This is a genomic window from Pseudomonas sp. Irchel s3f10 (assembly GCF_900187515.1).
GTDB lineage: Bacteria > Pseudomonadota > Gammaproteobacteria > Pseudomonadales > Pseudomonadaceae > Aquipseudomonas > Aquipseudomonas tensinigenes.
Genome location: NZ_FYDZ01000002.1, coordinates 228,462 through 455,824, shown reverse-complemented (window position 1 = coordinate 455,824; position 227,363 = coordinate 228,462). Strand labels below are relative to the sequence as shown.

Genomic DNA, 227,363 nt, shown 5'->3' with positions numbered 1-227,363 from the left:
ATGGCTATGGCCTGACTCCGGAAATCGTCGAAGTTGCGATGACCCGCGAGCCGCATTTGCTGGTCACCGTGGACAACGGCATCTCCAGCGTCGAAGGCGTGGCTGCCGCCAAACGCCATGGCCTCAAAGTGCTGATCACCGATCACCACTTGCCGGGCGATGAATTGCCTCTGGCCGATGCGCTGGTCAATCCGAACCAGCCCGGTTGCGAGTTCCCGAGCAAGGCACTGGCCGGCGTCGGGGTGATTTTCTATGTGTTGATGGCGTTGCGCGCGCGTTTGCGCAGTCTTGGCTGGTATGAAAACAAGCCGCAGCCGAACATCGGCGAACTGCTCGATCTGGTGGCGCTGGGCAGCGTTGCCGACGTGGTGCCGTTGGACGCCAACAACCGCATTCTGGTGCATCAGGGTCTTGAGCGAATTCGCGCCGGTCGCGCACGGCCGGGGATCAAAGCGATCCTTGAAGTGGCCAAGCGTGACGCTGCACGCATTACCTCCACCGATCTCGGTTTTATCGTCGGGCCGCGCCTGAACGCCGCCGGGCGTCTGGATGACATGAGTCTGGGCATTGAATGCCTGCTGACCGCCGACGCCAACCTGGCCCGGGAAATGGCCGCGCAACTGGACGGCATGAACCAGGATCGCAAATCCATCGAGCAGGGCATGCAGCGTGAAGCGCTGGCGCAGCTCAAGGACCTGCCGGTCGAGTCGATGCCGTTTGGTTTGTGCCTGTTCGATCCCGAGTGGCACCAGGGTGTAATCGGCATTCTCGCATCGCGGATGAAAGAGCGTTATTTCCGTCCGACCATTGCCTTTGCCGATGCGGGCGATGGTTTGCTCAAGGGCTCGGGGCGTTCGGTGCAAGGCTTCCACATTCGTGATGCGCTGAGCGTCGTGGCAGCGCAGCATCCGAACCTGATCGCCAAGTACGGTGGCCACGCGATGGCGGCCGGTCTGACCTTGCCGCAAGAGAATTTTCCGCTTTTCGCCGAGGCCTTTGACGCTGAGGTGCGTAGGCAACTTCGCGAAGACGACCTGACCGGGCGCATGCTGACCGATGGCACGCTGGCGGTTGAAGAATTCCACCTCGAACTAGCCCGCGCCCTGCGCCACGCCGGGCCTTGGGGACAGCACTTCCCGGAGCCGCTGTTTCATGGCGTGTTTCAGTTGGTCGAACAGCGAGTGGTCGGCGAACGGCATCTCAAAGTGGTGCTGAAGAGCGAATGTGGCTCGGTGAAGCTGGATGGCATTGCCTTTGGCGTTGATCGCGATATCTGGCCGAACCCGACGATTCAATGGGTTGAACTGGCTTACAAGCTCGACGTTAACGAGTTTCGGGGTAATGAGACGGTACAACTGATGATTGCCCATATCGAACCGCGTTGACCCCTTCGCGAGCAGGCTCGCTCCCACAGGTACGGTGTTGTCCTTGTGGGAGCGAGCCTGCTCGCGAAAGCGTCCGTTCACACACTGAATCACTCTGAACCCTCCCTCATCCCCGGTTGTCGACTAGGCTCTAAGCACTGCTTGATTGGCCTTGTGACGTCTTGTCGAATTTTTTGCCCGCGGGGGCGGGTGCTGCACCTTTTTCCTGTCACTCGTCGACTATTCAAACAGAACCCTGGAGCCTGCCCACTGATTTGAGAGGTGCCCCATGAGTCTGCTGCTTGAACCCTTCACCCTGCGCCAACTGACCCTGCCCAACCGCATCGCCGTGTCACCGATGTGCCAGTACTCCAGCGTCGATGGCCTGGCCAACGACTGGCATCTGGTGCACCTCGGCAGCCGCGCGGTGGGTGGTGCCGGTCTGGTCTTTACCGAAGCCACCGCCGTTACCGCCGACGGACGAATCACCGCCGAAGACCTTGGCCTGTGGAACGACGAACAAATTGAACCGCTGCAACGCATTACTCGTTTCATCACGTCCCAAGGCGCAGTCGCCGGCATTCAACTGGCTCACGCCGGGCGCAAGGCCAGCACCCACCGGCCGTGGATCGGCAAGCATGGCAGCGTCAAACCCGATGATGGCGGCTGGACCCCGGTCGGGCCGTCGCCGATTGCCTTCGATCCGCAACACACGCAACCGAAACAGCTGGATGAAGGGCAAATCGCTGACGTCATTCAGGCGTTTGTCGATGCTGCCAAACGCGCACTGAAAGCCGGTTTCAGTGTGGTTGAGGTGCATGCGGCGCACGGTTATCTGCTGCATCAGTTTCTTTCGCCGCTGAGCAATCAGCGCCGCGATCAGTACGGGGGATCGTTTGAAAACCGTATTCGTCTGGTGCTGCAAGTCACTGAAGCGGTGAGAGCGGTCTGGCCTGAGGAGTTGCCGGTGTTTGTTCGCGTGTCGGCGACTGACTGGGTGGAAGACGGCTGGAATCCGGACGAAACCGTGGAGCTGGCGCGACGCCTGCACACTCTGGGCGCCGATCTCATCGACGTATCGTCGGGCGGGACGGCAGCCAACGCGGAAATTCCGGTTGGGCCAGGCTATCAAACACGCTTCGCCGAACGTGTGCGCAAGGAGTCAGGCATCGCCACCGGCACCGTAGGAATGATTACCGAGCCGGCGCAGGCCGAGCACATTCTGCGCACCTGTCAGGCCGACATCATCTTCCTCGCCCGCGAGCTGCTGCGTGATCCGTACTGGCCGCTGCATGCCGACGATGATCTCGGTGGGCGCAAAGCGGTGTGGCCGGCGCAGTATCAGCGCGCGACCCATCGTGATCAGCCGATTCATGAGTCTGATTTGCGCGATTGAGTCAGTCGCAATAAAGCAAAAAGCCCCGGTCAGTGATGGCCGGGGCTTTGTTTTTGGAAGGTGTTTTTGTGCTGACTAGGCGGATGCCATCGCGAGCAGGCTCACTCCTACAGTTGATCTGCGTCGAACACTGATTTTGTGAACGACATATCTCCCCGGTAGGAGTGAGCCTGCTCGCGATGAGGCCCTTGTAGGCGCTACATAACCATCAAGGGTATTTGCGCTTGTCCGGCGCCGGCGGGAAGTACTGATACAACCAGGTCTCGCTCAACGTGCGGTCATTGGTGCGAATGAACAACCGCAGCTCCACCGGCTCCACGCTGTCACTGGTCGGGTACCAGTCAAACAGGATCCGGTACCCCTTGATGTCATCCAGCACCAGCACGCTGAAGTCCTGCACCTTGCCGTTCGAGCAGGTCACCACTGGCTCGATCCCGGTGCCCTGCGGCAGGCGATCCAGACCGCCACCGGTGAAGTCCACGGCAAAACGACGGGCCCAAACCGGCGGATAATGCTCGCCCGGGGCCCAACCTTCGGTGAAGCCGCCCATGCCGGAACGGGTCGCGTGTACGCGGGCCAACGGCGTACCCACTGGCGGCAATGCGCTCCAGTAAAGCTTGTAGCCATAGTTCAGCGAATCGCCGGCAGCCACCGGTTTTTTCGGGGTCCAGAACGCCACGATGTTATCGAGGGTCTCGCCGGTGGTAGGGATTTCCAGCAAATCGATAGAGCCTTCACCCCACGCCGTGGTCGGTTCTACCCACAGGCTCGGGCGCTTGCTGTACCAGTCCACGGTGTCCTGGTAGTTGGCGAATTCGTGATCGGTCTGCACCAGCCCGAAACCCTTCGGATCCTTGTCGGCAAACGCATTGAATTGCAGGGTCGCCGGGTTGTTCAGCGGACGGCAGATCCACTCGCCGTTGCCGCGCCACATCGCCAGACGATCCGAGTCGTGGATCTGCGGGTGGATGGTGTCGCACATGCGGCGCTCGTGGGTGCCGCAACTGAACATACTGGTCATCGGCGAAATGCCCAATTGCTCGATCGCCGTGCGCGCATTGATGTGCGCATCGACTTCCATCACCACGCGCTCGGCCTGGCAATCAATGTCGAAGCGATAGGCACCAGTGGCACTCGGCGAGTCGAGCAGGGCATACACCACAAATCGGGTGGCGTTCTTGTCCGGTGTCTCGAACCAGAACTTGGTGAAGTCAGGGAATTCTTCGCGTTTTTTCGCGTAGGTATCGATCGCCAGGCCGCGCGCCGAGAGGCCATATTGGCCAGTGGCGTCTACCGCACGGAAATAGCTGGCGCCGAGGAACGACAACACATCGTGACGATCCAGCTCCGGCGCTTTGAACAGCTTGAAGCCGGCAAAACCGAGGTCACCCTTGAGCTGCTGGGTGTCGACTGAAGTGTTTTCATAGTTGAACAGTGCCGGGCGGAAATGCACCTCGCGGGCAGTGCGCGTCTTGGCGTCGACGCTGTACATGCGCACCGGCTGACGGAAGCCCATGCCGACGTGGAAGAACTGCACGTCGAGCTGGCCCTTGTTTTCCTTCCACAGCGAATGCTCGCCGTCGTAGCGGATCGCGTTGAAGTTCTGCGGGGTCATGGTCGCCAGGGTTGGCGGCAGCACCTGTTTGGTGTCCTGATAGGCGCTGCCAGCCAGTTGCTTGGCCTGGCGTTTCAGCGCTTCGAAGTCGAAGGCCTGAGCCTCGCCATCGGCGGCGCCGCCATTGGCCGCCCACGCGCGGGTGGCCAGCAGGCCAGTGGCCGAAAGACCGGTGTAAGCCGCAATGGCCATGGACGCTTTGAGCAAATTCCTGCGATGCATAAATACAACCTGTCGTGTGCAATCCCGCGCCGTTCCTGGCACGTGCTGGATCAGAAATAACGGTTCGGACAAGCCTTCGGCCAAACGCAACGGACTATTAACAGATGCCCGCTAGCTTAAACGGTTCGCTCGCAATGCAAAATTCGTTGATTCACCGCGCCAGTGTGTCAATGAAACAAGACATGTCGGTTAAAAATCTGACAGGGCGTTCTGATTTACACGGCATATCTGCTTTTTTCGACTAATTACTCTAAAAACCGCTTTTCAGCGCCGATTTAATTTCTATTCTATGGGCATGACCGGTGCTGACCGGTAGGGCACACGGCGCTGCTGTAAGGGGCAGGGCGATGTGGTGGTTTAGCAATTCTTTGAAGTATTGAAGGACATCGTCCATGGCAAAAATACAAGGTATCACCGACATGCTGGGCATCTTTCCCTGCCTCGGCAGCGGCCGCAAAAGGCGTCGGCTCAGCTCTGACGAAGTGAAGCTGGTGGAGCGTTATCGGGAGCTTTCGGAGAATGACCGGATTGCGATGCGGTATCTGGTGGATGCGATGCGGAGTGTTTCGCGGTTTTGAGTGGAAATAAAAAGGGGCGGACTGAAAGGTCCGCCCCTTTTTTATTTGGATCAGCTACACGTTCCCAAGACTGGATATGGCCGCTGGCCGTGCATCAACTCCGGCACATCCCGCCATTTGACCCACGCGTGCTGTTGCCAGTGCAGCAACGGCACGGTGACGCCTGCCCAATGCATCGAACTCACGCTGGGGTGGTTTTTCACAGAACTTGAATGGGTTTCGCGCAGCATCGGGATGACTTCATGGCTCAGCCATTGACGCAGGTGTCGGTTTTCCGGGACGAAGTGATGGACGAGCAGGGCGAACAGCCCGGACTCGCTGACCATCGCGCAATCGATGATTTCGCCGTCCCGACGCAGGAGGACATGGCGACGCTGATCGGGATCGAGTTTCAGGGTGAGGCGTTCGTTCAGCGGATAGCCCATCAAGCGACCGAGATCTTGCACGCAGAACCAGGCTTCGTGGTCTTGCATGAAGGCGTGGAGGAAGCGGTTGTGGCGGGTGAAGACGATGGGGGTGAAGAAAGCGGAGCTTTCAGAAGGAATTTGTACGTGGTTAGGCATTTTTCGACTCCAATATTGAGAATAGAGCCGCCACTCAAATGAGTGCGGTCACGCCGTTTTGATATTTGCTCCGGCTCCGACACCGGGCTGCTGATGTCACAGCCGGAAAGAAGACTATCTGCCGTGTGCTCTAAGCACCAAGTCTGTTTTATCGACAATAACTGTAGGAAACGGGGCTTTTTCAGGAAGGCTGCATCTGTAGGAAATGCCTGTTTTTGCACTCGCAGCAGCCTGTCTGCATCTGAAGCCTGTTTTTTCGTTTATTCATGAAAACCCAAGCAATGAACTGCAGGTTTTCTCCATGTTGATCGAATTCTCGGTATCCAATTACCGCTCATTTCGGGACAGGCAAACCCTGTCCATGGCGGCGAGCCCTCGTCTGAGCAAAACACGCAATACGTTCAAAGCCTCCACGAGCGCAGAAAAGCTTCCGGAGCTGTTGAAGGTTGCAGCTATTTACGGTCCGAACGCCTCCGGAAAGTCTTCACTGATTCGCGCAATGGGCATCGTCGGACGCTTGCTAGCGACACCACGTGGTTCAAATGACGAAGCGTTGCCCGTTTCACCTTTTCGATTTGATTGCACTCTGAGCGATGCGCCCAGTGTCTTTGAGTACGACTTTATTCAGGGCGGACTGCGCTATCGGTTTGTCCTCGGGCTGACCGCGCAGAGGATTGTTCAGGAACAACTGACTGCTTACCCGAAAGGTAAGGAAACACTGCTTTATGACCGCCGGTTTGATGCTGAAGGTGAGCATTACCTGTTTGGTAAAACCCTTGAGGGCGGCAAGGAAGTGCATTGCGCCTGGCGTCGATTGACCAGTCCGACGATGCTGTTTATTGCACAAGCCGTCACTCATAGCAGCGAAGAGTTGAGTCAACTGCGCACTCCATTTAGTTGGTTTCAAACCGGTCTGCTAGTCATTGAACAAAACAACATGCTTGGCTTATCCACAGCCTCGATTCGCTTTCTGCAAATGGTGAAAAATCATACGAGCAACCTGCGCGATTTTCTCAGTGCGCTGGATATTCCTGTGTCTGCGATACAGCTCGACCCGGATGACGCCTGTGCAGACTTGAGCAACAGAAAACTGACCTTGAAGGAGTTCTTCGCGGCGGCTCAAAGGGACAAACTGACCCTCACGCATTCCAGCATTTCAGGCGATGCGCAGTTCGACTTCTCGGAGGAGTCTTGCGGAACCAAAAACCTGATTGGCTTCTGGTTGCCCTGGTTCATGATGAATCAGGCCGGTGGCAGTGGGATCCTCTGCGTCGACGAACTGAATAGCAGTCTTCATCCCGAAATCGTCGCTGACTTGATCGCAAAGCATCTGGACAGTGGGTTGGATACCCAACTGATTTTCACGACACACGATACCCACCTGATGAATGAAAAGATTCTGCGGCGTGACCAGTTCTGGATTACAGAACGTGATGCTCATGGCGCCACGAGCCTGTTTTCCGTACACGATTTTGGAGGCCGGGAAAGCGAGGATGTCGAGAAGCGTTACTTCGAAGGGCGTTATCGCGGGCTGCCGCTGATAAGGCGGGGGTGAGGGTCGTGAGTTCGTTCAAATCGTTTGATCGCAAGGCTTCCCGCTTCAAACCGCAGCCTAAGGTGCTGGTGTTGTGTGAAGACAGTAAGTCAGGGAAACGTTATCTGGAGGAAGCCGCGTTTTATTTTCGGGCCAGGGCCCAGGTTGAGATCGTCCACTGCGGTGTTACACATCCAAGCGGCATTGTTGAGCGAGCAGTCGTAAGGCAAAAAAGCTTCGATAAGGTGTTCTGTGTTTTGGATCGAGACACCCACATGTGCTTCGAGCGAGCGTTGAATGCGGCGAAGTCTTATCCAAAAATCCAAGTCATCGCATCTTATCCGTGCTTCGAGTTTTGGCTACTACTGCACTTTGGCTACAGTCGAAAACCGTTCAGCACAGCCGGGAAGAACTCTCCGGCTGATTTGGTGACCAAGAGCCTCAGAGCAAAACCCAGCATGGCTGACTATCAGAAAGGCAAAGACGTCAGCTACTTCGCTCAGCTACTCGGAAAGCCATTTCAGCAGGCAAGAGCGCTGGCCCCCAAAGTTCTTGAGGATGTCGCCCTCAGTGGCGAACACAACCCAAGCACTGAAATTCACCTATTGATGGATGAGTTCGAAGCCCTCTCAAAGCCCCAGCCGATTGACACATAAGCCCTCTCCGAGCCTCCCCCCATTGGCCTGGCTCAGTAGCTGAGAGGAGACGTTGCTGGCAGGCGCTGGCTGAACCAAGGCCATTCAGTCGCCATCCATTGTAGGAAACAAGATTTTTCCTTGAAGGTCACGCCTGTAGGAAATGCCTGTTTTTGCATTGGCGCCAGCGAGACCGCCCCTAACCAGTATTTTTTCCGTTATTTGTTTGAATCTTGCGCATCGCTGCAGATGCTCGGCCCTTGGTTTCAGGGCTCAAAGGATTGTTACGAATAACGGAGAATTCAATGAAGGTGTCTCTCAAGCAGATCAACGGCCCTTGGGATCAGGGCTGGGTGCTGGACAAACACATGGTAAGTAGTACCTTTCTGGGCAACGATGATCGCGGACACCCATGCTTCGATAATCAGCGCACTGAGATTGGCGAGGCGACCTACCAGCTCAAATACCAGAAGGACTGGACTCAGGTCAGCCCACTTGCTCAGGCAGTAGCGACAAATGTGCTCCCAAAACTGGATCAGGTCGGGTTTGTAGTGCCTATGCCTGCTTCAAATATTCGTCAGCGACAACCGGTAACTGAGGTCGCCCTGGCGTTGGGACGAATTATCGGTCGGCCGGTTTTCTCGGATTTGCTTCGAAAAGCGACCACGGGAAAGTCGCTCAAGGATTTACATTCCAAAGCCGACAAGGTTGCCGCGATTGGAGACAGTTTCAGCGTCAATGATGAAATCACCACCGATGGGCGCTGGAATGTTTTGGTTGTAGATGATTTGTTTGATAGCGGGGCGTCCATGGACGCGGCCTGCGCTGTTTTGCGTAAATATCCGAAGGTAGGGAAAATTTACGTCGCAGCGCTAACTTGGAAGTGAACTCAATGACCACTGTATTTATTGCCGGCTCTATCAACATCAAGAACCTTGATCCGAAGGTTAAAGAGCGCATCAATAATATCGTAGCGTCAGATTTTGAGGTGGTGGTTGGGGATGCAGGGGGCGCCGATACCTCCATTCAGGAGTACCTGCTGAGTCTCGAACGATCCAGAACCACGGTGTTCTGCAGCGGTTCGGCACCGAGGAACAACCTAGGGCATTGGCCCGCCAGAACAGTCGACTCCAAACATTCGAAAGGGTCGAGAGCTTTCTTCACCGAGAAAGACGTCGTCATGGCCGAAGCAGCCGACTACGGCTTGATGATCTGGGATGCAAAGAGCACCGGCACGCTCAGCAACGTCATTGAATTGTTGTCGAGAAAGAAGAAGTCGCTTGTTTTCGTCAACAAGGAAAAGGAATTCAAAGTGGTCGGAGACGTCAGTCAGCTCGAAGAGCTGATTACTTTCATGTCCGATCACGCCAAGCAAAAAGCCAATGAAAAAATCAAACTGTTCGATCGTATTTCCCTGTTGAAGCACGATCAGGCAGCGCTTTCTTTTTGATGATGTTTCACGGCTTGCCTGAACCCCGGCACCTTGTCGGTGCCGGGATCACAGGCTCTTAGCGACTCACCTTCCACGCATCCCCAGCCGGCGCCTTGCCATGGTCATACGGCTTGCCAATCCACATATAAACCAGCCCCAAACCAATCACGATCGCCGTGCTCAACACCATCGCGTAATTCACATACCAAGCCGCATCCGGCGTACGTGGCCAGGCCATGTTGATGATTGCGCCAACGCCATACACCAGCGCGCCGATGTTCACCGGTCAGCCCCATGCGCCGAGGGTGAATTTGCCGCTCGGTTTCCAGCCTTTGCTGCGGGCGTACAGCGCGGCCAGGACGATCATCTGGAACGCGAGGTAGATGCCGATGGCGGCGAAGCTGACGATGGTGGCCACGGCGTCTTGCAGGAAGAAGCCGAGGGCGATGATCAGGGCCGGTAGGACGCCGGACACGAACAGTGCGGCAACCGGTACTTGGGTGGTAGGAGAAATCTTTTTCAGCAGTCGGCTGCCGATGACCATTTCATCGCGAGCGTAGGAGTACAGCAGGCGGCTGGCCGCGGCTTGTAGGCTGATGACGCAGGAGATGAAGGAAATCATCACCACGCCCATCACCACTTTCGAACCGACCGGACCGAAGGCGTTGTTGAGGAGGGTGGTGACCGGGTCTTTGTCGGTGCCGTTGATCACCGCTTGCATGTCCGGCACGCCGACGATCAACTGCCCGGCAACCTGGTCGGTGCTTTGCTGAAGGCTGCGTTTGGCGTTGTCCACGGTCGCGAGAATCAGGTGCGCCTGACGCAGGAATTGATGCCCCTGATGGGTCAGCGTCATGCCCTTGGCATGGCGGCTGAACAGGCTGACGCCGATTTCCTCCTCCAGTTGCTGGATCGCCAGGGTCAGGGTCGATCGGGAAATGAATGCGGTTTGCGCGGCGGCGGAGATCGAGCCGGTCTCGGCCACGGCGATGAAGTGACGGATCTGACGCAGGGTCATCATGAAGAAGGTACCCAGTGGGCGGTTTTTATAGATTGGCCTGAGGGTATATCTACTTTCACGAAGGGCTTGGGCGTACTGAGCAACATCTGGAAGCACACTCGCAAGCAGGACAGGGGCACTTTCGAACTAGGCTGAGGGCCTTATAGATCCGGATAACCCCTGTTTGGAGGCGGAACATGAACACCCGTGGATTGCTCGATCAACTACTCAAATCCGGCCAGGATCTGTTGCAGAACAAGGCTGGCGGAACGCAGAACAAACCGGCTGCCGGTGGCTTGGGCGGTTTGCTCGGCGGCGCTTCAGGCTCCGGTGGCCTCGGCAGTCTGCTGTCAGGTGCAGGCGGCGGTGCATTAGCGGCTGGCGCGATGGGCCTGCTGCTCGGCAACAAGAAAGTGCGCAAGGTCGGCGGCAAGGTCGCGATCTACGGCGGCCTCGCTGCGCTGGGTGTGCTGGCTTACAAGGCTTATGGCAACTACAACGCGCAAAAAGGCACCGCTCCACAACGCGAACCGCAGACCCTCGACCGCTTGCCACCGGCACAAGCCGAGCAACACAGTCAGGCCATTCTCAAAGCGCTGGTCGCTGCCGCCAAAGCCGACGGCCACATTGATGATCGTGAACGCCAACTGATCGAAGGCGAGTTCATCAAGCTCGACAACGACCAGGAACTGCAACACTGGCTGCACGCCGAGCTCAACAAACCCCTCGACCCGACCGATGTCGCCCGCGCCGCGAGTACTCCGGAGATGGCGGCGGAGATGTACATCGCCAGCGTGATGCTGGTGGATGAGGAGAACTTCATGGAGAAGAGCTATCTGGATGAACTGGCGCGGCAGTTGAAGCTGGAGCCGGGGTTGAAGGTGGAGTTGGAGAAGCAGGTGCGTCAGGAGTTGGCCTGAATCCGGATCCTGCTGACAAAACAGGTCCGTTGCATCGTTTTACACACCGGGATACGCCACGGTTCAATGGTGACGTATCCCTTTTAGAGCTATGGCGCCGCCTGGATGGCTTGACGGTGGAGTGAATGCACGCAGTCGTGGTCATCCATATAGGCGATGTAGCCATGATGGATGTCAGTTATCCAGAAGGGAAAACCGGTCGTTTCGGAAAAAAGAGTCTTGAGATCGCTCGTCGAGTGCAACTCCCAGGCATGAACCTCGTTGTCCGTAACGATCAGAATCGGCTTGTGAAGATCCTCTAACTGATCCACTTTTTGCCAGAAATCAGGATCATGTGCCTTTTCAGGGTTTTTCAGATGTACCGGGTCTAGCGCCTTGGCTCCGGAATCAAAAAAATGGTTTCGCAGAGTTGAAATCATTTCGTTGAGTTCTTCACTGCCAAGTTTTCTGTGTTCCAGAGCATGTTCTGCAAGGGTCGAGTCGATTTCTTCCGCCAGATAGTTCATTGAGGGTCTCCAATTCTTGCCCGTGAAACCGGCACGAAATCAAGCATGATGTGTCCTCGAACGGCCCCGCCTCCACCTCGTTTGCCAGGTGTCTGATAACCAATGTGAGGATCTGCCGGGCCGTCGCTGGATGGAACCAGCCGAGGATCATCTATGTTGACTTCAGCGCCTTTGTTTTTTCCTGTCAGCACCCGCCATTCCGTGGGGAACGACTTCCCTTCCTGACTTTTTCCCCATTTGGTCGGTGTAAATTCATCTCTGGGTACACCCGTTCTCTTGAATGCTTCGTTCAGCCCGGTGGTCATTTGATCATGGGGAGTACCTGCACCCTTTCTCCAATCCAGATCCACTTTCGGATTGAATTCCCATTTGCCACCGGCAACCGGTTGAGGGCAGGTGACCGGGCCACTGGCTAAACCTGACGGATCCACCCACCCCGTCGGATTCGGCACGTACTGGTAGCTATTCAATCCGCCAGCAAGCTTGATCGGATCCGGCGTCAAAAACCGTCCGGTTTCGGGATTGTAGTAGCGGTGGCAGTTGTAATGCAGCCCCGTTTCGACGTCGAAATACTGACCCTGGAAGCGCAATGGGTTATCGATCTCGCTGACGTCCAGCGCCGCGAGATTACCGTAGGCCCGGTACTTCGCCGACCACATGATCTCACCGCTGTAATCGGTGAGTTCCTGCGGTGTTCCGAGGTGGTCGAGTTGGTAATAGAACGGCGTGGCTTTACGTGGGCCTTCGCCATCGAGCATCGCCAATGGGCGGAAGCTGCCCGGTTCGTAGATGTAGCTGCGGAAACGGTTTTCGGCGCTTTCCGCGATCAGTCTTTCGCCTTGCCACAGGAACTCGGTGGTGTAGCCGTCGACGGTTTTTTCTATACGTCGGCCGAAGGTGTCGTACGTGTAAGACACAGTGTTGCCGCCCGGCAGGCTGACGCCGATCAAGCGATGTTGGCAGTCATAGCGGTATTCGGTGACGAGTTTCTGCTCGGTCCCACGACGCTCACGACTCAGGTTGCCGTACGCGTCGTACTCGTAGTGACGATCACCCTGCATCAGCAAGCGGTTGCCTTTGACGTTGGCGAGGTTGGCGGTGCCTTCGTTGTTCTGGCCGAGCAGGTTACCTGCCGGATCATGGGCGAAGCTTTCCGGAGTAGCACCGCGCACGCTGATCAGTCGGTCGAGCGGGTCGTAGTGATAGCTGCGGTTGCCTTTGCGGCTGTCATCGATACCCGCGAGATTGCCATTGGCGTCGTAGTTATAACGACGCTGGAAGAGGCTTTTGTCTCGCTGGCCGACGGTGTGTGCTTGCAGGCGGCCTTGCTCGTCGTACTGGTATTGGCTGAGCAGCAGACCTTGCTGGCGCTGTTGTTCGCGACCGGCGCTGAACTGGTGAGAGGTCAGGCGTGAGCCATTGAGGTCGATGCTGCTGAGTTGCCCGCCGGGTTGGTGACGGTAGTCGAGTTTGCTGCCGTCAGGCAGGCGGCAGTGTTTCAACTGGCTGACACTGTCGTATTCGTAACGGGTTGTCCCCCAGCCTTGATGTTCGGTGATCAGGCGATTTTGCAGGTCATATTCGTAGGCGAGCGGCCAGTTCCCGTCGTCGACGTTCACCAAACGGCCGAGAGCGTCATAGCCGTAATGGATTTCTTTGCCATCGGCCAAGGTTTTCACCAGCAGCCGACCAGCAGCATCGCGCTGATACTCAGTGACCAGTTCGCTGCCATCGTCGCCGAACTCGGTTTTCTTCAGCAGTTGGCCGTTGAGGTCATACTCGTAAGCCGTACGACGACCATCGAAACCGGTTTCCTGCTGGATCAGGCCGTTGGCGAAGTAATCGAGGCGGTATTGCTCGCCGCGCTCGTTTTCGATTTCAGTCAGCAGCAGACGCGAGTTGTCATAGCGATAGCGCAGTTGGCTGCCGTCCGGATTGATGCGGCGGCTGACCAGATGCAGGTTGTCGGCGTATTCGTACCGAGTGATGCGGCCGAGTTCATCGCGTTCAGCGGTGACATTACCGTAGGCGTTATAGGTAAACGCACGGGTTGCACCGCCCGGCAGTGTGACTTGGGCGAGGCGATTGGCTGCGTCCCACTGGTATTGGGTAATGGCGCCGGACTCTTCCTGGCGGGTAATCTGCCGACCCAGTGCGTCGTAGCGATACTTGCGCTGGCCGCCATCGGGCAGGCGTTCTTCCAGCAACTGGCCGAGGTTGTTCCACCCGAGTTGATGACGGCTGCCGTCCGGGTGGCGAATCTCCAGCAGACGGCCCTGAGGATCGTAGCTGTAGAGCGTGGCATTGCCGTCCGGATCGATTTGCTGGGTGATATCGCCCTGACGGTTGCGTTGGTACTTCCAACTGGCTTTGCCGCGATGAACATCACTCACGAAGCCGTTGATGTATTCGTACGTTGTGGCTTCGTCTTCCGGCGGGATAACGGCAGTCATCAAGCCGTTGTCGTTGTAGCGGTACTCGGTGACGGCACCCAACGGATCCTTTTCCGCGATCAATTGGCCTTTGTCGTTGTAGGCCTTGAGATGCTCGGCACCGTCCGGGTCGATCTTGCTGATCAGTCGCGCCTGATCATCGTGGGTGTACACCTCTTCGCTGCCGTCGGCGTTGGTGACAGTCACGCTGCCTTTGTCATCCCAAGCGTAGTGCGCCTCCATCTGCGAGAAGTTGGCCCAGTGATGTGTGCAACGAGACAGTTTGCCTTCGTTCTCCCACTCCCAGTAAAAGGCCGCGCCGCCTGCGAGTTGCCGCTCAAGAATGACGTGCTGTTCGTTGTAGCGATAATGTTCGGCCTCACCGGCCGCGTTCTTCGCCTCGATCAGACGATGCTGGGTGTCATAGCAGTAGGTGACCAGCGTCTGCACCGTATTCCAGGCGTCTTCCAGATTGTCCGCGGGCAGGAACTGCTGATAGTCGACCGCGACAATGTGTTTGCGGTCGTAACGTAGAAGCAGGGCGCGACCGGCGCCGTTGTCGAGGCGTTTGATGCGACCGTGGATGTCGCGTGTAACGTGCAGGCGATTGCCATAGCTGTCGCTGATGGCGATCAGGGTGGCGCCTTTGCTGTTAAAGCGGAAGTGGTAGAACGATGGACGTTTGCCGGCTTGAGCGAGAACCAGTTCCGAAGGATCGTCACCGAGAAAAATGGCCGCGCGGGAAAGGCTGTTGGTGATGGCCGGACGTTGCTCGCTTGGAAGTGGGAAAACTGTGGCGCGACTCTCGTGGTCGGTCCAGATGACTTCGTCACCGACGATCTCGACACGATGCGCGAGTGCATGGCTCCAGCCATAACCTAGGCCGCAATCGATTTCCACTGCGCTGGTTCGATAGAGGCGTGTCCATTCAAACGGCAGCAGGCCATCGAGTTGACCATCGGTCAGCGTCAGTAACTCTTCGCCGGTAACCATCGAAACCGGGCATTTGTCAGTGCATGTTCTGAGGGTCGGTTCGGTGCTTTTACCGGCGGGAGTCGTCGCCTGTCGGGGCGCATCATCGGCAACCTCGCTGCCCGCCAGCCTGGCATTTCTCCTCCCGTCAAAACGCATTTCGGTTGTGCCATTTCTAACGCGTTTCGCCACCCCTCGGAGCCCCACGCGGACGTATTTGGCAACATACGTCATGAATCCTTTTATGACTTCGAAGATTGATTCGATGAAACCCACTACCAGGTTGTAAAGGACTTTTCCGTACTTCCCCAACTTGCTGCCTAGATAAATAAGGCCTGTTCCTTCTGCGGCGATGGTCAGTACGATCGATACAACAATGTCGATGGCGATCGTTAATAAAAAACTGGTGGTCATTTTCGCCTGCTCAGCCGCCGTCTTCATCGGCGGTAAACTCGCGAGCCATATAAATGCACAGTTCATCATCAAGAACAGTGCCGCCTCATCGCTGGCCAGCACCATGGCTTGCTTCATGATGTGGGGCGACTGCCTGGCGACGTTCTCAAGCCGATCAACACTGGCGCCAAGCTCTTCGCGAAATTTTGCCGGGTCTTGCAGCATGTCCAGCACCGTTTTGATGCCTTCCCACACGCCTTTGATGGCGTCAAACCCTCCTTCGAAAATACCTTTGCCCACAGCGATGACGGTGCCCGAAAGCGAAAGGCTCGACCATTGCTGACGATACCCCGTCGGGCCTTCCCATTTCTCGCGAAGTTTTTTTTCCAGGTCACCTGCCAGTTTTGAGTAGGCTTCAAACAATTCATCAATTTGATCAGGGGATACTTCTTGATGAACTCGAACCGTGTATTGCTTACCAGGAGTGCCCCCCGCCCAGCTGGCTTTTCCTTCTGAGTCGAGTCGGATCTTGGTTATCGCGCCGCCCTCTTGCGCAATGATCTCAACTTCAATATCGCCAATTGGAATGTCGAAAACCGATTCGAATTTGCTGTGTATGAGGAGCGGACCTTGCAGTGGGCATTTGGCGACATTTGAAGCGAAATATCCGTCCTCCATGTTCACGGATTTGGATGTATTACCCACCCTTATGACTCGCTCCATGCCAAGTAGCGAGGGCGTATTGGCTACTTTGCTTCCTATTTCAAAAGGCTGATTCCAGGAACTCTTCAAGGCTTCTCTGTATTTGTTCAAACTGAGTGTGAAGGCGTTCAGTTGGCTGTCTATAAATGTTATGCGTTGCTCGGCTATCGAAATCATCCTTGCTCCCTGAATTCCGGTGACAACAGCGTTGTGGGTGGCAGCCTTGCGCAGTCCCGAGTCGCTTTACTTGACCTTGGATCCAAAAAAATAGAACAGTTTGGCGATTTTTGCGATGTACGAGGTTGTTTGTCAGGCGGACGGCTGCAAATCAGCTCGCGCCAATCCAGGGCCACTTGAGCAGCAGGGTTAAAAAGCGTCTTATAAATGAAACACCGCCCTCGGCTATACTCCCCGCATTTCGATCAGGCACGAGGAATCACTGTGAAGAACTGGACGTTGCGCCAACGCATTTTGGCGAGCTTTGCGGTGATTATCGCCATTATGTTGCTGATGGTCGTCGTTTCGTATTCACGTCTGTTGAAGATCGAGGTCAGTGAAAACAGCGTGCGTGATGACGCGATCCCCGGCGTCTATTACAGCTCGATGATCCGTGGCGCCTGGGTCGACAGTTATCTGCAGACCCAAGAATTGCTCGGGCTCAAGGAAGGCGAGGGGATTTCCAGCGAGGACGCGGCAGACTACAAAGCCTTCGAGGCGCGTTTGCAGGAGCAGATGGCCAACTATCGCAAGACCATGGCGACCGACGAGGATCGTCTCGAGTTCGCCGCGTTCGAGAAGTACCACGACGCCTACAGCCAGATTCAGGATGCCGTGCTGGACCTGCATAAACGCAATCTGGAAGCGGACGCGGTCAGGATGTTCCACGACAAGCTCACGCCTGCCTGGTACTCCGGGCGCATGAAGCTCAACGACATCATCGGCGAAAACAAGACAGTCGCCGACCAGGCCATGAACAATATCGACGATGCAGTCGCGGCAGCCAAAGTCAGCATGTTCGTTTCCCTGCTGGTTGCCGTCCTCGCCGCCGGCCTCTGCGGTCTGTTGTTGATGCGCGCAATCATGGCGCCGATGAACCGCATCGTGGAAATCCTTGAAACCATGCGCACCGGCGACCTCAGTTCGCGTTTGAACCTCGACCGCAAAGACGAGTTCGGCGCCGTCGAAACCGGCTTCAACGACATGATGACCGAGCTGACCGCGCTGGTGTCCCAAGCGCAGCGTTCGTCGGTGCAGGTGACCACGTCGGTGACCGAGATCGCCGCCACTTCCAAGCAACAGCAAGCCACCGCTACCGAAACCGCCGCGACGACCACCGAGATTGGCGCGACGTCCCGTGAAATTGCGGCAACTTCGCGCGATCTGGTGCGCACCATGACCGAAGTGTCCACCGCCGCCGATCAGGCTTCGGTGCTGGCGGGTTCCGGACAGCAAGGCCTGGCGCGCATGGAAGACACCATGCACTCGGTGATGGGCGCGGCCGATCTGGTCAACGCCAAACTGGCAATCCTCAATGAGAAGGCCGGCAACATCAACCAAGTGGTGGTGACCATCGTCAAGGTCGCCGACCAGACCAACCTGTTGTCGCTCAACGCGGCGATTGAAGCCGAGAAGGCCGGTGAATACGGTCGCGGCTTTGCCGTGGTCGCCACTGAAGTGCGGCGTCTGGCGGATCAGACCGCGGTCGCCACTTACGACATCGAGCAAATGGTCCGCGAGATCCAGTCGGCGGTGTCTGCCGGGGTGATGGGCATGGACAAGTTCTCCGAAGAAGTGCGTCGCGGCATGTCCGAAGTGCAGCAGGTCGGTGAGCAGCTGTCGCAGATCATCCATCAGGTGCAGGCGCTGGCGCCGCGGGTGTTGATGGTCAACGAAGGCATGCAGGCTCAGGCCACCGGCGCCGAGCAGATCAACCATGCGCTGGTGCAGTTGGGTGACGCCAGCAGCCAGACCGTCGAGTCGTTGCGTCAGGCCAGTTTCGCCATCGACGAACTGAGCCAGGTGGCCGTCGGGCTGCGCAGCGGCGTTTCGCGATTCAAAGTCTGATGAGCGACATCATCGCCAAACGTAGCGCCGCGCAGGTGGCGAAGCCGGCGTTGTTCCTGCTGTTTCGCATCGGCAGCGAGCGTTACGCCCTGCGCGCCACCGAGGTCGCGGAAGTGTTGCCGCGCCTGCCGTTGAAACCGATCGCGCGGGCGCCGCAGTGGGTTGCAGGCGTATTTGCCTACCGCGGTGCGGTGGTGCCGGTGATCGACCTCAGCGCATTGACCTTTGGCCATCCCGCCGAGGCGCGCACCAGCACGCGGCTCGTGCTGGTGAATTACCAGCCTGATGAGTCGCAACCGGCGCAATGGCTTGGGCTGATTCTGGAACAGGCCACCGACACCCTGCGTTGCCATCCGCAAGAGTTTCAGCCTTACGGCCTCGACAACCGCGAGGCGCCTTACCTCGGCCCGGTGCGTGAAGATGCGCAGGGATTGGTGCAATGGGTACTGGTCAATGACTTGCTCGATGACGCCGTGCGTACTTTGCTGTTCCCCGATCCGCCGCTCAATCCGGCGCAGCTTGAGGCGCAGGCATGAGCAGTGATCAGCGTTTTTTCGACTTTCTCAAGGAACGCATTGGCCTCGATGTGACGTCGGTCGGCCCGGCGATCATCGAGCGGGCCGTGCGCCAGCGCACAACGCTCTCGCAAGCCGCGCATGCCGATGAATATTGGCAATTGCTGCAAGGCTCACGGGATGAGCAACAGGCGCTGATCGAAGCAGTGATCGTCCCGGAAACGTGGTTTTTCCGTTACCCGGAATCTTTCGCCACGCTGGGCAAGCTGGCGCGCAATCGCCTCGCCGAGCTGAACAATATGCGTGCGCTGCGCATCCTCAGCCTGCCGTGCTCCACCGGCGAAGAACCCTATTCGATAGCCATGGCTTTGCTCGATGCAGGGCTCAAGCCGCATCAGTTCAAGGTCGATGGCATGGACGTCAGCCCGCTCTCGGTGGAGAAGGCGCGGCGTGCGCTGTATGGCAAAAACTCGTTTCGCGGCCAGGATTTGGACTTTCGCGAACGGCATTTCACCCCTGAGCAGGACGGCCATCGGGTCAACGAGAACGTGCGTGAGCAAGTGCGCTTGCAGGTCGGCAATGTGCTCGATCCGACGCTGTTGGCCAGTGAGCCGGCGTTCGATTTCGTGTTCTGCCGCAACCTGCTGATCTATTTCGATCAGCCGACGCAAAAACTGGTGTTCGAGGTGCTCAAGCGTCTGACGCATTTCGACGGCGTGCTGTTTATCGGCCCGGCCGAGGGCAGTCTGCTTGGGCGTCTGGGCATGCGTTCGATCGGTATTGCGCAGTCGTTTGCGTTCAGTCGCCACAGTGAGCCGCATCCCGAACCGCTACCGACGCCCAAACCGATCACGTTGCCGGTCAGCCAACCGTTGCGCAGCGCGCCGCCTCCGGTGGTGCGCAATCGACCGTTTGCCGCAGTGACGGCGCTGCCCATTGCCAGCAAAAGCACGAATCCCGACGCCGCTACCCTGCTGGCCAATATCGCCGCGCTGGCCAACGAAGGCAAAAGCGCCGAAGCCCGGGCGGCGTGCGAACAGTATTTGCGCAGCCACGAACCGGTGGCCCAAGTATTTTACTGGCTCGGCTTGCTCAGCGACGTCGCCGGCCTGACCCTCGAAGCCCAAGGCTTTTATCGCAAAGCGTTGTATCTCGAACCGCAACACCCCGAAGCGTTGATGCACCTGGCCGCGCTGCTGCAGGCTCAGGGCGATACAGCGGGTGCCAGACGATTGCAGGAGCGCGCCGCTCGCAGCGGGCGCACCGCCGACAGTGAGCGTAAACGATGATCCCGTCCGACACCTTGAACGTCACCCACGAAGACGCACGGGCCATCGACGATTGCTGGAACCGCATCGGCATCCATGGCGACAAGTCCTGCCCGCTGCTGGAAGAGCATATTCATTGCCGCAATTGTTCGGTGTATTCCGCCGCCGCCACGCGCCTGCTTGATCGTTATGCGTTGCAGCAGGACGAACGCGACCCGGTGGCGATCGCCGTGGAAAGCGATGTGAAAACCCGCTCGCTGCTGATGTTCCGTCTCGGCGAAGAATGGCTGGGGCTGGCGACGCGCAGCCTCGTTGAAGTGGCGCCGCTGCAAGCGATTCACTCGTTGCCGCACCAGCGCTCGCGCGCCTTGCTCGGCGTGGCCAATGTGCGTGGCGCGCTGGTGGCGTGCCTGTCGCTGGTTGAGTTGCTTGATCTGGATGGCAACGCTGCGCCAGCCAATGGCGCGCGCATCATGCCGCGTATGCTGATCATCGCCGCCCATGGCGGGCCAGTCGTGGTGCCGGTGGATGAGGTCGACGGTATTCATGCCATCGACGAGCGCATCCTTGATGCAGCGTCGCAATCCGGGGCGCAGGCCAGCGCCAAATACACCCGTGGTGTTCTGCAATATCGCGGTCGCAGCCTGCGTTGGCTGGATGAAGAACAGCTGTTGTCCGCCGTGACCCGGAGCCTCACATGACCCCCGAGCAAATGCGCGACGCCTCGCTGCTGGAGTTGTTCAGCCTCGAAGCCGAAGCGCAGACCCAAGTACTCAGCGCCGGGTTGCTGGCGCTGGAGCGCAACCCGACCCAGGCCGATCAACTGGAATCGTGCATGCGCGCGGCGCACTCGCTCAAAGGTGCGGCGCGGATTGTCGGCATCGACAGCGGCGTCAGCGTCGCCCATGTTATGGAAGATTGCCTGGTCAGTGCGCAGGAAGGACGGTTGTTGCTGCGGCCCGAGCATATCGATGCGTTATTGCAGGGCACCGATTTGCTGATGCGCGTTGCTACGCCGACGAATGCGCCGCAGCCGAGTGATATCGACGCTTACGTGGCGTTGATGGCGAGTTTGCTCGATCCGTCGACGCCAGCGGCAACGCTGATTGCACCGCCGATGGCCGAGTTGCAACTTCAAGCGCCGTCGGTCTTTGAACCCGCGCCAGCTCCTATCATGGACGCGCCGGTTGAGCCTTCCGAGCCGACGTCCCGCAAAAGCAAACGCACCACCGAAGGTGGCGAACGCGTCTTGCGCGTTACCGCCGAGCGCCTGAACAGCCTGCTCGATCTGTCGAGCAAATCGCTGGTGGAAACCCAGCGCCTCAAGCCGCATTTGGCGACCATGCAGCGTCTCAAGCGCATGCAGAACAACGGCCTGCGCGCGCTGGAAAACCTCAACGTGCACCTCAAGGAACATGCGTTGAGCCTTGAAGCGCTGGAAGCCTTGGAGGACGCGCGCCGTTTGCTCGCCGAATCCCAGCAACTGCTGAGCGAGAAAAACGCCGAACTCGACGAATTCGCCTGGCAGGCCAGCCAGCGCGCGCAAGTGCTCTACGACACCGCGCTGGCGTGCCGCATGCGGCCCTTCGCCGATGTGCTCACCGGTCAAGTGCGCATGGTGCGGGATCTGGGCCGCAGCCTTGGCAAACAGGTACGCCTGGAGATCGAAGGCGAGAAAACCCAGGTCGACCGCGACGTGCTGGAGAAACTCGAAGCACCGCTGACGCATTTGCTGCGCAACGCCGTTGATCACGGCATCGAAACCCCTGAGCAGCGTCTGCTCAAAGGTAAATCAGAAGAGGGCCTGATCCGCCTGCGCGCCTCGCATCAGGCCGGTCTGCTGGTGCTGGAACTGAGCGATGACGGCAATGGCGTCGACCTGGAGAAGGTCCGCCGCAGCATCGTCGAGCGGCAGTTATCCCCAGCCGAAACCGCAGCGCAGCTAAGCGAAGAGGAGCTGCTGACCTTCCTCTTTCTGCCCGGTTTCAGCCTGCGCGACACCGTCACCGAAGTGTCCGGGCGGGGCGTTGGCCTCGATGCCGTTCAACACATGGTTCGCCAGTTGCGCGGTGCGGTGGTGCTGGAGCAGACGGCGGGCGAGGGCAGTCGCTTTCATCTGGAAGTGCCGTTGACCTTGTCGGTGGTGCGCAGTCTGGTGGTGGAAGTTGGCGAAGAGGCCTACGCCTTCCCGCTGGCGCACATCGAACGCATGTGCGATCTGGCGCCGGAGGACATCGTGCAGGTCGAAGGCCGTCAGCATTTCTGGCACGAAGGCCAGCACGTCGGGCTGGTTGCGGCCAGCCAGTTGCTCAACCGCCCGGCCAGCCAGAACAGCGGCGAAACCCTTAAAGTCGTGGTGATCCGTGAGCGCGATGCGGTTTACGGGGTTGCCGTGGAGCGCTTTATTGGCGAACGCACATTGGTGGTCTTGCCACTCGATGAGCGTCTGGGCAAAGTGCAGGATATCTCCGCTGGCGCCTTGCTCGACGACGGCTCGGTGGTGCTGATCGTCGACGTTGAAGACATGCTGCGTTCGGTGGACAAACTGCTCAATACCGGTCGCCTCGAGCGCATCGCCCGTCATGGCAACCAGGCCGCGGAAGCTGCGCGTAAACGGGTGCTGGTGGTTGACGACTCGCTGACTGTGCGCGAGCTGCAACGCAAACTGCTGCTCAATCGCGGCTACGACGTCGCGGTGGCGGTGGACGGCATGGACGGTTGGAACGCGCTGCGTTCGGAGGACTTCGATTTGCTGATCACCGACATCGACATGCCGCGCATGGACGGCATCGAACTGGTCACTTTGCTGCGCCGCGACAATCGCCTGCAATCGCTGCCGGTGATGGTGGTGTCATACAAGGATCGCGAAGAGGATCGCCGCCGTGGCCTCGATGCCGGCGCTGACTATTATTTAGCTAAAGCCAGTTTTCATGACGACGCCCTGCTCGACGCAGTGGTCGAGCTTATCGGAGGAGCGCGGGCATGAAGATCGCAATCGTCAACGACATGCCCATGGCGGTCGAGGCCCTGCGCCGGGCGCTGGCTTTCGAGCCGGCGCATCAGGTGGTCTGGGTTGCCCGCAACGGTGCCGAGGCGGTGCAACTGTGCGCCGAAAACACCCCGGATCTGATCCTCATGGATCTGATCATGCCGGTGATGGACGGCGTCGAAGCCACCCGGCGGATCATGGCTGAAACCCCGTGTGCCATTGTCATCGTGACCGTCGACCGCCAGCAGAACGTGCACCGTGTCTTCGAAGCCATGGGCCACGGCGCGCTGGACGTGGTCGATACCCCCGCCCTCGGCGCGGGCAATGCGCAGGAAGCGGCGGCGCCGTTGCTGCGCAAAATCCTCAATATTGGCTGGCTGATCGGCGACAAAGCGCCGCGCTCACGTCCCGCGCCGACACCGCCGCGCAGTTCGGGTTCGCGCCAGCGGCTGGTAGCGATCGGTTCATCCGCAGGCGGGCCGGCGGCGCTGGAGATGCTGCTCAAAGGCTTGCCCAAGGATTTCTCGGCAGCCATTGTGCTGGTGCAGCACGTCGATCAAGTGTTTGCTGCCGGCATGGCCGAATGGCTGGCCAGCGCCAGCGGCCTCGATGTAAGGCTCGCCCGCGAAGGCGAACCGCCACAGGCCGGCGCGGTGCTGCTGGCCGGGACCAACCACCATATTCGCTTGTTGAAAAACGGCACGCTGGCCTACACGGCCGAGCCGGTCAACGAAATCTATCGGCCCTCGATCGATGTGTTTTTCGAGAGTGTCGCCAGTTATTGGAATGGCGACGCCGTCGGGGTTTTATTGACCGGGATGGGGCGTGACGGCGCGCAAGGGCTTAAGCTCATGCGCCAACAGGGTTATCTGACCATCGCGCAGGATCAGCAAAGCAGTGCGGTGTACGGCATGCCCAAGGCCGCTGCGGCCATTGATGCCGCCGTAGAAATACGTCCACTGGAAAGAATAGCGCCACGATTGCAGGAGATTTTCCCCAAATGATCAGGTCAATCCGCAATCCTGGCCCCCGCAGTACTCAGGTGACCGCCCATGAATGACTTACAGATCGACGACATTAAAACCGACGAAAACGCCGCCATGGTGTTGTTGGTGGACGATCAGGCGATGATCGGCGAAGCGGTGCGCCGTGGGCTGTCGAATCAGGAAAATATCGACTTTCACTTCTGCTCCGACCCGCAGCAGGCTATTGCCCAGGCGGTGCGGATCAAGCCGACGGTGATTCTGCAGGACCTGGTGATGCCCGGCCTCGATGGCCTGAGCCTGGTGCGCGAATACCGCAATCACCCGGCGACCAAGGACATCCCGATCATCGTCCTGTCGACCAAGGAGGACCCGCTGATCAAAAGCGCGGCGTTCTCGGCCGGGGCCAACGATTATCTGGTGAAGCTGCCGGACACCATCGAACTGGTGGCGCGCATCCGCTATCACTCGCGCTCGTACATGACGCTGCTGCAACGCGATGCCGCGTACCGCGCGTTGCGCGTCAGCCAGCAGCAGTTGCTCGACACCAATCTGGTGCTGCAACGGCTGATGAACTCCGATGGCCTGACCGGGCTGTCCAATCGCCGCCACTTCGACGAGTACCTGGAACTGGAGTGGCGCCGCTCGTTGCGGGATCAGAGTCAGTTGTCGCTGTTGATGATCGACGTCGATTACTTCAAGTCCTACAACGACAGCTTTGGCCATGTTGAAGGTGATGAGGCGTTGCGCAAGGTCGCCACGGCGATCCGCGAGGCCAGCGCACGACCGTCGGATCTGCCGGCGCGTTATGGTGGTGAGGAGTTTGTGCTGGTGCTGCCGAACACCTCGCCGGGCGGCGCGCGGCTGGTGGCGGAGAAACTGCGCCAGACCGTGGCCTCGCTGAAAATTCCGCACAACACCCCGGCGGAAGGGGCGAGTCTGACCATCAGTATTGGTCTGGCGACCATGGTGCCGCAGGCGGGTAGCGATTGCCGGCTGCTGATTTCGGCGGCGGATCGCGGGTTGTATTTGGCCAAGAATAATGGCCGTAATCAGGTCGGGATCGAGTAACGGCTGACCCTCACCCCAGCCCTCTCCCAGAGGGAGAGGGGGCCGACGGAGGTGTCTGGCGCTGTACATCGACCTGATCGACCGAGTCGATTATGGATCTTCAAGCCTGACGGTTCCGGATTCGGCAAAGCCCTTTCACGTCGGCGTACCTCCCGAGTATCCCCCAATCAGTCCCCTCTACCTCTGGGAGAGGGTTAGGGTGAGGGCAAAGGCTTTAATGATCCCCACACCCGCCAGACGGGCTGCCGTGACAGCCTGATTACGTTATACTCGCCGGCTTTCAAAAGTTCGCCAACGAGTGCTGCCCGTCATGGAAATCAACCCGATCCTGAACACCATCAAGGACCTGTCCGAGCGCTCCGAAACTATTCGGGGGTATCTTTGACTACGATCAAAAGCATGAGCGTCTGACTGAGGTCAATCGCGAGCTTGAAGATCCGAGCGTCTGGAACAAACCTGAATACGCCCAGGAACTGGGCCGCGAGCGCGCCGCGCTGGCACAGATCGTCGATACCCTCGACGAACTGAACGGCGGTCTGGCCGATTGCCGCGACCTGCTGGACATGGCCGTCGAAGAGAACGACGAAGGCGCAGTGGGCGATGTCGTCGCCGAGCTGGCCCGTCTCGAGGAAAATCTGGCCAAGCTGGAATTCCGCCGCATGTTCAGCCATGAAATGGACCCGAACAACGCCTACCTGGACATCCAGGCCGGTTCCGGCGGCACCGAAGCCCAGGACTGGGCCAACATCCTGCTGCGCATGTACCTGCGCTGGGCGGACAAGCGCGGTTTCGACGCGACCATCATGGAACTGTCGGCCGGTGAAGTCGCCGGTATCAAAGGTGCGACCGTGCACATCAAGGGTGAATACGCCTTTGGCTGGTTGCGTACCGAGATCGGTGTGCACCGTCTGGTGCGCAAGAGCCCGTTCGACTCCGGCAACCGTCGCCACACCTCGTTCTCCGCGGTTTTCGTCTCGCCAGAGATCGACGACAAGGTCGAAATCGAAATCAACCCGGCAGACCTGCGCATCGACACCTATCGTTCCTCCGGTGCCGGTGGTCAGCACGTAAACACCACCGACTCGGCCGTACGTATCACTCACGTACCGACCAACACCGTGGTCAGCTGCCAGAACGAACGTTCCCAGCACGCCAACAAGGACACCGCCATGAAAATGCTGCGGGCCAAGTTGTACGAGCAGGAAATGCAGAAACGCAACGCCGCGTCGCAAGCGCTGGAAGACACCAAGTCCGACATCGGCTGGGGTCACCAGATTCGCTCGTACGTGCTCGATGCGTCGCGGATCAAGGATCTGCGCACCAACATCGAACGCAGCGACTGCGACAAGGTACTCGACGGTGATATCGACGAATACCTGTATGCCAGCCTGAAATCCGGGCTGTAAAAGACGCAATACAGCATCGGCTGCTTCAATCCGATCCCTGTAGGAGCCAGCCCTGCTGGCGATCCCCGGGCTGCAAGGCCCGGGGGCAACGAACCTGATGGAATATCTAAAGACATGAGCGACCAACAACTCGACCCGCAAGCCCTGCAACAGGAAGAAAACTCCCTGATCGCCCTGCGCAAGGAAAAGCTGGCTGCCGAGCGCGCCAAGGGCAACGCCTTCCCGAACGACTTCCGCCGCGAAAACTACTGCGAAGATCTGCAGAAGAAATACGCGGACAAGACCAAGGAAGAGCTGGCAGAGGCTGCAATCCCGGTCAAGGTTGCCGGTCGCATCATGCTCAACCGTGGCTCGTTCATGGTGATCCAGGACATGACCGGTCGCATTCAGGTCTACGTCAACCGCAAGACCCTGTCGGAAGACACCCTGGCCGCGGTGAAAACCTGGGACATGGGCGACATCATTGCCGCCGAAGGCACCCTGGCGCGTTCCGGCAAGGGCGACCTGTACGTTGAAATGACCAGCGTGCGTCTGCTGACCAAATCGCTGCGTCCGCTGCCGGACAAGCACCACGGCCTGACCGACACCGAACAGCGCTACCGTCAGCGCTACGTTGACCTGATCGTCAACGAAGACGTGCGCCAGACTTTCCGCGTACGTTCGCAAGTGATCGCGCACATCCGCAGTTTTCTGATGAAGCGCGACTTCCTTGAAGTCGAAACGCCGATGCTGCAGACCATTCCGGGCGGCGCTGCGGCCAAGCCGTTCGAAACCCACCACAACGCGCTGGACATGGAAATGTTCCTGCGTATCGCGCCAGAGCTGTATCTGAAGCGTCTGGTGGTCGGTGGTTTTGAAAAGGTCTTCGAGATCAACCGCAACTTCCGTAACGAAGGCGTTTCGACGCGTCACAACCCTGAATTCACCATGTTGGAGTTCTACCAGGCGTACGCCGACTACGAAGACAACATGGACCTGACCGAAGAACTGTTCCGTGAACTGGCGCAGCTGGTGCTGGGCAGCACCGACGTGCCGTACGGCGACAAGGTGTTCCACTTCGGCGAGCCGTTTGTACGTCTGTCGGTGTTCGACTCGATCCTCAAGTACAACCCTGAGCTGACCGCCGATGATCTGAACGACATCGACAAGGCCCGCGCCATCGCCAAGAAGGCCGGTGCCAAGGTGCTGGGCTTCGAAGGTCTGGGCAAGCTGCAGGTGATGATTTTCGAAGAGCTGGTCGAGCACAAGCTGGAACAGCCGCACTTCATTACCCAGTACCCGTTTGAAGTGTCGCCGCTGGCCCGTCGCAACGACGACAACCCGAACGTCACCGACCGCTTCGAGCTGTTCATCGGTGGCCGTGAAATCGCCAACGCCTACTCCGAGTTGAACGATGCGGAAGACCAGGCCGAGCGCTTCATGGCGCAGGTGGCCGACAAGGACGCCGGTGACGACGAAGCCATGCACTACGACGCCGACTTCGTTCGCGCGCTGGAGTACGGCATGCCGCCAACGGCCGGTGAAGGCATCGGCATCGATCGTCTGGTGATGTTGTTGACCAACTCGCCGTCGATCCGCGATGTGATCCTGTTCCCGCACATGCGACCGCAAGCGTAAACGTTTCAGTTGAAAAGCCGCCTAAAACAGGCGGCTTTTTATTGCCTGTCTGGTACAAATGTATCAATTGGTTAATTTTGCAATAGCAGAGGAAGTTCTGTCGTGATGGGTGCAATAGCTCAAGAGGGTGCAGCGGGTATCGCCACTGCGGTCGCTGAAAGTGTTCAGTACCAGGGTCGCAAGGCCAGCCGACAGGGCAGTGAGCAGCGTCGACAGGACATTCTCGACGCAGCGATGAGGATTGTCGTGCGTGATGGCGTGCGCGCCGTGCGCCATCGTGCCGTGGCGGCCGAGGCCGGTGTGCCGTTGTCGGCGACCACCTATTACTTCAAAGACATCGATGACCTGCTCACCGATACCTTCGCCCAGTATGTGGAGCGCAGTGCGGCGTACATGGCCAAGTTGTGGATCAACAATGAAGGTCTGCTGCGTGACATGGTCGTCAGTGGTGACGGCAGCCCGGAGTCGCGCTCGCAATTGGCTGACGACATTGCGCGGTTGATGGCCGACTATGTTCACCGGCAATTGCTTAACCGTCGCGAGCACTTGATGGCCGAGCAGGCGTTCCGTCAGGAAGCGCTGCTCAATCCGCGTCTGGCGATTCTGGTGCGCTCGCATCAGCAGATTCTGTTGCAGGGCACTTGCCAGTTGTTTCAGGTATTGGGCTCGCGTGAACCGCAACAGGATGCCAAGGTGTTGACGGCGATTATCGGACGGATGGAATATCAGGGCCTGCTCAACGACGCCGAGCCTTTGGCCGAAGAGGACATGCTCGGCATTCTGACGCGCTACATGCACCTGGTGCTCGCGTCGGTGTAATCCGCTGTTGCTTCACCCTGTGGGAGCGAGCCTGCTCGCGAATGCGGTCTGACATTCAACATCTTTGTTGCCTGACACACCGCTTTCGCGAGCAGGCTCGCTCCCACCGGGTAATGTGGCGATGTTCAGGGCCGTGTGTTCATAGGGAGTATTGAATGAAAGCCTGGCGTGGCGTGCTGATCGCCTTGTCGTTCCTGCTGCTCAGTGGCTGTCTGGTGACCTTCAAGGAACCGCTGGCCACCAGTGACCCGGCGCCCAAGGGCCTGCTCGGCAAATGGTCGAGCACCAATGCCTGGGGCGAGCCGATGAACCTTGAGCTGACGCGGTTGGGCAACGATCGTTACCAGGCCGTCACGTACTTCAAGGCCAAACCCCACGAACGCGAAGCCTATCCGTTCACCGTGTCGCGCCACGGCAACCGCTGGTATCTGTCGGCGAAAGTCCCGGCGCAGTACGGTGGCCACTTCACCATCGCCGGTTTCGAGCTCACCGACAAACACGAACTGGTGGTCTACAACCTCGATCTCGAGCAGATCAATCAAGCGATCAAACAGAAAGCCCTCGACGGTCAGGCCTTCCAGACCGACGATGGCGACGGCGTGCATGTCGACAGCAACCTCGACAAGGTCTTTGCTTACCTCGACGATCCGGCCAATTCCGATGTCTTTGTCGAAGCCGTGCGCTACCAGCGCCAGGCCCGCGCCCAATAATTTACACGTCAGGTTTTCTACAGGAGTTTCGGGTGGACGATTACCAGCAGACGATACGCATGTTGTCCGACCGCATTGTGCTGGCGCAGACGCCGATTCGCGTACTCGACGCGGTCAAGTGGGACGAGAACATCCGTAAGGGCTTCCTCAAGGCCAAAGGCAAGGAAATGCCGGCGGTGGATCGCGACTATTACCTCAATCGGCCGCTGAGTTTCGACTCGAGCAAGGTCAAACTGGAATTCCAGAATATCGAGCGCGACATCACCCGCCAGCTCGGCCAGTTCAACCCGGTCGGGCAGATCATGCGGCGCATGTGCAAGGAATACCGCATGGTGGTGCGCATGCTCGAAGCACGCGGCACCGAGGATTTCGGCCTGATCTCGCAAGAGTTGTACGGGGCTGCGTCCGATGCCTTCCACGCCGGTGACCCGACCCTGGCCGACCTCGGCCTGATGATGTCCGACTATCTGAACAACATTGATGGTCGTGGCGATTTGAAGGACGAGCCGAAAATCCTCACCGCCAAGGACGCCGTGCACCTGCTGCAAACTCGTCTGAACAAGGTCTTTGGTGAGGCTGAGGAAACCATTCGCGTGTTCGAGTCCGACGGCATTGTCGCTGACGCCGCAGCGGGCGCCGATTACATCAAGATCCGCACCGATGCGTTGTTCAATGACCGCGACGTGCGTGCGCTGGAGGTTCACGAAGGCCTGGTGCACGTCGGCACTACGCTCAACGGGCTGAACCAGCCGATCTGCACCTTCCTGTCCAAAGGCCCACCGTCGTCGACGGTGACCCAGGAAGGCCTGGCGATCCTGATGGAAATCATCACCTTCGCCTCCTACCCGAGCCGCCTGCGCAAACTGACCAACCGCACCCGCGCCATCCACATGGTGGAGGAGGGCGCGGACTTCTTGCAGATCTTCGAGTTCTTCCGCGAGCAGGGTTTTGAGATGGCGGAAAGTTACGGCAACGCCAGTCGCGTTTTCCGTGGATCGACGCCGACCGGTCTGCCATTCACCAAAGACTTGTCCTACCTCAAGGGCTTTATCATGGTTTACAACTACATTCAGTTGGCCGTGCGTAAAGGCAAGCTTGAGCAGATTCCGTTGTTGTTCTGCGGCAAGACCACGCTGGAAGACATGCGTACCTTGCGTCAGCTGGTGGATGAAGGATTGGTGGTGCCGCCGAAGTATCTGCCGGACCAGTTCCGCGATTTGAACGCGTTGTCGGCGTGGATGTGCTTCTCCAACTTCCTCAATCACTTGAGCCTGGACCGGATCGAAGCGGATTACTCCAATATCCTCTAGCCCACACACAAACCCCCCTGTAGGAGTGAGCCTGCTCGCGAAAGCGGTGTTTCAATCAACATTAATATCGACTGGAACACCGCTATCGCGAGCAGGCTCACTCCTACACATTTGTTCTGTATTCCAACCCGAATTTCTGCGAGGTTTCACCGGATGAGAATCCTCGGCATCTTCTGCCTGCTCCTGACCCTCGGCGGTTGTAGCTCTTTGTTGTTCTACCCCGAGCCGGGCCAGATCTTCACTCCGGAAAAAGCCAAACTCGAATACCGCACCGTCACGCTGGTTACGGCTGATGGCTTGAAGCTGAATGCCTGGTGGCTGCCGGCCAAACCCGGCGTCGAGGTAAAAGGCACGGTTCTGCATTTGCACGGCAACGGCGGCAACCTGCCGATGCATTTGGGCGGGAGCTGGTGGCTACCGAAAAACGGCTATCAAGTGTTGTTGGTCGACTATCGCGGTTATGGCTTATCCGAGGGCGAGCCGAGTTTGCCGGCGATCTATCAGGACATTGATACCGCTTTTGCGTGGCTGGACAAGGCGCCGGAAGTCAAAGGCAAGCCGCTGATTCTGCTCGGTCAGAGCCTCGGCGGTTCGATGGCCGTGCATTGGCTGGTGCAGCATCCCGAGCGGCAGAAGCAGCTGAAGGCTTTGATACTCGACGGTGTACCCGCCAGCTATCGCAGCGTCGGCCAATACGCGCTGAGCACCGCTTGGCTGACCTGGCCGTTCCAGGTGCCGCTGTCGTGGCTGGTGCCGGACGGTGACAGCGCGATCAACTCGATGCCGCAACTCAACGGCGTGCCGAAGCTGATTTTCCACAGCATCGATGATCCGCTGGTGCCGCTTTCCAACGGCATCCGCCTGTATCAAGCTGCGCCGCCACCGCGCGTGCTGCAACTGACCCGTGGCGGTCATGTGCAGACATTTGGCGACCCGATCTGGCGCCAAGTGATGCTGCGCTACCTCGACGATCCCGAGCATTTCAATGGCCTGCGCCGTCTCGGCGAAATCCCCAATTACCCGACACCCCCGAATTCTGAAGATGAGAGTCCGCAATGACTGAAGAACGTAATGCCATCCCGTTGATCATCACCGGTATCTGCAGCATCCTCGGCACCGTCGGGGCGCTGTGGTACTACGGCTACCTCCACTTCGCCAAACCCGAGGATGCGCTGCTGCTCAATGAATTCACCATGCTCAAGACGGTGCCGGGTGAGGATTACAAAGTCTCTCTAGCCCCCGCGCCACAGGTCGCGCAGTGCATTGATGGGGTGCTGGTGTTGTTCGATACCGAGCAGAAAGGCCTGACCGGCGTGCTGATCAACGCACAGAAAAAAGCCGTGCGCTGCATGGGTGAAGAGACTCCGCAGAAGCTTGAGCAGTGATTCTGCAGGACCAGCCCTCACCCTAACCCTCTCCCAGAGGGAGAGGGGACTGACCGAGGTGTTCTTTCGCTATACGCCGACCTGAAAGATTGCGTCGATTACGGATTCGGCAAAGCACTCCCAGGTCGACGCAGCTATTCAGCATCCCCCAATCGGCTCCCTCTCCCTCGGGAGAGGGCTGGGGTGAGGGGCTGCGATTTCAGCCCCACAAAAAAGCCCAGCCTGACCCATCGTGTCGAACACAAATTCTGAAAGCACCACAAATCGGCTCCCTCTCCCTCGGGAGAGGGCTGGGGTGAGGGGCCGCGATTTCAGCCCCACAAAAAAGCCCCGCCTGATCACTCAGGCGGGGCTTTTGCGTTACAGCAGGGCGCTTAGTTCGAGCTGACCGCCGAACGTGGCATCACTGGCTGGTTGTCGTTGGAAATGGTCACTTCCACACGACGATTCATTGCACGGCCAGACACGCTACCGTTCTCGGCAACCGGGTATTCCTTGCCGTAGCCCTGAGCAACGATGCGCGCTGGATCAACGCCCATTTTCACCAGAGCGGTACGTACGGAATTGGCGCGACGTTCAGACAGAGTCTGGTTGTGGCTCGCAGTACCGGTGCTGTCGGTGTAACCCTCGACGATCACTTTGCGATCCGGGTTTTCCTGGAGGAATTGCGCCAGTTTGTTGATGTTGACCAGGCCGCTGGATTTCAGGTCGGCACGGTCGGTGGCGAACAGCACGTCGCCGAAGGTCACCAGCGTACCGCGATCGGTCTGCTTGGCATTCAGACTGTCCTGCAGCTGTTTGATTTGCTGATCACGCGCATCCAGACGCGCCTGGGCACGTTGGGCAGCGGCGTTCTTCAGGTTGTTTTCCGCAGTGCGCAGGGCGATGGTCTGCTTGGCCACTTCCACGCGCTGGTTGGTCAGGTAGGCCAGTTGGTCAACCTTGGCCGCATCTTGCTTGTCCAGATAAGCCTTGTCGGCCTTGTCCAGGTAATCGCTGGCGTCTTTGGTTTCCAGCGCCGCGACTTTGCTCGCCTGTGGGTTGGCTTGCAGGCCGGCGTAGTTGGTGCGCGCCTGTTCCAGGTTCGGGTTAGGCGGGGTAGAGCAGGCAGCCAGAGCGACGCTTGCGGCCAAAAGAGCTGGGATCATCAGTTGCTTACGCATAATTTTCGTCCTTTCTATCGATAAAAGTTTCAGCGTTGCTATCGGGATGCGCGCTTACTGCACAGTGCGCTGACTTTCCTGACGCAGTTCCTGAACACCTTTCTGGGAATCCTTCACGGCTTGTTCAGCCTTGGCTGCCTGAGCCTTGCGTTCGGCGACGCGAGCGTCCCACTCGGCTTGCTCGGACAGGGTGCGAGCCTCGTCATACTTCTTGTCGTGCATGGCGATTTCGGCTTGCTTCAGCTTGTCCTGCGCTTGCTTCATCTCAACCGCAGCGAACTCGGTACCGCCGGCGCTGACTGCGCTGTTCACGGCCGATTGGGTCACGGCGTATTGCTCGGTCGGTGGGTTACCGGCGCAACCGGCCAGTACGAAGCTGGTGCCGATCGCCAGAGCAGCCAGTTTCAGACCGCGCAGGTGGGTAAACGAGGTTTGGTTTTTCATGGTCTTCAACTCCATTAGGCATCTCCTGAATACATCTGAATCCATCCTGGTCGAGGAGCCGCAAGCGACGTGTGAAAGCGCGTTTTTGAAACGCTCGTTCCAGGCGTGGTTACAGGTTCCGACCGGAGTGATTTTTCAAAAGTTCAGAAAAGATGGCTAATCGCCAAAAAAAACTTTGACCGAATGGACAAGGCTCTAGAGCGGGAACTTTGGCGGCAGAGAGTGGTACGCGCGGGGTTTTAAGACGCCGAAAACACATCGATTTTCAGCTTGAAATACGATCCCTGTAGGAGTGAGCCTGCTCGCGATGGCGTCGTATCAGACAACAAAAATGTCGACTGAAAATCCGCCATCGCGAGCAGGCTCACTCCTACAGTTTGATCTGTGTGGTGTCAGTGTTTTTGCTTGCCGGCAGTGGCCGAGAGGTCATGCAAATGCCGGCGCGACAACGCCAGAAAACGTGGCGTCGGCCCGACATCCTCATACAACGGATCACCTTCCTCATCGGTCGCCACCACCGTCGAACCCTTCACATACGGCAGGCTCGCTTCAAACTCTTCAAGGGCTGCGCCGATCAGTTCGCCGAGCAGCTCTTCGGCATGCCGTTTGGGGTACATCTCGGCAATCGCTGCCAGACGCGCAGCGGCCTCGACGTCCAGATGAATCGTGTAGCCAGTGTCGGTCAGGCGACCCTTGGCGTTTTCTTCCCAATGCTGGGCGAGTTCACGAATTTTCATGATGACCTCATTTCGCGCCTGCTCATGGCAGGCCTGGGTGAGTGTCCGGCAGCGCCGGCGGCAAGCCGTTGTACGGCTTACTGTTGAGACTAGCTTTTGTCAGTAAGGTTTAAAGTCCCTTGGTCGGCTGCTTGTAAGAAGCGTCGTAGAGCGGCACTCTCTAGGTCATGCACTTGTTTCTAAGCCGTCCGGATTACTGCTGGGGAATTGCTGATGACCGATATTGATGCACGCTTGCGCGAAGACGTTCACCTGCTCGGAGAACTGCTGGGCAACACCATTCGAGATCAATACGGCGAGGCCTTCCTCGACAAGATCGAGCAGATCCGCAAGGGCGCCAAGGCCGATCGGCGTGGTTCGATGGACGCTGAACTGAGCGCCAGCCTCAATCAATTGAGCGAAGACGAATTGCTCCCGGTGGCGCGGGCGTTCAACCAGTTTCTCAACCTGGCGAACATCGCCGAGCAGTACCAGTTGATCCATCGCCGCGAAGAGTCGCAGCCGGCGCCGTTCGAATCCCGCGTGTTGCCGGAATTGCTCGCCCGTTTACGCAACGAAGGCCACAGCGCCGAGTCGCTGGCCCGGCAACTGGCGCGACTGGAAATCGAACTGGTGCTGACCGCGCACCCGACCGAAGTCGCGCGACGCACGCTGATTCAGAAGTACGACGCGATCGCCGGACAACTCGCTGCGCAGGATCATCGCGACTTGACCAGCGCCGAACGCGAACAGATTCAGAACACCCTGCAACGGTTGATCGCCGAAGCCTGGCACACCGAAGAAATCCGCCGCACACGACCGACGCCAGTCGACGAAGCCAAGTGGGGTTTCGCGGTGATCGAACATTCGCTGTGGCAAGCGATCCCCAACCATATGCGCAAGGCCGACAAGGCGTTGCATGAAGCGACCGGCCTGCGTCTGCCACTGGAAGCGGCGCCGATTCGCTTCGCGTCATGGATGGGTGGCGACCGTGACGGCAACCCCAACGTCACCGCCGCAGTGACCCGCGAAGTGTTGCTGCTGGCGCGCTGGATGGCCGCCGATTTGTACCTGCGCGATGTCGATCACCTCGCGGCTGAACTGTCGATGCAGCAGGCCAGCGATGCCCTCAAAGCCAAGGCTGGCGACAGCGCCGAACCGTATCGCGCGGTGCTCAAACAACTGCGCGAACGCCTGCGCGCGACGCGCAACTGGGCACACGCTGCGCTGACCGCGCCGACGCCAGCGCCGTCTGATGTGCTGAGCAACAACCGTGATCTGCTCGATCCGCTGGAGCTGTGTTTCAACTCGCTGCACGAATGCGGCATGGGTGTGATTGCTGACGGCCCGTTGCTCGATTGCTTGCGTCGTGCGGTGACGTTTGGCCTGTTCCTTGTACGCCTCGATGTACGCCAGGATTCGTCGCGCCACAGCTCGGCGATGACCGAAATCACCGATTACCTCGGCCTCGGTCGTTATGAAGACTGGGACGAAGAGCAGCGCATCAGCTTCCTGACCCGTGAACTGAGTAATCGCCGACCACTGCTGCCGGCACATTTCAAACCGTCCGCCGACACCGCCGAAGTGCTTAACACCTGCAAGGAAATTGCCGCAGCACCGGGCGCTTCGCTCGGTTCCTACGTGATCTCCATGGCTGGCGCCGCTTCCGATGTGCTCGCCGTGCAACTGCTGCTCAAAGAGTCCGGCGTATTGCGGCCGATGCGTGTGGTGCCGCTGTTTGAAACCCTCGCCGACCTCGACAACGCCGGGCCGGTGATGGAGCGGTTGTTGCTGCTGCCGGGTTACCGCGCACGGCTGCAAGGCCCGCAGGAAGTGATGATCGGCTACTCCGATTCCGCCAAGGACGCTGGCACCACGGCGGCGGCCTGGGCGCAATATCGTGCACAGGAACGCCTGGTGGAGATCTGCCGCGAGCAGCAAGTCGAACTACTCCTGTTCCACGGTCGCGGCGGTACTGTTGGTCGTGGCGGTGGCCCGGCGCACGCGGCGATTCTGTCGCAGCCACCGGGTTCGGTGGCCGGGCGTTTCCGCACCACCGAGCAGGGCGAAATGATTCGATTCAAATTCGGCCTGCCGGACATCGCCGAGCAAAATCTCAACCTGTATCTGGCGGCGGTGCTTGAAGCAACGTTGTTGCCACCACCGCCGCCAACGCCTGAGTGGCGCCATCTGATGGATGAATTGGCGGCTGACGGTGTCAGTGCTTATCGCCAGGTCGTGCGGGAAAATCCGCAATTCGTCGAGTACTTCCGCCAGTCCACGCCGGAGCAGGAACTGGGGCGTTTACCGCTCGGCAGTCGCCCGGCCAAACGTCGCGCGGGCGGTATCGAAAGTCTGCGGGCGATCCCGTGGATATTTGGCTGGACGCAAACGCGGTTGATGCTGCCAGCGTGGCTGGGGTGGGAGTCGGCGCTGAGCAAAGCGCTGGAGCGTGGCGAAGGCGAGTTGCTCGGGCAGATGCGCGAACAGTGGCCGTTCTTCCGCACCCGTATCGACATGCTCGAAATGGTCCTGGCCAAGGCTGACGCGGATATCGCGCTGTCCTACGATCAGCGTCTGGTCGAGCCAGACTTGCTGCCGTTGGGCGCGCAGTTACGCGACCTATTGTCGCAGGCATGCGCCGTGGTGCTCGGCCTGACTGGCCAGTCGCAGCTGCTGGCACATAGCCCTGACACCCTTGAATTCATCCGTCTGCGCAACACCTACCTCGACCCGCTGCATCTATTGCAGGCCGAGTTGCTGGCCCGCTCGCGACAGCAGGATGTCGAGCAGGGCAGCCCGGTGGAACAGGCGTTGCTGGTGTCTGTGGCGGGGATTGCCGCCGGTTTGCGAAATACCGGCTAACGTTTTTGTCGTGGCACGCGGCAACGGCAACAAACGCCGAATGCCGCTTTGCCTGACGGAGAGAAGTGCCGCCAGGCGACAGTTAATGATGGGGTTGCGACTTGGGTTACCGCGTCGCAAGGTCGCAGGGGGCGTCGGTTTCTCCGACTTTTGGCGTCTTGTGTGGGCGCAGCCTGCTGTGTATCTTGATCAGCCTTTGGCCGTTTGTGCGGCCACGACCCGTATTTTCAGGATTCGTCCCAAGCGGCGAATCCTTTGTTTTGTAAAAGCTTTTTATAAAAAAATTGAGGAGCACATCTAATGCGCGTCATTCTGCTGGGAGCTCCCGGGGCCGGTAAAGGTACTCAGGCTAAGTTCATCACCGAAAAATTCGGCATTCCACAAATTTCCACCGGCGACATGCTGCGTGCAGCGGTCAAGGCCGGTACTCCGCTGGGCGTGCAAGCCAAGAGCATCATGGATGCCGGCGGCCTGGTGTCGGATGACCTGATCATCGCACTGGTTCAGGACCGTATCGCTCAGCCAGACTGCGCCAATGGTTTCCTGTTCGACGGCTTCCCGCGCACCATTCCGCAGGCTGAAGCGTTGGTAACTGCCGGCGTCGAGCTGGATGCAGTGGTTGAAATTGCTGTTGAAGACGAAGAAATCGTTCAACGCATCGCCGGCCGTCGTGTTCACGAAGCCAGCGGCCGGGTTTACCACATCGTCTACAACCCGCCGAAAATCGCCGGCAAAGACGACATCACTGGCGAAGAGCTGGTACAGCGCAAGGACGACACCGAAGAAACCGTGCGTCATCGCCTGTCGGTCTACCACTCGCAGACCAAGCCGCTGGTGGAGTTCTATCAGAGCCTGTCCGCCAAAAACGCTGGCAAGCCGAAGTACAGCCACATCCCGGGCGTTGGTTCGGTCGATGCGATCACCGCCAAGGTGCTGGCCGCGCTGAGCTGAAAAGTCTGAACCGCAGCATCATCCACGGCCCGCTTGCGGGCCGTAGTTGTTTATACTGACGCACTTTTTCCCACCCTTGTTTTGGAAACATCGATGAGCACCTTGCTGGCCCTGGACACCGCGACTGAAGCTTGCTCCGTTGCCTTGCTGCATGACGGCAAGGTCACGAGCCATTACGAGGTGATCCCGCGCCTGCACGCGCAGAAGCTGCTGCCGATGATCCAGCAATTGCTGGCCGACGCCGGCACCACGTTGCAAGCGGTCGATGCGATTGCTTTCGGTCGCGGGCCGGGTGCGTTTACCGGTGTGCGGATTGCCATTGGTGTGGTGCAGGGGCTGGCGTTTGCGCTGGATCGTCCGGTGTTGCCGGTGTCCAACCTTGCGGTGCTGGCGCAGCGCGCGTTGCGTGAGCACGGTGTGAGCCAGGTCGCGGCGGCCATTGATGCGCGCATGGATGAAGTGTATTGGGGCTGCTACCGCGAGACAGCGGGGGAGATGCGTCTGGTCGGTGCCGAAGCGGTGTTGCCACCGGAAGTCGCAGCGCTGCCGGCGGATGCCAGTGGCGACTGGTTCGGTGCTGGCACCGGTTGGGGTTATGGCGAGCGCATTGCGGTCAATCTGAGCGGCTCGGATGCGGGCATGTTGCCCCACGCCGAAGACCTGCTGACGCTGGCGCGTTTTGCCTGGGAACGCGGCGAGTCGATCCCGGCGGATGACGCGCAACCGGTTTACCTGCGCGATAAAGTCGCCACCCCCAAGGCTCGTTGAGCCTTTAAAAAGATCGCAGCCTTCGGCAGCTCCTACAAGGATCGCATTCCAAATGTAGGAGCTGCCGAAGGCTGCGATCTTTTGATCTTCTGAAGCCAATCGTCAGTTTCTAACCCCTCGTTTTAAACCTTTTGCGCTTTATGTGTTCTAGTTATCACTCGGCGGTTTGCTAAGTCGGTCAAGTGCCGCTAAATTGCCATCATTGATACCGAGCATGAATTTATGCGTATAGACGGCCTTTCCTCTCAGTCCTACCCCATCAAGCGCAAGCCTCGCAAAGGCCATGTGACTGTGGATGAGTCCGTCGACGATATCGACGGTGAGATCGAATTTCCGACTGAAGAGCAACTGACTGCCCGTGCTGCCGCCAAAGCTGCCGCGCAACGCCTGAGCAATCTGCCCGCCCGCCAACAAGACATGATCTACCACCGTGCGATGAAAAAAAGCGTAGCGATGGCCTTGGCCAGCTACCTGAGCACCGCCGGTTTTGTCGATTGGGATGCAGACGTGCTGGGCCTCGATCTGTACATCTGATGGATCTGCCTTACTACCTCGGTTGCCCGTCCTGGAGCGAAAATGCCTGGCGCGAGTATCTGTATCCGGTAGACGCCAAAACCGCCGATTTCCTCGGCCTCTATTCGCAAGTGTTCAACGCCGTCGAGGGCAACACGACCTTCTACGCAAGTCCTTCGCCCGCCACGGTGCAGCGTTGGGCTGAGGTGATGCCCGAGCACTTTCGCTTCACCGCCAAATTTCCTGGCGACATCAGCCACAGCGGTGATCTGCGCGAGCAACTGACCGCCGCCGAAACCTTCCTGCAATTACTCAAACCGCTCGGTGAGCGCGTCTCGCCAATGTGGCTGCAATTGTCGAAAAGCTTTACGCCGCATCGGCTGCCGGAACTGGCGGCATTCATCGATGCGCTGGATTGCCCGCTGGCGGTGGAAGTGCGCCATGAACAGTTCTTCGCCAAGGGCGAAAGCGAACGCTTGCTCAATCGCCTGTTGCTGGATCGTGGCGTTGAACGCATCTGTCTCGACCCGCGTGCGCTGTTCAGTTGCCTGTCGACCGAATCCTCGGTGATCCACGCGCAATCGAAAAAGCCGCGCGTGCCGACACGCCCGGCGGCATTTACGCAATTTCCGCAAGTGCGCTTCATCGGTCATCCCGAGCTTGAGGCCAACGACACGTTCCTGGTGCCGTGGGTGGCGAAAATCGCCGAGTGGATCGAAGAGGGCCGCACGCCGTATATCTTCCTGCACACCGCCGACAACCTGTTGGCGGCAAAACTGGCGCAACGTTTTCACGCACAACTGATGCAACGTTTGCCTGGCCTGCCGGCCCTGCCTGAGCTATACAGAGAACCCGCCGCGGAGCAACTTGGCCTGCTCTGAGGCGGATTTTTTCCTGCCCTGGAGCCTGCCGATGGATGCCCAAGCCCTTAAAGCACACGCCTTCAAAGCCCTGCATGAACGTCCGGGGATTTTCGTCATTCCCAATCCGTGGGATGCCGGTTCGGCGAAAATGCTCGCCAGCCTCGGCTATCAGGCCTTGGCAACCACCAGCGCCGGTTATGCGTTTTCCCAGGGCAAGGCTGACGGTGCCTTGAGCCTTGATGAGACCTTGGCCAATGTCCGCGCTATCGTCGCCGCGACGGATCTGCCGGTGGCGGTGGATCTGGAAAACGGTTTTTCCGATGATCCAGCCGAGGCCGCGAAAAGCCTGATTCGCGCAGCCGAGGCGGGTGCGGTCGGTGGCTCAATCGAAGACGCCACGGGCCGTGCAGACGCGCCGATCTATTGCTTTGAACACGCCGTGGCACGTATCGAAGCTGCGGTCGCCGCGGTGCGCACGCTGCCATTCCCGTTCATCCTGACTGCCCGCGCGGAAAACTATCTGCACGGCAATCCCGACATCAACGACACCATCCGCCGCTTGCAGGCCTTCGCCGAAGCGGGCGCCGACGTGTTGTACGCGCCAGGTTTGCGCAACGCCGAAGAAGTGCTGGCGGTGGTGCGCGCGGTGGCGCCGAAACCAGTCAACGTGCTGATGTCTGGCGGCTTGAAACTGACCGTGCAGGAACTGCAGGACATGGGTGTGCGGCGGATAAGCACCGGTTCGGCCTTGGCGTTGGCAGCGTTCGGCGAGTTCTTCCGCGCCGCTGAAGAGATCCAGCAATCGGGCACATTCGGCTTTACCTCGCAGTCGATGCCGTACGCCAAAGCCAATCAGTTTTTCAAAGGCTGAACATGGGGCGGTGGATATTCTGGCTGGTGCTGCTGCTGATTGGCGGCGCTGCGGTCAGTGTCTGGCGCGGTTGGCTTGAAGTCCCACCGCAGTGGAATCCGTGGGCACCGCTGGACGTGAAAGCCGCCCCCAATTGGCTGACCGGCTACAAGCTGATGCGTTTGCGCAGCGATCCTGAACTCTGCACCCAGGCGTTGAGCAGCTCGGATCTTCGTGTCACGCGGCAATCCGACAGCCCCGACGCCAAGTGTCCGCTGATCGGCGCCATGCGTGTACAGGGCGGTGAGGTGGCGTTGAGCAGTAGCTTCCTCGCCAGTTGCCCGTTGGCGGTGGCTTACGCGATGTTTGAACACCACACGCTGCAACCCACCGCGCAGTCTGTTTACGGGCAAAAGGTCGCGCGTGTCGATCACCTCGGCAGCTTCGCCTGTCGCAATGTCTACAACCGCGAAAGCGGCGCGCTCAGCCGTCATGCCAGTGCTGATGCGCTGGACATCGCCGGGTTTCGTCTGGCCGATGGCCGCACGGTCAGCGTGCTCAAGGACTGGCCGAAGCAAAATCAGGACGCGCAGTTTCTGCGTCAGCTGCGCGATGGCGCCTGCGAGGCGTTCAGTGTGGTGTTGAGTCCGGATTACAACGCCGCCCATCGCAATCACTTTCATGTCGATGTCGGGCGCTGGAGCGTGTGTCGCTGAGGTTTAAGCGGCGAGGCGCAGGTTCTGCAGAACGATCGGGCGTGCCCAGCCATTATCGAAGTCCAGTGCCTTTTGTTGCTCGACGATTTCTTCCGGCGGGAATGGCGGATAAGGCTTTTGCAGCAGATCCAGGTCGAACTCGGCAATCGGCAGGTACAGCGGTTTCTTCTGCGGGGCCGGGCCAGGCTCTGGAACAGGCTGACCATTGTTGATCACAACCGGACGCACCCAACTGCTGTCGAAATCCTGTTGCTCTTGCTGAGCTTTCAGTTCTTCTGGCGGGAATGGCGGGAATGGTTTGTCCAGCAAGTCCATTTCGAATTCGGCGATCGGCAGGAACAGCGGCTCCGGCGGACGCACTTCGGTCTCGACCACATCGCACTCGCGCTGGCTGACGATGTGCGCGTGCAGCTCGCTGCCGATGGTCGGTTCTTCCGGGCTGCTCAGGTCAACTGGCGGAAACGTGCCGCAGGCAGGGACCACTTCACTCGTCTGTTCGGCCATCGCCTGGGCAAAGAAATCCTGCCACAGGTGACTGACGCCGCTCAGTGCTTGAGTGTTGTGACGGCTAAAGTCGCCATGGGGCGAGATGTAGCCAATCGATGTGGGAAGAATGCCTGACATTTTTTTCGGTTGACGCTCAGCTCTGGCAAAATGCGCGTTGAATGAGTTATCGGCGGTTTTTGCCGCTCCTTGAATTTTTGAGCGTGTTTTCCATGATCGAGCAACCCGCGGCCTGCCGCATCCATGTTGAAGCCCTCGGCGCGACGTTTGAAGCGCAAGCGCAGCAGTGGGCCGAGCGCCTGGGCCTGCCGCTTGAAGTGGCGGACGGCGAGTTTGCCTTGCAGGTCGGCGAGCAGGGTTTGCAACTGCAACAGCTCGGCGCGGATGCCCCGGGACCGGTGCGCGTCGACTTTGTTGAGGGTGGCGCTGCGCATCGTCGCTTATACGGTGGCGGCAGCGGGCAGATGATCGCCAAAGCGGTCGGCATCGCCCAAGGTGTGCGTCCGCGGGTGCTGGATGCCACGGCGGGGCTGGGCAAGGATGCGTTTGTGCTGGCCAGCCTCGGTTGCGAAATGAGCCTGATCGAGCGCCAGCCATTGATTGGTGCGCTGCTGGAGGACGGTCTGGCGCGCGCGGCGGAAGATTTCGACGTGGCCCCGATCGTGGCGCGGATGAAATTGCTCAAGGGCAACTCCATCGAGGTCATGCAGAACTGGGAAGGCGAGCCGCCGCAGGTGATCTACCTCGATCCGATGTTTCCCCATCGCGAGAAAACTGCGCTGGTGAAGAAGGAAATGCGCTTGTTCCGGCCGTTGGTGGGCGATGATCCGGACGCGCCGGCGCTGTTGCAGGCTGCTTTGGCATTAGCGACGCACCGGGTGGTGGTCAAGCGGCCGCGCAAGGCGCCGTGCATTGAGGGGCCGAAGCCGAGTCATGCGCTGGATGGCAAATCGAGCCGGTATGACATCTACCCGAAGAAAGCGCTAAAACCCTAAGACCGAGTCGCTGCTATTCGCGAGCAGGCTCGCTCCCACCTTGGAATGCATTTCAACTGTGGGAGCGAGCCTGCTCGCGAAGGCGTCCGTCCAAGCGACGCAAGGCTGTCAGGGGCGATAGGCACGCATAAACAACGCTACAACTTCCTGCACATGGCTTTCCGCTGCCTCTTCAGTCAACGGCTCCCCACAGCCATACAACAAACGAAAATTCCCCGCACCTTTGATCAGGCAGAAGAAATGTTCGGCGGCATTGCGCGGCAGATCGATGCTTAGCGCGCCTGTCTCGTGGATGCGCGTCAACAGCCGCTCCATGCCCTGCACCATGCGCTGCGGGCCGGCCTCGAAGAAGATCAGCGACAGCTTCGGGTCCTGACTGCCGAGTGCCATGATCAAACGGTGCAGATTCACCGATTCATCACTGTTGATCAGGTGATGAAAGCCTCGCGCAATGTTCAGCAATACATTTTCCACGGCAATGCCTTCGGGCAATTCGAAGAACAATGGCGGTAATTGCTCCTCGCATTTGGCCACCACGGCAGCGGAGAACAGCGTCTCCTTGTCGTTGAAATGGCTGTAGACCGTCAGCTTCGACACGCCCGCTTCGCTGGCGACCGCGTCCATGCTGGTGTTGGCATAGCCATGACTCAGAAACAGAATTTTCGCCGCGTCGAGGATGGCCTGGCGCTTGGCCAGATCCTTGGGGCGGCCCGGACCGTTTGGAGCTGAAAGATTGTTCGACATTCTTCGCTTTTAATACTGGACTGGTGAGTTTGCTATTAATAACATACCCGCCAGTATAATTATTCCAAGCACCATTAGCGAAAGGTCCGTCACCATGTTCCGCCATGCGTTGTCCCTCGCGTTGCCAGTGAGTCTGGCGTTCCTTTTGTCAGCGTGTGGTCAGGAAGAGGCGACGCAAGTCACCGTGCGACCGGCCATGGTGGTGCAGCCAGAGCCTTCGGCGCAGGCGATGGAAAGTTATCCGGGCGAGGTGCGCGCCCGCTACGAACCTGATCTGGCATTCCGCATCGGCGGCAAAGTCAGCCGACGACTGGTCGATGAAGGTCAGCGCGTGAAGGCTGATCAGCCACTCGCTGAACTCGATCCGCAGGACGTGCGCCTGCAACTGGAAGCCACCCGCGCCCAGGTGGCTGCCGCCGAAGCCAATCTCAATCTGGTCCGTGCCGAGCGCGATCGCTACAAGACCCTGATGGATCGGCAGATGGTCAGCCGCTCGGCCTACGACAACGCCGAAAACCTTTATCGCTCCGGTGAAGCCCGCCTTAAACAAATCAAAGCCGAATTCAACGTATCGACCAATCAGGCCAGTTACGCCGTGTTGCGTGCGCCGCAGGATGGCGTGGTGGCCAAGCGTTCGGTCGAGGTCGGGCAGGTCGTCGCCGCCGGGCAAACCGTGTTTACCCTCGCCACCGATGGCGAACGCGAAGTGCTGATCAGCCTGCCGGAGCAGAGCTTCGGGCGCTTCAAGGTTGGCCAGCCTGTGACCGTCGAACTGTGGACCCAACAGAACCAGCGCTTCGCCGGACAGATCCGCGAACTGTCGCCCGCCGCCGATCCACGCTCACGCACCTTTGCTGCACGTATTTCCTTCACCAGCGGCAAAGTCCCGGCCGAACTGGGCCAGAGTGCCCGGGTGTTTGTGCAATCGGCTGACAGCGTTTCCCTGTCGGTGCCGCTCTCGGCACTCACCGCCGAAAACGGCGCGACCTACGTCTGGGTCGTCAACGGCAACAACACCTTGAAGAAAACCCCGGTGCGCATCGGCCCGTTCGGCGAAAAAAGCGTGCCGGTGCTCGAAGGCTTGAACGCCAGCGACTGGGTGGTGGCTGCTGGCGTGCATGTGTTGCTCGAAGGTCAGCAGGTGCGTCCGGTGGATCGTTCCAACCGTGTGGTCAATCTGGCGGACAAGGAGTAAGCCCCGATGCGCTTCAACCTTTCCGAATGGGCGCTGCGTAATCGCCAGATCGTACTGTTCCTGATGCTTTTGCTGGCGATCGTCGGTGCGTTGTCCTACACCAAACTCGGCCAGAGTGAAGACCCGCCGTTCACGTTCAAAGCCATGGTGATTCAGACCCGTTGGCCGGGTGCGACCGCGCAGGAAGTCTCGCGTCAGGTCACCGAACGCATTGAAAAGAAACTCATGGAAACCGGCGAATACGAGCGCATCGTGTCGTTCTCGCGCCCCGGTGAATCGCAAGTCACGTTCATTGCCCGTGACTCGATGCACTCCAAGGAAATCCCCGACCTCTGGTATCAGGTGCGCAAGAAGGTCAGTGATATTCGCCAGACCTTGCCGCCGGATATTCAGGGGCCGTTTTTCAACGATGAGTTCGGCACCACGTTCGGCAATATCTATGCGCTGACCGGCGACGGTTTCGATTACGCGGTGCTCAAGGATTACGCCGACCGTATCCAGATCCAGCTGCAACGGGTCAAGGATGTTGGCAAGGTCGACCTGCTTGGTTTGCAGGATGAGAAAATCTGGGTCGAGCTGTCCAACGTCAAACTGGCAACGCTCGGCTTGCCGCTGGCGGCGGTGCAACAAGCGCTGCAAGAGCAGAACGCGGTGTCGACCGCCGGGTTCTTTGAAACCGGTAGCGAGCGCTTGCAACTACGGGTCTCGGGGAATTTTCAGACGGTCGAGGAGATAAAAAACTTCCCGATCCGCGTCGGTGATCGTACGTTCCGCATCTCCGATGTCGCCGATGTGCGTCGCGGGTTCAACGATCCACCGGCGCCGCGCATGCGCTTCATGGGCGAAGATGCAATTGGTCTGGCGGTAGCGATGAAGGATGGCGGCGACATTCTGGTGCTGGGTAAAGCGCTGGAAGGCGAGTTCTCGCGCATCCAGAAAAACCTTCCGGCCGGTATGCAATTGCGCAAGGTTTCCGATCAGCCGGCGGCGGTGAAAACCGGGGTCGGCGAGTTCGTTCAGGTACTGGTCGAAGCGCTGGCGATTGTCTTGCTGGTGAGCTTCTTCTCCCTCGGCGTGCGCACCGGCATGGTGGTGGCGCTGACCATTCCGCTGGTGCTGGCGATGACTTTCGCCTGCATGTATTACCTCGGCATCGGCCTGCACAAGATCTCCCTTGGCGCGTTGGTGCTGGCGCTGGGCTTGCTGGTGGACGATGCGATCATTGCTGTGGAAATGATGGCGATCAAAATGGAGCAGGGCTTCGACCGTATTCGTGCGGCGAGTTATGCCTGGACCAGCACCGCGTTCCCGATGCTCACCGGTACGTTGATCACCGCCGCAGGCTTCCTGCCGATTGCCACGGCGCAATCCGGCACTGGCGAATACACTCGTTCAATTTTCCAGGTGGTGACCATCGCGTTGCTGGCCTCGTGGGTGGCGGCGGTGGTGTTCGTGCCGTATCTGGGGGAAAAACTTCTGCCGGATCTGGCGAAAATTCATGCGGCCAAACACGGTACCGCCGATGGTCAGGCTGATCCGTATGGCACGCCGTTCTATCAGCGTGTTCGGCGCTTGGTGGAGTGGTGCGTGGCGCATCGCAAGACCGTGATCGTGCTGACAGTCGGGCTGTTTATTGCTTCGGTGATGTTGTTCCGCTTCGTCCCGCAGCAGTTTTTCCCGGCCTCGAATCGACTGGAGTTGATGGTCGATCTGAAGCTCGCTGAAGGTGCGTCGTTGGCCAATACCACTGGCGAGGTCAAACGGCTGGAGGCGATGCTCAAGGATCACGCCGGCATCGACAATTACGTGGCTTACGTTGGCACCGGTTCGCCGCGTTTCTATCTGCCGCTGGATCAACAATTGCCGGCAGCCAGCTTCGCCCAGTTTGTGGTGTTGGCGAAGAACATCGAGGAGCGTGAGGCGTTGCGCAGTTGGTTGATCGAAACGCTTAACGAGCAATTTCCGACATTGCGTTCGCGGGTTACACGTTTGGAAAACGGCCCGCCGGTTGGCTATCCGGTGCAGTTCCGCGTCACCGGTGAACACATCGAAGAAGTCCGCGCGTTGGCGCGCAAGGTGGCGGCCAAGGTTCGCGAGAATCCGCATGTGGTCAATGTGCATCTGGATTGGGAAGAGCCCAGCAAAGTGGTGTACCTGAATATCGATCAGGATCGTGCCCGGGCGTTGGGTGTGAGCACGGCCAATCTGGCGAAATTTCTGCAGAGTTCGTTGACCGGGTCGAGTGTCAGTCAGTATCGCGAAGACAACGAGTTGATCGAGATTCTGTTGCGCGGCACGGTGCATGAGCGCACTGAATTGTCGTTGTTGCCGAGTCTGGCGGTGCCGACGGACAACGGCCGCAGTGTGGCGTTGTCGCAGATTGCCACGCTGGAATACGGCTTTGAGGAGGGGATTATCTGGCACCGCAATCGCCTGCCGAACGTGACCGTGCGTGCGGATATTTATGGCAAGGAGCAGCCGGCGACGCTGGTGAAGCAGATCATGCCGACGCTGGATTCTATTCGTGCCGAGTTGCCGGATGGTTATCTGTTGGATGTCGGTGGCACGGTGGAGGATTCCGAGCGTGGGCAGAAGTCGGTGAATGCCGGGGTGCCGATGTTTATTGTCGTGGTGCTGACGCTGTTGATGGTGCAGTTGCGCAGTTTTTCGCGCACGGCGATGGTGTTTTTGACGGCGCCGTTGGGGTTGATCGGGGTGGTGCTGTTTTTGATGGTGTTCCGCCAGCCGTTCGGGTTTGTGGCGATGTTGGGGACGATTGCGTTGTCGGGGATGATCATGCGCAATTCGGTGATTCTGGTGGATCAGATTGAGCAGGATATTGCTTCGGGGCTTAAGCCTTGGCAGGCGATTATCGAGGCTACGGTTCGACGCTTCAGGCCGATTGTGTTGACGGCGTTGGCGGCGGTGCTGGCGATGATTCCGTTGTCGCGGAGTGTGTTTTTTGGGCCGATGGCGGTGGCGATCATGGGTGGGTTGATTGTTGCGACTGCGCTGACGTTGTTGTTTTTGCCGGCGTTGTATGCGGCTTGGTTCCGGGTGCGTAGGGACGCTTGATTGTGTTGTGACGTGGCGGCCTTCGGGCCGACCATGTTCTTGGGGTTTGGGTGGATATCCGTTTCTGCGGGTGCTGCGGCTGGCGGTTTCGCTCTTACAGCGAGTCCCTTTGGCAAACGCCCCAAAGGAACCAAAGGTCTGTGCCCTGACGTTCGGCCCGCTCGCTGGGGCTCGGGGTTCCTTCGCTCCGGGATCGATCCGGGGGCATCGCCTACGGTTTGCTTCGCTGCACCTCCTCTCGATGTGTTCGACTTCGTCGAACGGTCGCTGCGCTCCCACCCCCGGATCAATCCCTCCACTCAGCCTGCCGACGGGCTCTAAGATCAAAAGCTGCAGCCGAGCTAACGCTCATCCTGTTGAGTGGTGAGGAGCGGGTGGTAGGCATGGCTTTGCTTTGCTCTTCTGTGGGAGCGAGCCTGCTCGCGAAGGCGGCCTGATAGCCGACCTGTGTTTTGCAGATGTACGCAATCCAACTGTAGGAGCGAGCTTGCTCGCGAAGGCGGCCTGACAGCCGACCTATTTTTTTTTTTAGATGTACGCAATCCAACTGTAGGAGCGAGCCTGCTCGCGAAGGCGGCCTGACAGCCGACCTGTTTTTTGCAGCTGTACGCAATCCAAATGTAGGAGTGAGCCTGCTCGCGATGACGCCCTAAAAGCCACCCAGTCTCTAACTGCTGCATGCGATCCAAATGGTGGGAGCGAGCCTGCTCGCGAAGGCGGCCTGGTAGCCGACCAGTCTCTAGCTGACTATCCATAACCCGCTCTGTCTCCGCCACTTCCTACATCTTTTTCAGAAACCTCCGATATTGAGCCTTGGTGCCTCGGATGCTGTACTCCAGCCTCTGCTTCCCTACGCATTCTGAGTTCACCTGATGAAAAAGCCGCCAGCATTGAAAGGCAGAACCGACCCCGTTTTCGACTTGTTGGTGCGCCCGCCCCACAAGCATCGTCTGGCGGACTATCTTGCGCTGCTCAAGCCGCTCGATGATCAAGGTCGTTATCTGCCATTTGAAGCGTTGCGTTATCGCTGGGCGCAAGGGCTGGATGCCAAGCTCTGTTGGGCCTTGGTCAAGAAGGCACGGGCTGCCCAGCACATTAACCTTCTGCCACTGGGCGAGCCTGTGCAGTGGGGCAAGTATCTGTTGACGCCGTTGGCACAGAAAACCATCTCCATCGTGGATCGACAGGCCAGTACTGCGGCGCTGGAATATATGACCAGCCAAATCGGCGAGCGGGCGCATTTCAGTTATCTGCTTAACGATTTGATCGAAGATGAAGCCATCGCCAGCAGTCAGCTGGAAGGCGCTGCGACGACTATGCGTGTGGCCAAGGACATGCTCAAGCAGCAGCGCCAGCCCCGCACTCCGGATGAACGCATGGTGATGGGGAATTACCGGATGATGAATTTCGCCTGGGAGAGGCGTTACGAACCCATGAGCGTGGAGTTGATTGCGGCGATTCATCGGGTGGGGGTCGAGGGTATCGATGACGAGCAGTATTCCCCCGGGGTGTTCAGGATCAATGACGAAGTGGTCGTTCAGGACGGGGCGGGCAACACGGTGCACCGGCCGCCACCTGCAGCAGGATTGGTGTCGCGGTTGGAGCGACTGTCGCACTGGATCAACCTGCCCGAAGGCTCACCGCAAGAGACGAGCTACCTGCATCCACTGATCAAGGCGATCACGCTGCATTTTGCCTTGGGCTACGAACATCCCTTCCGCGACGGTAACGGGCGGGTCGCCAGGGCGTTGTTTTACTGGTTCATGTTCAAGAACGAGTTTGCGGCGTTTCGCTACATAGCGATCAGTTTGTTACTGCGTAATGCACCGGTGAAATATGGACGTTCATACCTGCATACCGAGGCGGATGAGTTGGATCTGACGTACTTCATCGAATTCCAGTGTTCGGTGATCCAGCGAGCGGTGCTCGGGTTTACTGATGTTTACCGCAAGAGCGTGGGGTGCACCGAAGAGTTCGAGCGCAGGCTGAAGAATTGCGGCTTCTTTGATCAACTCACGGAAAAACAACGCGCGTTGTACGAGGTGGCCAAAAATGGAGTGGCGAAGGAGTTCACCGCGAGCAATGTGGCTGAGAATTTTGCTTGCTCGTATAGCGAGGCGGCGTCGGCACTAGACGGATTAGACGAGTTACGGGTTTTTGAACGGAGGAAGATGGGGCGGGAGTGGGTGTTCTTTTTACGTAATCCTGTAGGTGGATGGAAGCACGGGAGCGAATTCCTTCGCCCCCATGTTGTGACAGCTTAAAGCGTGCCGAACACCTTCTTCGCCAGACTGGTCGCCGCAGCGGCCGGGTTCTGGCGGATAGTTTCTTCCTGTTTGCCGATCATCTCGAACAGGCCATTCAGCGCTTGCTCGGTGACGTAGTTTTCAACGTTGGCGCTCTTCGCGTCTACCACACCAAACGTCGCGGCCTGGCCGGCGAAGGCGTTGTACTTCTGCGCTACGCCAACCTTGTCGGTCGCTTGCTTGACGATTGGCAGGAACTTGGCGCGGATCTGTTCGCGGCTGGATTTGTCGAGGTATTGCGTGGCCGAATCCTTGCCGCCGCTGAGGATGCCTTTGGCGTCTTCCACGCTCATTTTCTTCACGGCGTCGACGAGGATTGGCTGGGCCTGGGTCACCGCGGATTCGGCAGCCTTGTTCATGGCGGTTTCCAGTTCTTCAACCTGAGCGCCCATGCCGAAGGCTTTCATTTTGGTCGCGGCTTTGCCGAGTTTGCCCGGCAGTTCGATCTTCACGTCCGGGTTGTTGCTGAAGCCGCCGGGGGTGCCCAGTTGTTTGACGGCAATTTGGGCGCCCTGGGTCAGGGCATCCTTGAGGCCGCCGGTGGCGTCTTTTTGTGACAGGTCACTGAGCGACAGGGCCAGCGCGCTGGCGGAGATCATCAGGCCTGCGCACAGGCCAGCGAAGCGAAGGGTAGGGCGGAGCATGGCGGCTTCCTTGAGGCAGAAAATGAATTAACGAACGGCGTCGACGCGGATTTTCAGCGGCTGCGGGTCGTTGCCGTCGAGTTGCACGGCGTGGTTTTCGGTGGTGATGAACATCAGTTCGCCGTTGACTTCAATGCGCGCGCTGACCGAGTAACGATGGCCGGGTTTGACCTGCGTCGGATCGTAGCTCAAGTGGAAGGGCAGCGGCACCTGGCCTTTGACCGGGCCTTTCTGCTCGTCCAGCACCACGGCTGGCGCATCGGCCAGCGAAACGTCCTGCAGGCTGACGCTGAGGGTCGCGCTCGGAGGCAGGGCGATGCGCTGCAGGTAGAACACTTCACCGTCGAGGCCGACCTTGCCGGCGGGACTGGTCGATTGGCAGGCGCTCAACAGCGTAGCGGCGGCGAGCAGAGTCAGTTTTTTCATGGTGTTCTCCATTCAATTGTGGGAGCGAGCCTGCTCGCGAAAGCGGTATTTCAGTCACTGAGATGTCGACTGACACTCCGCCTTCGCGAGCAAGCTCACTCCCACCAGGTTTGCATCAGGTCTCGGGTTGGGCGACGACCTGATCGGCAGCATCTTCACTGCGATGCAGTGCAACTTGGCGGATCGACAAACGAATCTCCGCCGGCAACACGCGTTTGGCCGCACCTTCGGCGAGTTCGCCGAGCAGTTCGTGGTAACTCAGTTTGCCGGCCTCGTCGCGACGCAGCACGTCGAGGTCGAGCAGGGTCTGGATAAAGTGGCGGAACAGGCTCTTGTCGAAGAACTCCGGCGCATTCAGGCCGTGGAGAATCGACAGGCGCTGGGCCATGACGGTGCAGAGGTCTTCCAGCTCTTCGGCGCTGATGCTGTTCTGGCCGCTGTTGAGCAGCAAGGACACGGTCATGTAGAAGCGCTGCAGGGTCTGGGCGATGCTCTTCGACAGCAGCGTCAGCAATACGAAATGCCGCGAACTCGGTGCCGGACGCAGATAAACGTCTTTCTCGAAACGCAGCAGGCCTTGCTCGACGAATGCTTCGAGCCACTGATCGACCACACCGTCCAGTTCGTCCAGCGTCCAGCGAATGAACAGTTCCGATTGCAGGTACGGATACAGCGCGCGGGTGTAGCGCAGGATCTGTTCGCGGCTCATGCGCGAGGCGCTCTGGAAGAAGCTCGCCAGCAGTGCCGGCAGGGCGAAGATGTGCAGCACGTTGTTGCGGTAGTAGGTCATCAGGACGGCATTCTGCTCATCCAGATAGAGAATCTTGCCCAGCGCATCGTTCTGTTCGGCGAGCAGGTCCATGTCCTTCACGTGCTCGATCAGCGCGCGGCCATCGCCTTCCGGCAAGGTGGTGTGCGGCGAGTACGGGACTTTGCGCAGCAGCGCCAGGTATAGATCCAGCACTCGCGCCATGGCGCGATCATCCAGCGCCAGACGCGTAGTCGACAGCAGCGCCAGCGCCACCAGGTTGACCGGGTTGATCGCCGCCGCTTCGTTCAGATGCTGCGCGACTTTCTCGCCGAGGCGATTGGTGGTTTCGTTGAGCCACGCCGGTTTGTACTGCGGGCCGAGTTCCTGCTGGCGCCAGTCTGGTTGCTCGGCATCGAGGAATTCCGCCAGTTTGATCGGCTCGCCGAAATTCACCGCGACCTGACCGAAGCGCTGCTTGAGTGCGCCGATGACTTTGAAAATGTCGAAGATCGACTCTTTCTTCTTGCTCGCGCCGCGCAGTTCGCCGAGGTAGGTGCGACCCTCAAGCACGCGCTCGTAACCGATGTACACCGGCACAAACACGATCGGCATGCGCGACGAACGCAGGAAGCTGCGCAGGGTGATGGCGAGCATGCCGGTTTTCGGCTGCAGCATGCGTCCGGTGCGTGAGCGGCCGCCCTCGACGAAGTACTCGACCGGGAAGCCTTTGGTGAACAGGGTGTGCAGGTATTCGTTGAACACCGAGGTGTACAGCGGATTGCCCTTGAACGTGCGGCGCATGAAGAACGCGCCGCCACGCCGCAGCAGGCTGCCGATCACCGGCATGTTCAGGTTGATCCCGGCGGCAATGTGCGGCGGGGTCAGGCCGTTGCGGAACAGCAAATACGACAGCAGCAGGTAGTCGATGTGGCTGCGGTGGCACGGCACGTAGATCACTTCGTGACCCTGCGCGACTTTCTGCACGCCTTCGATGTGGTTGACCTTGATGCCGTCGTAGATCTTGTTCCAGAACCAGCTCAGCACCACTTCAAGGAAGCGGATCGCGGTGTAGGTGTAGTCCGACGCGATTTCGTTGCCGTAGCGCAAGGCCTGAGCCTTGGCTTTCTCCGGGGAGATGTTTTCGCGCTCGGCTTCGTCGAGGATCGCTTGCTTGACCAGTGGCTGGTTGAGCAGACCTTTGACCAGGTTGCGACGGTGGGAAATGTCCGGGCCGATGACCGCTGCTTTCAGATTGCGGAAGTGCACGCGCAGGATCCGCTGGGCCATGCGCACGGTGCGTTCGTGGCCCTTGTTGTGTTCGATCAGCTCGCGCAAGTGAATCGGCGCGGAGAACTGCACGCGGGTTTTACGCCCGAGAACAATGATGCTCAGCAAGCGACGCAAACGCCCGGTAACGGCCCAGCTGTCGGCGAACAACAGTTTCCACGGACTGTTTTCGCTGTCCGGTGATTGGCCCCAGAACACGCTGACCGGAATGATCTGCGCGTCTTCGGCAGCGTTCTGGGTGAGGGCGCTGACCAGTCGGGTCAGGGTCGGCGGTGCGCCGCGTTTGTCCTGGCGACCGAGCCAGTCGGGATCCGGCGTCAGGTAGAAAAACGCCGCCGGTTCGATCAGCGAACCCACCGATACCGGCAGCACCGGTCGCGGCAGGCCGGCCTTGGTGCACTCGGTGTCGAGCACGGCCAGATCGGTCAGCGAAGGGTTTTGCAGGACGTAGAACACCGGACGACTGCGGTCGAGGTTGAGGGTGAACGACGATTGGTTGATCGTCTCCGAGCGAACCCAGAGGTACAACAGTCGGCGCAGGGTGCCAAACACAAGACGGCGGAACGGGGAACGGGTCATACGGCTTCTGCATGAGTGGATAAAACCGAGCGTTTGCTCGGGCGGTCGATAGTGTGCCGTATTGGACGAAAATCGGCAAAAAAGCGGCGAAGTAATCTCCTGTTGAGAGTTTTCGCGCCTGTCATATACTCGGCGGTCTGTCGCCGGGGCCCTTTATGGACGTCGGACACAGGCTGACGTTCCTCTAAGGCTTTCCTGCGAAAAGCCTGTTCAATAATAAAAAAGGAGTATGAACAGATGGCAATACGTGAAACCGGCAACGTGAAGTGGTTCAACGACGCCAAGGGCTACGGCTTTATCCAGCGCGAAGACGGGGTGGACGTGTTCGTGCACTACCGTGCGATTCGCGGCGAAGGGCATCGGTCGCTGACTGAGGGCCAGCAGGTCGAATACGCGGTGATTACCGGCGAGAAGGGTTTGCAGGCTGAGGATGTTGTAGGCTTGTAAAAGCAGCTTCGAGCTGCAAGTCACAAGCTGCAAGCTACAAGCAGTTCAACTTGAGACTTGCAGCTTGCAGCTTGCAGCTGCTTTTATGCCGTTTTCCAGGTGATCTCTTCTTCACCGTCTGCGCTGATGCGAATCCAGCGATCTGCCGTCTCCTCACCTTCTTCTTCAACCCATGTCCCCGGTGCACAACGCACTTCGACGTTCAGCGCAGCAAACGCTGCACGGGCGCAGGCGATGTCGTCGTCCCATGGGGTCTGGTCGCTTTCCAGGTACAGGCTGTTCCATTTGCCCACGGCTTTCGGCAGCCAGGTGACTGGCACGTTGCCGGCCTTGCATTTGTAGGTCTGGCCTTTCTGTACCCAGTCGCTGCATGGGCCCAGCGCGGCGCCCAGCCAGGCCGAAATGGCCTTGTGGTCGACGTCGGCGTCTTTCAGGTAAATCTCGATGTCCGGTTGGCGCATGGATGTCCTCACTGCGGGTCTGAAAAATCCATTCGCGGATTTAGCCGGCCTCGGGCACTCGCCCGAGACCAAAAGTTATTGAAGAACGAAATAATCGTAGCGCATCGACACGGTGGTCTCGAACGGCTCGGCCTGTTCGATCACCGCCGCACGACGCTCGGCACTGGCGCGCCAGCCGTGGGGTGTCATCGCCAACAGGTTGGCGCGATCCTCGGGCTTGTCCAGCGTCAGCTTGAATTCCAGGGTTTCACTGTGCGCCAGCGCCATGCCTTCCGGCACCAGGGCCAGATGCTTGTCGTCGGTGTACTCGCGCACTTCGTCGTACAGGCGTTCGCGCAGTTCCATCAGATGGCCGCTGGTCGGGCCGACTTTCATCAGGCCGCCGCCGACACTGAGCAAGCGCTTGGCCTCTTCCCAGTCCAAAGGACTGAAAACACTGGCGAGAAACTGGCAACTGCCCGACGCCAACGGCACACGCGCCATACTGGCGATCAACCAGCTAATCGCCGGGTTGCGCTTGCAGGCGCGTTTGACCGCCTCGCGGGAGATGTCCAGCGCGTAGCCATCAGCGTTCGGCAAGGCCTCGGCAATTTGCGCGGTGTAGTAACCCTCGCCACAACCGATGTCGACCCAGCGATCCGGCGCATAACTCGCCGCCAGTTCAGCCAGACGCTTGGCCACCGGCGCGTAATGCCCGGCGTTCAGGAAGTCACGGCGTGCTTCGACCATGGCCTGGTTGTCGCCAGGATCGCGGCTGTTTTTGTGCTGCACCGGTAGCAGGTTCAGGTAACCCTGGCGCGCGCGGTCGAAGCGGTGGCCTGCCGGGCAGACCACGCCGTTATCCACCGCATTCAGCGGTTCACTGCAGATGGGGCAAGCAAGCATCAGGCGAGCAACTTGATCAGGGTTTGGTAGTAGATCTCGGTCAGTACGTCGAGATCCGCCGCCAGCACGCGTTCGTTGACCTGGTGAATGGTCGCGTTGACTGGGCCCAGTTCAACCACTTGCGTGCCCATGGTCGCGATAAAGCGGCCATCGGAAGTACCGCCGCTGGTCGACGCCTTGGTCTCGCGACCGGTAATGTCCTTGATGCTCGCCGACACCGCGTCAAGCAGTGCGCCCGGTTCGGTGAGGAACGGCAGGCCGGACAGCGCCCAATCGATGTGCCAGTCCAGGTCGTGCTTGTCGAGAATGTCAGCCACGCGTTTCTGCAGGCCTTCAACGGTCGATTCGGTAGAGAAGCGGAAGTTGAACACCGCCACCAGATCGCCCGGAATCACGTTGGTCGCGCCGGTGCCGGAGTTGACGTTGGAGATCTGGAAACTGGTCGGCGGGAAGAAATCGTTGCCATGATCCCAGTGCTCGGCGGCCAGTTCGGCCAGCGCTGGAGCAGCGAGGTGGATCGGGTTCTTCGCCAGATGTGGGTAAGCGACGTGGCCCTGAATGCCTTTGACGGTGAGCTTGGCGCCCAGCGAGCCACGACGGCCGTTTTTCACAACGTCGCCAACCAGTGTGGTGCTCGACGGTTCGCCGACGATGCACCAGTCCAGACGCTCATTACGCGCGGCCAGACGCTCGACCACAGCCTTGGTGCCGTGGTGCGCCGGGCCTTCTTCGTCGCTGGTGATCAGGAACGCGACCTTGCCGTTGTGGTTCGGGTAGTCGGCGACGAAACGCTCAGCGGCGACGGTCATCGACGCCAGACTGCCTTTCATGTCCGCCGCGCCACGGCCGCAGAGCATGCCGTGTTCGTCGATCAGTGCGTTGAACGGGTCGATCTGCCACGCGGTTACCGGACCGGTTGGCACCACGTCGGTGTGACCGGCGAAGCACAGCACCGGGCCGTCGTTGTTGCCGTGGGTCGCCCAGAAGTTATCCACATCTTCGATACGCATCGGCTCGAGAGTGAAACCGGCATCGCCCAGGCGCTGCATCATCTGCTTCTGGCAATCGGCGTCGACCGGCGTCACAGACGGACGGCGGATCAGGTCGATGGCGAGTTGGAGGGTCGGCGAAAGGTCGGCGTGGGCCGTCATGGAAAACTCCGAAGATCATGAATGTGGGCGCGGACTAACTGTAGGAGTGAGCCTGCTCGCGATAGCGGTGTGTCAGTCAACGTAACTATTGATTGTTACACCGCTATCGCGAGCAGGCTCACTCCTACAGGAATTGGATTCGGCCAATGAGCCGAACGCCGCCAAGCCCCGCAAAATGGCGGTTATCTTAAAGCAAAACGGCGACCATTGGCCGCCGTTTAGTGCATCGATGAGGATTTAGACGACCGGCGCCGGCTCAGGCGCAGTGGCCGGTTTCGGCAACGACGACAGGAACGCCATGATCAGCGCCGCGAGATACGGCAGCGACTGCACCAGCAACATCACCACCCAGAAACGCATGTCGTTACTCGGCATGCCGTTGACCAGGAAGATTCCCAGCGCCGCGCCCCACAACAGCAGCATGATGAACAGCTCTTCCCGCGCCTCGGAAATCGCCACCCAGAAACCATGGTTGTCGGCATTTTTCGGCGTGCGGAAGAACGGAATGCTGCTGGTGAAGAAGCCGTACAGCACCGCTTTGGCGATGGTGTGCGACAACGCCAGCCCGGCCAGTGCCGCGCAGAATGCATCCTTCAGGTTCACGCCGACGGCGCGACGATACAGGAAGATGATCTTGCCGACTTTGAACACAAACAGTGCCAACGGCGGAATCGCGAAAATCAGCAGCGGCGGATCGACCCGCTGCGGCACGATGATCATCGCCGCCGACCACAACAGCGCACCGACGGTGAAGAAGATGTTCATGCCGTCCGCAACCCACGGCAACCAGCCCGCGAGGAAGTGGTAGCGCTGGCCGCGTGTAAGTTCGGTGTCTTTGCCGCGCAACAGGCTGCCGGTGTGGCGTTTGATGATCTGGATCGCGCCGTAAGCCCAGCGGAAACGCTGTTTCTTGAAGTCGATGAAGGTGTCCGGCATGAGGCCCTTGCCGTAGCTGTCGTGGTAATACGCCGCCGACAGGCCTTTCTCGAATACGCGCAGACCGAGTTCGGCGTCTTCACAGATGCACCAGTCAGCCCAACCCAATTCTTCCAGAACCGAGCGACGGGTCATGGTCATGGTGCCATGCTGAATGATCGCGTCACGGTCGTTACGGGTGACCATACCGATGTGGAAGAAGCCTTTGTATTCGGCGTAGCAGAGCTTCTTGAAAGTGCTTTCGTTCTGGTCGCGATAATCCTGCGGCGATTGCACCACAGCGATTTTCGGGTCGGCGAAGTGCGGCACCATGTGCTTGAGCCAGTTCGGGTGCACGCAGTAATCGGAGTCGATCACGGCGATCACTTCGGCGTCCTTGGCGGTGTGCGGAATCAGGTAGTTCAGCGCGCCGCCCTTGAAACCAGCCAGCGGCGAGACGTGGAAGAACTTGAAGCGCGGGCCGAGGGTTGCGCAGTAGTCGCGCACCGGTTCCCACACCGCCGGGTCCTTGGTGTTGTTGTCGATGATCAGAACTTCGTAGTCCGGATAATCGAGCGCTGCCAGTGCGTCGAGGGTCTGTTTGACCATGTCCGGCGGCTCGTTGTAGCAAGGCACGTGGATCGAGACTTTCGGGCGATAGCTGGAGTCGCCCTCGACCGGCAGGAATTCGCGCCGCCGCTTGTGAATCCACACCGCTTCGGCCAGTTCATGGGCCTCGGTGAGCAAAACGATGAACACCCCGAGCGCACCGAGCGCCAAGAGGAAGCCGACCGTCAGACTGAACCATGTGCTGTATTGCAGGCTGTAGTCGTAGCCGATCCACACCAGCACCGAGCCGCAAAGGAAGGCGATAAAGGTCAGGAAGATACGCCCACGCTGACGCAGGGCCGAGCCGTCGATCATCAGCAAGGTCAGCGACAACAGTGCCAGCACCACCGAACCGACTGCCAGCACACGCCATTGCGGAATCGCGACCACCGGGCCTTCGAAGTTGAATTTCTGCTGGCGCGCGGCGTTGAACACGCCCCAATAGGCGCCGACCGAACCTTCGTCGCTGGCTTTCCATGGCTGGTCAAAGGCTTCGATCACGAAGTAGTTGAAACCCTGGCGGTTGAGTTTGTTGACCAGAGTGCGCAGGTAGATCGCCTGGTCTGCCGGCGATGCATCGGCGCCACCGCGCATGCGGCCGTTGCTCGGCCAGCCGACTTCGGAGAGCAGCAATGGTTTTTTCGGGAACAGCTTTTTCAGGTCGCGGGCGCGATCGAAAACGAACTGCCCGGCCTTGTCGACCGGAATGAATTCCCAGTACGGCAGAACGTGCGCGGCGATCAGGTCAACGTGCTTGGCCAGCTCCGGGTGTTCTTCCCAGACGTGCCATTGCTCGGACGTGGTCACCGGCACTTTCACCGCCGCGCGCACGCGATCGAGCAGTACGCTCAGCTCTTGGGCGGTGATTTCCTTACGGAAGATCGCTTCGTTACCGACCACCACGCGCACCACGCTGCGTGAAGTGTTGGCCAGTTCGATGGCACGGGTGATTTCCCGTTCGTTGCGTTCCTGATCCGGGCTGATCCAGATCCCCAGCGTCACGCGCAGGCCGAATTCTTCGGCCAGTTTGGGGATGTCTTGCAACGAGCCGTCGACCGAGTAGATACGGATGTTATCCGTCAGCTTGCTCATGATCTCCAGGTCGCGGCGCATCTCGTCGTCAGTCGGGTACTGATCTTTCTGCGGATATTGTCCCTGCTGGAACGGCGAATAGGAGAAACCGGAGATCTGCTCCGGCCAGTTCGGCGCGGAAACCGGGCGATTGATCAGCGCCCAGAAACCGGTGAACAGGGCGGCGATTGCCAGAACCACCACCAGGTTGAGTCCAAATTTACGCGATGACATAGCTATTTCGGGTTCCAAAGGCTGTGGAACGGAGGATCGGTCGGCTAGACGCCCGAGGGGCGCGCATCCTACACCGGCAGTTCGCAAGTCGTACATCAGACAGGGAAATGCCCGACATTGGGCAGCCGACTTTGACTTAAGTTCTTACACTTGTAGCTGATGTTTAGAACTTGTCGCTGTGTAGCCCTATAATGCGCGCCGGTTTTTGGGGTAATGGTCATGAGTACAGAAGATCCGCGGTTTGCAGGCATCGCCCGTTTGTATGGCATTGAAGGCCTGGAGCGCCTGCGCGCGGCCCATGTGGCGATCGTCGGCGTCGGTGGCGTCGGTTCCTGGGCGGCGGAAGCCATGGCCCGCTGTGGCGTCGGCGAGATTTCGCTGTTCGACCTCGATGACGTCTGCGTCAGCAACGCCAACCGCCAGTTGCACGCGCTGGACAGCACCGTCGGCAAACCCAAGGTCGAAGTGATGGCCGAGCGTCTGCGCGGGATCAACCCGGATTGCACCGTGCATGCCGTGGCGGATTTCGTCACCCGCGACACCATGGCCGAATACATCACGCCGAACATCGATTGCGTGATCGACTGCATCGACGCGGTCAACGCCAAGGCTGCGCTGATCGCCTGGTGCAAACGCCGCAAGATTCAGATCATCACCACGGGTGGCGCGGGCGGGCAGATTGATCCGACGTTGATTCAGGTGTGCGATCTCAACCGCACGTTCAACGACCCGCTGGCCTCGAAAGTGCGTTCGACGTTGCGTCGTGATTATGGTTTTTCGCGCACCGTGACTCGTCATTACAGCGTGCCGTGCGTGTTTTCCACGGAGCAACTGCGTTACCCGAAACCGGATGGCAGCATCTGTTTGCAGAAGAGTTTTGTTGGTGACGGGGTGAAGCTGGATTGCGCAGGCGGGTTTGGCGCGGTGATGATGGTCACGGCGACGTTCGGCATGGTCGCGGCGACCAAGGCTGTGGACAAGATTGTCGCCGGTGTTCGGCGCCCGGCGGATCGCATTAAGCCTGAGGTTTGAGCGGTGAGGCTGAGGGCCTCTTCGCGAGCAGGCTCGCTCCCACATTGAAATGCATTCCCCTGTGGGAGCGAGCCTGCTCGCGAAAGCGATTAACCAGCCAACTCATTCATTCGCTGGAGCACGGCATTGAGGCCATTGCTGCGCGATGGCGATAGCTGACGCGAAAGGCCGAGCTGATTAAACCAATCCGGCAAATCGATTTGCTTTAAATCAGCCACCGACAAGCCGTTAACCCGCAACAGCAACAACGCCACCAACCCACGAATCATCCGCGCATCGCTGCTGGCGCTGAATTGCCAGTGACCGTGGTGCAGCTCGCCAACCAGCCACACCTGACTCTCACAGCCATGCACCCGGTTAGCGTCGCACTTGTCCGCATCGCTGAGCGCCGGCAGACGATCACCAAACTGCATCAACAACCGTGCGCGCTGTTCCCAGCCCGCTGCATTCTGAAAAGTCTGCAGCGCTTCAGCTGCCTCGACCGGCAAGCTCATCGCAACAACTCCAGCGCCTGATCCAGCGCTTCAAAGAACCGCTCCAGATCCTCGGAATCGTTGTACAGCGCCAGTGACACCCGAATCGCCCCGGCCAGTTCGAAGCTTTTCAGCAACGGCATCGCGCAATGGTGCCCGGCGCGCACGGCGATACCTTGCTCGGTCAGCAAATGCGCCAGATCAGCGTTATGCACACCCTCGACGACAAAACTGGCCAGCGCCAATTGCGGCTTGCCGAGCAGACGAATGCCATTACGCGCCGCGAGGCCACGCAGTAAATAGTCATGCAACGCGGCTTCATGAGCAGAGACCGCGTCCTGATCCAGACCCGCCAGATAATCCAGCGTCGCGCCAAGGCCGATGACACTGGCAATCGGCGGCGTACCCGCCTCGAAACCCAGCGGAGCAGGGCGGAAACGCGAGTCGTGATAGTTGGCTTCCAGCACCATTTCGCCACCGAACTGCCAAGGCTTCAGCTGTTCAAGCGCAGCGTCGCGTCCGAACAGTACGCCGAGGCCATCGGGGCCATAGAGCTTGTGGCTGGAAAACACATAGAAGTCGCAACCCAGCGCCTGCACGTCATGCCGACCATGCACCACGCCTTGGGCGCCGTCGACCACGGTCAGCGCGTTCTGCGCCTTGGCCATGCCGAGTAATGCCGGCAATGGCTGCCAGGCGCCGAGCACGTTGGATAACTGACTGACTGCCAGCAAACGCGTGCGCGGACCAATCAGATGCACGGCGGCCGCAAGGTCGATCAAACCGTCGGCGTCCAGCGGCAAAATCACCAGTTTCAGGTTGCGCCGTTGTGCCAGTTGCTGCCATGGCAGCAGGTTGGCGTGATGCTCCAGGGCGCTGATGACAATTTCATCGCCCGGTTGGAATAGATGTTCCAGGCCATAAGCCAGGAGATTCAGCGCACTGGTGGCGCCGTGGCTAAAGATGATCTGCCCGCTGTCACCGGCATTCAGCCACTGGGCAACCTTCAGCCGACTGTCCTCGAACGCCTGCGTGGCATGGGCGCCGGGCAGGTGTTGCGCGCGATGCACATTGGCCGCGCCGTTGGCGTAGTAATGCGTCAGTGCGTCGAGCAGGGCTTGGGGTTTTTGCGTGGTGGCGGCGTTGTCCAGATAGGTCTGGTCTTGCCGTTGCAGAGCGGCGATGGCCGGAAAATCGGCACGCCAGGGGGAGGGAATCATCACAGTTTTTAGCCCTGGTGAAGAGGGGCGGGATGTACGCCAAATCCTGTAGGAGTGAGCCTGCTCGCGATGGCGTCCGTGAGGGCGCTAAAAGCATCGCGAGCAGGCTCACTCCTACAATGGATTATCCAAGCACTTAGTTGTGAGCGTGCAGCGCTTCGTTCAGTTCGATCGCCGATTTGTGGGTTTTGCATTCCACAGCACCGGTTTCCGAATTGCGACGGAACAGCAGGTCAGTCTGACCGGCCAGCTCGCGCGCTTTCACAACCTTGACCAGGTTGTTGTTTTCGTCGAGCAGCGCCACCTTGGTGCCGGCGGTCACGTACAGGCCCGACTCAACGGTGTTGCGGTCGCCCAACGGGATACCGATACCGGCGTTGGCGCCGATCAGGCAGCCTTCGCCGACTTTGATGACGATGTTGCCGCCGCCCGACAGAGTGCCCATGGTCGAGCAGCCGCCGCCCAAGTCGGAACCCTTGCCGACGAATACGCCAGCGGAAACGCGGCCTTCGATCATGCCCGGGCCTTCGGTGCCGGCGTTGAAGTTGATGAAACCTTCGTGCATCACGGTGGTGCCTTCACCGACGTAAGCGCCCAGACGCAGACGGGCGGCGTCAGCGATACGCACGCCAGCCGGAACCACGTAGTCGGTCATTTTCGGGAACTTGTCCACCGAGAACACTTCCAGCAGCTCGCCACGCAGGCGCGCTTCCAGTTGCATTTCCGCCAGTTCGCTCTGATCGATGGCTCCCTGGCTGGTCCACGCTACGTTCGGCAGCAGCGGGAAGATACCGGCCAGGCTCACGCCGTGTGGCTTGACCAGACGGTGCGACAGCAAGTGCAGCTTGAGGTAGGCCTCAGGCGTCGAGGTCAGCTGTGCGTCTTCAGCCAGCAGGGTGGCGACCAGCGGCTTGTGGCTTTCAGCCAGACGGGTCAGCAGCTTGCCTTGTACGGCATCGATGCCTTTCACGGCTTCGGCCAGTTGCGCAGCCTGGGCGGTGGTGAAAGTGATGGCCTGGTTGCCTTCGGTGTAACCGAGGATCGGCGCAACGGCAGCGACCAGTTCGGCCGAAGGGTTGAGCAGTGGCTGTGCGTAGAACACTTCCAGCCAGGCGCCTTGACGGTTCTGAGTGCCGACACCAAAGGCGATGCTGAACAGGGAATTGGACATGTAAATACACCTCTACAAAGAGTGACGGGCTGCTTACTTCAGAGCGGCCGCGTAGATATCTGGCTTGAAGCCAATCAGGGTTCGGTCACCGAGATCGAGCACCGGGCGCTTGATCATCGAGGGTTGAGCGAGCATCAGTTCGATGGCTTTCGACTGGTCGAGATCGGCTTTGCGTTCGTCGTCGAGTTTGCGAAAGGTCGTGCCTGCGCGGTTCAACACCGTTTGCCAGCCATGTTCGTCACACCATTGGGTCAGGTGTTCACGGTCGATGCCGGCGCTTTTGTAATCGTGAAAATCGTAGCTGACAGCGTGTTCATCGAGCCAGGTGCGCGCCTTTTTCATGGTGTCGCAGGCTTTGATGCCGAAAAGGTGCAACGTTTTACTTGAAACGGTCAAGGAATTGCCCCCTTTACAGGTGCTGGAGAAAAATGGTGTCGGATTATGCCATGACCCTTCGGTGAATACGCAAAACCCTGTAGGAGCTGTCGAGTGAAACGAGGCTGCGATCTTTTGATTGTGTCTTTAAAGATCAAAAGATCGCAGCGTGCCGCAGCTCCTACACATTGGTGTGCGGACATCAATCGGGGCAGCTGCGACATAGGTGCAACGGTCAGATTCATCCTAAGCAGCTAATATGGCAGTTCAACGCTGTCGATTGTCTGAGATTTCCGCTTTATGCAAACCGCTTACACCGTCCTGATCCTGCTGATGCTGGTCAGCGTCTCGCGGCTGGTCGGACGGGTCATCCCGTTGCCACTGCCGCTGGTACAAATCGCCGCCGGCGCATTGCTCGCCTGGCCGACGCTGGGTTTGCACGTGGCGCTCGATCCCGAGTTGTTCCTGTTTCTATTCTTGCCGCCATTGCTGTTCTCCGATGGCTGGCGCATGCCCAAGCGCGAGTTCTGGCATTTGCGGGGGCCGATCCTGACGCTGGCGGTGGGGCTAGTGTTGTTCACCGTGGTCGGCGCCGGTTACTTCATTCATTGGTTGTTGCCATCAATTCCGTTACCGGTGGCTTTCGCCCTGGCGGCAGTGCTGTCGCCGACGGACGCCGTGGCGGTGTCGGCCATTTCGCAAAACCGTTTGCCGACCCCGCTGATGCATATATTGCAGGGCGAGGCCCTGATGAACGATGCCTCCGGTCTGGTGACCTTCAAGTTCGCCCTGGTGGCGGCTATCACAGGGGTGTTCTCACTGACCAACGCCAGCCTCACCTTTGTCGTGGTGGCGCTCGGTGGGTTGGCGGTCGGCGTGGCATTGAGCTGGCTGGTCGGGCGCTTGCGGGCGTGGATGATCGCCCGTGGCTGGGATGATCCCGCGACGCACGTTGTGTTCATGTTACTGCTGCCGTTCGCTGCTTATGTCCTTGCCGAGCGTCTCGGCGTCTCGGGCATTCTCTCAGCCGTGGCGGCAGGGATGATGCAGAGCTGGCTCGATCTGTTGCCTCGTCAGACCAGCACCCGCTTGCTCAATCGCAGTGTCTGGTCGCTGCTGGAGTTCGCCTTCAACGGTTTGATCTTCCTGCTGCTGGGCCTGCAATTGCCGGACATCATCAAAGCTGTGGTCAGCCATGAACCGACATTGTGGCCGACGCTGTTCTATCGCTGTCTGGATGTTGTGGCAATTTTTCTGGCGCTGGTATTGCTGCGGTTTATCTGGGTGCAGAGCATCTGGCGCTTGTCGGTGCTGCTGCGCCGCTTGCGCGGCAAGGGCGAGTTGACGCAGGTACCGACCGCGCGCTCCTGCTGGCTGCTGACCGTCGGCGGGGTGCGTGGAGCGGTGACGCTGGCCGGTGTGATGTCGGTGCCGATGTTGATGGGGGCCGATGCTTTTCCCGAGCGTGATCTGCTGATTTTCATTGCCGCCGGGGTGATCCTGTTGTCGCTGGTGTCGGCTTGCATCGCCTTGCCGCTGTTGTTGCGCGGAATTGAAAAGAGCCCGGATGACAAACGCCGCCAGGAAGTGCGCGACGCTTGGCGCAAGACCGCCGAAGCGGCGATTCATGCCCTGGAGACCGAGGAGGTCGCCCCGCAGGACGCCGCTCAAGCCGCTCTCTCGGCGGAACTCAAGGCGCGGATCATGTCCGAGTATCGCCATCAACTGGAAGTTTTCAACGATTCGGCAGAAGCCCAGGCGCTAGCGTTCCAGATGGATCTGCTGGAACGCCGTTTGCGTTTGAAGGCGCTGCGGGCACAACGCCTTGAACTTTATAGCTTGAGTCGCCAACACGAGATTGGTGATGACGTCCTGCGAGAAGTGTTGGCAGATCTTGATTTAAGCGAAGCAAACCTGGGGCAGGTCAAATAAACATGCACTGGCGGATAAAGTCATTCGCTTGCTTGCGGTGGATAGGGGTAGGCTTTTGCCATGAAGGCTTTGTCGTGTTCACTGAGTTCCAGATTAGGAAAGATCTGGAAGTCACCTTCAGTCCAGGTCTGCTGGATGACGTAGTGCATGATCGATTTACGGTCATACGTTGAATAAAGACTTTCGCTCGGATCGGCACGGTCAAGGTACAACTGGTTCAGTTTATTGCGTGTTACTCCGGCCTGATAGTCATCTTCCTCGGGGTTGTCGGTGATTCCATGACTCTCATACAGGGCTGTTCTATTCCAGGGGATGTTGGCTGTCGGATTGGTTTGTTCGTGTTCTGCGCCGAGCATATGGCCAAACTCATGCATGACGTTCGCTGCGAAATAACGTGCATGATTACTCGAGTGTGGCCAGAGCCGCATGGTGGGTTCATCGGTGTCGAGCAATGCATCGGTGCCAATCTGCGACCAGAACGTGCCATTTTCGCTGAGTATGCGAATATCACCTTCTGCCCCCTCGACGAAGTTGAACTTCAAATTGATGTGCGCCAGCCAGTTACTGGCGGCGGAACGGACGGCTTGCTTGAATTCAGGCGTGCCATTAAGGAAGGCGATACGCAACGTCTGGCCAGGAGTCCACAGTTTGGAGGGATTGTTTCGGGCCCACATTATTGTTGTACTCCGCATCCGGTTTGAATGGTTGCGAGCATTATGCTGAAGCCGATATTAGTGGTCGGGTTCATGATTGAACTTCCTTGTTTTGATGTTTGATATTAGTTAACAGTTAAATCTGCGCAGCGTGATACGCAGCTCAATAGTAAGCTGTTAGATGGACTAAGGCGGGATACAAGTTTATTGAGTTGTGTCTTTGCAGGGGGAAGTTACCGTGCCAGTTTTGCTGGCACGGTAAAGTTGCTTAGCGTTGGCGAGTCATGAACGCGCGAATCCGTTCCGCGGCTTCCACGCATTCAGCCAGCGGCGCCACGAGTGCCATGCGTACACGGCCGGCCCCTGGGTTGATGCCGTCGACATCGCGCGAAAGATAGGATCCCGGCACCACGGTCACGTGCTCTTCGGCGAACAAATCACGGCAGAACGCCGCATCATCGCCGTTCACATTCGGCCACAAATAGAAACTGCCATCCGGACGCTGAACATCCATCACCGGGCTGAGGATCTCCAGCACCGCATCGAACTTTTCGCGGTACAGCGCGCGATTGGCGCGCACATGCACTTCGTCATTCCACGCGGCCACGCTGGCCAGTTGCGTTTGCACGGGCATTGCGCAGCCATGGTAGGTGCGATACAGCAGGAAACCTTTGAGGATATCGGCGTCGCCCGCCACAAAACCGGAGCGCAGGCCCGGCAGATTGGAGCGCTTGGACAGGCTGTGAAACACCACGCAGCGCTTGAAATCCTTGCGGCCCAGTTCGACGCAGGCAGTGAGCAGGCCTGGCGGTGGCGTCTGTTCGTCGAAGTACAGTTCGCTATAGCACTCGTCGGCGGCGATCACGAAGTCGTGTTCGTCGGCCAGGGCGATCAGCTTTTTCAGGGTGTCGACCGGAATAAGTGCGCCGGTCGGGTTACCCGGCGAGCAGAGGAACAGGATCTGGCAGCGTTTCCAGATGTCTGGCGAAACGTCATCGAAATCCGGGTTGAAGCCGTTTTCGTCAAGGCACGGCAGGTAATGCGGCTTGGCCCCGGCGAGGAACGCAGCGCCCTCGTAGATCTGGTAGAACGGGTTCGGGCTGACTACCAGCGCGTCGTCGCCACGGTTGACCACGGTCTGGGTGAACGCGAACAACGCTTCACGCGTGCCATTGACCGGCAACACGTTGCGCGCCGGATCGATCCAGCCGCCTGGCACGCCGAAACGACGCTCGCACCAGCCGGCGATGGCTTCACGCAGCGCCGGGATGCCGAGGGTGGTCGGGTACACCGCCATCTGATCCAGACTGTTGGCCAGCGTTTCGGCGACAAAGCTTGGCGAGCGATGCTTCGGCTCGCCAATCGACAGCGCGATCGGACGTTTATCCGGGTTCGGGGTCACGGTGCCGAGCAGGGCGCGGAGCTTTTCGAACGGGTAGGGCTGGAGCTGGTTCAGAGCGTTGTTCATTGGGGCTGGGTCTCTCGCAAAGCCATTTGAATCCGGGGCGCCATCAAATACTGATGCGCGACAATTTGATATCAGGTTCCTGATTGACGCTCAGTTGCTCAACGATCGCATCCTGCAAACGGCTGCACAGCAACGGGTCGGACAACGGTTGATTGTGGGCGTCGGTGATGAAGAACACGTCTTCCACGCGCTCGCCCAGGGTCGCAATCTTGGCGTTCTGCAGCGACAGGTCGAACTCGAGGAAAATCCCGCCGATCCGCGCCAACAGGCCCGGGCGATCGGGCGCGGTCAATTCCAGCACGGTCACCGGTCGCTGAGCATCGTTGTGAATTGTCACCTGCGGCGCAAAGGCGAAGTGCTTGAGCTGGCGCGGCACGCGGCGTTGAATGATCGTCGGGTAATCGTCGGGATTGCGCAGGGCTTCGGTCAAGCCTTCGCGGATCTGCTTGACCCGTGCCGGATTGTCGCCGATCGATTCGCCCTCGTTGTCGAGCACGATGTAGGTGTCGAGGGTGAACTGGCTACTGGACGTGATGACACGGGCGTCGTGAATGTTCAGGTTGAGCTGATCCATCGCCGCCACGGTCACGGCGAAGAAGTCGTGCTGATCCGGTGCATAAATGAAAATCTGCGTACCGCCCTCGAACTCGCGCTGGGTGGTTTCCTTGATCAGCACCAGCGGCCCGCCATTGACGGGCTGCTGAAGAATGGCGTCGCTGTGCCAGGCGACATCGCCGGCGGTGTGGCGCAGGAAATAGTCATCACCCAGTTGCGCCCACAATTGCTCGACATCGTCCGGGTCAGTGCCGCCACGTACCAGAATGTCCAGTGCAGCGCTTTGGGTCTGGCGGATCTGTTCTTCGCGATCCACAGGGTTTTCCAGGCCACGGCGCAAGGCGCGTTTGGTCTCGGTGTAGAGCTGGCGCAACAGGCTGGCGCGCCAGGAGTTCCACAACGTCGGGTTGGTCGCGTTGATGTCGGCCACGGTCAGCACATAGAGATAGTCGAGGCGGGTTTCATCGCCAACCGCCTGAGCGAAATCGTGGATCACCTGCGGATCGGACAAGTCCTTGCGCTGGGCGGTGGTCGACATCACCAAGTGGTTTTGCACCAGCCATACAATCAGCCGGCTGTCCCACACCGGCAATTGATGGCGCTGGCAGAACGCTTCGGCATCGACCGCGCCGATCTCCGAGTGATCGCCATGCCGGCCTTTACCGATGTCGTGATAAAGGCCCGCCATATAGATCAGCTCGGGCTTGGGCAGTTTTGCCATGAGCTTGGCCGCCAGCGGAAACTTCTCCGAGACCTGGGTGTACTGCAACTTGCGCAGGTGTTTGATCAGGTTCAGCGTGTGCGCATCGACCGTATAGATGTGGAACAGGTCGTGCTGCATTTGCCCGACGATAAAACCGAACTCCGGCAAATAACGGCCGAGGATGCCGTAGCGGTTCATCCGCCGCAGATTGCGATGGATGCCGATCTTGCACTTGAACAGTTCGATGAACAGGCTGGTGTTACGGATATCATTGCGGAAGTTGTCGTCGATCAGGTGACGATGCTCGCGCAGCAAGCGGATGGTGTCGGCGCGCACGCCTTTGATTTCCGGTTGCTGCGCCATCAGCACGAAAATTTCCAGCATGGCGAACGGTGTGCGGCGGAACACGTTGTCGTTACGTGCCTCGATGTAGCCGTCATGCAACTGGAAGCGCGAGTTGATCGGTTGCGGCGGCGCTTCGTCTTCCGGCGCGAGGATGACTTCTTCGAAGTGCTGGATGATCAGGTCGCTGAGCTGGGCAATGCTCATCACCACGCGGAAATACTGTTGCATGAAGTTTTCGACGGCCTGCTTGGCGTCGTCACCTTCAAATCCCAGCAGGCCGGCGATGGTGCGTTGATGATCGAACAGCAAGCGGTCTTCTGAGCGACCGGCGAGCATGTGCAGGGCGTAGCGCACTTTCCAGAGAAATTCCTGAGAGGAGGCGAGCAGGGCGTTTTCGCTCTCGACCAGGAAGCCTTCGCCGGCGAGGGCGCGCAGGTTCAGGGTGCCGTACTGACGCCGGGCCACCCACAGAATCGTCTGGATATCCCGCAGGCCCCCGGGCGAACCTTTGACGTTGGGTTCCAGGTTGTATTCGGTGTCGTTGTACTTGTGGTGGCGGGCCTTTTGCTCGGCACGTTTGGCCAGGAAAAACTCCTTGGCTGGCCACATGTGGGCGGTGCTGGTGACGTCAAGCATGCGCTGGCGCAGACGCTCGGGACCGCAGATGGTGCGGCTTTCCATCAGGTTGGTGACAACAGTGAGATCAGCGCGGGCTTCTTCGGCGCATTCATCGACCGAGCGCACGCTCTGGCCGACTTCCAGGCCGATGTCCCACAACAGCGTCAGAAAACGCTCGATGGAATCGCGGAAAACTTCGTGATCGGCGCTGTCCAGCAGGATCAGCAAGTCGATGTCGGAATAGGGGTGCAGCTCGCCACGGCCATAGCCGCCGACCGCGACCAGCGCGATATCGGCGTCTTCGCTCCAGTTGAACTGCTCCCAAGCCTTTTGCAGGATGTTGTCGACGAACCAGGCGCGGTCTTCGATCAGGCGGCGGATGTCACGGCCACTGCGAAAACGCGCATCAAGGACGTCGCGAGCCTGGCGGATCGCCTTCTTGAACGCCGCGATAGGGCTCGCTTTCAGGGCCAGTTCAGCCTGGAACTGGCCGCGGTCGAAGAGTTCGGGATCCACCTGCGGCATCGATTGGCTTTCCTTCTATACAAGGCTGGGAGCGTTATGTGAATCAGGCCGAGATGCGTGGGATGGTGTCATCGGCGCGCAGGGTGAAGATCTCGTAGCCGGTGTCGGTGACCAGCAAAGTATGTTCCCACTGGGCCGAGAGCTTGCGGTCCTTGGTGATTGCGGTCCAGCCATCGCCCAATACCTTGGTGTCGGCCTTGCCCTGGTTGATCATCGGTTCGATGGTAAAGGTCATGCCGGCCTTCAGTTCCATGCCGGTGCAGGCGCGGCCGTAGTGCAGGATCTGCGGTTCTTCGTGGAAGACCTTGCCGATGCCGTGACCACAGAACTCGCGAACCACCGAGAAACCGTTCTTCTCGGCGTGCTTCTGGATCACTTCGCCGATGTCGCCGAGGCGGCAGCCGGGTTTGACGATCTCGATCGCCTTGTACATGCATTCCTGAGTGATCTGCGACAGGCGCTCGGCCCAGACCGGCACTTCGCCGACATGGAACATGCGGCTGGTGTCGCCGTGGTAGCCGTCTTTGATGACGGTGACGTCGATGTTCAGGGTGTCGCCGTTTTTCAGCGGCTTGTCATTCGGGATGCCATGGCAGACCACGTGGTTGATCGAGGTGCAGATCGACTTCGGGTAGCCCTTGTAGTTGAGCGGGGCAGGGATGGCTTGCTGCACATTGACGATGTAATCGTGGCAGATCTGGTTCAGCTCATCGGTGGTGACGCCCGGTTTGACATGTTCGGCAATCATTTCCAGCACATCGGCGGCCAGTTTGCCGGCGACGCGCATGCCAGCGATGTCCTCGGGGGTTTTGAGGTTGACGGTCATACAGGCTCTCTCTGCGCTCGGCGGCGCTTGCTGATACAAATAGGGTGGCAGGTGTTCGATCGGCGACCCTGAAAAACGCGATTCTAACAGACGCACGGCGCAATTCAGCGCCCGCGTGCATCGCTTCTCTCTATACAATGGTGCGTTCGGGGCCGATTCCAAGGGGACTGCGCCCATGTCCTTGGTGCGAATACAGATTCCGGGTTCCGTTTCTGCGCACCCTGTGGTATAAAATGCGCCGCTTTCCGGGGATACCCCGAAAAGCTTAAATCCACACACGTGTCGACACGATGACCTGGGTGCTTTTGGCTTTATGCCACTGGTTGGTCATTGGGATACGTGGAGGCCAAACCCGACTTATTAAGGAACTATCATGTCCCAAGTCAATATGCGCGATATGCTGAAGGCCGGTGTGCACTTCGGTCACCAAACCCGTTACTGGAATCCGAAAATGGGTAAGTACATTTTCGGCGCGCGTAACAAGATTCACATCATCAACCTTGAAAAAACCCTGCCAATGTTCAACGAAGCTCTGACTTTCGTAGAGCGTCTGGCCCAGGGCAAAAACAAGATTCTGTTCGTCGGCACCAAGCGTTCCGCTGGCAAGATCGTTGCTGAAGAAGCAGCACGTTGCGGTTCGCCGTACGTCGATCACCGCTGGTTGGGCGGCATGCTGACCAACTTCAAAACCATTCGTGCTTCCATCAAGCGTCTGCGTGACCTTGAAGTTCAAGCCGAAGACGGTACTTTCGCCAAGCTGACCAAGAAAGAAGCGCTGATGCGCTCCCGTGATCTTGAGAAGCTGGATCGTTCGCTGGGCGGCATCAAGGACATGGGCGGTCTGCCAGACGCACTGTTCGTGATCGACGTTGACCACGAGCGCATCGCGATCACCGAAGCCAACAAGCTGGGCATCCCGGTAATCGGCGTTGTCGACACCAACAGCAGCCCGGAAGGCGTTGACTACATCATCCCAGGCAACGATGACGCCATTCGCGCTATCCAGCTGTACATGGGTTCGATGGCTGACGCAGTGATCCGTGGTCGCAACAATGTTGCTGGCGGCACTGTAGAATTCGCAGCTGAAGAAACTCAGGCTGCAGCTGAGTAATTAACGCCCTGGCGTTGACTCAGTAAGCAAAAAGGGGGCTTGGCCCCCTTTTTGCCACCTCGAAAACCATTTGTCGGCGCCCACGGCACTGTTTGTAATGTGCGGCAGCTAACAAGGGTGGTTCGGGAAGAATTGAACGCCCGTTCGATCGGGTGGAATGGTTGAAAACCTATCCAAGAGGAATTTGAAAATGGCAGCAATTACTGCAGCGTTGGTTAAAGAACTGCGCGAGCGTACCGGCGAAGGCATGATGGACTGCAAGAAAGCCCTGGAAAAGGCTGACGGCGACATCGAAAAAGCCATTGATGACATGCGTGCTTCGGGGGCGATCAAGGCTGCGAAGAAGGCTGGCAACGTTGCCGCCGAAGGCGCAATCGCAATCAAGGACGACGGTAAAGCTGCCGTTATCCTGGAAGTGAACTCGCAGACCGACTTCCTGGCTCTGCAAGACGACTTCAAGAACTTCGTTGCTGCCAGCGTTGAAAAAGCTTTCGCTGACAAGCTGACCGACGCTGCTCCGCTGATCGCTTCGCAAGAAGCTGCTCGTGAAGCGCTGGTTGCCAAAGTAGGCGAAAACGTCAACATCCGTCGTCTGGCCCGTATCGAAGCTGACGTTGTAGGTTCGTACCTGCACGGCAACAAGATCGGTGTTGTTGTGGCTCTGAAAGGCGGTGACGTCGAGCTGGCCAAAGACATCGCGATGCACGTTGCTGCAAGCAACCCTGAGTTCCTGCTGCCTTCGCAAGTTTCGGCTGAAGCGATCGAGCGTGAAAAAGCTGTGTTCCTGCAGCTGAACGAAGAGAAGATCAAAGGCAAGCCAGAAAACATTGTTGAGAACATGGTCAAAGGCCGTATCAGCAAGTTCCTGGCAGAAGCAAGCCTGGTTGAGCAAGCGTTCGTCAAGAACCCTGAAATCAAGGTTGGCGAGCTGGCCAAGAAAGGCGGCGCAGAAATCGTTTCCTTCACCTACTACAAAGTGGGCGACGGCATCGAGAAGCCAGTAGACAACTTCGCTGAAGAAGTTGCTGCCCAGCTGGCTGCCGCCAAGCAGTAAGACGGTTTTTCAACTGTCGCCGAAAGAGGCTGCCCGCTAACGCGCGCAGCCTCTTTTCAGATGGGGTTGCCAATTTTTTATTGGTTTCCACTTGGAACTGACTTACAAAGCCATGTTCCGATGGCGCTGAAGCAGCGCCAAGCTAGAGTGAACGCCAGCTGTAAACAGCTCGCAAAGAATTTTAAATACGCCGCAGGAGAGATTCGCAATGGCTCAGCAGGGCAGTGGTTATCAGGCTCGCTATAAACGCATTCTACTCAAGCTTAGCGGCGAGGCCCTGATGGGCTCGGAAGAGTTCGGGATCGATCCAAAAGTGCTGGATCGGATGGCGCTGGAAGTCGGCCAGCTGGTCGGCATCGGCGTACAGGTCGGTCTGGTGATCGGCGGTGGCAACCTGTTCCGCGGCGAAGCTTTGAGCAAAGCCGGTATGGATCGGGTCACAGGCGACCACATGGGCATGCTGGCCACTGTGATGAACGCCCTGGCCATGCGCGATGCGCTGGAACGTGCCAATATCTCGGCCATCGTGATGTCGGCCATTTCCATGGTGGGTGTGACCGATCACTACGATCGCCGCAAAGCCATGCGTCACCTGAACTCCAAAGACGTCGTGATCTTCGCTGCCGGTACCGGCAACCCGTTCTTCACCACGGATTCGGCAGCCTGCCTGCGCGCAATCGAAATCGATGCCGACGTCGTGCTGAAAGCGACCAAGGTCGATGGCGTCTACACCGCTGACCCGTTCAAAGACCCGCATGCCGAGAAGTTCGATCATCTGACTTATGATGAAGTACTGGATCGCAAGCTGGGCGTGATGGATCTGACCGCTATTTGCCTGTGCCGCGACCACAAGATGCCGCTGCGCGTATTCAACATGAACAAGCCCGGTGCCCTGCTGAACATCGTCCATGGCGGCGCTGAAGGCACCCTGATCGAGGAAGGTCAACAATGATCAACGAAATCAAGAAAGACGCTCAAGAGCGCATGCAGAAATCCCTGGACTCTCTGGCCCACGCATTTGGTCAGATTCGTACCGGCAAGGCTCACCCAAGCATTCTGGGCAGCGTGATGGTGCCGTACTACGGCGCAGACACCTCCATCACCCAAGTGGCGAACATCACCGTTAAAGACTCGCGCACCCTGCAGGTCGTTGCGTTCGAGCGCAACATGCTCGCCGCAGTCGACAAAGCAATCCAGAGCGCTGGTCTGAACCTCAACCCGACCAACCTGGGCGAGTTGCTGCTGATCTCCATGCCTGCCCTGACTGAAGAAACCCGCAAGGGCTTCACCAAGCAGGCGCGCAGTGCTGCTGAAGACGCTCGTGTTGCCGTGCGCAACATCCGTCGTGACGCCTTGGGCGAGCTGAAGAAACTGGTCAAGGACAAAGAAATCAGCGAAGACGAAGAGCGTCGTGCCGCTGCCGATATTCAGAAGCTCACCGACAAGGCCGAGGCTGATATCGACACGGCTACCAAGCAAAAAGAAGCGGATCTGATGGCCGTATAAGGTTCGAGCTTTTAATGGACAAGACCAAGCAGACTGCGCCGTCCGCGGTGCCGCGCCATGTCGCGATCATCATGGATGGCAACAATCGCTGGGCGAAAAAACGCTTTATGCCAGGTGTCGCCGGGCATAAGGCGGGCGTGGATGCTGTGCGTGCGGTGATTGAGGTGTGCGCTGAGGCCAAGGTCGAAGTGCTCACCCTGTTCGCGTTTTCCAGTGAGAACTGGCAGCGCCCGGCCGATGAAGTCAGTGCCTTGATGGACCTGTTCTTCAAGGCGCTGCGGCGCGAAGCCAAGCGCCTCAACGACAACAACATCAGCCTGCGCATCATTGGCGATCGCTCACGCTTTCATCCGGAGCTTCAGGCAGCAATGCGTGAAGCTGAAGCGATGACGGCGGGTGCCAATCGTTTCATCCTGCAGATCGCCGCCAATTATGGTGGTCAGTGGGATATTGCACAGGCGGCCCAGCGTCTGGCGCGTGAAGTCCAGGCCGGGCACCTGCGCCCGGAAGACATCACTCCGGATCTGTTGCAAACCTGTCTGGCAACCGGTGATCTGCCGTTGCCGGATCTGTGCATCCGCACGGGTGGCGAGCACCGCATCAGCAACTTTCTGCTGTGGCAGCTGGCTTACGCCGAGCTGTACTTCTCCGACCTGTTCTGGCCGGACTTCAAACACGATGCCATGCGCAATGCGCTGGCCGATTTCGCTTCGCGCCAGCGTCGTTTCGGTAAAACGAGCGAACAGGTTGAAGCTGGAGCCCGGGTTTAATGCTTAAACAACGAATCATCACTGCGCTGATCCTGCTGCCGATCGCCTTGTGCGGGTTTTTCCTGCTCGAAGGTTCCGGTTTTGCCTTGTTTATCGGTCTGGTTGTGACTTTGGGTGCCTGGGAATGGGCGCGTCTGGCTGGTTTCACCGGGCAAGCGTTCCGCGTGGGTTTTGCCGCCGTGGTCGCGTTCATGTTGTTCATCATGTACATCCTGCCCGGGCTTGCCCCTTGGGTGCTGGGTGCGTCTGTGTTGTGGTGGGCGGCGGCGACCTGGCTGGTGCTGACCTATCCGCGCTCCAGCGTGCATTGGTCCAGTGCGGCAACCAAACTGGTCATCGGCCTGCTGATTCTGCTGCCGGCCTGGCAAGGTCTGGTGCAGATCAAGCAGTACCCGCTGGGTAACTGGCTGATCATGGCCGTTATGGTGCTGGTCTGGGGTGCTGATATCGGTGCTTACTTCTCTGGTCGCAAGTTCGGCAAGCGCAAGCTGGCCCCGCAAGTCAGTCCGGGCAAGAGCTGGGAAGGCGTCTACGGTGGTCTGGCGCTGAGTCTGGTGATTACCGCCATTGTCGCTTTTGTGCGTGACTGGACCGTCGCCGAACTGCTTAAAGGCTTGATCGGCGCTGCGCTGATCGTCTTCATCTCCGTTGTCGGCGACCTGACCGAAAGCATGTTCAAGCGTCAGTCCGGCATCAAGGACAGCAGTAATCTGCTGCCCGGCCATGGCGGCGTGCTTGATCGCATCGACAGTCTTACCGCGGCAATTCCGGTGTTTGCCGTGCTGTTGTGGATGGCTGCACCGTGAGTCGCCCTCAGCAGATTACCGTTCTGGGCGCGACGGGCTCGATCGGTCTGAGCACGCTTGATGTCATTGCTCGTCATCCTGAGCGTTATCAGGTTTTTGCGTTGAGTGGTTTCACGCGTCTGAGTGAGCTGTTCACCTTGTGCGTGCGTCACGTGCCGCAATTTGCCGTGGTGCCAGAGGCGGTCGCTGCGCGCGGTTTGCAGGACGATTTGCGCGCCGCCGGTTTGCCGACCCGCGTACTGGTGGGGGAGGAGGGCCTGTGTCAGGTCGCTGCTGCTCCGGAAGTCGATGCGGTGATGGCGGCGATCGTTGGTGCGGCAGGCCTGCGTCCGACCCTGGCGGCCGTCGAGGCCGGCAAGAAGATTCTCCTGGCCAATAAAGAAGCGCTGGTGATGTCTGGCGCCTTGTTCATGCAGGCGGTGCGCAAGAGCGGTTCGGTGTTGCTGCCGATCGACAGCGAGCACAACGCAATTTTCCAATGCATGCCACAGGATTTTGCCCGTGGGCTGAGTTCGGTCGGTGTTCGTCGGATTTTACTCACAGCCTCTGGCGGACCGTTCCGACAGACGCCGATGAGTGAAATGGCGCATGTTTCACCTGAGCAGGCGTGTGCACACCCGAACTGGTCCATGGGGCGCAAGATTTCGGTCGATTCGGCCAGCATGATGAATAAAGGTCTCGAACTGATCGAGGCCTGTTGGTTGTTTGATGCCAAACCCTCGCAAGTCGAGGTAGTGATCCACCCGCAGAGCGTGATTCACTCGTTGGTTGATTATGTCGACGGCTCGGTGCTGGCGCAGTTGGGCAATCCCGATATGCGTACGCCGATCGCCAACGCCCTGGCCTGGCCGGAGCGCATTGACTCCGGTGTGGCACCGCTGGATCTGTTCGCCATCGCGCGGCTGGACTTCGAAGCGCCGGATGAAGGGCGCTTCCCGTGCCTGCGTCTGGCACGTCAAGCTGCCGAGGCTGGCGACAGTGCGCCGGCGATGCTCAATGCGGCCAACGAAGTGGCGGTGGCAGCGTTTCTCGACGGACGGGTCCGTTACCTGGAAATCGCGAGTATCATCGAGGAGGTCTTGGATCTCGAGCCGGTGGTTGCGCTGGCAGATCTCGAAGCCGTGTTTACGGCAGATGCCAAGGCGCGAGTGCTGGCCGGGCAGTGGTTGAAGCGTCACGATCGATAGAATTTGCAACACAATGGCTACACGCGGCACTGAACAGGTTTGCGGAGAAAGTAGATGAGCGCGCTCTATATGATTGCCGGCACCCTGATCGCCTTGGGTGTGCTGGTCACCTTTCACGAATTCGGCCACTTCTGGGTCGCGCGTCGCTGTGGCGTCAAGGTTCTACGTTTTTCCGTAGGCTTCGGCATGCCGCTGCTGCGCTGGCATGACAAGCAGGGCACGGAGTTTGTGGTCGCGGCGATACCGCTGGGCGGTTACGTCAAGATGCTCGATGAGCGCGAAGGTGAAGTGCCGGTCGATCAGCTTGATCAGTCCTTCAACCGCAAATCCGTACGTCAGCGTATCGCCATTGTTGCGGCCGGCCCCATTGCCAACTTTCTGTTGGCGTTGGTGTTCTTCTGGGTATTGGCCATGCTTGGCAGCGAGCAGGTGCGTCCGGTCATCGGTGCGGTTGAGTCCGGCAGCATCGCCGCCAGTGCCGGTTTGAGCGCCGGTGAGGAAATCGTCGCGATCGATGGTGAGCCGACTTCCGGTTGGGCGGCTGTCAATTTGCAATTGGTACGACGCCTTGGTGAAAGCGGTTCTCTGCAATTGCTGGTGCGTGAGCAGGGTTCGACTGCGGATACGCCGCGTGAGCTGAAGCTGGATAACTGGCTCAAGGGTGCTGATGAGCCGGACCCGATTCGCTCTCTGGGTATTCGCCCATGGCGTCCGGCCTTGCCGCCGGTGCTTGCTGAGCTTGATCCGAAAGGCCCGGCCCAGGCCGCCGGTCTGAAAACCGGTGATCGACTGTTGGCCCTTGATGGTCAGGCGCTGAATGACTGGCAGCAAGTGGTCGATACCGTTCGTACGCGTCCTGATACCAAAATCATGCTGCGCATCGAGCGTGACAGTGCTCAAATCGATGTCCCTGTGACCTTGGCTGCGCGTGGTGAAAGCAAATCGCCAAGCGGATATCTGGGCGCAGGCGTGAAAGCTGTCGACTGGCCACCGGAAATGATCCGTGAGGTCAGTTATGGGCCGTTGGCCGCGATTGGCGAGGGTGCCCGACGCACTTGGACCATGAGCATTCTGACGCTGGATTCACTCAAGAAAATGCTGTTCGGCGAGCTCTCGGTAAAAAACTTGAGTGGACCGATAACCATTGCTAAAGTGGCGGGCGCTTCTGCCCAGTCGGGCGTCGCTGATTTCCTGAATTTCCTTGCTTATCTGAGTATTAGCCTGGGCGTTCTGAATTTGCTGCCCATTCCTGTACTGGATGGGGGGCATTTGTTGTTTTATCTGATCGAGTGGGCGCGTGGTCGTCCCTTGTCGGATCGGGTGCAAGGTTGGGGGATACAGATCGGTATCAGTTTGGTGGTCGGGGTGATGTTGCTTGCTCTGGTCAACGATCTGGGTCGACTGTAACGCTTCGCTGAATTGCGAATCTGCCGCATTTTGCGGCAGTTTGTTTATTGCCAGTTGGAATAAGAAAGGACTTCATGAAACGTCTGCTGCTAACTGCGGTTCTCACCGTATTGATGATCGCCGAAGTTCACGCCGAGTCCTTCACTATCTCTGATATTCGCGTCAATGGCCTCCAGCGGGTCTCCGCGGGTAGCGTCTTTGGTGCCTTGCCGTTGAACGTCGGTGAGCAGGCGGATGATCGTCGCCTGGTGGAATCCACTCGTGCGTTGTTCAAAACCGGTTTCTTTCAAGATATCCAGCTGGGCCGCGAAGGCAACGTTCTGGTCATCACGGTCGTCGAGCGTCCGTCGGTCGCCAGTATCGAAATCGAAGGCAACAAGGCGATCTCGACTGAAGACCTGATGAAAGGTCTCAAGCAATCCGGTCTGGCCGAAGGCGAGATCTTCCAGCGCGCCACGCTTGAGGGCGTGCGTAACGAACTGCAGCGTCAGTACGTCGCGCAAGGTCGCTACTCGGCTACGGTCGATACCGAAGTGGTATCGCAACCGCGTAACCGCGTCGGCCTGAAAGTGAAGATCAACGAAGGTACCGTTGCGGCGATTCAGCACATCAACGTGGTGGGCAACACGGTTTTCCCTGAGGAAGACCTGACCGACCTGTTCGAACTGAAGACCACCAACTGGCTGTCGTTCTTCAAGAACGATGACAAGTACGCCCGTGAAAAACTGTCCGGTGACCTGGAGCGTCTGCGTTCCTACTACCTGGATCGTGGCTATATCAACATGGATATCGCTTCGACTCAGGTGTCGATCACCCCGGACAAAAAACACGTCTACATCACTGTCAACGTCACCGAAGGCGAGAAGTACACCGTTCGTGACGTCAAACTCAGTGGTGATCTGAAAGTCCCTGAAGATCAGGTCAAGTCCCTGCTGCTGGTGCAGAAGGGTCAGGTGTTCTCGCGCAAACTGATGACCACCACCTCCGAGCTGATCACCCGTCGTCTGGGTAACGAGGGTTACACCTTCGCCAACGTCAACGGCGTACCTCAGCCGCACGATGAAGATCACACCGTCGATATCCTGTTCGCTGTCGATCCGGGCAAGCGCGCCTACGTCAACCGCATCAACTTCCGTGGCAACACCAAGTCCGAAGACGAAGTGCTGCGCCGTGAAATGCGTCAGATGGAAGGCGGCTGGGCTTCGACTTACCTGATCGACCAATCCAAGACCCGTCTTGAGCGTCTGGGCTTCTTTAAAGAGGTCAACGTTGAAACTCCGGCTGTTCCGGGTGTCGACGACCAGGTTGACGTGAACTACGCCGTTGAAGAACAGGCTTCCGGTTCGATTACCGCCAGTGTCGGTTTCGCCCAGAGTGCCGGTCTGATCCTTGGTGGTTCGATCACCCAGAACAACTTCCTCGGTACCGGTAACCGCGTCAGCATCGGCCTGACCCGCAGCGAATACCAGAGCCGCTACAACTTCGGTTACGTTGACCCGTACTGGACCGCCGATGGCGTGAGCCTGGGTTACAACGCGTTCTATCGCACCACTGACTACAAAGACCTCGACGTCGACGTAGCGAGCTATGCGGTAGACAGCCTGGGTGCCGGCGTGAACGTTGGCTACCCGATCAGCGAGACTTCGCGTCTGACCTTTGGCCTGTCGGTTCAACAGGACGAGATCAAGACCGGTACCTATACCGTTGACGAGATTTTCGACTTCGTTAACAAGGAAGGCGACAAGTACCTGAACTTCAAGGCTTCGGCCGGCTGGTCCGAGTCGACTCTGAACAAAGGCGTACTGCCGACCCGTGGTCGTTCCCAGAGTCTGACCCTGGAAACCACAGTGCCGGGCAGCGACCTGTCGTTCTACAAACTTGATTACCGCGGTCAACTGTTCCAGCCAATCAGCGAGAACTACACCCTGCGTCTGCACACCGAGCTGGGTTATGGCGACGGATACGGCGGAACCGATGGCTTGCCATTCTATGAAAACTACTATGCTGGTGGTTTCAACTCGGTTCGTGGCTTCAAGGACAGCACTCTCGGCCCACGCAGTACGCCGAGCCGTGGTACCAACCCGGGCACGCTGGCTGACCCGGACCAGGATCCGCTGCCGTTCGGTGGTAACGTCCTGATCCAGGGTGGTGTCGAGGTTCTGTTCCCGCTGCCGTTCGTGAAAGATCAGCGTTCCCTGCGCACTTCTGTTTTCTGGGATGTGGGTAACGTATTTGACTCGCAGTGCAAGGACACTACCAATGCGAACGGCTCGACGTCGAACACCAAGTGCAACGACATCAGCCTGAGCAACATGGCCAGTTCCGTGGGTGTGGGTGTGACCTGGGTCACCGCACTGGGTCCTCTGAGCTTCGCGTTGGCCATGCCGATCAAGAAGCCGGATGAGGCTGAAACTCAAGTGTTCCAATTCTCCCTCGGCCAGACGTTCTAAGCGTCTGACCCAAGATAACGACAATGGATTTTGTAGGAGTGCATCGTGCGTAAGTTGACTCAATTGGTTCTCCTGGCCTCCTTGATGGTGGCAGGCCCGGCATTTGCCGACATGAAAATTGCCGTTCTGAACTATCAGATGGCCCTGCTGGAATCCGACGCGGCGAAGAAATATGCCGTGGATGCCGAGAAGAAGTTCGGTCCGCAACTGACCAAACTGAAGACGCTGGAAAGCAGCGCCAAAGGCATTCAGGACCGTCTGATGGCCGGTGGCGACAAAATGCAGCAAGGTGAGCGTGAGCGTCTGGAGCTGGAATTCAAGCAAAAGGCTCGCGACTTCCAGTTCCAGTCCAAGGAGCTGAACGAAGCGAAAGCCGTTGCCGACCGCGAAATGCTCAAGCAACTGAAGCCGAAACTGGATAGCGCAGTGGAAGAAGTCATCAAGAAAGGTGGTTTTGACCTGGTGTTCGAGCGTGGCGCAGTGATCGATGTCAAACCTCAGTACGACATCACGCGCCAGGTTATCGAGCGCATGAATCAGCTGAAGTAACCCATGACCGTGACTATCAAACTCGGCCAGTTGGCCGAGTTCCTCGGCGCCACCCTGCGTGGCGACCCTGAGACGAAAATTACTGGGCTAGCCACTTTGCAAGAGGCTGGCCCAGCTCAGTTGAGCTTTCTGGCAAACCCTCAATATCGCAAATACCTGGCGGGCTCGCAGGCAGCTGCATTGCTGCTCAAAGAAGCTGATGCCGAAGGATTTGCCGGTAATGCGTTGGTCGTGCCTGATCCTTACCTGGCTTATGCGCGTATCTCTCATTTGTTCGATCCCAAGCCAAAAGCTGCGGCTGGTATTCACCCATCTGCAGTGATTGCGGCGGACGCGGTGGTTGATCCAACCGCCAGCATCGGCCCTTTTGTAGTGATCGAGGCCGGCGCACGCGTTGGTGCGCAAGTGACACTGGGTGCGCATTGTGTCGTCGGTGCCCGCAGCGAAATCGGCGAAGGCGGCTGGCTAGCGCCCCGCGTGACGCTGTATCACGACGTGCGCATCGGCAAGCGTGTGGTGATCCAGTCCGGTGCCGTGCTCGGCGGTGAAGGTTTTGGTTTTGCCAACGAAAAAGGTATCTGGCAGAAGATCGCGCAGATCGGTGGCGTGACCATCGGCGACGATGTCGAGATTGGCGTGAATACCGCCATCGACCGCGGCGCTCTGGCTGATACCGTGATCGGCAACGGCGTGAAGCTCGACAATCAGATCCAGATCGCCCACAACGTTCAGGTCGGTGATCACACTGCCATGGCCGCATGTGTCGGGATCTCCGGCAGCACCAAGATTGGCAAGCATTGCATGCTCGCCGGTGGTGTCGGTCTGGTCGGCCACATTGATATTTGCGACAACGTTTTCCTGACCGGGATGACCATGGTGACCCACTCGATTACCGAGCCGGGTGCCTATTCTTCCGGCACAGCCATGCAACCGGCGGCCGAATGGCGCAAAAGCGCGGCCCGCATCCGTCAGCTCGATGACATCGCGCGACGTTTGAAACAGCTGGAAAAGCGCGTAGGGGAAGTGACCCCTGACGGCAATGCTTCATCAGATGGCTGATACCATTTCCATATCAAGTGTGCACAGCCGCTAGACTGCCTCCTTGATTTGCTAGAGGAGTGCGCGTCAGTCGCGCTCCCAATCTTTACATAGGCTTCCCCCCGAAATGATGGACATCAACGAGATTCGCGAATACCTGCCTCACCGTTACCCGTTCCTGCTGGTGGACCGGGTGGTGGAACTGGACACTGAAGGCAAGCGCATTCGCGCCTACAAGAATGTCAGCATCAATGAACCGTTCTTCAATGGTCACTTCCCTGCGCATCCAATCATGCCTGGCGTGCTGATCATCGAAGCGATGGCTCAGGCTGCCGGGATCCTCGGTTTCAAAATGCTTGATGTGAAGCCTGCCGACGGCACGCTTTACTACTTCGTCGGTTCCGACAAGCTGCGCTTCCGCCAGCCTGTGCTGCCGGGCGATCAGTTGATCCTCGAAGCCAAGTTCATCAGTTGCAAGCGCCAGATCTGGAAATTCGAATGCCAGGCTTCGGTCGACGGCAAACCAGTCTGCTCCGCTGAAATCATCTGCGCGGAACGCAAGCTATGAGTTTGATTGACCCTCGCGCAATCATCGATCCGTCGGCCGTTCTGGCTGATGGCGTCGAGGTCGGCCCGTGGTCGATCATCGGCGCAGGTGTGGAAATCGGCGAGGGTACCGTGATCGGGCCGCATGTGATCCTCAAAGGCCCGACCCGCATCGGCAAGCACAATCGCATCTACCAGTTTTCCTCGGTAGGCGAAGACACGCCTGATCTGAAGTACAAGGGTGAAGAAACCCGTCTGGTGATCGGTGACCACAACGTCATCCGCGAAGGCGTGACGATTCATCGTGGCACCGTGCAGGACCGTTCGGAAACCACGCTGGGCGATCACAACCTGATCATGGCCTATGCGCACATCGGTCACGACAGCGTCATCGGCAACCACTGCATTCTGGTCAACAACACCGCGTTGGCCGGCCATGTGCACGTGGATGACTGGGCGATCCTCTCCGGGTTTACTCTGGTTCATCAGTATTGCCACATTGGCGCTCACAGCTTTTCCGGCATGGGCACCGCCATCGGCAAGGACGTTCCGGCGTTCGTCACCGTGTTCGGCAACCCGGCCGAAGCACGCAGCATGAACTTCGAAGGCATGCGCCGTCGCGGTTTCAGTGAAGACGCGATCCACACCCTGCGTCGCGCTTACAAAACCGTCTATCGCCAAGGCCTCACGGTCGAACAGGCGTTGGCCGAACTGGCCGAGCCTGCTGCGCAGTTCCCGGAAGTTGCGATATTCCGTGACTCCATTCAGTCGTCGACTCGCGGCATCACTCGCTGATCATGGCCAATTTGCGTATTGCGCTGGTGGCGGGTGAAGCTTCCGGTGACATTCTCGGCGCCGGTCTCATGCGCGCGCTCAAGGCTCAGCATCCGGCGGTCGAGTTCATCGGCGTCGGCGGCCCGTTGATGCAGGCCGAAGGCCTGACGTCCTACTTTCCCATGGAACGCTTGTCGGTCATGGGCCTGGTGGAAGTCCTCGGCCGGCTGCGCGAATTGCTCAAGCGCCGCAAAGACCTGATCGCCACGCTGATCGCCGAGAAGCCGGACGTATTCATCGGTATCGACGCGCCGGACTTCAACCTCAATATCGAACTCAAGCTGCGTCAGGCCGGGATCAAAACCGTGCATTACGTCAGCCCTTCGGTGTGGGCATGGCGGCAGAAGCGTGTACTGAAGATCCGCGAAGGCTGCGATCTGATGCTGACGCTGCTGCCGTTCGAAGCAAAATTTTACGAAGAGAAGGGCGTGCCAGTGCGGTTCGTCGGTCACACCCTGGCCGATACCATTCCATTGGAAGCTGATCGTGCTGCGGCACGTGCCGAGCTGGGCTTGCCCGACGGCCCACTGGTGGCATTGATGCCCGGCAGCCGGGGCGGCGAAGTCTCTCGTCTGGGTGCACTGTTCCTCGACACCGCCGAACGCCTGCGCGCCATGCGCCCGGGTTTGCGCTTTGTCATTCCTTGCGCCAATCCGGAACGCCGCGCGCAACTTGAAGAGCTACTCGCCGGACGTGATCTGCCGGTGACCTTGCTCGATGGCAAATCCCATCTGGCTCTGGCCGCGTGCAACGCCGTGTTGATCGCCTCCGGTACTGCCACCCTTGAAGCGCTGTTGTACAAACGACCGATGGTGGTGGCGTACCGTTTGGCGCCGCTGACGTTCTGGATTCTCAAGCGCATGGTCAAGAGCCCGTACGTGTCCCTGCCGAACCTGCTGGCCCAGCGTCTGCTGGTCCCGGAATTGTTGCAGGATGATGCCACGGTCGAAGCACTGGCGCAGACGCTGTCGCCGCTGATCGAAGGTGGCGAAGAACAAACACGCGGTTTCGACGAGATCCATCGCACGCTGCGGCTGGATGCCTCCAATCAGGCGGCGGACGCCGTCCTCAACCTGATCGGTCAGACACGATGAGCAAGACAAGCATGCAGATGGGCCTGGATTTCACTCTGGTCGCCGAAGTTGAAGAACTGGTGGCCGGTGTCGATGAAGTCGGTCGCGGCCCGTTGTGCGGGGCGGTGGTGACGGCGGCGGTGATTCTCGATCCGAACCGGCCGATCCTCGGTCTCAACGACTCGAAGAAACTCACCGAAGCCAAACGCGAAAAGCTCTACGACGAAATCATCGAGAAGTCCCTGAGCTGGTGCATCGCCCGCGCCGAAGTCGAAGAAATCGACGAGCTGAACATCCTCCACGCAACCATGCTGGCCATGCAGCGCGCGGTGGCCGGCCTGCACATTCAGCCGAAACTGGCGATGATCGACGGCAACCGCTGCCCGCAACTGCCGATGCGCGCCGAAGCGGTGGTGCAGGGCGACGGCAAGGTGCCGGCTATCGCTGCGGCGTCGATTCTGGCCAAGGTCAGTCGCGACCGTGAAATGGCTGCCTTCGAATTGATCTACCCGGGTTATGGCATCGGTGGCCATAAAGGCTACCCGACGCCCGTTCATCTGGAAGCGTTGGCGCGTCTTGGTCCGACGCCGATTCACCGGCGCTCGTTCGCCCCGGTGCGTCAGGCTTATGAAGCGCTGGAAGGTCTGACGCAGGTTTAGTCGCAAGGCTGATGTTTTGTTCGAGGCCCGGTACAATCCGGGCCTTGTTGTCTCTATGTAACTGGACAGGATCACTATGCCGGCTTCATTCGTTCATCTACGCCTGCACACTGAATACTCCCTGGTCGACGGGCTGGTGCGGATCAAGCCGCTGGTCAAGGCGCTGACGGCCATGAACATGCCGGCGGTCGCGGTCACCGACCAGAACAACATGTGTTCTCTGGTCAAATTCTATAAAAACACCATGGGCGCGGGCATCAAGCCGATCTGCGGCGCCGACCTGTGGCTGTCGAACAAGGACCCGGACGCACCGCTGAGCCGGCTCAGCCTGTTGGTGATGAACGCCAAAGGCTATCGCAACCTCACCGAGCTGATCTCGCGCGGTTTCATCGAAGGCCAGCGCAACGGCATGATCATTGTCGAGCGCGAGTGGGTGGCCGAGGCCAACGAAGGTCTGATCATGCTGTCCGCCGCCAAAGAAGGCGAGATCGGCATGGCCATGATCGGTGGTAACCCGGCCGAAGCCGAAGCCTTGGCGCGTGAATGGATGGCGGTGTTCCCGGATCGTTTCTATCTGGAAATCCAGCGCACCAATCGTCCCAACGATGAAGAACAACTGCACGGTGCCGTCGCACTTGCCGACAAACTGGGCGCGCCGCTGGTGGCGACCAACGATGTGCGCTTCATCAAGCAGGAAGACTTCGCCGCCCACGAAACCCGCGTGTGCATCGGTGAGGGCCGCGCCCTCGACGATCCGCGGCGCTCGAAGAATTACAGCGATCAGCAATACCTGAAAAGCGCCGAGGAAATGCTCGAGCTGTTCAGCGATATTCCCGATGCGATTGAAAACACCGTCGAGATCGCCAAGCGCTGCAACATCGAAGTGAAGCTGGGCACTCACTTCCTGCCTAACTTCCCGATCCCCGATGGCATGACCATCGACGAATATTTCCGCAAAGTCTCCTTCGACGGTCTCGAAGAGCGCTTGTCGGTGCTGCTGCCCAAAGACACTACCGAAGACTACGAAGCCAAGCGCCAGGTCTATGTCGACCGCTTGAATTTCGAGCTGGATATCATCATCCAGATGGGCTTCCCCGGTTACTTCCTGATCGTTATGGACTTTATCCAGTGGGCCAAGAACAACGGCGTGCCGGTAGGTCCGGGCCGTGGGTCGGGTGCCGGTTCGTTGGTGGCTTATGTACAGAAGATCACCGACCTCGATCCGCTGGAATACGACCTGCTGTTCGAACGTTTCCTTAACCCGGAACGGGTATCGATGCCCGACTTCGACGTCGACTTCTGCATGGACGGTCGTGACCGCGTGATCGATTACGTGGCCGAGAAATACGGCCGCAACGCGGTAAGCCAGATCATCACTTTCGGTTCCATGGCCGCCAAGGCTGTGGTGCGCGACGTGGCGCGGGTACAGGGCAAGTCCTACGGCCTGGCGGATCGTCTGTCGAAGATGATTCCGTTCGAAGTCGGCATGACCCTGGAAAAAGCCTACGAGCAGGAAGAAATCCTCCGTGACTTCATCAAGGTTGATGAAGAGGCTGCGGAAATCTGGGAGATGGCGCGCAAGCTCGAAGGCGTCGTGCGTAACGTCGGTAAACATGCCGGTGGTGTGGTAATCGCGCCGACCAAACTGACCGACTTCTCGCCGATCTATTGCGACGAGGCCGGTGACGGTCTGGTAACCCAGTTCGACAAGGACGACGTTGAAGCGGCCGGTCTGGTGAAGTTCGACTTCCTTGGTCTGCGGACCCTGACGATCATCGACTGGGCACTGAAAACCATCAACCGCGACCGCGCCAAGGTCAACGAGCCGCCGCTGGATATTGCGTTTATCCCGCTGGACGACAAGCCGACCTACACGCTGTTGCAGAAAGCCGAAACCACTGCGGTGTTCCAGCTTGAATCCCGCGGCATGAAAGAGCTGATCAAAAAGCTCAAGCCCGACTGCCTGGAAGACTTGATCGCACTGGTGGCCCTGTTCCGTCCGGGCCCGCTGCAGTCCGGCATGGTGGATGACTTCATCAACCGTAAGCACGGTCGCGCCGAACTGGCGTACCCGCACTCGGATTACCAGTACGAAGGGTTGAAGCCTGTTCTGGCGCCGACTTACGGCATCATCCTGTATCAGGAACAGGTGATGCAGATTGCTCAGGTCATGGCCGGTTACACCCTCGGCGGTGCGGACATGCTCCGTCGCGCCATGGGTAAGAAGAAACCCGAGGAAATGGCCAAGCAGCGCGGCGGTTTCATTGAAGGTTGCGCGACCAACAATATCGACGCCGACCTCGCCGGTAACATTTTCGACTTGGTAGAAAAATTCGCCGGTTACGGCTTCAACAAATCCCACTCCGCCGCCTACGGCCTGGTCTCGTACCAGACTGCATGGTTGAAAGCCCACTACCCGGCGCCGTTCATGGCAGCGGTACTTTCTGCGGATATGCACAACACCGACAAGGTCGTGACCTTGATCGAGGAAGTGCGCACGATGAAGCTGCGCCTCGACGCGCCGGACGTGAACACTTCGGAGTTCAAGTTCACGGTGAACGACGACGGCCGTATCGTCTACGGCCTGGGCGCGATCAAAGGTGTTGGTGAAGGCCCGGTTGAGGCCATTACCGAAGCGCGTCAGGCCGGTCCGTTCAAGGATCTGTTCGACTTCTGCGCCCGTGTCGACCTCAAGCGCATCAACAAACGTACGCTCGACGGTTTGATCCGCAGCGGTGCGCTGGATCGCCTGGGGCCGTATTTCCACGACGAACAAAAAGCCTATCAGGCCAACATCGATCGCAACCGCGCGGTGCTGCTGGCCGCGATGGAGGAAGCGATCAAATCCGCCGAACAGACTGCCCGCACCCACGACAGCGGTCACGCCGACCTGTTTGGCGGTTTGTTTGTCGAGGAGGACGCCGACGTTTACGCGGTTCATCGCAAAGCCAAGGAGTTGACCCTCAAGGAGCGCCTCAAAGGTGAGAAAGACACCTTGGGTCTGTACCTGACCGGTCACCCGATCGACGAATACGAAGGCGAGATTCGGCGTTTCGCCCGTCAGCGCATCATCGACCTGAAACCGGCCCGGGATACGCAAACCGTGGCGGGGATGATCATTGCCCTGCGCGTGATGAAGAACAAGAAGGGCGACAAGATGGGCTTCATCACCCTCGACGACCGCTCGGGGCGGATCGAGGCATCGTTGTTTGCCGATGCGTTCCATTCTGCGCAATCGCTGTTGCAGACCGACGCAATGGTGGTGGTTGAAGGCGAAGTCAGCAATGACGACTTCTCCGGTGGTCTGCGCCTGCGGGTCAAGCGCGTGATGAGCATGGAAGATGCGCGCACCAACCTCGCCGAGAGCCTGCGCCTGAAGCTGCAAACTCAGGACCTGAAAGGCGATCAGCTACGCTGGTTGGGCGATCTGCTCAAGCGTCACCGCGGCGCTTGCCCGATCACCATGGAGTACACCAGCCCGGATGCGAAGACCTTGCTGCAGTTCGGCGAGACCTGGCGAATTGATCCGGCGGATGCCTTGATTCAGGCTCTGCGTGACCAGTTCGGGCGAGACAACGTCTTCCTCCAATACCGTTGACCGGCAAGTGCCATCATTGCGCTTGCCCGCAACCTGAATTTTTAATCTCGACCTCAGCGCGCCTCTCCCTTAAGGTAGGGCGCGAATAGACAACCGGCCGGCCCAAGCTCATTTGGGACACGACCCAAGACGGACGCCTATGAACCCGAATTTTCTAGATTTCGAACAGCCGATCGCCGACCTGCAAGCCAAGATCGAAGAGTTGCGCTTGGTCGGTAATGACAATTCGCTGAATATCGGCGATGAGATCTCCCGCCTGCAGGACAAGAGCAAAACGCTGACCGAGGACATCTTCGGCAAGCTGACCAGCTGGCAGATCGCACGCCTGGCGCGTCACCCGAAACGCCCGTACACCCTGGATTACATCGAGCACATCTTCACCGAGTTCGACGAGCTGCACGGCGACCGTCACTTCTCTGATGACGCTGCCATCGTTGGCGGCATCGCCCGTCTGGAAGATCAGCCGGTGATGATCATCGGCCACCAGAAGGGCCGTGAAGTGCGCGAGAAGGTACGCCGCAACTTCGGCATGCCGCGTCCGGAAGGCTACCGCAAGGCTTGCCGCCTGATGGAAATGGCCGAGCGTTTCAAAATGCCGATCCTCACCTTCATCGACACCCCGGGCGCCTACCCTGGGATCGACGCTGAAGAGCGCAACCAGAGCGAAGCAATCGCCTGGAACCTGCGTGTGATGTCGCGCCTGAAGACCCCGATCATCGCCACCGTTATCGGTGAGGGTGGTTCCGGCGGTGCACTGGCCATCGGTGTCTGCGATCAGCTGAACATGCTGCAATATTCGACCTACGCGGTGATCTCGCCGGAAGGTTGCGCTTCGATTCTGTGGAAAACCGCAGAAAAAGCGCCGGATGCTGCTGAGGCGATGGGCATTACCGCCGAGCGTCTGAAAGGCCTCGGCATCGTCGATAAAGTTATCGGCGAGCCTCTGGGTGGTGCGCACCGTGATCCAGCCGCTGCTGCGGCGTCGATCCGTGCCGAGCTGAGCTCGCAACTGGCGATGCTGAAGAAGTTCGATAACGAAGCGCTGTTGAAGCGTCGTTATGATCGACTGATGAGCTACGGTCTCTAAGTCGAGCGCAATACCCCTGTAGGAGCTGCCGAAGGCTGCGATCTTTCAAGATCAAAAGATCGCAGCCTTCGGCAGCTCCTACAGGATCCTTGAGAAGCGACCCTCTCTATGAATTCTTCGAAGAGTGATTTGCCTTCCCGGCTGTTGCTGAACCTTGAGCCTTGGCGCAATGCCGCTCATTGGCGCGTCGCGTTCTCCGGTGGTCTCGATTCCACCGTCCTGCTGCATCTGCTTGCCTCTCTGGCAAAATCTGAATCCCTCCCCGCGCTAAGCGCAATCCATATCCATCACGGCCTTCAGGCTGCGGCTGATGCGTGGCCACAACACTGCCGGTCTGTCTGTGATGCGCTGAGGGTGCCGTTGCTGATTGAGCGGGTGAAGGTGCAACCGGGTGCAAGTCTGGAGCGGGCGGCGCGGGATGCGCGTTACGCGGTGTTCAGTTCGCTGACGCAAGCCAATGACGTGTTGCTCACTGGCCAGCATCGTGATGATCAAGCGGAAACGCTGTTGTTTCGATTCATGCGTGGTGCGGGTGTGCGCGGATTGGCGGGGATGCCCAAGCAGCGACCAGTCGGGCAGGGCACACTGATTCGTCCGTTACTGGATGTCTCCCGGTCCGAGCTGGAAGCGTATGCGCAGGCTCACCAATTAGTCTGGATCGAAGACCCATCGAATCAGGATCGGCAGTTCTCGCGCAACTACTTGCGCCATCAAGTCATGCCGCTGCTGACTGAGCGCTGGCCGCAGGCGCAGGCGAGCATGGCCCGCAGCGCCGCGCATTTGCGTGAAGCCCAGGGACTGCTCGATGAGCTGGCGCAGATTGATCTGGCTGACGCCGCCACCGCGCATGAATTCGAATGGCTGGGATTGCCGTCATTGGAACTGGCACCCCTGGCTGCATTGTCTGTCGCTCGTCAACGAAATGCCCTCAGCCACTGGCTGGAACCACTGACCCGACTACCCGACACCGACCATTGGTCGGGTTGGGCGAATCTGTGCGACGCCGCCCATGACGCAGCGCCAATCTGGCGTCTGGCCGATGGCGAACTGCACCGCAGCGCCGGCCGTCTGTGGTGGCTCAGGGGTGACTGGCTGCGTACGCCAGTGATCGGCTGCGAGTGGCAGAGCCCGTCTTCAGCGCTACGCTTGGCCAATAACGGACGTGTCATGTTCAGCGGGCAGACTCCCGGCGGACCGTTGCGTGTTGCCTATCGTCAGGGCGGTGAAGTCATGCATCTGGGTGATCGAGGTCACCGTGATCTCAAGCGCCTGCTCAATGAGCGCGCGGTGCCGGGCTTCGTGCGTGGCAGATTGCCGCTGCTGTTTCGTGACGATGAATTGCTCGCGGTGGCGAACCTGCCGGGACTTGATGGCGATATGCACGAGGGCTGGAAATTGCATTGGCTGCCAACAGACGAAGATCAAGGTTTGAGCTGAAAGGAGCATTCCGGTAGACTACGCTCCCTTCTTGATACAACTTCTGTGGATTCGCCTGAATTGCAGGAGTTGCCGATTACCAAGCAGTCTTTGCTGGGCGATTCCAAAAAATGTGTAGCGAGCAACGTACCGGTGTTTCATCTGCCGGTCTGTCCCAACGCGGCGGTTTTTTTGAAAGGTGCACTGTGATTAATGCAGGTGATCGGGGGCTTCGGCCTTCCTTCGCTTTCCCCGGCGGCTCGTACCGCTTTAACGCAGACTTCTAGGGTTTTTCATGACGCGCTACATATTCGTCACGGGCGGTGTTGTTTCTTCATTGGGGAAAGGCATTGCATCGGCTTCATTGGCAGCCATCCTGGAGGCGCGGGGACTTAAGGTCACCATGCTGAAGCTGGATCCGTACATCAACGTCGATCCGGGCACCATGAGCCCGTTCCAGCACGGTGAAGTGTTCGTCACCCACGACGGCGCCGAAACCGACCTGGACCTGGGTCACTACGAGCGGTTCATCCGCACGACCATGACCCAGAACAACAACTTCACCACTGGCCGTGTCTACGAGCACGTGCTGCGCAAAGAGCGCCGTGGTGACTACCTGGGTGCAACCATCCAGGTGATCCCGCACATCACCGACGAAATCAAGCGACGCATCATCAAGGGTGCCGGTGACGCTGACGTGGCGATGGTTGAAATCGGTGGCACCGTCGGTGACATCGAGTCGCAACCGTTCCTCGAAGCCATCCGTCAACTGCGTTTCGAAGTCGGCGCCAAGCGCGCGATGCTGATGCACCTGACGCTGGTGCCGTACATCGCCACCGCTGGTGAAACCAAAACCAAGCCAACCCAGCACTCGGTAAAAGAGCTGCGTTCGATCGGCCTGCAGCCAGACGTGCTGGTGTGCCGTTCCGATCACCCGATCGACATCTCGTCGCGTCGCAAGATCGCTCAGTTCACCAACGTTGAAGAACGTGCGGTGATCGCGCTGGAAGACGCCGACACCATCTACAAGATCCCGGGCATCCTGCACTCGCAGGGTCTGGACGATTTCGTCGTTGAGCGTTTCGGTCTGCAATGCGGCAGCGCTGATCTGTCCGAGTGGGAAGCGGTGGTTGACGCCAAGCTGAACCCGGAACACGAAGTGACCATCGCCATGGTCGGCAAGTACATGGAGCTGCTGGACGCCTACAAGTCGCTGATCGAAGCGATGAGTCACGCCGGCATCAGCAACCGCACCAAGGTCAATCTGCGTTACATCGATTCCGAAGACATCGAAAACCAGGGCACTGCGCTGCTCGAAGGTGTCGACGCGATTCTCGTACCGGGCGGCTTCGGTCTGCGCGGCGTGGAAGGCAAGATCACTGCCGTTCAGTACGCTCGTGAAAACAAGGTTCCGTACCTGGGTATCTGCCTCGGTATGCAAGTGGCGGTCATCGAGTTCGCCCGTAACGTGATGGGCTGGAAAGACGCCAACTCCACCGAGTTCGACCGCGCCAGCGGCCACCCGGTTGTGGGTCTGATCACCGAGTGGGAAGACGCGACCGGCGCAGTCGAAGTGCGTACCGAAAGCTCCGATCTGGGCGGCACCATGCGTCTCGGCGCTCAGGAATGCCTGCTCGAAGCCGGCTCCAAGGTGCACGACTGCTACGGCAAGGACGTGATTGTTGAACGTCACCGTCACCGTTATGAAGTGAACAACAACCTGCTGCCACAAATCATCGAAGCCGGCCTGAAAATTTCCGGTCGCTCCGCTGACGCGGCATTGGTTGAAGTGGTTGAAGCTCCGGACCATCCATGGTTCGTCGCTTGCCAGTTCCACCCTGAGTTCACCTCGACACCACGTGATGGCCATCCGCTGTTCAGCGGTTTTGTCAAAGCAGCGTTGGCTCAACACCAGAAGAAGGCGTAACCCCGATGGCACAGAAGATCATCCGCGTCGGCGACATCGAGATTGCCAACGACAAACCCATGGTGCTGTTCGGTGGCATGAACGTGCTGGAAAGCCGCGACATGGCCATGCAGGTTTGCGAGGAGTATGTGAAGGTCACCGAGAAACTCGGTATCCCTTACGTGTTCAAGGCCAGTTTCGACAAGGCCAACCGTTCTTCTGTGACCTCCTATCGTGGTCCTGGCCTGGAAGAGGGCATGCGCATCTTCCAGGACATCAAACAAGCCTTCGGCGTACCGATCATCACCGACGTCCACGAGCCTGATCAGGCCGCGGTCGTCGCTGAGGTCTGCGACATCATTCAACTGCCGGCCTTCCTGTCGCGCCAGACCGATCTGGTTGTCGCGATGGCCAAGACCAACGCAGTGATCAACATCAAGAAAGCCCAGTTCCTCGCGCCTCAGGAAATGAAACACATCCTGAACAAGTGCGTGGAAGCGGGTAACGATCAACTGATCCTCTGCGAGCGTGGTTCGAGCTTCGGCTACAACAACCTCGTGGTCGACATGCTCGGCTTCGGCATCATGAAGCAGTTCGAGTACCCGGTATTCTTCGACGTGACCCACGCGCTGCAAATGCCGGGTGGTCGTGCCGACTCCGCCGGCGGTCGCCGCGCACAGGTTCTGGATCTGGCCAAGGCCGGCATGAGCCAGTCGCTGGCGGGTCTGTTCCTCGAAGCGCACCCGGATCCGGACAACGCCAAATGCGACGGCCCTTGCGCCTTGCGCCTGGACAAACTGGAGCCATTCCTGGCCCAGCTCAAAGCTCTGGACGAACTGGTGAAGAGTTTTCCGACGGTAGAAACCGCGTAACACTCAATTCTCCGGTAAAGTACCGCACGATTTGTCGCTCATGCCCTCGGGCATGAGCGTTATCGTCTGCAAGTCTGCCCGCTGCACACCCCTTGCCGACGGTAAAAAGATTTCCTCTAGCTGCGTCGTTTTCGTCAACTTTGGAGTGTTTACAACAATGGCAAAAATCGTCGACATCAAAGGTCGTGAAGTTCTCGACTCCCGTGGCAATCCCACCGTGGAAGCGGACGTGCTTCTCGACAACGGCATCATCGGCAGCGCGTGCGCGCCGTCCGGTGCATCCACTGGCTCGCGTGAAGCGCTCGAGCTGCGTGATGGCGACAAGAGCCGTTACCTGGGCAAGGGCGTGCTCAAAGCGGTAGCCAACATCAACGGTCCGATCCGCGATCTGCTGCTGGGCACCGACCCAAGCGACCAGAAAGCCCTGGATCACGCGATGATCAAGCTCGACGGTACCGAAAACAAAGCGACCTTGGGCGCCAACGCCATCCTCGCCGTGTCCCTGGCTGCGGCCAAGGCTGCTGCACAGGATCAGGATCTGCCGCTGTACGCACACATCGCCAACCTCAACGGCACGCCGGGTGTTTACTCGATGCCGGTACCGATGATGAACATCATCAACGGTGGCGAGCACGCCGATAACAACGTCGACATCCAGGAATTCATGGTGCAGCCGGTTGGCGCCAAGTCGTTCTCGGAAGGTCTGCGCATGGGCACCGAGATTTTCCATCACTTGAAAGCTGTGCTGAAGGCCCGTGGCCTGAGCACTGCCGTTGGCGACGAAGGCGGTTTCGCACCGAACCTGGCGTCCAACGAAGACGCGCTGAAAGTGATCTCGGAAGCGGTGGCCAACGCCGGTTACAAGCTGGGCACCGACGTGACCCTAGCGCTGGACTGCGCGGCCAGCGAATTCTACGAAGACGGCAAGTACAACCTGTCCGGCGAAGGTCAGGTGTTCACCGCTGAAGGTTTCGCTGACTACCTGAAAGGCCTGACCGAACGTTACCCGATCATCTCGATCGAAGACGGTCTGGACGAGTCGGACTGGGCTGGCTGGAAGATCCTCACCGACAAGATCGGCGAGAAGGTTCAATTGGTAGGCGACGACCTGTTCGTCACCAACACCAAGATCCTGAAAGAGGGCATCGATAAAAACATCGCCAACTCGATCCTGATCAAGTTCAACCAGATCGGCACCCTGACCGAAACCCTGGAAGCCATCCAGATGGCCAAGGCTGCCGGTTACACCGCAGTGATCTCGCACCGTTCGGGCGAAACCGAAGATTCGACCATTGCCGACCTGGCCGTGGGCACCTCGGCTGGCCAGATCAAGACCGGTTCGCTGTGCCGTTCCGACCGCGTTTCCAAGTACAACCAACTGCTGCGTATCGAAGAGCAGTTGAATGGCAAGGCCAAGTACAACGGTCGCAGCGAATTCCGCGGCTAAGTACAAATCGATGGAAGGACACCGGATTGTGTCGAAAAAGTCGTGACAGCGATGGATTTGCCACTAATCTGATGCCTTAACAGCACAAGCCTGGGTCTTCCAGGCTTCGTGCTATCAGATGCTTCAAAGTTTTGGCGTGGCTGTCTTTTTTCACTGGATACCTGATATTCGATGCGCAGTCCTTACTGGTTGTTTCTCGTTTTGCTCTTGCTACTGGCCGGTCTGCAGTACCGCCTGTGGGTGGGCAATGGCAGTCTGGCGCAAGTCGCCGAGCTGAATCAGCAGATTGCTGATCAACACGCCGAGAACGAAGGTTTGCTGGAGCGCAACCGAGTGATGGACGCTGAAGTCAGCGAGTTGAAAAAAGGCATGGAGACCGTTGAAGAGCGGGCTCGTCACGAGCTGGGCATGGTCAAGGACGGCGAAACCCTTTACCAGTTGGCCCAATGATCAATTCCCTGCCGGCCTTCTGGGCCGTGATTCCTGCCGCGGGCGTCGGTGCCCGAATGGCCGCGGACCGTCCCAAGCAATATCTGCAACTGGGCGGGCGCACAATTCTCGAACACAGCCTCGGCTGTTTCCTCGATCACCCAAGCCTTAAAGGGCTGGTGGTCAGTCTTGCGGTTGATGATCCTTACTGGCCGAACCTGGCGTGCGTCAGCGATCCGCGCATTCAGCGGGTTGACGGCGGGACCGAGCGTTCTGGTTCGGTGCTCAATGCCTTGCTGCATTTGCATGCGCAGGGTGCCGATGATGAAGATTGGGTGCTGGTGCACGATGCGGCACGACCGAATCTGAGTCGCGAAGATCTCGACAAGTTACTCGATGAACTGGCGGATGATCCGGTGGGCGGTTTGCTCGCGGTGCCGGCGCGCGACACTTTGAAGCGAGTCGACAAGCACGGTCGTGTGCTGGAAACCGTCGATCGCAGCGTGATCTGGCAGGCGTATACGCCGCAGATGTTTCGCCTCGGCGCGTTGCATCGGGCGTTGGCGGACAGTCTGGTTGCTGATGCTGTGATTACCGATGAAGCATCTGCGATGGAGTGGGCCGGTCTCAAGCCGCGACTGATTGAAGGGCGGGCGGATAACCTCAAGGTGACCCGGCCGGAAGATCTGGAATGGTTGCGTCAGCGTTGGGCTAACCGTCGCTAAAAGATCGCAGCCTTCGGCAGCTCCTACATTGGAATGCGAACCCCTGTAGGAGCTGCCGAAGGCTGCGATCTTTTGCTTTTCAACCTCGATATTCCGGCCGCTCAGCCAATCCCTCCTTCAAAAAATCCACCAACTTGCGCACCTTCGGCGACAAATGCCGCTGCTGCGGGTACAACGCCCACACCGCCGTATTCGGCGGCTGATGCGCCTCCAGCAACGAAATCAGTGCACCGCTGTGCAGATGCTCCAGCACGTAATAATCCGGCAACTGACACAACCCCACTCCCTGCAACGCCGCATCCAGCACCGCTTGCCCACTGTTGCAGCGCCAGTTGCCCTGCACCCGCTGGGAAAATTCCCGCCCGTTTTGCTCAAGCTGCCAGATGTCCGAGCTGCCGATCAGACAATTATGGCGAGACAGTTCCGACAGGCTGTGTGGGCGGCCGTACCGCTCAACGTAGGACGGTGACGCGCAGAGATACATTCGCCGTGGCGCCAAGCGTGTCGCGACCAACCGCGAGTCCTGCAAACGCCCCAGACGAATCGCCAGATCCAGCCCTTCATGCACCAGATCGAGCTGGCGGTTGCTCAGTTCGATATCGATGCGCAGCTGCGGATAAAGCCCCATGAAGCGCGTCACCAACGGCACTATAAAACGTTCGCCGTAAGCCACGGCACAGGTCATGCGCAGCATGCCTTTCGGTTCGCTGGTCAGATCGCCAACCGCACGCAGTGCTTCCTCACGACCATCCTGCAAGCGTTGGCAATGTTGCAGGAATGTCTGTCCGGCCTCAGTCAGCGTCACCCGGCGGGTGCTTCGATAGAGCAGGCGCGTCTGTAAACGCTCCTCCAACCGTACGATTTGTCGACTGACGTGCGAGGACGAAACCCCAAGACGTTCGGCAGCGGCAGTGAACTGGCTGCATTCAGCGACGGCAACGAACTCGTCGATGCCTTCCCAGCGGTTTTCGGACATCGGGATTATCCCTGTGTGGCAATAATGTTTTGCTTTTGTCCGGATTATTCATCGTAAAGCTGTGTATTACACTCCTTGTCTGGTTTTTTATTCAATGCATTCACTGGAGAGTCAGCATGATCAAGTCGCGCGCCGCCGTTGCCTTCGAGGCCAAGAAGCCGCTGGAAATCGTAGAAGTCGACGTCGCCATGCCCAAGGCCGGTGAAGTCCTGCTGCGCGTAGTCGCTTCCGGGGTTTGCCATACGGATGCCTACACCCTGTCCGGTGCTGATCCGGAAGGCATCTTCCCGTCGATCCTCGGCCACGAAGGTGGCGCCATCGTTGAAGCCATCGGCGAAGGCGTGACCTCGGTTGCTGTGGGCGATCACGTGATTCCGCTGTACACCCCGGAATGTGGCCAGTGCAAATTCTGCAAGTCGGGCAAGACCAACCTGTGTCAGGCAATTCGCGCGACTCAGGGCAAAGGCTTGATGCCGGACGGCACTTCGCGCTTTTCCTACAAGGGCGAAACGATTTTCCACTACATGGGTACCTCCACGTTCTCGGAATACACCGTGTTGCCGGAAATCTCCGTGGCCAAGATCTCCAAGGATGCGCCACTGGAAAAGGTCTGCCTGCTGGGCTGCGGCGTCACCACCGGTATCGGTGCCGTGCTCAACACCGCCAAGGTCAAACCGGGTGACACCGTGGCCATCTTCGGTCTGGGTGGCATCGGTCTGTCGGCAGTGATCGGAGCGGTGAAAGCCAAGGCTGCGCGCATCATCGCCATCGACATCAACCCGGCCAAGTTCGAGATCGCCAAACAACTGGGCGCAACCGACTGCGTGAACCCGAAAGACTTCGATCGTCCGATTCAGGAAGTGATCGTCGACATGACCGATGGCGGTGTGGATTTCTCCTTTGAATGCATCGGCAACGTGCAACTGATGCGCGCAGCGCTTGAGTGCTGCCACAAAGGTTGGGGCGAGTCGGTGATTATCGGCGTTGCCGGTGCCGGTCAGGAAATCGCTACCCGTCCGTTCCAGTTGGTCACCGGTCGCGTCTGGCGCGGTTCGGCGTTCGGCGGCGTGCGCGGTCGTACCGAGTTGCCAAGCTACGTCGACATGGCGCAAAGCGGCGAGATTCCGCTGGATACTTTCATCACCCACACCATGGGCCTGGAAGACATCAACAAGGCCTTCGACCTGATGCACGAAGGCAAGAGCATCCGTACCGTCATTCATTTCTAAACGCAGCCCCAAGTTACGAGCTTCAAGCTGCAAGTCAGGCCGCTTTTGCCTTTGCTTGCAGCTCGAAGCTTGCCACTTGCAGCTGGGAGAACCCCCATGAGTCTGGAAAACATCTCCTGTCAGAAGAGTTTCGGCGGTTGGCACAAGCGCTATCGCCATCGCTCCGATGTGCTCGGCTGTGACATGGTGTTTGCCGTGTACCTGCCGCCGCAAGCAGAGCAGGGTGGCAAACTGCCGGTGCTCTACTGGCTGTCAGGCCTGACCTGCACCGACGAGAACTTCATGCAGAAGGCCGGCGCGATGCGCCTGGCTGCCGAACTGGGTCTGATCATCGTTGCGCCGGACACCAGTCCGCGCGGTCCTGATGTGCCGGGCGATCCGGATGGTGCATGGGATTTTGGTCTCGGCGCCGGGTTCTATCTGAATGCCACGCAAGAACCTTGGTCGCGCCACTATCGGATGCATGACTATGTCGTGCAGGAATTGCCGTCACTGGTTGAAGCGCATTTCCCAGCGTCAGACAAACGCAGCATCAGCGGACACTCCATGGGTGGCCACGGTGCGTTGGTCTGCGCGTTGCGCAATCCGGGGCGTTACCAATCGGTGTCGGCTTTTTCGCCGATCAACAACCCGATGGATTGCCCGTGGGGCCAAAAGGCGTTCTCCCGCTACTTGGGCGAAGACCGTTCGAAGTGGAAAGAGTGGGATGCCTGCGCGCTGATCGCCGAAGCGGATGAAAAATTGCCGCTGCTGGTTGATCAAGGTGATCGCGACGACTTCCTCGAAAATCAGCTCAAACCCGAAGCTCTGCAACAAGCGGCAAAACAAGCGGGCCATCCGCTGACATTGCGTCTGCAACCGGGCTACGACCACAGCTATTTCTTCATCTCAAGCTTTATAGACGACCACTTGCAGCATCACGCACGCGCCCTGCGCGGTTAATGCAGGTAGAATCACGCCCTGACAAAAATCGGGGCGTTTTTTTTATGCGTATTGGCCACGGCTATGATGTGCACCGTTTCGCTGAAGGCGATTTCATTACTCTGGGCGGCGTGCGCATTGCACACAGCTTCGGGCTGCTCGCTCATTCCGACGGTGACGTCCTGCTGCACGCCTTGAGCGATGCCTTGCTCGGCGCTGCGGCGCTGGGTGATATCGGCAAACACTTCCCGGACACCGACCCGCAATTCAAGGGCGCCGACAGCCGTGCGCTGCTGCGTCATGTGGTCGCGTTGATCCATGCCAAAGGCTGGAAAGTCGGCAACGTCGATAACACCATCGTTGCCCAGGCGCCGAAAATGGCCCCGCATATCGAATCGATGCGCGCGTTGATCGCGGCGGATCTACAAGTTGAGTTGGATCAAGTGAACGTGAAAGCTACCACCACCGAAAAGCTCGGCTTTGTCGGTCGCGAAGAAGGCATTGCCGTGCACTCCGTTGCCTTGTTGCTGCGCGCATGAACGAACTGCAATTGCTCGGCCCGCGTGCCTATGGCGAAGCTCTCGGCAGCGCGGTACTGAAAGCCATCGCTGAAGATTTTCAGGTCGATGAAGTGCTCGACATCCCGTTCAGCGGCGACGGCGAGCACCTGTGGATCTGGGTGGAAAAACGCGGCCTCAACACTGAAGAGGCCGCACGGCGTATCGCCAAGGCAGCCGGGGTGCCGCTGCGCACCGTCAGCTATGCCGGGCTCAAGGATCGTCAGGCGCTGACCCGCCAGTGGTTCAGCGTGCAATTGCCGGGCAAGGCTGATCCGGATCTTTCGGCGGCGGAAAACGACACGCTGAAGATCCTCAAGACCACCCGCCATAAACGCAAACTGCAACGCGGCGCGCATTCGGCCAACGGTTTCACGCTGCGCCTGACCCAATTTGTCGGCGACAAAGCTGCAATCGAAGAGCGTCTGCAACTGATCGCCAAACAAGGCATCCCCAATTATTTCGGCGCCCAGCGTTTCGGCCATGACGGCGGCAACGTCGTTGATGCGCGTGCGTGGGCCGCGCGCAAAGCTTTGCCGGAGCAACGTAATGTGCGTTCGCGTCTGCTCTCGACCGCGCGCAGTTTTCTGTTCAATCAAGTGCTTGCCGCGCGGGTAGCTGATGGCACTTGGCAAAAAGCCCAGGTCGGCGATCTGCTGGCGTTCACCGACAGCCGCAGTTTTTTCCCGGCTGGTGAGGCCGAGTGCAGCGACCCGCGTCTGGCGATTCTTGACCTGCATCCGACCGGTCCGCAGTGGGGCGAAGGTGACTCGCCGACCGCAGGCGCTGTCCATGATCTGGAGCAGGGGATCGCCGCAAGCGAGGCGGAGCTGCGCGATTGGTTGGTTCATGCTGGCATGAGCCACGAACGTCGCATCCTGCGGCTGCCCATTGGCGGGTTGACGTGGCATTATCCCCAGCCTGACATTCTGCAACTGGAATTCGTCCTCCCGGCCGGATGCTTCGCCACCGTATTGGTGCGCGAACTCGTTGATCTGGTGCCGGTGGGGCAGACGGACAGCCCATGCGTATTCTGATTTCTAACGACGATGGGGTAACCGCACCCGGTCTCGCCGCGCTTTATGCTGCGCTGGCGGATTACACCGAATGCGTGGTTATCGCCCCGGAGCAGGACAAGAGCGGCGCCAGCAGTTCGCTGACGCTCGACCGTCCGCTGCACCCGCAATACCTGGCCAACGGCTTTATCAGCCTCAATGGCACGCCGACCGATTGCGTTCATCTGGGCCTCAACGGCTTGCTGGAGCGCGAGGCGGACATGGTGGTTTCCGGCATTAACCTCGGCGCCAACCTTGGCGACGATGTGCTGTATTCCGGGACAGTGGCGGCCGCCCTTGAGGGACGTTTTCTTGAACGTCCGTCGTTCGCTTTTTCGCTGGTTTCGCGTCAGGTGGATAATCTGCCGACAGCGGCATACTTTGCGCGCAAACTGGTCGAGGCCCACGCCGGGCTGGATCTGCCGCCGCGCACGGTGCTCAACGTGAACATTCCCAATCTGCCGATCGACCATATTCGCGGTATTCAGTTGACCCGCCTCGGCCACCGCGCCAGAGCGGCAGCGCCGATGAAAGTGGTCGATCCGCGTGGCAAGGCCGGTTACTGGATTGCTGCCGCCGGTGATGCCGAAGATGGCGGCCCGGGCACGGACTTTCATGCGGTGATGCAGGGCTATGTGTCCATCACGCCGTTGCAGCTCGATCGGACCTTCAATGAAGCCTTTAGAAGCCTCGATGGCTGGCTGGAGGGACTGCGCTGATGGCCCGTGAACACGAAGACCGATTGCGTAGCGGCATCGGCATGACTTCCCAGCGTACCCGTGAGCGTCTGATCCAGCGTTTGTATGAAGAAGGCGTGTCCAACGCCAAGGTCCTCGAAGTGATCCGGCGCACACCGCGTCATCTGTTCGTCGACGAGGCGCTGGCACACCGCGCTTACGAAGACACGGCGCTGCCGATCGGCAACAACCAGACCATTTCCCAGCCTTATATGGTGGCGCGCATGAGCGAGCTGCTGCTGGAGGCGGGGCCGCTGGATAAAGTGCTGGAGATCGGCACCGGTTCCGGTTACCAGACTGCCGTCTTGTCGCAACTGGTCGAGCGCGTGTTCTCGGTCGAGCGCATCAAGGTGCTGCAAGACCGGGCCAAGGAGCGTCTGGTCGAGCTGAACCTGCGCAACGTGGTGTTCCGCTGGGGCGATGGCTGGGAAGGCTGGCCGGCGCTGGCACCCTACAACGGCATTATCGTCACCGCCGTGGCCACTGATGTACCGCAAGCCTTGCTTGATCAACTGGCTCCGGGCGGGCGCATGGTGATTCCGGTCGGCTCGGGAGAAGTGCAGCAATTGATGCTGATCGTGCGTGAGGAAAACGGCTTTTCCCGGCACGTTCTGGGCGCCGTTCGCTTCGTGCCTTTGCTTAATGGGCCACTGGCCTGAGCATTTGTTTGCGTGCGCTGAATTCCTTTCGTTCGCCTGTGTCTTACTCCGGCAGCGATGGTTTAAACGCAGCAGATTGCCAACTTGCAAACGTGTGCGCGAAGCGATTTCGCTTCATTAAGGGTAAAGCCGATCCGGCCCGTTATACTGGCGACACCTCATGCCGAAATCCGGCATTTCACATTTTTCAGCCACCACAAAGGGAGCGGCGGGTGAGTCTCACAGTCATTGCGCAGCGTATGGGTAACACGAGCTTTCAGCGCCTGGTGACTGGCCTTGTCTTGAGCACCTTGCTGGTCGGTTGCTCCAGCACCAAATCGAGCAATGTTCGGGTAGTTGATCGCAACAACGCGGTGGCCCAGCGTCCTACCGTGACAACCGGACAATATGTAGTCCGTCCCGGCGATACGATGTTTTCGATCGCGTTTCGCTATGGTTGGGACTACAAAGCCCTCGCGGCCCGGAACAATATTCCTACGCCGTATACGATCCATCCAGGTCAGACAATTCGCTTCGATGGCCGTACCGGTTCAACGCCGACGGCGGTGGTGAGCAACAGCAGTTCTTCGCCTTCTTCGTCGAGCAAAACCACGGTAATCCGGCGCCAGGCAAATGGCACGACCACCACTACAACCACCGGTTCTACGGGGGCTGTACCGTCCGTCGCGAACAAACCGGCACCTGCGCCACTGCCTCCGGCAGGCCCGGCCCCGACCGGCTGGGGGTGGCCATCTAATGGCATTCTGATTGGAAAATTCTCTTCAAACGGTAGTTTGAATAAAGGAATTGATATCGCCGGGGATTTGGGACAGCCTGTTTTAGCTGCGTCTGATGGGACGGTGGTATACGCCGGGAGTGGCTTAAGGGGCTACGGCGAATTAGTCATCATCAAACACAGCGAAACCTACGTCAGTGCCTACGGCCATAACCGCAGGCTGTTGGTTCGGGAGGGACAGCAGGTCAAGGTCGGACAGACAATTGCCGAAATGGGGTCAACGGGTACGGACCGGGTGAAACTGCATTTTGAGATTCGCCGCCAAGGTAAACCTGTAGATCCGCTGCAGTTCCTGCCAAGACGTTGATTTGTAAGCCAGCCTGTTCCGTCGCGTAGAGGGGACAGGCTCCAGCGCTGCCAAGGATAAAGGCGTCGCTTGAGCTTGGGGTCGAACTCACCAAAGGACTATAACAATGGCTCTCAGTAAAGAAGTGCCGGAGTTTGACATCGACGATGAGGTTCTCCTTATGGAGGCCGGCATCGATTCGGAATCTTCGATGTCGAATGATGAAGGGGCTGCTCCACCTTCCGTTCGTTCCAAATCCAAACACTCCGCTTCACTTAAACAACATAAGTACATCGACTACACGCGGGCACTCGATGCCACGCAGTTGTACCTCAATGAAATCGGCTTTTCCCCATTGCTCTCTCCCGAGGAAGAAGTACATTTTGCGCGATTGTCGCAAAGTGGCGATCCGGCCGGGCGCAAGCGCATGATTGAAAGTAACCTGCGGCTGGTGGTAAAAATCGCCCGGCGTTACGTCAATCGGGGGCTGTCGCTGCTGGATCTGATCGAAGAGGGCAACCTCGGACTGATCCGCGCGGTGGAAAAGTTTGATCCCGAGCGCGGCTTTCGCTTCTCGACCTACGCAACCTGGTGGATTCGTCAGACCATCGAACGCGCAATCATGAATCAGACCCGGACCATCCGGTTGCCGATCCATGTGGTCAAGGAACTCAACGTGTACCTGCGGGCTGCACGGGAGCTGACGCAAAAGCTCGACCACGAACCTTCACCCGAAGAAATTGCCAACCTGCTGGAAAAACCGGTGGGTGAGGTCAAGCGCATGCTGGGCCTGAACGAACGGGTTTCTTCGGTCGACGTCTCGCTGGGTCCGGATTCGGATAAAACCCTGCTGGACACCCTCACTGATGATCGTCCGACCGATCCATGTGAACTGCTGCAGGATGACGACCTGTCGCAGAGCATCGATCAATGGCTGTCGGAGCTGACCGACAAGCAGCGCGAGGTGGTTGTGCGCCGCTTCGGTCTGCGCGGTCACGAGAGCAGCACGCTGGAAGACGTAGGGCTGGAAATCGGTCTGACCCGGGAACGGGTACGGCAGATCCAGGTGGAGGGCCTCAAGCGCCTTCGTGAAATCCTCGAGAAGAATGGCCTGTCGAGCGAGTCGCTGTTTCAGTAAGCGCCTCACACGCCCGCCCGCAAAAAGCCCCGACTGGTTCGGGGCTTTTTGTTGACCCGGATTTGTTGGCTATCCCACATCCCTGTTTATTGCCGGACGTACGGTTGGCAATTCCATCGTTTGTAGTCTCGCGGTGTAAGCCTTGGCTTACTCTTTCGTAGGTGTTCACTATTTTTACAAGACGGCAGACGTCGATTATCCTCGGCGTGATTATTTAACTTATTGATTTATATATTTATTTTTTAATGTGAAGTGCTTATTACAGCGCTTTTGCGGTATCAGGGCCGATTGCTCTCGCCGGGGAATTCTCTAGTATCTGGGTTGTGTCGACGGACAGACACGCCCTTCAAGGAAGAGGGGAACGGACATCGCAGGAAGCGATTCATCAGGACGATGAAAAGGAATACAGGGAATAGGGAAAAAATGTGGGCGGGTCATACCGCCCCTTTTTTTTGCCTGCAAAAAAGCAAAAAGGCCCGCAAGGGGCCTTTTCATTCGAGCGCGGGGCAGATCAGCGTTCGAGGTCTTTGATCTTGCCTTTGACGCCATCCCACTCTTCGGCATCCGGCAGCGATTCTTTCTTCTCGGTGATGTTTGGCCAGATTTCAGCCAGCTCAACGTTGAGTTGAATGAACTCCTGCATCTCTTCCGGAACTTCGTCCTCGGAGAAGATGGCTACAGCCGGGCATTCCGGTTCGCACAGGGCGCAGTCGATGCACTCATCCGGGTGAATCACCAGGAAGTTCGGGCCTTCGTAAAAGCAGTCCACCGGACAGACTTCTACGCAGTCGGTGTACTTGCACTTGATGCAGTTGTCGGTGACGACGAAGGTCATTTCTAATTTTCTCCTCAGGCGGCGGCAGCGTAGCCCCTTCACGGTTGGGGTCGCCAGGTTCGGGAGCGATACCTGCTGGCCAGGCTATTAGCCAGCAGCATCCCAAACCGCGCGAGATTCTAACAGCTTGAAGCCGTTTGCGTTATATCCGCTTCTTCAGTGCTTATATCCGGTTCTTCAATGCATAGAGCATTTCGAGCGCACGACGCGGGGTCAGGTCATCCAGATCCAGTTTAGCCAGCTCATCGAGTACCGGATGCGGCAGGCTGGCGAACATGTCGCTTTGCTGTGGCGTCGCCGGTTTGCCTTTGGCCGCAGGTTTCGGCGCTTCATGCGGCAAAGCGGTTTCTTCCAGTCGGCTCAGGTGCTCGCGGGCACGCACGATCACTTCGCTCGGCACACCGGCCAGTTGCGCCACTGCCAGGCCATAGCTCTGGCTGGCCGGGCCGGGCAGCACGTGGTGCAGGAACACGATGCGTTCGTTGTGCTCGGTGGCGTTCAAGTGGACGTTGGCCACCAATGGCTCGGCTTCGGGCAACACGGTCAGTTCGAAGTAGTGCGTTGCGAACAGCGTATAGGCGCGCAAATGAGCCAGACGCTCGGCTGCAGCCCAGGCCAGCGACAGACCGTCAAAGGTGCTGGTGCCGCGACCGACTTCGTCCATCAACACCAGGCTGCGCTCGGTGGCGTTGTGCAGGATGTTGGCGGTTTCGCTCATTTCGACCATAAAGGTCGAACGGCCGCCCGCGAGGTCATCGCTGGAACCGATGCGGGTAAAGATGCGGTCGACCAGCGACAGTTCGCAACTGCTCGCCGGTACGAAGCTGCCGATATGCGCCAGCAGCACGATCAGTGCGGTTTGGCGCATGTAAGTGGATTTACCGCCCATGTTCGGGCCGGTGATCACCAGCATGCGCGTGTTGTCATCGAGGCTCAGATCGTTGGCCACGAACGGTGTGGTCAGCACTTGCTCGACCACCGGGTGACGACCCTGGGTGATACGCATGCACGGCTCGCTGACGAAGCGCGGGCAGTTCAGGTCGAGGTTCAGCGCACGCTCGGCGAGGTTGCTCAACACGTCGAGTTCGGCCAGCGCACCGGCGGTGTCCTGCAGCGGTGGCAACTGGCTGATCAGGTCTTCCAGCAACGCTTCGTAGAGCATCTTCTCGCGCGCCAGGGCGCGGCTCTTGGCAGAGAGGGCCTTGTCTTCGAACTCTTTCAATTCCGGCGTGATGAAGCGCTCGGCACCTTTCAGCGTCTGCCGACGGATGTAATCCGCTGGCGCCGATTCGGCCTGCTTGCTCGGCAGCTCGATGAAGTAGCCGTGAATGCGGTTGTAGCCGACTTTCAGATGACTCAGACCGGTACGGGCCTTCTCGCGGGCTTCGAGATCGATGAGGAACTGGCCGGCGTTCTCGCTCAGCGATTGCAGCTCGTCGAGTTCACTGTCATAACCGGTTTTCAGCACGCCGCCGTCACGGATCACCGCTGGGGGGTTGTCGATGATGGCTTTTTCCAGCAACGCCGCCAGTTCCGGGTAAGTGCTGGTGGTGGTCGCCAGACCTTGCAGGTGTGGCGCTTCCAGATCGGTCATTGCCACTTGCAGTTCAGGCAATGCGCCAAGGGCGTCGCGCAGCCGTGCAAGGTCACGAGGACGCGCGTTGCGCAGGCCGATGCGCGCAAGAATCCGCTCGATGTCACCGATTTCCTTGAGCTGCGGTTGCAGCTTTTCGAAACGGTAGCGATCGAGCAGGCAAGTGATCGAGGTCTGACGCGCCAGCAGCACGGTCAGATCGCGCAGCGGACGGTTCAGCCAACGGGTCAGCAAGCGGCTGCCCATGGCGGTCTGGCAGCGATCGACCACCGATTGCAGGGTGTTGTCGCGACCACCAGCGAGGTTGGTGTCCAGTTCAAGATTGCGGCGGCTGGCACCGTCCAGCACCACGGTGTCATCAAGACGCTCGTGGCGCAGGCTGCGCAGGTGGGGCAGGGCGGTGCGCTGGGTTTCCTTGGCATACGCCAACAGGCAACCGGCAGCGCCGATGGCCAGGGTCAGGTTCTCGCAGCCAAAGCCCTTCAGGTCTTGGGTGGAGAACTGCTGGCAAAGGCTTTTCAGCGCCGAATCACGTTCAAAATCCCACGGTGCACGACGACTGACGCCACGGCGTTTTTCCGCTGGCAGGTCCCTTGGCCAGTCGTCCGGGATCAGCAGTTCAACCGGATTGATCCGCTCCAGTTCCGCCAGCAGGTTCTCCCAGCCTTTGATTTCCGACACGCTGAAACTGCCGCTGGTGATGTCCAGCACGGCCAGACCGAACAGACGCTCATCACCCAGCAGCGCAGCGATCAAGTTGTCGCGGCGCTCATCAAGCAATGCCTCATCGCTTACAGTCCCCGGCGTGAGGATGCGCACCACCTGACGTTCCACCGGGCCCTTGCTGGTGGCTGGGTCGCCGACTTGCTCGCAGATCACCACCGACTCGCCAAGCTTCACCAGCTTCGCCAGATAGCCTTCCGCCGCGTGGTAAGGAATGCCACACATCGGGATCGCTTGACCCGCCGACTGTCCGCGCGCGGTCAGGGTGATGTCGAGCAACTTGGCCGCCTTCTTCGCGTCTTCGTAGAAGATCTCGTAGAAGTCGCCCATGCGGTAGAACATCAGCTGATCTGGGTGCTGATTCTTCAGGCGCCAGTACTGCTGCATCATCGGAGTGTGGGAGGACAGGTCGGAGACGGCTTTATTCATCGGATTGTCAGGCAACTCGTTAAAAGATGTAGGGCAAAAGCGGGGGCATCAGCCGGGCTTTTCCGCGATGGGCGCAAGGTTACCATGGGCAGTCTGTCGGACGCAGGCATCGCAGCCGGGTGACGGCTTTCTTCATCGAAAAGTGTATTTATGCACGTTTTATGCAAATCAGCATTTGTCTTCGCGAATAACTTCAAGCACTATGCGCGTTATGCAAAAACGCAACGTAGCCTCCGTCTTAAGAGCACTGCTCGACCAGCACGGGATCTCCCCCACGGAGCTCCACCGTCGCACCGGCGTGCCTCAATCCACTCTCTCGCGGATTCTCAGCGGGAAGATCGTCGATCCCTCGGATAAACATATCTCGAAGATCGCCGAGTACTTCGCCGTGAGCACCGATCAATTGCGCGGGCGCGCGGATGTCGCGTCGTCGGCCGGTGCCGTGCGTGATGACGTGCACGCGGAACTCAAGGACATAATGCTGTGGGACGACGATACGCCTGTCGATGATGACGAAGTATCGGTGCCGTTCCTTCGCGAGGTTGAATTGGCTGCTGGATCAGGAAGATTCGTCATCGAAGAGAGCGAGCGCTCTAGCCTGCGTTTCGGCAAGCGCAGCCTGCGTCATAACGGTGTGCAGTTCGACCAGGCCAAGTGCGTCACAGTGCGCGGCAACAGCATGTTGCCGGTGCTGCGTGATGGTGCCACTGTCGGCGTGAATGCGGGCAAGTGCGGCATCGGTGACATCATTGATGGCGACCTGTACGCGATCAATCACAACGGCCAATTGCGCGTGAAGCAGCTTTATCGCCTGCCTACCGGTATTCGTTTGCGCAGCTTCAATCGCGATGAACACCCGGACGAGGACTACAGCTTCCAGGAAATCCAGGAAGAGCAGATCGTCATCCTCGGTCACGTCTTCTGGTGGGGCATGTACGCCCGCTAACCAGACCCTTTTCAGATAAACCCGTCCATTGGCGGGTTTTTTTTCGCCTTGATGAAACCGCCAAACCCTTGCGCTGCGGGGCTTTCATGCATCTGCGCATTTCTCATGCATAAATAAATGCATTTGCGCATTGACTGGATATGCATACATGCATATCCTTGCCACCAAGCCGCTCGACAAAGCGGCTGGCAAGAAAGCTCTTTAGTTCCACAAGAACAGGCAGCGATGAACCGGCCTCAACGGTTCAGAGGGTTGGCAACTGACCCGGGTGTGCAGCGTAAAGCACCAGAAGCAGTTATCCGGCGGGCAGGGACCGCGGTCGGAAAAACAATTTGAATGGACTCGTACCGCGCCAGTAGCGCCGAACAGTCAGCTTCCTTCTTGAACACAGGATTGGAAGGAAGGCGAAGGAGCGCATTACTGAAAAGCCCGGCGGACTGCCGGGCTTTTTGGAATGCTCCTCCGAGCAGATCACCATGAATGGTGTACAGCAGGGCCTAGTTAAATAAACAGAAGGAAACTGGAATGAATCGTTACGCACTTACGACCACCGTGATGGGGTACACCGTGATTCTTCAGATAATCGACTCTGAGGGGGAAGCACCCGCGGTGCCGGCAAACGAACCCTATACCGGATGGCGGGACATCACCGGTAACGACACTGCGCAGCCGGGAATGAAAATCACCTGGGGACCTACTGGGGAAGAATATGCTGAGACTACGCTCCCCGAGCAACAACTGATCACCACCGGCCGCATGCAACAACGCTTTGATGCAGCCGAGCGCTGGCTGATGTTTAACCCTTTGCAATACAAGTTGGACCTGGGCATCGCCACACCAGCGGACGAGTCGGCGTTGATCGCCTATAAGCAGTACTTCGTTGCCGTCAGCGAAGTTGTCGAGCAAAACACATTCCCGACGATCAATTGGCCAGTCGCTCCGTTCTGATTCGGCATATCCCCCGTAATCAAGTCTGGAGAGCATTACTGAAAAGCCCGGCTCTAGCGCCGGGCTTTTTGGAATGCCTACCTGAAGAGACATCGCTTGAACCCAACACACAACACTCATCAACTAAAAACAGGAGGCGTGACATGACAAACGAGCAACAAGCGTTGGCGGACATGCCGATCTGGCTGGTCATCCTCCTTGCCGTCGTCGGCGGGGTGTCCGGCGAAATGTGGCGCGCCGACAAGGAGGGCGCGCGTGGCTGGTCGCTCCTGCGGCGTCTGGCCTTGCGCTCCGGCGCCTGCATGATCTGCGGCGTGTCGGCGATCATGCTGCTGTATGCCGCAGGATTATCAATCTGGGCCGCCGGCGCGTTCGGTTGCCTGACCGCGATGGCCGGTGCTGACGTAGCTATCGGCCTCTATGAACGTTGGGCCGCCAAGCGCATTGGCGTCTGCGAAGTACCGCCTCGCGACCAACCTTGAACCTGGTATTTCTCCGTGCCGCCATGTTGGCGGCAGGGCTGCGCGTGGACGAATGAAAAGGAGGTCATGTATGCCCACACCGATCCAGCAGCCGTCGCAACTGTTCACCGCCATCGCGACGACGCTGCGCAACACCGCCGGACTCAACCTCAACGTTGGTAATCATGACAATTTCGCTGCTCCCGGCGATCAGGCCTGGGTGCTGATCGATTTTGAACGAAACGCATCGGCAGAGCGCGCCACTGATGGGCGGATCGCCCATGTAATGACGTTGTCGTTGCAAGTTATCCCGGCGCTATCCGCAACGGCGTTTGCGGCCTGCGATTTGATCGCGGTACTGAAAAACCTGATCACTGACAACCGCTGGAACCTGCCCGGCGATCAATGCGATCTGCCGATGAATATTGATGGCCTGCCGTCATTGCTCATCCGCGGCGATCAGCAATACAAAGCCTGGACCCTGACGTTCAACCAGACCCTCTACCTCGGCCCGACCTTGCTGGACGATCCACTGGGCACGCCGAAATTCGCTCGCACCTGGGAGGTCAGCAATATAGACGACCCGGACCAATACACCGCGCTGGAGGCCTGACCGATGTTCGACGCATTACTGCGTATGCAGCTGGGTCCGATCATCGAACGCCTGGCCGAAATGGAAGCGGAAATCGACGATCTGCACCGCCGTGCCGAAAGCTTCTGCCGTATCGGCATTTGCCAGACAGTCGACGCTGCGAGCAACACCTGTCAGGTCAGTCACGGTGGCTTGCTCACGCCGGCCATCAAGTTTTTCAACCCCAGCGCCGGCGCACAAAGTGAATCGCGGATTCCGACGGTGGGCGAGCAGTGTCTGCTGTTCAACTACGGCAGCGGCGAAAGTGGTGCGCAATCCGTGGCGCTGTTCGGTCTGAACAGCGATCGTTTTCCACCAGCCTCTACGATCCCGACGCTGACCCGTCGCGTGCATAAGGACGGCAGCGAAAGCGGCTATGACGACGCCACCCACATCCTGCACTGGCAAAACGGCCCGGCAGCTTTCAGCGGTTCACGCGAATCGCTGGAGCTGAGCATCGGCCCGGCCCGGTTAGCGATGACACCACAAATCATCACCCTGCAACTCGGTGCCGTCGGCCTGACTATCGACGCTTCCGGCGTGCATTTCAGCGGCCCGTTGGTCGATCACCAGGGCCGCGTCATCAGCCCCTGATTCAAGAGCCTCCCATGATCGGAATCGATAGAGACAGCGGGGCCACGGTCGACGACTGGCTGCAGTTTGTGCAGCGCGCGACCCGGGCCCTGACCACGCCGCTGGGCACCCGGCAAAAACGGCCCTTGTACGGATCGCTGATCCCAACGCTGTTGGGGCAGAACCTTGGCGATGACGTCCTGCTGTTAGCCCAGAGCCATGCGGCGCAAGCGTTCTACAACGCGCAGAACGGCATCAGCGATTTTCAACCGCAAGTGATCGTCGCCAGCCGGCGGGGCGCCGGCCTGTTGTTGCGCTTCGCCGGTACCTGGAAAAACCGTCAACAAACCTTCGAGGTCGTGACATGAGCATGTTGATCCCCGGCCAGAACCAATTGGCCGAACCCGCGCTGATCACCGTTGAAGCCTTCGAAGATCTGCTCGCCGAGTTCAAGGCTTTCGTCATCGAATACGTCGGGGCGCGTTCGCCGGACAGTGCTGCGAAACTCAAGACCAGCCTGGAAAACGAAAGTGAACTGCTGACCCTGGCGCTGGAAGCTTTCTGCGTGCGGCTGCAAACCCATGAGCGCAAATACAACGCCCGCATCAAACAGATGCTGGCGTGGTGGGCGACGGGCAGCAACCTCGATGCGCGGCTGGCGGACATGGGCCTTGAGCGGCAGTTGCTCGATCCGGGCGATCCGGCGGCATTCCCGCCGGTGCCGGCGATTTATGAAAGCGACGACGATGCTCGCTTGCGTTACTACCTGGCGCCCCATGCACCGGCAGCAGGTTCGCGGATGCAGTATCGCCGCGAAGTCTTCACCCTCGGCGAGCGTCCGACGGTGCAGGTCGAGTCTACCGAGGCGGGGGTGGTGAACGTCACGTATACCTTCGACCCGGACGGGCTCGCTGCGCAGGTCAAGGATGGCAACGGGCGTCGCACGGCACCGGGCGAAGTGCAGGTTACGGTGCTGTCCCGCGACGGCGATGGCACGCCTTCAGCGTCATTGCTTGACGGCGTTCGTCAGCACTTCGCACGACCGGATGTACGACCGGAAACGGACCTTGTCACGGTCAAGGCTGCTGACATTCAGCGCTACAAGATTCGCGTTGTCGCCAAAATCAATTCCGGCCCCGATTCGGGCCTGACCAAAGTCGCCGCGCAACAACAATTGCAGGCTTACGCCGACAGTTGCCATCGCCTCGAAGGCCGGGTCGATCCGAGCTGGATCGACTACACGCTGCACAGCGCCGGTGCCGTGCAACTGCAGATTCTTGAACCGCTGGCGCCGATCGTGACCACGGCGTTTCAAGCGCCTTATTGCACTGCGGTCGAGGTCGAGGTGCTGACGCTATGAGTGAAAAAACTCAGCGCCCAACACTGCTGCCGGCCAACAGTTCGGCACTTGAACGAGGTCTGGATCTGGGTTTTGGAGCATTGCTCGATCGCATCGCGCCGCCGTTCCCGGAACTGATGAACCCCGCAGAAACCCCGGTCGCCTTTCTGCCGTATCTGGCAGCGGATCGCGGTGTTGCCGAATGGAGCACCGCTGCACCGGAAGCGGAAAAGCGCCTGACCGTCGAACTCGCCTGGCCCACCGCGCGTCAGGCCGGCACCCGCAAGGCGCTGGAAAACGCCGCCAAGGGTTTGCAGTTGAGACCCGAGATCCGCGCCTGGTACGAACAGACACCGCCCGGTGCGCCTTACAGCTTTTCTGTACGCGCCTTCAGCGACCAACCCTACAGCGAAGAAATCGACGCCCGTCTCGATCGACGTCTGGCCGATGCCAAGAGCGAACGGGATGTGTTGACGGTCTCGGTCGGCTTGAGCGCTTTCGGCAATCACGTCATCGGTGCCGCGACTTTTTGCGGAGAGCTGACCACGGTTTATCCGGTGTTCATCGAAGGCCTCGAAACCTCGGGAGAGGCATTCATGGCCGCCGGCATGTACACCGTCGAAACATCCACAATTTATCCTCAGGGGGCCTGAATGGCTGACTATTACACCCTGCTCACCAACGCAGGGATTGCCTACGAAACGGCGTGCAAGGCCGCGGGCACGCCGATTAAGTTGACGCAGATTTCCGTCGGTGACGGCGGCGGCTCGGTCTACAACCCGGCCGCGACCGCCACTGCGCTGAAACGCGAAGTCTGGCGCGGGCCGCTCAATGCACTGTTCCAGGACGAGAAAAACCCGAGCTGGTTGCTCGCCGAAGTGACCATTCCGCCGGATGTCGGCGGTTGGTATGTACGAGAGGCCGGGTTGTGGACTGACACCGGGATTCTCTACGCCATCGTAAAATATCCGGAGTCGTTCAAACCGGTTCTGGCCACGTCGGGTTCGGGTAAAGAGTTCTACATTCGCTCGATTTTCGAGACGAGTAATGCGTCGCTGGTGACGTTGTTGATTGATGACACCGTCGTCAAGGCCACGCGTGCCTGGGTCATGAGTTACCTCGCCGAAGAACTCGGCAAGCTCGATGGCAAGCAGTCGGTGCGTGTTGCTGCGACTGGCAATGTCGTGTTGAACGGTGCGCAGCAGATTGATGGTGTGGCAGTGATTGCCGGTGACCGTGTGCTGCTGGCGAATCAGACCCTGTCCAAGGATAACGGCCTGTGGATTGTCGCGAACGGCGACTGGGTGCGGGCAACCGATGCCAACAGCAGCGCCAAGGTCACGCCGGGCCTGACGGTCGTGGTCGAGGAGGGCACAGCAAATGGAGATTCGTTGTGGCACCTGACCACCAATGCGCCGATCACCCTCGGCACCACGACGCTGACGTTCAAGATGCTCGCGGGGCGCACCGGGATTGCTGCCGGGACGTACAAGAGTTTGACCGTTGATGAATATGGTCGCGCGACGGCGGGTGCGAACCCTGAGACGCTGGCCGGGTTTGGCATCAAGGATTCGTACACCAAGGGTGAAGTTGAGGCGTTGATTGCCAAGGCGTCGGCGTTGCCGGTTGGTTCGATTGTCGCGTTTCCGGTTGATGCACCACCGCCGGGCTTTCTGGAGCTGGATAACAGCGTCAAGAGCAGTGCGACTTACCCGGACTTGAGCGCTTATCTGGGTAGCAAGTTCAACAAGGGTGATGAGGGGGTCGGCAACTTCCGTTTGCCCGAGGCGCGCGGGGAGTTTTTGCGTGGCTGGGATCATGGGCGTGGAGTTGACGCCGGACGTGGTCTCGGTAGCTGGCAGGCCGACGACAACAAGTCGCATGCCCATACGGTCACCCGCATGCAGGCATTCGCCAATGCCACCGGCAGTAATCCGAGTGCCGTAGTGGTAGACAACGGCAATACGGCCGTAATGACCAATTTCGCGGCTGGCTTCAATAGTTCTGGTGGCGCCGAGGCACGACCTCGCAACATCGCCGTCATGTGGTGCATAAAAGCCTGGAACGCCCCGGTCAATCAGGGAACCATCGATGTCGCCGCGCTGGCCAAGGAAGTAGAACGGCTCAAATCCGCCGTTCCGATTGGCGCTGTTCTCGCATTCCCGACGGGTATTGTCGCTCCCGGTTATCTGGAGCTGGATGGCAGTGTGCAAAGCATTGCGACTTATCCGGATCTGGCCGCCTATCTCGGCACTGTCTATAACAAAGGCAATGAAGGCGCGGGTAACTTCCGATTGCCGGAATCGCGCGGTGAGTTCCTGCGCGGCTGGGATCATGGGCGTGGAATAGACGTCGGACGAAACGTCGGCAGCTATCAGGCCGGTACCAAGACTCAGGGCGACAACGGGGATGCACCAGCTGTTCAAGGCATTGGCAACTCCAATGCTATCGACGCAGATCCGGCACCTGACTTCACAGGCGATATCTACTACACAACCACGGGTGCAATCGCCCAAAGCTTCAGCGGTTCTTACTGGAAAACCGTGCGCCCACGCAACCTCGCCGTCATGTGGTGTATCAAAGCCTGGAACGCTCCGATCAATCAGGGAAACATCGATATCACTGCGCTGGCGACTCTGGCGCAACAAGCTTCCGAAAGCAATCAAGGCACAGCAAAAATCGCCACCCAAGCCCAGACAGACGCGGGCACTGATGACAAAGCTGTAGTCACCCCCAAAAAAATGCGTTGGGGGTTTTCAATTGGCATTTCTGAGAACCTGGGCAGTAGCTACGTTGTATTTCCGACGTGGCTCGGAGGATTGATCATTCAGTGGGGAATGACGAACGCAATCGCATCCGGCGCAAATTACCTCCAGGCCTTTCCGGTAGCGTTCCCGTTGTTCGTGCCAGCAGTGTTTACGACTTATCCCAATGCTGCAGTGGATGCGCCGACAGGCTCGACCTATATCGGGCAGGTTCGAGCTCAGAGTAGGGCGAACGTGACCATTCGCAACATTGGCCCCACCCCGGCACAATTTTATTTTCTGGCTATCGGCCGTTGAGGCCGAGAACCAGTCGAGGGTTAGCTATGAAGTTCGCAACATTTAGTGAAACCGGTGAGTTGACCGGACGTTATGACTCGGCCCTTCACTCAGTCATTCCTGAACAAGCGGTCGAACTGAGCGATGAAGTTTTTCTCGCCACCAGAACCGATCAAACGGGTGAGTGGAGGCTGGTCGATGGAGAGGTCGTAAAAGTACCCTTTGCAATAGTGGAGCCGAATTACCCCGAACTGTTCGCGAAAACGCGGTTCTTGCATGAAACACACGGTATCGCTATAGAGGGATTGAATATAGAAACATCTCGCGACAGCCAGGCGCTGATCGCCAGCACAGGTCTGTCTGCCATTCTCGACCCCGAGTATCGCTGCAACTTCAAAACCCTCAATGGTTTTGTCGAGATCGGCGCCGAGCAGATTCTCGCCATTGCCAAGGCTGTGCGCAGCCATGTCCAGGCCTGCTTTGATCGCGAACTGGATTTGCTCCGGGCCCTCGAGGCGCGAACTTATAAAGATGAAATGCTCGCTGAAGGTTGGCCGCTCTCGTCACCGATCACCGCGAATCAGTAAACGCCCCATTCTCTGGGGCGTTTTCATATCTGGCCACTCACGAGGGTGGTTTTAGAGTCGTCGTTAATCACACAAGGAAGAACCTATGTTTTACGCACCCTCCACCGGCGGTTTTTACGATCCAGCCATCCATGCAGAAATTCCAGGCGATGCAGTTGAAATCTCGCGTGAGTACTGGCTTGAGTTAGTGAACGGGCTGTCTACCGGCAAGATGATTGTCATGAATGAAAATAACTATCCGGTGCTGATTGATCGGCCGGGGCCAACACCTGCGGAACTTGAGAGCATTGAGCGCTACTGGCGCAAACAGCAGATCGCACTCACTGATCCCGTGGTCAACCGTCATCGTGACGAGGTGGACCGTTGGCCAACCCAGCTGACCCCGGCGCAATACATCGAGTTGCAGAACTATCGCCACGTGCTGCGCATCTGGCCGGTCGGCGGTGAGTTGCCCTTGAGCGAACACCGCCCGGCTGCGCCGGAGTGGCTCGCTAGCCTGCCCGAATAAAAACGCCCCGCATTGTCGGGGCGTTTTCTTGTCCCCCCAAGCCCCTCCCGTAGAGGGGCTTGGCCGTTTATGGAGAAACGAAAAATGGCAACCCGCCAAACCTACACCGTGCTCGTCCCATTCCCCACCGGCGGTGGGCACTGGTCGAGCGTCGGCCAGGAACTCGATCTGCTCGACGTCGAGGCCAGTGCCTTGCACTTCGCCGGTCGACTGGAACTGAAAACACCCTCCACCCAGGCCAAAAAGGCCGCTGCCAAGAAGGCTGACTGAACATGGCTGAGGTTCTGAACTTCGAGCACAACGGCATTACCGTCAATGCCACCGAATCCCCCGAGGCCATGGGTGGCCTGGGTGACAACGTCATCGGTCTGGTCGGCACTGCGCCGAAAGCCGATCCGCTGATTCCGCGCAACGCACCGTTCCGCATCAACAGCTTCACCACCCACGCGCTGCTCGATCCGACCGGTTCCGAAGAAGGCACCCTGTATCACGCGGTTTACCAGATCCTCAAAGTGGTCAAGGTGCCGGTCTACGTGGTGATCGTCGAAGCGGGCGCGACCCCGGCCGACACCGTTAACGCAGTGATCGGCGGCGTCGATCCAACCACCGGCCGCAAGCTCGGTCTGGCCGCGCTGGGCAGTGTCCCGGAAGACCTGACCATCATCGGCGCACCGGGCTTCACCGGCACTAAAGCGGTAGCCGGCGAGTTCGCCTCGTTCGGCAAGCGCATCAAGGCCCGGGTGGTGCTGGACGGCAAGGACGCCTCGGTCGCCGATCAAGTGCTGTACAGCCAGGAACTGGGCGGCGCCGATCTCGGTTTCGACCGTTGCCTGGTGGTCCACAACATGCCTGCCGTTTATTCGAAAGCGGCGAAGAAAAACGTCTTCCTGTCGCCTTCCAGTCTGGCGATTGCCGCACTGGCCAAGGTCAAGCAGTGGGAGAGCCCGGGCAACCAGGTGACCTACGCCGAGGACGTTTCGCGAGTCGTTGAATACAACATCCTCGACACCTCCACCGAAGGCGATCTGCTTAACCGCTACGGCGTTAGCTACTACGCCCGCACCGTGCTTGGCGGCTTCTCGCTGCTGGGTAACCGCTCGATCACCGGCAAGTTCATCAGCTACGTCGGCCTCGAAGATGCGATCAGCCGCAAGCTGGTCAAGGCGGGCCAGAAAGCCATGGCCAAGAACCTCACCAAGTCCTTCATGGATCAAGAGGTCAAGCGCATCAACGACTGGCTGCAAACCCTGGTCGCCGACGAAACCATTCCTGGCGGCAGCGTTTATCTGCACCCGGAACTGAACAGCGTCGAGAAGTACAAGAACGGCACCTGGTACGTGGTCATCGACTACGGCCGTTACGCGCCGAACGAACACATGGTTTATCAACTCAACGCCCGCGATGAAATCATCGAGCAGTTCCTGGAGGACGTTCTCTAATGTTTACCAACCGTGTAAGACAGGCCATCGCGGCCACCCTGCAAGGCCTGCCGCTGTCGGCGACCGTTGAAGAATTCACCCCGCCGAAGATCGAATTCGATGTGGAAGAGATGCGTGGCGGGCGCTTTATCGGTGAAGAAATGGCCAAGGGCGGCAAAGCGCTCAACGCCAAGCTGACCCTGCAAGGCCTCGGCGCCGAAGTCATGCTGGCACTGGGTGTGAAGCTGGGCGACGACATCCTGCTGAACGTGCGTGAAGCCGGTCAGGATCAGGATGGCAACACTTGGTTCACCTACCACACCGTCGGCGGCAAGCTGAAATCCCTCGAGGAAACCGCGGTGAAAATGGGTGAAAAACCCAAGACCAATCTGGAGCTGTCCTGCCGCACCTACAACCGCCTGGAAAACGGCGTGCCGGTGATCGACATCGACGTGCGCACCCAGAAGTTCGTGCTCAACGGCGTCGACATCCTCGGTGATGCGCGGCGTGCGGTGCTGATGCCGTAACCCTCGGCACAACACAAAACCCTGTAGGAGTGAGCCTGCTCGCGATGAGGTCAGCACATGCAACATCAATGTGCTTGAAAGACCGCTATCGCGAGCAGGCTCACTCCTACAAGGGAATAGCGACACCCCCTCAAGAATCACCAAGGAATTCATACATGTCGTGGATGCCACCCCAGCATGACCTGTTGTCGCCGATCACCGGCGACGACGGTTCGCAGATCGAAACGATCCAGCTCAAGCCGCTGTTCTACGCCGCGCAAAAAGACGCGCTGGAGCGCGCCGGCGATGACGAAGACGATCAGTTCTTCGAACTGGCGCTGCTCGCCACCGGCCTCTCGGTCAAGGAACTCGACCAGCTCAAGCGCCCGGATTACGTGAGCATCGCCCAGTACGTGCACGAGATGTCGACACGCCCTGCGTCGTACTTTCTCGATCAGGTCGAAGACGCGGAAAAATCCGCCGATCCCGACCAGGTGCAATTGCTGCAACCGCTCGCCGTGACCGGCCGCACCGTGACCTCGTTGAGCCTGGAAATGCCTGTGCTGCGCGCCACCAAAGTGATGAAAAAACTGAAAACGGCCAAGGAACGCGCCGAGTTCATCACCGCCCATTGCACCGGCCTGATGATCCCCGATCTGGCCTTGATGACCGTCCCTGACTGGACGCAATTGCAGGTGCGCATCGACGATTTTTTAAACCAGCCGGCGGCCTACTTTCGGAACGCGACATCGAAGTAATCCTCGATATCGTCCCGCTCATTTACCCGGTAAGTGAAGCGGAGATTCTGGAATGGGACGCCGAAAAGGCGTTGCGCCGCTACGACATAGCGATCACTCGCCTTGGCGTAAAACAGGAGTAGAGCGGCAATGGCAGACACATCGTTTTCGCTGATGTACGCCGCGCAAACCGCAGGCGCGGGTTCCGGCTTGTCGGCAGGGGGATCGGCCACAGACAGCCTGGTCAAACCACTGTCCGAACTGAAAGAGGCGTTGCTTACGGCCAGTCTGGACATCCGCAGTCTGGTGCGTGAACAGATCAAACTCGGCGCTGTTGTCCTGGGGCTGAACACGGCCCTGGCATCATTCAAGGTGCCAGTGGTAACTGCCGCGCCGGCGGCAGGCGGCGAAAGCAAGTCAAAGCTCAAGGCTGAGATTGAACAACGCTCGCCTCCGGCCTACCTGCAATCGGACATGGCCCTGGAAACCGCCATGGCCCAGCTCAAGCAGGTTCAAGGCCTGAGTGGCGACCTCGGCACGCTGTCGAAAGCCAACCTCAAACTGGCCACCGACAAACGGGTTTCCGGCAGTGGGGCGACGGTCGTGGATCTGGTGCAGGTCGAAGTCGCGGCTGACAGATCCGGGATTGGTGCGGGTCTCAAGGGCGCCGACAAGGAACAAGTGCTGCTGGATTTTGCCCTGGATGCAGCGGTCAATGCGTCGGCGTTCGGCATCAGCCTGAAGTCGGCCGGTGAAATGCTGTCGGCCTGGCAAGTCTCGATGAGACTGGATCACACTCAAGGTCAGCTGCTGGCTGATGCGACTCAGCATCTGGGCAACAGCGGACTGAATACGACGGCTGCCGACATCGGCTCGGTTGTGCAGCAATCCGGCGAGTCGGCCGTTGCAGCGGGGATTCTGCCCGAGCAGTTGGCGGCGCTGTCAGCCGCGTTGCTCAATGCTGACGTCGACAAAGCCGGTGCCGGGGCGTCGGTGAAAAGCATCAGTGCAGCCTTGGCCAAAGGCCCCCAAGGCTCGGCGGCCGAGCAGTCGGCGTGGAAGGCGTTGGGGCTTGATCCCGGCAAGTTGACCGAAAACGTACCGGACAACCTTGTCAAAGCGTTGGCGGCATTGAAGCAACAACCGGCAGAGCAGCAAGCAGCGCTGATCAAGACACTTTTCAGTGGCGACGACGGTGTACGCAAACTGCTGGCGAAACCCGAAGACCTGCAAAAAGCGTTTTCGCTGGTCGCTCCGGCCAAACTGGAAGGAACGTCGTCGCTTGTGTCCTCGCAAGCGACCCAGAGCAGCCTCGCATCGCCATTCAAGGGTGAGGGGGGCGTGCTCCAGTGGATGGGCAAACCCGGCGAGGCACAGACGCCGCTTTCATTGCTCAAGCCCAATGATCCGCTGACACCGGCTTACAGCGGCGCGATTGAACGCAGCGCCGAGCCTGCGGGCAAAGACCCTCAGCGAAGCTGGAACGCGTTCGATGCCAGTCTCAATCGTCTGATCACGGCGTTGGCGCCGGATGCGACCGGCACGCTGGATTCGCTGACGAATATGACCAATGGCGTGGCCGATATGGCTGAAGCCCATCCCAAGACCTCGACGGCGTTGGCCCTTGCGGGCGTTGGACTGTCGGCCATCGTGGTGGCGGTGATGGCCAAGGCATTCGGCAATTTCACCGACAAACTGCTCAAGGGCGTCGCTTCAAAATTGCCGTTCGGTCTTGGCGGTTTGATTGCCGATATTGAAGACCCGAAAGCAAAGAAAACGTCGGCCGGAAATGGCGCGGGTCATGACTGCTGTTGCAAACCGCTGGGCGGCGGGACGGGGGACAGACTCAAGCCTCGCCGGTCAAGCATCAAGCCTCGAGTCCGACGTGAACAAACCGGTCAAGGTGCGAAAAGCCCCCGCACGGTGACCCCTCGGCCACCACGGATCAGTACTCCACCGGCACCACCCGTTCTGCCCCGCATGTCCGGCTCGTACTGGCCGGGAACCATGACGGCATTTGCAGGCTCATCAGTCGTCAGTTCTGCACCGGCCGCTCCACTGTCCGGTTCTTACGCCAGGGCAGGCAGACTGCTTGCCAGACGGGCACCGCCGCTGCGGTTGCTCAGCGCCGGATATGAAATGGTCAACGGCGTCATGAGCGGCGATAAGCGTGCCGTCGTGTCGTCCGGTGCATCGTTGGCCGGGTCGTCTGTTGGTGCCGCTGTCGGTGCTGCATTGGGTACGTTGATTCTGCCGGGTGTGGGCACCATGGTCGGCGGGTGGCTGGGGAGCATGGCGGGCGGGGCCATCGGTGAATCTCTGGGCGACAAGCTAGGGACACAAGTCGATCGTCTCGGCTCTCCTGCACAGGTCAGTAAAGACCTCATCGCGACCTCGCCGACCTCCACGAACCCTGCGGCAATCGCCTCCACAGCCGTCAGCCAGCCTGTCACGTTCAACTCCACCATTCACATCAATGGTCAGGATCAGGGCAGCGCCCAGGCACTGGCCAATCTTGTTGTGCAGACAACAATAAGTCAGTTGGGCCAGATCATGCCGACCAATCCTCTCGCCACACGACGTGACGCAGCCCTGACCGACGGAGTCGCCACATGAAACAACAAATGGCTCTGGGCAGTTTTATCTTTGGTCTTTCACGCGGTTTTGCCTACAGCAGTTTTCTGCGCAAGTCCGACGGCGGCTGGACGGAACTGCAGATTCTCACCAGCAAACCCAAGGCCCATCAAATCGGACAGAAACCCGAAACCCTGACCATCACCGGCAAATCAATGTACGCGGTGGCCATGGATCGGCTGGATGAGCTACGTGCGCTGCAAGCCCTTCGTGTGCCGCTGCCGCTGATCGATGGCATCGGCCGCAACTGGGGGCTGTGGCGGATCAACAACGTTCAGGAAACCCAGACCTGCATCATCGATGACGGCACGGCGATGGTGGTCGATTGGGTCATCGAATTGGCGGAGTTCAACAATGCGTAAGGTCCGAAGCGTGGCCGGTGATTCGGTGAATCTGCTGCTCTACCGCGAAACCGGGCGCAGCGACGATGCCGCTGAAGAAGCCCTGTGGAAACTCAACCCGAATTTGGCCGAGCTCGGCCCGGTTCTGCCCGCTGGCATCTGGGTCGTGCTGCCTGAACTCGACAGCAAACCCGCTGCGATCAAAGCGCTCACGGCCTGGGATTAAGGAGGTTGTATGGCATTGGGTTTTACCCCGGTCGTGCAGATTTATGGCGCAAACGCGGATCTGCTCAACCAGCGGCTGATCAGTTGGGAACACATTGATGCCGCCGGTATCGAGTCGGATCAACTGACCCTGACCATTGATCTGGAAGGTCTCGAAGGGCTGCCAAATCTGGGCGGGAAAATCGGCCTGCTGGTGGGTTACCTGGAAATGGAAGAGATGGTTGACAAGGGCCAGTTCAAAGTCACTCGCCTGACACCGACGCTGTTTCCGTTTCGCCTGACCCTGGTGGCCACTGCAGCGCCTTTCAGCAAGGATGATGAAACCGGCTTCAAGCAGCGCCGCACCGCCAGTCATGGACCGACGACGCTCGGTCAACTGTTTAGCAAACTGGTGTCGCAGCACGGCTTTTCATCGCGTGTCGCTGCGGACGTGTCGATGATCAAGATCGCCCACGTCGACCAGTCCAATGAAACCGATATGGGCTTTCTGACGCGGCTGGCGAAGAAGTACAACTTGGTCGCCAAACCTTATGGCGATGCGTATGTGCTGGCGCGGCCTGGGCAGATCAAATCCATCTCGGGGCAGAAACTGCAGGATGTGACGTTGTCGGTCACCCACGACAATCGTCCCGGCGATCACGCCTTCATCAGCGCCACGCTGGAAGAGGCCGCCCGCGAACAGGCCAAGGGCTGCAAGACCTGTTTTGTCGATGCGGTTACAGGCGTTTTGCACTGGGTCGAAACCGGGCTTGCGCCGTTCAAGACAATCCGCCAGAAGCAACCCAACGAAGCGGATGCCATCGCCGTGGGCGAAGGCGAAGTGCGCAAGATGTTGCGCCACAAATACAAGGTGAAGATCACCTGTCCTGGTGATCCACGGCTGGCGGCTGAAGGCCTGGTACTGCTCGATGACAGCTGGCCGGACTTCATGCGCGGACGCTGGTCGATCGACAAGGTCACCGCCAGCGGTAATCGCGAGAACAGCTATCGCTGCCTGATCGATGCGTCGTGCCTCGACCCGAAAGCCGAAGCCAAAGACTGATCTCACAGCCCACGAGCCCCCCTGTAGGAGTGAGCCTGCTCGCGATAGCGGTGCCACATTCAAAATCAACGCGCCTGACACACCGCTATCGCGAGCAGGCTCACTCCTACAGGGGCCTGCGGTAACTCCCACTATTTTGGAACACCCCCATGAAGATCACCCCGATCCTCACGCAACTGCGTGGGCAATGCCCTGGCCTTGCCAATCACATTTCGGTGGGTGTCGATCTGGCGTTGCTGCGAGGCAATGTCGATCTGCCGACACCCTCGGCCCATGTGCTGCCACTGGCCGACTTGGCGAGTGAAAGCACCACCCAAAACCTCACCACCCAACCGATCCGCGACCGCTTCGAAATCGTCCTGGTGCTTGACGCCACCGACCCTGCAAAAGCGCTGGATCTGTTGCACGACCTGCGCGCCGAACTGTGGCGTGCGCTGGTGGGGTTCAAGCCCGATTCCGACTACAGCGCCATCGTTTACGACGGCGGCGAACTGGTCTCGATCAACAGCAGCCGCGCCTTCTACCGGCTGCGCTTTTTTGCCGAGTTCCAGCTCGGTCGCAATCTGCCAAGTCAGCCTGCGGAGAGTTGGCACGAACGCGAACTGGACGGTTTGTCGTCCTTTACCGGGGCCACCGTGCGGGTCGATGCGATCGACCCGGCCGATCCCAACCTGAAACGCCCGGGCCCCGATGGGCGCGTGGAAATGACTTTCTCTGCAGAGGTAACCCCATGAGCAATCGCATCACCGTACTGCCGGCCGAAGGCCGTGTCGTACCTGACCCGGAGGCCGGCGATCTGCTGCCGCTGGAAGGCCGTGAAGTGCTGGACAGCGCCTGGTGGCGCCGACGTCTGGCCGACGGCGATATCACCCTCAAAACCGCACCAGCCAAACAAAAGGGAGCCAAATAATGGCGATCGGATTCAGCAACATCCCTGCGGACATTCGTGTACCGCTGTTCTATGCCGAAATGGACAACTCGGCCGCCAATAGCGCGAGTTCGACCCTGCGTCGTTTGATCGTCGCTCAGGTCAACGACAACATCGCGCCGACCGAAGTCGGCAAACTGGTGTTGGTCTCCAGCGTTGCGCTGGCCAAAAGCATCGGTGGCCAAGGCTCGATGCTCGCCTCGATGTACGAAACCTTCCGCAAGGCTGACCCGATCGGTGAGATCTGGTGCCTGCCGCTGCACAATACCGAAGGCGCGATCGCCAAAGGCGTGCTGACCCTGACCGGCACCGCCACTCAGGCTGGCGTGTTGAATCTGTATGTCGGCGGCGTGCGTGTGCAAGCCACCGTGGTCAACGGTGCCACCGCTGCCCAAGCGGCCACTGCACTGGCGCAGAAAATCAACGCCACCGCCGACCTGCCGGTCAGCGCTGCCGCTGCCGAAGGTGTGGTCACCCTGAACGCCAAATGGACTGGCGACAGCGGCAACGACATCAGCCTGCAATTCAATCGCCTGGGCAAGAGCAACGGCGAAGACACCCCGGCCGGCCTGACCACTGCAATCACCGCCATGACCGGCGGCGCCGGCGTGCCGGATCAAGTGGCGGCGATTGCTGCACTGGGCGACGAGCCATTCGAATTCATCGCTCTGCCATGGTCCGATCTGTCGACGCTCAACACCTGGCAAGCGGTCATGGATGACAGCACCGGTCGCTGGTCGTGGGCCAAGCAACTGTTTGGTCACGTCTACAGCGCCAAACGCGGCACCGTTGGTACGCTGGTCGCGGCCGGCCAGGCGCGTAACGACCAGCACATGACCATTCAGGCGCTGGAGCCGGGCGTTCCGCAACCGTTCTGGGTGCAAGCGGCGGCACTGGCTGCACGCACCGCGGTGTTTATCTCCGCCGACGCCAGCCGTCCAACCCAGAGCGGTAGCCTGCCGGGCGTTGATCCGGCACCGGCGAGTGAGCGCTTCACCCTGACCGAGCGTCAGTCGCTGCTCAACTACGGCATCGCCACCGCTTACTACGAAGGTGGCTACGTACGCATTCAGCGCTCGATCACCACCTACCAGAAAAACGCTTACGGTCAGGCCGACAACTCCTATCTGGACAGCGAAACCATGCACCAGTCGGCGTTCATCGTGCGTCGTCTGCAAAGCGTGATCACCAGCAAATACGGCCGGCACAAACTGGCTTCCGACGGCACCCGCTTCGGCGCCGGCCAGCCGATCGTGACGCCAGCGACCATTCGCGGTGAGCTGATCGCGCAGTACGCCAAGCTTGAACTGGAAGGCCACGTCGAGAACGCCGAGCTTTTCGCCGAACACCTGATCGTCGAGCGCGACGTGCAGGATCCGAGCCGCGTGAACGTGCTGTTCCCGCCGGATTACATCAACGGTTTGCGCGTGTTCGCGCTGCTCAACCAATTCCGTCTGCAGTACGACGACGCGGCTTGATCAGCGCGTTTGACGGCAAGTTTTCAGCCCACCTCGCGTGGGCTTTTTTATGCAAGGGAGTAACACCATGGGTCAACTGATTGCAGGCACCTGCTACGTCAAAGTCGACGGCGCACAACTGACCATCAATGGCGGCTGCGAAGCCCCGCTGATGGCGGTCAAACGCGAAACCGTCGTACCGGGTTTCTACAAGGAAACCGACATCGCGCCGTCGTTCAAAGTGACCGCGCTGCACACCGCCGACTTCCCGCTGAAGAAGCTGATCGAAGGCACCGACATCACCGTCACCTGCGAATTCAGCAACGGCAAAGTCTACGTGCTGGCCGGCGCTTATCTGGTTGAAGAGCCAGTTTCCAAGGGCGATGACGCCACCATCGAACTGAAATTCGAAGGCATCAAGGGGACCTGGCAATGAGCGGCGCCGTGAAGCTTCAGGTTGCGATCGAAGCTCACGGCGAGCCCCTGACCGAACTCGTCCTGCGCCGTCCGACGGTGCAGGAAGTGCGAGCGATCAAGGCGCTGCCGTACAAGATCGACAAGAGCGAAGAAGTCAGCCTCGACATGGACGTGGCGGCCAAATACATCGCCGTGTGCGCCGGCATTCCGCCGTCGTCGGTCAACCAGCTGGATCTGGCTGACCTCAATGCGCTGAGCTGGGCCGTTGCGAGTTTTTTCATGAGTGCGGCGTCGGCGCCATCACCGACCTGATCGCCGTCGCCTATGACCTGGCCTGGTTCTGGAAGGTTGACCCCGAACAGATGATGGCCAGGCCACTGGATGTGCTCCGCGAATCGCTGGAGCACGCGCAACGGATCAATGCGATGCAGCAGGTGCAGTGATGGCAGACGAAGAAACGAAAGTAAAAACTCCGGTGCTGATCACGGGCATCGATGAGCTATCGCCCAAGCTCGGCGCCCTTCAGGCCAAGGTCGGGAGTTTCAAGAAAAATCTCGAGCAGGTCGGCCTCGACAAACTGGACATCAGCGGTCTGTTCAAGGGCGGCAGCGTGATCACGCCGTTCGTGGACGGGATCAAATCGGCGGCAGCATTTCAGGGCAAATTGACCGAAGTCAGCGACACGGCAAAAACCGTCGATTTACCCGCCACGCCGAAAGTCGCTGCGCAAAACATGAACGTGTTCAGTGCATCGATGGAAAAGGTTTCCGCAGCCGTCGATGCCGCGCTGGTACCGGCGGTAGGGGCGTTGGTGGTCGGGCTGGAACCGATGCTGACCCAGGTCGGCAGCCTGCTCGCCGACAACCCGAAACTGGTCGAAGGCCTGGCGGCGGGCGCGATTGCCTTCTCCGCCATGCAAACCGCCGTCACCGGCATGACCCAAGTGATGGACGTGATGAGCATGGTGCTCAAGACCAACCCGATCATGTTGATCGCGATGGGCATCGCGGTGGCGGCCGGTTTGATTTATGCCAACTGGACGCCGATCAGTGCCTTTTTCAAGGGCATGTGGGAGGGCGTGAAAAACATCGGTGTGAGTGCGATGGCGACGTTGCGCTCGATCCTTGACTGGCGACCGCTGGATGCACTGGCGGCGCTGTGGTCACCGATCGCGGAATTCTTCTCGGGCATCTGGGCCAAGGTCAAAACCGTCACCGCGCCAGTGATCGACTTTTTCAAATCGGTGTTCTCCTGGACGCCCGCCGGCATGATCCTGGAAAACTGGGCGCCGCTGACCGATCTGTTTTCGGCGATCTGGGAATTGCTCAAGGCCTTGAGTGTGCCGGTGATGGCGTTCCTCAAAGGTCTGTTCGACTGGACGCCGTTGGGCATGATCATCAACAACTGGGGCGCGATCACCGGGTTCTTTGCCTCGATCTGGACGGCGCTGCAACCGGCGGCACAAGCCATCAAGGACTTCTTCGGCACGTTGTTCGATTACTCCCCGCTGGGCATGATCGTCAACAACTGGGGCAGCATCGTGACCTTCTTCGAACCGATCTGGGCCGCGCTGCAAGCTTCGGCGCAGCAGATCAAAAGCTTCTTCCAGAGCTTGTTCGAATGGTCGCCGCTGGAACAGATCGCGATGTACTGGCAACCGATCAGCGAAGTGTTTTCGGCGCTGTGGGGCGTGGTGCAAGCGTTGGCCGCACCGGTACTCGAGTTTTTGCACAACATGTTCGAATGGACGCCGTTGGGGCAGATCATCAAGAACTGGGGGCCGATCACCGAGTGGTTCGGCGAGTTGTGGCAAAAACTGCAAACCGTGATTGCGCCGATCAAAGAGTTGTTCGACGGTGGCTTTGCCGGACTCATCGCCAAGGTCACCGGCAAGGTTGAAACGTTCACCGAAGCGCAACGCCAGACCAATGCCGAAGGCAAAGGCGAACTGGCACCGGCGTTCTTCGGCGCGAGCCCTCAGGCTTCGAGCAACGGCGCGCTACAGGGTGGATCGTTGCCACAGAGTTCCGGTGCCCTGATCCAGCAAAGCGCCGCCAACAACCGTACGCAACTCGAGGGCGGCCTGACCGTGCGCTTCGAAAATGCTCCGGCGGGGCTGCGCACTGATCAACCGCAAACCAATCAACCAGGCCTGGCGTTGTCTTCGCGCATCGGCTATCGCTCGCTGTCGGCAGGAGGTTCCAATGAACTGGCGTGACCGTCTGTTGCCGGCATCCTTTCGTGGTGTCGGGTTCTGGATCGATCAGGCGAAAACCCCGGTCGGTCGCAAAGGTCAGTTGCACGAATATCCGCAACGCGACCTGCCGTATTTCGAAGATCTCGGCCAGCAGGCGAGGATTCACGACGTCACCGCATTCATCATCGGCGCCGATTGCCTGGAGCAGCGCGACAAGCTGCTCAAGGCATTGGAGGCGGGCAGTGGTGAACTGGTGCATCCGTGGCTCGGGCGTTTGCAAGTCAAGGTCGGTGAATGCGATATGACGCACACCCGCCAGGACGGCGGGTTGGTGACCTTTACCCTGAAGTTCTATCCCGATCAGCCGTTGCCGTTTCCGACTGCCAGCGTCAGCACGCAGAAAGTGCTGCTGGCCAAAGCCGACACACTGCTGGGTTCGGCGGTGGCGCGCTTCGAGCAGGCGATGACGCTGATCAAGGCTGCGCGGATCGGCATCGCCAATCTGCGCAACAGCCTGACCGGGGTTTATGAGGTGATCAAGGAGCAGCTCAAACCGCTGATCGAGCAGTACAAACAGATCACTGAACTGGTTAAAGCTGTGAAGGAGTTGCCCAAGGAAGTGGCAGCGGAATTCAAAGGCCTGCTCGGCGATATCAAGGAGCTCAAGGAGTTTGCGAAGGAGGGCTACCGTGGTGTGATTGCCGATGTGTCCCAACAACTCGAAGCCATCCGCAAGGCGGATGCGCCGAAGATAACCACTGGCAAGGACACCAATGCTGCGGCGCAAGCCATGGCCGATCTGGTGCAGGACACGATGCTGGTCAAAGTGGCGCAGTGGGTGGCGTCGATGCCAGTGGCGAGCCCCGCAGTGAAACTGTCGTCGACACCTTCGGTGGCGCAGCAGGCGGATCAACCGGTGACCCGTCCGGAAGTACCGGTGACCGATGAAATGAAAGCACTGCAGAAGGCCGTCGGGGTGGCCATTGATCCGATGCTGGACAAGGCCGATCCCAAGCACCACCAGGCAATCAACGATGTCAAGGAAGCGTTGCTGGCGCATCTCAAGGCAGTGGCGTCATCCGGTGTGCGCCAGGTCACCAAATCGTTTCAGGAAAGCCTGCCGGCGCTGGTTGTGGCCTACAAGCAATTTGCCGATGCGACACGGGTGACCCAAGTGACTCAGAGCAACGCGATGAACCATCCGGGTTTTTCACCCAACGACGTGAAAGTGTCCAGGGAGTGAGCCATGAACGAGATGGATAACCGCGTCACGTTGACCGTCAACAACATGGAATACGGCGGCTGGAAAAGCGTGGAAATCACCGCTGATCTGGAGCGCCAGTTCCGCACGTTCAAACTTGACATCACCTGGCAGTGGCCGGGGCAGACGGTGGACCAGCGGATCAAGCCGGGTGACCCCTGCGAAGTGAAAATCGGCCAGGACCTGGTGCTCACCGGCTACGTGTTCAAGGCGCCGATCAGCTATGACGGACGCCAGATCAGCCTGAGCATCGAGGGCAGTTCCAAGACCCAGGATCTGGTCGATTGCGCCGCCAGAAACCAGCCGAACCAGTGGCAGGAGCAACCGCTGTTGAGCATCGTGCAGGCGCTGGCGATGGAGTACGGGCTGATGGTGGTCAATGAGATTCCCGAGACTGCGCGGCTGACCAAGCACACCATCGTGCCGGGTGAAACCGTGTTCCAGTCGATCGACCGTTTGCTCTCGTTGCTGCGGGTGTTTTCCACCGATGACGCGCAGGGCCGGCTGGTGCTGGCCAAACCCGGCAGCGGTGGTCGGGCCAGCGATGCGCTGGAGCTGGGCAAGAATATCCTGTCGGCCAACGCCCCCATGGATCAGAGCCAGGTGTTCTCCGAATACCGGGTGATCGGCCAGCAGAAAGGTTCGGACAAGAAGAGCGGGGCGGCGGTCAGCGAGGTTGAATCCAGCGCGACCGATCTGAGCTTCAAACGTCGACGCACCACCATCATCAACGAGGGCACCGCGCTGACGTTCGAACTGGCCCAGCAACGCGCCCAGTGGGAGTGCGCCACCCGTATGGGGCGGGCGCAGACCACCACGTATCGGGTGCAGGGCTGGCGCCAGGCCAACGGTGATCTTTGGCGGCACAACACGCTGGTCAAAGTCACGGATCCGGTGCTTGGGTTCGATGGCGACATGCTGATCTCCAAGGTCACTTATTCGCTGTCGGCACAAGGCTCGGTGACCACGCTGCAAGTGGCGCCGCCGCATACCTTCGACGCCAATCCAATGCTACCGAAAAAATCCCCGGCCTGACACCGAACCCTGTAGGAGTGAGCCTGCTCGCGATAGCGGTAGAACTGACACAGAAACGTCGTCTGTCATGCCGTCATCGCGAGCAGGCTCACTCCTACAGTTGATCGCGTCTTCGCCGCCTCTTGAGGACAATTCATGAGCCTACTGACACGCCTGCTGGCGCGCGGCACTGTCGTGCTCGCCAATTCGGCATCCAAGCTGCAATCGCTGCAAATGCGCCTCACCGCCGGCGAAGTGAACGACGACATGGAGCACTTCGAACCTTACGGCTTCACCAGCCACCCGCTGGCCGGTGCCGAAGGTGTCGTCACGTTCATCGGCGGCGACCGTTCCCACGCCATCGCTCTGGTCATCGCCGACCGCCGCTATCGCCTGCAAGCGCTGGCCGCTGGTGAAGTGGCGATCTACACCGACGAGGGCGACAAGATTCACTTCAAGCGTGGGCGGATCATCGACATCGAAACCGCCACGCTGAACATCCGCGCCAGCAGCGCGGTGAACTTCGATACGCCGGTGATCAACCAGACCGGCAAGATCGTGTCCACCGGCGATCAACTCGCCGGTGGCATCAGCCAGATCAACCACGTGCACGTCGGCGTGCAGGCCGGCAGCGGCCAGACCGGCGCGCCGGCAGGAGGCAAGTGATGCTGATCAGCCAAAACCTCCACGCTGCACTGACGCGCTCCGTACTGATCAGCCTGTTCACCTGGCGCCGCGCCGCCGATGACGACGCCCTCGACGACGACGAACGTTTCGGCTGGTGGGGCGACACCTTTCCCACCGTTGCCGACGATCGCATCGGCTCGCGCCTGTGGCTGCTGCGCCGGGTGAAACTGACCCGACAAACGCAAATGGACGCCGAATTCTATGCCCGCGAAGCCTTGCAATGGCTGATCGACGACGGCCACTGCAGCGCCATCGACATCATCAGCGAACGCCTCGACGCCCAGCGCCTGAACCTGCGCACGGTCCTGACCCTGGCTGACGGCGAACGTCTGGACATCAACCCCGATAACAGTTGGCAGGTGATCTATGCCGTTTGAAACCCCTTCGCTGCCGGTGCTGATCAAGCGCACCCAAAGCGACCTGGCCGGCGATTCGCTGCGCCAGTCCGATGCGCAAGTGCTGGCCCGTACCCTCGGTGGCGCGGCTTATGGTCTGTACGGTTATCTCGACTGGATTGCCGAGCAGATCCTGCCCGATAAAGCCGATGAATCGACCCTGGAACGCATCGCCGCGCTGCGTTTGAACCAACCGCGCAAACCCGCGCAAGTCGCCACCGGCAGCGTCAGTTTTACCGCGACTGCCGGCGCGGTGCTCGACGCCGATACACTGCTGCAAACCAATGACGGTCGCACCTACAAAGTCACCGCCGCGCGCACCACGGTCAATGGCAGCAACACCACCACCATCGCCGCACTCGATGCCGGCAGCCTCGGCAATGCCGACGCCGGGCTGGCGCTGACGCCGGTGCAGCCGATTGCCGGTGTGGTCGGCAACAGTTTTGTCGTGCTGGCGCCGGGACTCAGCGGCGGTGTCGCGCGGGAAAGTCTGGAGTCGCTACGTTCGCGGGTGATTCGTTCCTACCGCGTGATTCCCCATGGCGGCTCGGCCAGCGACTACGAAACCTGGGCGCTGGAAGTGCCGGGCGTGACCCGCGCCTGGTGTCGTGGCGGCTTGCTCGGGCCGGGCACGGTGACGGTATTCATCATGCGTGACGAAGACCCGCAACCGGTGCCGAACGATGAGCAATTGGCGGAAGTTCAGGACTACATCGAACCGCTGCGTCCAGTGACGGCGGAAGTGCGCGTGCAACGGCCGATTCAGGTGCCGGTGGTGTATCGCTTCAAGAGCGTCAATCCGGACACCACCGCTGTGCGCGCCGCCGTTGAGGCGCAGTTGCGCGACCTGCACAACCGCGAAGCCGATCTGGGCGTGCCGTTGCTGATCAGCCATATCCGCGAAGCCATCAGCAGCGCCGGCGGTGAGTACGATCACACGCTGACCGCGCCAGCCGCTGACGTGCCCGCCGGGCAAAGCGAACTGCTGACCTTCGGAGGTTGCGTATGGGGGGCATAAGAACCGCCGCGCAATATCAGGCGCAATTGCGCGCCTTGCTGCCCAGCGGCCCGGCGTGGGACCCGGAGCGCGTGCCGGAACTGGAAGAAGTTCTGCAAGGCGTCGCCGTCGAACTGGCGCGTCTCGATGCCCGCGCCGCCGACCTGCTCAACGAGATGGACCCGGCCGGCGTCAGCGAACTGGTGCCGGACTGGGAACAGGTGATGAACCTGCCCGATCCGTGCCTGGGCGCCACGCCGCTGTTCGACGACCGCCGCCTCGCCGTACGCCGACGCTTGCTGGCGGTCGGCAGTCAGGCTGTCGGTTACTACATCGACATCGCCAAAAGCCAGGGTTACCCCAACGCGACCATCACCGAACTCGAAGCCCCACGCATGGGCCGCTCGCGTTTCGGCTCGGCGCATTGGGGCACGTGGGAAGCGCAGTTCATGTGGACGCTCAACACCGGCGGCCGGTTGTTGCTGGGTCGGCGATTCGGTGCGAGCTACTGGGGCGAGCGTTTCGGCGTCAACCCGGGCTCGGCGCTGGAATGCCTGATTCACCGCAGTGCGCCGGCGCATACCAAGGTGCACATCAATTATGACTAGGGAAGAATGAGCCATGGATTATCCGAACAGTGTGCCCAGCGCCGGCTTGGTGAATGGGAAGTTTGTCGATGAGAACCCCATGACCGGAACCCCGGGATCGCTGATCCCGGCGGATTGGGGTAACGGAGTTACTCAGGAAATTCTCAATGTGATCAATGCGGCGGGTCTGACGCCGGACGAGAAAAAATACGATCAGTTGCTGCAAGCGATTCAGTCGGTGACGGCCAAGGGCTGGAATCAGGATCTGGCGTTGCCGCTGGTGGCGTTGCCGCTGCCGACGGTGGCCACCGCCGATGGTCGGCTGACGGTCAGCCCGGCTGCAGCATCCACCAGTGGTGGCAGGGTTTCGATTGCGGCAGGCACGTTTATCAGCCTCGGTCAGGAAGTTGTGAATGGTCAGTTGGGTCGTTCGCGCACGTTTGTGACGTCTGCCTGGAGCAGTGCGGATCTGTTGCCCAGTAGCCATTACTTTCTACGCGCGCAAGTCTCTGGCGGTACGCTGTCGTTCTACGTGCAGCGTGGCAACATCCATGACGTGACGCCCGAATCGTTGAAAGGAACGGTAAACGGTGCCGCCGGTGGCGGCTTCCAGTCAACGGCACTGGACATGTGCCTGGCGTGGATCGTGACCGGTGCGCCGGGCTCGGTGCCCACGGTTCGAACCATCTACAACCGTGCTCGCTTGACCTGGACTCAGACGGTCAACGGAACGGGCGCAATTTTCCTGCCACTGGATCCCCATGCACGTTCTGCACGATTGGTTGCCGGCAACCCGACACCCTCGTCAACCGCAGTGACGGCGGTTGGTTTTCCATCAACCGGCTGGGTGGGAGGTAACTATTGCTTCCTGTCGCCCATGATCGCTGGTAGCTCCAATAATGCTGGTGGCTGGAACCCCGCAACGGCTTCCCCTTGTGTGTTGTTCACCAACAACATCGTTAACGACGTGACGGTTTCAACGCTGGCCGCCAGTTTCGATCATGCCAATTTGCGCTCGCTGTGGCAGTGCTATCAGGCAGAGCACAACCTTGGTCAGTCGAACGCCGAAAGTGATGAACTGCTACTGAGCATGGGCATCAAGAGCCATCCGGTCACTGATTACAGCGTCGGTATCGCGGTCAATTTCGCCGATGCCGTCAACGTCCAATTGTCCTGGGAGCTTATTCGATGATCGTTATTCAGGAGCTTCATCAGTTCGACGGCGAAATGCGCCTTCCTCAACCTTCTGCCGCCCATGACTGGGACGGTGAGGCATGGGTTCTGAACGCTGACAAACAGACTGAACTGAATGCGCAGGAAGTTGAACAGATTTGCGTCAAAGTTGACGCCGCTGCCGACAGCACTCGCATCGCATTGGCTGGCGACCCGCTCAAAGCCATGGAATACGCCCAGGCCGCCGCCGACGCACAGGCCTATCAGGACGCCGGTTACCCGAAAAAGGAAGTGCCGCTGTCGGTCGCAGCGTGGGTGGTCAAAGGACGCACTGCCAAACAAGCCGCCGAGCAGATTCTGAGCAAGGCCGATCAACTGACCGACCATCTGCTGGCGCTGCGTACGCTGCGCCTGAAGGCCAAAGCGCAGATTCGCGCACAGGCTGCCAAGGGCAACATGGATCTGGCGCGCAGCGCTGGTGACGAAGCGTTGGTTGCCATTCGCCAACTGGCCAGCGGCCTTTCCGGCTAAGCCGAAAACCTTCATTCAGAGTCACCCAAGCCCACTTCGTTGTGGGCTTTTTATTTTCAGAAAACCGACCGTGGACAGGCACGCAGAAGACGCTGTGTTGACGCTGGTCATTTGTCATTTCAAAGGAACGAACAACCTATGGATTATCCAAAAAGCGTACCCAGCGTCGGCCTGGTCGATGGCCGCTTCGTCGATGAAAACCCGGTGGCGGGTACGCCGGGGTCATTGATTCCTGCGGTGTGGGGAAATGCCGTCACCGAGGAAATACTCAACGTTGTCACCGGAGCGGGACTGGCGCCTGCTGAAGGTGATAACCGACAACTGCTCAAAGCCTTGCAGGCGCTGTTGGCATTGGCCAGCCCAATGGCAACGTCCGTGACCAATGTATCGACCTCCAAAGCGTTGGCGGCAAATGAACTCGGGCTGGTGCTCGTCAATGCGAGCAGTGGTGCGACCACCATCAGCCTGCCGCCGGCGGACCTTACGTTAGGGGTTCGCGACGTCATAGTCCGTCGGGTCGACAACTCGACATCGCGCCTGGCAGTGAGCGCGTCGGGCACCGACAAAATCAGATTTCATACCCATCTTGTCGCAGCCGGTTATCCCTTCTTTGTGCTGATGGGTTCGGGTGACTGGTGGCACCTGCGCAGTGATGGCGCAGGCAACTGGTGGCCGATCGGACGCTTCGATGGCACGCCGTTGGGCCGCACTGTCTTCGAGACTACGGCACTGCTCAACCCCGGAGGATACGGTCCGCTCAACGGGGCGGTATTCAGTCGCAGCGATTGGCCGTGGTTGTGGGATCACGCGCAGCAGTCCGGTGCCCTGACCACTGAAGCCGCGCGGGTAGGGGCCGAGGGTGGCTGGACCAGCGGAGACGGCACGTTGACCTTTCGCGGGCCGGAGGGTCGAGGTGAGTTCATCAGAGTATGCGATGAGGGGCGTGGGGTTGATGCCGGTCGCTCGGTTGGTAGTTGGCAGGTCGACATGTTCCGCGCTCATCGACACGAGCTCAAAAGCGACATGCTGGGCGTTCCACTGGTATCGGCACCGAACGCGGCGCCTGATGCCTTGTTTAATCAGGCCAACATCAGTCTCGGATTTACCGAAAATACCGGCGGTGTCGAAACCCGTCCGCGCAACATGGCCTATCCAGGTCGGATAAAGCTCATCTGACGCGAGTTTTTCGTTTTCTGAGCACCATCAAATGGAAATGAACAATGCCCTATTACTACGTATTAAATGAAGGGACGCAAGAAATTACCGGACCGATCGAATTGCCGATCACACCCGGAATAGGCGTTCAAATACCCGGCAATGCAATCGAGTTGACTGAATTGCTGCCCACCATTGAGCCCGGTTATGTTTGGGTGTGGCGCAATGGGCAAATTTTGCAACTGATCGACTTGCGCAACCGGCTGGTTTATCGCAAAGACAATGGCAACTCGCTTTACTGGAGCGAGCTTGGGCCTATCCCTGACTATCTGACCGTCAAGCCGCGTCCCGACACTTTCTACTTCTGGAAAGACGATGACTGGGTGCCGGATGCCGACGCCCAACGTGCGGCATTGGTGACGCAGGTGGGCTTAGAGCGCGATAACCGCCTGCGCGAAGTGGTCATTCGTGTCGCACCACTGCAATACGCTTACGAACTGGGCGAGGCGGGCAGTGATCAACTGGCCACGCTGCAAACATGGAAACGCTACGCGCTTATTCTGGCCCGGATCGAGCTGCAACCGGATTATCCCCTGGTCATTGAATGGCCCGCGACGCCTGCCGAACTGGTTGTTTAACCAATCTCATAAGCACAACTCAATTGATTAAAGCCTCGTAGACGGCCTGGTGCTGTCGGTATTCGGCTGCCTGTCAGAAGCTTGAAGGCTATGGCGTGGAGGGTCTGGAACGATGCGCGTTTGTTGACAGCAGATTGACGGCCTTCAGGGCCAGAGTGGCTTGTTTTTAAAAAACAGGAGAAATTTAATGGATTACCCAAATAGTGTGCCCAGTGCCGGTCTTGTAAACGGTCGGTTTGTCGATGAAGACCCGCTGAGTGGTAGGCCGGGATCGTTGATTCCAGCGAGTTGGGGAAATAGCGTTACGCAGGAAATTCTTGAAGTTATCAGAGCCTCGGGAGCAGTCGCGGACGAAGCTGATAACACTCAGTTAAGAGCAGCAATCAATACGCTGATCTCGAAGAAATACAGTGAAAGCCTGGCCAGTCAAGAAGACGCGGAGTCTGGTGCCAGTACCACCAAGTTAATGACACCGTTGCGCGTAGTCCAATCAATTGCGAAGAAAATCCAACAGGCGACAGAGTCCATCGTAGGCATAGCAAAAGTTGCTTCTCAGGCAGAGGTCAATGCTGGCGTCAGCGACGCGTCTACTGTGACTCCGAAAAAACTTAGACTTGGATTCAAGGTGAATCTGGGCATTTCAGGCTACATCGTTTTTCCCTCTTGGATGGGAGGATTGATCATCCAGTGGATTAACGGCAGCGCCAGTCAGTCAGGCAACAACAATTGTGGTGACCTGAATTTATGGCCACTCGCATTTCCCAATGCGATGTTTCTCGCGGTCGCCACCCATGAAGGTGGTTCAACGGCAACCTTCTTGACGTGGAACGATACTTCAACAGTAAGTAGGAGAGTGGGCATCAATGTGCGCTGTCCTGATTATTCGAACTCTTCCATTTCCGCCCGAATCATAGGAATAGGGTACTGACTATGTATTATTTTTCGCCGGCAACTTCCGGTTTTTATCATTCGGATGTACACGGAGTGAGTATTCCTTCCGACGCGTTTGCACTCAGCGAAGGTGAGTACTGCGGGCTGGTATCGAATGCTCCGAAAGGTACGGTTCTGTCGTTGAATAGTGAAGGACGACCGGAGCGGTTTTTTTTGGCGGAACCGTCCAGTGACGCGCAAGAACGAATGTGGCGCGACAAGGCGTTGGAGCTGACTCAGTGGCTGGTCCTTCGCGATGCCGAAGAACTGGAAATGGGCGAGGGCACAACCTTGCGTACCGAGGAGTTCAAAGAGCTCCTGGTCTATCGGCAAGCACTGCGCGACTGGCCCAATCAGCCGGACTTCCCGGATTCCCATTCACGCCCGGTCGAACCTGACTGGCTTGAAGATTTGCTGCGGACCCATGGCTGAGCGGTTCGCTCTTCCATCAAGGATAGATATACATGGATTACCCAAAAAACGTCTCAGGCTCAGGCTTGGTCGACGGCAAGTTTGTCGATGAAGATGCCATCGCGGGAACACCGGGATCGTTGATCCCTGCGAGTTGGGGCAACAGTGTTACCCAAGAGATTCTCAGCGCGATTACCGCAGCGGGTCTGAAACCCGATGAAAACCAGACCGATCAACTGGCACAGGCGATCCGTCAATTGTCCAAGCCTGATCCGCTACAGCAGTTTCCTGTGCAGGTGTATCGCAGGAATGTTCTGATCAATGGCGGGTTCGATATCTGGCAGCGCGGCACGACCAACCAAGGCCCCAATATCGGTGGCTATGTAGCCGATCGTTTTCGCTGCGACTGGAATGGCAATGCTGCCGTGACCATCTCTCGTCAGGACTTTGCTCCGGGGCAGACAGAAGTGACAGGCGAGCCGGGTTATTTTTTACGCTGGCAGCAAACCTCAGCGGGCGTCGGCGCTACCGAGCACAAGATTTCCCAAAGCGTTGAGTCAGTCAGGACTCTGGCCGGACGAACCGCCACCGTGACCTTTTGGGCGCGCTCCGATGCCACGCGCTCATTGAAAGTGACGATCGGCCAGTACTTTGGCAATGGTGGTTCGGAAGCCGTCGTCAAAGTAGTCGATGTTTTTCCATTGAGCACTGCATGGGGCAAGTACAGCGCAACCTTCCAGGTACCATCGATCGCGGGGAAAATGCTCGGCGCCAATGATTATTTGCGCTTGGCTTTTGATTTGCCGCTCAACGTTTTGCAAACCGTCGATCTGACTCAGGTGCAATTGGAAGAAGGTCCGGTTTCCACGCCATTCGAATACCGTCTTTCTGGCGAAGAATTGACGTTGTGTCAGCGTTATTTCGAAAAGTCTTTTGCCAACCGTTTACCGATTCGTGCAAACAACGGCACGGGTACCTGCATCGTCTCGTTTACTCAGGCTGCGCCTGGAAATACCGGGCAATACGGGATGGTCGTAGACATGCAGACTCAGAAAAGAGTGCAGCCTACTGTTGTCCTGTATTGCCCTGGAAATGCAAGTAATCAGATTTGGAACTATTCGCAGGGAGTGCCTTGCACAGGCACCATTGTGCAAAGTGTGACACAGCGCAGTTTCGCGATCGGCACTGTGACGCCTGTAAACAGTCAGCCCGGTAACGGATTGCAGATTGAATGGACAGCGGATGCTGAGATCTAGGAGTGAACCCATGACCTATCAACTGACCACTTGCGGAGTACTGCGCACGGAGGACTCTTCGTTTATCCCGCAGGATCCAACCAATCGCGACTGGCTTGACTATCAAGCCTGGCTGTTATCTGGCGGCCAAGTCCTGCCATTGAATGAAACCCTCGAAAACGCAGCCCCGGCCAGCTCAGTGACAAGTCTGGCAAAAAAATGGCTGGGGGCTGTTGTCCGTCAACCGTGATTCAATCGGGGCAATATCCAGGGAGGATCAAGCATTATGCAAATAACTGAAAACAACCTTATCGACATCATGCCCAACGCCCGCTCCCAAGCGGGCGTTTTTGTTTCGCCGCTCAACAGCGCCATGGCGCGCCGCCATATCGACTCGCCTAAACGCGTCGCGGCGTTCCTCGCGCAGGTCGGCCATGAGTCGGGGCAGTTGCGCTATGTGCGCGAACTGGGCAACAACCAATACCTGAGCAAGTACGACACGGGTACGTTGGCCTTGCGTCTGGGCAACACTCCTGAGGCCGACGGCGACGGGCAAAAATACCGAGGGCGCGGGTTGATCCAGATTACCGGCCGCTCGAATTACCGCCAGTGCAGCCTCGGCCTGTTTGGCGATGAGCGCCTGCTGTCGCTGCCCGAATTGCTCGAACAACCACAATGGGCGGCCGAGTCTGCGGCATGGTTCTGGGAGCAGAACGGCTTGAATGAACTGGCCGACCGCGATCAGTTCAACACCATCACCCGACGCATCAACGGCGGGTTGAACGGCTTGCAGGATCGCCTGGACATCTGGGCGCGGGCGAGGGCGGTGCTATGCCAATCTCCTGGCGAGTGATCGGCGTCCTGTTGCTGGCTGCGGGTGCGTTTGCAGCGGCCTGGCAGTTTCAGGAGTGGCGCTACGGGCGGCAATTGGCGGAGCAGGCACGGTTAAACGCTGAAGTCCTCAATCAACAGAATGTTGCTGCTGCCTCAGCGCAACAGGTTGAGCAGGATAAACGCCTGGCGCTGGAGCAACGACTCGCCGCCAGTGAACAAACCCACTATCGAGCGCTGAGCGATGCCCAACGTGATCAGGATCGCCTGCGCGATCGTCTTGCCACTGCTGATGTGCGCCTGTCAGTCCTTCTCGACGCCGGCGACCTTGCCCCAGGCTGCAACGTGCCAGCCACCGCCGGCGCCGGCAGCATGGATCATGCAGCCGTACGCGCCCGACTTGACCCGGCGCATGCTCAACGAATTGTCGCCATCACCGACACCGGCGACCGTGGACTGATCGCCTTGCAGGCGTGTCAGGCCTATGTCAGAGCGCTGGCGCCCGAACATTTTGAATGAGTCTGTGTATTGAAAGCGCAACCGGCTCGTGTACGGTGGAGGCATTCCACACGATCCGGAGCACGCCGTGAAAGAGATCACTCAACTGGCCGCCGACCTTGGCCGACGTCTGCAACTGCTCAATGCCCACGTCACCACCGCCGAGTCTTGTACCGGTGGCGGAATTGCCGAAGCGATCACCAGGATCCCGGGTAGTTCGGCGTGGTTCGAGGCGGGCTACGTCACGTACTCCAACCGGCAGAAAACCCAGCAACTGAATGTGCCGGCCGAGTTGTTCGAGACGGTGGGCGCGGTCAGTCGCGAAGTGGTCGAGGCGATGGTGCGTGGCGCGCAGGACAAAAGTCTGGCGCGATTTGCCGTGGCGGTCAGTGGCGTAGCGGGGCCGGACGGCGGCTCGCCAAACAAACCGGTCGGCACGGTGTGGCTGGCGTGGTGTGTTGGCGAGGCAGTGACCAGCGAGGTTCAGCACTTCCCCGGCAACCGTGATGCAGTCCGCCGACAAACGGTGAAGGCCGCGCTAGAGGGGCTCCTGCGACTAGCGGCACGAGAAATCGAAAATCAGGGGTAGGCGATCCGCGAACGCTGTGGAATAATACTGGCTACTTATACAGGTGTTGGCCGTCAGGCCTTATTGATTACGTGAGGACTTTAATGGACGACAACAAGAAGAAAGCCTTGGCTGCGGCCCTGGGTCAGATCGAACGTCAATTCGGCAAGGGTGCCGTGATGCGTATGGGCGATCAGGACCGTCAGGCGATCCCGGCTATCTCCACTGGCTCTCTGGGTCTGGACATCGCGCTCGGCATTGGCGGCCTGCCAAAAGGCCGTATCGTTGAAATCTACGGTCCTGAATCCTCCGGTAAAACCACACTGACCTTGTCCGTGATCGCCCAGGCGCAAAAAGCCGGCGCGACCTGCGCATTCGTCGACGCCGAACACGCCCTCGATCCTGAGTACGCCGGCAAACTGGGCGTCAACGTCGACGACCTGCTGGTGTCCCAGCCGGACACCGGCGAACAGGCGCTGGAAATCACCGACATGCTGGTGCGCTCCAACGCGGTTGACGTGATCATCGTCGACTCCGTGGCAGCTCTGGTACCAAAGGCTGAAATCGAAGGCGAAATGGGTGACATGCACGTGGGCCTGCAAGCCCGTCTGATGTCCCAGGCGCTGCGTAAAATCACCGGTAACATCAAGAACGCCAACTGCCTGGTAATCTTCATCAACCAGATCCGTATGAAGATCGGCGTGATGTTCGGTAGCCCGGAAACCACCACCGGTGGTAACGCGCTGAAGTTCTACGCCTCGGTTCGTCTCGACATCCGCCGTACCGGCGCGGTGAAAGAAGGCGACGAAGTGGTCGGCAGCGAAACCCGCGTCAAGGTTGTGAAGAACAAGGTTGCTTCGCCGTTCCGTCAGGCCGAGTTCCAGATTCTTTACGGCAAAGGCATCTACCTCAATGGCGAGATGATCGACCTCGGCGTGCTGCACGGTTTCGTCGAGAAGTCCGGCGCCTGGTATGCCTACGAAGGCACCAAGATCGGTCAGGGCAAGGCCAACTCGGCCAAGTTCCTGGCAGACAACCCGGAAATCGCCGCGAAGCTCGAGAAGCAACTGCGTGACAAACTGCTGACTCCGGCAGTGATCGACTCCAAGGCTTCTGCAGTCAAAGAGACTGTAGACGACCTGGCCGACGCTGATATCTGATTGCAGCGATGACCACTGCCGTACTCGATACCCTCGTCGCGGTGCGGCGAACCGCCATGGACCTGCTTGCACGCCGCGAGCATGGTCGAGTCGAGTTGACGCGCAAATTGCGTCAACGCGGCGCTGAGGCGGAGATGATCGAAACAGCCCTCGACCGCTTAACGGAAGAGGGGCTGCTTTCAGAAGCCCGTTACCTTGAAAGCTTTGTTTCCTACCGTGCCCGTTCCGGCTACGGCCCTCTGCGGATTCGCGAAGAGCTGAGCCAGCGCGGTTTGCAACGTGCCGATATCGAACTCGCCCTGCGCGAAAGCGGTATCAGTTGGCAGGAACAACTTCAGGACACCTGGCGCCGGAAGTTCTCCGGGCATTTACCGATTGATGCGAAGGAACGGGCCAAGCAAGGTCGGTTCCTGGCCTATCGGGGGTTCTCGATGGAGATGATCAACCGCTTGTTCAGCGGTCGAGGGATGGACGATTAAGCTGCTTCAATAAAAACGGCCCGCTATGAAAATAGCGGGCCGTTTTTTTTGCCCTCATATTACCTTGGAGGGTTCGCGCGAACGTTGTGCTGTTTGCGGTTTTGAATGAGCCCAGTTTTCCGGCAGGTTGATGTAATCGATCAACTCCCTCAGGCGCCCGTGAGTGCGGGCATTGAAGGCGAAGGCCAGTCGCGCCAGATGGCTGAACTGTGCTTCATCGTGTTCCTCACCGCTGTAGTCGTGTTGATGAAACTGGTCGCTCAGGCACAGATCGGCGAACGCTTCCTGCATGTGCTCCAGGGCCTGATCGCTGAGCTTGTGATGCATACGAATCACGAATTGACGCTTGAGCCAACGGCTGGAGTGGAAGTTGCTGTAGAACTGGTTGATCTGTTCCACCGCTTCCTCAACGGTGTAAACCAGACGCATCAGCTTCATGTCAGTCGGCAGGATGTAGCGATTGCTCTCCAATTGCTGGCGAATGAAGTCCATCGCGCCTTGCCAGAACGTTCCGCCGGGTGCATCCAGCAGCACCACCGGCACCAATGGACTTTTGCCGGTCTGGATCAACGTCAGTACTTCCAGCGCTTCATCCAGCGTGCCGAAACCGCCGGGGCACAAAACCAGTGCATCGGCTTCTTTGACGAAGAACAGTTTTCGGGTGAAGAAGAAGTGGAACGGCAGCAGATTGCCGGTGCCATCGACCGTGGGGTTGGCATGCTGTTCGAAGGGCAGGGTGATATTGAACCCGAGGCTGTGATCACGGCCGGCACCTTCGTGCGCAGCGGCCATGATGCCGCCCCCGGCGCCAGTGATGACCATCATCTCCGAACGCGTCAACGCCGCGCCGAGTTCACGGGCCATGGCATACAGCGGATGTTCGACGGGTGTGCGCGCCGAGCCGAACACAGTAACTTTGCGTCGGCCCTTGAATTGCTCCAGCACCCGGAACGCCTGCTCCAGTTCGCGCAGGGCCTGCAGGGTGATCTTGGCGTTCCAGCGGTTATGGTCTTCCTGAGCCATGCGCAGCACGGTCAGAATCATGTCGCGGTAGATCGGTATGTTCGGGCTGTTGGGGGAAACACGGTTGAGTTGTTCTTCGACCTTACTGATGAGGTCGGGGCCGCTTTCCTGAAAATGACGACTCAAGAGGTCATTCGGTTGGTAAGGCATTCAACGTCTCCTTCTGCACAGAGCGGTTGGCCCTGACGAGCGGCGTCAGTGCCGCGCTGCAAAAAACACACGATCGGCAGTTCCTTTCCTGCCGTTGAAAAGTGATCGGGAATACTCTGAATCTAGACCCTTGCGCGCATTTGCGCTGACTTGATCATTGCGCCGCAACGTTTTGCCTGGCAACCGTTTATTGATTGTTCGCCGGTTCCTTCACCGCTCGTCCGAACCTGCGCCGAGCGGCAATCCCTCTGATTAACTAACTTACAGGCGTCGTACGACAGCTTTGCGTTACGGTGCACGCGATTCAAGGATTTGTGGGTGGCAAGGAGGCGGGACACATGGCCAGAGTGATTCTGGAGATCGATACGCAGCTGTATCGAATGTTGAAGGCATCAGCCGAGACCAATCATCTCAGTCTCGAAGAAGAGTGCTGCCGGCGCTTGGCCGGCGGCGAGCGCCGTTCGCACTATTTACAGGCCTTGCTGGCCGAATTGCGCGCCGAGGATGAACAGCGGCGCGCCAATTCGCGATGATTACTTCTTCTTCGCCGGACCGGCTTTCGGGCAATCCGATTCCTGGTAGCTGGCGGAGCCGATTGCTTTGTTGGTTTTCACTTCCGTGAAGTCGTAACGCATGATCGCGCCCTTGGCCATCAGCTTGCGAAACGACGGGTTGTTGCACACCGAGGCGCCCAGCTGGAAATACACGGCTTTAGGGTCAGCGCGCATTTTGTCGGCGTGGCTCTTCTGCACGCTCAGGTGGTTGATCAACTGCGTGCCTTCAACGGTAAAGCCCTGATCAAGAATGTCTTCGCTAATGGCGCGGGGCGTGCCGACGCTGCTCTGGGCGGCGACGTTGCGCAGCTCGCGGTTCAGATTCTGCTCACTCAGGGAGGCAGCCTGAGCGGTGAAGGACGACGCCAGCAGAATGGCAGCGGTGGGAACGATAAGGCGCAGCATGAAACTCTCCTGGTTCAGTGACTGGTGGTTCGACCAGCCACGTGACTGTGCGTTCAGTGGCGGCGAATTATAGGGGAGCCGGTCGGGAGGGTACAGGCTTGTGCCCGTCGCTCTGGTAAACTGCCGGCCTTTATTGCCCTGCCGAGTGTTGTTCGTGTCGAGTTTTCCTGCTTTTCGGCGTTATCCGCGATGAACCATGCCCCCAACGCCGTTGCTCGTCTGCGCGACCAGCGCGAAGATGAAGGCATCAAGCCGATTCAGGCCCGAGGTTTTCGCTCTGAGCGTTGCCGCGACTGCCGGGTGATCATCAGCCATTGCCTGTGCGCCTGGCGCCCGAGCGTCGAAACGCGTTCGGGCGTGTGCCTGATCATGACCGGCAAGGAAGTGTTCAAACCGAGCAACACCGGTTGGCTGATTGCCGATGTGGTGCGCGATAACCACGCATTCATCTGGTCGCGCACCGAGCCCGATCCGCAGATGCTGGCGCTGCTCAGCGACCCGCAATGGCAGCCGTATCTGGTGTTTCCCGGCGAATACGTCGAGCCGTCACGGGTGACCAATACGGTCGCTCCCGTTAACAGCAAGCGCCCGCTGTTCATTCTGCTCGATGCGACGTGGACCGAAGCGCGGAAGATTTTCCGCAAGAGCCCGTATTTCGACCGCTTGCCGATCTTGAGCCTGCAGCCCGACAAACTTTCGCGCTACCGCTTGCGCCGCTCGACCCGCAGCGAGCACCTGTGCACCGCCGAAGTCGCGGCGTTGTGCCTGGAACTGGCCGGTGACAGCGACGCGGCTTCTGCGCTGGACGCCTATTTCGACGTGTTCAGCCAGCATTACCTCGGCGCCAAACAACAGTTGGACATGAATGAATCGACGCCGGCCCACGCTGAGTTGCTGCCCTATATACGAAAGCCGCAGCCGGAGTTGGCCCAATAGTGGCCCATACTGTACAAGCCAGCGGCCGTGCTGCTTGACCACCCCGTCTTCGCTGGGCATGCTTGGCGCCGTTTAGGGTGCGGCCAAGGTTTGAAACGCCGTGTTTGCTGTTGATTGGCGTTGAACGTGCCCCTGTGGATATCGCTTGAAAGCGGCATCTTGAGTTGCTTTGGCCAGACCGGAATGCGCCGCGTCTGCCATCAAAAACAGGATCATTTGAAAAATGGCCACATACGACATCCTGATTGCCGATGATCACCCTCTGTTTCGAAGCGCCCTGCATCAAGCGGTGACGCTGGGCCTTGGCCCGGATGTGCGGCTGGTGGAAGTGGCGAGCATCGCCGAGCTGGAAGCGCGCCTGACCGAAAAGGCTGACTGGGATCTGGTCCTGCTGGACCTGAACATGCCCGGCGCTTTCGGGTTTTCCGGGTTGGTCATGCTGCGCGGCCAGTACCCGCAGATTCCAGTGGTGATGGTTTCGGCGCAGGAAGAAGCTTCGGTGATGGTCAAATCCCGTGAGTTTGGCGCCAGTGGCTTTATTCCCAAGTCCAGCGACCTCAGCGTGATTCAGGAAGCCGTGCGCAAAGTGCTCGACGGCGATGTGTTCTGGCCACCGCAGGCGTTCGAAGCGGTGAGCGTTTCCGACGAAGCCAAAGCCGCCAGCGATGGTCTGGCCAGCCTGACGCCGCAGCAGTTCCGTGTGTTGACCATGGTCTGCGAAGGTTTGCTGAACAAGCAGATTGCCTATGAGTTGAGTGTGTCGGAAGCGACCATCAAGGCCCACGTCACGGCGATCTTTCGCAAGCTGAATGTGCGCACCCGCACGCAAGCGGCTTTACTGCTGCAACAACTTGAGTCAATTCCGAGCCAATAATGGCTGGCGTCTTCACGCTTTTTTGACTTTTGTTGATCTAGCTTTCCCACTTCTTTTTGGTTGGTTTCTACTTTATGTCACCTTTTAAGGGCCAGACCGGCCTGAAACGCATCCTCAACGCTTCCGGCTACTCGCTGGACGGTCTGCGCGCAGCCTTCACCGGTGAGGCGGCATTCCGTCAACTGGTGCTGCTTAATTTCGTGCTGGTTCCGCTGACGTTCTTCCTCAATGTCAGCCGTGTCGAACAGGCCTTGCTGATTGCCGTGTGCCTGTTGGCGCTGATCGTCGAGTTGCTGAATTCGGCTGTGGAAGCGGCCATCGACCGCATCTCGCTGGAACTGCATCCGCTGTCAAAGAACGCCAAGGACATGGGCAGCGCCGCGCAGTTCGTGGCATTCAGCATGATCGCGCTGGTGTGGGCAGTGATTCTGCTTTAAGCGATTGTCGGCAAAACGATCTCGTCGCTGCGCTGCACCCCGGCGGTGAAAGCGCGGCACAGCTCGAGAAACTCGCGCATGGCCGAAGTCTGGTATTTCTGCTTGTGCCAGATGAAGTAGAACTGCCGCGCCAAGTCCAGATCCGGCGTCTCCACCGGCACCAGACTGCCGCGGCGGAACGCATCACGCAGCGCCAGCCGTGAGATGCAGCCAATCCCCAGCCCCGATTCCACCGCGCGTTTGATCGCTTCGGTGTGCTCAAGCTCCAGACGGATATTCAGCGAGCTGCGATGGTGCCGCATGGCCTGATCGAAGGTCAGCCGCGTGCCGGAACCCTGTTCGCGCAGAATCCACGCTTCGTGAGTCAACTCTTCCATGCTCGCGCTGCCGCGTTGGGCCAGTGGATGCTGCGGCGCGCAGAACACCACCAGCTCATCCTCGACCCAGCTCTGCACTTCGATGTCCGGGTGGCTGCAATCGCCTTCGATCAGACCCAGATCAATTTCGTAGTGGGCGACTTGTTGCACGATATTGGCAGTGTTCTGTACATGCAGCTTCACCTGACTTTCCGGATGGCGCTGCATGAAGCTGCCGATCAACAGGGTCGCCAGGTAGTTGCCGATGGTCAGCGTCGCGCCGACTGACAGCGAGCCGAAACCGGATTTGCCGTTGAGCAGGTCTTCGATTTCCTTGGCCTGATCGAGCAGGGCCACCGCCTGCGGCAACAGCTGTTTGCCGAGGGCGTTGAGGCTCAGCCGTTTGCCGGCGCGATCGAACAGCTGGCAGCTGGATTGGCGCTCGAGCTCGGTGATCGAGGTGCTGGCGGCCGACTGCGAGAGGTTGAGCAGACCCGCAGCACGGGATACGCTTTCCTGCTGGGCGACGGCGACGAAGACTTGCAGTTGACGGAGAGTAAATCGCATATCGATATAACCGATAACCCTTATCTTAATAATCCAGTTAACAGATATTGTCGTCGCTATTAGAATGCGATGCAATTGCGCACCGTCGCCTTCAAAAGCCAGCGCAGACCCAATCTCCAGGAGTCAAACGTACATGAGCAACATGAACCACGAGCGTGTCCTCAGTGTTCATCACTGGAACGACACTCTGTTCAGCTTCAAGTGCACCCGCGATCCGGGCCTGCGCTTCGAGAACGGTCAGTTCGTGATGATCGGCCTGCAACAGCCCAACGGCCGCCCGCTTATGCGCGCTTACTCGATCGCCAGCCCGAACTGGGAAGAGCATCTGGAGTTCTTCAGCATCAAGGTGCAGGACGGCCCGCTGACCTCGCAGCTGCAGCACTTGAAGGAAGGCGACGAGATCATCATCTCGAAAAAGCCTACCGGCACCCTGGTTCTCGACGACCTGAACCCGGGCAAGCACTTGTACCTGCTGAGCACCGGCACCGGTCTGGCGCCGTTCATGAGCGTGATTCAGGACCCGGAAACCTACGAGCGCTTTGAAAAAGTGATCCTGGTGCACGGCGTGCGCTACGTCAACGAAGTCGCCTACCGCGAATTCATTACCGAGCACCTGCCGCAGAACGAGTTCTTCGGCGAAGCGCTGCGTGACAAGCTGATCTACTACCCGACCGTGACCCGCGAGCCTTTCGAGAATCAGGGCCGCCTGACCGACCTGATGCGCAGCGGCAAGCTGTTCAGCGACATCGGCCTGCCGCCGATCAACCCGCAGGACGACCGCGCGATGATCTGCGGCAGCCCGAGCATGCTCGACGAGACCAGCGAAGTGCTTGATAGCTTCGGTCTGAAGATCTCGGCGCGGATGCGCGAGCCGGGTGATTACCTGATCGAGCGTGCATTCGTCGAGAAGTAAGCCCCAAAACTGTAGGAGTGAGCCTGCTCGCGATAGCGATGGATCAGTCAAGATGGATGTCGACTGACACGGCCCTATCGCGAGCAGGCTCACTCCTACAGAAAAGCAAAAAGCCCGCGTTGCCTGTGAAGGCAGCGCGGGCTTTTTCGTTTCCGGGGTCAGGCCCCGGCAGGGATGACTTCGAGCACGCGGATCTGCTCAGGCGTCGGGTAATGCCAGCGTACGTCCAGATCCCAGAACTGCGCACCGTATTCACGCTCAGGTACCGGGGTTTGGTACGCCGGACGCGGATCCTGAGCCAGACACTGTTCAATCAGCTCAACCAGCGGCTCGTCGAGGCGCTGAGCGTGTGTGTGCGCTTGTTTCAGCGCCGAGTCCGTCCACTGCACGTCAATCAACTGCGGTGCTGCACTGGCGATGCTGTTGGAGGCTTCGGGGATGATATCGGCATAGGGCACGTAGGGTTTGACGTCGAGAACCGGCGTGCCGTCGAGCAAATCGATGCCTGAGATGAACAGGCGATTGGCTTCGACCTTGTCCAGTTTCACCACAGACTGGCCGATGCCGTTGGGGCGGTGAGTCGCGCGGGTGGCGAACACGCCCATGGACTTGTTGCCGCCCAAGCGGGGCGGACGGACTTTCAGCCGTGGTTTTTCTTCCAGTGCCTGATGAAACAGAAACAGCAGCCAGACGTGACTGACCTGTTCCAGGCCTTGCACGGCGTCACCCTGATCGAACGGCGCCACCAGTTCCAGCACTCCACGGGCGGCGGGGGCCAGTTGTGGCTGGCGGGGGATGGCGAATTTCTCCTTGAAGCAGGAGCGCACGAAGCCGATGGGGGAGACGCTGTAAGTCATGGTTTGCATTCGAAGCGGGGCAGGGGTGGGCATGATAACCCGACAGGCCTCAAGTCTGGTGGTACCAGGACCGGCCTCTTCGCGAGCAGGCTCGCTCCCACAGGGGTTGTGTGCATGACACAGATCCAAAGTGGGAGCGAGCCTGCTCGCGAAGGCCGCACCGCCGATCTCAGAGGCTAAACCCACCATCCAACGGAATAATATTCCCCGTCATATAAGCCCCAGCCGTACTCGCCAGACTGATCGCCAACGCCGCCATCTCCTCTTCACGCCCCCAGCGTTTCATCGGAATCAACGCCGTATCCTCAGCCAGCGCCTTCTCATCATTGCCAATATGCTGCGTCATCTTGCTCGGAAAACGCCCCGGCGCGATCACGTTGACATTGATGTGCTGGCTCACCAGCTCCCGCGCGAGAATCCGCGACAACTGATGCAGGGCCGCCTTGCTTGGCCCATAGGCATACGCCTGCTCGCCAAACGAAGAAATCCCCGCCACCGAACCAATGTTGATAATCCGCGCCGGATTCGCCGCCGAGCCGGCCTTGCGCAACAACGGCAGAAACTGCTGGATGCAGGTGAACACCGACGTTACGTTGAGCTGCATGACCTTCTCCCAGCCTTTGACCGGGTAACTCTCCAGCGGCGCGCCCCAGGTGGTGCCGGCATTGTTCACCAGAATATCCAGATGCGTGATCTGCTCGCCCAGGCGCGCGGCCAGTTCCTGCACGCCTTCTTCCGTCGCCAGATTCGCCGCCACGCCGTGGCACTTGCCCAAGGCGCTGAGCTCTTCAGCGGTTTGATGGCAGGCTTCGGCGTCGCGCGAGCAGACGTAAACGCGCGCGCCGGCCTCGACAAAGGCTTTGGCGATCATTTTGCCGATACCACGGGTGCCGCCGGTCACCAGAGCGGTGCGGCCTTGCAGGGAGAAATACGGGTGCATGGCGAGTCCTGAGGATTAGGGATCAGTACACTCTAGGCCATGCGGCCAGCTTCTAGTTGCAAGCTACAAGCGGCAAGTAGAAGCGAAGTGGCAACTTGCAGCTTGCAGCTCGAAACTTGTAGCTGCTGTTTACGCTCTCACGCGCAGCGTGAGACCCTTGAGGAAGTTACGCAGCAACTGGTCGCCGCACGGGCGATAGTTGGTGTGGCCGACCTTGCGGAACAGCGCGCTCAGCTCAGGCTTGGACACCGGGAACTCGGCCGCCTTGAGGATTGCGTGCATGTCGTCTTCTTTCAGTTCGAAAGCGACGCGCAGCTTTTTCAGGATGATGTTGTTGGTCACTGGCACTTCGATCGGCTGTGGCGGACGGCTTTCGTCCTTGCCACGTTTGAAGATCACCAGGCCGTCGAGGAAGTGTGCGATGACTTCGTCCGGGCAGCGCACGAAACCTTCTTCGTCTTCTTCTTTCTTGTCGAGCCAGGTCACCACGTCGGCGAGCGCTACTTCCATGCCGCCGATTTTGATGATCTCGACAACCTTCTTGTCGCTGATGTCGAGCATGTAGCGCACGCTGCGCAATACGTCGTTATGAATCATGTGAGTAATCCTGATAAGCGTTGTGGGCAGCACGCGGGCGCGCTGCCGGAATGTGTGGCGGCAGTGGAAGTCTTAGAACTTCTCTTTGCCGGACAGGTAGCGCCATTGGCCGACCGGGACCTTGCCGATCGAGACGCCGCCGATGCGGATGCGGCGGATGCCGATGACCTTCAGGCCGACCGCTTCGCAGAACTGGGCGATGATTCCCGGCTGCGGATTTTTCATCGCGAAGCGCAGACGGTTTTCGTTCTGCCAGCTGGCCTTGACCGGCGGCAGCTCCTTGCCCTTGTGCGTCAGGCCATGCTGCAAGCGATTGAGGCCGTGGGCGACCATGTCACCTTCGACTTCGACCACGTATTCCTGCTCGATCTTCGCGGCGTCAGCGGTGAGCTTGCGGAGGATTTTCCAGTCCTGAGTGAATACCAGCAGCCCGCTGGCCTTGGCTTGCAGATCGGCGCTGGCGGTCAGGCGCAGGAAGTGCCCGCGCAACGGGCGCTTGCTGAAGCGGTGTTCTTCGCTGAGGGTTTCGGCGCTCAGCGATTGCATGGCGGTCTCGACGTCCATGCCGGCCGGCGCGTTGAGCAGAATGGTCACCGGCTCCGGCGCGGTGGCCTTGGCGTCCTTGTCGAGCTCAACCTTCTGCTCACCGACCTTGAATTGCGGCTCGTCAATCACTTCGCCGTCCACGGTGACCCAGCCGCCCTCGATGAACAGCTCGGCCTCCCGGCGGGAGCAACCGACCAGTTCGATGAGGCGTTTGGAGAGGCGAATCGGGTCAGTCATGACAGGGCCGTAACAAAAAAGGGGTGGGCATTGTACCTGTGTGGCGCCGGTTAAGCCCGGTTCCATTTCGGTAATGCTTTTTGTAGGAGTGAGGCTGCTCGCGATAGCCATCTGATATTCGACATTGATGGTGGCTGATCTGGCGCTATCGCGAGCAGGCTCACTCCTACATTGGGTTGTGTTGTGTCAGCCGTTGCTGGAGCGCTGCTGATTCTGGCGCAAGCGCATGTGCAGCAACGGATACGGCTGGCCCATGCCATCGACCTCCGAGCGGCCGATGACCTCGAAACCTTGCTTGAAGTAGAACCCCAAGGCTTGCGGGTTCTGCTCGTTGACGTCCAATTCATCGGCGTTCAGGTGCTGCATGGCGTAGTTAAGCAATTTTTTGCCCAGGCCCTGGCCGCGAAAATCCGGGTCGATGAACAGCATTTCAATCTTCCCCGCCGCGACCCCGGCAAACCCGGTGATGCGCTGGTTGGCGTCCTTGGTGCAGATCAGCATCACCGCATCGAGATAGCGGTTGAGCACCAGATTGCGCAGCAGCTCGATATAGCTGTCCGGCAGAAAATCATGGGTTGCGCGAACCGAGGCCTCCCAGACCCGGGTCAGTTCCTGATAATCGCTGAGTTTCGGCGTGTGGATGACCGAATGGTGACGCATGCCCGTCTGCCTCTTGTCCGTTTCAAGGGAGTCCGTCCCCCGCTAAACGATAGCCGTAAAAAAGCCCCGCATCTCGTAAAAAGAGCGGGGCTTTGTGTATTTGTTGCGGTGTCTGGCTGGATACTTCTGTCGCCAGCAAGATCTCTCCCCCTCACCCCAACCCTCTCCCCCAAGGGGGCGAGGGGGAAGGGAGCTGAGCTTCGTGCTTTTCAAACCTGAGTTCGACCGGATAGCTCAGGTCGATGTACCTCGAAAGAACAACACGGTCAGCTCCCTCTCCCTTTGGGAGAGGGCTGGGGTGAGGGGCTTTTGACCTTAGATCTGCTCAGCCCACAGGTCATATTCGTCAGCGTCAGTAACCTTGCACCAGACCTTGTCACCCGGCTTCAGATTGCTGCCGTTATCAATAAACACGTTGCCATCGATTTCCGGGGCATCGAAGAAGCAGCGGCCGACCGCGCCTTGCTCGTCGACTTCGTCCACCAGCACTTCGATTTCACGGCCGATACGCATTTGCAGGCGTGCCGAGCTGATCGCTTGCTGGTGCGCCATGAAGCGATCCCAACGATCCTGCTTGACGTCGTCCGGTACGATCTCCAGATCCAGATCATTGGCTGGAGCGCCTTCAACCGGCGAGTACTGGAAGCAGCCGACGCGGTCGAGCTGGGCTTCGGTCAGCCAGTTCAGCAGGTACTGGAAGTCTTCTTCGGTTTCGCCCGGGAAGCCGACGATGAAGGTCGAACGGATGATCAGGTCCGGGCAGATTTCGCGCCAGTTCTTGATCCGCGCCAGGGTCTTGTCTTCGAAGGCCGGGCGTTTCATCGACTTCAACACTTTCGGGCTGGCGTGCTGGAACGGGATGTCCAGGTACGGCAGGATCTTGCCGGCAGCCATCAGCGGGATCAGCTCGTCAACGTGCGGGTACGGGTAAACGTAATGCAAGCGGACCCAGACGCCCAAAGTGCTCAAAGCTTCGCAAAGCTCGGTCATGCGGGTTTTCACCGGCGCGCCGTTCCAGAAACCGGTGCGGTATTTCACGTCAACGCCGTAGGCGCTGGTGTCTTGGGAAATGACCAGCAACTCTTTAACGCCGGATTTGACCAGACGCTGAGCTTCGTCGAGCACATCACCCACCGGACGGCTGACCAGTTTGCCGCGCATCGACGGGATGATGCAGAACGAGCAGCTGTGGTTGCAGCCTTCGGAAATCTTCAGGTAGGCGTAGTGGCGCGGGGTCAGTTTGATGCCTTGCGGCGGCACCAGGTCGATCAGCGGGTTGTGATCCTTACGCGGTGGCACCACTTCGTGCACGGCGTTGACCACTTGCTCGTACTGCTGCGGACCGGTCACGGCCAGTACGCTCGGGTGCACGTTGCGGATGTTGCCTTCTTCGACGCCCATGCAACCGGTGACGATGACCTTGCCGTTTTCCTTGATCGCTTCGCCGATCACTTCCAAAGATTCAGCCTTGGCCGAATCGATGAAACCGCAGGTGTTGACGACTACAACGTCGGCGTCCTGATAGGTGGACACCACGTCATAACCTTCCATGCGCAGCTGGGTCAGGATGCGCTCGGAGTCGACCAGTGCTTTCGGGCAACCCAGAGATACAAAGCCAACCTTTGGATTGGCCGGCGCAGGAGTGGTGGACATGTCTAACCTCGGTATTTTGTGACATCGCTTTCTTGGTGCGAAAGCCGACGGACGGGCGCTTAGGGCGCGCCTCTGATCAAAAAGTGCGCAATTCTAGCGGCGGGCAACGCACTTGACCAGCTTTATGCAGGGAAATACGACGAGTGCTGCGCTATGCTTCGCGCCGTTGAGCTTTACCAATTTTTTACAGTCAACAAAACGTCTGTAACAACAGGTAAAACAGCGCATGCTGCACCACAAAGCATAGTGCTTCATTCAAGAAGCCGGTTCTGAGAAGTAGGAGTGTTGGATGGGTCAGGCAAGTAGTCATGCGGCGGGCGCCGAGAATTCGACGGCAAAGCCGATCGGCATGCTGGTCGCCGCGGTCGGGGTGGTTTACGGCGACATTGGCACTAGCCCGCTGTACACCCTCAAAGAAGTCTTCGCAGGTCATTATGGTGTGCCGGTCAACCACGATGGAGTCTTCGGGATTCTGTCGTTGATTTTCTGGTCGCTGATCTGGGTCGTCACCATCAAATACGTGTTGTTCGTACTGCGCGCTGACAACCAGGGGGAAGGTGGGATCATGGCGCTGACCGCTCTGGCGCGACGTGCATCCAGCCGCTACCCGAAACTGCAAACGGTGCTGGTGATTCTGGGCCTGATCGGTGCCGCGCTGTTTTACGGCGACAGCATGATCACGCCGGCCATCTCCGTATTGTCGGCGGTTGAAGGTCTGGAGCTGGCTTTCGACGGGCTTGAGCGTTGGGTGGTGCCACTGTCGTTGATCGTACTGGTGGCCTTGTTCCTGATTCAGAAACACGGCACCGATCGCATCGGCAAGTTGTTTGGCCCGGTAATGGTGGCGTGGTTTCTGGTGCTGGGCACTCTGGGTGTCAACGGTATCGTCAAGCACCCTGAAGTGCTGAGCGCATTGAACCCGGTGTGGGGCGTGCGTTTCTTCATCGTACATCCTGGCATGGGCGTAGCGATCCTCGGTGCGGTTGTGCTGGCGCTGACCGGTGCCGAAGCCCTTTACGCCGACATGGGGCACTTCGGCCGCAAGCCTATCGCCCGCGCCTGGCTGATTCTGGTGCTGCCGGCCCTGGTGCTGAACTACTTCGGTCAGGGCGCGTTGCTGCTGGAAAACCCGGAAGCGGCGCGTAACCCGTTCTACCTGCTGGCACCGAACTGGGCACTGGTGCCGTTGGTGGTGTTGTCGACCCTGGCCACGGTCATTGCTTCGCAGGCGGTGATTTCCGGCGCGTTCTCGTTGACTCGTCAGGCCATCCAGCTCGGCTACATTCCGCGCATGCACATTCAGCACACGTCCAGTGCCGAACAGGGCCAGATTTACATCGGCGCGGTGAACTGGGCGCTGATGGTGGGCGTGATCCTGCTGGTCATCGGCTTCGAATCCTCGGGCGCGTTGGCGTCTGCTTACGGTGTGGCCGTGACCGGCACGATGCTGATCACCAGCATCCTGGTGTCGGCGGTGATCCTGCTGCTATGGAAATGGCCGCCGCTGTTGGCGGTGCCGATTCTGCTCGGGTTCCTGTTGGTCGATGGTTTGTTCTTTGCTGCCAACGTACCGAAGATCATCCAGGGCGGTGCCTTCCCGGTGTTGGCGGGTATTGTGCTGTTTGTCCTGATGACCACTTGGAAGCGCGGTAAGGAACTGCTCGTCGATCGCCTCGACGAAGGAGCGCTGCCGCTGCCGATCTTTATCAGCAGCATTCGCGTGCAACCGCCGCATCGTGTGCAGGGCACCGCCGTGTTCCTCACCGCACGCTCCGACGCCGTGCCGCATGCGCTGTTGCACAACCTGCTGCACAACCAGGTGCTGCATGAGCAAGTGGTGTTGCTGACCGTGGTCTACGAAGACATCCCGCGTGTGCCGCCATCGCGACGCTTCGAAGTCGAAGCCCACGGTGAAGGCTTCTTCCGGGTGATCCTGCACTTCGGCTTCACCGACGAGCCGGACGTGCCGCAGGCGCTGAAGCTGTGTCATCTGGATGATCTGGACTTCAGCCCGATGCGCACAACCTACTTCCTCAGCCGCGAAACGGTGATTGCCTCGAAACTTGAGGGGATGGCGCGTTGGCGTGAAGCGCTGTTTGCGTTCATGTTGAAGAATGCCAATGGGAATTTGCGGTTCTTTAATTTGCCGTTGAATCGGGTGATTGAGTTGGGGACGCAGGTGGAGATGTAAGCCTGACCTCAACTGAAAAGCCCTCGTCAGCCTTGTGGTTGGCGGGGGCTTTTTTGTACCTGCACATAAACTTCAAACCCACCACAAATCCCCTGTGGGAGCGAGCTTGCTCGCGAAGGCGTAGTGTCAGTCGACAAATCTTTTAACTGATCCACCGCTTTCGCGAGCAAGCTCGCTCCCACAGGGTATTGGATTGAATCAAGAGGTGCGTTCAGGCAGATCAGCTTCAGACTCGGTCTTTGTGCGAGCAGGTCTTGGGATCAACGCCTGAATCACATCATCAAGCAAAGCCTTGCCCATCACTGTCAGGTAATGCGCAGCCCAGGCATGGTGGTCGGTGTCTCTGATGAAAGCCGCATCCTCGGCGAAGGATTTGGCGAGGGATAGCAGGTCGGAGGATTGGGACAAGGCCTCGATGATCGGGATGCCGGCGCGGACGTTGAAGAACGCTTGATCCGAGTTGTAGAGGAAGGGGGTGAAGCCGATGGTTTTAAGATCAGATGGATTGTTCATTGTCAGTTCCCTTGATTTCGAGAGCTGCCGCATCCGATACCAAGCGAATGGGTGGCAGCTGTGCGCAGGTTGGTAAACCGGGGAATCAAGGAAACCGGCACGCCCGAAAGCGTCCCACGCACAGCTGCCATAACACTGGGGCTCGGACGGGATTTCGCCTGAGTCGTGTCGGGTGCGCTGTTGCGCCTTATTCCACCGGGTTACCAAGCCCGATCGCTGAATGGGTCAGCGACATCCGGAGAGTATCCCGTCGAAAAACAGCGCAATAGAGCGGCACAGCGCCCCAACAAGAGTTTCGGAGTTTGCCTACAAGGTCTGTGGGCGTCATCTGATATTGCGAGACTGGAAGTAAACGATACTAAACGTCTGACACGAACTGGCGTGTGCAAATGAGCGAGGCATGTATGACGGCATCATCGGAACAAGAAAAGCATGATGATCTCGAGAACCTTCGAATTGAAGCCGAAGCGATGGAACGATTGATCAACCTCGATCCGGCTCAAGCGATCAGTCATGACGATATGCGGGCAAGGTACGCCTGCCAGGACTGACGATTATTTGAGTCCAGCGCAATTCCCTTGTAGGAGTGAGCCTGCTCGCGATAGCGGTGTGTCAGTTGGCAAATAGGTGGCTGACACTGCGCTATCGCGAGCAGGCTCACTCCTACAGGGGAAGGGGTTCATCGTCCGAGATGTAAAAAGCCCCCGCAACCGTGAAGTTGCGGGGGCTTTTTGTGGGGGCGGCTCAGATCACTCTTCGGCGACCGAGTCCTTGCTCTGGCGCTTCTCGATCAAGTCCACCAAACGCTTGGCCAGCGCCGGGTAGTTCTCGTCGAAGTGGTGGCCGCCAGGCAGCTTCACTGCCTCGCCAACAGCAGTCTTGTCCGTGCAGCCACTTTCATCGGTCTCTTCTTCACCGTAGATGCACACGACCTTGGCCGCTGGCAGCTTGGCCATCTCCGGTCCGGTGGCGGCTTCTTTGCCGGCGTTACCCAGCCAGCCTTCGACTTCGATTTCGAAGCTGCCGGTGCGGGCGAAGGCCAGCAGGATGATCGCGTCTACACGTTGCTGCTCGGTATCCGGCAGTCGGTTGTAGATCGCCGGCAGAACGTCAGCACCGAACGAGTAGCCGGTGAGGATGAAGCGTTTGGTGCCCCATTTCTGCCGGTAGTGCTGCATCAGTTCGGTCAGGTCGAGTGCGCTTTGCTCCGGGCTCTTGTGCTGCCAGTAGTAGCGCAGGGTGTCGATGCCGACGACCGGGTAGCCGATCTTGGCCATTTCACCGGCTACGTCGCGGTCGAGGTCGCGCCAGCCGCCGTCACCGGAGAGGAACAGGGTCACGGTGTCCTTGGCCTGACCGGCCGGCACTTCAACCACCGGGATCGCCAGACCGCCGTTGGCCTTGTCGCCGCCGACGAGGATTTTGCGCAGTTCGTTGTTCAGCACTTGCGGCAGGTTGATGTCGTAGTCGCTGATGCTGGTTTCGGCGTTTGGTTGATCGCGTACGAAACCTGCGCTGGCGTCGTCCGGGTTGTCGTTCCACGCGACCAGCCAGTGGCCGTGGGCGGCGGATTTTGGCAACAGGTGAGTGCAGCCGGGTTTTTCCAGCGCCAGGTCCACGGAAATCGCTTGGGCCTTGTCGTCCTTTTGCTCGGACAACCAGCGCCAGGCCAGCACAGCGCCTGGGCCGATACCGCTGACCAGCGTAGCCGGGCCGTTCAGTTCGCGCAGACCGGTTTGCAGGGCGCGGCTTTGCAGCAGGCAGTCCTTGGGCAGAATCACCTGAACGATTTGCGCCGAGGCGCTGCGGCTCAGGGTGGTCAGTTGTTTTTCAGAGAGTTTCTGGTCGTCGTTGACTGCGACCAGCACCTGCGCCTTGGGCTTGGTGCCGGGGATGACGCGGGTCAAAACGGTGCCGTCTGCCGCCGTAACAGGTTCGAGCGTCGGTTCTGGTGCCGGACGTTTGAGGTACCAGAAACCGCCGCCGGCAATCACGGCCAGCACGATCAGTGCGGCCAGGATGTACTTCAGGGAGCGTTGAATCATCAGCGTTTCACCAATCCAGTCAAGCCGCCCGCGATCAGGGCAGCAGTGTCGGCCAGCGCCACCAGCGGATCGAGTCCGGCGGGCACGGCCATATAACGGGGTTCCCAGTCAGGCTGGAACTTGTCTTTGAAGCGGCGCAAGCCTTGGAAGTTGTAGAGCTGCTCACCACGGCGGAAAACCATCGAGCCCAGACGCTGGGTCAGCGGTGCACCACGCCGGGGTTGCAACCCCGACAACGGCACCATGCCCAGGCTGAAACGCGCGTATCCGTGACTCTTATAGTGTTGAATCAGGCCGACCATCATGAATTCCATGGTCAGCTTGGGGGCGTCCGGGTGTGCGCGCATCAGGTCGAGACTGGCCAGGTCATGGCTGTACGTCTCAAGTAAGTTGGCGAACGCCACCGGGCGGCCTTCGAAGCGAATCACCGCGATGCGGAAATGCTTCAGGTAATCGTCGCTGAAACGGCCGAGGGAGAAGCCTTTCTCACGCACGTTCTTGCCGGTCAGCCACGCATCGGAAATCACTTTCAGCTCATCCATCGGCGCCTGCCCCGGCTCGTGGATCTCCAGCGACAGACCGTCGCGGGTGCCACGGTTCCAGGTGTAACGCAGGTCCTTCATCTCTTTGCCCTTGGCTTCCAGGTCAAAGCGCAGCAGATCGACCCGGGCTTCTTCGCCGAGTTTGATCGCGGTCAGGCCGATGTCCATGTAGTACGGCAGGTTCTCCGCGCGCACCTGGTAGAACACCGGGCGGGCGTGGTGAATATCGCAGAGGTCGCGGAATTGCCAGATCATCTCGGCGCGTTGCTGGCCGGGGCCGATCGGGTCGTACAGCGCCACCAGGCTGCGGCCACGGCGCGCGTACATCAGGAACGCTTCGTCGTTCTGGTGAAACAGCAACGCCTTGTCACCGGTCAGTGCGAGGCCGCCGTCGGGTTGCGACGAGGCCATCAGAATCTTCGCCGCGCGATCGAGTTCGTCAGGCGTCGGCAGGTGAATGACCGGGCGCGCGGTGCGCAGCAGCCAGGTGAGGGCGATTACCAGCAGCAGCACGGCAGCGCCGAGCAGCGAACGCAGGCCACGTGGCGCGTCAGCGTCGAGGGTGAACTGCCACCACAGTTGATGGCTGTAGGGCACGTCTTGATAGGCGAACAGCAGCAGCCACGTCGATGCACCGAGGACGCACAGGCTGGCTACCAGGTACAGCGGCGAGAAGGGCAGTTCGGTCAGGCGGCTCGGGCGATAGAATGAGCGACGGAACACACCGAGCAGCGCAGCCGTCAGGGTCATCAGCGTCGCTTCTTCCCAGTCGAAGCCTTTAAGCAGCGAGAGCAGGGCGCCGACCAGCAGCAGAATGGTGGTCAGCATCCACGCGGCGGACAGGCGACGACGCAGACCCTGGGCGAGCATCAGGCACAGTACGCCGATAAGGCTGGCGCCAAAGTGCGAAGCGTCGACCAGACGATGCGGGATCAGAAAACCGATGTGCTCCAAGCGTGTGTCGATCTCGGGAGTGGCGCCGGAAAACAGCAGCACCACACCGGAGAGGAACACCAGCACCGCCAGAATCGGCGCGGCCAGACCAGACGCGGCGCGCATGGTCTGAGTCTGAAACAGGCGCTGACCTTCGTTGATCAGCAGGAATACGCAGGCCACCAGCAGCGGCAACACCACGTAGATCAGGCGATACAGCAGCAGCGCCGCGGCCAGTGGTGCGGCACCGAGCTTGTCGGCGAAAGCGGCCAGCAGAATCGCTTCGAACACACCGACGCCGCCCGGCACATGGCTGAGTACACCGGCAGCCAGTGCCAGCAGATACACCAGCAGGAACGCGCCGAACGGCGGCGCTTCCGGCAGCAACAGATAAAGGACCGTGGCGGCAGCCGCAACGTCGAGGGCGGTAATGATCAGTTGCAGGAAGGTCAGGCGACGCCCCGGCAAGCGCAGCGTGCGGCGGCCAACCCTGACCAGCAGGTTGTCGCGCAACGGTTGTTCCGGCAGGCGCCGACGGTAGATACCGATAGCCAGTACGGCGCCAAGCGCCAGCACGACAGCGGCGACCGTGCCGAGCAGGCCTTCGGAAAGCCCCAAGGCCTGGGAGGCCGCCGGCAGGTCACTCAGCGTTGCCAATGCAGCCAGCGGCGGCAAGGCGCAGCCCAGCGACAAACTGGCGAACAAGGTCATGTGCGCGACTTCCGACGCCCCCAGACCCAATCGTGCATATAAACGGTAGCGAACCGAGCCGCCGGACAGCAGCGACAGACCGATTGCATTGCCAATCGCAAACGCGGTGAATCCGCCCAGCGCCAATGTGCGCGGTGGCAAGGTCACGCCGGCATAGCGGCTGGCCGACCATTCGTAGCCGAGCAGAATAATGAAGCCGACCACGGTCGCACCGAAGGCGCCGATCAGCGCGGGTTTCGGCACGTCGAGAATCGAGTCGTGCAGTGCATCGAGATCGAGTTCGGCGAGCAGATGACGACAGGCAATCAGCGCAATGGCGAACAGCAGCAAAGTCACCGCCAGACCAATCGGTTGTCGGTATTTGCTCAACCGATCCAGCAAGCGCAAACGCTCGGGTTTGATCGGATGTTCCGCTGTGACGGTGTCTTGTGGATCAGACGAGTTGGCGCGCATCAATCACCTCTTGGATTGTGCGCGACAGGATGGAGGTATCCAGCCAAGTTACCAATCCCTGTAGAAAAAAATAATCACAAAATACTACGCCTCTCACCGGGTATCGGCGAGGGCAGTTCCTGGATTGCAGAGGCCTGGCCTGCGACTCAAGCATAGTCGCAAGTCAGCACTTCTGAAGATCCCAAGCGGTTCACTGCACAGTGACAGATCATTGTTGCGAAAGGACTTTTTCAACAGATACAAAAAAGGCCACTCTTTCGAGTAGCCTTTTTTGATGTTTGGTTGCGGGAGCCGGATTTGAACCGACGACCTTCGGGTTATGAGCCCGACGAGCTACCAGACTGCTCCATCCCGCGTCTGTGTGGCGGCATTCTACAGACGAACGACGGGGTGTCAACCGCTAATCCCGTAAAGGGTCAAATAAGTGTGAAATCGCGTCAAACGGTCGCAGGTGGTGCGTTAAGTTTCGGAAATGCAAAGAATTCCTGTTTGGCGATCCTTCTCTATAAGAAGAGGAAATCCACAAAACGGACGCGCACAAAAAAGGCCACTCTTTCGAGTAGCCTTTTTTGATGTTTGGTTGCGGGAGCCGGATTTGAACCGACGACCTTCGGGTTATGAGCCCGACGAGCTACCAGACTGCTCCATCCCGCGTCTGTGTGTCGGCATTCTACAGAGGAACGCCGGGGTGTCAACCCGCAATCTGGATAAAAACTGTTGAGGTTCAATCGGTTAGCGATTTTTTCTGGGTGTTTGTCACGCTACAGGTCAGGCGGGGTAAGGCTTTCAGCTCTATTGGCGGCCGCTCGTCGATTGAGAAAATAAATTCAAAGGACATTTCCTACCGCCTGGAAAGAACATTCATACCACTGGTGCTATATACAGGTGTCAGTGAGATACTGCCGATCCGGTTCGCCACGTTTCCTTTTCTGACATGACTCAGCGAAAAATCATCCACATTGACTGCGACTGTTTCTACGCCGCCATCGAGATGCGCGATGACCCGCGTCTGGCCGGCAAGCCGTTGGCAGTGGGCGGTTCGGCGGACCGGCGCGGGGTGATCGCCACCTGCAACTATGAAGCGCGCGCGTATGGCGTGCGTTCGGCGATGGCGTCGGGGCATGCCTTGAAACTGTGCCCGGACCTGACCATCGTCAAGCCGCGTATGGATGCGTATCGCGAGGCTTCGAAAGAGATTCATACGATCTTTGCCGATTACACCGACCTGATCGAGCCGCTGTCGCTGGATGAGGCCTATCTGGACGTCTCGGACAGCGCGCATTTTGGCGGCAGTGCCACGCGCATCGCCCAGGACATTCGTCGGCGGGTCTCCAATCAATTGCACATCACCGTTTCCGCTGGCGTGGCACCGAACAAGTTTCTAGCGAAGATCGCCAGTGACTGGAAGAAGCCCAACGGGCTGTTCGTTATTACCCCGGATCAGGTCGAGGACTTCGTCAGCGGTTTGCCGGTGAGCAAGTTGCACGGCGTCGGCAAGGTCACCGCCGACAAGCTCGGCAAACTCGGCATCGTCGACTGCCAACACCTGCGCGAGTGGGACAAGCTGGCGCTGGTGCGCGAATTCGGCAGTTTTGGCGAGCGACTGTGGAGTCTGGCCCGTGGGATCGATGACCGGTTGGTGCACAACGACAGTCGGCGTCAGTCAATCAGCGTGGAAAATACCTACGACGTTGATCTGCCGAATCTGCGCAGTTGCCTCGACAAACTGCCAGAGCTGCTGGAAACCCTGAAAACCCGCATGGCGCGGATCGACAGCAGTTATCGGCCGGGCAAGCCGTTCGTCAAAGTGAAGTTTCATGATTTTACCCAGACGACGCTGGAGCAGGCCGGGGCAGGGCGGGATCTGGGCAGTTATCAGTTGATGCTGACGCAGGCGTTCAATCGCGGCGGGAAACCGGTGCGGTTGTTGGGAGTTGGGGTGAGGCTGGAGGATTTGCGCGGCGGGTTTGAGCAGATGGAGTTGTTTGAACGGTAGATTTGCGGTGTTTGTCAGGGCCTCTTCGCGAGCAGGCTCGCTCCCACATTTGGAATGTATTCCACCCTGTGGGAGCGAGCCTGCTCGCGAAGCTTTTAGCTTTTAGTTCGGCCCCGGATCAGCCACCAGGCGCCCGGCATCCTTGGTCAGCGACTTGAGAAACTCGGTCTGCAACTCAGGATCGTTGCGCGTCAGTTCGATCAGGCTTTGTTCCAGTTCGCTGGCTTCTTCTTCCAGACCCAGTTCCGACAGACGTTTGACCCGGTGTACCCACTGGCTCACTTCGTCGTCTTCCAGGTCGTCGTAAATCAGCCCGTGCGCTTCCAGCAACTTGCCACGCAGATGACTGCTGATCATCAGCGATGAATCAGAATGCACGTCATCCTTGGCGTCTTCGACGCTGATCTGCAGTTTGCCGACATGATTGAGGTCATTTTCGGCAAACGGACTGTCGAGCAGGTTCAAGCGCAGAACACCGTTGCGATCGGTGGTCATGTCGAAGGTCTGCTTGCCAGCCTTGACCTGCACCGGGCGCTCGCTCCATGGCAGGCTCGAATACTCCGTGCGCTTGTCGCGCTGGACTTCATCGATGCCGGCCAGATTCTGCTGCGCACGACCGTTGGACTGCACGTTCATGAACGGGTTGAGCCCGGCAAAACCGTAGCTCAGCCAGTCTTTGGTCACGCTGTCCGGCAGATTGCCGAGGGCAAACACGTTGACCACGTTGGCGCCGACGCCACCGACTACGGCCACCGCGCCCAGCGGAATCTCGTAGACCTCCCGCCAAGGCTGGTAGGGCGTGTAGCGATCGTAGCGACGCGTCACTTCGAACTCGGTGACTTCGAAAGTCTTCTGTTCGTTGATTTTCACACGTCGCTGCGGCAGCTCAAGCGCCTTGGGCTCACCGACATCAATCTGCAGGCTATGGTCGAGCAACTTTCGCTCGACCCGCTCTTCGTGCTCGCTGCGTTGTGACATGTGATTGGCACAGCCGCTGACCAGCAGGGCACCGCACAGGGCGGTGCCTCCGAGGCCTAAGGTGTTTCGCTTGAACATGACGTCTCTATCTGGTTTCAGCGGCGGATACGGGCCTGCAGGAAGGACAATACGTCGGCCACCGGCAATGCTTGCGCTTCGCCTTCGGTACGGCTCTTGTATTCCAGGTTGCCTTCGGCGAGGCCGCGGTCGCTGACCACGATCCGGTGAGGAATGCCGATCAGCTCCATGTCCGCGAATTTGATGCCCGGGCTGGTTTTCTTGTCGCGATCGTCCAGCAGCACTTCGAAGCCGGCTGCCGTCAGTTCGGCGTACAGCTTGTCGGTGGCTTCGCGCACCTGCTCGGTTTCATAACGCAGCGGTACCAGAGCGATCTGGAACGGCGCCAAGGTGTCGCTCCAGATGATGCCGTTTTCGTCGTTGTTCTGCTCGATGGCCGCAGCCACCACGCGGGACACGCCGATACCGTAGCAACCCATTTCCAGGGTGACTGGCTTGCCGTTCTCGCCCAGCACTTCGCACTTCATCGCCTTGCTGTACTTGTTGCCCAGCTGGAAGATGTGCCCGACTTCGATGCCGCGCTTGATTTCCAGCGTGCCTTTGCCGTCCGGGCTTGGGTCACCGGCGACTACGTTACGCAGGTCAGCCACGGTTGGAACCGGCAGATCACGCTCCCAGTTCACGCCGAAGTAGTGCTTGTCGTCGATGTTTGCGCCGATACCGAAGTCGCTCATCAGCTCGACCGAACGGTCGATGATGATTGGCAGCGGCAGGTTCAGCGGGCCGAGCGAACCGGCGCCGGCGCCAATGGCGTCACGCAGTTCGGCGTCGGTGGCCATGACCAGCGGACTGGCCACGCCTGGTTGCTGGGCAGCCTTGATTTCGTTGAGTTCGTGGTCGCCACGGATGACCAGCGCGATCAGCTTGCCTTCTTCTTCGGCACGCACGATCAGGGTCTTGATGGTCTTTTCAATCGGCAGATTGAATTTTTCCACCAGCGCCGCGATGGTTTTTGTGTCTGGGGTATCGACCAGACGCAGTTCTTCGGTCGCAGCAGCGCGCGAAGTTTCGCGTGGCACCGCTTCGGCTTTTTCGATGTTCGCCGCGTAATCGGAGCCGTTGCTGAAGACAATATCGTCTTCGCCGGACTCGGCCAGTACGTGGAATTCGTGCGAGCCGGCGCCACCGATCGAACCGTTGTCGGCTTCAACCGGACGGAATTTCAAGCCAAGACGGCTGAACACGTTGCAGTAGGCCTGGTGCATACGGTCATAAGTGACCTGCAACGAGGCTTGATCAGCGTGGAACGAGTACGCGTCCTTCATGATGAATTCACGGCCACGCATCAAACCGAAGCGTGGGCGGATTTCGTCACGGAATTTGGTCTGGATCTGGTACAGGTTGATTGGCAGCTGTTTGTAGCTGCTCAACTCGTTGCGCATCAGATCGGTGATCACTTCTTCGTGGGTCGGGCCCGCGCAGAAGTCGCGACCGTGGCGGTCTTTGATGCGCAGCAGCTCAGGGCCATATTCTTCCCAGCGTCCCGATTCCTGCCACAGCTCGGCCGGTTGGGTGCTCGGCATCAACACTTCGAGAGAGCCGGCAGCGTTCATCTCTTCGCGAACGATGGCTTCAACCTTGCGCATTACCCGCAAGCCCATCGGCAGCCAGGTGTACAGGCCGGAGGCGAGTTTGCGGATCATGCCGGCGCGCAGCATCAGCTGATGGCTGATCACGACCGCGTCGGAAGGCGTTTCTTTCTGTGTGGCGAGCAAAAATTGACTGGTGCGCATGGTTGGCCGTTGTCGGTTGCTATGACTGGAAATGACTCCGCAGTGTACCGGCGAGTTTTGCCGACGTACAGGCGTGAGGTCAGTGGGGAGGCGCGACGGCGGGATTCCTCCCGCCGTCGGCGAAACGTCTTACGATTCTTCTGTGGCCGGCGTCGGCACAGGCTCGGGCGTTGGCGTTGGGCCTTCGCGGCGGCTTTCCTGGAACCAGTGCAACGCGATCAGAATCAGCGTCGGCACGCCGAGCAGGGCGGTGATCAGGAAGAAGCTGTGATAGCCGAACTTTTCCACCAAAACCCCCGAATACCCGCCCATCAGGCGCGGTAGCAGCAGCATGATCGAGCTAAGCAGGGCGTATTGCGTGGCGGAGAACTTCAGGTTGGTCAGGCTCGACAGATAGGCAACAAACGCCGACGTCGCCAGGCCCGAGCTGAAGTTGTCGAGGGAAATGGTCACCATCAGCATCTGCAGGTTCGGGCCCATGTCGGCGAGCATGACGAACAGCAGGTTGGTGGCTGCCGAGGCCGCGCCGCCGATGAACAGGATCGGCAGAATGCCGAAGCGCACGATCAGCAGGCCACCCATGCCGGCGCCAACCAGCGTCATGATCAGGCCGAAGATCTTGCTGACGCTGGCAATCTGATCCTTGGTGAAACCCTGATCGATATAGAACACGTTGGCCATGACGCCCATCACCGTGTCCGACATTCGATAGGTGGCGATCAGGCCGAGCAGCAGCAGCGCCTGCCAGCGATAGCGCAGAATGAAGTCATTGACCGGCGTCAGCACCGGCGCCAGGCCGCGACGGCCCATGGTCGACAGGCACAGACCGGTGAGCAGTGTGTAGAGAATCGCGCGCAGGAAAGCGCGGTCTTCCAGCAGCAGGTCAAGCGGACTCATGTCACCGAACAGCACGCTGGCGAAATCAGTGTTGTAGAGCTGGGTGAACATTGCCGGCACGGAGACCAACAGAACGATCAGCACAAAAACGGACATCAACTGATGCATGAAGGTGTAGCGCCCGGCCTGCAACTGCGTGCGTAGCGGAACCGGTGGCTCGCGCATCAACAGCGTGGTCAGCAGCGCGGGAATCATCAGTGCGCCGAACAGCGCGTAAGTGCCGGCCCAGGCTGAATGCTGATAATTGAAGCCGGTAGAGCCGAAGCCTTCCGCGAAGAACAAGGCGCCGGCCGTCGCCAGCAGTGCAGCGACACGGTAGCCGGACATATAACTGGCGGCGAGGGCGGCCTGACGGTTGTCTTCGGCGATTTCCAGGCGATAGGCATCCACCGCAATATCTTGAGTGGCGGAGGCGAAAGCGACGACGACTGCAATGGCGATCAGCCAGGACAGATGCTTCTGCGGATCGCAGAAACCCATGCCGATCAGGCCGAGAATCACCAGGGCTTGTGAGAGCACCAGCCACGAACGGCGACGGCCAAGCTTGCCCAGCAACGGCAGACGCCATTGGTCGAGCAAAGGTGACCAGACCCATTTGAACGCATAGGCCAGACCGATCAGGCTGGCATAGCCGATGGTTTCACGGGCCACACCGGCCTCACGAAGCCAGACGGAAAGCGTTGAAAACACCAGCATGTACGGCAGGCCGGCGGCGAAACCGAGCAACAACAGCACGAGCGTCGAAGGACTGGCATAAGCGGCTAGCGCGGCGCGCCAGGTTTTACGGGGCATGGGCTGAAGTCTGCCTCAAGATTGCGAAAACAAAGCGCGCACTCTAACCGCTGTGCTCTACCGGACGCCAGCCATGGCGCTGAATATCCACACGATTGTTCAGGACGGTGATGCCTTCCATGCGCAATCGGGCCCGTTGTTCATCGCCCGATGGGCTGCCCACCGGCAGGCTGATCCGACCGCCGGCGCCCAGTACACGGTGCCAGGGCAGTTTTGTATCGCCTGGCAACTGACTCAAGGTGCGGCCGACCCAGCGGGCGGCGCGCCCCAACCCGGCAAGTTCAGCTAACTGACCATAGCTGACGACTTTGCCTTCGGGCACTTGAGCAAGGGTGGAGTAGAGCGCCGTGCGTCGGATTTGCGCTTCACTGTCACGGTCGTGGGGCTGCTCTGTCACGGGCGCGGTTCCTGAACATGGGCGGATTTGATGCTTGAAGGGTAATCCGTCGCTGCGTAGTTGAGAAATGAACTCATTGGAAATCGTCCGGTCAGTCCTTGTCAGGGTCTTATTCCTACGGATAATGCCGACCTTTTCGCAAACTTGAGCCATAGATTCGCTTATGTTTTCCAGATCCTTGCTGTGCCTTGCTGTTTTCAGCGCGTCCACGCCCCTGCTTGCCGACACCGTCTGGTTGAAGAACGGTGACAAGTTGAGCGGCACTATTACCGTGTTCGATGGCGGCAAGCTGTTGATCCAGACCAAATATGCCGGTGCGGTCACGATTGACTGGAAAGAGGTCAAAACCCTGGACAGTGATCAGCACTTGCTGGTCAAGCAGGATGCCTACACTGGCGAAGTGTCCAAGTCGCTGACCGCCGCCGAAGATGGCAAGGTCACCCTGGCCAACGGTGAGGCGCCGAAAACCGTCGAGCTGGCGAGCATTCAGCAGATTCTCAAGCCGAAACCGGTGGTCGAGGATCTGGTGTGGAAGGGCAATGTCGACCTGGCGCTGGACTATCAGCGCGCCGAGAAGGACACCGACGACTACGATGTTGGCTTCAAGACCACGGCGCGTCATGGTCGCTGGCGTCATACCGCCGAAGGTGAGTACAACCGCGAAGTGCAGGACGACGAAACCACTACCAACAACTGGCGCGCCGAATATGCACTGGACCGTTTTCTCACCGATCAATGGTTCTGGCAGGGTCGCCTGAACTACAAGCGCGATCACATCGAAGAGCTGGCGCGCCAGCGCGTGGTCGGTACCGGTCCCGGCTACCAGTTCTGGGATGATGAGTTGGGTGCGTTCTCGCTGGGCTCGCTGCTCAACCGTACAGACTACGAGTATCGCGATGGCAGCAAGGACAATTTCTATTCCGTCGCGATGAAGTGGGATTACAACCGTTACCTGATTGGCAAGAAAGTCGAGTTCTTCACCAACGGTGAAGTGGGCAAACCACTGTCCGGAGTTGCTGATTACGCACTGGATGCTGAATTGGGGCTGCGTTACAAGGTCACCGACTGGGCGTCGCTCAACCTCAAGGCTGAGCGCGACATCATCAGTGGCACCAACGATGCCGATCTGAACAAGACCCGTTATACCGCCGGGTTTGGCGTGGCCTGGTAAGGCGCAAGCAAAAGATCGCAGCCTTCGGCAGCTCCTACAGAGGATTGATGTACATCCTGTAGGAGCTGCCGAAGGCTGCGATCTTTTTTTGCGAGCTGAAAAACAGACGCCCACAAAAAAGCCCCGCTTTTAAGGGCGGGGCTCTTTTCTAAAGAAGCTACAAGTTAGATAACTTGTACTTCTTCAGCTTGCATGCCTTTCTGACCGCGGGTAGCGATGAAAGAAACCTGTTGGCCTTCTTTCAGGCTTTTGAAGCCGTCGGATTGGATAGCTTTGAAGTGAACGAACAGGTCGTCACCGGATTGTGGAGTGATGAAGCCGAAGCCTTTTTCATCGTTGAACCACTTAACGGTACCGGTTTGGCGATTAGACATGGTGTAACTCCTTGAACAAAGATAACTGCGACTCAGGAAGAACCCTGGCCGAGACTGAGTGCAAAGAGCAGGAAAAATTCTTGTAGATGGTTGGATCGAAATTCAACATATCGTGTAGAGATTCTCAGTGACACAAGCAACACAGTGACGCCACCTTAACCCAGTTTCCGAGAAGTGCCAATGCTTCTTGCGAAGGTTTCTCTGTTTTCGGGATCGGCGGTGTGACGGTTCGTCGCCAAACCCCGTATTTCATGGGTGTTCGGCGAGAATTGCAGCCCGCACTTTGAACCCGGCGGCGCGCCCGGTAAGATGCGGGACAGAATTTTTCCACCTCGCTATTCAGGACACCCCCGCCATGAGCATCAAATCGGACAAGTGGATTCGCCGCATGGCGCAGGAACACGGCATGATCGAACCGTTCGTCGAGCGCCAGATGCGCGGCAGCGACGACAGCCGTGTGATCTCCTACGGTGTATCGAGCTATGGCTACGATGTACGTTGCACCAATCACTTCAAGGTGTTCACCAACATCAACTCGTCCATCGTCGACCCGAAAAACTTCGACCCGGGCAGCTTCGTCGACGTCCACAGCGACGTCTGCATCATCCCGCCGAACTCTTTCGCCCTGGCCAGCACCGTCGAATATTTCCGTATTCCACGCAATGTGCTGACCATCTGCCTGGGTAAAAGCACCTACGCGCGTTGCGGCATCATCGTTAACGTCACGCCGCTCGAGCCTGAGTGGGAAGGTCACGTGACGCTTGAATTCTCCAACACCACTAATCTGCCGGCGAAAATCTACGCCAACGAAGGCGTGGCGCAGATGCTGTTCCTCGAATCCGACGAGCAATGTGAAGTGTCCTACAAGGATCGTGGCGGCAAGTATCAGGGCCAGCGTGGCGTGACCCTGCCGCGTACCTGATCGGTCCATCCGACAGATCGCGGGAATTCTTTGGCGGGCAGACACTCTATGGGGTGTACTGCCCGTTTTGCTTTCGGCAAAACGGGCCTTCGCCGAGGAGTGCCCTATGAAGATCGATCCGCAAATCACTGCCGAACTGGCAAGGCTCGAGCCCAATCAGATTGGCGTATTGGCCTGGTCATTGCTGGCGCATCCGGCGCTGAGCATGGCCGGCGGAATTCCCGGACAGCCCGATCCCGATACCCCCAACGAACAACCGACCGAGCCGGGCGAACCGACCCTTCCGGACGAGCCACCACCGGCACCGGTTGCCTGATCTGCATTGAAAATGAATGGCCAGTCAGATGAGGTCTGCAGAGACTTCAACTGACTGGCCATATTTCGTTGTCGCCGGTGACGAAGATTCTGCAGCCTTCATCCTTCTCGACTAAATACCCCCCAGTAAAGGCGCCAAATGCCGGCAGCAGACTGATGCGTTCTCCGAGCCTGAAACACGCCAGACGCAAACTCTGCCGACCCTTGCCATTTAGCCGATAGACCGGGTGCACATGGCCGGCCAGCACATGCCTTTCGGGATGTGGGTCCGGCTCATGCTGCAAGGCGAATGGCCCGAGCAGCAGCGGTTCCGGCACTACACGGATGTTCAGCGATTCAGGCGGATCACCAGCGCGTTTGTCGTGGTTGCCGCGAATCAGCGTCATCGGCAGCTCCGCGTGGCGCGCACGCCATTGCGCCAGCGCGCTCAGCGTGCCCGGGGCATGAGAGCCGGGCCCGTGCAGGAAATCGCCGAGAAAGATCAATAAGCGGCAGGGCAGCTTTGTCAGCAGCTGATCAATCACGGCGATATTGCTCGCCGTGGTGCCATGCGGGACCGGTTGACCAAGACTGCGGTAAGCCGCGGCTTTGCCGAAATGCACATCGGCAATCAGCAGCACCTGTTGTGCGGGCCAATACATGGCTTTCTCCGGCAAAAGCCAAAGTTCTTCGTCGGCCAGACGCACCGGATAGCCTGAATTCATGCGGATTTATCCTTGTCGGCGCTGTTCTCGAGATCACCCACCATCCGCCGGATCCGGTCAGCGAGTTTTTCCGAACTCATGCTTTCGCGCATGCGCTCCACCAGCAACGGAAACCCTAGCGGTGTAGGACGTTTGAGCTGATGCACATCCAGTTTCATCCCGTTGATCCGCTCCAATGTCTGTTCCAGGCGACGAATATCCAGTTCTTCTCGTAGGACTTCTTCCCCGGCCTGCGCCAGTAACAGATTGTCGGCGTCGTATTGTTTGAACACTTCGAAGAACAGGCCGCTGGACGCCTGCACCTGTCGGGTGCTTTTCGGCGCACCTGGATAGCCGGCGAAGACCAGCCCGGCAATCCGCGCGATCTCGCGAAAACGCCGCAATGCCAGTTCCCCGGCGTTCAGACTGGCCAGAACGTCCGCTAATAAATCATCGGCATTGAAGAGATCGGCATTCAAGTACTCGGCCCAATCGATCGGCGTAGCGCTGAGCAATTCCAGACCGTAATCGTTCACCGCGATGGAAAATGTCACGGGCTGCCGTTGACTGACGCGCCATGCCAACAGGCTCGCCAGGCCCAGATGCACTTGGCGTCCGGCAAACGGATAGAGGAAAAGGTGCCAGCCTTCCCGGGATTTCAGCACTTCGGCCAACAGATTGTCTGTGGTGGGCAAGCCCGACCAGCGCATCTGGGTTTCCAGCAACGGTCGCAAGGCCTGCATTTCCGGGCCGACGAACTCACCCTGTGCCGCCGTACTGAAGCGCCTGACCACGGCTTCGGCCAATTCGTTGGAAAGAGGCATCCGCCCGCCATTCCAGCGTGGTACGGCGGCTTTCTTCGCGGTGCTGCGTTTGACGTAAGCGGTCATGTTTTCCACCCGCACCAGCTCCAGCAAACGTCCGGCAAACAGAAAGCCATCACCCGGTTTAAGTCGCGCGATGAAGCCTTCCTCGACACTGCCCAACTGCTTGCCACCGCCACCCTTGCTCCAGAATTTCAGATGGATGCTCGCGTCGCTGACAATGGTGCCGATGCTCATGCGATGGCGCCGCGCCAATCGCGCGTCCGGTACGCGCCAGACACCGTGCTCGTCCGGTTCGACCCGGCGATAATCCGGATAGGCTGTCAGAGACATCCCGCCATGGCGTACGAAAGCCAGCGCCCAAGCCCAATCGGCGGCTGTCAGGTCACGATAAGCCCAGGCGCCGCGGACTTCTTCGTACAACTCATCGGGTAAAAATCCTCCACCCAACGCCATGCTGACCAAATGTTGCACCAGCACATCCAGCGGTTTGTACGGTGACAGGCGCGGCTCGATGCGTCGTTGCTCGACGGCATCGCGGGCTGCGGCGGCTTCGATCAACTCAAGGCTGTGGGTCGGCACCAATGTCACTCGCGACGTGCATCCTGGTGCGTGGCCTGAGCGACCGGCGCGTTGCATCAGGCGCGCAACACCTTTGGCCGAGCCGATTTGCAGCACGCGCTCGACGGGCAGGAAATCCACGCCCAGATCCAGGCTTGAGGTGCAGACCACGGCTTTCAACTGCCCGTTTTTCAATGCCTGCTCCACCCAGTCGCGGGTATCTCTGGACAGTGAGCTGTGATGCAGAGCAATCAATCCGGCCCAGTCCGGCCGTGTTTCAAGCAGCGCCTGATACCAGATTTCCGACTGCGCCCGAGTATTGGTGAAGACCAAGGTGCTGGCGCAGGCCTCCAGTTCAGCAACGACCTGCGGCAACATTTTCAGACCGATGTGCCCGGCCCAGGGGAAACGCTCAATGGCCGGTGGGAGGAGGGTGTCGACTTTCAGTGTTTTTTCGCTTTGTCCCTGAATGCTGACGCCGCCGCCCTGTGGGATCAGCACTTGTTCGGCGTGGGATTGATTACCGAGGGTGGCGGACACGCCCCAGACGATCAGCTCAGGTTGCCAATGCCGCAGGCGGGCGAGGGCCAGTTGCAGTTGCACGCCGCGCTTGTTGCCCAGCAGTTCGTGCCATTCATCGACGACGATCATGCGCAGTGTCGACAGCGCCACTTGGGCATCGGCACGGGCGAGCAGCAACGTCAGGCTTTCCGGCGTGGTGATCAGCGTGGTCGGCAGACGTCGGCTCTGCCGGGCACGCTCGCTGCTGCTGGTGTCACCTGTACGTAGACCGATGCTCCACGGCAGTTGCAGGTCATCGACCGGCGCTTGCAAGGCGCGCGCGGTGTCGGCGGCGAGGGCGCGCATGGGGGTGATCCACAGCACGGTCAGTGGTTCGGCTGGCGATTTGCGTTTGCGCGGGGTTTCGACAGGAGGCTGCGAGCGCGCGAAGCGATTGAGCGCGGCAAACCACACGGCATAGGTTTTGCCGGCACCGGTGCTGGCGTGGAGCAGACCGGACTCACCGTTTTTGACCGCCGCCCACACCTGTTTCTGAAAGGCGAACGGCTTCCAGTCGCGGGCGCTGAACCAGATTTTTGCCAGGTCGGGGGATTTCGCCATGCGGGCTGCGCGCGCTCTGGAGGTGTTCTTCCAGTGACCGCGCGGCAGGTCGACAAGTTTGATTTTTCAGGCTGGCACGGTGTGCTTTTTGTAGGAGTGAGCCTGCTCGCGATAGCGGTGTGTCAGTCACATTAGTATTGGATGTAATGACGCTATCGCGAGCAGGCTCACTCCTACAGGGGGATTGTGTACGGCGTTATTTGAGATTGCCGCTGAGGAATTGCTTGAGGCGTTCGCTTTTCGGGTTGCCGAGCACTTCTTCGGGGGCGCCTTCTTCTTCCACCAGGCCTTGGTGCAGGAACAACACCTGGCTGGAGACTTTCCGGGCGAAACTCATCTCATGGGTCACCATGATCATCGTCCGGCCTTCTTCGGCGAGTCCCTGAATCACCTTCAACACTTCCCCCACCAGTTCCGGGTCGAGCGCCGAGGTCGGCTCATCAAACAACATCACCTCCGGCTCCATCGCCAACGCCCGGGCAATCGCCACGCGCTGTTGCTGCCCGCCGGAGAGAAACGCCGGATATTGATCCGCCACCCGCGCCGGCAAACCAACCTTGTCCAGATAACGCCGCGCACGATCATCGGCTTCCTGTTTGCTGCAACCCAACACCCGGCGCGGGGCCATGGTGATGTTTTCCAGCACGGTCATGTGGCTCCACAGGTTGAAATGCTGGAACACCATCGCCAACCGTGTGCGCAAACGTTGCAGTTCATCGGCGTCAGCGACGTGCATGCCGTGGCGGTCGGTGACCATGCGGATCGCCTGGCCATCGAGGCTCATGGCGCCGTCGTTGGGTTGTTCGAGAAAGTTGATGCAGCGCAAAAAGGTGCTTTTGCCCGAACCGCTGGCGCCGATCAGGCTGATCACGTCGCCGGTCTTGGCCTTGAGCGAAACACCTTTGAGCACCTGATGGTCGCCATAGCTTTTGTGCAGGCCTTCAACGGTCAGTTTGTACATGGGACAGACATCCTCAAGGCGAAAGTAGGTAGCCGCTGCGATAGGCTTCAGCGCCCGCGACGTGGGCGATGACCATGCCGGCGGTGGCCATGCGTCGCAGCGAGCGGGCGTACATCACGCCGGCGCTGGTGCAATGAATAGGGGTGATCCGGTCGTGGATCGGGTCGATGATTTCGGCGATCTGCTGTCCGGCCTCCAGCACTTGCCCGGCCGTGGCGGTGTACACCAGCAGGCCGCCGACTGGGGTGGTCACCGGTTCGACTCCCGCGAGAGGCGTGGCCGGGAACGGCAATGGCGGTTGCGGCTTGGTCTCGCCGACGATCGCATCGGACTGGATCAGATAATCGATCAGTGCCTGGCAGTCGCGACTGGCCAGCGGATGGGTGACGTCACCCTGGCCGCGCAACTCGACGGTCACCGAGAAACTGCCGAGCGGAATCTCGAAGTGTTCGCCGAAGCGCTCTTTCAATTGCCACCACAGCAGCGTGAAGCATTCGTCGAACGACTGACCGCCGGAGTCAGTGGCCAGCAGGCTCGCCTGGGCTTCGATATAGCGCGCCAGCGGTTCGACCTGCGACCACGCTTCGGGCGTGGTGTAGAGGTGAACCACCGATTCGAAATCGCAGTGCAAGTCGAGCACCATGTCCGCATCGCAAGCCAGCCGTTGCAAGGTCAGACGCTGGGATTGCAGTTGCGTGCTGGCGGTCTGGCGGGCGAGGGCGTTGCGCAGATGTGTGCGGATCAGTTCGAGGTTGTGCTGCGGATCGTCATTCAGCCTGCCTTCGATGGCGTTGCCAATTTCTTCGCTGAGATCGACGAACCAGCGGTTGAAGTTCTGCCCGCTCTCCAGTTCGTAGCGGCCCAGCGGTACGTCCATCAACACTTGTTCGAGGCCGACCGGGTTGGCCACCGGCACCAGCACGATTTGGCTGCGCAGGCGGCCGGCGGCTTCCAGCTCGGCCAGACGTTGCTTGAGGTGCCAGGCGACGAGCATGCCCGGCAGTTCATCCGCATGCAGCGAAGACTGGATGTAGACCTTGCCCTTGGCCTGCTCCGGGCCGAAGTGGAAGCTGTGGATCTGTCGTGCGGTCCCCGGCAGCGGGGCCAGCAAGTCATGGATCAGGTGGCGCATTTGCGAAGTTGTCCTAGTGAGTCGGGCCGAGGAAGGCCAGCCATCGGCGTTCGGCAAGGCGGAACAGGCCGACCAGCGCAAAGGTAATGGTCAGGTAGATCAGCGCGGCGATGCCGAACGACTGAAAGGTCAGGAAGGTCGCCGAGTTGGCGTCCCGCGCGACTTTCAGGATGTCGGGGATGGTCGCGGTGAAGGCCACGGTGGTCGAGTGCAGCATCAGGATCACTTCGTTGCTGTAATACGGCAACGATCGGCGCAGGGCCGAGGGCATGATCACGTAGGCATACAGCTTCCAGCCGGTTAGCCCGTAAGCCTTGGCGGCTTCGACTTCGCCGTGGTTCATGCTGCGGATCGCCCCGGCGAAAATCTCCGTGGTGTAGGCGCAGGTGTTGAGGGCGAAGGCGAGGATTGTGCAGTTCATCGCATCGCGAAAGAAACTGTCGAGCAATGGCTGCGCACGCACGGCGGCGAGGCTGTAGATCCCGGTGTAGCAGATCAGCAACTGGATATACAGCGGCGTGCCACGGAACAGGTAGGTGTAAAACTGCACCGGCCAGCGAATGTAGAAGTGCGGCGAAACCCGCGCAATCGATAACGGAATCGACACCAGGAAACCGATGAAGATCGAGGCGCTGAGCAGCCACAGCGTCATCGCCAGCCCGGTGATGTTCTGGCCGTCGGTATAAAGGAAGGCGCGCCAGTATTCCTGCAGAAGTTCGATCATCGTACGGCCTCCCGGGCACCGGCGGCGTAGCGGCGTTCGAGCCAGCGCAGGATGAAATTCGAGGCACTGGTGATCAGCAGATAGATCAACGCGGCGAGAACCAGGAAGTAGAACAGTTGATAAGTGCTTTTACCGGCGTCCTGCGCGGCTTTGACCAGATCGGCCAAACCGATGATCGACACCAGCGCGGTGGCCTTGAGCATCACCATCCAGTTGTTGCCGATACCCGGCAGGGCAAAGCGCATCATTTGCGGGAACACCACAAAGCGAAAGCGCTGACCGCGTTTGAGACCGTATGCGGTGGCGGCTTCAACCTGACCGCGCGGCACCGCGAGGATCGCGCCACGGAAGGTTTCGGTGAAATACGCGCCATAAATGAAGCCGAGGGTCAGCACCCCGGCGCTGAATGGGTCGATTTCGATGTATTCCCATTCCAGGTAATCGGTCAGGGACGTCAGCCAGGTTTGCAGGCTGTAGAAAATCAGCAGCATCAGCACCAGATCCGGCACCCCGCGAATCAGCGTGGTGTAGAGCTGGGCGGGCAGGCGCACCAGTTTGACTTTTGACAGCTTGGCACTGGCGCCGAGCAGGCCGAGCAACACGGCCACCAGCAGCGACAACGCCGATAATTTGATGGTCATCCAGGTGCCTTCCAACAGCAAAGGGCCAAAACCCTTGAGGCTGAAGGCTGCGAGCCCCAGATCTTGTAAGAGGTTTTCGAACATAAATCAGCAACCTGAGCGGATGGAAAAGGCGCCCATCGAGGATGGGCGCCGGGGCATTATTTGCCGCTGTACAGATTCAGATCGCCAAAGTGTTTCTTTTGAATCTCGGCGTATTTGCCATCATCGTGTAACGCTTTGATACCTTTATCTAAAAGCGCTTTCAGCTCAGTGTTACCTTTCTTAATACCGACAGCGGTTTTGGCTGGCAGCAATTCGCTGTCGACTGGCTTGCTGACGTCATAGTCGGCGCCCTGTGGCGACTTCAAAAAGCCCAGTTCGGCTTGCAGCATGTCCTGAATGCCCGCGTCGAGACGGCCGGAGGTCAGGTCGGAATACACCTGATCCTGGTTCTGATAGGCCTGGGTTTTCACGCCGGCCTTGTCCAGCACGGCTTTGGCGTAGGCTTCCTGAATGGTGCCCTGCTCGTAGCCGACGGTTTTGCCCTTGAGGGACGCTACGTCTGCGGTGATGCCGGAACCTTTCTTGAACACATAAGCGGTCGGGCCGGAGAACAGTTCGCTGGAGAAGTCGATGACTTTTTCGCGGGCCGGGGTCACGGTCATCGACGAGATCACACCGTCGAATTTGTTGGCCTTGAGGCCCGGAATCATGCCGTCGAAGTCACTTTCGACCCACTTGCACTTGACCTTCAGTTCGGCGCAGATCGCGTTGCCCAGGTCGATGTCGAAGCCCACCAGGCTGCCGTCGGCCGCTTTCGACTCAAACGGTGCGTACGAAGGGTCAACGCCAAAGCGCAGCTCTTTGTATTCCTTGGCCAGCGCGGAGCCAGCGGCCATGCACAACGCCAGTGCAGAAAGGGTCAGCAATGCTTTTTTCATTATTCAATCCCTAAGAACCAATATGAGCGCTTGTGGCGCAGAATTATTGTTACTGGAACGCGTACGACCTATAGAAAGTAGCAATTTCCGAACCAGAGTCCCGAACAAGTGTTTTAAAAGGTGAGGAGAGCTACAAGATCAATGGATGAGTGCACGAAAAGGGGCGCGGCAGAAAGCGTGCACTGATTTGTGGCTTATCGGGGACAGGCAAGCAGATCGCTGATCGTTCCCACGCTCTGCGTGGTAATGCAGCCCGGGACGCTCCGCGTTCCCTCCAAGGCCGAACGCGGAGCGTCCGTTGAGGCATTCCCACGCGGAGCGTGGGAACGATCAATGTCCCGGGAAACGGGGTCAGGCGAGCAGATCCTGCAATGTGGCAAGGCTGTCCGCCTCATCCACGGTTTTGTCCTGCCGCCAGCGCAGCATCCGGGGAAAACGCACCGCGATCCCGCTTTTGTGCCGCCGTGAGAGGGCGATGCCTTCGAAACCCAGCTCAAACACCAGACTCGGCTTCACACTGCTCACCGGGCCGAATTTTTCCACGGTGGTCTTGCGCACAATGCTGTCGACCTGGCGCATCTCTTCATCTGTCAGCCCCGAATACGCCTTGGCGAACGGCACCAGCGCGCGCTGACTCGAATCGGGCGGGCCGTCCCACACGGCAAAGGTGTAATCGCTGTACAGGCTGGCCCGCCGACCGTGGCCGCGCTGCGCGTAAATCAGCACCGCGTCGACGCTGAACGGATCGACTTTCCACTTCCACCACACGCCCATGTCCTTGGTGCGGCCAACCCCGTACAGCGAATCCCGCGCCTTGAGCATCATCCCTTCAACGCCCAGCCGCCGCGAGGACTCGCGCTGACGGGCGAGGTCGAACCAGTCGCTGCCGGTCAGCACCGGTGAGGCCAGCAGCACCGGGCTGTTACAGCGGGCGATGACTTCTTCCAGTTGCGCGCGGCGTTTGGCTTGCGGCTGGTTGCGCCAGTCTTCGCCCTGCCATTCGAGCAAGTCGTAGGCCAGCACGACAACGGGCACCTCTTCGAGGATTTTCTTGTCGAGGGTCTTGCGACCGATACGTTGTTGCAGCAGGGCGAAGGGCTGCACGGCCGGCGGTTCGGTCGATTGCGGATCGAAGGCGTCTTCAGTGCTCGGATGGTTGCTTTTCCACACGACGATTTCGCCGTCGATCACCGTGCCGTCGGGTAAGCCGTGTACCAGCACATCCAGTTCGGGAAAACGCTCGGTCACCAGTTCTTCGCCACGCGACCAGATCCACAGCCGGCCTTCACGCTTGACCACTTGCGCGCGGATGCCATCCCATTTCCATTCAATCTGCCAGTCGCTGGCCGGGCCGATCAGCGTTTCGAATTCTTCCACCGGTTGCGACAATGCGTGGGCGAGGAAAAACGGGTAGGGCTGACCGCCACGCTGGGCATGTTCATCGCTGGATTCAGGGGCAATCAGTTTCAAGTAACTGGCCGCGCTCGGCCGGTTCGACAGGTCGGTGTAACCGACCAAGCGCTGCGCCACGCGTTTGCTGTCCAGCCCGGCCATCGATGCCAGAGCCCGGGTGACCAGCAGTTTCGATACGCCGACGCGGAAACTGCCGGTGATCAATTTGATGCACAGCATCAGGCTCGATCGATCCAGTTGCGCCCACAGTGCGGGCAGTTGTCGGCTGAGGTATTCCGGAGTTTCACCGCGTAGCGGCAGGAGTTTGTCTTCGATCCACTCGGCGAGGCCGGCGTCGGAACTGTGCGGGTTTTCCGCGAGCACCAGCGAAATGGTTTCCGCCAGGTCACCGACCGCTTGATAGCTTTCTTCGAAAAGCCACGGTTCCAGGCCGGAAATCTCGACAGCCAGTTCGCGCAGGATTCTCACCGGCACCAGTTGGCGGGGCCGGCCACCGGACAGAAAGTACACCGCCCACGCGGCGTCATGCGGTTCGGCCTGAGCGAAGTAAGCCTGCATCGCCGCCAGTTTGGCGTTGCTTGACGTGGTTGCGTCGAGTTCGGCGTACAACTCGGCGAATGCTTTCATGCTGGCATCTCGGCGATGGTCGGTTGGGCAGCGATGTTTTCTTCTTCGTCATCGCCGTATTCGGTGTTGAAACCCTGGGCATCCAGACCCTGTTCGCGCAGATGCCGCACGAGCACACCGATCGAACCGTGGGTGACCATCACCCGCTCTGCGCCGGTTTGCTCAATGGCCCAGAGCAGGCCGGGCCAGTCGGCGTGATCGGAAAGCACGAAACCACGATCGACGCCACGCCGCCGCCGCGTGCCGCGCAAACGCATCCAGCCGCTGGCAAACGCATCGCTGAACTCGCCGAAGCGGCGCATCCAGGTGCTGCCTCCGGCTGAAGGCGGGGCGATGACCAGGGCCTGGCGCATGATCGGGTCGCTTTTCTTCACGTCTCCGGCGTAGATCGTCGGCGGCAGGTACACGCCAGCCTCGCGATAGACCCGGTTCAGCGGCTCGACCGCGCCGTGGCTGAGGATCGGGCCGAGGTTTTCGTCGATGCCGTGGAGAATTCGCTGGGCTTTGCCAAACGAGTAACAGAACAACACGCTGGCCTTGCCGGCCGCGATGTTGGCGGCCCACCACTGATTGATCTCGCTGAACACCTGCGCCTGTGGCTGCCAGCGGTAGATCGGCAGGCCGAAGGTCGATTCGGTGATGAAGGTGTGGCAGCGCACCGGTTCGAACGGGGCGCAGGTGCCATCCGGTTCGATCTTGTAATCGCCGGACGCCACCCAGACTTCGCCACCGTATTCCAGACGTACTTGCGCCGAGCCGAGTACGTGGCCGGCGGGGTGAAAACTCAAGGTGACACCGTGGTGCGTCAGGCGCTGGCCATAGGCGAGGGTTTGCAGGTTGATGTCCTGCCCCAGTCGCGCGCGCAAAATCCCTTCGCTGGCGCTGCTGGCGAGGTAATGCTGGTTGCCGGTGCGGGCGTGATCGCCGTGGGCATGGGTAATGACCGAGCGCTCGACGGGGCGCCACGGGTCAATGTAGAAATCTCCCGCAGGGCAATAAAGGCCTTCGGGGCGGGCGATAACAAGGTCCATGTCATTACCAGAATGGAGGGCTTGTTAGCTATGAGGTTGGCGCGTGTCCGGAAGTTCTATCGACTTTGAAGGGCGACCCTCACCCCAGCCCTCTCCCGGAGGGAGAGGGGGCCGACCGCGGTGTCTGGCGAGTGACATCGACCTGAAAAACCGAGTCGAGCACAGATTCTGGACCAGATCAAAAGCCCCTCACCCCAGCCCTCTCCCGGAGGGAGAGGGGGCTGACCGAGGTGTCTGGCGAGTGACATCGACCTGAAAAACCGAGTCGAGCACAGATTCTGGACCAGATCAAAAGCCCCTCACCCCAGCCCTCTCCCAGAGGGAGAGGGAGCTGACCGAGGTGTCTGGCCAGCTACATCAACCTGAAAGACCGGGTCGATTACGGATTCGGCAAGGCACGAACCGAGTTGATTCTGGATTCGGCAGTGCCCGTTCAGGTCGGCGTATGACTCAAGCATCCCCCAATCAGTCCCCTCTCCCTTCGGGAGAGGGTTAGGGTGAGGGGCTTTTGACCTTTGCCTTATTTGCCGGGAGTAAGGGTCAGGCGGGTTTTGCCATACACCCGATCAAAGTTCTGCGGCTGCATCGGCAAACCGATGTACTGCCCCTTCAGCCACGCATCAATGCCATTGAGGTAATTCGGGCTGACCGGATTCCCCGATTGCCCCGTACCGTTCTGCCCCATCAACGGTTCAGCCTGACCGAAGTCGACAATGAAACGCATCGACGGCGCACGCGTGGTGGTGAAATCCTGACCCCAGGCAAACGCCGAAGTGTTCAACGTCGTGTGATCGCCCCCCGCCGCCAGCGGCCCGCGCACGATCTGACCATTGCTGTTCTTCCAGGCATAGCTGTGCAACTTGCCCCACTGCCAGGTACGTCGATCGCCGCCCAACAGACTGTCGCCAGCGCTGATCGCTGCGGCGAAGCTGCGGGCGAGAATCACCGCTTTGTCCTCTTTCTGCGGCGTGCGGATGTCATCCCAGAACGGACTGTCTTCACGCCCCAACAGATGATCGGCCTGCGCCGCGTAAGACAAATCACCATTGGCAATAAACGCCTTCCACGCCGGGCTCGATTCCGGGCCGAGTTCGTCGAGGAAGATCTGCTTCATGCTTTCCTGCAGGAACAACTCATAGATCGCCGCATCCGCCGAAGTCGCGCTGAGCTTGCCGTCAAACGCCATCAACCGCGTGAACGCCTCGCGTGCTTTGCTGCGATCCGCTTCCGGCAGGGCATCGATCGCCTGTTTCAGCGGTTGTTTCATGCCCGGCGCTTCGAAGACTTTCTTCAACTTGGCGGCGAAGGTGGTGGTCTGGTCGTACTGCATGGCGATCACGCTGCGGCTGTCGTGCTTGCCGCTGCCAGCCAGTTCCGCCAGACGTTCGCCACGCTCCGGCGCCGCCCACGAGTTCGACAACTGCATGCCGTAACCGTGAGGAATCACCCGCTGGTTGGCGGTGCCGAGCCAGCCTTGCGCCGGGTCCTGATCGTACGGGTGCAGCATCGGGTCGGCGTAACCGTCCCAGTCGTAACGACCTTCCCAGCCCGGCGATGGCAGCAAACCTTCACCTTCGCGGCGATTCGGGAAGCGCCCGGTGACCTGCCAGCCGATGTTGCTTGCATCGGCGAACACCAGATTCAGGGCGATGGCGCGAATTTCACGGCTGGCATCCGAGGCACGTTCAACCGTTTGCGCACGGGTCAGATCAAAAAACGCATCCAGCGATTTGTCGTCGGTGAAGCTCGGCGTCTGCAAGGCCAGACCGTAGCCGTTGCCCTGCGCCGCTGCCTGAGCACTGTTGAGCAGCGCGCCGTGACGGGTTTCGTACACCACTTCACGAATCGGCCGCTGGCCTTTGACGAAGTAGGTTTCGTTGCGCACGCCCAGCGGCTGCCATTTGCCGTTGACCTCGTAGGTCAGGCTGTTGCCCTGGCGACGGATTTTTTCCAGGAACAGATCCTGGTTGTCGCCGAGCACGCTGGTCATGCTCCACGCCACTTTGCCGTTGAAACCACCGAGGACCAGCGGCAAACCGGCCACGGTAACGCCGGCGGCTTGATATTTCGGTGCGCGAATCTGCACGAAGCTCCACAGCGACGGCGCGGCTAGCGGCCCATGGGCGTCGCTGGCCAGCAGGCTCTTGCCGCTGCGGCTGCGTTGTGGGGCGATCGCCCAGTTGTTCGACGACGTGGTGCCGAGCAGGTTCAGCGCCGACAGTTGCTGGCTGGCGTTGCTCAGCTCGGTCAGCCCCGGGATCTGCCCGTTGAGCTTGAGGCCTTGCAGCTTGTCGGCCTCGGCCAGTGGCAGGTTTTCGTCGGGTGCGGACGGCGTCAGCCAGGCGAGTTTGTCGCTGGTCACGGTTTGTGCGAGCACCAGCGAGGATATTTCTTCCGGCAGGTTGGCCGACTGGCTGAAGTTCAGCAGGGCGAAAATCAGCGCCGAATCTTCCGGTTTCCAGTATTCAGGCTTGTAGCCGCTGGAGGCGAGATCGCCCGGCAACTTGTCGGCGTAGCGGAACAGGTAGGCGTTGACGCCCCGCGCATAGACTTCGAAGAAGCGCTTGAGGCGTGGCGACGAGGCTTTATACAGCTCGCCGGCGCTTTTCTTCAGATTGACCGCGCGCATGTAGCGGTCGGCATCGAGCATCGATGCGCCGGACATTTCTGCCAGACGGCCCTGAGCGAGCAGGCGCAGGGTGACCATCTGGTTGATGCGGTCGCTGGCATGGATGTAGCCGAGACTGAACAGCGCGTCGTGGAAGGTGTTGCTCTCGATCAACGGCATGCCCATGGCATTGCGGCGTACCGATACGTTCTGCGCCAGGCCCTTGAGCGGTTGCACGCCGGAAGTTGGCGGGAGGGTGTCCTGGGCGTTCCAGGTCTGGCAACCGGACAGGCCCAAAACACCGGCCACTGCTGCGGCAACGCCGAACCGGGGAAGAAAATGAGTAAGGGCTGGCGAGGCCATGGCAAAGCTCCTGCGGGGGGTAGCGTCAGTAAAGGCGCTACGTTAGTGAGCGGGAGGTGGCCGCGCAAGCGGGGCGAGCGCTTATTTCTTCCCGCTGATCGACCTGTGCGCATTGGATATGCCTTGCGTGGTTGGAGGGGGGGATGCTGAACTGCGCAAAACTCAATGACCCCCGTATCGAGAAAAACCGCCATGGAGCTTCAGGCCAACGCTGCACTGATCGTCATCGACCAGCAAAAAGGCATCCTGCAGCCGCGTTTGGGTCGAAGGAATAATCCTCAGGCTGAACAGCGAATCCTTGAGCTGCTGGGGTTATGGCGGCGTACTGCAAGGCCGGTGATTCATGTACAGCACCTGTCGCGCGAGCCGGGTTCGGTGTTTTGGCCTGAGCAGGAAGGGGTGGAGTTTCAGGAGCGATTTTTGCCACAGGATGGCGAGTGGCTGATTCAGAAACAGGTGCCGGATGCGTTTTGTGCCACCGGCCTGGAGACGCGCTTGCGTCAGTCGGCAATCGGGCAGTTGGTCATCGTCGGTGTGGCGACCAACAACTCGGTGGAGTCGACAGCGCGCACGGCGGGCAATCTGGGGTTTGATGCGTGGGTGGCGGAGGATGCGTGCTTCACCTTCGACAAGGCCGACTATTTCGGCACCTTGCGCACAGCTGAAGAGGTGCACGGGATGTCGCTGGGGAATTTGCACGGCGAGTATGCGACGGTGGTCAGTGCTGTACAGATTCTGGTGGCTAGCTGAAAAACTTCGCCGTATGTGCCGGCCCCTTCGCGAGCAGGCTCGCTCCCACAATGGACCACATTCCAACTGAAGAAACCCGGTCAATTGTAGGAGTGAGCCTGCTCGCGATAGCGGTCTGTCAGGCGACAACGATGTTGAATGTGCCGGCCCCTTCGCGACCAGGCTCGCTCCCACAATGGACCACATTCCAACTGAACAAACCCGGTCAATTGTAGGAGTGAGCCTGCTCGCGATAGCGGTCTGTCAGGCGACAACGATGTTGAATGTGGCGGCCTCATCGCGAGCAGGCTCACTCCTACAGGAAATGCATTCCAACTGGAGGAACTCGATTGACTGTGGGAGCGAGCCTGCTCGCGAAAGCGCTCTGTCAGGCGAAACGACTGTCCGCTTCGGGCGTCAAGCGCCGTGGCACTTCTTGAATTTCTTGCCGTTGCCGCATGGGCAAGGGTCGTTGCGGCCGACGTCTTTCAGGGCGTTGCGCACCGGTTCCTGGTGGGCGTGGCCGCAGTTCGGGCCGTGCACATGGCCGTGGTCATGGTCGTGATGATGGTCATGATCGTGGTTGCAGTCAGGGCCATGGACATGAGGTTGCTGGGTCATCGGTGTTGCTCCGGAATTAAATCGGCGGGGATTATCACGCCATTGCGCTCAAGGTGCACGTAGTGGGCGATGAATAAACCGGTTTCCATCTCGCCCTGCAAACGATAGGGGATCTGCTGATTCGGATTTTTCAGCATTTTCACCACGTCTTTTACCCGAGGCCACAGGTTGGTGCGGATCGGCACTTTGAAGTACGCACTGCGTTTCGGCCCGACGGTGAACCAGTGTTCATGCTCGCCTTCGGCCAGCAGCATATCGGCCAGATGAATGCGGTATTCGAGGCCCCGCACGGTCAGATCGCTGTCGTTGGGGTTGTCGATGCGAAAGTGCAGGATGAATTTCTGTTCGAGCAGCTTGGCGCGCACCACTTCAACTTTTACCAGGTGCACGGCGGGGTCGACGCTGTCATCGCTGAACCACGACGCGCAACCGCCGAGATTGAGCATCAGCATCAGAATGAAGCATTGGCAGGTGCGCCGACGACCGAGCATGGTTTAACTCCCTTTGGTGCCAGTCTAGACGCTAAAAGATCGCAGCCTTCGGCAGCTCCTACAGGGGAAGCGCAAATCCTGTGTAGGAGCTGCCGCAGGCTGCGATCTTTTGATCTTACGCGCCGAAATACCCCGCGCAGCATTTCTTGAATTTCTGCCCGCTCGCGCACGGGCAACTGTCGTTGCGCCCCAGCTTCAACTGCACCGTCGGGTCAATGAAGTACCAGCGCCCGGCGTTCTGCACGAACGATGAGCGCTCGCGATGGCTGTGTTCACCCTGATCATCGTGCCAGCGCGCGGTGAAAGTGACGAAGGCGTGTTCCGGCTGACCGCCGAAGACTTCCGAGCTTTCTACCTCAAGGCCAAGCCAGGTGCTCTGCGCACTCCAGTCGCTGATCGACTGACGATTCAGTCCCGTTTGCTGAGCCGGCAGGGTCGTCGTCACCAGATAATCGATCAACCCCAGCACATAGGCGCTGTAGCGCGAACGCATCAACGCTTCGGCGCATGGCGCCGGATGGCCGTCGTGATAATGACCGCAGCAGGCATCCAGCAGATTGCCGCTGCCGCAAGGGCAAATGACTGTACTCATTGCATTACCACCAGTATTTCCCGAAGTTTTCCGGATTGGCCCAGAACCGCGAGTTGAGCCAGTCGGGGACTTGTTTGTAGTCAAGCAGATCGTAGGTGAACAGGGTCAGCACTTGATCGTCGCGCTGGAAGCGTTCACTGGCTTGCAGTGCCAACGAATAGAAATCGGTTTCCTGCCAGCCGCTGGCCGCCAGGTCTGACAGCACAGCGATGCGGCTGGCGTTGAGATTGCGAATTCCGCCCAACAGGTTCAGGCCGTCGCGCTTGGGCAAATGTTCCAGACAATCGACCACCAGCGCCAGATCGAAACGCTGTGCAGCGAGTTCAGCAGGCAGTGCGCCCGGTGCTGCATGCGCGACGGCGGTGTCCGGATGCGCCTCTTTAAAGGCACTCAATGCCGGAAACTCGCTGGCGCCGATCAGCAGTAAGCGTGCTGGGGCATAACGATCCAGTAAAGCGGCCAACGCCTGTTGCGGCGTGCGGGAAGAAATGGCGACGTTCATCAAAGCTCCTCAATCAGACCGCCAAGACTAGCCTGCCTGAAGGTGGCGGCAAAGAGACCTGTTTCGCCCGTTTGCGGCAAAAGCGCCAAAGTCCTGTGAACACGGTCGCAAACAGGCATGGCCTATTGCTGGCGGAGATTAAAACTCCGGTCTTTACTCCCTGAATCGGTTTTAAGCCGATCCCTCAGGAGAAAACCAGATGAGCATAGTTCGGACAGCATTACCTTTGATTCTGCTAACCAGTGTGTTGACTGGTTGCGCAGGTTTGCAGAAAACCGACTGGCCGACCTGTGCGGCGGTCGGTGGTGTCGTCGGTGCCGGCCTCGGCGCAACCGAGAGTTCGGCGTGGGCCGGCTACGGTGCGTTGCTGATCGGTGGCACGGCAGCGGCCTATTGCTGGGTTCACGGCGATGGCGACGAAGACGGCGATGGCGTGCCGGACAGTCGCGACAAGTGCCCGGGCACGCCTAAAGGCGTACAGGTCGATGCTGACGGTTGCCCTCCACCAGCGCCTGCACCCGTGGTCGAAGAAGCTGTAGTGGTCAAGGAAGAAACCATTGTTATCCGTGATGTGCACTTCCAGTTCGACAAAGCCACGCTGACCGGCCCTGACAAGCAAGTGCTCGACAAGGTCGCCACCCGCCTGAAACAGGAATCCTCGACGGCGCAACTGACCGTGACCGGTCACACCGACAGCGTGGGCAGCGATGCCTACAACAAAAAACTGTCGGATCGTCGCGCGCACTCGGTGGTGGATTACCTGATTCAACAAGGTGTGCCTCGCGCCAGCTTCGTTTCGGTGTCCGGTCTGGGTGAAAGCCAGCCTGTTGCCGACAACAAAACCGCTGACGGCCGCGCGCAAAACCGTCGTACCGAAATCAAAATCCAGCGTTAAGCCCCTCTCGCATCCGCGGCTTGTGCAGTCGCGGATGCGGGTCTTTACTCCTGTGTAACCGGTATGGGCCGGTGACACAGGAGCTTTCACAATGACTGTTTTCTCAAGGTCCGTCTTGCCGGTGCTGCTGCTAGGCAGTTTGCTCACCGGTTGCGCCACGCACAGCGATGGCACTGCACCCCTCAATCAACGTACGTGGCCGATCTGCAGCGTTATCGGCGGACTGGTCGGTGGCGGCCTCGGCGCTATCGAAAGCGCTGGCTGGGCCGGCGGCGGCGCAGCGCTGGGGATTCTTACCGGCGGACTGATCTGTTATGCCCAGGACGGCGATGAAGACAGCGACGGTGTGTTCGACCGCCGCGACCGTTGCCCGGACACTCCGGAAAATACCCCGGTCGATCACCGTGGTTGCCCGCTGCCGCAGTATCCGGTCACGGAAAAAGTGCCGGAGCCTGTACCGCAAACCGAGGTCATCACCCTTAGCGATGCCGGCAACGTGCTGTTCGACTTCGACAAGTCCGATCTCACGCCGGCGGCGAAAGCCCAGCTCGATACGCTGATGGACAAACTGCGCAATGCTGACGTGGTGAGCATCAAGGTCATCGGTCACACCGACAGCAAAGGGTCGGATGCCTACAACCAGGCATTGTCGGAACGGCGTGCGAGCAGTGTCGCCGCTTATCTGCTGAGCCAAGGCCTGGCGCCGGACAAACTCACCAGTGAAGGGCGCGGTGAAAGCGAGCCGGTTGCCGATAACGCCAGCGATGAGGGGCGCGCGCAGAACCGTCGTGTGGAGTTGCACATCAATCGATAGGACGCGTCTGTAGGGCGCAGGCTAGAGCTGCCGGGCGATAATCAAAGTCGTTCCGGCAGCCATTTGACGGCGCGGCAAAGTTTTTTCATTTGTGCCTCTGGCTTATCCCCCGCAGAAGCCGTTACTGTGCGCCCAAAGAATAATTCGCAACACGGGGGAGCGTATGAAAGTGTTCTGGGGGCTGGGGCGGTTGTTGACCCTGCTGTTCTGCTGCGTGGTGCTGGCCAATCAGTTGGTGCCGTTCGTACATCCGCTGCATCTGCTGGTCAATCTGGCCGGCGGTCTGTTGTTGCTGATCCATGTGTTCGAAGTGCTGCTGTGCAATCGCAGCCTCAAGGGGCGTGAGCACCCTTGGCGTGACCGTGGTCGCATCCTGTTGTTTGGCGTTTTTTACCTGCAAACCATCCCGGCCCCGGCCGCTCCGGAGGCTTCTTCCCATGCGTAAACTCTGCTTGCTCGCTGCATTCATCAGCCCATTGGCCTGTGCCCAGGTGGTCAGTGTCGAAACCAATTCGCTGATGCGTTTGCCCAATACCACCAGCACCTTGCAGCTCGAGCGTCTGGATGTCGCGGATTACGGCACCTTGCTGATTCCGGCCAACGTGACCGAATTGACCGTGGGCGAATTGCGTCTTGGCCATGAAGCGCGCATTGCGATCGTTCCGGCTGAACAGGCGCTGGAATTGAAAGTGGCCCGCGCCGAACTGAGCGAAGGCAGCCAGATCACCGCGCGCGGGGCGCCGGGGACTTATGAAAAAGCCGCCCGTGCGGGGCGCAATCTGAATCTGCAATTCAAGGCGTTGAACGCGCCGCAACTGTTGGTCGATGCCCGTGGCGGCACCGGCGCACCGGGTTTTGTCGGCCTCGATGGTGGTAATGGTGAAGATCCGGGCTGCACCTATGGCGCGGCTGGGCACGGTTTTGATGGCAGTAACGGCAGTGACGGTCAACCGGGAGCACCGGGTGCGCTGGTGCGTCTTGAAGTGCCTCGCGAGTTTCCGGCTGAGCTGATCAAGGTCAATGTGGCGGGTGGCAACGGTGGCCCGGCGGGTGTTGGCGGTAAAGCAGGGAAGGGCGGCAAGTCCAAGGGCTGCCTGGTGTATCGCGCCGATGGCGGCAAGAACGGTAAGGCCGGGGCTGATGGACAGCCTGGGCCGGTGGGGGCGGCGGGGGCTGTGACTGTGCAGCGTCTCTGAAAGTTTTACCCTCACCCCAGCCCTCTCCCGGAGGGAGAGGGGGCCGACCGAGATGTCTGGCGTTATACATCGACCTGAAATTACGAGTCGATTATGGATTCAAAGCCGGTCTTTCAAGTCGGCGTATCCCTCAAATATCCCCCATTCAGTCCCCTCTCCCCCCGGGAGAGGGCTAGGGTGAGGGGCTTTTGATTTTCAGATAATAGGTCTTGCCGCCGCAATCGCCACCAGCACCAGCCCGACAATCAGATTAAGCCCCACCACCCGGCGAATCCGCCCCAACACCGCTGCACCCGTCGGCCAGTCCTTCGCTTCCACCGCTTTACGCAATTCCGGCAGCATCAAGCCCTGAATGCGGATAAACAGCGCGGTCATCACCACATACAAGCCCATCATCACCTGCACATATTTCGGCGCGGTCTCAAAGCCGACCTGCTGCAAATGCAACATGCCCACGCCGCTGATCGGCAACAGGATCACCGCAACCCAGACCCAACGGAAAAAACCTTGAAACACTTCCACCCACAAGGTCAGTCGGGCAGGGCCGTCCAGGGCCTTCACAGCCGCCGGGCGCAGGACCATCCAGGCGAAAAACATGCCGCCGACCCAGACCAGGGCGGACAGGACATGCAGGGGATAAACGAGGCTAAAAGGTGTCATTGGGGTACTCCGTTCTGCGCGGGATCGATTCGCGGGGTATGATAGCCGCCGAACCGAACCACTGAAAATTTATCCAGCGTTTTTGCGCCCGACACTCAATGATCAGCACTGAACTCAAAACCACGATCCAGGGCGCCTACTCGCGTTTTCTAGAGGCCAAGAGCCTCAAGCCGCGTTATGGCCAGCGCCTGATGATCGCTGAAATCGCGAAAGTCCTCGGGGATATCGACACCGACGACGAAGGCCGGCGCAGTGGCGACCCCGCAATTGTTGCGGTGGAAGCCGGCACCGGTACCGGCAAGACCGTGGCCTACAGCATGGCGGCGATCCCCACGGCCAAAGCCGCCGGCAAACGTCTGGTCATCGCCACCGCGACCGTCGCGCTGCAAGAGCAGATCGTCTACAAGGATTTGCCCGACCTGATGCGCAACAGCGGGCTGAATTTCACATTTGCTCTGGCCAAGGGCCGTGGCCGCTACATGTGCCTGTCCAAACTCGACATGCTCTTGCAGGAAGGTCACGCACAAACTGCCACCGCCCAGCTATTCGAAGAAGAAGGCTTCAAGATCGAGGTCGATGAGGCCAGTCAGAAGCTGTTCACCAGCATGATCGAAAAGCTTGCCGGCAATAAGTGGGACGGCGACCGTGACAGCTGGCCGAATGCGCTGGAAGACGCCGACTGGGCGCGCCTGACCACCGATCACAGCCAGTGCACCAATCGTCATTGCCCGAACTTCGGCCAGTGCGCCTTCTACAAGGCCCGCGAAGGCATGGGAAAGGTCGACGTGATCGTCACCAACCACGACATGGTTCTGGCTGACCTGGCATTGGGCGGCGGTGCGGTGCTTCCCGATCCGCGCGATACCATTTACGTGTTCGACGAAGGTCACCACCTGCCAGATAAGGCGATCGGCCACTTCGCTCACTACACGCGCCTGCGCTCCACCGCCGACTGGCTGGAAACCACCGCGAAGAACCTCACTAAACTGCTGGCCCAGCATCCGTTGCCGGGCGATCTTGGCAAGTTGATCGAACAGGTGCCGGAGCTGGCGCGGGAAATCAAGGCTCAGCAGCAGTTCATGTTCAGCGCCTGCGAGCAGGTCGCCGATTTCAAACCCGGCGAAGACGTCGAGGGCCGTGAGCGGCCGCGTCATCGCTTCGTCGCCGGGGTGATTCCCGAGCACATGCGTGAAATGGGTATCGAACTGAAGAAAGGCTTTTCGCGCCTCAACGATCTGTTCACCCGTCTGACCGACCTGCTCAAGGAAGGCATGGACGGCGAGGTCAACATCGGCATCGCCAGCAATCAGGCAGAAGAGTGGTATCCGCTGTTCGGCAGCCTGTTGTCCCGCGCTTCGGGCAACTGGGAACTGTGGACGGCGTTTACCGCCGAAGACCCGGAAGACAGCCCGCCGATGGCGCGTTGGCTGACCCTGGCCGAGAGCGGCTCGCTGTTCGACATCGAGGTCAACGCCAGCCCGATCCTCGCCGCCGAAACCCTGCGCCGCAGCCTGTGGAACGTGGCTTACGGCTGTCTGGTGACCTCGGCGACCCTCACGGCGCTGGGCACTTTCGACCGCTTCCGCATGCGTGCGGGTCTGCCGAAAAAAGCCGTCACCGCTGTGGTGCCGAGCCCTTTCCATCACGCCGACGCCGGCGTGCTGCGCGTGCCGGATCTGAAGGCCGACCCGCGTGATGCTGCTGCTCATACGGCGGCGATCATCCGTGAGTTGCCCGATCTGGTTGAGGGTTCGCGTGGCACCCTGGTGCTGTTTTCCTCGCGCAAACAGATGCAGGACGTGTTCGACGGCCTCGACCGCGACTGGCGCAAGCAAGTGTTCATTCAAGGCAACCTGTCGAAACAGGAAACCCTGAACAAGCACAAGGCGCGGGTCGATGGCGGTGATTCCAGCGTGCTGTTCGGTCTCGCCAGTTTTGCCGAAGGTGTCGACTTGCCGGGTGCCTACTGCGAGCACGTGGTGATCGCCAAGATCCCGTTTTCGGTGCCGGATGATCCGGTCGAAGCGGCGTTGTCGGAGTGGATCGAGGCCCGTGGCGGCAATCCGTTCATGGAAATCTCTGTCCCCGATGCTTCGCTCAAGCTGGTTCAGGCTTGCGGGCGTCTGCTGCGTACGGAAGAAGATCGCGGCACCATCACTTTGCTGGATCGGCGGCTGGTCACCCAGCGCTACGGCAAGGCGATCCTCAATGCGTTGCCTCCTTTCCGTCGTGAAATATCCTGAGACAACGGTGGGCAGTTTTGCCCGCCGTGTTGTCTATCTCTCTGCCATCGCTTTTCCATTGGCCATTGTTGGTCGTTAGGGAGAACTCCGTTCTTATGATCCGCCGTTCGTTGCCCGCCGTATTTGCCTTGATCTTCGCCACGCCACTGTTCGCGGCGCCTGCGGGTCAGCAGACCCTGTTCAATTTTGTCCGTCCGGCCGACGTGGTGAAGATCGCCACCGAAAACGCGGATCTGCCGCAGGCCAACGCCGAGCAAACGCCTGAGGGCGAGGTGCTGCGCCGGGTGACGTTCAATCCGGTGGCCCGTCCGACCTTGCGTCTGACGCCGCAAACCGGCGCGTGGGACTGGTCGCAGTCGGGCATGATGACTCTGCGCTTGCAGAGCGCGATGAACTGGGCTGTGACGGTCTACGTGCAAATCCAGAGCAATGACGGCCGCACACTGGTCAGTCGCGTCGACCTGCCGGCCGGCCCTGCGCAAACTTTGCTGGTGCCACTGGTGGCGTCCACACCTTTGAGCCTGGGCATGAAAGCCGGACCGCCAATGCCGATGACAGTCGATGGTCAGCGGATCCTCTTGGCCAGCAGCAGCGGCGAGATCGATCGCAGCCAAGTGGTCTCGGTGAGCCTGTCGATGGATCAGCCGAAAGTTGCCCAGAGCTTGCTGCTCGAGCGCTTCGGCGTGCAGGACGGCGACTCGGTCACCCAAGCCGTTTACGGCAATCTGGTCGACGCTTACGGGCAATCGACCCGCAGCAAATGGCCGGAAAAGATCAGCAATGACGAACAACTGAAATCCGCCGCCGCCAAGGAACAGCAACAGCTGAAAACCTGGCTCGCCGAGCGTGAAAAGTCCTCGCTGGACAAGTTCGGTGGCTGGAACAAAGGCCCGGCGTTCAAGGCCAGCGGTTTCTTCCGCACTGAAAAGCGCGATGGCCGCTGGTATCTGGTCACGCCTGAAGGTCACCCGTTTTACTCGCTGGGCGTGAACACCGTCAGCCCGCAGGTCAACCAGACCTACGTGGCCGGCCGTGAGTACATGTTCGAATCCTTGCCTAAACCTGGTGAGCCCTTGGCCAGACATTTTGGCGAAGGTGACAACCGTGGCGGCAACGGCGTCGATCAGGGCCGCGGTTATGGAAACGGGCGTTGGTATGACTTCTATGGCGCCAACCTGCAGCGCGTGTACGGTGAGCCGTGCAAAGCCGACAGTGAAAGCAAGTCCGGGGTAGCGCAAGCGGCCAAGTCTGCAGCCGCTGAAACGGCCGCCGTTCAAGCCGCCGAGCCTGCCCCTGTACCTGCCGAGCCGAAGTCCGGCGTCGCTGAAGCGGCCAAGACTGAAACCGTACAAGCGACGACAGAACAGGCTGCCGAACCGTGCAAGGCCACCATCGATGAGCAACAGTGGGCCAGCCACACGCTTGATCGCCTGCAAGCCTGGGGCTTCAACACGGTCGGTAACTGGAGTGCCGATTCGCTGAGTGATGCCGATCGCGTGCCATATACCTTGCCGCTGTCGATCGTCGGCGACTACACCAGCATCAGCACTGGCAGCGACTGGTGGGGCGGCATGCCAGATCCGTTCGATCCGCGTTTCGCCATGGCCACCGAGCGCGCCGTCGCCATCGCTGCCCGCGATCACCGTGACGATCCATGGCTGATCGGCTACTACGCCGACAACGAACTGGCGTGGGCCGGTCCCGGCGACGACCCGAAATCCCGCTACGCGCTGGCCTATGGCACGTTGAAAATGACCACCGACGTCCCGGCCAAACGTGCATTCCTCAAGCAATTGCGCGACAAGTACCGCAATCAGGCGGGGCTGTCGAAGGCATGGGGCATTGATCTGCCGGCGTGGGAGTTGATGGAGGATCCGGGTTTCGTGCCACCGCTGCCGAATCCCGAGCATCCGGAAATCGAGGCGGACTTCAAATATTTCCAGAAGGTCTTCGCCGATACCTACTTCAAAACCATTTCCGACTCGCTGAAATGGCACGCGCCGAACCAGTTGCTGCTTGGCGGCCGCTTCGCCATCAGCACCCCGGAAGCCGTGGCGTCCTGCGCGCAGTATTGCGATGTACTGAGCTTCAACATGTACACGCTGAAGCCGCAGGATGGTTATGACTTTGCCGCGCTGGGCGCTTTGGACAAACCGGTAATGATCACCGAATTCAACTTTGGCTCAGCGGATCGTGGCCCGTTCTGGGGCGGCGTCACGCAAGTGGCCAGAGAAGAAGATCGCGGCCCGGCGTATGCCAACTTCCTCAAGCAAGCGTTGAGTGAGCCATCAATTGTCGGCGTGCATTGGTTCCAGTATCTGGATCAACCGGTGACCGGGCGTTTGCTCGATGGCGAGAATGGTCACTTTGGTCTGGTGGGCGTGACGGATCTGCCGTATCAGGGCTTTGTCGAAACAGTGCGCAAGAGCAACTTGCAGGCGATTGATCAGCTTGGCAAAGAGGCTCAGAAAGCGGCTGCCGCAGCGGGACATGAGGCTGAGGGTGGGCGCAAAGGCGAGGCCGGTAAAGGGCCGGGGGCAGGGCATGCCGGTGGGCATTCCGGCAATGGTCACTGAGTCCTGAGGCGCCGATCATCGTTCTTTGTCGGAACGCCTTCGCGAGCAGGCTCGCTCCCACAGGAGATCTTCAGTGATACACAGATCCAGTGTGGGAGCGAGCCTGCTCGCGAAGGCGTCAGCCGCCTCAGCGAAATTTCTGAAATAACCGTCTGGCCCGCAGCTGTTCCCAAATCCCTCTAGGGCTGGAACAATGCGAGCCACTTTGTAGAGCGTTTTCGCGGGGGAGTTGCGGGTGCAGATTCAGGGACATTACGAGCTTCAATTCGAAGCGGTGCGCGAAGCTTTCGCCGCACTGTTCGACGATCCCCAGGAACGCGGCGCAGCCCTGTGCATCAAGGTCGGTGGAGAAACCGTCCTCGACCTCTGGTCCGGTACTGCCGACAAGGATGGCGCCGAAGCCTGGCACAGCGACACTATCGCCAACCTGTTCTCCTGCACCAAAACCTTCACCGCCGTCACCGCCCTGCAACTGGTCGGTGAAGGCAAGCTGCAACTGGATGTTCCGGTCGCCCGCTACTGGCCGGAATTCGCCGCTGCCGGCAAAGAATCCATCACCCTGCGCCAATTGCTTTGCCATCAGGCCGGTCTGCCGGCGCTGCGTGAATTGCTCGCGCCGGAAGCCCTCTACGATTGGCAAACCATGGTCGACGCCCTCGCGGCGGAAACACCGTGGTGGACGCCGGGCACTGGTCACGGCTATGCCGCGATCACGTACGGCTGGCTGATCGGTGAATTGCTGCGCCGTGCCGACGGTCGCGGGCCGGGCGAATCCATCGTCGCGCGTGTCGCCAAACCTTTGGGTCTGGATTTTCACGTCGGCCTGGCTGACGAAGAATTCCACCGCGTGGCGCACATTGCCCGCGGCAAGGGCAATGCTGGCGATGCCGCTGCCCAACGCTTGCTGCAAGTGACCATGCGCGAGCCCACCGCCATGACCACTCGCGCTTTTACCAACCCACCTTCAGTGCTCACCAGCACCAACAAACCGGAATGGCGGCGCATGCAGCAACCGGCGGCCAATGGCCACGGCAATGCGCGCAGTCTGGCCGGTTTCTACGCGGGCCTGCTCGACGGCAGTCTGCTTGAAAGCGACATGCTTGAAGAGCTGACCCGCGAACACAGCCTCGGCGAAGACAAGACTTTGCTGACCCGGACTCGTTTTGGCCTCGGCTGCATGCTTGATCAGCCGGACGTGCCCAACGCCACTTATGGCCTCGGCCCCAAGGCGTTTGGTCATCCGGGCGCGGGCGGCTCCATCGGTTTCGCTGATCCTGAGCATGATGTCGCCTTCGGTTTTGTGACAAATACCCTTGGGCCGTACGTCTTGATGGATCCGCGCGCGCAGAAGCTCGCGCGGGTGCTTGCCACTTGTCTGTAAAGTTTCATCCGAGGTCCCAGGGTCGGAACCTCAAGCGGTTTTTCGTTTCAAAACGGCTGTTTATCCGGGCGAAAGTGCTCTGATTTTTCATTACTTCATTTTGTGGATTTTCAATGTCATCTAAAAAGACCCTCGCCCTGGCCCTGTGTGTAGCGATCACCGGTTGTGCACAGACCCCGAAAAACGATGCGGACGGCGGTAGTTGGTGGCCGTTCGGCTCTTCCGACAAAGTCGCAGCCAAGGAGCCAGCACCGGCTCCAGCCCCGCTGAAACCTGCGGCCACTGCACCCGTGGCCAAAACTGAAAGCAGCAGCCCGTGGTACTGGCCGTTCGGTTCCGATGATGAAGCGGTCAAAGCGGACATGAAGGCTGAAGTCGCCCCGGAAGCGAAAAAACCGGTAGCCGTTGCCAAAGCTGAAGCCGACGCGGGTGGCAAATGGTGGTGGCCGTTCGGCGGCAAGGATCAGCCAACCACCAAAGCCGTGCCGATGCCGGATCCGAAAGTCACCCAGGCCTGGCTCGACGACTATGAGCCGCGTCTGCGTGAAGCGGTCAAGGACAGCAATCTGCAACTCGAACGCCGTGAAAACGTGCTGGTCGTGACGGCGCCGGTCGAAGGCTCGTTCAACCCGGATCGTCCAGCCATGCTGCTGCCGGTCACCCTCGGCCCGTTCACCCGCGTAGCGAAAATCCTTGAAGCCGACCCGAAAACTGCCGTGCTGGTTCTTGGCCACAGCGATTCCAGTGGTGCCGCGCCTGCCAACATCAAACTGAGTCAGGAACGTGCTCAGTCCATTGCCGCGATCTTCCGTCTCAGTGGCTTGCAGCGTGATCGCTTGATGCTGCGCGGCATGGGTTCGGAAGCGCCGCGTGCGGCCAACGACAGTGTTGAAGGGCGTGCCCTGAACCGTCGTGTCGAACTGCTGGTGACCCCGCAGAACACCATGGTTGCGCTGCTGAGCAAGTACAACATGCCGGCACCGAAGCCAGTGACCATGGTTGCTGCGCAGGACGCCAAGCCCGCCGCCAAACCGGTAACCCCGGCTCCTGCTGCGAAAAAAGCGGCTGTTCCGGCAACCAAAAAGGCTCCGGCCAAGAAAGCCGCTGCCAAGGCTCCAGCGAAAAAAGCTCCAGCCAAGGCCCCAGCGAAGAAAACTGCACCAGCCAAAGCCGCCGCGACCGACAAGAAAGTCGCCGCGACCGATGCCACCAAGAAGTGATCCGCTAACGAAAAGGAATGCGCCATGACCCAGGCTCTGGCAGATATGCGTCGTGATTACACCCGGGATGGTCTGACCGAGGCGCAAGCGCCGGCCGAGCCGTTTGCGTTGTTCCACCAGTGGTTCGCCGACGCGGTGAAAACCGAACAGGCACCGGTGGAAGCCAACGCCATGACCCTGGCCACGGTCGACCAGGATGGGCGACCGCACTGTCGCATTCTGCTGCTCAAGGGCCTGGACGAGCAGGGCTTCACCTTCTTCACCAACTACGACAGCGCCAAGGGCCAGCACCTGGCGGCCAACCCGTTTGCCGCCATGACTTTTTTCTGGCCCACCCTGGAACGCCAGGTGCGCATCGAAGGGCGGGTGGTGAAGGTCACGCCCGCGGAGTCGGATGCGTATTATCAGGTGCGGCCACTGGGCAGCCGCCTCGGTGCCTGGGCATCACCGCAGAGCCGGGTGATCAACGGGCGCGGTGAGCTGGAAGATTTGCTCAAGGCTACCGAGCAGCGTTTCTCCGATACTCAGCCCGACTGCCCGGAACACTGGGGCGGTTATCGCTTGCTGCCTGAGCGCATCGAATTCTGGCAGGGCCGTCCGAGCCGTCTGCACGATCGCCTCAACTACCGTGTGCAGGGCGCCGACTGGATTCTTGAACGTCTGGCACCCTGAGCAGTCTACCGAGCGGGATAGCCTGCCGCAGCGGCCTCCAGCCACTTCGGCAGATCCCGGCGCTTGATCTTCTGCGCCTGAGCGTTCGCCAACTGTTCGAGCATGAAGGCGCGTTTGCCTTCATCCTTGCCCGCCAGCGACAACGCCAGATCGCGATCCATCCAGCGCTTGATCCGCACGTACAACCACCAATGGAAGTACAAACCGGCGGCAGTGGTGACGACGATGATGAAGTAATCCATGAAAATCCTTGGTCTCCGTGGCGCAGATTTGGCAATTTGGCGCTACTGTAGGGGCTACATCAGGGAGAGAGTGTGCAGGTGTCTGTACCGCGCCTGAATGAAAGCCAATTTATCCGGGCGGTGTCGTGACAGGCGTCAAGCCACGGAGTTTAATGACTATATGTTTTTTTGGAGTTGATGCTATGCGTAAGTCTGTACTGCTGGTTGCTTCCTTTTCCACGATGGCGATGTTGCTTACCGGCTGCCAATCGAGCCTGACCGGTGACTCCTACTCCCGTGACGAAGCGCGTCGTGTGCAGACGATTCGCATGGGCACCATCGAATCCCTGCGCCCGGTGAAAATCGAAGGCACCAAAACCCCGATCGGCGGCCTCGCTGGTGCAGCAGTCGGCGGCGTTGGCGGCAGCGCCATCGGCGGCGGCAAGGGCAGCATCGTTGCCGCGGTCATCGGTGCGGTGGCGGGCGGTCTGATCGGTTCGGCGACTGAAGAAGGTTTGACCCGCACCCAAGGCGTGGAAATCACCGTACGTGAGGACGACGGCAGCATGCGTGCCTATGTGCAGCAGGTGCAGGAGAATGAAGTGTTCCGCGTTGGCGAGCGCGTACGCATCTCCACCGTTGGCGGGACCAGCCGCGTTTCGCACTAAGCGGGATGCAGGGTAAAGAAAACCCCGATCAGGTGACTGGTCGGGGTTTTTGTTTGCGTTTCAATGTCCATTACACGTCAGTTGAAAGTAATAGCGCGGATCTTCGATGGACTTTTGAATCAGTGCCTCAATGGCTTTGATCTGTTGCTGATTCAGGTCGTAGCCTTCCCAACCTTGCTGCTCTGTTTTCCAACCCATGATCGATTTGAGTTGCTCGGTACAATTCTCGGGCAATTCAATTACTGATGTTTGGAAGTCAGTTTTTTTGTCAAAAGCTTCTACTAAGAATCTCAAGGCTCAATACTCCTTTTCTTGCCTTTTTTCGATTTTTTGTTCTTTTTTGTAGACGTTGGCTCGCCAGTGTCTGGATCGAACTCGCCAATGTGTTTGCCTCTGGCGTCGTACTTTTCTATAGCGCCATGCATCGAGTCCCATTCAAGAATAAGTCCTTTAGCGGTTTTCCATCTTTTGCGTTTCGCGCCGCCCCCTTGAACAGCTGTTTTGCGTCCCACAACTTTCGCATCAGGGAAGGCTGGCAGGAAATCAGGCGGCGGATGGTACTCGTGATCCCCAGCTCGGGAATTGATTACGATATATACCGGTTGAACCAACGAACCTGGTGGAAAAACCAGAATAAAGTCTCGGTACTCCGGCGGATAAACCGGATTCACCAGAATCCCGTCCGCAGCCTTCGTCGGCGGATAAACCCAAATATGCGGTGCCTGCGGTGCAGCCTCCAGCGCGGGAATACCAAGGATGTCCGAGCCATCTACAGCAGGCGTCCAGATCAGTTCTACGCCTTCGCCCAAATCAGCAATGAACTGGCTTTCACGCAACTTGAACTGCACGACATCAACCATTTCCCAATCGCGATTCTTGCCGGTGTAAAAGCCGTAGCCCTTCAGCCTGCCGTCGGCCTGCTGTTCGACCCTCAACCGAACACGCGTTCGCGCCTGCTCAAGCCCACGCAGTTGCTCGTCGGTATAGAGCGCGCTGTCACCAAGACTCGAGGGCATGAACAGCGCAACCAAACCAACTAAAGGCGCAACAGCCGCACTAGATACAGCAGCGGGCAGTGCTTCAAACACCGATCCCGCCAAAGCCAGACTGCCAAATCCGGCCGGAACAGCAGTTGCGCCGATTTTCTTGAGAGGAACTGCGCCGCTTTCATCGGCTTCACGCGCGCCTAGCAGGATCAGGTCGCCGTAATCCTTCAGGCTGTCGGTCGGCACCATTCCCGAAGGGCTGGAGTAATCGATAATCGCATCCGGCAATTTGCAGGACTTGGCGAATACGCAGCCAGCGCGAACAGGATCGGCTTTTTTGACCGCCACCTCACGGCTGCGCTCGAAAGCATCCTGTCGGGCCAGCATGGCGTCGTAAGCATTTTGTCTGGCGTCGCGCTCGGCCAGTTCAGTGGCCGTCATGTAGCGGTAGGTGACGTGATGCCCGTCGCCTTGCGGTGGGTTTTGAACCCGGGGAATGTCCTTGTTGCCAGCCACTGATCGTCCTTTCGTTCATCCATCGACAGCCCTTCGCAAAGGGCTGCGCAACGTTAACGAAGCAGGAAAATGGTGGCTGTAGGACGCGTCGCTAAAGACGTGGGGATTGTTCGCTGTGTAACAGGAACGCAGGAAATTTGTGGCGAGGGAGCAAGCTCCCTCGCCACAGAGGTTATATCGGTTGGGAGTTCTTGCGACTCGCCGCCGCCGTCACCGCATAACCAATCAGCGCTGCCAGAATCGACCCGGTCAAAATGCCCATCCGGTCCATCCCGGCGTAATCACTCACACCTGGTTCAAAGGCCAGCGAGCCGACAAACAGGCTCATGGTGAAGCCGATCCCGCACAAGATCGCCACGCCCAGCACCTGACCCCAGTTGGCGCCTTGGGGCAGGGCGGCGATGCCGGTTTTCACCGCGAGCCAGGTCAGGCCGAACACGCCGACGGTCTTGCCCAGCAATAGGCCGACGGCGATGCCCATCGGTACGTGATGGGTGAAGCTTTCGACAGTGACACCGCTCAGCGACAGGCCGGCGTTGGCGAAGGCGAACAGCGGCAGAATGCCGTAGGCCACCCACGGGTGCAGCGCATGTTCGAGGGTCAGCAGTGGCGACGGCTCGGCGTTTTTCGTGCGCAATGGAATGCAGAAGGCCAGGGTTACGCCCGCCAGCGTGGCGTGGACACCGCTCTTGAGGACGCAGACCCAGAGGATCAAACCGATGATCATGTACGGCCCGAGCTTGACCACCCCGAGCCGGTTCATCGCCACCAGTGCCGCGATGCACGCTGCCGCCAGACCCAGCGACAGGGTTGACAGTTCGCCGGAGTAGAAGATCGCAATGATCACGATGGCGCCGAGGTCATCGATAATTGCCAGGGTCATCAGGAACAGCTTCAGCGATACCGGCACGCGCTTGCCGAGCAGGGCCAGCACGCCGAGGGCGAAAGCGATGTCGGTCGCGGTCGGGATCGCCCAGCCGTCGAGGGCTGCCGGATTGTCGCGGTTGAGGAACCAGTAGATCAGCGCCGGCACCAGCATGCCGCCGATCGCGGCGGCACCGGGCAGAACGATCTGCGACGGTTTCGACAGCTGGCCATCAAGGACTTCGCGTTTCACTTCCAGGCCGATGAGCAGGAAGAACATCGCCATCAGACCGTCGTTGATCCACAGCAGCAGGGGTTTAGCGATTTTCAACGCACCGATCTGCGCCACCACCGGGGTGTCGAGCAGGCCGGTGTACAGCCACGACAGTGGCGAGTTGTTGATAATCAAAGCCAGGATGGCCGCGGCGATCAATAACAGACCGCTGGCAGCTTCCAACTGAAAGAAACGCGTGAAAGTGCTACGCAGAGGCAAGGTCGCTCTCCATCGAATCGTCAAAAAAGGTGGGACACCCTAACCCGTACTGTTAGTTGTTAAAACAAAAGTTATATTCTTTTTTGTTATATGGCGTTACAAGGTGTCTGGCTCAAGCCACGCTGAGCCTAGCAGTTGTCTGACATATTGAGACTCAGCTGTATCTGTGCGCGCTATAGGATTTTTCCTAAGCTGATGAGTGAGCCTTTCTAACAGCTTCATCTCCTGCCGATTCAACGAGAACCATCACCATGAGCGACAACCGACAGTGGGCCCGCGAAGCGATCCGCATCATCGAAGCGGATTTTCAGCGCAGCGCCGACACCCACCTGATCCCTTTGCCGCTGCCGGGTTTTGCGGGCATCGAGTTGTACTTCAAGGATGAGTCCAGCCACCCGACTGGCAGTCTCAAACATCGCTTGGCCCGTTCGTTGTTTCTCTATGCGCTGTGTAACGGCTGGCTCAAGCCCGGCGCGCCGGTGATCGAGGCGTCCAGCGGTTCGACGGCGATTTCCGAAGCGTATTTCGCGCGGATGCTCGGCCTGCCGTTTATTGCGGTAATGCCGGCGACCACGTCCAAAGAGAAGATCGCCCAGATCGCTTTCTACGGTGGCCAGAGCCATCTGGTGAAAGATCCGACGCAGATTTACGCCGAATCCGAGCGCCTGGCCCGCGACCATGGCGGCCACTTTATCGACCAGTTCACCTACGCCGAGCGCGCGACCGACTGGCGGGCTAACAACAACATTGCCGAATCGATCTTCCAGCAGATGCGCTATGAGCAACACCCGGAACCGAGCTGGCTGATTTCCAGCCCCGGCACTGGCGGCACCACCGCGACGCTCGGCCGTTACGTGCGCTATCGCCAGCACTGCACCCGCGTGTTGTGCGCCGATGCCGAGCGTTCGGTGTTCTTCGACTACTACCAGACCGGCGATGCGAGTTTGCGTCTGGATTGCGGTTCGCGCATTGAAGGCATTGGCCGGCCGCGGGTGGAAGCGTCGTTTCTGCCGAAGGTGATCGATGCGATGGTCAAGGTGCCTGACGCCTTGTCACTGGCGGCGATGCATTATCTGGCGCAGCGTCTGGGGCGGAATGTCGGCGGGTCGAGCGGGACCAATCTGATCGGCGCCTTGATGGCGGCGCAACAGATGAAAGCAGCGGGGGAGTCGGGGTCGATCGTGGCGATTCTGTGCGATGGCGGCGAGCGGTATGCCGACACCTATTACGATCAGGATTGGTTGCAGGCGCAGGGGTATGAGTTGGCTGGGTTGATCGACGCAGTAGCGGCGAGTGCCGAGCGCGGTGAGGCGCTGCCGACTTCAGTCCTGCGCGCCAATATCTGACACACCGAAATCAACTGTAGGAGTGAGCCTGCTCGCGATGGCGTAATAACATTCAACATTGATGTTGAATGGACTACCGCTATCGCGAGCAGGCTCACTCCTACAGGGTTTTGTGTCAGTCAGTCAGGCCGAGTATGTCGCGCGCCACGGCTTCTGCAATGCGGATCCCGTCCACACCCGCCGACAGAATCCCGCCCGCATAACCCGCGCCTTCACCGGCCGGGAACAAGCCCTTCACGTTCATGCTCTGCAGTGACTCATTACGGGTAATGCGCAGCGGCGACGAAGTGCGCGTCTCGATGCCAGTCAACACCGCATCATGCAGCGAATACCCGCGAATCTGCTTCTCGAACGCCGGCAAGGCTTCACGGATCGCCTCAATGGCAAAATCCGGCAATGCCAAGGCCAGATCACCCAACGCCACACCCGGTTTGTACGACGGCTCGACTTCACCCAGCTCGGTCGAAGGAATGTCGTTGATGAAGTCGCCAACCAGTTGCGCCGGGGCTTTGTAGTCGCTGCCGCCAAGAATGAACGCGTGAGATTCCAGACGTTCCTGCAACTCGATGCCAGCGAGCGGGCCGCCCGGATAATCGACTTCCGGCGTAATCCCGACGACGATGCCGGAGTTGGCATTGCGCTCGTTACGCGAGTACTGGCTCATGCCGTTGGTGACGACGCGGTTCGGCTCGGAAGTCGCCGCGACCACGGTGCCGCCCGGGCACATGCAGAAGCTGTAGACCGAACGGCCGTTCTTGGCGTGATGCACCAGTTTGTAGTCGGCAGCACCGAGTTTCGGGTGACCGGCGTATTTGCCCAGACGTGCACGGTCGATCAGCGATTGCGGGTGTTCGATGCGGAAACCCACCGAGAACGGTTTGGCTTCCATGAACACGCCACGGCTGTGGAGCATGCGGAAAGTGTCGCGGGCGCTGTGGCCGAGGGCCAGAACCACGTGTTTCGAATGCAGGGTTTCGCCGCTGGCCAGCTCGACGCCGACCAGTTGGCCGTCTTCGATCAGTACGTCGGTGACGCGTTCCTGGAAGCGCACTTCACCGCCAAGTTCGCGGATCTGCTCGCGCATGTTTTCAACCATGCCGGTCAGACGGAACGTACCGATGTGCGGCTTGCTGACGTAGAGGATTTCTTCCGGCGCGCCGGCCTTGACGAACTCGTGCAGGACTTTACGGCCGAGGAACTTCGGATCCTTGATCTGGCTGTACAGCTTGCCGTCGGAGAACGTGCCCGCGCCGCCTTCGCCGAACTGCACGTTGGACTCGGGGTTGAGCACGCTTTTACGCCACAGGCCCCAAGTGTCCTTGGTGCGCTGGCGGACTTCGGTGCCACGCTCGAGGACGATCGGCTTGAAGCCCATTTGCGCCAGCAGCAGGCCAGCGAAGATGCCGCACGGGCCGAAACCGACAACGATCGGGCGCTGGCTCAGGTCGCTCGGCGCCTGACCGACGAATTTGTAGCGGACATCCGGCGCCACGTTGACGTTACGGTCGTCGGCGAACTTGCCCAACACTTTGGCCTCGTCGCGCACTTCGAGGTCGATGGTGTAGATGAAGCAGAGTTCGGAGGACTTTTTGCGCGCGTCGTAGCTGCGCTTGAACAAGGTGAAATCGAGCAAGTCATCGCTGGCGATGCCCAGGCGCTGCACGATGGCAGGGCGCAGGTCTTCTTCGGGATGGTCGATTGGCAGCTTGAGTTCAGTGATTCGTAACATGGCGAGGATCCGGGTTCGCGGGGCGCACAACTGCGCCAGGGCGTTTGAAGGCCGCGATTATAAGCCGCAAAGGCCGGATCCGGTGAGGCTAAAACGCTCAGTCGTTGCGCGATCCGCCGAAATACCCGCAGCCGCGTTGCACCTGGCCGTCGATGCGCAACTCGGCGCTCATGTGCTGCACGCTGCCGGTGCTGCTGTCGACGCAGCGTTGCGGCGCGACCCACAATTCGATGCGCTGATTGTTGGCTTCACTGCTCAGATTGAAGCGGCCATCGCCCAATTGATCTTCAATATACGGCACGGCAAGTGGCGGCTGACCTTCGCGGTCGATGACCATGCCTTTGCCGCTGACCTTTACATTCCACTCCGGGCCATGGCCGGCGGCACGCAGGATCAGCAGTTTGAAGTTGGGATCATCGCAGGCAGTGCCGGAGCGTTCGACGCGGTACAACTGAGTCAGGTCGAGTCGATCGCCGGCCACCTTGCCGCGCACATCGGCGAACAGCTTGCCCTGTTCATCGGCGAGGGTGGCGGCCTCTTGCAGGATGCTGGTGCCGCCGACGTCATTGACCACCAGTTGGCGCTGCTCCTGACACTGGAACACCAGTTTGCCGTCAGCGGCGGTCAGTTGCCCCTGCATCCGTGTCTGCCCGACGTGCGAGGCACTTTCTCGTTGGCCATCGAACAACTGGCAGGCGGCAAACAATGGCAGCAGGGCAACAACGACCAACGAACGGGCAACACGCATTTTCGGCTCTCCAGACAAGTGTCGCCACGTTACGCAGCCTGACCGTTCATCACAAGGGTTTAGCCCACGTGAAACGTCTGACCTGTCTGCAGGCCTTCGACACTTTTCGCGTAGGCCAATGCCACATCCGCTGCAGGAACCGGCTTGTACCCACGGAAATACGGGGCGTAGCTGCCCATCGCTTCGAGCAGCACGGTCGGGCTGATCGAGTTCACTCGCAGACCGCGTGGCAGTTCGATGGCGGCGGCGCGGACGAAGCTGTCGAGGGCGCCGTTGACCAGCGCTGCCGAGGCGCCGCTGCGGATTGGATCGTGGCTGAGCACGCCGGTGGTGAAGGTGAATGAAGCGCCGTCGTTGGCGAATTCGCGGCCGATCAGCAGCAGATTGACCTGGCCCATAAGCTTGTCTTTGAGGCCGAGAGCGAAGCTGTCTTCCGTCATCTCACCCAGCGGTGCGAAGGTGACGTTACCGGCGGCGCAGACCAGTGCATCGAACTTGCCGGTATTTTCGAACAGCTTACGGATTGACGCGCTGTCGCTGATATCCACCTGCAAATCACCGCTGCTACGGCCGATACGGATGACTTCGTGGCGTTGCGAGAGTTCTTTATCCACCGCCGAACCAATAGTGCCGCCAGCGCCTATCAACAGAATCTTCATCGAGTTGTACCTCAAGTGATTGAACGAGGTTTCAGTCTAGAGTGGTTTTTTCTGTGGATAAGCGCACTAATAGGCAACCTTTGGTTTTCAAATGGAAACAATCCATGAGCGAGATGGATGATCTGGCGGCGTTCGCGGTGTTGATTGAAGCGGGCAGTTTCACCTTGGCAGCGCAGCAATTGGGCTGCAGCAAGGGGCAGTTGTCCAAGCGCATCAGTCAGCTCGAAACGCGCTTTTGCGTGGTTTTGCTGCAACGCACGACCCGTCGTCTGAGCCTTACCGCTGCCGGCGCGGCATTGTTGCCGCAAGCCCAGGCCCTTGTAGTCCAGATCGAGAGAGCGCGTCAGGCATTGGCGCGATTGAAGGACGACATGGCCGGTCCGGTACGCATGACGGTGCCGGTTTCTCTGGGGGAAACCTTCTTTGACGGTCTGCTGTTGGAGTTCTCGCATCAATACCCCGAGGTGCAGATCGAGCTGGAGCTGAACAACAGTTACCGCGATCTGTCACGGGACGGCTTTGATCTGGCGATCCGCAGCGAAGTGGCCAATGACGAACGACTGGTCGCCAAGCCGTTACTTGCCTGGCAGGAAATGACCTGCGCCAGCCCGGCGTATCTCGAGCGTTTCGGTGAACCGCTGACGCCACAGGCACTGGCCGAGCATCGCTGCTTGCTCAACAGCCACTACAGCGGACGTGAGGAATGGCTGTATCACCAGCAGCATGAATTGTTACGGGTGCGAGTATCAGGACCGTTTGCCAGCAACCATTACAACTTGCTGAAGAAAGCCGCACTCAGTGGCGCCGGGATTGCGAGGTTACCTTCCTACTTGCTGCAGGCGGAATTGGCTGACGGCCGATTGCGCTGCCTCCTGCGCGATTTTCAGACCCGGCGCATGCCGATGTACCTGGTGCATCCGTATCAGGGCGGATTGCCGAAGCGCACGCAGGTGCTGGCGGATTACTTGATCGGCTGGTTCAAGCGCAGCGGTGAAGCGCTGGATCGACTTCAGCGCTGATCATATGAACATAAACCCCATGTAGGAGCTGCCGAAGGCTGCGATCTTTTGATTTTGTTTTTTTCAAAGCAAGATCAAAAGATCGCAGCCTTCGGCAGCTCCTACAGGTCGGCGTTCAGTTGGCGAAGTGGCGGGCGATCAGATGATCAATCGACAACTTGCCCGGCCCTGTCGCCATCAAGTACAGCAACACCGCCGCCCAGGTGCCGTGAGTCGGATAGGCATCGGGGTACACAAACAGTTGAATGACCAATGTCATACCCAACAACGCCAACGCCGAAAACCGTGTAGCGAAGCCAATCAGGATCAGCAGCGGGAAGAAGTGTTCGGCGAACGCCGCCATGTGCGCGGCAATCTCTGGCGACAGCAGCGGCACGTGGTATTCGCTCTTGAATAACGGAATGGTCGAGTCGGCCAGACGTGGCCAGCCGACTTGAAAGGTGCCGTCGATCAGGTCGATGGCCAAACCTTCAACCTTGGTCTGCCCCGACTTCCAGAACACCGCGGCTATCGAGAAACGCGCAATGAACGCGACCAGGCTGTGGGGGATTTTTTCCAGCAGCGCGATGGCGCGGGTGATGAGCGTTTTCATGGCAGTTCCTTGTCATTCAAGTGGGTAATGGCGCTGCGCGCGATCAGTAAGCCGAGGGTTTGAGCGAGGTCGAATTCTGGGCTGTTTTCAGCCGCTGCCAGCAGTGGCTGACCATCAATCAGGTTGCGGATAAACCTGCTGGCACCGGGGTCGAGGGCAAACACTTCGACGTCCAGGCCATTGCGCAACACCATGGCGTGTTGCTTTTGGTTGACGTCGATTCCCTCCAGCCTCGCGTCGTGTTGATGTGCGCCCCAGATCGCGACTACGGCAAAGGCTGAGTCGAGCAGGTGCAGGGAGGGATGAAGGTTGAGGCGCAGTTCACTCAGCGTTTGCGCATCAGTCAGTGCTGCTGTGATTTCTTCTGGCCGGACGGGCAGGGCGTCGGCCGCGTGATAGGCGAGGGTACGCAGGTGCTCAAGGCGTGCCACGTCGGCCAGATAGGGCACGCCGCCGGCCGGTTCAAACGCTGCGATGAAGTCCGCATATTCTGCGCCGTAGCAACTCATCAACGGACTCTGCGGCGGCTGCTGCTGGACGAAAACGGCCGCCATGGCGCGAAAGAATTCATCGCCGACCAATTGCGCAACCACCGGGTAACTGTCGCTCAACGCATTGATCAGCGAACCCTGTACGTTATTGCGATACACCGCAAAACGGCTTGCCGGATCGGCACCGTTGGCGCTGCACAGACCTTCGGGGCAGGGTAGCCGTGTGTCGAGGAGCGCGGTAGCGAAATCGCGTTGCGCGCTCATGTGCGTGCCCCAGCATCCAGCAAAAGCGCATCAGCTTGCTGAGCTTCCGCCAGTAGCACCGCAAACGCCGGCACTTGATTGTCGCGCTCGATCAACGTTGCCACCGGGCCGATGCGTTGCAGCACTTGCCGGTACAAACCCCAGACGGCTTGATCGATCGGCGCGCCGTGATCGTCGATCAGCAAGCGATCGCCAAGGCTGTCGCTATCTTCGGCGAACCCGGCCAGATGAATTTCACCCACCGTGTGTAATGGCAGCGCATCGAGATACGCCAGTGGATCACGCTGATGGTTCACGCAAGAAACGTAGACATTGTTGACGTCCAGCAGCAGGCCGCAGCCGCTGCGGCGGATGACCTCGGCGATGAAATCTGCCTCATCGAGGGTTGAGCGTTGAAACGCCAGATAGGTTGCCGGATTCTCCAGCAGCATGGGCCGTTTGAGCGTGTTCTGCACTTGATCGATATGCTCGCAGACACGGTTCAGCGTCGGCATGTCATAGGCCAGCGGCAGCAGATCATTGAGAAACACCGGCCCATGGCTCGACCAGGCCAGGTGTTCGGAAAAGGCTTGCGGTTGATAGCGCCGAATCAGCTCGGCAAGGCGCTGAAGATGGTGTTTATCCAGCGGCCCTTCAGCACCGATGGACAAGCCGACACCGTGCAACGACAGCGGATACTGCTCGCGGATCAAACCGAGAAAATGATGAAACGGACCGCCGTCGACCATGTAGTTTTCGGCGTGGACTTCGAAGAAGCCGATGTCCGGTTGTGAGCCGAGCACTTCACGAAAGTGCCCGGTCTTGAGTCCCAGCCCGGCACGGGACGGGAGCCCGGTGCGGGCTGCCTGAGTGCGGGGTTGGGCATGGTCATTGATAGTGAGCATGATCGTCACTCAGGCAGGCCAACGATCAGGACTTGGCTTTGAAGGCTTGCATCTGACCGAAACCGGTCGGCGAAGTCTTGCTCTCAGTGGTAGCGCAGGTGCCCTTTGGAACGAGTTTCCAGGCGTTGGCCTGGTAGTCCATTTTCGCCGTGCCGGCACAGGTAGTGCCTGCACCTGCGGCGCAATCGTTGTGACCTTTCATGGCCACGCCGAAGCATTTTTCCATGTCGGCGTCAGCGGCGTGGACGGTCGATACAGCGGTCATGCTCAGGGCAGAACCGAGGGCCAGAACCAGGGCAGTAGCGGACAGGGTGCGGGTGGTAGCAGTCATGATGTTTCTCCAGTCTTGTTCAGGGTTTTTACAAGCGCGATTGCGCTTGCTTGTCCCTCTAGAGAAACGAGGTGGCGTTGCGTTACAGCCCGCTCAAAATCTTTTTGGAAAAACTCAAAACCCTTTAGGAGTGAGCCTGCTCGCGATGGCGTCATGTCAGATACCGGCGATGTTGAATGACACGACGCCATCGCGAGCAGGCTCACTCCTACAAGGGATTTTTGGAGAATCTGAAATCGTGCAGGCACAAAAAAACGGCCCGAAGGCCGTTTTTTTGTTGGGCGAAACACATCAACCGCCGAGGTACGCCTCGCGTACTTTCGGGTCGGTCAGCAGCGCTTCACCGGTGCCTTGCATGACCACGCGGCCGTTCTCCAGAACGTAGGCGCGGTCGGCGATTTTCAGCGCTTGGTTGGCGTTCTGCTCGACCAGGAACACGGTCACACCGTCCTTGCGCAGCATTTCGATGATGTCGAAAATCTGCTGGATGATGATCGGTGCCAGGCCCAGCGACGGCTCGTCAAGCAGCAGCAGTTTCGGCTTGCTCATCAGCGCACGGCCGATGGCGAGCATTTGCTGTTCGCCGCCGGACATGGTTCCGCCGCGCTGGTTGAAGCGTTCTTTCAGGCGCGGGAACAGTCCGAGGACCTTGTCCATTTGCTCCTGATAGTCGCCCTTGTCGGTGAAGAAACCGCCCATGGACAGGTTTTCTTCAACGGTCAGACGGGCAAACACCCGACGACCTTCCGGCACCACCGCAATGCTCTTGCGCATGATCTGCGACGAGTCCTGGCCGACCAGTTCCTCACCCATGTAGCGGATGCTGCCGCTATGCGCTTGCGGCGAACCGCAGAGCGTCATCAGCAGCGTGGACTTGCCGGCACCGTTGGCGCCAATCAGCGTGACGATCTCGCCCTGACGGACTTCGACGTTGACGCTGTGCAGGGCCTGGATCTTGCCGTAGAAGGTGGAAACGTTTTCGAACTGCAGCATTTACGCTTCCCCCAGGTAGGCTTTGATCACTTCAGGATTGTCGCGGATCTGTTCCGGCGTGCCGTCGGCCAGAGGCGTGCCCTGATTGATCACGACGATGTGGTCGGAAATGCTCATGACCAGTTTCATGTCGTGTTCGATCAGCAGCACGGTGACGTTGTGCTCTTCGCGCAGTACGCTGATCAGCGCCTTGAGGTCTTCGGTTTCCTTCGGGTTCAGACCGGCCGCCGGTTCGTCGAGCATGAGGATCCGCGGACGGGTCATCATGCAGCGGGCGATTTCCAGACGTCGTTGCTGACCGTAGGCCAGGGTGCCGGCGGTACGGTTGGCGAACTCTTTGAGGTTGACCTTTTCCAGCCAGTACTCGGCGAACTCCATGGCCTCGCGCTCGCTTTTGCGAAACGCCGGGGTCTTGAACAGACCGGACAGGAAGTTGGTGTTGAGGTGACGGTGCTGGGCGATCAACAGGTTCTCGACCGCGGTCATGTCCTTGAACAGGCGCACGTTCTGGAAGGTACGCACCACGCCTTTGAGGGCGATCTTGTGGCCCGGCAGGCCCTGAATCGGCTCGCCGTCCAGCAGGATGCTGCCGCCAGATGGCTTGTAGAAACCGGTCAGGCAGTTGAACACGGTGGTCTTGCCCGCGCCGTTCGGCCCGATCAGTGCCACCACTTGTTTCTCTTTGACGGTCAGGGCCACGCCGTTGACCGCCAGCAAACCGCCGAAGCGCATGCTCAGGTTTTCGACTTTAAGGATCTCGCGGCTCATTTTCGCAACTCCATGTGTGGGCGTTGCATCGGCAGCAGACCTTGTGGACGCCAGATCATCATCAACACCATCAGCGCACCGAACATCAACATGCGGTACTCGCTGAACTCACGCATCATTTCCGGCAACAGGATCATCACCACGGCCGCCAGGATCACGCCCAACTGCGAGCCCATGCCACCCAACACAACGATGGCGAGGATGATCGCCGACTCGATAAAGGTGAACGATTCCGGCGTCACCAAACCCTGACGGGCGGCGAAGAAGCTACCGGCGAAACCGGCGAATGCAGCGCCGAGAGTGAACGCGGAGAGCTTGATGATCGTCGGATTCAGACCCAGTGCACGGCAAGCGATTTCATCTTCACGCAGCGCTTCCCACGCACGGCCGATCGGCATGCGCAGCAGACGGTTGATGACGAACAGCGCCGCCAGCGCCAGCAACAGCGCAACCAGGTAGAGGAAAATCACCTTGTTGATCGAGTTGTATTGCAGGCCGAAATACTCGTGGAAGGTTTGCATGCCTTCCGCGGCTTTACGTTCGAAGGTCAGACCGAAGAACGTCGGTTTCTCGATGTTGCTGATGCCGTTCGGACCGCCGGTGATGTCGGTCAGGTTACGCAGGAACAGACGGATGATCTCACCGAAACCAAGGGTCACGATCGCCAGATAGTCACCGCGCAAACGCAGCACCGGGAAGCCCAGCAGGAAGCCGAACGTCGCCGCCATCAGGCCGGCAATCGGCAGGCAGATCCAGAAGCTCAGGCCGTAGTAGTGCGACAGCAGCGCGTAGCTGTAGGCGCCGACGGCGTAGAAACCGACGTAACCGAGGTCGAGCAGACCGGCCAGACCGACGACGATGTTCAGACCGAGGCCAAGCATCACGTAGATCAGGATCAACGTCGCGATGTCCACCGCGCCACGGGAGCCGAAGAACGGCCACACCAGCGCCACCAGGATCAGCGCAATGATGAAATAGCGCTGAGTGGTCGGCAGGGTGAGGAAGTTGCTCGCCTTGGCCGGAATCAGCGGCAGGCCGGGCGACGAGCGCCAGGCTTTGCTGATCTGCTGATTGAACAGCACGCGCAGGAACATCAGCACCGAGCAGATGGCGATGGTCGCCAGTACGGCCGGGCTGGTGTTGTGCACTTCCAGGTTGATGCCGACGATGGTCAGTTTCAAACCGAGTACCGGGTAGGCCACGGCCCACACCAGCAAGGCACTGAACAGTGCCTGTTTAAGATTCCTAGTCATACTTTCTCAACCTCCGGACGGCCCAGAATGCCGGTCGGACGGAACAACAGCACCAGAACCAACAAGCCGAAAGCCACGACATCCTTGTACTGGTCGCCGAAGATATCGGCACCAAAGGCTTCCGCCACCCCAAGCACCAGCCCGCCGAGCATGGCGCCGGGGATGCTGCCAATCCCGCCCAATACTGCGGCGGTGAAGGCTTTGAGGCCGACGAGGAAACCGGCGTTCGGGTTGATCACCCCGTATTGCATGCTCAGCAGCACAGCCGCAACGGCTGCCAGCGCGGCACCAATGACGAAGGTCAGGGCGATGATGTTGTTGGTGTTGATGCCGAGCAGGTTGGCCATCTTGATGTCTTCGGCGCAGGCGCGGCAGGCGCGACCCAGGCGAGAGCGGGAGATGAACAGCGTCAGGCCGAGCATGGCGATCAGGGTCACCACGAACACCACGATTTGCATGTAGGAAATCAGCACTTCTTGTGCGCCACCTGGACCGAAGGCAATGTTGCCCGGAATCAGGTTGGGGATAGCTTTGTCCTTGGAGTCTTGCGCCAGCAGAACCGTGTTCTGCAGGAAGATCGACATACCGATCGCGGAAATCAGCGGGATCAGACGGTTGCTGCCGCGCAGGGGGCGGTAGGCAATGCGTTCGATGCTGTAACCGTAGGAACTGGTGACGACGATGCTGGCGATGAACGCCGCCGTCATCAACAGCGGGACACTGTCGAGTCCCATCATGGTCAACCCGGCGATGGCGATGAACGCCACGTAGGAGCCGATCATGTACACCTCGCCGTGGGCGAAGTTGATCATTCCAATGATGCCGTAGACCATCGTGTAGCCGATGGCGATCAAGGCATACATGCTGCCAACGTTCAGGCCGTTAACCAGCTGTTGGAAGAAGTGATAGATGTCAGGCATTACAGCGCTCCTAAAAACCTGATACGCATTTCACTGGTGGAGTCATTTTCCCGCCCGGCCCCGTGGATCTATATCCACTTCGAATCCGGGTTTTGCCAGCGAACCGCTGATGACGGTTTTGAGATTTTCAGGTGGGGAGACTGGCGGATCACGCCAGCGCGGCCCAATACATTCGTAAAACAAAGCCCACGGCACGCCGTGGGCTTTATTGGCAGTCAGTCAGGCAGCGCCTTACTGAGGCGAAACTTCAGTTTTAGGTTTGCCGTTGTGCCACTCGTAAACCACGAATTTGAAGTCTTTGAGGTCGCCCTTGGCGTCGAAGCTCAGGTCGCCAGTCGGGGTCTTGAAGGTACCGGCGTGAATGGCTTCAGCCACTTTGGTCGCGTCTTCGGACTTGGCTGCCTTGATGCCTTCGGCAATCACTTCAACCGCCGAGTAGGACGGGAACACGAACGGACCGCTCGGATCTTCTTTCTTCGCCTTGAATGCATCGGCCAGGGCGATGTTGGCTGGATCCTGGTCGAAGGATTTCGGCAGGGTCACCAGCAGGCCTTCGGCTGCGTCTTTGGCGATCTGGGTGATCGAGTCGTTACCCACGCCTTCCGGACCCATGAACTTGGCTTTCAGGCCTTTTTCCTGGGCTTGACGCAGGATCAGACCCAGCTCCGGGTGGTAGCCGCCGTAGTAAACGAAGTCGACGTTGGCTTGTTTGAGTTTGGCGATGATCGCCGAGAAGTCTTTGTCGCCGGCGTTGACGCCTTCGAACACGGCAACCTTGGTGCCTTTCTTCTCGAGAGTCGATTTCACCGCGGTGGCGATGCCTTCACCGTACTGCTGTTTGTCGTGCAGTACGCCGACGATTTTCGGTTTGACGTGATCGGCAATGTAGTTACCGGCGGCAGGGCCCTGGGCGCTGTCGAGACCGATAGTACGGAAGATCATTTTGTAACCACGGGCGGTGATGTCCGGGCTGGTGGCAGCCGGGGTGATCATGATCACGCCTTCGTCTTCGTAGATGTCCGAAGCCGGTTGAGTGGAGCTGGAGCACAGGTGACCGACCACGAACTTGACGCCGTCGTTGACGACTTTGTTTGCAACGGCTACCGCTTGTTTTGGATCGCAGGCATCGTCGTATTCAACGGCTTCGAGTTTCTTGCCGTCGACGCCGCCCTTGGCGTTGATTTGCTCAATGGCCATTTTTGCGCCACTGAACTGCATGTCGCCGTACTGGGCTACTGGACCGGTTTTAGGACCGGCGATACCGATTTTGATGGTGTCAGCTGCGAACGAATGGCTGGCAACCCCGGCCAGAACCATAGCGGCAAACAGTTTGGAAATCTGCTTAGTAGCCTTAGTCATAGTGCTCCACTCTTACTGTTGTAATTTTTTTGAGTTCTGGCGCCGTAGCAGCAGAACCGGGTCAGATATCTTTGCGATACCCTCCGGAAATGCCCCCGGCAACTGTACCGGTACAGTGTAGAGCGCCGGTTGTCAGCCTGGGAAGCGGGCGCCGAGGGGCAAAACCTGGGGGTGTCGCATTTTTGAATGAAAAAGACAGAATCGCGGCGGGGCGTTCGTGGGCATATAGCCCAATCATCAGCATTCCTTGGCGTTCCTGCTTTTTTCGTTCGGTGCAGCCTTTTGCAACCGGGTTTTGCTGGCGGACCACCGACGTTATCATTCGCGTCGATTTCTTTTCCGGACAGCACCCATGAATCAAGAACCTAGCACCCTCTATGCCAAGCTGCTTGGTGAAACCGCATCTATTACCTGGAAAGAGTTGGAGCCGTTCTTCGCCAAGGGTGCCCTATTGTGGGTCGACCCTGCGCTCGATTTGATCGCCGCTGCCGAGGCCGTGGCGTCCGATGATGGCGAGAAAGTGGCTGCCTGGCTGGCCGCAGACAAACTCGCCAAGCTGTCTGAAACGCGGGCGCTGGATCTTTTTGAACGCGATCCCGAGATGTGGGCAGTGGTCGTTCGTCCGTGGATTCTGGTCCAGGAAAGGGCAGTTCCTGCTGACGTCGCACCTTGATGGTGCGGCCGGTCATCAGCGAAAAGTGTGTAGCGGAGTAGCGTGATGGCACGTTGCCGTAGAGAAACACCACAAGCGACGGTGGCCTCACGGTGACGTAAACGTAACGGGAACAGTTTAGTAAGCAGCCTAACGGCTGCTTAATTGTTTCTGGATATTGGATTTAAGATTTCTGTCGTCTGAAAAGGCCTCATCGCGAGCAGGCTCACTCCTACAGGGGAACGCATTCCAATTGTAGGAGTGAGCCTGCTCGCGAATGGGGCGACTCGGTTGCGGATCAGACCGAGAACGACTTACCGGTATGGTTATTGAGGGAAATAACCTTGGTCTTGCCAATCCGGTGACGGTAGATCTCGCGCAGGTACTTGATCGACTTCTTCACGCAATCGCGCGACAAACGAATGTCATTGATCGAGACAAACTTGTCTTTGTCGTTGATCAGCTCGCGGTACTTCTTCTCGTACATCGGTTTGATCGCGTACCAGTTGGTATCGAGGATCTTCGCCGGGTTCTCGAACTCGTTGAGCAGGTCGTCGATGCGGTCTTCGTCGAACTCTTCATTGATGATGAAATCGAGGATCGAGTTGTCCAGGGTCTCGTCGAAACGGTACGGGTTCTTCGCGAAGCAGCGCTTGATGAATGCGACGATCAGGGTCAGGAAGTCATCCGACAGGCACGGGCTCTTGGCGATCAATGTAGTCAGCGACAGGTTGGCCGAGGCGCCGATCACCAGCGCGTAACGCTTGAGCGTGGTGTTGGGGAACAGGCTGTTGAGGTGCGTCTTCAACCGGTTCAGGTCCATGTACGACAGCTTGTAGTCTTTCGGCAGCGAAACGATCGAGACCACCGACGAGCAGTTCTTGAAGAAGTGCAGGTCGTGCAGCGCGGCGGCGTCGTAACCGGAATTCTTGTACTGCTCCAGCGAAGCGCGATAACGCTTGGACTCGATCGGCAGCAGGCTGATGCCTTCGATCGCCTGCGTCACTTTGTTGAAGTGCGGCAGGTCGATCGAGCGGAAGAACAGGTCGTCGATGTTCAGGCGCTGCGGCTCTTTGTCGAACACCTTGAACTTGTCGCTGCTCGGCGGCGGGGTTTCTGGCACCACCGATTCGGCGTAGGCGATCGCCACCGGGCCGGCCAGACTCATGAACAAGTCGTTGGCGTCGAGGCGAATGGTTTCGCCGATGTCGATGCCGGCGCGGCGGAAGTAGTTCTGGTCGTAGTCGGTGGTGACTGCCTGCGCCGTGAGAATGTTGAAGATCTGCTGCGAGATGTACTGGTTGGCGTGCTTTTCCATCGCATTGACATCAATGTTCTGGATGTTGCCGTCATCGCTCTCTTCGGCGTAACGCATGATGTCGTTGGAGATCAGCATCATCGCATTCCATGGGCGGATACGCCCCATGACGCTGGCTTCGCTGCTGTCTTCATTGGCGAAGTTGTAGGAGAAATCCCATTCTTCCGAGAGGTATTTGCACAGCAGGCGACCGGCGTTGATGTGCAGCGCCTCGGACATTTCGCTGCGGTGGTCGGAAATGTTCGGCAGCACGCAGATGCCGCTGGTGAAGATCGGTTCGAACACGAACGAATGACCGCTCTTGCCGTCATGCTCGTCCATCGGCTTGGTGTCGAACGTCTTGTTCATGTACGAGTGCTGCTGGGCCAGACCGAATTCCGAAGCCATGCCGGAACCGGTACCGCCGCCGGCACTGAAGATCGAGAAGTACAGGCGCGACTGGTTGGCCTTGATGCCGCAGCTGTCGATCAGGTACGAGTGGATCATTTTCCAGTCAGGGCTGGAGAAGCGCTGGGTGTCCTTGTTGAGGATGATCTTCGCCAGGTACTGGCCGAGGATCGGCGCGTTACCGGCGCCACCGGCGTGGACTTCGGACAAGTCCATGATCTTCATTTTGCTGTAGTCGCGCAGGAAGCCGCTTTTCTCGCCTTTGCGCGAGAAACGGATACGCCCGGCGATGTCTTTGTCGAGGTCGCCAAGCATCACCAGTGGTTCGACCAGAAATACCGGTTTGGTCGATTTGTTCGGGCCGATGCGCAGGTTGTTCTTGATCCACTGCGCCGGGCTGTAACCCTTGTCGGCCAGTCGGCGATCCGCCGCGCGATCTTCGTTGTTGAATTCGTTGAGGTAAAACTTGCGCGCGTTGTACACCAGCTCCGCGACGTCGAGGGCGATGTTCGAGCCGCAACGACCGAGGCCGATCAGGCACACCGAGGGGAATTCCTGGTCGTTGTGCTGTTCGTTGTCACCTTCCAGGTGCGGCGGGCGCGGGAACACCAGATCTCGCAGGCCGTCGAGGTTGTCGAGGATGCGGTCGGTGTTGGTTTCGGTGAAGTACAGGTATTGCTGGGTCGACAGCGGGCGCGACGGGACCAATGGCTTCGACGATGACGGGCTGTTGGCGGCGGGGCTCAAAGTCAGATCGGATACCGCAGTGGCGGGATTATTTTTAGAAGTCATTGTGCGCCATATACCTGGACTGGTTGGCTCGCTGGCCTTTGCCTACGAACCTCACGGAATAAGATCTCGCGTCTTTTATTTGCGCGAATTGAGCCCGAGCATCAGGTTTTTGGCCTGACTGTCGCTGGGGGGAATCCTTTCCTGATCGTTGATGAATCGGCCATTATTCGGCGATCTTTAATCGAAAAGAGGCAAAATGATGTCAACGCTACCTTCGTTGGGGTTCGCCGGAATCGGTCTGATGGGCCTGCCCATGTGCCGCCGTTTGTTGGCCGCGGGTTACCCGCTGACCGTGTGGAATCGCAACCCGGCCAAGTGCGCGCCACTGGTCGAGGCCGGTGCCCGGCAGGTGGCGACCGCTGCTGAATTGTGCGAATACGCCGACGTGGTGATGCTGTGTCTGGCCGATACGGCGGTGGTTCGCGAGGTGGTGTTTGGCGCTGGCGGTATCGCCGAAGGCGCGAAAAGCGGCCAGTTGCTGGTGGATTTTTCCAGCCTTGAACCAACAGCCACTCGCGAAATGGCGGCGCAACTGCTGGCGAAAACCGGCATGTCCTGGCTGGACTCACCGGTGTCCGGCGGCGTGGGCGGTGCCGAGGCGGGGAGTCTGGCGATCATGGTCGGCGGCGAAGCGGCAGATCTTCAGCGTGTACGTGCGGTGCTGCTCAACCTCGGTCAGCGCGTCACGCACATGGGCGGCATCGGCGCGGGGCAAGTGACCAAGGCCTGCAACCAGATGATCGTCGCTTGCAACGCGCTGGTGATCGCCGAAGTGGTGGCGCTCGCCGAACAAGCCGGCGTCGATGCAAGCTTGATCGCTGAGGCGCTGGCCGGCGGTTTTGCCGATTCGAAACCGTTGCAGATTCTTGCGCCGCAAATGGCCGAGAGCCGTTTCGAACCGATCAAATGGCACGTGCGCACGCTGCTCAAGGATCTCGACACCGCCGTCAAATTCTCCCGCGAACAGGGTTCGGCGACGCCGATCAGCGGATTGGCCGCACAACTGATGCGCCTGCATGGGGCGCAGGGCTTTTTGGCGCAGGATCCAGCGACACTGGTGCAAATGTACCGCGCGCCAGAATCAACGGATTGACCGCGTGTGAATGTTTGCGCTGATTGATTTCTTCCAGCACCGGGCGCAGCTCGTCCAGCGGCACCGGGCGGCTGAGCAAATAGCCCTGAATGAAATCGCAGCCCGAGCGTTCAAGAAACTCGTATTGCTCCAGGCTTTCCACGCCTTCGGTGACCACCTGCAAATGCAGGGTGTGCGCCATGACGATGATCGCCTGGACGATCTCCATGTCGGCGGTCGCCGTGGGAATATCGAGGATGAACGAGCGGTCGATCTTCAAGGTGTTGAGTGGCAGGCGCTTGAGGTAGGCCAGCGACGAGTAGCCGGTGCCGAAGTCGTCGATCGACAACGACACACCCAGGGCACGGATCTGTCGCAGTAGCACCAGGGTGTTGGCAATGTTGCCCATCAGCGCATTTTCGGTGACTTCCAGTTCCAGCCGTTCCGGCGCCACCCCGGCGCTGCGCAATGCCTGTTCGATTTCGTTGGCCAGTTCATCTCGGGTGAGATTGAGCGGTGAGCAGTTCCAGGCGATTTTCAGCTCTTCGCAGCCATGCCGTGACAGTTCACCCAGATCCTTGCAGGCGCGGCGCAGCACCCAGTTGTCCAGTTCGGCGATCAGGCCATTGTTTTCGGCGATGGTGATAAAGCGATCCGGGGTCAGCAAACCGTGCAGCGGATGTTGCCAGCGGATCAGCGCTTCGAGCTTGGTGACGCGACCGGTCTTCAGTTCGAAGATCGGTTGGTAATAGAGCGTCAGGCCGTTTTCTTCGCGCAAGGCGTGGCGCAATTCTTCTTCCAGTTGCAGCTCGAAACTGGCGCGGGTCTTGAGGTTGGAACTGAAAAAGTGCAGGCCGTTGCGCCCCGCGCCTTTGGATTGATACAGCGCCAGATCGGCGTGTTTGAGCAGCTCCTCGCAGGTGGTGCCGTCCTCCGGAAACAGACTGATGCCGATGCTGGTGGTCATCACCATGCGACGTCCGGCCAGTTCGATCGGCTCCTTCATCTTGAGCATGATGCGCTGCGCCATATTGCGGGCTTCTTCGCGCTCACGCAGGTTGATGAGGATGCAGAACTCGTCGCCGCCGAAACGCGCGACCACGTCTTCATGGCTGCGCACTGAGCCTTTGATGTGCTGGGCGATGACTTTGAGCAGTTCGTCACCGGCGTCGTGACCGAGGCTGTCGTTGATCCGCTTGAAGTGGTCGATGTCGAGAAACATCACCGCGAGCATGCCACCCTCGGCGGCTTTCTGGCAGAGTTTCTCGGCGAAGATCTGGTTGAACCCGCGGCGGTTGATCAGGTTGGTCAGGGCGTCGTAGTTGGCCGCTTGTTGCAGCGACATGCGCGCCTGATCGAGCTGGCTGAGCAGGGCGTTGACGCGGCGCAGGTCTTCTTCCTTGTTCTGCAGTTTTTTATCGGCCAGCGCCGCACTGATCGCACTGCCAAGGATCAGCAGGATGATCAGCGCCACGGTCAGGCCCAGTTGCAGATGCCCGTTATCGCCGCCGCTCGCTGTCAGGCCTCCCTCGGGAAGAACCAGATCCAGCGCAGCCATGCCGGTGAAATGCATGCTGATGATGCCGGCGCCGAGAATCAGCGCAGCGCTGTACTTGAGCAACTGATGCGCGACGCCGCTGCCTTCGCTGAGATAGCGGGCCACCCACAGCGCTGCGAAACTGGCGCCGATGGCGATCGCCACAGACAGCGCGAACAGTCCTGGCTGATAGTAGGCGGTGGCGCTCGACTTCATCGCCGCCATGCCAACGTAATGCATGCCGGCGATGCCCAGGCCGATGACAAACGCGGTTTTCAAGCAATGCAATGCACTCGGCTGCGCTTCGCTCAGGGTTTGCATGGCCAGCCAAGAGGCGAGCAGGGCAATCAGCAACGAGAAAAGGGTGATGCCAAGGTCGTACTGAATGTCGATCGGTGTCTGGAAAGCCAGCATGCCGATGAAATGCATGGCCCAGATGCCGCCGGCCAGGCAGGTCGCGCCGATCCAGCGCCAGATCCGCCGCGACCCCGGATCTTCGGCATTTACAACGCGCTCAGCCATATCCAGAGTGGCGAAACTGGCTGCGCAGGCGACCAGATACGCAACCATCACCAGGAAAGGGTTGTGACTGCAATCGAGAATGACCTGCCCGCTCTCCGGCAGCTCGGTAACAAACTGCAAACCAAGCCACTCCATAGCATGCCCCGTCTCTGAAGTCGTCCTGACTGCGCGGTGAACGCAGGCGAATGACTGGAGTATAGAGGCGGTTTTAGCCGTGTAAGGGGTAGTGGCACATTGGCGCTAATGATTTCGGCATTAGCGTCATAGCGATTGGCGCTAAAGGCTCAAGCGATCTGCTCGAAAGGGATTTGCGCCCAGTCCGGTTGCAGCGGCGGCAAGCCGAAACGCGCGCGGGCCTTATCGCAATCGACATTCTGTTCGCCGTTTTCCCATGACGATTCGAATTCACGGCAGGGGCTGGAGCGCAATTCATAAATCGAGCACTTCACCTCGCTGCCGACTTCGCCGACCAACGCCGTGCAGCGCGGCGATTTGCAGTCGGTGCCGTTCATCGCCACCCGGCTGGGACTGATCTGCGTGACCAGTTCATCAGGCACCGTGCCGCCGGAAGATGAGCACTCACCCCAAAAGAAAGACACGCGAAAATGGGAACAGCAGGCACCGCAATTCAGACACGGACTGACTTCAGACATGGGCGAGGGTATCAAAGGGATTGATCGGGAGATCCGGACGGATCCGGCGGCCATTCTAGGCTTTGCCGCAGACTTGGGAA

General features: G+C 59.2%; 216 protein-coding genes, 2 tRNA genes and 2 pseudogenes (1 of these 220 only partly in view). 137 read left to right on the top strand and 83 right to left on the bottom strand.

The features are described 5' to 3' along the window. Both recJ and CKW17_RS07265 read left to right on the top strand, forming a co-directional pair. Positions 1 to 1,385: the 3' portion of a single-stranded-DNA-specific exonuclease RecJ gene (recJ, locus tag CKW17_RS07270; protein ID WP_095119341.1), read on the top strand. 325 nt of this gene lie to the left of the window's left edge; 1,385 of the gene's 1,710 nt are visible here — the last part of the coding sequence; the start codon falls outside the window, past its left edge; it ends in the stop codon at positions 1,383 to 1,385. Positions 1,386 to 1,653: 268 nt separating this feature from the next. Next, on the top strand, positions 1,654 to 2,760 hold the full coding sequence (locus CKW17_RS07265) for an NADH:flavin oxidoreductase/NADH oxidase (protein WP_095119340.1): 1,107 nt from the start codon (positions 1,654 to 1,656) through the stop codon (positions 2,758 to 2,760). Between the two features lie 208 nt (positions 2,761 to 2,968). On the opposite strand, the gene CKW17_RS07260 is transcribed toward CKW17_RS07265, so the two are convergent. Next, the gene (locus tag CKW17_RS07260) at positions 2,969 to 4,597 is read right to left on the bottom strand and encodes a glucan biosynthesis protein D (RefSeq protein ID WP_095119339.1); all 1,629 of its coding nucleotides are present in this window, start codon (positions 4,595 to 4,597) and stop codon (positions 2,969 to 2,971) included. A gap of 392 nt (positions 4,598 to 4,989) precedes the next feature. Between CKW17_RS07260 and CKW17_RS07255 the strand changes: the two genes are divergently transcribed. Further along, entirely contained in the window at positions 4,990 to 5,175 is a 186-nt protein-coding gene (locus CKW17_RS07255; RefSeq protein ID WP_007908956.1) for a hypothetical protein, read from the top strand. 50 nt (positions 5,176 to 5,225) lie between these two features. On the opposite strand, the gene CKW17_RS07250 is transcribed toward CKW17_RS07255, so the two are convergent. Then, the gene (locus CKW17_RS07250; protein ID WP_095119338.1) at positions 5,226 to 5,738 is read right to left on the bottom strand and encodes a Bro-N domain-containing protein; all 513 of its coding nucleotides are present in this window, start codon (positions 5,736 to 5,738) and stop codon (positions 5,226 to 5,228) included. A gap of 301 nt (positions 5,739 to 6,039) precedes the next feature. On the opposite strand from CKW17_RS07250, the gene CKW17_RS07245 reads away from it, so the two are divergent. From CKW17_RS07245 to CKW17_RS07230, 4 genes are all read left to right on the top strand, one after another. Next, a complete protein-coding gene (locus CKW17_RS07245) occupies positions 6,040 to 7,293 on the top strand; it encodes an ATP/GTP-binding protein (protein ID WP_095119600.1) in 1,254 nt (417 codons plus the stop codon). Next, positions 7,290 to 7,928: an RloB family protein gene (locus tag CKW17_RS07240; RefSeq protein ID WP_095119337.1), complete on the top strand. Its 639-nt coding sequence runs from the start codon at positions 7,290 to 7,292 to the stop codon at positions 7,926 to 7,928. The genes CKW17_RS07245 and CKW17_RS07240 overlap by 4 nt, the downstream gene beginning before the upstream one ends. A gap of 284 nt (positions 7,929 to 8,212) precedes the next feature. Beyond that, complete coding sequence (locus CKW17_RS07235) at positions 8,213 to 8,794, top strand: ComF family protein (protein ID WP_095119336.1); 582 nt, start codon at positions 8,213 to 8,215, stop codon at positions 8,792 to 8,794. A 5-nt stretch (positions 8,795 to 8,799) separates the two neighbouring features. Further along, entirely contained in the window at positions 8,800 to 9,357 is a 558-nt protein-coding gene (locus CKW17_RS07230; RefSeq protein ID WP_095119335.1) for a hypothetical protein, read from the top strand. 58 nt (positions 9,358 to 9,415) lie between these two features. On the opposite strand, the pseudogene CKW17_RS30475 reads toward CKW17_RS07230, so the two are convergent. Further along, positions 9,416 to 10,081 (bottom strand): annotated as a pseudogene (locus CKW17_RS30475) (amino acid permease); the annotation flags it as partial. A 150-nt stretch (positions 10,082 to 10,231) separates the two neighbouring features. Continuing rightward, positions 10,232 to 10,357: pseudogene (locus CKW17_RS30710) on the bottom strand (LysR family transcriptional regulator); the annotation flags it as partial. A 179-nt stretch (positions 10,358 to 10,536) separates the two neighbouring features. On the opposite strand from CKW17_RS30710, the gene CKW17_RS07215 reads away from it, so the two are divergent. Further along, a complete protein-coding gene (locus CKW17_RS07215) occupies positions 10,537 to 11,259 on the top strand; it encodes a tellurite resistance TerB family protein (protein ID WP_095119332.1) in 723 nt (240 codons plus the stop codon). Between the two features lie 89 nt (positions 11,260 to 11,348). Here the strand turns inward: CKW17_RS07215 and CKW17_RS07210 are convergent, their stop codons facing one another. Both CKW17_RS07210 and CKW17_RS07205 read right to left on the bottom strand, forming a co-directional pair. Next, complete coding sequence (locus CKW17_RS07210; RefSeq protein WP_095119331.1) at positions 11,349 to 11,765, bottom strand: hypothetical protein; 417 nt, start codon at positions 11,763 to 11,765, stop codon at positions 11,349 to 11,351. After that, entirely contained in the window at positions 11,762 to 16,441 is a 4,680-nt protein-coding gene (locus CKW17_RS07205; RefSeq protein WP_095119330.1) for an RHS repeat-associated core domain-containing protein, read from the bottom strand. The genes CKW17_RS07210 and CKW17_RS07205 overlap by 4 nt, the downstream gene beginning before the upstream one ends. A gap of 264 nt (positions 16,442 to 16,705) precedes the next feature. On the opposite strand from CKW17_RS07205, the gene CKW17_RS07200 reads away from it, so the two are divergent. The 14 genes from CKW17_RS07200 (at position 16,706) to CKW17_RS07135 (ending at position 32,401) form a co-directional block, all read left to right on the top strand. After that, the gene (locus tag CKW17_RS07200) at positions 16,706 to 18,328 is read left to right on the top strand and encodes a methyl-accepting chemotaxis protein (RefSeq protein ID WP_095119329.1); all 1,623 of its coding nucleotides are present in this window, start codon (positions 16,706 to 16,708) and stop codon (positions 18,326 to 18,328) included. After that, positions 18,328 to 18,864 (top strand): chemotaxis protein CheW, encoded by a 537-nt coding sequence (locus tag CKW17_RS07195; RefSeq protein ID WP_095119328.1) that lies wholly within the window; start codon positions 18,328 to 18,330, stop codon positions 18,862 to 18,864. Before CKW17_RS07200 ends, CKW17_RS07195 begins: the two co-directional genes overlap by 1 nt. Continuing rightward, on the top strand, positions 18,861 to 20,132 hold the full coding sequence (locus tag CKW17_RS07190; RefSeq protein WP_095119327.1) for a protein-glutamate O-methyltransferase CheR: 1,272 nt from the start codon (positions 18,861 to 18,863) through the stop codon (positions 20,130 to 20,132). Before CKW17_RS07195 ends, CKW17_RS07190 begins: the two co-directional genes overlap by 4 nt. Continuing rightward, the gene (locus CKW17_RS07185; RefSeq protein WP_095119326.1) at positions 20,129 to 20,812 is read left to right on the top strand and encodes a chemotaxis protein CheW; all 684 of its coding nucleotides are present in this window, start codon (positions 20,129 to 20,131) and stop codon (positions 20,810 to 20,812) included. The genes CKW17_RS07190 and CKW17_RS07185 overlap by 4 nt, the downstream gene beginning before the upstream one ends. Further along, positions 20,809 to 23,097, top strand: coding sequence for a hybrid sensor histidine kinase/response regulator (locus CKW17_RS07180; protein ID WP_095119325.1), 2,289 nt, complete (start codon positions 20,809 to 20,811; stop codon positions 23,095 to 23,097). Before CKW17_RS07185 ends, CKW17_RS07180 begins: the two co-directional genes overlap by 4 nt. Continuing rightward, on the top strand, positions 23,094 to 24,104 hold the full coding sequence (locus tag CKW17_RS07175) for a chemotaxis response regulator protein-glutamate methylesterase (RefSeq protein WP_095119324.1): 1,011 nt from the start codon (positions 23,094 to 23,096) through the stop codon (positions 24,102 to 24,104). The genes CKW17_RS07180 and CKW17_RS07175 overlap by 4 nt, the downstream gene beginning before the upstream one ends. Positions 24,105 to 24,152: 48 nt before the next feature. Further along, positions 24,153 to 25,154 (top strand): PleD family two-component system response regulator, encoded by a 1,002-nt coding sequence (locus CKW17_RS07170; RefSeq protein WP_077571285.1) that lies wholly within the window; start codon positions 24,153 to 24,155, stop codon positions 25,152 to 25,154. 310 nt (positions 25,155 to 25,464) lie between these two features. Next, positions 25,465 to 26,560, top strand: a protein-coding gene (gene prfB / locus CKW17_RS07165) for a peptide chain release factor 2 (RefSeq protein ID WP_102900567.1) whose coding sequence is annotated in 2 segments (ribosomal slippage) — positions 25,465 to 25,536 and positions 25,538 to 26,560 — 1,095 coding nt in all. Because the reading frame shifts where the segments join, the coding sequence is not laid out codon by codon here. Between the two features lie 114 nt (positions 26,561 to 26,674). Further along, complete coding sequence (lysS, locus tag CKW17_RS07160) at positions 26,675 to 28,177, top strand: lysine--tRNA ligase (RefSeq protein ID WP_007908910.1); 1,503 nt, start codon at positions 26,675 to 26,677, stop codon at positions 28,175 to 28,177. Positions 28,178 to 28,282: 105 nt separating this feature from the next. Further along, positions 28,283 to 28,996 carry a TetR/AcrR family transcriptional regulator gene (locus tag CKW17_RS07155; protein WP_095119323.1) on the top strand — a complete coding sequence of 238 codons (714 nt, stop codon included), beginning with the start codon at positions 28,283 to 28,285 and terminating at the stop codon, positions 28,994 to 28,996. A gap of 155 nt (positions 28,997 to 29,151) precedes the next feature. After that, on the top strand, positions 29,152 to 29,706 hold the full coding sequence (locus tag CKW17_RS07150) for a hypothetical protein (protein WP_095119322.1): 555 nt from the start codon (positions 29,152 to 29,154) through the stop codon (positions 29,704 to 29,706). A gap of 59 nt (positions 29,707 to 29,765) precedes the next feature. Then, the gene (locus CKW17_RS07145) at positions 29,766 to 31,016 is read left to right on the top strand and encodes a flavohemoglobin expression-modulating QEGLA motif protein (RefSeq protein ID WP_176470053.1); all 1,251 of its coding nucleotides are present in this window, start codon (positions 29,766 to 29,768) and stop codon (positions 31,014 to 31,016) included. A gap of 153 nt (positions 31,017 to 31,169) precedes the next feature. Further along, positions 31,170 to 32,075 carry an alpha/beta hydrolase gene (locus tag CKW17_RS07140; protein ID WP_095119320.1) on the top strand — a complete coding sequence of 302 codons (906 nt, stop codon included), beginning with the start codon at positions 31,170 to 31,172 and terminating at the stop codon, positions 32,073 to 32,075. Continuing rightward, positions 32,072 to 32,401: a hypothetical protein gene (locus tag CKW17_RS07135; protein ID WP_095119319.1), complete on the top strand. Its 330-nt coding sequence runs from the start codon at positions 32,072 to 32,074 to the stop codon at positions 32,399 to 32,401. The genes CKW17_RS07140 and CKW17_RS07135 overlap by 4 nt, the downstream gene beginning before the upstream one ends. 374 nt (positions 32,402 to 32,775) lie before the next feature. Here the strand turns inward: CKW17_RS07135 and CKW17_RS07130 are convergent, their stop codons facing one another. From CKW17_RS07130 to CKW17_RS07120, 3 genes are all read right to left on the bottom strand, one after another. Next, positions 32,776 to 33,564: an OmpA family protein gene (locus CKW17_RS07130; protein ID WP_095119318.1), complete on the bottom strand. Its 789-nt coding sequence runs from the start codon at positions 33,562 to 33,564 to the stop codon at positions 32,776 to 32,778. A 54-nt stretch (positions 33,565 to 33,618) separates the two neighbouring features. Beyond that, a complete protein-coding gene (locus CKW17_RS07125) occupies positions 33,619 to 34,023 on the bottom strand; it encodes a DUF4398 domain-containing protein (RefSeq protein WP_034154861.1) in 405 nt (134 codons plus the stop codon). 377 nt (positions 34,024 to 34,400) lie between these two features. After that, positions 34,401 to 34,745 (bottom strand): hypothetical protein, encoded by a 345-nt coding sequence (locus tag CKW17_RS07120; protein WP_038357825.1) that lies wholly within the window; start codon positions 34,743 to 34,745, stop codon positions 34,401 to 34,403. Between the two features lie 213 nt (positions 34,746 to 34,958). On the opposite strand from CKW17_RS07120, the gene ppc reads away from it, so the two are divergent. The 7 genes from ppc to CKW17_RS07080 all read left to right on the top strand — a co-directional run bounded on the left by ppc (position 34,959) and on the right by CKW17_RS07080 (position 42,250). After that, entirely contained in the window at positions 34,959 to 37,589 is a 2,631-nt protein-coding gene (gene ppc, locus CKW17_RS07115) for a phosphoenolpyruvate carboxylase (protein WP_095119317.1), read from the top strand. Between the two features lie 300 nt (positions 37,590 to 37,889). Further along, positions 37,890 to 38,540, top strand: a complete 651-nt coding sequence (adk, locus tag CKW17_RS07105) for an adenylate kinase (RefSeq protein ID WP_008078383.1) — start codon at positions 37,890 to 37,892, stop codon at positions 38,538 to 38,540. 93 nt (positions 38,541 to 38,633) lie between these two features. After that, on the top strand, positions 38,634 to 39,308 hold the full coding sequence (gene tsaB, locus CKW17_RS07100) for a tRNA (adenosine(37)-N6)-threonylcarbamoyltransferase complex dimerization subunit type 1 TsaB (RefSeq protein ID WP_038357838.1): 675 nt from the start codon (positions 38,634 to 38,636) through the stop codon (positions 39,306 to 39,308). A gap of 222 nt (positions 39,309 to 39,530) precedes the next feature. Next, on the top strand, positions 39,531 to 39,842 hold the full coding sequence (locus CKW17_RS07095; RefSeq protein ID WP_095119316.1) for a hypothetical protein: 312 nt from the start codon (positions 39,531 to 39,533) through the stop codon (positions 39,840 to 39,842). Then, entirely contained in the window at positions 39,842 to 40,702 is an 861-nt protein-coding gene (locus CKW17_RS07090; RefSeq protein WP_095119315.1) for a DUF72 domain-containing protein, read from the top strand. Before CKW17_RS07095 ends, CKW17_RS07090 begins: the two co-directional genes overlap by 1 nt. Positions 40,703 to 40,733: 31 nt before the next feature. Then, positions 40,734 to 41,555, top strand: coding sequence for an oxaloacetate decarboxylase (locus CKW17_RS07085; protein ID WP_095119314.1), 822 nt, complete (start codon positions 40,734 to 40,736; stop codon positions 41,553 to 41,555). Between the two features lie 2 nt (positions 41,556 to 41,557). Then, positions 41,558 to 42,250, top strand: coding sequence for an extensin family protein (locus CKW17_RS07080; protein WP_095119313.1), 693 nt, complete (start codon positions 41,558 to 41,560; stop codon positions 42,248 to 42,250). Positions 42,251 to 42,253: 3 nt separating this feature from the next. On the opposite strand, the gene CKW17_RS07075 is transcribed toward CKW17_RS07080, so the two are convergent. Beyond that, a complete protein-coding gene (locus CKW17_RS07075; RefSeq protein ID WP_007908883.1) occupies positions 42,254 to 42,874 on the bottom strand; it encodes a hypothetical protein in 621 nt (206 codons plus the stop codon). Between the two features lie 92 nt (positions 42,875 to 42,966). On the opposite strand from CKW17_RS07075, the gene CKW17_RS07070 reads away from it, so the two are divergent. Then, positions 42,967 to 43,749, top strand: a complete 783-nt coding sequence (locus tag CKW17_RS07070; protein ID WP_095119599.1) for a class I SAM-dependent methyltransferase — start codon at positions 42,967 to 42,969, stop codon at positions 43,747 to 43,749. Between the two features lie 108 nt (positions 43,750 to 43,857). Here the strand turns inward: CKW17_RS07070 and CKW17_RS07065 are convergent, their stop codons facing one another. Continuing rightward, the gene (locus CKW17_RS07065; RefSeq protein ID WP_095119312.1) at positions 43,858 to 44,493 is read right to left on the bottom strand and encodes a TetR/AcrR family transcriptional regulator; all 636 of its coding nucleotides are present in this window, start codon (positions 44,491 to 44,493) and stop codon (positions 43,858 to 43,860) included. A 94-nt stretch (positions 44,494 to 44,587) separates the two neighbouring features. Here CKW17_RS07065 and CKW17_RS07060 point away from each other — a divergent pair, with 94 nt between their 5' ends. The 3 genes from CKW17_RS07060 (at position 44,588) to CKW17_RS07045 (ending at position 51,027) form a co-directional block, all read left to right on the top strand. Continuing rightward, positions 44,588 to 45,688, top strand: a complete 1,101-nt coding sequence (locus CKW17_RS07060) for an efflux RND transporter periplasmic adaptor subunit (protein WP_095119311.1) — start codon at positions 44,588 to 44,590, stop codon at positions 45,686 to 45,688. 6 nt (positions 45,689 to 45,694) lie between these two features. Next, on the top strand, positions 45,695 to 48,763 hold the full coding sequence (locus tag CKW17_RS07055; protein WP_095119310.1) for an efflux RND transporter permease subunit: 3,069 nt from the start codon (positions 45,695 to 45,697) through the stop codon (positions 48,761 to 48,763). An 872-nt stretch (positions 48,764 to 49,635) separates the two neighbouring features. Continuing rightward, the gene (locus CKW17_RS07045) at positions 49,636 to 51,027 is read left to right on the top strand and encodes a Fic family protein (protein WP_095119308.1); all 1,392 of its coding nucleotides are present in this window, start codon (positions 49,636 to 49,638) and stop codon (positions 51,025 to 51,027) included. Here the strand turns inward: CKW17_RS07045 and CKW17_RS07040 are convergent. The 3 genes from CKW17_RS07040 to plsB form a co-directional block, all read right to left on the bottom strand. After that, complete coding sequence (locus CKW17_RS07040) at positions 51,024 to 51,713, bottom strand: DUF4197 domain-containing protein (RefSeq protein WP_095119307.1); 690 nt, start codon at positions 51,711 to 51,713, stop codon at positions 51,024 to 51,026. The genes CKW17_RS07045 and CKW17_RS07040 overlap by 4 nt on opposite strands. Positions 51,714 to 51,740: 27 nt before the next feature. Continuing rightward, positions 51,741 to 52,139 carry a YbaY family lipoprotein gene (locus CKW17_RS07035; RefSeq protein ID WP_095119306.1) on the bottom strand — a complete coding sequence of 133 codons (399 nt, stop codon included), beginning with the start codon at positions 52,137 to 52,139 and terminating at the stop codon, positions 51,741 to 51,743. Positions 52,140 to 52,254: 115 nt separating this feature from the next. Then, on the bottom strand, positions 52,255 to 54,756 hold the full coding sequence (plsB, locus tag CKW17_RS07030) for a glycerol-3-phosphate 1-O-acyltransferase PlsB (protein WP_095119305.1): 2,502 nt from the start codon (positions 54,754 to 54,756) through the stop codon (positions 52,255 to 52,257). A 237-nt stretch (positions 54,757 to 54,993) separates the two neighbouring features. Here plsB and CKW17_RS07025 point away from each other — a divergent pair, with 237 nt between their 5' ends. Then, a complete protein-coding gene (locus CKW17_RS07025; RefSeq protein ID WP_095119304.1) occupies positions 54,994 to 55,203 on the top strand; it encodes a cold-shock protein in 210 nt (69 codons plus the stop codon). Positions 55,204 to 55,286: 83 nt separating this feature from the next. Here CKW17_RS07025 and CKW17_RS07020 read toward each other — a convergent pair whose 3' ends face one another. The 4 genes from CKW17_RS07020 to CKW17_RS07005 all read right to left on the bottom strand — a co-directional run bounded on the left by CKW17_RS07020 (position 55,287) and on the right by CKW17_RS07005 (position 60,529). Beyond that, positions 55,287 to 55,664, bottom strand: coding sequence for a hypothetical protein (locus tag CKW17_RS07020; RefSeq protein ID WP_064364265.1), 378 nt, complete (start codon positions 55,662 to 55,664; stop codon positions 55,287 to 55,289). A 75-nt stretch (positions 55,665 to 55,739) separates the two neighbouring features. Then, complete coding sequence (locus CKW17_RS07015; RefSeq protein ID WP_095119303.1) at positions 55,740 to 56,549, bottom strand: putative RNA methyltransferase; 810 nt, start codon at positions 56,547 to 56,549, stop codon at positions 55,740 to 55,742. Then, positions 56,549 to 57,700 carry a succinyl-diaminopimelate desuccinylase gene (gene dapE / locus CKW17_RS07010; RefSeq protein WP_095119302.1) on the bottom strand — a complete coding sequence of 384 codons (1,152 nt, stop codon included), beginning with the start codon at positions 57,698 to 57,700 and terminating at the stop codon, positions 56,549 to 56,551. Before dapE ends, CKW17_RS07015 begins: the two co-directional genes overlap by 1 nt. 237 nt (positions 57,701 to 57,937) lie before the next feature. Then, complete coding sequence (locus CKW17_RS07005; protein ID WP_095119301.1) at positions 57,938 to 60,529, bottom strand: glycosyltransferase; 2,592 nt, start codon at positions 60,527 to 60,529, stop codon at positions 57,938 to 57,940. A gap of 213 nt (positions 60,530 to 60,742) precedes the next feature. On the opposite strand from CKW17_RS07005, the gene tcdA reads away from it, so the two are divergent. Continuing rightward, a complete protein-coding gene (gene tcdA, locus CKW17_RS07000; RefSeq protein WP_095119300.1) occupies positions 60,743 to 61,561 on the top strand; it encodes a tRNA cyclic N6-threonylcarbamoyladenosine(37) synthase TcdA in 819 nt (272 codons plus the stop codon). Between the two features lie 89 nt (positions 61,562 to 61,650). Here tcdA and CKW17_RS06995 read toward each other — a convergent pair whose 3' ends face one another. The 4 genes from CKW17_RS06995 to CKW17_RS06980 all read right to left on the bottom strand — a co-directional run bounded on the left by CKW17_RS06995 (position 61,651) and on the right by CKW17_RS06980 (position 64,821). Beyond that, a complete protein-coding gene (locus tag CKW17_RS06995; RefSeq protein WP_095119299.1) occupies positions 61,651 to 62,055 on the bottom strand; it encodes a SufE family protein in 405 nt (134 codons plus the stop codon). Continuing rightward, positions 62,052 to 63,257 (bottom strand): aminotransferase class V-fold PLP-dependent enzyme, encoded by a 1,206-nt coding sequence (locus tag CKW17_RS06990; protein ID WP_095119298.1) that lies wholly within the window; start codon positions 63,255 to 63,257, stop codon positions 62,052 to 62,054. The genes CKW17_RS06995 and CKW17_RS06990 overlap by 4 nt, the downstream gene beginning before the upstream one ends. Before the next feature lie 133 nt (positions 63,258 to 63,390). Continuing rightward, the gene (dapD, locus tag CKW17_RS06985; protein ID WP_095119297.1) at positions 63,391 to 64,425 is read right to left on the bottom strand and encodes a 2,3,4,5-tetrahydropyridine-2,6-dicarboxylate N-succinyltransferase; all 1,035 of its coding nucleotides are present in this window, start codon (positions 64,423 to 64,425) and stop codon (positions 63,391 to 63,393) included. A 33-nt stretch (positions 64,426 to 64,458) separates the two neighbouring features. After that, positions 64,459 to 64,821: an ArsC family reductase gene (locus tag CKW17_RS06980; RefSeq protein ID WP_016985102.1), complete on the bottom strand. Its 363-nt coding sequence runs from the start codon at positions 64,819 to 64,821 to the stop codon at positions 64,459 to 64,461. 279 nt (positions 64,822 to 65,100) lie between these two features. Here CKW17_RS06980 and CKW17_RS06975 point away from each other — a divergent pair, with 279 nt between their 5' ends. Further along, positions 65,101 to 66,732 carry a Na+/H+ antiporter gene (locus CKW17_RS06975; RefSeq protein ID WP_016985101.1) on the top strand — a complete coding sequence of 544 codons (1,632 nt, stop codon included), beginning with the start codon at positions 65,101 to 65,103 and terminating at the stop codon, positions 66,730 to 66,732. Positions 66,733 to 66,752: 20 nt separating this feature from the next. Here CKW17_RS06975 and CKW17_RS06970 read toward each other — a convergent pair whose 3' ends face one another. From CKW17_RS06970 to map, 4 genes are all read right to left on the bottom strand, one after another. Further along, positions 66,753 to 67,406 carry a hypothetical protein gene (locus CKW17_RS06970; RefSeq protein ID WP_095119296.1) on the bottom strand — a complete coding sequence of 218 codons (654 nt, stop codon included), beginning with the start codon at positions 67,404 to 67,406 and terminating at the stop codon, positions 66,753 to 66,755. A 247-nt stretch (positions 67,407 to 67,653) separates the two neighbouring features. Beyond that, positions 67,654 to 68,853, bottom strand: coding sequence for a succinyldiaminopimelate transaminase (dapC, locus tag CKW17_RS06965; protein WP_095119295.1), 1,200 nt, complete (start codon positions 68,851 to 68,853; stop codon positions 67,654 to 67,656). A gap of 43 nt (positions 68,854 to 68,896) precedes the next feature. Then, positions 68,897 to 71,599, bottom strand: coding sequence for a [protein-PII] uridylyltransferase (locus CKW17_RS06960; protein WP_095119294.1), 2,703 nt, complete (start codon positions 71,597 to 71,599; stop codon positions 68,897 to 68,899). Between the two features lie 43 nt (positions 71,600 to 71,642). Then, positions 71,643 to 72,425 (bottom strand): type I methionyl aminopeptidase, encoded by a 783-nt coding sequence (gene map / locus CKW17_RS06955; RefSeq protein ID WP_095119293.1) that lies wholly within the window; start codon positions 72,423 to 72,425, stop codon positions 71,643 to 71,645. Positions 72,426 to 72,798: 373 nt separating this feature from the next. Between map and rpsB the strand changes: the two genes are divergently transcribed. The 23 genes from rpsB to ispD all read left to right on the top strand — a co-directional run bounded on the left by rpsB (position 72,799) and on the right by ispD (position 98,895). Continuing rightward, on the top strand, positions 72,799 to 73,536 hold the full coding sequence (gene rpsB / locus CKW17_RS06950; protein WP_003222119.1) for a 30S ribosomal protein S2: 738 nt from the start codon (positions 72,799 to 72,801) through the stop codon (positions 73,534 to 73,536). Positions 73,537 to 73,726: 190 nt separating this feature from the next. Then, positions 73,727 to 74,590 carry a translation elongation factor Ts gene (tsf, locus tag CKW17_RS06945; RefSeq protein ID WP_095119292.1) on the top strand — a complete coding sequence of 288 codons (864 nt, stop codon included), beginning with the start codon at positions 73,727 to 73,729 and terminating at the stop codon, positions 74,588 to 74,590. A 208-nt stretch (positions 74,591 to 74,798) separates the two neighbouring features. Then, positions 74,799 to 75,542, top strand: coding sequence for a UMP kinase (gene pyrH / locus CKW17_RS06940; protein WP_003222124.1), 744 nt, complete (start codon positions 74,799 to 74,801; stop codon positions 75,540 to 75,542). Next, a complete protein-coding gene (gene frr / locus CKW17_RS06935) occupies positions 75,539 to 76,096 on the top strand; it encodes a ribosome recycling factor (protein ID WP_007908855.1) in 558 nt (185 codons plus the stop codon). The genes pyrH and frr overlap by 4 nt, the downstream gene beginning before the upstream one ends. A 14-nt stretch (positions 76,097 to 76,110) precedes the next feature. Next, positions 76,111 to 76,866, top strand: a complete 756-nt coding sequence (gene uppS, locus CKW17_RS06930; RefSeq protein WP_007908854.1) for a polyprenyl diphosphate synthase — start codon at positions 76,111 to 76,113, stop codon at positions 76,864 to 76,866. Next, positions 76,866 to 77,672, top strand: a complete 807-nt coding sequence (locus CKW17_RS06925; protein WP_095119291.1) for a phosphatidate cytidylyltransferase — start codon at positions 76,866 to 76,868, stop codon at positions 77,670 to 77,672. Before uppS ends, CKW17_RS06925 begins: the two co-directional genes overlap by 1 nt. Further along, positions 77,669 to 78,859 (top strand): 1-deoxy-D-xylulose-5-phosphate reductoisomerase, encoded by a 1,191-nt coding sequence (gene ispC, locus CKW17_RS06920; RefSeq protein WP_095119290.1) that lies wholly within the window; start codon positions 77,669 to 77,671, stop codon positions 78,857 to 78,859. The genes CKW17_RS06925 and ispC overlap by 4 nt, the downstream gene beginning before the upstream one ends. Before the next feature lie 54 nt (positions 78,860 to 78,913). Beyond that, positions 78,914 to 80,266, top strand: coding sequence for a sigma E protease regulator RseP (rseP, locus tag CKW17_RS06915; protein WP_095119289.1), 1,353 nt, complete (start codon positions 78,914 to 78,916; stop codon positions 80,264 to 80,266). A 74-nt stretch (positions 80,267 to 80,340) separates the two neighbouring features. After that, the gene (bamA, locus tag CKW17_RS06910) at positions 80,341 to 82,716 is read left to right on the top strand and encodes an outer membrane protein assembly factor BamA (RefSeq protein ID WP_038357906.1); all 2,376 of its coding nucleotides are present in this window, start codon (positions 80,341 to 80,343) and stop codon (positions 82,714 to 82,716) included. Positions 82,717 to 82,761: 45 nt separating this feature from the next. After that, positions 82,762 to 83,265 carry an OmpH family outer membrane protein gene (locus CKW17_RS06905; protein WP_007908849.1) on the top strand — a complete coding sequence of 168 codons (504 nt, stop codon included), beginning with the start codon at positions 82,762 to 82,764 and terminating at the stop codon, positions 83,263 to 83,265. Positions 83,266 to 83,268: 3 nt separating this feature from the next. After that, a complete protein-coding gene (lpxD, locus tag CKW17_RS06900; protein ID WP_095119288.1) occupies positions 83,269 to 84,324 on the top strand; it encodes a UDP-3-O-(3-hydroxymyristoyl)glucosamine N-acyltransferase in 1,056 nt (351 codons plus the stop codon). A gap of 106 nt (positions 84,325 to 84,430) precedes the next feature. Continuing rightward, positions 84,431 to 84,871 carry a 3-hydroxyacyl-ACP dehydratase FabZ gene (gene fabZ, locus CKW17_RS06895; RefSeq protein ID WP_003222142.1) on the top strand — a complete coding sequence of 147 codons (441 nt, stop codon included), beginning with the start codon at positions 84,431 to 84,433 and terminating at the stop codon, positions 84,869 to 84,871. Continuing rightward, positions 84,868 to 85,644, top strand: a complete 777-nt coding sequence (gene lpxA / locus CKW17_RS06890; protein WP_007908847.1) for an acyl-ACP--UDP-N-acetylglucosamine O-acyltransferase — start codon at positions 84,868 to 84,870, stop codon at positions 85,642 to 85,644. The genes fabZ and lpxA overlap by 4 nt, the downstream gene beginning before the upstream one ends. Positions 85,645 to 85,646: 2 nt before the next feature. Beyond that, on the top strand, positions 85,647 to 86,777 hold the full coding sequence (gene lpxB / locus CKW17_RS06885) for a lipid-A-disaccharide synthase (protein ID WP_016985089.1): 1,131 nt from the start codon (positions 85,647 to 85,649) through the stop codon (positions 86,775 to 86,777). A gap of 11 nt (positions 86,778 to 86,788) precedes the next feature. Next, positions 86,789 to 87,415, top strand: a complete 627-nt coding sequence (rnhB, locus tag CKW17_RS06880; RefSeq protein ID WP_102902612.1) for a ribonuclease HII — start codon at positions 86,789 to 86,791, stop codon at positions 87,413 to 87,415. Positions 87,416 to 87,491: 76 nt separating this feature from the next. After that, entirely contained in the window at positions 87,492 to 91,013 is a 3,522-nt protein-coding gene (gene dnaE, locus CKW17_RS06875) for a DNA polymerase III subunit alpha (protein ID WP_095119286.1), read from the top strand. A 139-nt stretch (positions 91,014 to 91,152) separates the two neighbouring features. Further along, complete coding sequence (locus CKW17_RS06870) at positions 91,153 to 92,100, top strand: acetyl-CoA carboxylase carboxyltransferase subunit alpha (protein ID WP_038357918.1); 948 nt, start codon at positions 91,153 to 91,155, stop codon at positions 92,098 to 92,100. A gap of 108 nt (positions 92,101 to 92,208) precedes the next feature. Continuing rightward, positions 92,209 to 93,537 carry a tRNA lysidine(34) synthetase TilS gene (tilS, locus tag CKW17_RS06865; protein WP_095119285.1) on the top strand — a complete coding sequence of 443 codons (1,329 nt, stop codon included), beginning with the start codon at positions 92,209 to 92,211 and terminating at the stop codon, positions 93,535 to 93,537. Between the two features lie 274 nt (positions 93,538 to 93,811). Beyond that, positions 93,812 to 95,443 carry a CTP synthase gene (locus CKW17_RS06860; protein ID WP_095119284.1) on the top strand — a complete coding sequence of 544 codons (1,632 nt, stop codon included), beginning with the start codon at positions 93,812 to 93,814 and terminating at the stop codon, positions 95,441 to 95,443. A 5-nt stretch (positions 95,444 to 95,448) separates the two neighbouring features. Continuing rightward, positions 95,449 to 96,294 carry a 3-deoxy-8-phosphooctulonate synthase gene (gene kdsA, locus CKW17_RS06855; RefSeq protein ID WP_016985082.1) on the top strand — a complete coding sequence of 282 codons (846 nt, stop codon included), beginning with the start codon at positions 95,449 to 95,451 and terminating at the stop codon, positions 96,292 to 96,294. 157 nt (positions 96,295 to 96,451) lie between these two features. Next, entirely contained in the window at positions 96,452 to 97,741 is a 1,290-nt protein-coding gene (gene eno, locus CKW17_RS06850) for a phosphopyruvate hydratase (protein WP_007908839.1), read from the top strand. A 171-nt stretch (positions 97,742 to 97,912) separates the two neighbouring features. Further along, entirely contained in the window at positions 97,913 to 98,191 is a 279-nt protein-coding gene (gene ftsB, locus CKW17_RS06845) for a cell division protein FtsB (RefSeq protein WP_007908838.1), read from the top strand. After that, positions 98,188 to 98,895 carry a 2-C-methyl-D-erythritol 4-phosphate cytidylyltransferase gene (ispD, locus tag CKW17_RS06840; RefSeq protein WP_095119283.1) on the top strand — a complete coding sequence of 236 codons (708 nt, stop codon included), beginning with the start codon at positions 98,188 to 98,190 and terminating at the stop codon, positions 98,893 to 98,895. The genes ftsB and ispD overlap by 4 nt, the downstream gene beginning before the upstream one ends. Positions 98,896 to 98,974: 79 nt before the next feature. On the opposite strand, the gene CKW17_RS06835 is transcribed toward ispD, so the two are convergent. After that, positions 98,975 to 99,871: a LysR substrate-binding domain-containing protein gene (locus tag CKW17_RS06835; protein ID WP_095119282.1), complete on the bottom strand. Its 897-nt coding sequence runs from the start codon at positions 99,869 to 99,871 to the stop codon at positions 98,975 to 98,977. A gap of 116 nt (positions 99,872 to 99,987) precedes the next feature. On the opposite strand from CKW17_RS06835, the gene CKW17_RS06830 reads away from it, so the two are divergent. The 8 genes from CKW17_RS06830 (at position 99,988) to rpoS (ending at position 107,228) form a co-directional block, all read left to right on the top strand. After that, complete coding sequence (locus CKW17_RS06830; RefSeq protein WP_007908835.1) at positions 99,988 to 101,100, top strand: S-(hydroxymethyl)glutathione dehydrogenase/class III alcohol dehydrogenase; 1,113 nt, start codon at positions 99,988 to 99,990, stop codon at positions 101,098 to 101,100. Positions 101,101 to 101,196: 96 nt separating this feature from the next. Beyond that, positions 101,197 to 102,042 carry an S-formylglutathione hydrolase gene (gene fghA, locus CKW17_RS06825; protein WP_095119281.1) on the top strand — a complete coding sequence of 282 codons (846 nt, stop codon included), beginning with the start codon at positions 101,197 to 101,199 and terminating at the stop codon, positions 102,040 to 102,042. A 44-nt stretch (positions 102,043 to 102,086) separates the two neighbouring features. Beyond that, positions 102,087 to 102,560 (top strand): 2-C-methyl-D-erythritol 2,4-cyclodiphosphate synthase, encoded by a 474-nt coding sequence (ispF, locus tag CKW17_RS06820; RefSeq protein WP_034149878.1) that lies wholly within the window; start codon positions 102,087 to 102,089, stop codon positions 102,558 to 102,560. Further along, entirely contained in the window at positions 102,557 to 103,615 is a 1,059-nt protein-coding gene (gene truD / locus CKW17_RS06815) for a tRNA pseudouridine(13) synthase TruD (protein WP_095119280.1), read from the top strand. Before ispF ends, truD begins: the two co-directional genes overlap by 4 nt. After that, positions 103,603 to 104,352: a 5'/3'-nucleotidase SurE gene (surE, locus tag CKW17_RS06810; RefSeq protein ID WP_095119279.1), complete on the top strand. Its 750-nt coding sequence runs from the start codon at positions 103,603 to 103,605 to the stop codon at positions 104,350 to 104,352. Before truD ends, surE begins: the two co-directional genes overlap by 13 nt. 41 nt (positions 104,353 to 104,393) lie before the next feature. Further along, complete coding sequence (locus tag CKW17_RS06805; protein ID WP_172828219.1) at positions 104,394 to 105,029, top strand: protein-L-isoaspartate(D-aspartate) O-methyltransferase; 636 nt, start codon at positions 104,394 to 104,396, stop codon at positions 105,027 to 105,029. Between the two features lie 212 nt (positions 105,030 to 105,241). Beyond that, positions 105,242 to 106,111 (top strand): peptidoglycan DD-metalloendopeptidase family protein, encoded by an 870-nt coding sequence (locus CKW17_RS06800; RefSeq protein ID WP_095119278.1) that lies wholly within the window; start codon positions 105,242 to 105,244, stop codon positions 106,109 to 106,111. Between the two features lie 106 nt (positions 106,112 to 106,217). Continuing rightward, positions 106,218 to 107,228: an RNA polymerase sigma factor RpoS gene (gene rpoS, locus CKW17_RS06795; protein WP_016985073.1), complete on the top strand. Its 1,011-nt coding sequence runs from the start codon at positions 106,218 to 106,220 to the stop codon at positions 107,226 to 107,228. 511 nt (positions 107,229 to 107,739) lie between these two features. Here rpoS and fdxA read toward each other — a convergent pair. Both fdxA and mutS read right to left on the bottom strand, forming a co-directional pair. Next, positions 107,740 to 108,063, bottom strand: coding sequence for a ferredoxin FdxA (gene fdxA / locus CKW17_RS06790; protein WP_007908827.1), 324 nt, complete (start codon positions 108,061 to 108,063; stop codon positions 107,740 to 107,742). Between the two features lie 163 nt (positions 108,064 to 108,226). Continuing rightward, positions 108,227 to 110,809, bottom strand: coding sequence for a DNA mismatch repair protein MutS (mutS, locus tag CKW17_RS06785; protein WP_095119277.1), 2,583 nt, complete (start codon positions 110,807 to 110,809; stop codon positions 108,227 to 108,229). Positions 110,810 to 111,020: 211 nt separating this feature from the next. On the opposite strand from mutS, the gene CKW17_RS06780 reads away from it, so the two are divergent. The 44 genes from CKW17_RS06780 to recX all read left to right on the top strand — a co-directional run bounded on the left by CKW17_RS06780 (position 111,021) and on the right by recX (position 146,295). Then, positions 111,021 to 111,755: an XRE family transcriptional regulator gene (locus CKW17_RS06780; RefSeq protein WP_095119276.1), complete on the top strand. Its 735-nt coding sequence runs from the start codon at positions 111,021 to 111,023 to the stop codon at positions 111,753 to 111,755. 525 nt (positions 111,756 to 112,280) lie between these two features. Continuing rightward, positions 112,281 to 112,703 carry a tail fiber assembly protein gene (locus tag CKW17_RS06775; RefSeq protein ID WP_095119275.1) on the top strand — a complete coding sequence of 141 codons (423 nt, stop codon included), beginning with the start codon at positions 112,281 to 112,283 and terminating at the stop codon, positions 112,701 to 112,703. 143 nt (positions 112,704 to 112,846) lie between these two features. After that, on the top strand, positions 112,847 to 113,185 hold the full coding sequence (locus CKW17_RS06770; RefSeq protein ID WP_011332709.1) for a phage holin family protein: 339 nt from the start codon (positions 112,847 to 112,849) through the stop codon (positions 113,183 to 113,185). A 70-nt stretch (positions 113,186 to 113,255) separates the two neighbouring features. Then, positions 113,256 to 113,777, top strand: a complete 522-nt coding sequence (locus CKW17_RS06765) for a hypothetical protein (RefSeq protein ID WP_095119274.1) — start codon at positions 113,256 to 113,258, stop codon at positions 113,775 to 113,777. A 3-nt stretch (positions 113,778 to 113,780) separates the two neighbouring features. Continuing rightward, positions 113,781 to 114,389 carry a phage baseplate assembly protein V gene (locus tag CKW17_RS06760; protein WP_095119273.1) on the top strand — a complete coding sequence of 203 codons (609 nt, stop codon included), beginning with the start codon at positions 113,781 to 113,783 and terminating at the stop codon, positions 114,387 to 114,389. A 14-nt stretch (positions 114,390 to 114,403) separates the two neighbouring features. Further along, positions 114,404 to 114,736, top strand: coding sequence for a phage baseplate protein (locus CKW17_RS06755; RefSeq protein ID WP_095119272.1), 333 nt, complete (start codon positions 114,404 to 114,406; stop codon positions 114,734 to 114,736). Next, entirely contained in the window at positions 114,733 to 115,728 is a 996-nt protein-coding gene (locus tag CKW17_RS06750; RefSeq protein ID WP_095119271.1) for a baseplate J/gp47 family protein, read from the top strand. Before CKW17_RS06755 ends, CKW17_RS06750 begins: the two co-directional genes overlap by 4 nt. Then, on the top strand, positions 115,725 to 116,360 hold the full coding sequence (locus CKW17_RS06745; protein ID WP_007908812.1) for a phage tail protein I: 636 nt from the start codon (positions 115,725 to 115,727) through the stop codon (positions 116,358 to 116,360). Before CKW17_RS06750 ends, CKW17_RS06745 begins: the two co-directional genes overlap by 4 nt. After that, positions 116,361 to 118,769: a phage tail protein gene (locus CKW17_RS06740; protein ID WP_095119270.1), complete on the top strand. Its 2,409-nt coding sequence runs from the start codon at positions 116,361 to 116,363 to the stop codon at positions 118,767 to 118,769. Positions 118,770 to 118,795: 26 nt separating this feature from the next. Next, positions 118,796 to 119,335, top strand: a complete 540-nt coding sequence (locus CKW17_RS06735) for a DUF4376 domain-containing protein (protein ID WP_095119269.1) — start codon at positions 118,796 to 118,798, stop codon at positions 119,333 to 119,335. 85 nt (positions 119,336 to 119,420) lie between these two features. Beyond that, positions 119,421 to 119,843, top strand: a complete 423-nt coding sequence (locus CKW17_RS06730) for a phage tail protein (RefSeq protein ID WP_095119268.1) — start codon at positions 119,421 to 119,423, stop codon at positions 119,841 to 119,843. An 84-nt stretch (positions 119,844 to 119,927) separates the two neighbouring features. Further along, the gene (locus CKW17_RS06725) at positions 119,928 to 120,113 is read left to right on the top strand and encodes a hypothetical protein (RefSeq protein WP_095119267.1); all 186 of its coding nucleotides are present in this window, start codon (positions 119,928 to 119,930) and stop codon (positions 120,111 to 120,113) included. A gap of 2 nt (positions 120,114 to 120,115) precedes the next feature. Beyond that, positions 120,116 to 121,282: a phage tail protein gene (locus CKW17_RS06720; RefSeq protein WP_095119266.1), complete on the top strand. Its 1,167-nt coding sequence runs from the start codon at positions 120,116 to 120,118 to the stop codon at positions 121,280 to 121,282. Then, positions 121,282 to 121,788 (top strand): phage major tail tube protein, encoded by a 507-nt coding sequence (locus CKW17_RS06715; RefSeq protein WP_095119265.1) that lies wholly within the window; start codon positions 121,282 to 121,284, stop codon positions 121,786 to 121,788. Before CKW17_RS06720 ends, CKW17_RS06715 begins: the two co-directional genes overlap by 1 nt. Positions 121,789 to 121,943: 155 nt before the next feature. After that, positions 121,944 to 122,525, top strand: coding sequence for a phage tail assembly protein (locus CKW17_RS06710; protein ID WP_095119264.1), 582 nt, complete (start codon positions 121,944 to 121,946; stop codon positions 122,523 to 122,525). A gap of 129 nt (positions 122,526 to 122,654) precedes the next feature. Next, on the top strand, positions 122,655 to 125,120 hold the full coding sequence (locus CKW17_RS06705; protein ID WP_095119263.1) for a phage tail tape measure protein: 2,466 nt from the start codon (positions 122,655 to 122,657) through the stop codon (positions 125,118 to 125,120). Continuing rightward, positions 125,117 to 125,500: a phage tail protein gene (locus CKW17_RS06700; RefSeq protein WP_095119262.1), complete on the top strand. Its 384-nt coding sequence runs from the start codon at positions 125,117 to 125,119 to the stop codon at positions 125,498 to 125,500. Before CKW17_RS06705 ends, CKW17_RS06700 begins: the two co-directional genes overlap by 4 nt. Continuing rightward, on the top strand, positions 125,493 to 125,705 hold the full coding sequence (locus tag CKW17_RS06695; protein ID WP_095119261.1) for a tail protein X: 213 nt from the start codon (positions 125,493 to 125,495) through the stop codon (positions 125,703 to 125,705). Before CKW17_RS06700 ends, CKW17_RS06695 begins: the two co-directional genes overlap by 8 nt. 9 nt (positions 125,706 to 125,714) lie before the next feature. Beyond that, entirely contained in the window at positions 125,715 to 126,746 is a 1,032-nt protein-coding gene (locus CKW17_RS06690; RefSeq protein WP_095119260.1) for a phage tail protein, read from the top strand. A 149-nt stretch (positions 126,747 to 126,895) separates the two neighbouring features. Then, positions 126,896 to 127,480: a hypothetical protein gene (locus tag CKW17_RS06685; RefSeq protein WP_095119259.1), complete on the top strand. Its 585-nt coding sequence runs from the start codon at positions 126,896 to 126,898 to the stop codon at positions 127,478 to 127,480. Continuing rightward, positions 127,477 to 127,656 (top strand): DUF2635 domain-containing protein, encoded by a 180-nt coding sequence (locus CKW17_RS06680; protein WP_007908782.1) that lies wholly within the window; start codon positions 127,477 to 127,479, stop codon positions 127,654 to 127,656. Before CKW17_RS06685 ends, CKW17_RS06680 begins: the two co-directional genes overlap by 4 nt. After that, positions 127,656 to 129,152: a phage tail sheath subtilisin-like domain-containing protein gene (locus CKW17_RS06675; protein WP_095119258.1), complete on the top strand. Its 1,497-nt coding sequence runs from the start codon at positions 127,656 to 127,658 to the stop codon at positions 129,150 to 129,152. Before CKW17_RS06680 ends, CKW17_RS06675 begins: the two co-directional genes overlap by 1 nt. A gap of 67 nt (positions 129,153 to 129,219) precedes the next feature. Beyond that, positions 129,220 to 129,567: a phage tail tube protein gene (locus CKW17_RS06670; protein WP_007908779.1), complete on the top strand. Its 348-nt coding sequence runs from the start codon at positions 129,220 to 129,222 to the stop codon at positions 129,565 to 129,567. Next, positions 129,564 to 129,860 (top strand): phage tail assembly protein, encoded by a 297-nt coding sequence (locus tag CKW17_RS06665; protein ID WP_007908778.1) that lies wholly within the window; start codon positions 129,564 to 129,566, stop codon positions 129,858 to 129,860. Before CKW17_RS06670 ends, CKW17_RS06665 begins: the two co-directional genes overlap by 4 nt. A gap of 130 nt (positions 129,861 to 129,990) precedes the next feature. After that, complete coding sequence (locus CKW17_RS06660; protein ID WP_095119257.1) at positions 129,991 to 131,766, top strand: phage tail protein; 1,776 nt, start codon at positions 129,991 to 129,993, stop codon at positions 131,764 to 131,766. After that, complete coding sequence (locus CKW17_RS06655) at positions 131,753 to 132,988, top strand: DNA circularization protein (RefSeq protein WP_095119256.1); 1,236 nt, start codon at positions 131,753 to 131,755, stop codon at positions 132,986 to 132,988. Before CKW17_RS06660 ends, CKW17_RS06655 begins: the two co-directional genes overlap by 14 nt. Before the next feature lie 3 nt (positions 132,989 to 132,991). Beyond that, a complete protein-coding gene (locus tag CKW17_RS06650; RefSeq protein WP_095119255.1) occupies positions 132,992 to 134,041 on the top strand; it encodes a phage baseplate assembly protein in 1,050 nt (349 codons plus the stop codon). 135 nt (positions 134,042 to 134,176) lie between these two features. Continuing rightward, positions 134,177 to 134,686, top strand: a complete 510-nt coding sequence (locus CKW17_RS06645) for a phage baseplate assembly protein V (protein ID WP_095119254.1) — start codon at positions 134,177 to 134,179, stop codon at positions 134,684 to 134,686. Next, the gene (locus tag CKW17_RS06640; RefSeq protein WP_077571355.1) at positions 134,686 to 135,084 is read left to right on the top strand and encodes a phage GP46 family protein; all 399 of its coding nucleotides are present in this window, start codon (positions 134,686 to 134,688) and stop codon (positions 135,082 to 135,084) included. Before CKW17_RS06645 ends, CKW17_RS06640 begins: the two co-directional genes overlap by 1 nt. After that, positions 135,074 to 136,120 (top strand): baseplate J/gp47 family protein, encoded by a 1,047-nt coding sequence (locus CKW17_RS06635; protein WP_095119253.1) that lies wholly within the window; start codon positions 135,074 to 135,076, stop codon positions 136,118 to 136,120. The genes CKW17_RS06640 and CKW17_RS06635 overlap by 11 nt, the downstream gene beginning before the upstream one ends. After that, on the top strand, positions 136,108 to 136,707 hold the full coding sequence (locus tag CKW17_RS06630; RefSeq protein ID WP_095119252.1) for a YmfQ family protein: 600 nt from the start codon (positions 136,108 to 136,110) through the stop codon (positions 136,705 to 136,707). Before CKW17_RS06635 ends, CKW17_RS06630 begins: the two co-directional genes overlap by 13 nt. Before the next feature lie 13 nt (positions 136,708 to 136,720). Next, positions 136,721 to 137,878, top strand: a complete 1,158-nt coding sequence (locus CKW17_RS06625) for a phage tail protein (RefSeq protein WP_095119251.1) — start codon at positions 136,721 to 136,723, stop codon at positions 137,876 to 137,878. Further along, complete coding sequence (locus CKW17_RS06620; protein ID WP_095119250.1) at positions 137,875 to 138,390, top strand: phage tail protein; 516 nt, start codon at positions 137,875 to 137,877, stop codon at positions 138,388 to 138,390. Before CKW17_RS06625 ends, CKW17_RS06620 begins: the two co-directional genes overlap by 4 nt. 138 nt (positions 138,391 to 138,528) lie before the next feature. Next, positions 138,529 to 139,566: a phage tail protein gene (locus CKW17_RS06615; protein ID WP_095119249.1), complete on the top strand. Its 1,038-nt coding sequence runs from the start codon at positions 138,529 to 138,531 to the stop codon at positions 139,564 to 139,566. A gap of 44 nt (positions 139,567 to 139,610) precedes the next feature. After that, positions 139,611 to 140,183 (top strand): tail fiber assembly protein, encoded by a 573-nt coding sequence (locus CKW17_RS06610; RefSeq protein ID WP_095119248.1) that lies wholly within the window; start codon positions 139,611 to 139,613, stop codon positions 140,181 to 140,183. 187 nt (positions 140,184 to 140,370) lie between these two features. Further along, entirely contained in the window at positions 140,371 to 141,111 is a 741-nt protein-coding gene (locus tag CKW17_RS06605) for a hypothetical protein (RefSeq protein WP_095119247.1), read from the top strand. A 2-nt stretch (positions 141,112 to 141,113) separates the two neighbouring features. Beyond that, positions 141,114 to 141,545 (top strand): phage tail assembly chaperone, encoded by a 432-nt coding sequence (locus tag CKW17_RS06600; protein WP_095119246.1) that lies wholly within the window; start codon positions 141,114 to 141,116, stop codon positions 141,543 to 141,545. Between the two features lie 32 nt (positions 141,546 to 141,577). Beyond that, positions 141,578 to 142,780 carry a carbohydrate-binding protein CenC gene (locus CKW17_RS06595; protein ID WP_095119245.1) on the top strand — a complete coding sequence of 401 codons (1,203 nt, stop codon included), beginning with the start codon at positions 141,578 to 141,580 and terminating at the stop codon, positions 142,778 to 142,780. Between the two features lie 10 nt (positions 142,781 to 142,790). Beyond that, positions 142,791 to 143,009 carry a hypothetical protein gene (locus CKW17_RS06590; RefSeq protein ID WP_095119244.1) on the top strand — a complete coding sequence of 73 codons (219 nt, stop codon included), beginning with the start codon at positions 142,791 to 142,793 and terminating at the stop codon, positions 143,007 to 143,009. Positions 143,010 to 143,045: 36 nt separating this feature from the next. Continuing rightward, the gene (locus CKW17_RS06585; RefSeq protein ID WP_095119243.1) at positions 143,046 to 143,612 is read left to right on the top strand and encodes a glycoside hydrolase family 19 protein; all 567 of its coding nucleotides are present in this window, start codon (positions 143,046 to 143,048) and stop codon (positions 143,610 to 143,612) included. Further along, a complete protein-coding gene (locus CKW17_RS06580) occupies positions 143,591 to 144,109 on the top strand; it encodes a lysis system i-spanin subunit Rz (RefSeq protein WP_095119242.1) in 519 nt (172 codons plus the stop codon). The genes CKW17_RS06585 and CKW17_RS06580 overlap by 22 nt, the downstream gene beginning before the upstream one ends. 67 nt (positions 144,110 to 144,176) lie before the next feature. Beyond that, a complete protein-coding gene (locus CKW17_RS06575; RefSeq protein ID WP_095119241.1) occupies positions 144,177 to 144,677 on the top strand; it encodes a CinA family protein in 501 nt (166 codons plus the stop codon). Positions 144,678 to 144,760: 83 nt separating this feature from the next. Further along, positions 144,761 to 145,816 carry a recombinase RecA gene (gene recA, locus CKW17_RS06570; RefSeq protein WP_095119240.1) on the top strand — a complete coding sequence of 352 codons (1,056 nt, stop codon included), beginning with the start codon at positions 144,761 to 144,763 and terminating at the stop codon, positions 145,814 to 145,816. 8 nt (positions 145,817 to 145,824) lie between these two features. Beyond that, positions 145,825 to 146,295: a recombination regulator RecX gene (gene recX, locus CKW17_RS06565; protein WP_008077166.1), complete on the top strand. Its 471-nt coding sequence runs from the start codon at positions 145,825 to 145,827 to the stop codon at positions 146,293 to 146,295. A 54-nt stretch (positions 146,296 to 146,349) separates the two neighbouring features. Here the strand turns inward: recX and CKW17_RS06560 are convergent, their stop codons facing one another. Beyond that, positions 146,350 to 147,468, bottom strand: a complete 1,119-nt coding sequence (locus CKW17_RS06560) for a TIGR00730 family Rossman fold protein (RefSeq protein WP_095119239.1) — start codon at positions 147,466 to 147,468, stop codon at positions 146,350 to 146,352. 338 nt (positions 147,469 to 147,806) lie between these two features. On the opposite strand from CKW17_RS06560, the gene CKW17_RS06555 reads away from it, so the two are divergent. Then, positions 147,807 to 148,001, top strand: a complete 195-nt coding sequence (locus CKW17_RS06555; RefSeq protein WP_034154934.1) for a hypothetical protein — start codon at positions 147,807 to 147,809, stop codon at positions 147,999 to 148,001. Here CKW17_RS06555 and CKW17_RS06550 read toward each other — a convergent pair whose 3' ends face one another. Continuing rightward, positions 148,002 to 148,427: a PA3611 family quorum-sensing-regulated virulence factor gene (locus CKW17_RS06550; RefSeq protein ID WP_008077172.1), complete on the bottom strand. Its 426-nt coding sequence runs from the start codon at positions 148,425 to 148,427 to the stop codon at positions 148,002 to 148,004. A gap of 189 nt (positions 148,428 to 148,616) precedes the next feature. Between CKW17_RS06550 and CKW17_RS06545 the strand changes: the two genes are divergently transcribed. Then, on the top strand, positions 148,617 to 149,363 hold the full coding sequence (locus tag CKW17_RS06545) for a tRNA-uridine aminocarboxypropyltransferase (protein ID WP_095119238.1): 747 nt from the start codon (positions 148,617 to 148,619) through the stop codon (positions 149,361 to 149,363). Between the two features lie 72 nt (positions 149,364 to 149,435). On the opposite strand, the gene CKW17_RS30330 is transcribed toward CKW17_RS06545, so the two are convergent. Next, positions 149,436 to 149,594, bottom strand: coding sequence for a hypothetical protein (locus CKW17_RS30330; RefSeq protein WP_176470048.1), 159 nt, complete (start codon positions 149,592 to 149,594; stop codon positions 149,436 to 149,438). Between CKW17_RS30330 and erdR the strand changes: the two genes are divergently transcribed. Together erdR and CKW17_RS06535 are read left to right on the top strand one after the other, a co-directional pair. Further along, complete coding sequence (gene erdR, locus CKW17_RS06540) at positions 149,587 to 150,237, top strand: response regulator transcription factor ErdR (RefSeq protein ID WP_095119237.1); 651 nt, start codon at positions 149,587 to 149,589, stop codon at positions 150,235 to 150,237. The two genes, CKW17_RS30330 and erdR, sit on opposite strands and share 8 nt — an antisense overlap. Before the next feature lie 74 nt (positions 150,238 to 150,311). Further along, positions 150,312 to 150,674, top strand: a complete 363-nt coding sequence (locus CKW17_RS06535; RefSeq protein ID WP_095119236.1) for a diacylglycerol kinase — start codon at positions 150,312 to 150,314, stop codon at positions 150,672 to 150,674. Here the strand turns inward: CKW17_RS06535 and CKW17_RS06530 are convergent. Further along, positions 150,671 to 151,597 (bottom strand): LysR family transcriptional regulator, encoded by a 927-nt coding sequence (locus tag CKW17_RS06530; RefSeq protein WP_064393117.1) that lies wholly within the window; start codon positions 151,595 to 151,597, stop codon positions 150,671 to 150,673. The genes CKW17_RS06535 and CKW17_RS06530 overlap by 4 nt on opposite strands. 133 nt (positions 151,598 to 151,730) lie before the next feature. Between CKW17_RS06530 and fpr the strand changes: the two genes are divergently transcribed. After that, positions 151,731 to 152,510 carry a ferredoxin-NADP reductase gene (gene fpr / locus CKW17_RS06525; protein ID WP_007908723.1) on the top strand — a complete coding sequence of 260 codons (780 nt, stop codon included), beginning with the start codon at positions 151,731 to 151,733 and terminating at the stop codon, positions 152,508 to 152,510. A gap of 158 nt (positions 152,511 to 152,668) precedes the next feature. Here the strand turns inward: fpr and tsaA are convergent, their stop codons facing one another. The 6 genes from tsaA to rimO form a co-directional block, all read right to left on the bottom strand. Further along, a complete protein-coding gene (gene tsaA, locus CKW17_RS06520) occupies positions 152,669 to 153,367 on the bottom strand; it encodes a tRNA (N6-threonylcarbamoyladenosine(37)-N6)-methyltransferase TrmO (protein ID WP_176470047.1) in 699 nt (232 codons plus the stop codon). A gap of 169 nt (positions 153,368 to 153,536) precedes the next feature. Then, complete coding sequence (locus CKW17_RS06515; protein ID WP_095119234.1) at positions 153,537 to 154,307, bottom strand: SDR family oxidoreductase; 771 nt, start codon at positions 154,305 to 154,307, stop codon at positions 153,537 to 153,539. Between the two features lie 129 nt (positions 154,308 to 154,436). After that, a complete protein-coding gene (locus CKW17_RS06510; RefSeq protein WP_095119233.1) occupies positions 154,437 to 154,904 on the bottom strand; it encodes a DUF1456 family protein in 468 nt (155 codons plus the stop codon). Positions 154,905 to 154,976: 72 nt separating this feature from the next. Next, positions 154,977 to 155,687 carry an rRNA pseudouridine synthase gene (locus CKW17_RS06505; RefSeq protein ID WP_095119232.1) on the bottom strand — a complete coding sequence of 237 codons (711 nt, stop codon included), beginning with the start codon at positions 155,685 to 155,687 and terminating at the stop codon, positions 154,977 to 154,979. Between the two features lie 186 nt (positions 155,688 to 155,873). Continuing rightward, the gene (locus tag CKW17_RS06500; RefSeq protein ID WP_095119231.1) at positions 155,874 to 156,347 is read right to left on the bottom strand and encodes a GNAT family N-acetyltransferase; all 474 of its coding nucleotides are present in this window, start codon (positions 156,345 to 156,347) and stop codon (positions 155,874 to 155,876) included. Positions 156,348 to 156,662: 315 nt separating this feature from the next. After that, entirely contained in the window at positions 156,663 to 158,000 is a 1,338-nt protein-coding gene (gene rimO, locus CKW17_RS06495; protein ID WP_034154944.1) for a 30S ribosomal protein S12 methylthiotransferase RimO, read from the bottom strand. Between the two features lie 289 nt (positions 158,001 to 158,289). On the opposite strand from rimO, the gene CKW17_RS06490 reads away from it, so the two are divergent. Next, positions 158,290 to 160,191 (top strand): potassium transporter Kup, encoded by a 1,902-nt coding sequence (locus tag CKW17_RS06490; RefSeq protein ID WP_095119230.1) that lies wholly within the window; start codon positions 158,290 to 158,292, stop codon positions 160,189 to 160,191. Positions 160,192 to 160,389: 198 nt separating this feature from the next. Here CKW17_RS06490 and CKW17_RS06485 read toward each other — a convergent pair whose 3' ends face one another. Then, positions 160,390 to 160,704 carry a DUF3077 domain-containing protein gene (locus tag CKW17_RS06485; RefSeq protein ID WP_176470046.1) on the bottom strand — a complete coding sequence of 105 codons (315 nt, stop codon included), beginning with the start codon at positions 160,702 to 160,704 and terminating at the stop codon, positions 160,390 to 160,392. 404 nt (positions 160,705 to 161,108) lie between these two features. Between CKW17_RS06485 and CKW17_RS30325 the strand changes: the two genes are divergently transcribed. Continuing rightward, entirely contained in the window at positions 161,109 to 161,255 is a 147-nt protein-coding gene (locus CKW17_RS30325; RefSeq protein ID WP_176470042.1) for a hypothetical protein, read from the top strand. Between the two features lie 198 nt (positions 161,256 to 161,453). Here CKW17_RS30325 and CKW17_RS06480 read toward each other — a convergent pair whose 3' ends face one another. The 4 genes from CKW17_RS06480 to CKW17_RS06465 all read right to left on the bottom strand — a co-directional run bounded on the left by CKW17_RS06480 (position 161,454) and on the right by CKW17_RS06465 (position 166,042). Continuing rightward, positions 161,454 to 162,749 (bottom strand): virulence factor family protein, encoded by a 1,296-nt coding sequence (locus CKW17_RS06480; RefSeq protein ID WP_095119228.1) that lies wholly within the window; start codon positions 162,747 to 162,749, stop codon positions 161,454 to 161,456. Next, positions 162,749 to 165,388: a bifunctional lysylphosphatidylglycerol flippase/synthetase MprF gene (gene mprF / locus CKW17_RS06475; RefSeq protein ID WP_095119227.1), complete on the bottom strand. Its 2,640-nt coding sequence runs from the start codon at positions 165,386 to 165,388 to the stop codon at positions 162,749 to 162,751. The genes CKW17_RS06480 and mprF overlap by 1 nt, the downstream gene beginning before the upstream one ends. Positions 165,389 to 165,667: 279 nt before the next feature. Next, a tRNA-Met gene (locus tag CKW17_RS06470) sits at positions 165,668 to 165,744 on the bottom strand. Between the two features lie 221 nt (positions 165,745 to 165,965). Continuing rightward, positions 165,966 to 166,042: transfer RNA gene (locus tag CKW17_RS06465), tRNA-Met, on the bottom strand. A gap of 280 nt (positions 166,043 to 166,322) precedes the next feature. Between CKW17_RS06465 and dinB the strand changes: the two genes are divergently transcribed. Continuing rightward, complete coding sequence (gene dinB / locus CKW17_RS06460) at positions 166,323 to 167,384, top strand: DNA polymerase IV (RefSeq protein ID WP_095119226.1); 1,062 nt, start codon at positions 166,323 to 166,325, stop codon at positions 167,382 to 167,384. A 102-nt stretch (positions 167,385 to 167,486) separates the two neighbouring features. On the opposite strand, the gene CKW17_RS06455 is transcribed toward dinB, so the two are convergent. The 4 genes from CKW17_RS06455 to CKW17_RS06440 all read right to left on the bottom strand — a co-directional run bounded on the left by CKW17_RS06455 (position 167,487) and on the right by CKW17_RS06440 (position 172,286). Then, positions 167,487 to 168,440 carry a hypothetical protein gene (locus tag CKW17_RS06455; protein WP_095119225.1) on the bottom strand — a complete coding sequence of 318 codons (954 nt, stop codon included), beginning with the start codon at positions 168,438 to 168,440 and terminating at the stop codon, positions 167,487 to 167,489. 17 nt (positions 168,441 to 168,457) lie between these two features. After that, positions 168,458 to 170,173, bottom strand: coding sequence for a proline--tRNA ligase (locus CKW17_RS06450; RefSeq protein ID WP_007918631.1), 1,716 nt, complete (start codon positions 170,171 to 170,173; stop codon positions 168,458 to 168,460). Between the two features lie 129 nt (positions 170,174 to 170,302). Continuing rightward, positions 170,303 to 171,862, bottom strand: a complete 1,560-nt coding sequence (locus CKW17_RS06445; protein WP_095119224.1) for an AmpG family muropeptide MFS transporter — start codon at positions 171,860 to 171,862, stop codon at positions 170,303 to 170,305. Between the two features lie 43 nt (positions 171,863 to 171,905). Next, entirely contained in the window at positions 171,906 to 172,286 is a 381-nt protein-coding gene (locus tag CKW17_RS06440) for an MGMT family protein (RefSeq protein ID WP_371850952.1), read from the bottom strand. A 136-nt stretch (positions 172,287 to 172,422) separates the two neighbouring features. On the opposite strand from CKW17_RS06440, the gene CKW17_RS06435 reads away from it, so the two are divergent. Then, complete coding sequence (locus CKW17_RS06435) at positions 172,423 to 173,430, top strand: DUF481 domain-containing protein (protein ID WP_095119223.1); 1,008 nt, start codon at positions 172,423 to 172,425, stop codon at positions 173,428 to 173,430. Between the two features lie 164 nt (positions 173,431 to 173,594). On the opposite strand, the gene CKW17_RS06430 is transcribed toward CKW17_RS06435, so the two are convergent. Beyond that, complete coding sequence (locus CKW17_RS06430; protein ID WP_002554837.1) at positions 173,595 to 173,804, bottom strand: cold-shock protein; 210 nt, start codon at positions 173,802 to 173,804, stop codon at positions 173,595 to 173,597. Between the two features lie 355 nt (positions 173,805 to 174,159). Between CKW17_RS06430 and dcd the strand changes: the two genes are divergently transcribed. Then, a complete protein-coding gene (gene dcd / locus CKW17_RS06425; protein WP_095119222.1) occupies positions 174,160 to 174,726 on the top strand; it encodes a dCTP deaminase in 567 nt (188 codons plus the stop codon). A gap of 106 nt (positions 174,727 to 174,832) precedes the next feature. Continuing rightward, the gene (locus CKW17_RS06420) at positions 174,833 to 175,042 is read left to right on the top strand and encodes a hypothetical protein (RefSeq protein ID WP_095119221.1); all 210 of its coding nucleotides are present in this window, start codon (positions 174,833 to 174,835) and stop codon (positions 175,040 to 175,042) included. Positions 175,043 to 175,088: 46 nt separating this feature from the next. Here CKW17_RS06420 and pdeM read toward each other — a convergent pair whose 3' ends face one another. The 10 genes from pdeM to CKW17_RS06370 all read right to left on the bottom strand — a co-directional run bounded on the left by pdeM (position 175,089) and on the right by CKW17_RS06370 (position 188,654). Continuing rightward, positions 175,089 to 175,745 carry a ligase-associated DNA damage response endonuclease PdeM gene (gene pdeM / locus CKW17_RS06415; RefSeq protein ID WP_095119220.1) on the bottom strand — a complete coding sequence of 219 codons (657 nt, stop codon included), beginning with the start codon at positions 175,743 to 175,745 and terminating at the stop codon, positions 175,089 to 175,091. Beyond that, positions 175,742 to 178,231, bottom strand: a complete 2,490-nt coding sequence (locus tag CKW17_RS06410; protein ID WP_095119219.1) for a ligase-associated DNA damage response DEXH box helicase — start codon at positions 178,229 to 178,231, stop codon at positions 175,742 to 175,744. Before CKW17_RS06410 ends, pdeM begins: the two co-directional genes overlap by 4 nt. A gap of 196 nt (positions 178,232 to 178,427) precedes the next feature. Then, a complete protein-coding gene (locus CKW17_RS06405) occupies positions 178,428 to 179,192 on the bottom strand; it encodes an ABC transporter ATP-binding protein (RefSeq protein ID WP_007918612.1) in 765 nt (254 codons plus the stop codon). A 13-nt stretch (positions 179,193 to 179,205) separates the two neighbouring features. Continuing rightward, entirely contained in the window at positions 179,206 to 180,324 is a 1,119-nt protein-coding gene (locus tag CKW17_RS06400; protein ID WP_095119218.1) for a succinylglutamate desuccinylase/aspartoacylase family protein, read from the bottom strand. A gap of 13 nt (positions 180,325 to 180,337) precedes the next feature. After that, complete coding sequence (locus CKW17_RS06395; protein ID WP_016986412.1) at positions 180,338 to 181,048, bottom strand: ABC transporter permease; 711 nt, start codon at positions 181,046 to 181,048, stop codon at positions 180,338 to 180,340. Continuing rightward, positions 181,045 to 181,773 carry an ABC transporter permease gene (locus tag CKW17_RS06390; RefSeq protein WP_095119217.1) on the bottom strand — a complete coding sequence of 243 codons (729 nt, stop codon included), beginning with the start codon at positions 181,771 to 181,773 and terminating at the stop codon, positions 181,045 to 181,047. Before CKW17_RS06390 ends, CKW17_RS06395 begins: the two co-directional genes overlap by 4 nt. Before the next feature lie 56 nt (positions 181,774 to 181,829). Next, on the bottom strand, positions 181,830 to 182,612 hold the full coding sequence (locus CKW17_RS06385; RefSeq protein WP_007918608.1) for a transporter substrate-binding domain-containing protein: 783 nt from the start codon (positions 182,610 to 182,612) through the stop codon (positions 181,830 to 181,832). 351 nt (positions 182,613 to 182,963) lie between these two features. Continuing rightward, positions 182,964 to 184,652: an ATP-dependent DNA ligase gene (locus CKW17_RS06380; RefSeq protein WP_095119216.1), complete on the bottom strand. Its 1,689-nt coding sequence runs from the start codon at positions 184,650 to 184,652 to the stop codon at positions 182,964 to 182,966. Then, positions 184,649 to 185,683, bottom strand: coding sequence for a ligase-associated DNA damage response exonuclease (locus CKW17_RS06375; RefSeq protein ID WP_095119215.1), 1,035 nt, complete (start codon positions 185,681 to 185,683; stop codon positions 184,649 to 184,651). Before CKW17_RS06375 ends, CKW17_RS06380 begins: the two co-directional genes overlap by 4 nt. A gap of 520 nt (positions 185,684 to 186,203) precedes the next feature. Next, complete coding sequence (locus CKW17_RS06370) at positions 186,204 to 188,654, bottom strand: penicillin acylase family protein (RefSeq protein ID WP_095119214.1); 2,451 nt, start codon at positions 188,652 to 188,654, stop codon at positions 186,204 to 186,206. A 192-nt stretch (positions 188,655 to 188,846) separates the two neighbouring features. Between CKW17_RS06370 and CKW17_RS06365 the strand changes: the two genes are divergently transcribed. Then, complete coding sequence (locus CKW17_RS06365; protein WP_095119213.1) at positions 188,847 to 189,404, top strand: cysteine hydrolase family protein; 558 nt, start codon at positions 188,847 to 188,849, stop codon at positions 189,402 to 189,404. Between the two features lie 396 nt (positions 189,405 to 189,800). Here the strand turns inward: CKW17_RS06365 and CKW17_RS06360 are convergent, their stop codons facing one another. The 4 genes from CKW17_RS06360 to CKW17_RS06345 form a co-directional block, all read right to left on the bottom strand. Further along, positions 189,801 to 190,004, bottom strand: a complete 204-nt coding sequence (locus CKW17_RS06360; RefSeq protein ID WP_003198420.1) for an SEC-C metal-binding domain-containing protein — start codon at positions 190,002 to 190,004, stop codon at positions 189,801 to 189,803. Beyond that, positions 190,001 to 190,495, bottom strand: coding sequence for an LEA type 2 family protein (locus CKW17_RS06355; RefSeq protein WP_095119212.1), 495 nt, complete (start codon positions 190,493 to 190,495; stop codon positions 190,001 to 190,003). The genes CKW17_RS06360 and CKW17_RS06355 overlap by 4 nt, the downstream gene beginning before the upstream one ends. 115 nt (positions 190,496 to 190,610) lie before the next feature. Further along, positions 190,611 to 191,087 carry a YchJ family protein gene (locus CKW17_RS06350; protein ID WP_095119211.1) on the bottom strand — a complete coding sequence of 159 codons (477 nt, stop codon included), beginning with the start codon at positions 191,085 to 191,087 and terminating at the stop codon, positions 190,611 to 190,613. A gap of 4 nt (positions 191,088 to 191,091) precedes the next feature. Next, on the bottom strand, positions 191,092 to 191,589 hold the full coding sequence (locus tag CKW17_RS06345; RefSeq protein WP_095119210.1) for a DUF6231 family protein: 498 nt from the start codon (positions 191,587 to 191,589) through the stop codon (positions 191,092 to 191,094). A gap of 199 nt (positions 191,590 to 191,788) precedes the next feature. On the opposite strand from CKW17_RS06345, the gene CKW17_RS06340 reads away from it, so the two are divergent. From CKW17_RS06340 to CKW17_RS06325, 4 genes are all read left to right on the top strand, one after another. Next, complete coding sequence (locus tag CKW17_RS06340; RefSeq protein WP_095119209.1) at positions 191,789 to 192,484, top strand: OmpA family protein; 696 nt, start codon at positions 191,789 to 191,791, stop codon at positions 192,482 to 192,484. A gap of 91 nt (positions 192,485 to 192,575) precedes the next feature. After that, a complete protein-coding gene (locus CKW17_RS06335) occupies positions 192,576 to 193,298 on the top strand; it encodes an OmpA family protein (protein ID WP_095119208.1) in 723 nt (240 codons plus the stop codon). 163 nt (positions 193,299 to 193,461) lie between these two features. Further along, entirely contained in the window at positions 193,462 to 193,743 is a 282-nt protein-coding gene (locus CKW17_RS06330; RefSeq protein WP_095119207.1) for a DUF1145 domain-containing protein, read from the top strand. Continuing rightward, positions 193,736 to 194,494, top strand: coding sequence for a hypothetical protein (locus tag CKW17_RS06325; protein WP_095119206.1), 759 nt, complete (start codon positions 193,736 to 193,738; stop codon positions 194,492 to 194,494). Before CKW17_RS06330 ends, CKW17_RS06325 begins: the two co-directional genes overlap by 8 nt. Positions 194,495 to 194,689: 195 nt before the next feature. On the opposite strand, the gene CKW17_RS06320 is transcribed toward CKW17_RS06325, so the two are convergent. Next, on the bottom strand, positions 194,690 to 195,154 hold the full coding sequence (locus CKW17_RS06320) for a DUF2269 family protein (RefSeq protein WP_095119205.1): 465 nt from the start codon (positions 195,152 to 195,154) through the stop codon (positions 194,690 to 194,692). 98 nt (positions 195,155 to 195,252) lie between these two features. Here CKW17_RS06320 and dinG point away from each other — a divergent pair, with 98 nt between their 5' ends. The 5 genes from dinG (at position 195,253) to pdxH (ending at position 203,246) form a co-directional block, all read left to right on the top strand. Further along, the gene (gene dinG / locus CKW17_RS06315) at positions 195,253 to 197,397 is read left to right on the top strand and encodes an ATP-dependent DNA helicase DinG (RefSeq protein WP_034154974.1); all 2,145 of its coding nucleotides are present in this window, start codon (positions 195,253 to 195,255) and stop codon (positions 197,395 to 197,397) included. A 95-nt stretch (positions 197,398 to 197,492) separates the two neighbouring features. Further along, the gene (locus CKW17_RS06310) at positions 197,493 to 199,973 is read left to right on the top strand and encodes a beta-galactosidase (RefSeq protein WP_095119204.1); all 2,481 of its coding nucleotides are present in this window, start codon (positions 197,493 to 197,495) and stop codon (positions 199,971 to 199,973) included. A 235-nt stretch (positions 199,974 to 200,208) separates the two neighbouring features. Continuing rightward, on the top strand, positions 200,209 to 201,354 hold the full coding sequence (locus CKW17_RS06305; protein ID WP_095119203.1) for a serine hydrolase domain-containing protein: 1,146 nt from the start codon (positions 200,209 to 200,211) through the stop codon (positions 201,352 to 201,354). Positions 201,355 to 201,467: 113 nt separating this feature from the next. Beyond that, entirely contained in the window at positions 201,468 to 202,574 is a 1,107-nt protein-coding gene (locus CKW17_RS06300) for an OmpA family protein (RefSeq protein ID WP_095119202.1), read from the top strand. Between the two features lie 24 nt (positions 202,575 to 202,598). Beyond that, positions 202,599 to 203,246, top strand: a complete 648-nt coding sequence (gene pdxH / locus CKW17_RS06295; protein WP_016986574.1) for a pyridoxamine 5'-phosphate oxidase — start codon at positions 202,599 to 202,601, stop codon at positions 203,244 to 203,246. Between the two features lie 5 nt (positions 203,247 to 203,251). Here the strand turns inward: pdxH and CKW17_RS06290 are convergent, their stop codons facing one another. After that, positions 203,252 to 203,488, bottom strand: a complete 237-nt coding sequence (locus CKW17_RS06290; protein WP_095119201.1) for a hypothetical protein — start codon at positions 203,486 to 203,488, stop codon at positions 203,252 to 203,254. Between the two features lie 182 nt (positions 203,489 to 203,670). Here CKW17_RS06290 and CKW17_RS06285 point away from each other — a divergent pair, with 182 nt between their 5' ends. Further along, on the top strand, positions 203,671 to 204,135 hold the full coding sequence (locus CKW17_RS06285; RefSeq protein WP_007918566.1) for a glycine zipper 2TM domain-containing protein: 465 nt from the start codon (positions 203,671 to 203,673) through the stop codon (positions 204,133 to 204,135). Between the two features lie 60 nt (positions 204,136 to 204,195). Here the strand turns inward: CKW17_RS06285 and CKW17_RS06280 are convergent, their stop codons facing one another. The 3 genes from CKW17_RS06280 to nhaA all read right to left on the bottom strand — a co-directional run bounded on the left by CKW17_RS06280 (position 204,196) and on the right by nhaA (position 206,994). Continuing rightward, positions 204,196 to 204,429 (bottom strand): hypothetical protein, encoded by a 234-nt coding sequence (locus tag CKW17_RS06280; RefSeq protein WP_095119200.1) that lies wholly within the window; start codon positions 204,427 to 204,429, stop codon positions 204,196 to 204,198. After that, positions 204,426 to 205,637 (bottom strand): colicin E3/pyocin S6 family cytotoxin, encoded by a 1,212-nt coding sequence (locus CKW17_RS06275; RefSeq protein WP_095119199.1) that lies wholly within the window; start codon positions 205,635 to 205,637, stop codon positions 204,426 to 204,428. Before CKW17_RS06275 ends, CKW17_RS06280 begins: the two co-directional genes overlap by 4 nt. A 172-nt stretch (positions 205,638 to 205,809) precedes the next feature. Then, on the bottom strand, positions 205,810 to 206,994 hold the full coding sequence (gene nhaA / locus CKW17_RS06270) for a Na+/H+ antiporter NhaA (RefSeq protein ID WP_095049134.1): 1,185 nt from the start codon (positions 206,992 to 206,994) through the stop codon (positions 205,810 to 205,812). Between the two features lie 251 nt (positions 206,995 to 207,245). Between nhaA and CKW17_RS06265 the strand changes: the two genes are divergently transcribed. Then, positions 207,246 to 208,340 carry a PLP-dependent cysteine synthase family protein gene (locus CKW17_RS06265; protein WP_095119198.1) on the top strand — a complete coding sequence of 365 codons (1,095 nt, stop codon included), beginning with the start codon at positions 207,246 to 207,248 and terminating at the stop codon, positions 208,338 to 208,340. A gap of 115 nt (positions 208,341 to 208,455) precedes the next feature. Here the strand turns inward: CKW17_RS06265 and CKW17_RS06260 are convergent, their stop codons facing one another. The 3 genes from CKW17_RS06260 to CKW17_RS06250 form a co-directional block, all read right to left on the bottom strand. Further along, positions 208,456 to 210,069, bottom strand: a complete 1,614-nt coding sequence (locus CKW17_RS06260) for an NAD(P)/FAD-dependent oxidoreductase (RefSeq protein ID WP_095119197.1) — start codon at positions 210,067 to 210,069, stop codon at positions 208,456 to 208,458. A 97-nt stretch (positions 210,070 to 210,166) separates the two neighbouring features. Then, positions 210,167 to 210,817, bottom strand: a complete 651-nt coding sequence (locus CKW17_RS06255) for a COG3650 family protein (protein ID WP_095119196.1) — start codon at positions 210,815 to 210,817, stop codon at positions 210,167 to 210,169. Between the two features lie 59 nt (positions 210,818 to 210,876). Continuing rightward, positions 210,877 to 211,476: a short chain dehydrogenase gene (locus tag CKW17_RS06250; RefSeq protein WP_095119195.1), complete on the bottom strand. Its 600-nt coding sequence runs from the start codon at positions 211,474 to 211,476 to the stop codon at positions 210,877 to 210,879. 104 nt (positions 211,477 to 211,580) lie between these two features. Here CKW17_RS06250 and CKW17_RS06245 point away from each other — a divergent pair, with 104 nt between their 5' ends. Then, positions 211,581 to 212,495: a LysR family transcriptional regulator gene (locus tag CKW17_RS06245; RefSeq protein ID WP_095119194.1), complete on the top strand. Its 915-nt coding sequence runs from the start codon at positions 211,581 to 211,583 to the stop codon at positions 212,493 to 212,495. 115 nt (positions 212,496 to 212,610) lie between these two features. Here the strand turns inward: CKW17_RS06245 and CKW17_RS06240 are convergent, their stop codons facing one another. The 9 genes from CKW17_RS06240 to CKW17_RS06200 form a co-directional block, all read right to left on the bottom strand. Beyond that, the gene (locus CKW17_RS06240; protein ID WP_095119193.1) at positions 212,611 to 213,087 is read right to left on the bottom strand and encodes a DoxX family protein; all 477 of its coding nucleotides are present in this window, start codon (positions 213,085 to 213,087) and stop codon (positions 212,611 to 212,613) included. Beyond that, positions 213,084 to 213,842, bottom strand: a complete 759-nt coding sequence (locus tag CKW17_RS06235; protein ID WP_095119192.1) for a DUF2063 domain-containing protein — start codon at positions 213,840 to 213,842, stop codon at positions 213,084 to 213,086. The genes CKW17_RS06240 and CKW17_RS06235 overlap by 4 nt, the downstream gene beginning before the upstream one ends. Then, positions 213,839 to 214,726, bottom strand: coding sequence for a DUF692 domain-containing protein (locus CKW17_RS06230; RefSeq protein WP_095119191.1), 888 nt, complete (start codon positions 214,724 to 214,726; stop codon positions 213,839 to 213,841). Before CKW17_RS06230 ends, CKW17_RS06235 begins: the two co-directional genes overlap by 4 nt. Before the next feature lie 25 nt (positions 214,727 to 214,751). Further along, positions 214,752 to 215,057 carry a DUF2282 domain-containing protein gene (locus tag CKW17_RS06225; RefSeq protein WP_095119190.1) on the bottom strand — a complete coding sequence of 102 codons (306 nt, stop codon included), beginning with the start codon at positions 215,055 to 215,057 and terminating at the stop codon, positions 214,752 to 214,754. A 291-nt stretch (positions 215,058 to 215,348) separates the two neighbouring features. Next, complete coding sequence (locus CKW17_RS06220) at positions 215,349 to 216,050, bottom strand: ABC transporter ATP-binding protein (RefSeq protein ID WP_008082262.1); 702 nt, start codon at positions 216,048 to 216,050, stop codon at positions 215,349 to 215,351. Then, positions 216,051 to 216,818 carry a high-affinity branched-chain amino acid ABC transporter ATP-binding protein LivG gene (gene livG, locus CKW17_RS06215; protein ID WP_027621149.1) on the bottom strand — a complete coding sequence of 256 codons (768 nt, stop codon included), beginning with the start codon at positions 216,816 to 216,818 and terminating at the stop codon, positions 216,051 to 216,053. Then, entirely contained in the window at positions 216,815 to 218,071 is a 1,257-nt protein-coding gene (locus tag CKW17_RS06210; RefSeq protein WP_093438700.1) for a high-affinity branched-chain amino acid ABC transporter permease LivM, read from the bottom strand. The genes livG and CKW17_RS06210 overlap by 4 nt, the downstream gene beginning before the upstream one ends. Next, positions 218,068 to 218,991: a high-affinity branched-chain amino acid ABC transporter permease LivH gene (gene livH, locus CKW17_RS06205; RefSeq protein ID WP_007918526.1), complete on the bottom strand. Its 924-nt coding sequence runs from the start codon at positions 218,989 to 218,991 to the stop codon at positions 218,068 to 218,070. The genes CKW17_RS06210 and livH overlap by 4 nt, the downstream gene beginning before the upstream one ends. Positions 218,992 to 219,222: 231 nt before the next feature. Continuing rightward, entirely contained in the window at positions 219,223 to 220,350 is a 1,128-nt protein-coding gene (locus CKW17_RS06200; RefSeq protein ID WP_016986598.1) for a branched-chain amino acid ABC transporter substrate-binding protein, read from the bottom strand. 352 nt (positions 220,351 to 220,702) lie between these two features. Between CKW17_RS06200 and CKW17_RS06195 the strand changes: the two genes are divergently transcribed. Beyond that, positions 220,703 to 221,023, top strand: a complete 321-nt coding sequence (locus CKW17_RS06195) for a DUF2288 domain-containing protein (RefSeq protein ID WP_095119189.1) — start codon at positions 220,703 to 220,705, stop codon at positions 221,021 to 221,023. A gap of 277 nt (positions 221,024 to 221,300) precedes the next feature. On the opposite strand, the gene CKW17_RS06190 is transcribed toward CKW17_RS06195, so the two are convergent. After that, on the bottom strand, positions 221,301 to 223,499 hold the full coding sequence (locus CKW17_RS06190; RefSeq protein ID WP_095119188.1) for a hypothetical protein: 2,199 nt from the start codon (positions 223,497 to 223,499) through the stop codon (positions 221,301 to 221,303). A gap of 196 nt (positions 223,500 to 223,695) precedes the next feature. Here CKW17_RS06190 and CKW17_RS06185 point away from each other — a divergent pair, with 196 nt between their 5' ends. Continuing rightward, a complete protein-coding gene (locus CKW17_RS06185) occupies positions 223,696 to 224,592 on the top strand; it encodes an NAD(P)-dependent oxidoreductase (RefSeq protein ID WP_176470045.1) in 897 nt (298 codons plus the stop codon). On the opposite strand, the gene CKW17_RS06180 is transcribed toward CKW17_RS06185, so the two are convergent. Beyond that, entirely contained in the window at positions 224,483 to 226,765 is a 2,283-nt protein-coding gene (locus CKW17_RS06180; protein WP_095119187.1) for a bifunctional diguanylate cyclase/phosphodiesterase, read from the bottom strand. The genes CKW17_RS06185 and CKW17_RS06180 overlap by 110 nt on opposite strands. Positions 226,766 to 226,914: 149 nt before the next feature. Then, the gene (locus CKW17_RS06175) at positions 226,915 to 227,283 is read right to left on the bottom strand and encodes a YkgJ family cysteine cluster protein (RefSeq protein ID WP_007918504.1); all 369 of its coding nucleotides are present in this window, start codon (positions 227,281 to 227,283) and stop codon (positions 226,915 to 226,917) included. Between the last annotated feature and the right edge of the window lie 80 nt (positions 227,284 to 227,363).

Coding starts and splice junctions, on each gene's coding strand:
- CKW17_RS06555 (WP_034154934.1), top strand. CDS start 147,807: ATGGCCAGAGTGATTCTGGAGATCGATACGCAGCTGTATCGAATGTTG.
- ispD (WP_095119283.1), top strand. CDS start 98,188: ATGATCAATTCCCTGCCGGCCTTCTGGGCCGTGATTCCTGCCGCGGGC.
- CKW17_RS07055 (WP_095119310.1), top strand. CDS start 45,695: ATGCGCTTCAACCTTTCCGAATGGGCGCTGCGTAATCGCCAGATCGTA.
- CKW17_RS07040 (WP_095119307.1), bottom strand. CDS start 51,713: ATGCTCCGCCCTACCCTTCGCTTCGCTGGCCTGTGCGCAGGCCTGATG.
- CKW17_RS06690 (WP_095119260.1), top strand. CDS start 125,715: ATGGCATTGGGTTTTACCCCGGTCGTGCAGATTTATGGCGCAAACGCG.
- CKW17_RS06530 (WP_064393117.1), bottom strand. CDS start 151,597: ATGCGATTTACTCTCCGTCAACTGCAAGTCTTCGTCGCCGTCGCCCAG.
- CKW17_RS06585 (WP_095119243.1), top strand. CDS start 143,046: ATGCAAATAACTGAAAACAACCTTATCGACATCATGCCCAACGCCCGC.
- CKW17_RS07025 (WP_095119304.1), top strand. CDS start 54,994: ATGGCAATACGTGAAACCGGCAACGTGAAGTGGTTCAACGACGCCAAG.
- rnhB (WP_102902612.1), top strand. CDS start 86,789: ATGCAGATGGGCCTGGATTTCACTCTGGTCGCCGAAGTTGAAGAACTG.
- CKW17_RS06175 (WP_007918504.1), bottom strand. CDS start 227,283: ATGTCTGAAGTCAGTCCGTGTCTGAATTGCGGTGCCTGCTGTTCCCAT.
- CKW17_RS06780 (WP_095119276.1), top strand. CDS start 111,021: ATGCAAAAACGCAACGTAGCCTCCGTCTTAAGAGCACTGCTCGACCAG.
- dapD (WP_095119297.1), bottom strand. CDS start 64,425: ATGTCCAATTCCCTGTTCAGCATCGCCTTTGGTGTCGGCACTCAGAAC.
- rimO (WP_034154944.1), bottom strand. CDS start 158,000: ATGTCCACCACTCCTGCGCCGGCCAATCCAAAGGTTGGCTTTGTATCT.
- lpxA (WP_007908847.1), top strand. CDS start 84,868: ATGAGTTTGATTGACCCTCGCGCAATCATCGATCCGTCGGCCGTTCTG.
- CKW17_RS06595 (WP_095119245.1), top strand. CDS start 141,578: ATGGATTACCCAAAAAACGTCTCAGGCTCAGGCTTGGTCGACGGCAAG.
- CKW17_RS06765 (WP_095119274.1), top strand. CDS start 113,256: ATGCCCACACCGATCCAGCAGCCGTCGCAACTGTTCACCGCCATCGCG.
- CKW17_RS06245 (WP_095119194.1), top strand. CDS start 211,581: ATGAGCGAGATGGATGATCTGGCGGCGTTCGCGGTGTTGATTGAAGCG.
- CKW17_RS07080 (WP_095119313.1), top strand. CDS start 41,558: ATGGGGCGGTGGATATTCTGGCTGGTGCTGCTGCTGATTGGCGGCGCT.
- CKW17_RS06320 (WP_095119205.1), bottom strand. CDS start 195,154: ATGACACCTTTTAGCCTCGTTTATCCCCTGCATGTCCTGTCCGCCCTG.
- kdsA (WP_016985082.1), top strand. CDS start 95,449: ATGGCACAGAAGATCATCCGCGTCGGCGACATCGAGATTGCCAACGAC.
- surE (WP_095119279.1), top strand. CDS start 103,603: ATGCGTATTCTGATTTCTAACGACGATGGGGTAACCGCACCCGGTCTC.
- CKW17_RS06500 (WP_095119231.1), bottom strand. CDS start 156,347: ATGCGTCACCATTCGGTCATCCACACGCCGAAACTCAGCGATTATCAG.
- CKW17_RS06725 (WP_095119267.1), top strand. CDS start 119,928: ATGGCAACCCGCCAAACCTACACCGTGCTCGTCCCATTCCCCACCGGC.
- CKW17_RS07265 (WP_095119340.1), top strand. CDS start 1,654: ATGAGTCTGCTGCTTGAACCCTTCACCCTGCGCCAACTGACCCTGCCC.
- CKW17_RS06490 (WP_095119230.1), top strand. CDS start 158,290: ATGGGTCAGGCAAGTAGTCATGCGGCGGGCGCCGAGAATTCGACGGCA.
- CKW17_RS07205 (WP_095119330.1), bottom strand. CDS start 16,441: ATGATTTCGATAGCCGAGCAACGCATAACATTTATAGACAGCCAACTG.
- CKW17_RS06405 (WP_007918612.1), bottom strand. CDS start 179,192: ATGTACAAACTGACCGTTGAAGGCCTGCACAAAAGCTATGGCGACCAT.
- pdxH (WP_016986574.1), top strand. CDS start 202,599: ATGACCCAGGCTCTGGCAGATATGCGTCGTGATTACACCCGGGATGGT.
- rseP (WP_095119289.1), top strand. CDS start 78,914: ATGAGCGCGCTCTATATGATTGCCGGCACCCTGATCGCCTTGGGTGTG.
- CKW17_RS06655 (WP_095119256.1), top strand. CDS start 131,753: ATGAACTGGCGTGACCGTCTGTTGCCGGCATCCTTTCGTGGTGTCGGG.
- adk (WP_008078383.1), top strand. CDS start 37,890: ATGCGCGTCATTCTGCTGGGAGCTCCCGGGGCCGGTAAAGGTACTCAG.
- CKW17_RS06760 (WP_095119273.1), top strand. CDS start 113,781: ATGTTCGACGCATTACTGCGTATGCAGCTGGGTCCGATCATCGAACGC.
- CKW17_RS06350 (WP_095119211.1), bottom strand. CDS start 191,087: ATGAGTACAGTCATTTGCCCTTGCGGCAGCGGCAATCTGCTGGATGCC.
- CKW17_RS06420 (WP_095119221.1), top strand. CDS start 174,833: ATGAAGATCGATCCGCAAATCACTGCCGAACTGGCAAGGCTCGAGCCC.
- CKW17_RS07035 (WP_095119306.1), bottom strand. CDS start 52,139: ATGAAAAAACTGACTCTGCTCGCCGCCGCTACGCTGTTGAGCGCCTGC.
- CKW17_RS06925 (WP_095119291.1), top strand. CDS start 76,866: ATGCTTAAACAACGAATCATCACTGCGCTGATCCTGCTGCCGATCGCC.
- CKW17_RS06450 (WP_007918631.1), bottom strand. CDS start 170,173: ATGCGCACCAGTCAATTTTTGCTCGCCACACAGAAAGAAACGCCTTCC.
- pdeM (WP_095119220.1), bottom strand. CDS start 175,745: ATGAATTCAGGCTATCCGGTGCGTCTGGCCGACGAAGAACTTTGGCTT.
- eno (WP_007908839.1), top strand. CDS start 96,452: ATGGCAAAAATCGTCGACATCAAAGGTCGTGAAGTTCTCGACTCCCGT.
- CKW17_RS07180 (WP_095119325.1), top strand. CDS start 20,809: ATGACCCCCGAGCAAATGCGCGACGCCTCGCTGCTGGAGTTGTTCAGC.
- mutS (WP_095119277.1), bottom strand. CDS start 110,809: ATGAATAAAGCCGTCTCCGACCTGTCCTCCCACACTCCGATGATGCAG.
- CKW17_RS06185 (WP_176470045.1), top strand. CDS start 223,696: ATGATGTCAACGCTACCTTCGTTGGGGTTCGCCGGAATCGGTCTGATG.
- dcd (WP_095119222.1), top strand. CDS start 174,160: ATGAGCATCAAATCGGACAAGTGGATTCGCCGCATGGCGCAGGAACAC.
- uppS (WP_007908854.1), top strand. CDS start 76,111: ATGGACAAGACCAAGCAGACTGCGCCGTCCGCGGTGCCGCGCCATGTC.
- fpr (WP_007908723.1), top strand. CDS start 151,731: ATGAGCAACATGAACCACGAGCGTGTCCTCAGTGTTCATCACTGGAAC.
- CKW17_RS06365 (WP_095119213.1), top strand. CDS start 188,847: ATGGAGCTTCAGGCCAACGCTGCACTGATCGTCATCGACCAGCAAAAA.
- erdR (WP_095119237.1), top strand. CDS start 149,587: ATGGCCACATACGACATCCTGATTGCCGATGATCACCCTCTGTTTCGA.
- CKW17_RS06775 (WP_095119275.1), top strand. CDS start 112,281: ATGAATCGTTACGCACTTACGACCACCGTGATGGGGTACACCGTGATT.
- pyrH (WP_003222124.1), top strand. CDS start 74,799: ATGGCTCAGCAGGGCAGTGGTTATCAGGCTCGCTATAAACGCATTCTA.
- ppc (WP_095119317.1), top strand. CDS start 34,959: ATGACCGATATTGATGCACGCTTGCGCGAAGACGTTCACCTGCTCGGA.
- fdxA (WP_007908827.1), bottom strand. CDS start 108,063: ATGACCTTCGTCGTCACCGACAACTGCATCAAGTGCAAGTACACCGAC.
- CKW17_RS06385 (WP_007918608.1), bottom strand. CDS start 182,612: ATGAAAAAAGCATTGCTGACCCTTTCTGCACTGGCGTTGTGCATGGCC.
- CKW17_RS06685 (WP_095119259.1), top strand. CDS start 126,896: ATGAAGATCACCCCGATCCTCACGCAACTGCGTGGGCAATGCCCTGGC.
- dinG (WP_034154974.1), top strand. CDS start 195,253: ATGATCAGCACTGAACTCAAAACCACGATCCAGGGCGCCTACTCGCGT.
- CKW17_RS30325 (WP_176470042.1), top strand. CDS start 161,109: ATGACGGCATCATCGGAACAAGAAAAGCATGATGATCTCGAGAACCTT.
- CKW17_RS06720 (WP_095119266.1), top strand. CDS start 120,116: ATGGCTGAGGTTCTGAACTTCGAGCACAACGGCATTACCGTCAATGCC.
- CKW17_RS06750 (WP_095119271.1), top strand. CDS start 114,733: ATGAGCATGTTGATCCCCGGCCAGAACCAATTGGCCGAACCCGCGCTG.
- CKW17_RS06535 (WP_095119236.1), top strand. CDS start 150,312: ATGTCACCTTTTAAGGGCCAGACCGGCCTGAAACGCATCCTCAACGCT.
- CKW17_RS07095 (WP_095119316.1), top strand. CDS start 39,531: ATGCGTATAGACGGCCTTTCCTCTCAGTCCTACCCCATCAAGCGCAAG.
- CKW17_RS06710 (WP_095119264.1), top strand. CDS start 121,944: ATGTCGTGGATGCCACCCCAGCATGACCTGTTGTCGCCGATCACCGGC.
- dinB (WP_095119226.1), top strand. CDS start 166,323: ATGACTCAGCGAAAAATCATCCACATTGACTGCGACTGTTTCTACGCC.
- livH (WP_007918526.1), bottom strand. CDS start 218,991: ATGCCTGACATCTATCACTTCTTCCAACAGCTGGTTAACGGCCTGAAC.
- mprF (WP_095119227.1), bottom strand. CDS start 165,388: ATGCGCGCCAACTCGTCTGATCCACAAGACACCGTCACAGCGGAACAT.
- CKW17_RS06665 (WP_007908778.1), top strand. CDS start 129,564: ATGAGCGGCGCCGTGAAGCTTCAGGTTGCGATCGAAGCTCACGGCGAG.
- CKW17_RS07135 (WP_095119319.1), top strand. CDS start 32,072: ATGACTGAAGAACGTAATGCCATCCCGTTGATCATCACCGGTATCTGC.
- CKW17_RS06645 (WP_095119254.1), top strand. CDS start 134,177: ATGAGCCTACTGACACGCCTGCTGGCGCGCGGCACTGTCGTGCTCGCC.
- CKW17_RS06650 (WP_095119255.1), top strand. CDS start 132,992: ATGAACGAGATGGATAACCGCGTCACGTTGACCGTCAACAACATGGAA.
- CKW17_RS07145 (WP_176470053.1), top strand. CDS start 29,766: ATGTTGTCCGACCGCATTGTGCTGGCGCAGACGCCGATTCGCGTACTC.
- CKW17_RS07120 (WP_038357825.1), bottom strand. CDS start 34,745: ATGAAAATTCGTGAACTCGCCCAGCATTGGGAAGAAAACGCCAAGGGT.
- ftsB (WP_007908838.1), top strand. CDS start 97,913: ATGCGCAGTCCTTACTGGTTGTTTCTCGTTTTGCTCTTGCTACTGGCC.
- ispF (WP_034149878.1), top strand. CDS start 102,087: ATGCGTATTGGCCACGGCTATGATGTGCACCGTTTCGCTGAAGGCGAT.
- CKW17_RS06505 (WP_095119232.1), bottom strand. CDS start 155,687: ATGACTGACCCGATTCGCCTCTCCAAACGCCTCATCGAACTGGTCGGT.
- CKW17_RS06510 (WP_095119233.1), bottom strand. CDS start 154,904: ATGATTCATAACGACGTATTGCGCAGCGTGCGCTACATGCTCGACATC.
- CKW17_RS06370 (WP_095119214.1), bottom strand. CDS start 188,654: ATGGCCTCGCCAGCCCTTACTCATTTTCTTCCCCGGTTCGGCGTTGCC.
- lpxD (WP_095119288.1), top strand. CDS start 83,269: ATGACCGTGACTATCAAACTCGGCCAGTTGGCCGAGTTCCTCGGCGCC.
- CKW17_RS06220 (WP_008082262.1), bottom strand. CDS start 216,050: ATGCTGCAGTTCGAAAACGTTTCCACCTTCTACGGCAAGATCCAGGCC.
- CKW17_RS07215 (WP_095119332.1), top strand. CDS start 10,537: ATGAACACCCGTGGATTGCTCGATCAACTACTCAAATCCGGCCAGGAT.
- CKW17_RS06310 (WP_095119204.1), top strand. CDS start 197,493: ATGATCCGCCGTTCGTTGCCCGCCGTATTTGCCTTGATCTTCGCCACG.
- CKW17_RS06755 (WP_095119272.1), top strand. CDS start 114,404: ATGATCGGAATCGATAGAGACAGCGGGGCCACGGTCGACGACTGGCTG.
- CKW17_RS07250 (WP_095119338.1), bottom strand. CDS start 5,738: ATGCCTAACCACGTACAAATTCCTTCTGAAAGCTCCGCTTTCTTCACC.
- CKW17_RS06970 (WP_095119296.1), bottom strand. CDS start 67,406: ATGTGGGCCCGAAACAATCCCTCCAAACTGTGGACTCCTGGCCAGACG.
- CKW17_RS06345 (WP_095119210.1), bottom strand. CDS start 191,589: ATGAACGTCGCCATTTCTTCCCGCACGCCGCAACAGGCGTTGGCCGCT.
- CKW17_RS06190 (WP_095119188.1), bottom strand. CDS start 223,499: ATGACTTCTAAAAATAATCCCGCCACTGCGGTATCCGATCTGACTTTG.
- CKW17_RS06200 (WP_016986598.1), bottom strand. CDS start 220,350: ATGACTAAGGCTACTAAGCAGATTTCCAAACTGTTTGCCGCTATGGTT.
- CKW17_RS06265 (WP_095119198.1), top strand. CDS start 207,246: ATGAGCGACAACCGACAGTGGGCCCGCGAAGCGATCCGCATCATCGAA.
- CKW17_RS06435 (WP_095119223.1), top strand. CDS start 172,423: ATGTTTTCCAGATCCTTGCTGTGCCTTGCTGTTTTCAGCGCGTCCACG.
- CKW17_RS06805 (WP_172828219.1), top strand. CDS start 104,394: ATGACTTCCCAGCGTACCCGTGAGCGTCTGATCCAGCGTTTGTATGAA.
- fabZ (WP_003222142.1), top strand. CDS start 84,431: ATGATGGACATCAACGAGATTCGCGAATACCTGCCTCACCGTTACCCG.
- tsf (WP_095119292.1), top strand. CDS start 73,727: ATGGCAGCAATTACTGCAGCGTTGGTTAAAGAACTGCGCGAGCGTACC.
- dapC (WP_095119295.1), bottom strand. CDS start 68,853: ATGAACAACGCTCTGAACCAGCTCCAGCCCTACCCGTTCGAAAAGCTC.
- recA (WP_095119240.1), top strand. CDS start 144,761: ATGGACGACAACAAGAAGAAAGCCTTGGCTGCGGCCCTGGGTCAGATC.
- CKW17_RS07170 (WP_077571285.1), top strand. CDS start 24,153: ATGAATGACTTACAGATCGACGACATTAAAACCGACGAAAACGCCGCC.
- CKW17_RS07155 (WP_095119323.1), top strand. CDS start 28,283: ATGGGTGCAATAGCTCAAGAGGGTGCAGCGGGTATCGCCACTGCGGTC.
- CKW17_RS07045 (WP_095119308.1), top strand. CDS start 49,636: ATGAAAAAGCCGCCAGCATTGAAAGGCAGAACCGACCCCGTTTTCGAC.
- CKW17_RS06180 (WP_095119187.1), bottom strand. CDS start 226,765: ATGGAGTGGCTTGGTTTGCAGTTTGTTACCGAGCTGCCGGAGAGCGGG.
- CKW17_RS06590 (WP_095119244.1), top strand. CDS start 142,791: ATGACCTATCAACTGACCACTTGCGGAGTACTGCGCACGGAGGACTCT.
- CKW17_RS07070 (WP_095119599.1), top strand. CDS start 42,967: ATGATCGAGCAACCCGCGGCCTGCCGCATCCATGTTGAAGCCCTCGGC.
- CKW17_RS06550 (WP_008077172.1), bottom strand. CDS start 148,427: ATGCTGCGCCTTATCGTTCCCACCGCTGCCATTCTGCTGGCGTCGTCC.
- CKW17_RS06715 (WP_095119265.1), top strand. CDS start 121,282: ATGTTTACCAACCGTGTAAGACAGGCCATCGCGGCCACCCTGCAAGGC.
- CKW17_RS07150 (WP_095119322.1), top strand. CDS start 29,152: ATGAAAGCCTGGCGTGGCGTGCTGATCGCCTTGTCGTTCCTGCTGCTC.
- CKW17_RS07015 (WP_095119303.1), bottom strand. CDS start 56,549: ATGCTTGCTTGCCCCATCTGCAGTGAACCGCTGAATGCGGTGGATAAC.
- CKW17_RS06300 (WP_095119202.1), top strand. CDS start 201,468: ATGTCATCTAAAAAGACCCTCGCCCTGGCCCTGTGTGTAGCGATCACC.
- CKW17_RS06680 (WP_007908782.1), top strand. CDS start 127,477: ATGAGCAATCGCATCACCGTACTGCCGGCCGAAGGCCGTGTCGTACCT.
- CKW17_RS07190 (WP_095119327.1), top strand. CDS start 18,861: ATGAGCAGTGATCAGCGTTTTTTCGACTTTCTCAAGGAACGCATTGGC.
- CKW17_RS06380 (WP_095119216.1), bottom strand. CDS start 184,652: ATGAAAGCATTCGCCGAGTTGTACGCCGAACTCGACGCAACCACGTCA.
- CKW17_RS07245 (WP_095119600.1), top strand. CDS start 6,040: ATGTTGATCGAATTCTCGGTATCCAATTACCGCTCATTTCGGGACAGG.
- CKW17_RS06210 (WP_093438700.1), bottom strand. CDS start 218,071: ATGACTAGGAATCTTAAACAGGCACTGTTCAGTGCCTTGCTGGTGTGG.
- tilS (WP_095119285.1), top strand. CDS start 92,209: ATGAATTCTTCGAAGAGTGATTTGCCTTCCCGGCTGTTGCTGAACCTT.
- tsaA (WP_176470047.1), bottom strand. CDS start 153,367: ATGACTTACAGCGTCTCCCCCATCGGCTTCGTGCGCTCCTGCTTCAAG.
- CKW17_RS06355 (WP_095119212.1), bottom strand. CDS start 190,495: ATGCTCGGTCGTCGGCGCACCTGCCAATGCTTCATTCTGATGCTGATG.
- CKW17_RS06395 (WP_016986412.1), bottom strand. CDS start 181,048: ATGATCGAACTTCTGCAGGAATACTGGCGCGCCTTCCTTTATACCGAC.
- CKW17_RS06625 (WP_095119251.1), top strand. CDS start 136,721: ATGGATTATCCGAACAGTGTGCCCAGCGCCGGCTTGGTGAATGGGAAG.
- CKW17_RS07235 (WP_095119336.1), top strand. CDS start 8,213: ATGAAGGTGTCTCTCAAGCAGATCAACGGCCCTTGGGATCAGGGCTGG.
- CKW17_RS06700 (WP_095119262.1), top strand. CDS start 125,117: ATGAAACAACAAATGGCTCTGGGCAGTTTTATCTTTGGTCTTTCACGC.
- CKW17_RS07195 (WP_095119328.1), top strand. CDS start 18,328: ATGAGCGACATCATCGCCAAACGTAGCGCCGCGCAGGTGGCGAAGCCG.
- dapE (WP_095119302.1), bottom strand. CDS start 57,700: ATGACGGCCCACGCCGACCTTTCGCCGACCCTCCAACTCGCCATCGAC.
- CKW17_RS06255 (WP_095119196.1), bottom strand. CDS start 210,817: ATGCGTGTTGCCCGTTCGTTGGTCGTTGTTGCCCTGCTGCCATTGTTT.
- CKW17_RS06260 (WP_095119197.1), bottom strand. CDS start 210,069: ATGTTACGAATCACTGAACTCAAGCTGCCAATCGACCATCCCGAAGAA.
- CKW17_RS06480 (WP_095119228.1), bottom strand. CDS start 162,749: ATGATTCAACGCTCCCTGAAGTACATCCTGGCCGCACTGATCGTGCTG.
- recX (WP_008077166.1), top strand. CDS start 145,825: ATGACCACTGCCGTACTCGATACCCTCGTCGCGGTGCGGCGAACCGCC.
- CKW17_RS06960 (WP_095119294.1), bottom strand. CDS start 71,599: ATGCCGCAGGTGGATCCCGAACTCTTCGACCGCGGCCAGTTCCAGGCT.
- rpsB (WP_003222119.1), top strand. CDS start 72,799: ATGTCCCAAGTCAATATGCGCGATATGCTGAAGGCCGGTGTGCACTTC.
- CKW17_RS06975 (WP_016985101.1), top strand. CDS start 65,101: ATGCAAACCGCTTACACCGTCCTGATCCTGCTGATGCTGGTCAGCGTC.
- CKW17_RS06705 (WP_095119263.1), top strand. CDS start 122,655: ATGGCAGACACATCGTTTTCGCTGATGTACGCCGCGCAAACCGCAGGC.
- frr (WP_007908855.1), top strand. CDS start 75,539: ATGATCAACGAAATCAAGAAAGACGCTCAAGAGCGCATGCAGAAATCC.
- CKW17_RS06445 (WP_095119224.1), bottom strand. CDS start 171,862: ATGCCCCGTAAAACCTGGCGCGCCGCGCTAGCCGCTTATGCCAGTCCT.
- CKW17_RS07090 (WP_095119315.1), top strand. CDS start 39,842: ATGGATCTGCCTTACTACCTCGGTTGCCCGTCCTGGAGCGAAAATGCC.
- CKW17_RS06610 (WP_095119248.1), top strand. CDS start 139,611: ATGCCCTATTACTACGTATTAAATGAAGGGACGCAAGAAATTACCGGA.
- CKW17_RS06615 (WP_095119249.1), top strand. CDS start 138,529: ATGGATTATCCAAAAAGCGTACCCAGCGTCGGCCTGGTCGATGGCCGC.
- CKW17_RS06630 (WP_095119252.1), top strand. CDS start 136,108: ATGGGGGGCATAAGAACCGCCGCGCAATATCAGGCGCAATTGCGCGCC.
- CKW17_RS06325 (WP_095119206.1), top strand. CDS start 193,736: ATGCGTAAACTCTGCTTGCTCGCTGCATTCATCAGCCCATTGGCCTGT.
- CKW17_RS07075 (WP_007908883.1), bottom strand. CDS start 42,874: ATGTCAGGCATTCTTCCCACATCGATTGGCTACATCTCGCCCCATGGC.
- CKW17_RS06675 (WP_095119258.1), top strand. CDS start 127,656: ATGGCGATCGGATTCAGCAACATCCCTGCGGACATTCGTGTACCGCTG.
- fghA (WP_095119281.1), top strand. CDS start 101,197: ATGAGTCTGGAAAACATCTCCTGTCAGAAGAGTTTCGGCGGTTGGCAC.
- CKW17_RS06390 (WP_095119217.1), bottom strand. CDS start 181,773: ATGTTCGAAAACCTCTTACAAGATCTGGGGCTCGCAGCCTTCAGCCTC.
- CKW17_RS06515 (WP_095119234.1), bottom strand. CDS start 154,307: ATGCACCCGTATTTCTCCCTGCAAGGCCGCACCGCTCTGGTGACCGGC.
- CKW17_RS06600 (WP_095119246.1), top strand. CDS start 141,114: ATGTATTATTTTTCGCCGGCAACTTCCGGTTTTTATCATTCGGATGTA.
- dnaE (WP_095119286.1), top strand. CDS start 87,492: ATGCCGGCTTCATTCGTTCATCTACGCCTGCACACTGAATACTCCCTG.
- CKW17_RS06485 (WP_176470046.1), bottom strand. CDS start 160,704: ATGAACAATCCATCTGATCTTAAAACCATCGGCTTCACCCCCTTCCTC.
- CKW17_RS07125 (WP_034154861.1), bottom strand. CDS start 34,023: ATGGAGTTGAAGACCATGAAAAACCAAACCTCGTTTACCCACCTGCGC.
- lysS (WP_007908910.1), top strand. CDS start 26,675: ATGAGCGACCAACAACTCGACCCGCAAGCCCTGCAACAGGAAGAAAAC.
- CKW17_RS06620 (WP_095119250.1), top strand. CDS start 137,875: ATGATCGTTATTCAGGAGCTTCATCAGTTCGACGGCGAAATGCGCCTT.
- CKW17_RS06230 (WP_095119191.1), bottom strand. CDS start 214,726: ATGCTCACTATCAATGACCATGCCCAACCCCGCACTCAGGCAGCCCGC.
- bamA (WP_038357906.1), top strand. CDS start 80,341: ATGAAACGTCTGCTGCTAACTGCGGTTCTCACCGTATTGATGATCGCC.
- CKW17_RS06195 (WP_095119189.1), top strand. CDS start 220,703: ATGAATCAAGAACCTAGCACCCTCTATGCCAAGCTGCTTGGTGAAACC.
- CKW17_RS06335 (WP_095119208.1), top strand. CDS start 192,576: ATGACTGTTTTCTCAAGGTCCGTCTTGCCGGTGCTGCTGCTAGGCAGT.
- CKW17_RS07260 (WP_095119339.1), bottom strand. CDS start 4,597: ATGCATCGCAGGAATTTGCTCAAAGCGTCCATGGCCATTGCGGCTTAC.
- CKW17_RS07230 (WP_095119335.1), top strand. CDS start 8,800: ATGACCACTGTATTTATTGCCGGCTCTATCAACATCAAGAACCTTGAT.
- CKW17_RS06670 (WP_007908779.1), top strand. CDS start 129,220: ATGGGTCAACTGATTGCAGGCACCTGCTACGTCAAAGTCGACGGCGCA.
- CKW17_RS06605 (WP_095119247.1), top strand. CDS start 140,371: ATGGATTACCCAAATAGTGTGCCCAGTGCCGGTCTTGTAAACGGTCGG.
- CKW17_RS06660 (WP_095119257.1), top strand. CDS start 129,991: ATGGCAGACGAAGAAACGAAAGTAAAAACTCCGGTGCTGATCACGGGC.
- CKW17_RS06225 (WP_095119190.1), bottom strand. CDS start 215,057: ATGACTGCTACCACCCGCACCCTGTCCGCTACTGCCCTGGTTCTGGCC.
- CKW17_RS06635 (WP_095119253.1), top strand. CDS start 135,074: ATGCCGTTTGAAACCCCTTCGCTGCCGGTGCTGATCAAGCGCACCCAA.
- CKW17_RS06455 (WP_095119225.1), bottom strand. CDS start 168,440: ATGTTCAAGCGAAACACCTTAGGCCTCGGAGGCACCGCCCTGTGCGGT.
- CKW17_RS06235 (WP_095119192.1), bottom strand. CDS start 213,842: ATGAGCGCGCAACGCGATTTCGCTACCGCGCTCCTCGACACACGGCTA.
- CKW17_RS07085 (WP_095119314.1), top strand. CDS start 40,734: ATGGATGCCCAAGCCCTTAAAGCACACGCCTTCAAAGCCCTGCATGAA.
- CKW17_RS07065 (WP_095119312.1), bottom strand. CDS start 44,493: ATGTCGAACAATCTTTCAGCTCCAAACGGTCCGGGCCGCCCCAAGGAT.
- CKW17_RS06430 (WP_002554837.1), bottom strand. CDS start 173,804: ATGTCTAATCGCCAAACCGGTACCGTTAAGTGGTTCAACGATGAAAAA.
- CKW17_RS06870 (WP_038357918.1), top strand. CDS start 91,153: ATGAACCCGAATTTTCTAGATTTCGAACAGCCGATCGCCGACCTGCAA.
- CKW17_RS06580 (WP_095119242.1), top strand. CDS start 143,591: ATGCCAATCTCCTGGCGAGTGATCGGCGTCCTGTTGCTGGCTGCGGGT.
- plsB (WP_095119305.1), bottom strand. CDS start 54,756: ATGACCCGTTCCCCGTTCCGCCGTCTTGTGTTTGGCACCCTGCGCCGA.
- truD (WP_095119280.1), top strand. CDS start 102,557: ATGAACGAACTGCAATTGCTCGGCCCGCGTGCCTATGGCGAAGCTCTC.
- CKW17_RS07130 (WP_095119318.1), bottom strand. CDS start 33,564: ATGCGTAAGCAACTGATGATCCCAGCTCTTTTGGCCGCAAGCGTCGCT.
- CKW17_RS07005 (WP_095119301.1), bottom strand. CDS start 60,529: ATGTCATCGCGTAAATTTGGACTCAACCTGGTGGTGGTTCTGGCAATC.
- CKW17_RS06400 (WP_095119218.1), bottom strand. CDS start 180,324: ATGCGCCACCTGATCCATGACTTGCTGGCCCCGCTGCCGGGGACCGCA.
- lpxB (WP_016985089.1), top strand. CDS start 85,647: ATGGCCAATTTGCGTATTGCGCTGGTGGCGGGTGAAGCTTCCGGTGAC.
- CKW17_RS07175 (WP_095119324.1), top strand. CDS start 23,094: ATGAAGATCGCAATCGTCAACGACATGCCCATGGCGGTCGAGGCCCTG.
- CKW17_RS07140 (WP_095119320.1), top strand. CDS start 31,170: ATGAGAATCCTCGGCATCTTCTGCCTGCTCCTGACCCTCGGCGGTTGT.
- tsaB (WP_038357838.1), top strand. CDS start 38,634: ATGAGCACCTTGCTGGCCCTGGACACCGCGACTGAAGCTTGCTCCGTT.
- rpoS (WP_016985073.1), top strand. CDS start 106,218: ATGGCTCTCAGTAAAGAAGTGCCGGAGTTTGACATCGACGATGAGGTT.
- CKW17_RS06695 (WP_095119261.1), top strand. CDS start 125,493: ATGCGTAAGGTCCGAAGCGTGGCCGGTGATTCGGTGAATCTGCTGCTC.
- CKW17_RS06340 (WP_095119209.1), top strand. CDS start 191,789: ATGAGCATAGTTCGGACAGCATTACCTTTGATTCTGCTAACCAGTGTG.
- CKW17_RS06860 (WP_095119284.1), top strand. CDS start 93,812: ATGACGCGCTACATATTCGTCACGGGCGGTGTTGTTTCTTCATTGGGG.
- CKW17_RS06360 (WP_003198420.1), bottom strand. CDS start 190,004: ATGACCCAGCAACCTCATGTCCATGGCCCTGACTGCAACCACGATCAT.
- CKW17_RS06545 (WP_095119238.1), top strand. CDS start 148,617: ATGAACCATGCCCCCAACGCCGTTGCTCGTCTGCGCGACCAGCGCGAA.
- CKW17_RS06240 (WP_095119193.1), bottom strand. CDS start 213,087: ATGAAAACGCTCATCACCCGCGCCATCGCGCTGCTGGAAAAAATCCCC.
- CKW17_RS06330 (WP_095119207.1), top strand. CDS start 193,462: ATGAAAGTGTTCTGGGGGCTGGGGCGGTTGTTGACCCTGCTGTTCTGC.
- tcdA (WP_095119300.1), top strand. CDS start 60,743: ATGGTCATGAGTACAGAAGATCCGCGGTTTGCAGGCATCGCCCGTTTG.
- CKW17_RS07020 (WP_064364265.1), bottom strand. CDS start 55,664: ATGCGCCAACCGGACATCGAGATTTACCTGAAAGACGCCGACGTCGAC.
- CKW17_RS06250 (WP_095119195.1), bottom strand. CDS start 211,476: ATGAAGATTCTGTTGATAGGCGCTGGCGGCACTATTGGTTCGGCGGTG.
- map (WP_095119293.1), bottom strand. CDS start 72,425: ATGACCGTCAACCTCAAAACCCCCGAGGACATCGCTGGCATGCGCGTC.
- CKW17_RS06830 (WP_007908835.1), top strand. CDS start 99,988: ATGATCAAGTCGCGCGCCGCCGTTGCCTTCGAGGCCAAGAAGCCGCTG.
- CKW17_RS06770 (WP_011332709.1), top strand. CDS start 112,847: ATGACAAACGAGCAACAAGCGTTGGCGGACATGCCGATCTGGCTGGTC.
- CKW17_RS06730 (WP_095119268.1), top strand. CDS start 119,421: ATGTTTTACGCACCCTCCACCGGCGGTTTTTACGATCCAGCCATCCAT.
- CKW17_RS06410 (WP_095119219.1), bottom strand. CDS start 178,231: ATGGCGAAATCCCCCGACCTGGCAAAAATCTGGTTCAGCGCCCGCGAC.
- livG (WP_027621149.1), bottom strand. CDS start 216,818: ATGAGCCGCGAGATCCTTAAAGTCGAAAACCTGAGCATGCGCTTCGGC.
- CKW17_RS07255 (WP_007908956.1), top strand. CDS start 4,990: ATGGCAAAAATACAAGGTATCACCGACATGCTGGGCATCTTTCCCTGC.
- CKW17_RS06745 (WP_007908812.1), top strand. CDS start 115,725: ATGAGTGAAAAAACTCAGCGCCCAACACTGCTGCCGGCCAACAGTTCG.
- CKW17_RS06735 (WP_095119269.1), top strand. CDS start 118,796: ATGAAGTTCGCAACATTTAGTGAAACCGGTGAGTTGACCGGACGTTAT.
- CKW17_RS07210 (WP_095119331.1), bottom strand. CDS start 11,765: ATGAACTATCTGGCGGAAGAAATCGACTCGACCCTTGCAGAACATGCT.
- CKW17_RS06640 (WP_077571355.1), top strand. CDS start 134,686: ATGCTGATCAGCCAAAACCTCCACGCTGCACTGACGCGCTCCGTACTG.
- CKW17_RS07185 (WP_095119326.1), top strand. CDS start 20,129: ATGATCCCGTCCGACACCTTGAACGTCACCCACGAAGACGCACGGGCC.
- CKW17_RS06290 (WP_095119201.1), bottom strand. CDS start 203,488: ATGGATTACTTCATCATCGTCGTCACCACTGCCGCCGGTTTGTACTTC.
- CKW17_RS06285 (WP_007918566.1), top strand. CDS start 203,671: ATGCGTAAGTCTGTACTGCTGGTTGCTTCCTTTTCCACGATGGCGATG.
- CKW17_RS06740 (WP_095119270.1), top strand. CDS start 116,361: ATGGCTGACTATTACACCCTGCTCACCAACGCAGGGATTGCCTACGAA.
- CKW17_RS07060 (WP_095119311.1), top strand. CDS start 44,588: ATGTTCCGCCATGCGTTGTCCCTCGCGTTGCCAGTGAGTCTGGCGTTC.
- CKW17_RS06995 (WP_095119299.1), bottom strand. CDS start 62,055: ATGAGCTTGCCGGTCGAGGCAGCTGAAGCGCTGCAGACTTTTCAGAAT.
- CKW17_RS06560 (WP_095119239.1), bottom strand. CDS start 147,468: ATGCCTTACCAACCGAATGACCTCTTGAGTCGTCATTTTCAGGAAAGC.
- CKW17_RS06375 (WP_095119215.1), bottom strand. CDS start 185,683: ATGGACCTTGTTATCGCCCGCCCCGAAGGCCTTTATTGCCCTGCGGGA.
- CKW17_RS06835 (WP_095119282.1), bottom strand. CDS start 99,871: ATGTCCGAAAACCGCTGGGAAGGCATCGACGAGTTCGTTGCCGTCGCT.